Source organism: Xanthomonas sp. 3498, assembly GCF_014199795.1.
GTDB classification, from domain to species: Bacteria; Pseudomonadota; Gammaproteobacteria; order Xanthomonadales; family Xanthomonadaceae; genus Xanthomonas_A; species Xanthomonas_A rydalmerensis.
The window spans coordinates 281087-510181 of the sequence record NZ_JACHOH010000002.1 but is presented as its reverse complement, the minus strand read 5'-3'; the positions used below and the strand labels follow the sequence as shown (position 1 = coordinate 510181).

The window sequence follows — 229095 nt, the reverse complement described above, 5'->3', positions numbered from 1 at the left end:
CCCAGGATGATAGACCGTCGGCAGCACTGGCTGGCGGATTCGAAAAATTGATGCGGACAGTTGCGCGGCGCCATGTTGCGCCGCAGCGGTGCACAGACCGCACCACCCTGGGGCGCAGCACTGCCGTCACCTGCACTTCCAAGCCACTAGCGCGCCCCAGCGAGGTGCACTGCGGCGCAGGCGGCCGGGCTTCTACATCCCGCCCCCTACACGCGTGTGACATGACGTGAATTTCAACTGTACCAAACACTTCTGGCGTGGCATGCTCGGCCCGAAGCGCTTTCCGGCAAGCCATACATGGCAGGGAATCGCCCCAGGTAGATCGCATGAAAAGTGTATGGAACAGCTGAATTGCACCCATGGACCATGAATCGCGTCCGTCGATCGCGATTCCGCACGCCACGCCACGCCACGCCATCGCAGAGGATTCCGCCGTGTTTCCCATCAAGTCCCTGACGCTTCGCCCGGCACCGTCCCGTTCCACCGCGCTCTATGCGGCCCTTGTGCTCGCGCTGTCGGGCGTTGCCCACGCCCAGCCGCAAGACAGCGCCGGCGCGACCAGGCAGGCGGCGCCGGAAAGCCGGAATTTTTCCATTCCGGCCGGCCCGCTGTCCGCCACTCTGCAGGCGATCGAGCGGATCAGCGGAACGCCCATCCAGTTCCAGGCGTCGGACGTGAAGGACATCCTCGCCCCGGCCATCGCCGCCCAGACGACCGCGCAGGGAGCCGTGCAGGCGGCGGTCTCGGGCAGTGGCCTGACCATGGCATCGGCGCCTGACGGCTCGATCCGGGTCTTCGTGCAGCAACTGGATTCGGTCGTGGTCACCGCCAAGCGCGACGAAGCCGAGACCGGCTTCCGCGCCTCCAGTTCTCCCACGGCGACGCGCGGCAATGCCGATCTGCGCGATGTGCCGCAGTCGGTCACGGTGCTGACGGCCAAGGTGTTCGAGACGCAGCAGACGGCCACGGTGGAAGACGCGCTGCGGAACGTGGCGGGCGTGGTCGTGCGCCCCGGCGCGCAGGGTACCAGCGGGTTCAGCATCCGCGGCTTCGGCACGGCCAACAGCACACTGTCCAATGGCTTGAGCGATCCCAACTCCGTCAAGACCAACATCGCCGGCGTGGAACGCGTCGAGGTGCTGAAAGGACCGCAGGCATTGCTCGCCGGCGCCAACGCCCTGGGCGGCACACTGAACATCGTCACCAAGAAGCCGACGACCGACCCGATCCGCGACGTGACGCTCAGCTACGGCAGCCATGCCGAACGCACCGGCACCGTCGACCTGGCAGGCGCCCTGAACGACAGCAAGGAACTCAGCTATCGGCTGATCGTCTCGGGCACGCGCGCCGGCAGCAGCGCCGGAGGTTACGACGGACGCACGCAGAACTACGGATTGGGCGAAATCCGCTGGAAGAATGCGGACACCGATTTCATCGCCGGCATCTCGGCCGACCTGTCCCGCGTGCCGCCGGACCGGTACACCGTGGCGATCCGCGGCTTCATCGAACCTCCTGCCCCTACCCGGCCCGGCAACCGCGACGATGGCGCGGATACCTATACGCACTCGGCGTTCTACACCCTCGAGCATTCCTTCACCGACGCGCTGCAGTTCACCAGCCGCATGCAGCGCACGCGCAACGACCTGGATCTGGCGATATGGACGGCGCAGTACCCGGTCGACACGGCCACCCTGCTGCTGAACTACAGCGGTACCTTGGCCCGCACGACACAGACGACCACCAGCGGCGACCATTACCTGAGCTACACGTTCAATACGGGGCCGCTGGAGCAACATCTGGTGGCGGGCGCCAACCACATCGACTACGACTTCGATACGACGCAGTACTCGAGCGTGCGGATCAACAACCGATTCGATGCGCCCACGCAATACCCTTTCCCCAAGCTCGAACGCAGCGATGGCAACCGCTCCTTCGGCAGCGCCCAAGCGCAAACCCAACGCGGCCTGTACCTCCAGGACACGGTGAAATGGGACAAGTGGACCCTGGTGGCAGGCCTGCGTCATTCCAGCATCGACGTCGGCCAGGGAACGACCATCGTGTATCCGGCGCCGCCGGCGCCCGGTGCCGTGCTCACTTCGAGGGCGCATTCGCTCAGCAAGAACACCGTCAATGCCGGGCTGATCTACAACCTGAGCTCGAACACGTCCGTCTACGCCAGCTACGCCGAAGGCTTTTCGCCGCTGTTTTCGGATCTGGTGGTCTGCGGCACCGATTCGACGTCCGTCCCGCCCACCCAGTCGAGAAGCAAGGAGCTGGGCATCAAGAGCAACAACGCGGACAACACCTTCTCGTGGTCGGCCGCCGTCTTCCAGATCGATCAACTCAACCTGCTGCAGCGCAACCGCCCACGCAACTGCAACGACCTGATCGACGGCCAACGCTCCCGCGGTGCGGAACTGGAAGCCTCGGGCAGACTCATGCCCGGGCTCAACCTCATCTTCAACTACTCCTATGTGAAACTGGAGAGCCTGTTCGATCCGACCCTGCGGCCAGGCGGACAGCCGCGCACCCAGGTGAGCCTGTGGAGCACCTACGACTTTCAGTCCGAACGCCTGCGCGACCTGAGCCTGGCCTTCGGCATCAGCGGCTGGAGCGACTCCATCCTGGGAGTACGGGAAACCGACCCGCGTTCGCCGGGCGGCGCCCGCCTCGATGCCGGCATCGCCTATACCCGGCCGACGTGGTCGCTGCGGCTCGGTGCGAAGAACCTGGCGAACCGCACGCTGTACGGCTACTCCACCAGCAGCGGGTACGTGCCCATCTACGACAAGCGCACCTTCACACTGACGTACGAACGCAAGCTCTGACCCTCGCGTCGCCTAGCGCGCGGCAACGCCGCGCGCCACGCACTCCACGGCCTGTCCCTGCGCCCATCCCAGGTTCCCAACGCCCATGAACGCCCCCCACCACCACCGCCCCCGTCTGCGCGACCTGATCCTGCCCTATTGGACGTCGCGGGAAAGCTGGCGCGGCTGGATCCTGCTCGCGATCAGGCTGACGCTGATGTTCACCAGCATCTATCTGGCGGTCTGGAGCAACCAGCTCCAGGGCCAGGTGGTGGATGCGCTGGTGAAGCGGCAATGGGACGACATCTGGCACAGCCTGGGCCTGTCCTGGATCGCCGGCATGCTCACCATGCTGCTGGCGATGGTGCTCCTGTTCGCGATCACGCAACTGCAGCAATACGAATGGCGTACCGCCATGACCCGCTGGCTGCTGCGCGCGTGGACCCGCCGGCGCGCGTACTACGCCATCGAGCGCGACGGGCGCCTGGACAACGCGGACCAGCGTATCTCGCAGGACGTGGCGCGCTTCATCGAACTGACGCTGCAGCTGTTCCTGGATCCGATCCATGTGCTGGTGTCGGCCATCTCCTTCACCGTCGTCCTGTGGAACCTGTCCGGCACGCTGCACTTCACGCTGTGGGGCATCGATTTTGCGATTCCGGGGTACATGGTCTATCTGGTGTATGCATACTCGGCCGGCATGCTGCTGGTGTCGCACCTTACCGGGCGGCCGCTGATCCATCTGTTCAATCTCCGCCAGACCGTCGAGGCCAACTTCCGCTACCGCGGCATGCAGTTGCGCGAGAACGCCGAGCAGATCGCCTTCTACGATGGCGGCGCGCAGGAGCACAAGCGCCTGGACGACGCATTCGAACAGGTGCGCGCCAACTGGCGGGACATCATCGCGCGCAACGCCAAACTGATGCTGGCGCGCGAAACCTACAGCAACACCTTTTCCTCCCATCTCCTGCCGACGGCGGCGGCGATGCCGCGCTACCTCTCCGGCGCCATCACGATGGGCGACGTGACGCGCGTGGGCGGCGCTTTCAGCGCCGTCAGCAGCAGCCTGGCCTTCTTCAGCCAGGCCTACGTCACCTTCACCGAGTGGTGGGCACTCGGCAACCGACTGCGCGACCTGCTGGGCGCCTTGCAGGATGTCCACGCACAGCCTGCGGGCATCCACGTCTCGCAGACGCCCGAGCCTGCCATCGCCACGCACGGCCTGGCCCTGCACAGGCCCGATGGCGCGCCGCTAACCACCATTCCCGCGCTGCGGATGCGCCGTGGCGAGCGCTGGCTGCTGCGCGGCGCCTCCGGTGCCGGCAAGAGCACGCTGCTGCGCGCCGTGGCCGGCATCTGGCCCTACGGCGAGGGCGAGATCGACAAGCCCCGGGATGGCCGGCTGATGTTCCTGCCCCAGCGCAGCTACATCCCGCAGGGCACGCTCAAGGCGGCGCTGTGCTATCCCGGGCAACCCGAGGACTTCGACGACGGGCGCGTGCAGGACGTGTTGCATGAGGTCCGCTTGTCGACGCTGGCCGGACGGCTGCACGACAGCGACCGCTGGCAGCAGACGCTCTCCGGCGGCGAACAGCAACGGCTGGCGATCTGCCGTGCGCTGCTGCACCGGCCCGACTACCTGTTCCTGGACGAGGCGACCAGCGCGCTGGACCCCGACACCGAGCGCGCGCTCTACCAGGCGCTGGTGCACGCGCTGCCGGACAGCACCCTGATCAGCGTGGCGCACCGCGAATCGCTGGCCGCCTATCACGACCACGTGCTGGACATGACGCCGCAACGCAGCCAAGGCGGAGGCGAGGACGGCCACACGCACGATGGCGACGGCCACGGCTTCAGTCCCCCTCCGGTACCCGCCTGAATCCCCCTACTCCCCCCCCCCCTTTCCGACCACTGACAGAGGCCGAACCATGCCCTCCAAGCTCATCTCACTCACCGACGCGACCTTCGCAGAACAGGTCCTCCAATCCTCCGGCCCGGTCCTGGTGGACTTCTGGGCCGAATGGTGCGCTCCCTGCAAGCAGTTGCTGCCCATCGTGGACGACATCGCCGAGGAATACGCGGGCGAAGCCCGCATCTGCAAGATCAACGCGGACGAGAACAAGGACACTGCGCAGCAGTTCCAGGTGCGCGGCCTGCCCACCATGATCCTGTTCATGGACGGCAAGGAAAAGGCCCGCCTGGTGGGCCTGGTCTCCAAGACGCGGATCGCCCAGGTCATCGACGAATGCCTGGAGGCCTGACATGAGCATGCACGCATACCACGGCGACCCGCAGCTGCGTCAGCAAGTGATCGACCAGCTGTACGGCCTGGAACACGCGGGCCGCTGGGAGCACCGGCCTCTTTACTGGAACGGCGAGGTCGGCAGCGTCGTCGGCAGCCTGCTGCAGAGCGACGACCTCGACCGCTGGGAGGCGGACTTCGGCCTGCCGAAGTGGCTCGCCCTGGCAATCGACTCCATGGTCGCCGGCAATTCGACCCTCGGCGTGGCATGGGGCATCCACCTGCTGCAGGGCATTCCGCCCGGCATGCCGATGGATACGGTGGGCAGCCGTACCCTGCTGGAGCTGTTGAAGGGCAAGACCCACGGTCTGCACGGCCTGGAAGCGGCCGCAGGCCTGGCCGAGGCGCTGGAAGGCGTTGCCGCGCTGCATGCTGCACGCCTGGAGGGCCAGGACGTCGACGGCGCCCGCTGGCGCAAAGCCCGCCGCGCTGCGGTCGAGCAGACCAATGTCCAGGAGCCCGGGTCGGTCGCCGCGGCCGTGGGATCGTGCATCGAAGCCGCCGCCTGGGACCCGATGCAGTCCCGCAGTGCCGTGTCCGACACGCTGCGCGGCTGGATGAGCGCACGGATCGCGGCGGGCATGGCCGCCTACTCCTGGAGCAAGGCGGACGACGACGACATGACGCAGGTGCTGGGAGCCCTGCATGAGGAAGATAAGGCCAGCCGCGAGCCGGGGGACACCGAATACACCAATGTCTTCCTTCTACTGGAGCAAAAGCATCCCGAGAAAGCCAAGCGGCTGAGGGCCTTCTACAGGTACCAGAGGAACCAGTACGCCAAGCAATGGCGCCAGGCAGCGCTGGCGCTGCAGAACATCCTGCATGCCGCCGACGGCTCCGCGCCCGCCGCGCTCATCCCGCGCAAGCACCTGTTCGCCAACCCGGCGCGGGCGGCCATGAGCATCAGCCCGGACGGCCAGTGGCTGGCCTGGCTGGCCGACGGCGATGGCGTGATGAACATCTGGGCGGCGCCCAGCGCCAGCCCGCAAGAGGCGCGGCAGATCACCCACGACGCGCGGCGGGGCATCCAGGCCTTCGACTGGACCTACGTCCCCGGCATGCTGCTGTTCTCGCAGGACCGCGACGGCGACGAGAACTTCCAACTGTTCGGCGCCGATCTCGCCGACGGCACCCTGCGCGCCCTCACGCCCGCCGCGCCGGGCGTGCGCACCGGCGTGCAGAGCATCAGCCGACAGCGGCGCGACGAGATCGCGATCGTGTCGAACGCGCGCGACGCGCGTTTCTTCGACGTGCATTTACTGAATCTGCGCAGCGGTGAGCTGCAGTGCCTGGAAGAGAACCCGGGCTTCGCCGGCTTCGTGCTGGATGCGCGCTACGAGCGCAAGCTGGCCGTACGCAACACCCGCGATGGCGGCAGCGAATGGCTCCGGCGCGATGCCGCCGGACACTGGCAGCCCTGGCAGGTGTTCTCCGCCGAAGACGCGCGCAGCTCGGGGCCCTCGCACTTCGACGAGCAGGGCCACACCCTGTATGCCTACGACAGCCGCGGGCGCGACACCGCCGCGCTGGTCGCGATCGATTGGGACAGCGGCACCGTCAGCGTGCTGGCCGAGGACCCGCGCGCGGACATCGGCGGCATGCTCACCGATGCCGCCAGCCACCGCCCCCTGGCCTACGGGGTCACCTACGAGCGCTTCAAGCTGCACATGCTGGACGAAGCTCTATTGCGCGACATCGAAACCCTCGACGATGCCGCCGGCAACGGCGAATGGCGCATGACCGCACGCACCGAGGACGACCAGCGCTGGATCGTCGCCCTGTCGTCGGACACGCGCCCCTCGTCGACGTGGCTGTACGACCGCCAGGCGCGCACGTTGCAGCACCTGATGGACCTGCGGCCCCGGCTGACCTGGGCGCCGCTGGCACGGATGCAGCCGGTGGTCATCCCCGCGCGCGACGGGCTGCCGCTGGTGTCCTACCTCACCGTGCCCGTGGATGCCGACGCGGGCGATCTGCGCGCCGCCAATCCGCTGCCACTGGTGCTGTTGGTGCACGGCGGCCCGTGGTCGCGCGACGCCTTCGGCTTCAACCCCATGCACCAGTGGCTGGCCAACCGCGGCTACGCGGTGCTCAGCGTCAACTTCCGCGGCTCGACCGGATTCGGCAAGCGCTTCGTCAACGCGGCAGACGGCGAATGGGGCCGCAAGATGGACGAAGACCTGGACGACGCCGTGGCCTGGGCGCTGCAGCGTGGGATCGCCGATCCGCAGCGCTTGGCCATCTTCGGCGGCAGCTACGGCGGCTACGCCGTGCTGTCGGCGCTCACGCGGGATCCGACGCGCTACGCCTGCGGCATCGACGTGGTGGGGCCCTCCAACCTGGAGACGCTGCTGGCCTCCATTCCCGCCTACTGGGAAGCGGACCGCGTGCGCCAGCACCGTGCGCTGGGCGACCCGGGCACCGACGCAGGCCGTGCGCAGTTGCGTGAGCGCTCGCCGCTGCACCGCGCCGCGCAGATCCGCACGCCGCTGCTCATCGCCCAGGGCGCCAACGACCCGCGCGTGAAGCAGGCCGAATCCGAGCAGATGGTGGCCGCGCTGCGGCAGAGCGGCATCGCGGTGACCTACGCGCTCTACACGGACGAGGGCCATGGCTTCGTGCGGGAGGCCAACCGCATGTCGTTCAACGCGCTGTGCGAGGACTTCCTGAGCCGCCACCTGGGAGGACGCGCGGAAGCCTGGTCGGAAGCGGACTATCCGGGCCATTCGCTGCAACTGACGCGGCATTCCGCACGCAAGGTCGCATGATCGATGCCGGCGCCGCCACTCCACTGCGCGCTGCGTAGCGGGGTGGCGGCTGAGCGCACAAGCGAGCGCCTCAGCAACATCCCGCCCCCGGCGACGCTCGCCGAGGCTTGCCGCTCGCGCGAGGCGGCACCTTCGCCCGAGGCGCTGCGTATGACGCGATCGATGCACGCACCGCGGCCTGCGCTCGGCAGGCCGCAGTCATGCCTCAACCGGCAGCGCGCAATCCGAATCCGGCGCCGCGCGCCAGCGCGTCGAAGCCGGGGAACGACGTCGCCACGTTCGCCACGTCCTCGATCCGCACCTCGCCTTGCGCCAGTTGCCCGGCGATGGCAAAGGCCATGGCGATGCGATGGTCGCCGTGGCTCTCGATCTTGCCCGCGCCCAGCGTGCCGCCGTGGATGGTGGCGCCGTCCGGGGTCTCGTCGACGACGATGCCGAGGCTGCGCAACCCGGTGGCCATCGCTGCCAGGCGGTCCGATTCCTTGACCCGCAACTCCGCCGCACCGCTGACCACGGTCTGCCCTTCGGCCGCGGCCGCGGCCACGAACAGCGCCGGGAACTCGTCGATCATGTCCGGCACCACACTCTCCGGAATCGTCGCACCACGCAGCGGCGCGTAGCGCACGCGCAGGTCGGCGACCGGCTCGCCGCCATGCTCGCTGTGGTTGTGCTCGACGATGTCCGCACCCATCAGCCGCAGCGCCGCCAGCAGGCCCGTACGGCGCGGGTTGAGTCCGACTGCCTTGAGGGTGATGTCCGAGCCGGGAATGATGCTGGCGGCAACGATGAAGAACGCCGCCGAGGAGAAGTCGGCCGGCACCGCGATATCGGTAGCGCGCAGGCGCTGACCGCCGTGCAGGCGCGCTTGGCCCGGCGAGAACGTGATGTCCACGCCGAACGCGGACAGCATGCGCTCGGTGTAGTCGCGGGTGGGATGCGGTTCCTGCACCGAGGTGACGCCCTCGGCGTACAGCCCGGCCAGCAGCACCGCCGACTTGACCTGGGCACTGGCCACCGGCGAGACGAACTCGATGCCGCGCAGCGGCTGGCCGCCATGGATGCGCAGCGGCGGCACGCCGTTGGCCTCGGTGTCGATGCGCGCGCCCATCAGCGCCAGCGGCTCGGTGACCCGGCGCATCGGCCGCTTGGACAGCGATGCATCGCCGACCAGCACGCTATCGAACGGCTGCGCCGCGAGCAGCCCGGCGAGCAGGCGCATGCCGGTGCCGGCGTTGCCGCAATCCAGCTCGCCCTGCGGCGCCTGCAGCCCATCCACGCCCACCCCATGCACGACGCGCTGCGACGGCGACGGCGTCTCGATCCGCACCCCGAGCCGCGCGAAGATCGCCGCGGTCGAACGCGTGTCCTCGCCCTCGAGGAACCCCTCGATCCGCGACGTGCCATCGGCCAACGCCGCGAACATCACCGCCCGGTGCGACACCGACTTGTCCCCCGGCACCGTCAGCGTGCCCTGCAGCGCAGTGCCACGCGTTGCGATCCAGCCTTGCTCGTTGCTCATCATCGTTCCTGAAAGTCCAACACCCGAAGATCCACCCCTACCCGACAACACCGCGAGCCGCTACCGCGCACTTGCGCTACCGCTACGACGCTTACACCCAGTCCGCCACCGCTGTTGCTGTGTTGCTGTTGCTGTGTTGCTGTTGTTCTTGCTGTTTGCTCTTGTTCTTGCTGTTTGTTCTTGCTGTTTGTTCTTGCTCTTGCTCTCACTGTTGCTCTCAATCCCCCGTGAGGGCTGGCGGGCACGGCGGGTAAAACCCCGCCAGGGGCGACGCGCAGGATGCGCGTCGTTTTCGGCAGGCACATGGATGTGCCTTCCGGTGTCCCGTCGTGACCGCGGACCCCGCGCGCAGCGCGGGGCAGCCCGCCCGGGGTGTGCTTTCTTTTGGTTACTTTGATCAGCCTCCGGCTGCTGTAAAGCGCTTCTTTGCACAAGCAAAGAAAAGTGACTCGCGCAAAGCGCGAAAGCTGTTGCTGTTGCTGTTGAAGTTGTTGCTGTTGCCATTGAAGAAGCGATTTCACCCGAAGAACGCCTGGTCGCGGCTGAAGCCGCTCCTACACAGGCGCACCTCTTTTCGTCATCAAAGCGCCCTGCCGCGATCAGAGCCGAAGCAACAGCGCAACCACCTCAAGGCACCGCCACCGGATACGACCCCAACACCTTGATCTGCGCCGAATGCGCCTTCAACTCCGCCAATGCCAACTTCATCGCCTCATCCTCCACATGCCCCGCCAGATCGATGAAGAACCCGTACTCCCACTTCGCCTGATGCGACGGCCGCGACTCGATCCGATTCATGCTGATCCCATGCCGCGCGAACGGACTGAGCACATCGAACAGCGCACCCGGCTTGTCGTGGATGAACACCAGCACCGACGTGCGATCGTGACCCGACGGCGGGAAGATCTGCCGCCCGATCACCAGGAAGCGCGTGGTGTTGTCCGCGTCGTCCTCGATCGACTTCATGATCACCTTCTTCAGCGCATACACATGCGCCGCGCTCTCCCCGCCGATCGCCGCCGCATCGTCGGCGTTGCGCGCGCGGCGCGCGCCCTCGGCGTTGCTGGAGACCGGAATCTTCTCCACCTTCGGCAGGTTCGCGCGCAGCCAGCCGGCGGTCTGCGCGAACGACTGCGGATGCGCGTAGATCCGCTCGATCGCGTCCAGCCGCCCGCTGCGCGAGAGCAGGAACTGGTGCACGCGCAGCTCGGTCTCGCCGCAGATCTTCAGGTTGGAGGTCAGGAACATGTCCAGGGTGACCTGGATCGTGCCCTGCCCCGAGTTCTCCACCGGCACCACGCCGAAGTCGGCATTGCCGCTTTCCACTTCCTGGAACACTTCCTCGATGGTGGCCATCGGCAGGCCCACCGCCGAGCGGCCGAAGTGCTTGAGCACCGCCTGCTGGCTGAAGGTGCCTTCCGGCCCCAGGTAGCCGATCTTCAGCGGCTCCTGCTGCGCCAGGCATGCGGACATGATCTCGCGGAACACGTGCACCAGCACTTCGTCGCTGAGCGGGCCCTGGTTGCGGTCCACCACCATGCGCAGCACCTGCGCCTCGCGCTCGGGGCGGTAATAGTCCACTGCCGCAGCGAGCTTGCCCTTGGCCTTGCCGACCTGGTGCGCGAACTGCGCACGTTCGGCGATCAGCGCCTGGATGGTGCGGTCGATCTCGTCGATCTTGGCGCGGACGTCGGCCAGGGCCGGCGTGGCGGCGGGCTTGGCCGACTTGGACGATTTCGGGTCGGCGGCGGGGGATTGCTTCGGCTTTGCGGCCATGGCTCGGGGGTTCCTCGGTGATCCGGATCGCCGAGCGATCCGGTCGCGGCTGAAGCCGCTCCTACAAAAATCGGCGACTCAGCCGTGGCGCTGCTGGAAGTCGCGCATGAACGCCACCAGCGCCTGCGCGCCGGCCAGGGGCATGGCGTTGTACAGCGACGCACGGATGCCGCCGACCGCCTTGTGCCCCTTCAGCGCCAGCAGACCGGCCGCCTTGGATTCGGCGACGAAGCGCGCGGTGAGGGTCTCGTCCGGCAGGAAGAACGGGATGTTCATCCGCGAACGCACCGCCGCCGCGACCTCGTTGCGGTAGAAACCGCCGGAGGCGTCGATCGCCGAATACACCAGCGCCGACTTGGCCTGGTTGCGCTCGGCGAACGCCTGCACCCCGCCCTCGGCCAGCATCCACTTGAACACCAGCCCGGCCAGGTACCAGTTCCAGGTCGGCGGCGTGTTGAGCATGGAGTCGCGCGCCACGTGCGAGCGGTAGTCGAAGATGTCCGCGCGCGGCTGGCCGGCGCGTTCGAGCAGGTCGCGGCGGATGATGACCACGGTGACGCCGACCGGGCCGAGATTCTTCTGCGCGCCGGCGTAGATCAGCGCGTACTTGGACACGTCGATCGGCTCGGAGGCGATGCTGGAGCTGAAATCGGCGAACAGCGGCACCGCGCCGACGTCCGGCGTGTCGCGGAACTCCACGCCGTGGATGGTCTCGTTGGCGGTGATGTGCACGTAGGCGGCATCGTCGCGCAACTGCCACGCGGCACGCGGCGGGATGTCGCGGAAGCCGTCGGCCTCGCTGCTGGCGGCCACGTGCACGTCGACGTAGGGCCCGACCTGCTTGATCGCGGTCTTGCCCCAGTGCCCGGTCACCACGTAGTCCACGGTCTGCCCGGGCGCGGCGAAGTTCAGCGCCAGCAGTGCCTGCTGGGTGGTGGCGCCACCGGCCAGGAACAGCACGGCGTAGTCGTCGGGAATGCCGATCAGCCGGCGCAGGTCGGCGTCGGCCTGCGCCGCCACCTCCATGAACTCGGCGCCGCGGTGGCTCAGCTCCACGATCGAGGCACCCACGCCGTTCCACTCCAACATCTCCGCCTGCGCCTGGCGCAGGACCGATTCCGGCAAGGCAGCGGGGCCGGCACTGAAATTGAACGCGCGCGTCATGGGGCACCTATCGGACAGGACCCCTAGTATGCCGCAGCGCAACAGCTTGCGGCCCGGGCAATTTAGGTTGCATTTGCATCCATTCGCCCTGCGCATGCGTAGTCTGTGTTGAAGTCCCCGCCACTGCTCGCCCCCTTCGCTCCAGGAGTCCGCCATGTCGTTGCGCGATGCCCTCACCGTCCCCAGCCGCGAGATCACCGACGAGGCGGTCTACCGCGACCGGCGGCGCCTGCTGCAGGCCCTGGCGTTGACCCCGCTGTCCGGCCTGGTCGGCTGCGCCGACGCCGAGCCGCCGGCCCCGCCGAAGACCGTGGTGACCCCGGAGCAGGCGCGCAGCGGGTTCCGCACCAACGAGGAGCTGACCCGCTACGAGGACGTGACCAGCTACAACAACTTCTACGAGTTCGGCACCGACAAGACCGATCCGTCGAAGGCGGCCAAGACCCTGCGCACCTCGCCGTGGTCGGTGAAGGTGTCCGGCGAATGCGAGAAGCCCGGCACGCTGTCCCTGGACGACCTGCTCAAGGACCACACGCCCGAGGAGCGCATCTACCGCCTGCGCTGCGTGGAAGGCTGGTCGATGGTGATCCCGTGGCTGGGCGTGCCGCTGGGCGATGTACTGAAGCGCTTCGCGCCGACCTCCAAGGCCAAGTACGTCGCCTTCACCACCTTGGCCGATCCGCAGCAGATGCCCGGCATCCGCTACAGCTCGATCGACTGGCCGTACAAGGAAGGCCTGCGCATCGACGAGGCCATGCATCCGCTGACCCTGCTCGCCACCGGCCTGTACGGCAAGCCGCTGCCGCAGCAGAACGGCGCGCCGCTGCGGCTGGTGGTGCCGTGGAAGTACGGCTTCAAGAGCATCAAGTCGATCGTGGAGATCCGCTTCGTCGAGCGCATGCCGGAAACCGCCTGGCACGAACTGCAGCCGTCCGAGTACGGCTTCTTCTCCAACGTCAATCCGGCGGTGGACCACCCGCGCTGGAGCCAGAAGACCGAACGCCGCATCGCCGGCAAGGCCAGCAAGCTGTTCGCCGAGCGCATCCCCACCCGCCCGTTCAACGGCTATGCCGACCAGGTGGCGTCGCTGTATGCGGGGATGGATCTGAAGAAATGGTATTGAGCCGGGATTGGGGATTCGGGAGTGGGGATTCGTGGAGCGGTCGCTGCGCGCGGCGGGTTTGCTCGTCCTCCCTGGCATCGTTGATGCGCATTGGTATGAGACTGCATGGCTAAGACCTCCGCTTCGTTGATCGCCGCCAAGGCGGTGGTGCATGCGTTGGCGCTGGCGCCGATGGCGTACCTGGGCTGGCAGTTCTGGCAGGTATGGCAGGCCGGCAGCGACGCGCTCGGGGCCGATCCGGTGGCCGAGGTCGAGCACCGCACCGGCCTGTGGGCGCTGCGACTGGTGCTGCTGACCCTGGCGATCACGCCGCTGCGGCAGTTGACCGGGCAATCGGTGCTGCTGCGCTTCCGGCGCATGCTCGGGCTGTACGCGTTCTTCTACGCGACCGTGCATCTGGCGGCCTACCTGGGGCTGGACCTGCGCGGTTACTGGACACAGATCTTCGAGGAGATCGTCAAACGCCCATATATCACCGTCGGCTTCCTCGCCTGGTTGCTGCTGGTGCCGCTGGCCATCACCTCCACCCAGGGCTGGATGCGCCGGCTCAAGCGCAACTGGGGCAAGCTGCACAAGGCGATCTATGCGATCGGCGTGCTCGCCGTGCTGCACTTCTGGTGGCTGGTGAAGTCCGATATCCGCGAACCGCTGCTGTATGCGGCGATTCTGGCGGTGCTGCTGGGCTGGCGCGGCTGGCGGGCGCTCAGCGCGCGCCGAACCACAGCAGGCCGCTGAGCGCGGCGGCCAGCAGCAAGGCGCTGAGCAACAACCACGGCCAGCGCCGCGCGGTGGCCGGGCGCGGCGCCACCGCCGCCGGCGTCAGCGCCAATGCCGCCAATGCCGGGTCGTCGCGCAGCGGCTCGGCGCCGACCACCTGCGGGACTTCCAGCACGAACCGGTGCTGGGCATCGAACACCACCTGATCGCCAGGCTGCAGCCAGCAGCTGCGCACGGTGACGCCATTGACCTGGGTCTGCGCATCGCCGAAGCCGCGCAGCAGCACCCGCTCGCCGTGCCGCTCCAGGCGCGCGTGCTGCTCGGCGCAGGCCGGATCGTCGATGCGGATGTCGCACTCGCGCAGGCGGCCAATGCTGCGTACCCGGTCCACGGTGAAACTGCGGCCATGGTGCGGACCGCCGACGCCGCGCAGCACCAGGCGCGGATCGTCGTGCTCGGCCTCGCTGACCTCGGGCAGGCGCTGCAGCGGCTCGCACTTGCCCTGCACCACCATTTCCACGCCGTCGGCGTAGACCGCGTCGCCGGCGCGCAGCAGGGCCATGCGCCGCACCGGGCGACCGTTGACGTGGATGCCGCGGCTGCCGTTGGCGACCTGCAGCCACAGGCCACGCCGGTCCAGGCAGAACTGCGCCAGGAGCAACGCGCCCTGGGTGTCGTCGACCACGCTGACCTGGCCGGAGGCCAGGCGCACGATGCGATGCACGCCCGCGCGCAGGGGCCGGTCGGGATGTTGGCGGTTGCTGAAATGGACTTGCAGGTCGTGCACGGCGCGCAGCCTAGCAGGTTGCCTGCGCGCGCAGAAGCGTGCGTGCTGGACAATGCACCACGCATACGCACAATGCCTGATCGTTCACGCGGGCGCCCGCCCGCACAGGAGCCAGCATGTCCAGCATCGACATCCGCCACGACCACAGCAAGACCCCCGCGCAGGCCCGCAAGGCCATCGAGACCGCCGCCAAGAAACTGGCCGAGCGCTTCGACCTGGAATCGCACTGGGATGGCGATTCCTTGTTGTTCTCGCGCTCGGGCGTGGACGGACGCATCGAACTGCTGCCCAAGCAGGTGCACGTCACCGCCGAACTGGGCTTCCTGCTCTCGGCGATGAAGGGCACGGTGGAAAGCGAGATCCGTCGCGTGCTGGCGGAGAAGCTGGGCTGATAAGTGGATCGAGCCCCTCTCCCGCCGGGAGAGGGGTTGGGGTGAGGGTCCGGCGCGCGAAGCGCGTGCACCAAGCTGGCTACGCGAGGCTTCGCCCGTAGCCTCATCCGCCCCTTCGGGGCACCTTCTCCCGGTGGGAGAAGGAACGGCTAAAGCCCCTCTCCCGCCGGGAGAGGGGTTGGGGTGAGGGTCCGACCGCCCGCAGTTACTCCAACGCAAACGGATCCGGATCGCCCGCGAACAACCGCCGCGAGACAGCACGCTCGGTGCTCTCGATATCGCCGATGAACCCCTCGGCATCGCCCAGGGTGGAAAACGCGTCGAAGCCACGTTCCAGAAACCCCTGCAGTTCCGACAGCCCCGCCGCCTTGGCCGGGCCGCGGGCGAAGCGCAGCAGCATGCGCACGCCCGGCGTATGCACCGCCTTGGCCAGGCCCAGGCCGACGCGGGCGATCAGATCGATCTGGCGCTGGCGCAGCCGCGGCAGTCCGGTCTGCCGATAGGCCTCGGCATACAACGCTTCGTCCAGGCGCTTGCGCCGCGGTGCCTGGGCCTGCAACGCGGCGGCCATGCGCAGATCCAGGGCGTGGGTCAGCGCGCCCAGTTCGATGCCGTCGGCAACCGTGTCCAGCAGCGACGCCGGCATCAGCCGCTGCATCATCGGCAACACCTTGACGATGTCGGCGTCGCGGCGGCTGAAGTCGCGGTCGCCATAGACGTCGGTGAGGAAGAACATCGCCGCCGGACGCCGCTGCGGGTCCTCCAGGAAATGCTCGAAGCTGCGCTCCAGCCGCTGCGACTGCCAGCGCCGCAGCTCCTGCAGCCAGCGCAGCGCGTTGCGCGGTTCGCGCGCGGGGTCGTGCAGCGCCTGGTGCCACGCCAGGCGGCGGCCGAGTCGTTCCAGGACGGGAGTGCTGCGCGCCATGGCCGCCGATGATGGTCGCAGCCCGGCACGACCGCAAGCGTCACCGTGCTCGGCTACACTCGCGCCACTGCCTCCAGCGGACCGCGCATGCTTTCCCTCCACAGCGCCTCGCCCCGTCCCCACTCCAACGGCCGCATCGGCCTGGCCATCGCCGGCGGCGGCCCGATCGGCGGCATGTACGGCCTCGGCGCGCTGCGCGCCCTGGACGAAGCGCTGGACGGACTGGACCTGACCCGACTGGATTGCTACGTGGGCGTCAGCTCCGGTGCGTTCCTGACCGCCGGTCTGGCCAACCGGATCAGCAGCGCCGAGATCTGCCGGATCTTCGTCACCGGCAACAGCGACGATGCGCGGTTCCGCCCGGAAGATTTCCTGCGGCCCAACGTCTACGAATACCTGCGCCGGGCCGCGACCCTGCCGGGGCTGGCCTACGGCTGGTGGCACGACCTGCTCACCGAGCCGCGCAAGACCCGCTGGTCGGACCTGATCACCCGCTTCGGCGGGCTGGTGCCCAGCGGCCTGTTCGACAACGCCGGGGTCGAGCGTTTCCTGCAGGACGTGTTCAGCCGCCGCGGCCGCAGCAACGATTTCCGCGACCTGGACGCCAATCTGTTCGTGGTTGCGGTGGACCTGGACAGCGGCCGCACGGTGCGCTTCGGCGAACCGGGCATGGACCACGTGCCGATCTCGCTGGCGATCCAGGCCAGCGCGGCGCTGCCGGGGCTGTACCCGCCGGTGCAGATCGACGGCCGCCATTACGTGGATGGCGCGCTGCGCCGCACCATGCATGCCTCCACCCTGCTCGAGCGCGGCATCGACCTGATGATCGGGATCAACCCGCTGGTGCCCTACGACGCCACCCATGCGCCGCGCCGCAACGGCCACGTCGACCGCGCGCGGCTGCTCGCCGGCGGCCTGCCGGCGGTGCTGTCGCAGACCTTCCGCACCCTGCTGCAATCGCGCATGCAGGTGGGGCTGGAGAAGTACGCGCGGCAGTACCCGCAGGTGGACCAGTTGGTGTTCGAGCCCAACGCCGACAACGGCGAACTGTTCTTCACCAATCTCTTCAGCTATGCCGCGCGCCACCGCGTGTGCCAGCTCGCCTACCGCAACACCCTCTCCGACCTGCGCCGCAATGCGCAGACGCTGGAGCCGCTGCTGGCCGCGCACGGCATCGCGCTGCGCCATCCGATCCTCAACGACCGCAAGCGCACCTTCCTCGATGGCGTGGACGTGCAGCCGCGGCGCATGACCGAGACCACCGCGCGGCTGCGCCGGGCGCTGGACGACGTCGACCAGGTCATCGCCAACCGGCGTGCCACGCGCGGTACCCGCCGTTCGCCGGAGGCATAGCCAACGCCACGCCTGCCGACGTCGGCATCGCGTTCGCGCACCCCACGCGCACGCTGGTGTGATTACTCTAGTCAACCTCCCGAGTCTCGACCTCCGCCACTCATTCGCCGAAGGAACCGCACCGTCATGGCCACTCTGAAGAAATCCGCCCGCAAGAAGCGCAGCACCGCCCCTGCCGACGACACCCTGCAGGCGCAGGCGGAGAAGCTGTCCAAGCGCCTGGGCGAATCGGCGCAGCAGGTCTGGCTGGCCGGCGTCGGCGCGTTCGGCCGCGCCCAGGCCGAAGGCGGCAAGCTGTTCGAGACCCTGGTGAAGGAAGGGCTGAACCTGGAGCAGAGCACGCGCAAGCTGGCCGGTGGCGGCGTCGACGCGGTGCGCGATGCGGTGGAGAACCGGGTCGGCCAGGCCCGCGAGCGCGCCGCCGACACCTGGGACCGCCTGGAGAAGGTGTTCGAGGATCGCGTGCAGCGCGCCCTGCGCCGCCTGGAAGTGCCCAGCCGCGAGGACCTGGGCGCGCTGATCGACCGCGTGGATGCGCTCAACGGCGAGTTGCGTCATCTGCGCGGCGGCCGTGCGCCGCAGGCATCGGGCAAGGCGCCGGCAGCGAAGAAGGCCACCAAGAAGACCGCCGCGGCGCAGCCCGGCGCCGCCAAGCGCGCGGCACCGGCACGTCGACGCGCCGGCCCGGTGGTCGCCAAGGTCGCGCCCGCCAAGAGCGCCACCGCGCCCAAGCGCGCCAGCCGCAAGCGCAATGTGGCGCCGACCCCGGCCGAGTAACCGGATTGTTGCAAAGCAGCACGTTTTTCCAGACAATCGAAACGGACCCGCCAGTCCATCAGAAGACCGTTTGCTCCCCTCCCCTCTCGGCTTCGGACTGGCGGGTCTTTTCTGTCCGCCTCCACCGCTGTCGCCTTGCCGGCGCCGTGACACGCTGGCGATACACTGACTTCTTTACGGCGCGTGTGCGGGTGCAAGCATGTTTTCCTGGATAGCGGCAGCGATCTTGGCGGTCGCGGCATGGCTGGCGGCCAGCCTCTACCTGTGGCTGGTGCGGCGCCGCGAAAACGAGACCATGGCCGGGCTGCACGCGCTGGCCGGGCTGCACTGGCGCGATTTCTCCTACATGGTGCGGCGCGCGATGCGCGAGCAGCGCGACCTGCAGGACGCCGCCGTCGACGAGCACGCCAGCCAGGAACCGCAAAGCGACTTCGTGATGACCCGCGGCGACGCGCGCTGGCTGCTGTCGTGCAAGCACGGACGGGCTTACCGGATCGGCTCGGCCGCGGTCAACGAACTGGGTGCGGCCGCGCGGCTGATGGGCGCGCAGGGCGGCATCCTGATCACCGAGGGCAAGGTGCAGCGCGACGGCATCGCCGCGGCCGAGAAACAGGCGGTGGAAATCCTCGACGGCCGGCGCATCTGGCCGATGCTCAAGCCCTACCTGCCCAGCGAACTGGAAGACGGCGTGATCGGCGCCAGCCGCCGCCGCGCGCAGCGCCACATCGCCATCGCCGGCCTGGCTTCGCTCGCGCTGGGCGTGGTGACCGGCGTCGGTGCCCTGGCCCTGCAGCAACCCGCCGAGCCACCGGTCTCCTTGGCCGCACCTGTGCCACCGCCGGCGCCCGCCGCACCGGCAGCCCCCACGCAGGCCACCGCCGCGCCAACGAACAGCGCCGTGGCCGCGCCGCAACCAGCACTCGACGACACCGGCAACCTGGCCGAACCCGACCCCGCCACCGAACAGCGCCACCGCCAGGCGCTTTCTAAGACCCTGGCCGGCACCCCGGGCGTGATCCGCGGCATCTGGCAGACGCAGATGACCCTGGTGGTCGACCGCAGCGGCGACGACGCCCAGGTGTGGCCGCGCATCTGCCGCGAAGTGGAGCGCTACCCGAGCCTGCGCACCGTCCGCATCCAGCTCAACCCGCGCCCCGGCCACGCCGAGCCGGTGCGCTGGCGGCAATGTAGGACGTTTTGAGCGGGGATTGGGGAGTCGGGATTGGGGATTGGTAAAAGCGGGTCGCTGCGGCGGATGGGCTGTTGCGAAGTCCCGTATCCCAATCAGGGCTTAATCGACACAGACGCAGCGCGTCGGCGCGGTCATCGCCATTCCCCCTAGGTCGCCTAGTTCTGAGGCAGCGCCTGCGCTGGCCACTGCACGCCCCGCTGCGTCCTAGCGGAACGACAGCAAAACCTTAGCCCACGCGAACACAGATCCGATATCGGGAACCCGCTTTTGCGAATCCCCAATCCCAACTCCCCAATCCCCGCCCCACTACCAATGGACGCCCCGCATCAGCGCAGCAAACGCGATCTGCTCCTGGCTGGGCTTGGCCTCGCGTAGCGCCTTGCGGTCGCCCTTGGCCGCGGCCGAGTCGGGGAACAGTTCGAAGGCGGTGTTCATCACCACCTCGTAGGCCTTCGGCGCCACCGCATTGACCAGGGCGGCGAAGATGCCCAGGCGCGTGGCCACGCGGCTGGGGCGTTCGATGATCGCCTTGACCATCAGGTCGGCGGCCTCGTCCACGCTCAGGGTCGGCACGCTGTCGTACATCTTGGTCGGGGCGATCATCGGCGTCTTCACCAGCGGCATGTTGACCGTGGTGAAGCTGATGCCCTTGCCCGACAGCTCGCCCTGCGCGCAGCGGCTCCAGGCGTCCAGCGCGGCCTTGGAGGCCACGTAGGCGGAAAAGCGCGGCGAGTTGGCCAGCACGCCGATCGAGCTGACGTTGATGATGTGGCCCTTGCGCCGCGCGGTCATGCCCGGCAGCACGCCCATGATCAGGCGCAGGCTGCCGAAGTAGTTCAGTTGCATGGTCCGTTCGAAATCGTGGAAGCGGTCGTAGCTGAGTTCGATCGAACGGCGGATCGAGCGACCGGCGTTGTTGATCAGCACGTCGACATGGCCGTGCGCCTCCAGCACGGTCTTGAGCAGGCGGTCGCAGTCGGCCAGGTCGGACAGGTCGGCGGTGTAGGCGAAGACCTTGCCGCCCTTGGCGTTCATCGCATCGCGTGCGGCATGCAGTTCCTGCTCGCCGCGGGCCACGATGACGGTGATGGCACCGGCCTCGGCGACGCGCTGCGCGGTGGCCAGGCCGATGCCCGAGGAGCCGCCGGTGATCAGCACCACCTTGCCGCGGACCTTGCCCTTGAGCGAGCGGTCGACGAACAGATCCGGGTCCAGGTGCCGCTCCCAGTGGTCCCACAGGCGCCAGGCATAGTCTTCCAGGCGCGGCACGGCGATGCCGCTGCCCTTCAGCGCGCGCTCGGTCTCGCGGCTGTCGAAGCGCGTGGGATAGGTGATGAACTTCAGCACCTCGCGCGGGATGCGGAAATCGCGCAGCAGCATGCCGGTGAAGCGGCGGATCGGCGGCAGGCTGCCGACCGCGGCGCGGATGCTCGAGGGCACGAACGCGAACATGCGCGCGTCCACCCGCAGGGTCATCTCCGGGGCGTGGCCGGCGCGGCAGAACACGTTGAGCACCTCGCCCACGCGCAGCGGCTCGGGGTCGGTGAGGTGGAAGGTGTGGCCGTCGAGCTTGGGCTTGTGCGCGATGTGGTCCATCGCGTCGGCGACGAAGTCCACCGGCACCAAGTTGATCCGCCCGCCCTCGATGCCCAGCATCGGCGCCCACGGCGGCAGCAGTTGGCGCAGCTTCTTGATCAGCGGAAAGAAGTAGTACGGGCCGTCGATCTTGTCGATGGCGCCGGTGCGCGAGTCGCCGACCACCATCGCGGGGCGGTAGATGCGCCACTTGATCCGGGTCTCGGCGCGCACCAGCGCCTCGGCATCGTGCTTGGTGCGCAGGTAAGGGTCATCGAGCCCCTCGGCTTCCTCGAACATGTCCTCGCGGAAGATGCCCGGGTACAGCCCGGCCACCGCGATCGAACTGGTGTGGTGGAAGATGCCGGCGCCAATTTGCGCGGCCAGTTCCAGCGCGTTGCGGGTGCCGTCGAGGTTGGCGACGCGCTGTTCCTCGGCCTTGGCGGTGAGGTCGTACAGCGCAGCCAGGTGGAAGAAATGCTTGACCTTGCCGTGCAGCGCCTTGCGCTGCGCCGCGTCCAGCCCGCAGCAGTCGGCGCCGACGTCGCCGTGCAGTACCACCAGGCGCTTGGGATCCCACCCCTGCTCGCGGACCAGCGTATCGAACTTGCGCTGCGACTCCTTGCGCAGCAGCACATGCACGGTGCCCTTGCGCCGCATCAGGTTGGCCATCAGATAGCGGCCGATGAAACCGGTGGCGCCTGTCACGAAATACGTCATGCCGAACCATCCCTCGTTCCGCGGCCACGGCCCCTCGCCCAGCCTCGGCGCTAACTTGCCAGAGTGCGGCGGGCAGGACAAACGCACGCTGGAGTATGGTGAGTGCGTGCGCGCCGTGCTGCATCACAGCATCGCAGTGCGCCTATGTGGCGACGCTCGTGTGCAGTGCGCCGGCTTCAGCGCGCGCCGGGCGAAAACCGCGCGACCAGGTCGTAGGTGTCGCCGAGGAACACCTGGCGCACGAAGGTCACCGCCTGCTCGCCGCGCCAGGTGCGGCGGTCGATCAACAGGCAGGCCGTGCCGGCCGGCACCTGCAGGCGTGCCGCCTGCGCGGCACTGGCGCCGACCGCGCTGATGCGGTGTTCGGCGCGCGTCCACGGCACATGCTGCAGCAGCCAGCTGCCGGGCACGGTGACCGCGAAGTCCATCTGCAAGGCCTCGGGCACCGCCACCGGATTGATCACCCGTTCCTCCAGCGCGAACGGACGACCATCGGCGTAGTGCAGGCAGTGCAGCGCCAGCAGGCTGCCCCCGGCGGCGACCTCGGCCTCCTGCGGCAGCCCCGCGCGCGGTGCGCGCTGCTGCCGCTCCAGCAGTTCGAAGCGGTAGGCATGACCACGCGCGGCGACCTCGACCGGGATGTCCGGAATCTCCAGCGCGACCTGCTCCATGTGCGGATGCGGCCGCGCCACGAACGAACCGGCGCGGCGCCGGCGTTCGATCATGCCGGCGTCGGCGAGCAGCGCCAGCACCTTGTTGACGGTCATCCGCGAGCAGCCGTACTGCGCCATCAACTCGTGTTCGAACGGAATGCGATGGCCGGGCGGCCACTCACCGCTGCGGATATGCGCCTCGATGTCGCGGCGGATGCGCTGGCTGAGCGGCAGGATCGGTGCGGCCGGCGTCATCGGCGGTCCGTGCCGCGGCAGACAGCACACAGCGCGCGGGTGCCGCGGCTCATGCGTCCAGCAGCCGGGTCAGCGCGCGCGCATAGCGGGCGGCCACACCCTCGCGCTGCAAGTGGCGGCCTTCGCGTACCAGTTCGCGGCCGTGGCGCCAGACCGAACGCACCGCGCCGCCGCGCGCGGCGAACAGCCAGCTGTCCAGCCAGGCATCGCCATGGCGCGCCTGCAAGGCCGGATGCGCGGCGTCCAGTTCGACCAGATCGGCCGGCGCGCCCTCGCACAGGCCCTGGGCCACGCCGAGCGCCTGCGCCGCGCCCTGCGCCGCGGACTGGAACAACAGGCGGCCACTGGACAGCGCGGTGTCGCCGGTCAGCACGTTGCGCCCGCGCAGGCTCAGGCGCTGACCGTATTCGAGCAGGCGCAGTTCCTCGGCCGCATCGATCAGCACGTTGGAATCGGAGCCGACGCCGAAGCGGCCGCCGGCGCGCAGGAACGCCGGCATCGGGAACAGGCCGTCGCCGAGGTTGGCCTCGGTGATCGGGCACAGTCCGACCACGGCGCCGCTGGCGGCGATGCCCTGTACTTCGGCGGCGTCGACATGGGTGGCGTGGACCAGGCACCAGCGCGCATCCACCGGCGCGTGCGCCAGCAACCACTGCACCGGCCGCTGCCCGCTCCAGGCCAGGCAGGCGTCGACCTCGCGGGTCTGTTCGGCGATATGGATGTGCACCGGGCCGTCGCACAGCGGCAGCAGGGCCGCCAGTTCGTCCGGGGTGACCGCGCGCAGGCTGTGCGGGGCCAGGCCCAGCACCGCGTCGTCCAGCCCTTGCAGGGCGCGGCGGCTGCCGTCCAGCAACGCGGCGAAACCGTCGACGTCGTGCAGCAGGCGCTGCTGCGCCGGGTTCGGCGCGGCGCCGCCGAAGTCGGCATGTGCGTAGAACACCGGCAGCAGGGTCAGGCCGATGCCGCTGGTCTGCGCCGCGGCCGCCAGGCGCTGCGCCATCTCGGCACGGTCGGCGTAGGGCCGGCCGTCGGCCGCGTGATGCACGTAGTGGAACTCGCCGACCCGGGTGAAGCCGGCCTCGAGCATCTCCACGTAGGCCTGCTCGGCGATGGCTTGCAGATCGTCGGGGCTCAGCCGCTGCAGGAAGCGGTACATCAGTTCGCGCCAGCTCCAGAAGCTGTCGCCGCTGCGCCCGCCGATCTCGGTGAGCCCGGCCATGCCGCGCTGGAAGGCGTGGCTGTGCAGATTGCCCAGCCCGGGCACCACGATGTCCAGGCACCGATCGCCCATGGCCGCGGCCACGCCGCGCTCCACCGTGGCGATGCGACTACCGCGCATGCCGATGCGTACGTCGCGCGCCCAGCCCTGCGGCAGCAGCGCGTGCGCGCACCAGAATTCGCCCGATCCCGCCTTGCCACTGGCCTGCTGTTGCGCCTGGGTCTGCACTGGACACCCTCCATCGACCGCAATATTGTATATACAAAATAAACGACGAGCCCGCCCGTGACCATGCCCTGCGACACGCTCTGGCACAACGCGCACCTGATGACGCTGGACGCCGAGGACGGCGGAGTGGGGCTGGTCCACGACGGCGTGGTGGCCTGCCGCGACGGGCGCATCGTCTACGCCGGCGCCGCCGCGCAATTGCCCGGCCCGCTGTCGGCACAACGCAGCATCGATTGTGGCGGGCGCTGGATCGGCCCCGGCCTGATCGACTGCCACACCCATCTGGTCTATGCCGGCAACCGCGCCGGCGAGTTCGAGCAGCGATTGCTCGGCGCCAGCTACGCCGACATCGCCCGCGCCGGCGGCGGCATCGTCTCCACGGTGCGCGCCACCCGTGCCGCCGACGAGGACGCCCTGCTCGCCGCCAGCCTGCCGCGGCTCGACGCGCTGCTGGCCGAAGGCGTGACCACGGTGGAGATCAAGTCCGGCTACGGCCTGACCCTGGAGGACGAACTGCGCCTGCTGCGCGTGGTGCGGCGCCTGGGCGAACTGCGCGCGGTGGCGGTGTCGCCCACCTTCCTCGGCGCGCACGCCGTGCCGCCCGAGGCCGAGGCGCAGGCCTACATCGACGAGGTCTGCGAGCGCATGATCCCGGCCGTCGCCGCGCAGGGCCTGGCCGAGGCGGTGGACGTGTTCTGCGAGCATCTGGCGTTCACCCCGGCGCAGACCGAGCAGGTGTTCCAGGCCGCGCAGCGCCACGGCCTGGCGCTGAAGATCCATGCCGAGCAACTGTCCAACCAGGGCGGCGCAGCACTGGCCGCACGCTACGGCGCGCGCTCGGCCGACCATGTCGAATACCTGGACGACGCCGGTGTCGCCGCGATGGCTGCCGCCGGCACTGTCGCGGTGCTGCTGCCGGGCGCGTTCTATTTCACCCGCGACACCCAGCTGCCACCGATCGCGGCGCTGCGCGCCGCCGGCGTGCCGCGCGCGCTGGCCACCGACTGCAACCCCGGCACCTCGCCGCTGACCAGCCCGCTGCTGGCGATGAACCTGGCGGCGACGCTGTTCCGGCTGACCGTGGCCGAGTGCATCGCCGGCTTCACCCGCGAGGCGGCGCGTGCGCTCGGGCGCCAGGACCAGGTCGGCCGGCTGCGCGCCGGGCTGGCCTGCGACCTGGCGATCTGGGACATCGCCGAACCGGCCGAATTGGTCTATCGCATGGGCTTCAACCCGCTGCATGCGCGTATCTGGAGAGGACAATGAGCGACGACGAGATCCTGCTGCGCCCCGGCGCGGTGAGCCTGGCGCAGTGGCGCGCCGTGTACCGCGGCGCCAGCGTGCGCCTGGACCCGGCCTGCGCCGACGCGGTGCTGCGCAGCGCGCGCACCGTGGAGGCGATCGTGGCCACCGGCGCGCCGGTGTACGGCATCAACACCGGCTTCGGCAAGCTGGCCAGCGTGCGCATCGAGCGCGAAGACCTGCAGGCCCTGCAGTGCAACATCGTGCTGTCGCATGCGGCCGGGGTCGGCGCGCCGATGCCGGTGCCGGTGGTACGGCTGATGATGGCGCTGAAGCTGGCCAGCCTGGCCCAGGGCGCCTCCGGCGTGCAGCCGCAGACGCTGGCGCTGCTGGAGGCGCTGCTGCACCACGAGGTGATCCCGGTGGTGCCGTGCCAGGGCTCGGTCGGCGCCTCCGGCGACCTGGCGCCGCTGGCGCACCTGGCCACGGTGATGCTCGGCGTCGGCGAGGCCTTCGTCGGCGACGCGCGCCTGCCGGCGGCGCAGGCGCTGGCCCAGGCCGGGCTGCAGCCGCTGACGCTCGGCGCCAAGGAGGGCCTGGCACTGCTCAACGGCACCCAGTTCTCCACCGCCTATGCGCTGGCCGGGCTGTTCGAGATCGAGCGCGTGTTCCATGCCGCGCTGGTCGCCGGCGCGCTGTCCACCGAGGCCGCGAAAGGCTCGGACACCCCGTTCGATCCGCGCATCCATGCGCTGCGCGGCCAGCCCGGGCAGATCGCCACCGCCGCCGCGCTGCGTGAACTGATGCACGACTCGGCGATCCGCGATTCGCACCGCGACAACGACGTGCGCGTGCAGGACCCGTACTGCCTGCGCTGCCAACCGCAGGTGATGGGCGCGGCGCTGGACGTGATGCGCCAGGCCGCCACCACCCTGGCCACCGAGGCCAACGGCGTCTCCGACAACCCGCTGGTGTTCAGCGATACCGGCGAGGCGCTGTCCGGTGGCAACTTCCACGCCGAGCCGGTGGCCTTCGCCGCCGACATGCTGGCGCTGGCGGTGTGCGAGATCGGCTCGATCAGCGAGCGCCGCGTCGCCATGCTGGTGGACCCGGCGCTGTCCGGACTGCCGGCGTTCCTGACGCCCAAGCCCGGCCTCAACTCCGGCTTCATGATCCCGCAGGTGACCGCCGCGGCGCTGGTCTCGGAGAACAAGCAGCGCGCCTATCCGGCCAGCGTCGACTCGATCCCGACCTCGGCCAACCAGGAAGACCACGTGTCGATGGCCGCGCACGGCGCGCGGCGCCTGCTGGCGATGGCCGAGAACGCGGCCAACGTGGTCGGTATCGAATTGCTGGCGGCCGCGCAGGGTTGCGACTTCCACGCGCCGCTGCGCTCCAGCGCCGCCCTGGAAGCGGCACGCGCGCTGCTGCGCGCCCGCGTGTCGGCGCTGCAGGACGACCGCTATTTCCACCCGGACATGCTGGCCGCCACCGCGCTGGTGCGCGACGGCGCGCTGGCCGCGGCGGTGGGGATGCAACTGCCCGAGGCCAGCGCCTGATCCGATGAAACCCTTGTAGGAGCGGCTTCAGCCGCGACCGGGCTGCCCCGGTAATCCTTGGTCGCGGCTGAAGCCGCTCCTACAAAAACAGCACAAGCGCGAGGCCCTATGACATCCCTCCCAGACTGGCTCACCGTGCACCGCGGCGATGCGCCGCTGATCCTCAGCTTCCCGCATACCGGCACCGAGTTGCCGGAGGCGCTGGCCGAGCGCTTCGTCTCGCCGTGGCTGGCGCAGCGCGATGCCGACTGGTGGGTGCACCTGCTGTACGACTTCGCCAAGACACTCGGCGCGACCACCGTGCGTACCGCAATCTCGCGCTCGGTGATCGACGTCAACCGCGACCCGGCCGGGGTGTCGCTGTATCCCGGCCAGAACACCACCGGGCTGTGCCCGCTGACCACCTTCGACGCGCAACCGCTGTACCGGCCCGGCGCCGAGCCGGATGCGACCGAGATCGACGCGCGCCGCACGCGCTGGTTCGCGCCCTACCACGCCGCGCTGGATGCGGAGATCGCACGCCTGCACGCCCGGCACCCGGCGATCGTGGTGTACGACGCGCATTCGATCCGCTCGCGCATTCCGCACCTGTTCGACGGCGAGCTGCCGCAGTTCAATATCGGCAGTGCCGGCGCCTCCGGTGCGGTGGATAGCAGCTGCGCGGCGGCGCTGACCGATGCGGTCGAGCGCGTCTGCGCCGACAGCGGCTTCAGCCATGTGCGCAACGGCCGCTTCAAGGGTGGCTGGAGCACCCGCCACCACGGCGCGCCGGCCGACGGCGTGCACGCGATCCAGATGGAACTGGCCTGCCGCGGCTACATGCACGAGCCGGACACGGTCGACCCCAGCACCTGGCCGTCACCCTGGCAACCCGACCACGCCGCGCCGCTGCACGCGGTGCTGCAGCACGTGCTGCAGGCCTGCCTCGCCTTCGCCCGCAGCCCCGCCGCATCCGGCCGCGTCGCCAACTGACGCGCGCGCACCGCGTTCCGCCTTCCGCGCATCCACCTGAGGATTCCCGCATGACCCGCCTCGACGCCACCCGCCGCATCCACGCCCCCACCGGCAGCACGCTCACCGCCAAGAGCTGGCTGACCGAAGCGCCGCTGCGCATGCTGATGAACAACCTGCACCCGGACGTGGCCGAGCGCCCGCAGGAACTGGTGGTGTACGGCGGCATCGGCCGCGCGGCGCGCGACTGGGAATCCTTCGACGCGATCGTGGAAACGCTCAAGCGCCTGGACGACGACCAGACCCTGCTGGTGCAGTCGGGCAAGCCGGTCGGCGTGTTCCGCACCCATGCCGACGCGCCGCGGGTGCTGATCGCCAACTCCAACCTGGTGCCGCGCTGGGCCAACTGGGACCACTTCAACGAGCTGGATAAAAAGGGCCTGGCCATGTACGGCCAGATGACCGCCGGCAGCTGGATCTACATCGGCGCGCAGGGCATCGTCCAGGGCACCTACGAAACCTTCGTGGAAATGGGCCGGCAGCACTACGGCGGCGACCTGTCCGGCAAGTGGCTGTTCACTGGCGGTCTCGGCGGCATGGGCGGCGCGCAGCCGCTGGCCGCGGTGATGGCCGGCGCCTCGTGCCTGGCGGTGGAGTGCCGCAAGAGCAGCATCGAGATGCGCTTGCGCACCGGCTATCTGGACACCTGGACCGATAATCTGGACGAGGCGCTGCGCCTGATCGAAGAATCGTGCACGGCGAAGAAACCGCTGTCGGTCGGCCTGCTCGGCAATGTCGCCGACGTGCTGGACGAACTGCTGGTCCGTGGCGTCAAGCCGGACCTGCTGACCGACCAGACCTCCGCGCACGACCCGGTCAACGGCTACCTGCCGCAGGGCTGGAGCGTCGAGCAGTGGGACGAAAAGCGCGCGAGCGCGCCCAAGGAAGTGGAGGCCGCCGCGCGCGACTCGATGGCCAACCACATCCGCGCCATGCTCGCCTTCCACGCGCTGGGCGTGCCGACCGTGGACTACGGCAACAACCTGCGGCAGATGGCGCTGGAAGAAGGCGTCACCGATGCATTCGATTTCCCCGGCTTCGTCCCCGCCTACATCCGTCCGCTGTTCTGCCGCGGCATCGGCCCGTTCCGCTGGGCCGCGCTGAGCGGCGACCCGGAGGACATCGCCAGGACCGACGCCAAGGTCAAGGAACTGATCCCGGACAACCCGCACCTGCACCGCTGGCTGGACATGGCCGCCGAGAAGATCCAGTTCCAGGGCCTGCCGGCGCGCATCTGCTGGGTCGGCCTGGGCGATCGCGACCGCCTGGGACTGGCGTTCAACGAAATGGTCGCCAACGGCGAACTGAAGGCGCCGGTGGTGATCGGCCGCGACCACCTGGACAGCGGCAGCGTCGCCTCGCCGAACCGCGAGACCGAGGCCATGGCCGACGGCTCCGACGCGGTCTCCGACTGGCCGCTGCTCAACGCCCTGCTCAACACCGCCAGCGGCGCCACCTGGGTGTCGCTGCACCACGGCGGCGGCGTCGGCATGGGCTTCTCGCAGCACGCCGGCATGGTCATCGTCTGCGACGGCACCGAGGCCGCGGCCAAGCGCATCGCCCGGGTGTTGTGGAACGACCCGGCCACGGGGGTGATGCGGCATGCCGATGCGGGCTACCCGATCGCGATGGACTGCGCGAAGGAGAAGGAACTGGATCTGCCGGGCATTCTGGGCTGATCGGGTGCCGACGAGGGGTGCTGGCCACTGGCCGGCATCCGCCTGCATTCTGTCGCGCCAAGGTGCGCCCGGCCCGATAGGCAAAGGTGCATGCCTGCGATCCGCAGTCGAGCAAGGCGCGCCTCGCGACGCTTGACCCTGTTTTCCAGGGCACCCATGATGCGCCATCGCCACTGATGGATCACCGCGATGGTTCGCGCCCTTGCTGCCACGCTGCTCTGCACCTTGCTCGGCAGCATGCCTGCCTCGGCTCGGGATAGCCCGGACACCCTTGCCGCGCGACTGGACGCGCAACTGCAGGTCAACCGCGAACGCTATGGTATTGCCGGCCAGGCGGTGCTGGTCGCGCACAACGGTCGGGTGCTCTACCAGGGCGCCAGTGGCGAACGCGATCCGGCCAGCCACGCGCCGGCCACCGTCGATTCCATCTTCACCGCGCAGTCGATGGCCAAGCTGTTGACCAGTACGCTGGTGATGCAGTTGGTGGATCAGGGCAAGGTGGATCTGGATGCCCCAGCCAGCCGCTACGTTCCGCAGCTGCCGGCCGCGTGGCAGACGATCCACGTCCGCGATTTCCTCAATCACAGTTCCGGCATCGCCGAGTACTACGACCGCGTGGACAACCGCTGGGTGAGCAAGGGCTACCCCGGCGTGGCACCCGACCTTGCCGCCGCACTGAAGGTGGCCGGCGCGGCACCGATGCAGTTCGCCACCGGCAGCCGGGTGCAGTACACCCAGGCCAACTACCTGGTGCTGACCGCCCTGCTGGAAGCGCACTACCGCAAGCCCTACCCCGCCATCGCGCGCGAACGCATCCTGCGGCCGCTACAGATGCGCAGTACGTCGTGGGGCCGGGCCAGCGTCCCGCCGGATCGCGCGGCGGTGCCGTATCTCGGCAAGGACGGCGCGCTGCAGCCGGCCGATGAAGACCCCTGGCCGAACTACGGCTGGGGCCACGCCGATCTGCAGACCAGCGTCGGCGACATGAACCGCTTCCTGCAGGCCTTGGCCACAGGCAGGCTGGTGCCCACGGCGACGCTGGAACGACTGTGGCAGCCGCAGACGCTGGCCGGTGGCGGCAGCAACTTCTTCTCCACCGGTTGGGATACCACGCGCAGCGATGGCTACACCCAGGTCGGCCACGATGGCGGCACCCGCGTGCGGGCGCGGCTGGCCTACAAAGGCAGCCTGCGCAATGGCTACTGGATCTTCGTGTATTTCACCAACGGCAGCGCCCGCAATGTCTGGTCCAGCACGCTGGTGGACAGCACGATGGCGCAGGCCGCCCCGAAGGAATTCCCGCATGCGCTGCTCTCCGAGCGCTTGATCGCCTATGCGCTGGACGATGGCGCCGGCGCGACGGATGCCATGCGCGCGTGGCTGCACGACGGCAATGGCGTCCCTGCCAGCGAACAGGAGCGCGCGATCAACGCCAGCGGCTACGCCATCCGCGAGAGCCTCGGCGCTGCCAGGGCGCTGAGGGTATTCACCCTCAACACCGTGCTGTTTCCGGACTCGGCCAACGTCTGGGACAGCCTGGCCGAATGTCACGCAGCACTGGGCGATGCGGAGATCGCCAAGGCGCTTTACGCCAAGTCGAAGGCGCTGTCCAAGCCCGCTCCCTAGCGTCGCGACAGCCCACGCGCCACCTGCCCGGGGCGTCGGACGGTGGCTGTCACCTCAAACCGGAACTGCGTCACCCCTCGAACGATAGACCCTCAAGTTCGGCGGAAACACGCCGACAAGGGATGCATCGTTTCAAGGAGCCTGCATGGGCATCCTGATCTACCTCACTCCTGCCGTGGCGCTGTGGGCTGCCGTTGCCACAGCGTTCGCGCATGGCTTGTTCCAGCGTCTGGGGCATGCCTATCGACGCGACGCGACTGCGAAGGAGACCATCGCGCGGTATCAGGCGGCGCTGAGCCAGCTGAAAGCGCAGGCCGCCGCCAGCGCGCAGGAACTGGAAACGCTGCGCCAGGACCACGAGCGCCTGCGCGCGACCCTCGAATACGAGGCGGCGCCCGCGGCGGCCGCGTCCGCCACTGCCGCACCTGCCACGGCATCTCCGGCGGCAGCGTCGAAGGCGGCACCAGCGCCGATGCCGGCGCCGGCTACCCCGCCGTCGACCATCGCTCTGGCGCAAATCGACATCGCCGACGAGGTCGGCACCCTGCTCGCCCACGTCGCCCGCGTGGCGCGCAGCATCCGCCGCTACAGCGCCTACAGCCGCGGCCACAACGGGCCGGAGCCGGCCAGCGCGCGCTACGACCTGCACTGGCTGTCCGACTGCCTGCACAACCTCGACCAGGTCGGCCACGCCCTGGCCCGCAACAACATGGAAACCCTGACCGCGGCCTGCACCGAACTGCTGACCATGTACGAGCAGTACCTGCGCGACGGCTCCGGCTACAACAGCCGCGACACCTTTCAGCGGCTCGGCAGCCAGGTGCCGCTGGCCGAAGTGACCGATGCGATCCGCTCGATCGCGGCCAAGGCCTCGCTGGCGCGGCAGGCGCAGGCGGCGCACGAACAGGCCGCGCACGCGCACGAACGCATCGCCGACACCCGGCAGCTCGACGCATTGTCGATGCTGTGACCCCAGCGTCCGCGCCGGCCGCCGCAGGCGCGGACAGCCTCGGACCGCGTTGACCCGGCCGGTCGCCCGTGCTGTGATGCCTGCCGGTCAGGGCGGAGCGGGATCATGGCGGACAGCAAGGCAGCCTTCGAGAAAGCGGTCCAGGACATCAAGCAACGCGCGGAGCGTCCCGACAACGACACCCTGTTGCGGCTCTACGCGCTGTACAAGCAAGGCTCGGAGGGCGACGTGAGCGGCGCCAAGCCCGGCTTCTTCGACTTCGTCGGCACCGCCAAGTACGAGGCCTGGGCCAAGCTCAAGGGCATGCCGCAGGCCGACGCGCAGAAGAAGTACGTGGACCTGGTGAAGAAGCTGCTGGCCTGATGGCCCGCGACACCCGGCGGCGCATCCTCGAGACCGCCCTGGCGATGTTCAACGCGCAGGGCGAGCCGCACGTCACCACCAACCACATCGCCGACGAGCTGGAGATCAGCCCCGGCAACCTGTACTACCACTTCCGCAACAAGGACGACATCATCGAGCACCTGTTCGCGCGCTACGAGGAGCGCATGGACGTGGCGCTGGCGCTGCCGAGTGCGCGCCTGCCCGGGCTGGAGGACATCTGGCTGCAGTTGCACCTGGTGTTCGAGTGCATCTGGGACTACCGCTTCCTGTACCGCGATCTGGTCGAGATCCTCAGCCGCAGCCGGCGCCTGCGCCTGCGCTTCGCGCGCATCCTGCGCCGCGCCGACGCCAGCGTGCAGGCGGTGTTCCAGGGGTTGGCGCAGACCGGGGCGATGCGCGCCAGCGCCCAGGAACTGGCGGGCGTGGCCACCAACGCGCTGGTGGTGGCCACGTTCTGGCTCAACTACGCGGCCGCACGCGGCGAAAAGGACGAGCAAGTGGCGATCCGCCACGGCATCGTGCAGGTGATGCGGCTGATCGCGCCGTTCCTGCGCGAGGCCGAACGCGCGCACCTGGCCGCGCTGATGGACGCCTATCTGGATTGAGGCCCCCCCGCCCAGCGCCTCAGCGCGCGGGGGCGCGGGAGCGCGGGGGCGCGACGACGATCAGCCGTTAGCGATGTCGCCGTCGAGCTGGTAGACCTTGCACACCAAACCCGGCGGCGTGCGATAGGTGCGAAAGCCGATGGCCTCGTAGTACGCCTGGCCGAGCGCGTTGTCGGCAGCGATGCTGGCGTCGATGCGGGTCAGCCCGGCGCCACGCGCCGCCGCGCAGGTGGCGCGGAACAGCGCACTGCCGACGCCGCGGCGGGCGCCACGCGGATCGACGTGGGTGCCGATGATGCCCCAGCCCTCGGCGACGTCGTAGGCATTGCCGGGCCGCGCGATCCGCAGCGACTGGAAACCGAGGACGCGTCCCTCGGCGTCTTCGGCAAGCACGCACTGCAGGCGATCGGGATGCTGCAGGTAGGTCGCGCGCACCGTCGCCAGGTCGGTCGGCGCCTTGCGCAGGCCGACCGCGAAGATCGCGTTCTGCACGGCGACCATCGCCTCGGCATCGTCGAGTGTCGCGGGACGGATCTGCATGCTGTGGGCGTCTCGGATCGGGTCGTGGCCGGCGAGTATGCCCGAGCGCAGCCGGCCCTGCGCGCATCCGGACGCGCACACCGAGTCATGCTGATGGACGCCCAGCGCAACTGAGCGCAGGTCTCCTGCAGCGTTGCGGTTGCAGCGCCGGCTCGACGAAAACTACTTCAACAGCTCGACCACCTTATCGGCGATGAGCTGATGCCCCTTTGCATTCGGATGATTCGACTGCGCCATCAGGTCTTGCCGATTCCCCTGGTAGGCCGCAAAGGCCGCGTAGGAATCGACCAACGAGACACCTTCTGTCTTCGCGAGCTTGCGGATCATGTCGACCTGTTCGAGCAAGGTCGACTTGGCCGCCGGCGGATCGCCCTTCAGATCAATACTCGGCGTCATCAGCACCACGCATGCATTCGCCGCACGTGCCTCACGGATCATCGCGGCGAGGTTGGAGCGCGACTGCGCGACAGTCAAATTGCGATCGTTGAGCCCATAATCGATCGTGATCACTCTCGGCAGATGTCCCAGGCCCTCTGCGACGAACCGGCTTAGCCCCTGACTGGAATTCTCGCCCCCCACCGCCGAGGTGATCACGTTGATGACCGCCGTTGGGTAAAGCTGCTCCAACGCATCGGCGATACGTTGCGGATACGCATCCTTGCTGTGCACCGCCGGGACGACGAAGTATCCAGCTGGCACGCTGTGCCCGAAGGTCACGATATTGATCGTGTGATTCTGCGGCCAGGCCAGTCTGAGTTCGTGCTTGACGGCGCCAAGACACGTCCCGCTATCCGCCGAGGTGGCGGCATGGGCGACGAAAGGAGCGGCCACCAGGCAGCTCAGCAACAGAATCGTTTTCATTCCTTATTGTGATCAATGAGAACTGTTTTGGCGAGCGTGCAACCGATCCCCCGAATCGCATGCAACGGCCTAAGGCAAGATCCCCATGCAAAGCGCCGCGTATGCCGCTGCAACACGGCGGCAGTCACGCTGACACCATTCCGGCGACGCCCGTGCTCGGGCTATCGCGCCCCTGCGCTGCGCTTGCTGGCGCTTCGCGACCGCCGCGCGGCCACGCGCTTTTTGGCGGCAGGCTTGGCGGGTTTGGGCGCGGCCGCACGTTTGCGCGAGGTAGCGTGCGGCGCGGCCTGCAACCCCAGCTTGACCAGCACCGGCTGCAGGCGCGCCTCGACCTCGGCGCTCAACGGCTGCACCTGGCCGCGCAACGCGGCGGCGCCCTCGCGCACGCTGCTCTCGGCCTCGTCGGCCAGTTGCGTGGCCAGCGCCTTCAGGGTCGCCGCGCCCTGCGCGGCATCGGCCGCGGCGGCCAGCGCGCGCTTGCGGGTCAGCGCGACCACGCCCAGCCCAGCCAGCCACAGGTGCCGCGGGTTCAGCCGGTCCGGCCGCAACGCGGAGGTGGAACGCTTCTTGGTCGCCATCGCACGATCTCCAACTGGGCCGGCAGTGGCCCCGATGTGCGCCATGCTGGCGCCGGCGGCTTGAGCAAACACACTATCCGCCACCGCCCTTGCCACGCGCCCGCCGCAGCGCCATGCTCGGCGCGGACGCCGTTGCCGGCGCAGACAGGGAGATTCGCATGGCAGCAAGATCGGGCGCGTGGGCGCCGTTTCCGTACGACGCCAAGGCCTACGCCTACGCCGGCGATGCGTTGAAGAAGGCCTGGCCCAAGCTGCACGCCGGCGACTGCGAACCCTACCCGGACCCGGCGCGCGCGCAGGCGCTGCTGGACGCCGCCGGCAAGGCCGGCAAGGGCCGCGACGCGCAGACGCTGTCGGCGGCGCTGATCGAGGCCTGGCGGGCCTTCCACCACGGGCAGTTCCAGCAGGCCTACGAGGCGGGCAAGGCGTTGGGCGTGTTCGGCGCCTCGGTCGCGGTCAAGGCGATCGGCATCCACGCCGGCTATCTGGTCGACGACGAAAAAGAGCAATTGCAGCGGTTGCAACAGGCCGCGACGCTGGCCGAAGCGGCGATCGCCGCGCTGCCGGACGAGGCCAACAGCCACTACCGCCACGCCTTCGCGCTGGGCCGGTACAGCCAGGGCCTGAGCATCGTCAAGGCGCTCAAGCAGGGCATCGCCAGCAAGGTGCGCGCGTCGCTGGAAGCAGCGCTAGAACTGGAACCCAAGCATGCCGAGGCGCACATGGCGCTGGCCCTGTACCACGCCGAGATCATCGGCAAGGTCGGGGCGATGATCGGCGGCCTGACCTACGGAGCGAAGGCGGCCACCGCGGAACAGCACATCCAGCAGGCGCTGAAGCTGGTGCCGGACGCACCGATCGCCCACGTCGAACACGCCAACGTGCTGCTGTTGCTGTACGGCCACAAGCGCGAGGACGCCGCCGCCGCGGCGTTCGAGAAGGCGGCCAAACTCAAGCCGCGCGATGCGATGGAAGCGCTGGACGCGGCGTTCGCGCGCGACCAGTTGGAGTAAGCACCGCCTCGGCGCGTGGAAGGCGTGACATGGGCGCGGGCAGACGTCTGCTGCTGCGCTGCTTCTACGGTTGCGATGCGCCGCTCGCACAGTCGCGTCCGTAGGAGCGGCTTCAGCCGCGACGGGCGCTCCCGGGAACGCTTGTCGCGGCTGAAGCCGCTCCTACCTGCAGGTTGCGAATCGCAATATGCCTCGCGCGGACGAATCGCGACGCAACGCTGCTCGCTGCGCGGCATGCTGGGCGTCCGAATACGCCCGCCCCGCGTCCGCCACGTCCCGCCGCCGCGAAGCCGCATCGCGACCTCGCAGCGGCGGCGATCATCACGACGCTGCCGGCAGTGCGTAGGCGATCACGTAGTCGCCACGCTTGGTCTCCATGAAGTGGTGGCCGGCCGCGACGATGACCAGGTACTCGCGGCCGTCGACTGCGTACACCATCGGCGTGGCCTGGCCGCCGGCCGGCAGCTTGGCCTGCCACAGGGTCTTGCCGCTGGCCAGGTCGATCGCGCGGATCATGTCGTCGGTGGCCGCGGCGATGAAGATCAGGCCGCTGGCGCTGACCACGGCACCGCCGTTGTTGGGCGTGCCGATCTCGATCGGCAAGCCGGAGTGGATGCCGAACGGGCCGTTGCCCCGCGCACTGCCGAACGGACGGTCCCACAGGGTCTTGCCGCTGGCCAGGTCGATCGCGCGGATGCCACCGTAGGGCGGCTGCTTGCACAGCAGCCCGGTGAACGGCAGGCGCCAGCCGGCGTTGACGTTGATCGCATACGGCGTGCCCGCCTGCGGATCGCCTGCGCCCTCCGCACCGCCGCTGTCGCCGCGCACCTGGTCGCGCGGCGCCCAGCCCAGCTTGTCGGCCTTGGCCCGCGGTACCAGGCGGTTGTAGTTGGGCATGTCGTTGTAGTTGGCGACGATCACCCCGCGCTGCGGATCCACCGCCACGCTGCCCCAGTCCGAGCCGCCGTTGTAGCCTGGGTACTCGATCGAATGACGATCGGCTTCCGGCGGCGTGTAGATGCCCTTGTAGCTGGCGCTGCGGAACTGGATGCGGCAAACCAGCTGATCGATCGGGGTCATGCCCCACATGTCGCGCTCGGTCAGGTCGCGCTTGCGCAGCGAGTGGTACAGCGAGAACGGCTGGGTCTTGGCGCGGCGCTGCGGCTCTACGCCGCCGCCCGGGACCGGACGTTCCTCGACTCCGACCAGCGGTTTGCCGGTGCGCCGGTCGAGCACGTACAGCTCGCCCTGCTTGCTCGGCAGCAGCACCGCCGGCACGGTCGTGCCGTCGTGCGGGAAATCCAGCAGGGTCGGTTGCGAGCCCAGGTCGTAGTCCCACACGTCGATGTGGGTGGTCTGGAAATTCCACACCGGCTTGCCGGTGGTGACGTCCAGCGCGACCAGCGAGGTCGCGTAGCGATCCTCTTGCGGGGTCCGCGAACTGCTCCAGTAGTCGGCCGAGGAGTTGCCCATCGGCAGGTACACGTAGCCGAGCTGTTCGTCGCCAGCGGCGCTGGTCCACATGTTCGGGGTGCCGCGGGTCCAGGTCTGCCCCGGCGGTGGCGCGCCGGTCCAGTCCGGATGGGTCATGTCCCAGGCCCAGCGCAGCGCGCCGGTCACCGCGTCGAAACCCTGGATCACGCCGGAGGGTTCGTAGCGCTTCTGTCCGTCCAGCACCTGGTGGCCGGTGACGACCACGCCGCGCACGATGGTCGGCGGCGAATTGATCGAGACATAGCCGGGCGGCGTGGAGCCCATGCCGACGGTGATGTCGACCTGGCCATGCTGGCCGAAGTCCTCGCACGGCTTGCCGTCGGCGGCATCGACGGCGATCAGGCGCCCGTCCAGGGTGCCTTCGATGATGCGATGGCGGCACGCGGTCGATGTCGAGGCCTCGGCGTCGGGCACCGCGTAGTAGCTGACGCCACGGCAGGCGGCGGTGTACGGGATCGCCTTGTCGGCCACCTTGGGATCGTAGCGCCAGCGTTCGCGGCCGCTGCGCGCATCCAGCGCGATCAGCTGGTTGCGTGCGCTGCACAGGTACAGGCTGTCGCCGATCTTCAGCGGCGTGGTCTCCGCGCCCCAGCGCTTGTCCGGCAGGTCGCCGGTGCGGAAGGTCCAGGCGGTGCGCAGTTGCGCCACGTTGCCGGGCGTGATCTGGTGCAGCGGCGTATAGCGACTGCCGGCGTTGTCGCGGCCGTAGGCGGCCCAGTCGGCATCGGCGGGCGCATCGGCCGGCTGTACGCCGGCACGCGGGGTCCTGAGCGCCGCGGCCATGCCGGCCGCATGCGCCAATGCGCCATCGGCCTCGGTCACCCCGTACGGCAGGAACGCCAGCGCGAACGCGCCGACGAACACCAGCGCCAGCACGGCGGCGAGCGTGCGCGACAGCGTGCGCGAGAACGGCCGCTCCAGCCGCGGCAGCAGCAGCGCCAGCAGCAAGGCCAGGAATACCATCAGGCCCATGCGCGGCACCCAGCGCCAGTAATCGGCGCCCGATTCCCATGCCGCCCACAGCAGCGACAGCAGGAAGGTCGCGGCGAACCACAACGCGCCATTGCGCCGCGCGCGCCACAGCTGCACGCCGGAGATCGCCAGGCCGAGGCCAGCGACCAGGTAGTACCAGGAACCGCCCAGCGCCAGCAGCCAGGCGCCACCGGCCGCCAGCACCACGCCGATCAGCGCGCAGGCGCCGCCGAGCAGGCGCAGCGGCCAGCCGCCGCGACGCTGCGTTTGTTCGAATGCATTCATTGCCACTCCTTGCAGGACACGGCCACGCGGAACATCCGCCGTGGCAGCGGCGCATGTGCGCCGCGCATCCTTATCCCAAGCAGCCAGTGAACGTGATGCGTTTCTCGACGACACACACTGACACGCAACGTTGCGGTCTTCGTGACCCCGCGACGACCTGGGCGTCACGCGGCATGTGCCGTCGAAGGCGACCACTGCCTGCCGGCATGGGCGCATTCGGTGTCGTAGCGGACGCACAGGCGGCGGTCATGGCGTCGCTTGCATGGACTCGCAGCACGTCGCCCGCCTCTTGCTGACCGCCCCCCAAAACGACGACGCCGGCGCGAGGCCGGCGTCGTCGTTCGCTCAGGCGCAGATCACTCCTGCGGCGGTGCCGCCTCGCCAGCGCCTTCGGCGACGCCGTCCTCGCCCGGCAGCACGTCTTCCTCGACCAGCGAGCCATCCAGGCGTTCGACCGCCTGCAGCTTCTCGCCCTTGGACAGGCGGATCAGGGTCACGCCCTGGGTGTTGCGGCCGACGCGGGAGATTTCCGAAGCGCGGGTCCGCACCAGCGTGCCGCCGTCGGAGATCAGCAGCACTTCGTCGCGGGTGCTCAGCAGCACCGCGCCGACCAGCTTGCCGTTGCGCTCGCTGGTCTGGATGCCGATCACGCCCTGGGTGCCACGGCCCTTGCGCGGATACTCGACCAGCGGGGTGCGCTTGCCGTAGCCGTTCTCGGTCGCGGTGAGGATGTAGGCATCGGCCTCGTCGCCATTGCGCGCCTCGGCATCGACCTCGGTGTCCGCCGCGGCGTCGACATCCTCGGCATCCTCGTCCTGGCCCACGGCCGGCTCGGCCACGATCAGGCTGACCACGTACTCGCTCTTGGCCAGGCGGATGCCGCGCACGCCGCGGCTGCTGCGCCCGGTCGGCTTGACCCCGCCGCGGCTCTTGCGCCGCGCGCCCCGGGTCTCGTCGCCCTCCTCGCCCGCCGCCTCGTCGTCGGCCACGGCGACCTCGTCGGCACCGGCCTCGTCGATGACCGCATCATCGGCCTCGTCGTCCTTGGGCCGCTCGGAGAAACGCACGGTCTTGCCGTTGGAGGCGAACAGCAGCACGTCGCGCTCGCCGTCGGTGAGCGCCACGCCGACCAGCGCGTCGCCCTCGTCCAGGTTGATCGCGATCTTGCCGATCTTGCGCTGGAACGCGAACTCGCTCAACGGGGTCTTCTTGACCATGCCGTTGCGGGTGGCGAAGAACACGTAGCGGCCTTCGGCATACTCGCGCACCGGCAACACCGCCTGCACGCGCTCGCCGTTCTCCAGCGGAATCCAGTTGACGATCGGACGGCCGCGCGCGTTCGGCCCGGCTTCGGGCAACTGGTGCACCGGCAGCCAGAACACCTTGCCGCTGCTGGTGAAGGTCAGCAGCGTGTCATGGGTGTTGACCAGCCACAGCTGGTCGATGAAATCCTCTTCCTTGGTCGCCGCCGCGCTGCGGCCGCGGCCGCCGCGACGCTGCGCGCGGTAGGCGCTGACCGGCTGGCGCTTGGCGTAGCCGGCATGCGACAGGGTCACTACCACGTCTTCCGGCGCGATCAGGTCGAGGATGTCCAGATCCTCCTCGCTGTGGCGGATCTCGGTACGGCGCGCATCGCCGTATTCCTCGCGGATGTTGACCAGTTCCTCGCGGATCACCTGCAGCAGCACGTCCGGGTTTTCCAGGATGCGGATCAGCCCCGCGATCGCCTCCAGCAGTTGCTTGTATTCCTCGGTCAGGCGCTCCTGCTCCAGGCCGGTCAGGCGGTGCAGGCGCATTTCCAGGATCTGCGTGGCCTGCACCTCGGTCAACTGGTAGCCGCCGTTGACCAGGCCGACACCGCTGGGCAGGTCTTCCGGACGCGAGGCCTCGGCGCCGGCCGCGCCGAGCAGCGCGCCGACCAGGCCCGGTTGCCAGGTCTTGGCCAGCATGCGCTCGCGCGCTTCGTTCGGGTTCGCCGAGGTCTTGATCAGCTCGATCATCTCGTCGATGTTGGCGAGCGCGACGGTCAGGCCTTCCAGGATGTGCGCGCGGGCGCGCGCCTTGCGCAGTTCGAAGATGGTGCGGCGGGTGACCACTTCGCGGCGGTGGCGGACGAAGGCCTCCAGCATCTGCTTGAGGTTCATCAACTGCGGGCGGCCGTCGACCAGCGCCACCATGTTGATGCCGAACACCGACTCCATCTGGGTCTGCTGGTACAGGTTGTTCAGCACCACGTCGGCGGCTTCGCCGCGCTTGACCTCGATGTAGATGCGCATGCCGTCCTTGTCGGACTCGTCGCGCAGCTCGCTGATGCCTTCGAGCTTCTTTTCCTTGACCAGCTCGGCGATCTTCTCGATCAGCCGCGCCTTGTTGACCTGGTACGGGATCTCGGTGACCACGATCGCTTCGCGGCCGTTGTCCTGGATCTCGATCTCGGCCTTGGCACGCATGCGCACGCGGCCGCGGCCGGTGCGGTAGCCGGCGACGATGCCGGTGGTGCCGTTGATGATGCCGGCGGTCGGGAAATCCGGACCGGGGATGTGTTCCATCAACCCGTCGACGTCGATCTGCGGATTGTCGATCAGTGCCAGGCAGGCGTTGATCGACTCGGTCAGATTGTGCGGCGGGATGTTGGTGGCCATGCCCACCGCGATGCCGGCCGAGCCGTTGACCAGCAGGCTCGGAAAGCGCGTCGGCATCACCGACGGTTCCTGTTCCTTCTCGTCGTAGTTGGGCTGGAAATCGACGGTTTCCTTGTCGATGTCGGCCATCATCTCGTGCGCGAGCCGCGACATGCGCGCCTCGGTGTAACGCATCGCCGCAGCGGAGTCGCCGTCGACCGAACCGAAGTTACCCTGCCCGTCCACCATCAGGTAGCGCAGCGAGAACGGCTGCGCCATGCGCACCAGGGTGTCGTACACCGACTGATCGCCGTGCGGGTGGTACTTACCGATGACGTCGCCGACGATACGCGCCGACTTGTAGTAGGGCTTGTTGCTGTGCGCGCCCAACTCGTTCATCGCGAACAACACGCGGCGATGCACCGGCTTGAGGCCGTCGCGCGCATCCGGGAGGGCACGCCCCACGATCACGCTCATGGCGTAATCGAGGTAGCTCTTGCGCATCTCGTCTTCCAGGTTGACCTGGATGATTTCCTTGGCGGATTCTGCCATTCGGGTTCCGTAAGTCTGGTGGCGGATCGACCACGACGCCGGCCCGCGACAGGCAGGCCCGCCGCGGCCGCACGCCTAGGGCGCACGGCGGTCGATCGAACCGCCGGATTCTAGCATGACGGGCGCCCGATTGCCCGGTTTTTGCCGGCCCGAACAAGCACTTGCGCGCCATCGGCCGCGTTTGCCGGGCGCTGTGGCGCTGCTCCCGACGTCAGCCGCCGAAGGCCGCGCGCATGCGTGCCGGGTCCGGCTGCTCGATCACCCCGCGCTCGGTGACGATGGCATCGATCAGCGCGGCCGGTGTCACGTCGAACACCGGGTTCCAGGCGGCGATGCCGTCGGCCACGGTGCGGGTGCCGCCCACGCCGAACAGTTCGCCCGGATCGCGCTGCTCGATCTCGATCTGCGCGCCGTCGGCGGTGTCCATGTCCACGGTGGACGACGGCGCCACCACCATGAACTTGACGCCATGGTGGCGCGCGGCGATCGCCAGCTGGTAGGTGCCGATCTTGTTGGCGGTGTCGCCGTTGGCGCAGATGCGGTCGGCGCCGACGATCACCCACTGCACCGCCCCGGTCTTCATCAGGTGCGAGGCCGCCGAATCGGCGATCAGGGTCGCGTCGATGCCGTCTTGCTGCAGTTCCCACACGGTCAACCGCGCGCCTTGCAGCCAAGGCCGGGTCTCGCCGGCGAACACCTTGGCGATGCGCTGCTGGGCGACGCCGGCGCGGATCACGCCCAGTGCGGTGCCGAAGCCGGCAGTGGCCAGCGAACCGGTGTTGCAGTGGGTCAGCACGCCGCTGCCGGCGGCGATCAGGCCGGCGCCGAGCGCGCCCATGTGCCGGTTGGCGGCCAGATCCTCTTCGGCGATCGCCTGCGCTTCGCGCTCCAGCACCAAGCGCCAGTCGCTGCCGGCTGCGCCCAGCACGCTGCGCATGCGCGCCAGCGCCCAGGCCAGGTTGACCGCGGTCGGCCGCGCGGCATTGAGCCGCTGCAGGGCTGGCTCCAGTTTCAGCAGCGCCTCGGCACCGTTCTCGGCCTGCACCTCGCGCGCCGCCAGCACCGTGCCCCAGCCGGCGGCGATGCCGATCGCGGGCGCGCCGCGCACGGCCAGGGCGTGGATCGCCGCGGCGACCTGGTCGCTGTCACTGCAGCGCACGTGTTCCACCGCGAACGGCAGCTTGCGCTGGTCCAGCAGTTCCAGCGCATCGCCGGTCCACAGGATCGGGCGGATATGGTCGTAGCGGGCGTAATCGATATCGAGGGCGGCGTTCATCGCGCCATTGTAAACGCCGGCGATTGCGGATTGAGGACCGAGCGCGGCGCCGCAGCGCCAGGGCGCTCAGTTGACGCTGAACTCGGCGCGGCAGCCCTTGTCGACCCAGATGCCGTCGCGGTCCCAGCCCCAGCTGTCGTCCTGCACGCAGGCGGCGCCGGACAGTTGCCGACGCAGTTCGACACGGTCCTGCACGCTGACCCCGCAGCGGCGCCGCGCCTTGCCCTTGGATTCGCACAGCACCGGCCGCGGACCGGCGGGGAAGCCGGAGCCGTCGGCGGCGCCGATCTCGAACTCGCCGCGACAGCCGCGCGCGACCCAGATCTCGTTGCGGCGCACGCCCCAGCTGCGCTCCTCGCGACACGGCACCGACGACAGCTGCCGCATCAGGCGCACCGGCGCCCCACGCAGCATCACCGGGCAGCTCTCCAGGCGTCCGTCGGACTCGCAACGCAACACGCGGCGCATGGCGCTGCGCGGCGTCTCCCCAGGATTTGGACGGAATTCGGCGCGGCAACCCAGAGTCACCCACACGCCGGTGGCGTCGGAGCCCCACTCGCTGCCGCGGATGCAGTCGTTGTCGGACAGTTGTCGCACCAGTTGCACGCCCTGCTCGGTGGGCATCGGGCAATGCACCCAGGTCATGTCGCGCGATTCGCAGCGCACCACCGCAGCGTCGTACGCATCGGCGTTCTGCGCCGGCGACGGCATCGGCCACACGCTTGCCGCCAATCCCAGCCAACACCAGCCACCGAGCCCGTACGCCCACTTCATGCTTGGCTCTGCCCCTATGCCTAGAACCTGAACAACGAAGACCTGCTGGCGCGCCGTGAGCGCATGCCGTGCCCGATCAAACCATCATCGATGTGGACAGCGCAACAACGTATCGAAGCCGTTCATGAAGACCGGTTCAGGCATGCGCGAAATCGTAGGCGAGCACGTCGCCGATCTGCGCGGTGCCGCGCATCGCCATCAGCAGCCGGTCCACGCCGACCGCCACGCCGGCGCAATCGGGCAGCGCCGGCAGCGCCTGCAGCAGGCGTTCGTCCAGCGGCGGCAGCACCGCACCACGCGCCTGGCGCAGCGCATGGTCGCGCAGGAAGCGGCGGCGCTGCTCGGCGGCGTCGTTGAGTTCGTGGTAACCGTTGGCCAGCTCGTAGCCGCCCAGGTACAACTCGAAGCGCTCGGCCACCGGCGGATCGCCGTCGCGGATGCGCGCCAGCGCGCACTGGCTGGCCGGCCAGTCGTGAACCACGGTGAGGCGATCGGCCGGGAACGCAGGCTGCAGGCGGTGGGTCATCAGCAGGTCCAGCCAGTCGTCGCGGCCAAGGCCGTCGGCGTCGATGCGGATATCGCGCAATGGCTGCTGCAGCGCCTCCAGGGGCGCAGTGAACGGATCCAGCTCCAGCCCCTGCAGGAACAGGTCGCGGTAGCTGAGCACCTGCAGCGTGGCACTGCGCCCGACCAGGGCCAACGCGGTGCGCACCAGCTCCACGGTTTCGTCGATCAGCTGCCGGTGATCCCAGCCCACCCGGTACCACTCGAGCATGGTGAACTCGGGATTGTGGCGGCCGCCGGCCTCGCCGTTGCGGAACACCCGCCCCAGTTCGTAGCAGTCGCCGATGCCGGCGGCGAGCAGCCGCTTCAGCGGGTACTCGGGCGAGGTGCGCAGCCAGCGCAACGCCGGACCGGCATCGACGTGGCCGCTGAAGCGAGTCTGGAAGCTGTCGATGTTCGGCTCGGTGTTGCCGGCCGCCGACAGCATCGGCGTCTCCACTTCCAACACGCCGCGCGCGGCGAAGAAGGCGCGGATGGCGGCATTGAGCCGGGCGCGCAACTGCAGCGCGGACAGCAGGTCCATCAGTGCGCCGTGTCGAGCCGGCGGCTCAGTTGGTCGCGCGCGTCGTCGCGGTAGCCCAGGCCCAGGTACAGGCGCTTGGCGGCGGCGTTGTGGTGGTTGACCTCCATCCGCAGCACGTCCGCGCCCAGCGCGCGGGCGCGCGCCTCGACCAGCGCCACCGCGGCGCGCCGACCCCAGCCGCGGCCGCGCGCGTCCGGGCCCAGGTACAACTCGTCGAGCAGCAGATAGCGCCCGCCCAGTTCGACACTGAAACAAGCGGTGATCAGCGCATAGCCGACCACCGTGCCGTCCGGCGCCAGCCACAGCAGCGCCTCGCCCAGCGCCGGCTGCGTGAGCAGCGCCTGCAGGCCGCGCGTCACCCGCTCGGCATCGAAGGCGATGCCGTCCTCGGCGTAGAACGCCTGCAGCATCGCCAGCAAGGCCGGCTGGTCGGCCACGCCGGCGGTGCGCCAGCGCAGTTCCTCCTGCGCCGGGCCAAACGCACTCATGCGCCCTGCCCCGGCGATTGCAGGAACGCCAGCAGCTGCGCCTCGTCCCACACCGCCACGCCCAGTTCCTGCGCCTTGTCGAGCTTGGAGCCGGCGGCCTCGCCGGCGACCACGAACGCGGTCTTCTTCGACACGCTGCCGGCGACCTTGGCGCCCAGCGCCTCCAGTTGCGCCTTGGCCTCGTCGCGGGTCAGCGCGGTCAGCGTGCCGGTCAGCACCACGGTCTGCCCGTCCAGCGGGCCGGCGCGGCGTTGCGTCTGTGCCGGTGCGGCGTCGAGCAGGCGCTGCATCGCCGCCTCGGCCTCCAGCAAGGCCTGCTTCTGCGCCGGGTCGGCCAGGTACGCGGCCAGGTTGGCGGCGCCGGCCGTGGACAGGCCCGCCCCGGTCCAGCCGCTTTCGTTGGCGCGCAACAGGGCATCCAGGGTGCCGTAGGTGGCGGCCAGCCGCTGCGCGCTCTTGCCGCCGAGCTTGTCCACCGGCAGCGTGCCGAGCAGGTGCGCCAGATCCAGGCGCTCGCGCAGTTCCGCCGGCGGCTTGCCCTCGTCGGAGAAGCCGATGCCTGCCGCGATCAAGGCATCGACCACCGCGGCGTTGCCGGGCTGCTCGAAGAACGTCGCGATCGAGCGCGCCACCTCGCCGCCGATGTCCGGCAGCGCCTGCAGCAGTACCGCCGGGGTGCTGCGCACGAACGCCAGCGAGCCCAGCCAGTAGGCCAGCGCCTTGGCCGTGGTCTCGCCCAGGTGCGGAATGCCCAGTGCGAACAGGAAGCGCGGTAGCGTCGTGGCGCGGCTGGCGTCGATGCCGGCCACCAGGTTCTCGGCCCATTTCGTCGCCAGCTTGCCGCTCAGATCCACCGCCAGGTGCGTGCGCAGGAAGTCGGCGCGTCGCCACGGTGTGGCCTCGTCCTCCAGCGCCGCGCGGCCGGCCGCGTCCAGCGCCAGTGCGCCCTTGCTGTCCTCCAGCGCCTGCAGCAGATCGGCGGCGGTGGCCGCGTCCAGCGCGGCCTTCATCCGCACCAGGTCCTCCACGCTCAGCGCGTACAGATCGGCCAGCGACTGCACGAAGCCGAACTCGACCAGCGCGTCGGCCTGGCGCTCGCCCAGGCCTTCGATGTCCAGCGCGCGGCGCGAGGCGAAGTGCCGCAAGGCTTCCTTTCGCTGCGCGGCGCAGGCCAGGCCGCCGCTGCAGCGCCAGGCCACCGCGTCCTCTTCCTTGACCAGTTCCGAGCCGCACACCGGGCACGCTGCCGGCATCGTCCACGGCACGGTGCCGGGCGGACGCCGCTCCTCGATCACCCGCACCACTTCCGGGATCACGTCGCCGGCGCGGCGCACGATCACCGTATCGCCCTCGCGCACGTCCAGCCGCGCGATCTGGTCGGCGTTGTGCAAGGTGGCATTGGTGACGGTGACGCCGGCGACCTGCACCGGCTCCAGCCGCGCCACCGGGGTGACCGCGCCGGTGCGGCCGATCTGCACCTCGATCGCGCGCAGCACGGTGGATTGTTCCTGCGCCGGGAACTTGTGCGCCAACGCCCAGCGCGGTGCGCGCGAGACGAAGCCCATCGCCTGTTGCTGGTCGTAGTCGTCGAGCTTGTAGACCACGCCGTCGATGTCGTACGGCAGGCTGTCGCGGGCGGCGCCGATGCGGCGGAAATAGGCGATCAGGCCATCGAAGCCGGTGGCGGTGTCCGCCTCCGGCGCCACCGGGAAGCCGTAGTCGCGCAGCAGTTGCAGCGTCTGCGAATGGGTTTCGGGCAGCTCCAGGCCACGCACCTCGCCCACCGAGTAGGCGAAGAACGCCAGCGGCCGGCGTCGGGTGACCGCCGGATCGAGCTGACGCAGCGACCCCGCCGCGCCATTGCGCGGATTGGCCAACAGCTTCTCGTTGCGCTCCAGCGCCTGCGCATTCCACGCGGCGAACGCGGCGCGCGGCATGTAGATCTCGCCACGCACCTCCAGCACCGCCGGCGGCGGCGTGCCGAGGTCGCGCAACTTCAGCGGTACCGAGCGCACCTGGCGCAGGTTGGCGGTGACGTCCTCGCCGGTGCTGCCGTCGCCGCGGGTGGCACCCTGCACGAACACGCCATCCTCGTAGCGCAGGCTGATCGCCAGGCCGTCGAGCTTCGGCTCGACCGAGAACACCGGCGCGGCCAGTTCCAGTTCGCGCTCGATGCGGCGCTCGAAATCGGCGACTTCGGCGAAGCGCGTGCGGTCGTCGGCGTCCTCGGCCACGCCCGGGGTTTCGAAGGCATTGGCCAGCGACAGCATCGGGATCGCGTGGCGCACCTCCGGGAAGCCACCGTCCGGCCGCGCACCGACCTTGCGTGTCGGCGAGTCCGCGCTGGCCAGCTCAGGGTGCGCGGCTTCCAGCGCTTCCAGCTCGCGCATCAGCGCGTCGTACTCGGCATCGGGGATCGCGGCGTCGTCGAGCACGTAGTAGCGGTGGTTGGCGTCGTCGATGCGCTGGCGCAACTCGGCGGCACGCTGCTGGGGATCGGGAGTTGCGGTCATGCGCAGCGGAAATGCGGGTAACGGAGAGGGGGCGATAGTAGCTTGAAGGCTGGGATTGGGGATTGGGGATTGGGGATTCGCAAAAGCCGACGTAGATGAGCCCCTCTCTCCGGAAGGGGTTGGGCTGAGGGTACGGAGCAACGCAGTACCCGCGCCGATCTGGCAACGCGAGGCTTCGCCCGGACCCTCATCCGCCCCTGCGGGGCACCTTCTCCCGACGGGAGAAGGGAGAGGCCAAAGCCCCTCTCCCCCCGGGAGAAGGGTTGGGGTGAGGGTACGGAGCGCGCAGCGCCCGCACCGATCTGGCAACGCGAGGCTTCGCCCGCACCCTCATCCGCCCCTGCGGGGCACCTTCTCCCGAGGGGAGAAGGGAGAGCCCAAAGCCCCTCTCCCCCCGGGAGAGGGGTTGGGGTGAGGGTACGGAGCGCGCAGCGCCCGCACCGATCTGGCAACGCGAGGCTTCGCCCGGACCCTCATCCGCCCCTTCGGGGCACCTTCTCCCGACGGGAGAAGGGAGAGGCCAAAGCCCCTCTCCCATCGGGAGAGGGGTTGGGGTGAGGGTACGGGGCGCGGAGCGCCATCGACGTCAGCACCCGGCTCTTGCCCATCCCCAATCCCGATTCCTCAATTCCAGCCTCCAAGCCAATCCGAATCCCAAATCCCGAATCCCCGCCCCTCGCTCCCTTGCCCCGCCATTAACACCCCGTTAACGTGACCTCCCCCGCCCGCTCTGGAGAGCCACGTGTCGCTACCGGTCTCGCGCCGTTCCTTCCTGTCTCTGGCCACCTCCGGCCTGGCGCTCGGCGCCGTTGGTCTGGCGCCCGTCGCGGAGGCGGCACGGCGCAAGGCAGCCGCCGCCGCAGCCGCGACACCTGGTGTGGCACCGGCGGCCGGCACCGTGTACCTGAACTTCAACGAATGCCCGTTGGGCCCTGCGCCCACGGCACTGGCGGCGGCGCAGGCGATCCTGCCGCGTAGCGGTCGCTACCTGTTCGAGCTGTCGGACGCACTGATCGCCGCCTTCGTCGGCGAGCAACGCCTGCCGGCCGACCACGTGGCCGTCTATCCCGGCTCCAGCGAGCCGCTGGCCCGCGCCGCGCGCGCCTTCACCTCGTCGCGCGCCGGTGTGGTGGTGGCCGATCCAACGTTCGAAGCCGTGGCCGATGTCGCCGCCGCGCATGGCGCACCGGTGCGGCGGGTGCCGCTGCGCGCCGACGGTGCGCACGACGTCAAGGCCATGGCCAGCGCCGATCCGAACGCCGGCCTGATCTACCTGTGCAATCCCAACAACCCGACCGGGTCGATCACCAAGCGCGCCGACATCGAATGGCTGCTGGCCAACAAGCCCGCCTCCAGCGTGCTGCTGGTCGACGAGGCCTACCTGCATTACAGCGACGAGCCGTCGGTGATCGATCTGATCGGCCAGCGCCAGGACCTGCTGGTGCTGCGCACCTTCTCCAAGCTGTACGGCATGGCCGGGCTGCGACTGGGCCTGGCGGTGGCCGCGCCGGGGCTGCAGACCAAGCTGGCCGCGTTCGGCCAGAATCCGGTGTCGGTGCCCGCCCTCGCCGCCGGTATCGCCAGCCTGCAGGACCTGCAACTGGTGCCGACGCGCCGCGCCGAGAACGCGCGCGTCCGCGACGCCACCATCGCCTGGCTGCAGAGCAAGGGCTACAAGTGCCTGCCGTCGCAGGCCAACTGCTTCATGGTCGACGTCAAGCGCGACGGCGCCGCCTTTGCCGCGGCGATGGCCAAGCAAGGCGTGATCGTCGGCCGCAGCTGGCCGATCTGGCCGAAGCTGGTGCGCGTCACCGTCGGCAGCGAAGCGGAGATGCTGCGGTTTCGGGAGGCGTTTGTTAAGGCGCGCAAGTAGCGCGCCTGGGATTGGGGATTGGGGATTGGGGATTAGCGAGAGCCAAGGCCACGTGTTTCTGGCGTCGGCGGCGGTCGTACCCTCATCCGCCCCTTCGGGGCACCTTCTCCCGAAGGGAGAACGGAAGAGCGCGCCGGGCGATCAGCACTCGGGACCCGCTTTACGAATCCCCAATCCCGACTCCCCAATCCCAGCCCTTAAGCGAATCCCCAATCCCAACTCCCCAATCCCAGCCCTTAAGCGAATCCCCAATCCCAACTCCCCAATCCCAGCCCTTAAGCGAATCCCCAATCCCAACTCCCCAATCCCTGCGCCGCGCCAACGGCGCGGCGCTCACCAGCGCGGGGCTTTCGTCAACGGCGGCGCCTGGTGCTGGCGGTCGTAGGCGCGCAGGTCGTCGCGGATGTGGGCGATGCGCTGGCGGCCCAGGGCGTTGCGGCTGTCGTCCAGGACCACGCCATCGAGCAACTCGCCCATGCGCTGCACGGTCGGCAGCATCTTCTCCCAGGCGTCGAGCGCGGTCAGCGGCGCCGGCAGGGTCAGGAAGAAGGCGATCGCGGGGGTCTCCATCTCGCGGATGTGCGCCATGTCGAAGCTGCCCGGCTTCATGATGCTGGCCATGCTGAAGATCGGGCCGCGCTCGGGATGCCCTTCCACCAGGCGGTGGAACACGTTCATGTGACCGAAGGTCAGGCCGGTCTTCTCCGCGGCCACCACGATGTCCTCGCCGCGCAACACCTGCCCGGCGCGGGCGGCGACGTACAGCGAGACGATCTTGTCGAAATCCTGGCTCGGCCGCTTGCCGAGGTCGGCGCCGGGCGACTCCGCCGCGGGCAGGCCCAGGTCGGGCTGGCGCGCTTCGCCGTCCGCACCATCCGCGGTCAGCGCGTCATCGCCGACAGCCGGGGCGGCGTCGCCCAGCGAGGGTTCGCGGCGCGGCGCGGCCGGATCGGCCGACTCCACGCGCCGGCCCTGGCTCGGTTTCTTCGGGCGGCCGAACAGGAAGATCGCCGCAATCAACAGCAAGCCGGCGGCGAGGATGCCGATGCGTAGCATTGCCATGTCGGACATTCAGGGGTTACTCCGGCAAGGGTACACAGGGGGAAAACAACTGCTTGGTGCGCACGACGGCTGCCAGTACAGGGACAACGCCTCGACGCGCATCACGTCCTTTAGCATGTCACGTCAGGCCGCGCCCGCCAAACGCGCGGCCTCCTCGAGGTCCACGCTGACCAGGCGGCTGACGCCGGGCTCGCGCATGGTGACGCCGCTGAGCTGATGCGCCGCCTCCATCGTCGCCTTGTTGTGGCTGACGAACAGGAACTGCACCTTCTCGCTCATTTCCTTGACCATCGCCGCCAGGCGGCCGACGTTGGCTTCGTCCAGCGGCGCGTCCACCTCGTCGAGCAGGCAGAACGGCGCCGGGTTGAGCTGGAAGATCGCGAACACCAGCGCCACCGCGGTCATCGCCTTCTCGCCGCCGGACAGCAGCGAGATGCTGGACACGCGCTTGCCCGGGGGCCGCGCCATGATCGCCACGCCGGTATCCAGCAGGTCCTCGCCGGTCAGCTCGAGGTAGGCATGGCCGCCGCCGAACAAACGCGGATACAGCGCCTGCACGCCGGAGTTGACCCGGTCGAAGGTGTCCTTGAAGCGGCCGCGAGTCTCGCGGTCGATCTTGCGGATGGCGTCTTCCAGGGTTTCCAGCGCGGTGTTCAGGTCGACGTCCTGCGCTTCCAGGTACTCGGCGCGCTGCGCCGCCTCGCCGTACTCGCTGATCGCCGCCAGGTTGACCGGTTCCAGCCGGCGCATGCGTCCATCGATCTGCTGCACCGCCTGCTCCCATTCGGCCGGGTCGGCGTGTTCGGGCAGGCCATTGATGACGTCCTCCAGCGCGAAGCCGGCCTTGACCACCGCCGCCGACAACTGCTCGGCGCTGAGCACCAGCGCCTGCTGGTCGAGCCGGCGCTGGGCGATGCGCTCGCGCTGCGCCAGCGCCTGTTCGTCGCGCTGCTGGCGGGTCTGCTCCAGCGCGCGCAGTTCGTTGTCGATGCCGTCGAGCAGCGCGCGCGCCTCGCCGAGCGCGCGGTCGGTGCGCACGCGCTCGCTCAGCGCGGCCTGGTGCTCGGCCTCCAGGGCCAGCACCGGCGAATCGCCCTCGTTCAACTGCGCGCTGAGTTCGCCCAGGCGCGCGTCCAGCTGCCCGCGCTGGTTGCCCATGCGCTCCAGCGCCTGGCTCAGCGAAGCGATCTGGGTGCGCTGCGACTCCAGGGTCAGGGCCAGCGCGTGCGAGGCCTCGCGCACCCGCCGCGCGGCGTCGCGGGCCAGGTCGCGCGCCTCGGTGAGCTGACGGCGCTCGCTTTCCAGCGCGTGCCGCACCGACTCCAGGTCGCCCATGCTGGTGACCGCGTCCTCCAGCTTGGAGCGCGCCTCGCGCGCCTGCTCGCGGCTGCTGTCTAGGGTTTCCAGCAACTGCGCGACCTCCAGCTCGATACGCTCGATGCGGGTGCGCGCGGCGTCGACCTTGCCTTGCTGGCTCTGCAACTGCCCGGCCAGTTCGGAGGCGCTGCGGTGCGCCTGGTACAGTTGGCGCTGCGCGTCCTCGCGCTGCTGCTCGCCGGCCAGCAGTTGCGCGCGCAGCTCGCCCAGGCGGTGTTCGAGGTCGGCCTCGCGCTCCTGCAGCGTCTCGATCTGGCCACGCAGGCTCTGGATCTCGCGCTCGCGCAGCAGCGCGCCCTGCTTGGCCGCGCCGGAGCGCGACACCCGCAGCCAGCCCTGGCCCAGGCGCGCGCCGTCGCGGGTGACGATGGAATCGCCCTCGCCCAGCTGCGGCAGCAACGCCCGCGCCGCGCTCAAATCCTCGGCGGCATGCAGCCGCGCCAGCAGCCGGCGGATCGCGATCGGCCCCTGCACCTTGGCCGCGAGCGAGGTCGGCGCGAAGGTCTCGGCCGCCTCGGCGCCGCTGACCAGGGCGATGCGGCCTTCGCCGAGTTCGCCAAGGGCGTCGACCAGGGTTTCCGGCGCCTCCACCAGCACGCCTTCGATCAACTGCCCGAGCGCGCCTTCGACCGCATTCTCCCAGCCGCTCTCCACGCTGAGCCGCTCGCCGACGCGCGCCGCCGAATCCAGCCCGCGCGCCTGCAGCCAGGCCACCGCCGCGCCCTGCTCCTGGCCGAGCGCGGCCTGCTGCAGGGTTTCCAGCGACGACAGCCGGCCGCGCGCGGACTGCGCCTGCTTGCGCACGTCGGCCAGCTCGGCCTGGGCGGTGCGCTGCTGGTCCTGCAGCGCCGCCACGGCCTGCTTGCGCGCCTCGACCTGCTCGTTCAGGCCATCCAGCGCGGCGCGCTGGGTCTCGTGCTGCAGTTCCAGCTGCGCGAACGCCTCGGCCAGCGCGTCCAGGTCTAGCCCGGCGCGCTCGGCCAGCAGCGCCTCGCGGCGGCGCTCGGCCTCCAGCGACTGCCGGTCCAGGTAATCGACGCGGGTGCGCTCCACCTCGCCGGCGCGCGAGGCTTCGGCGGTGTTGCGCTGATGCGATTCCCAGCGCTGCTGCCAGTCGGCCAGGCGCGCCTCGGCCTCGCGCAGCGCTTCCTGCTTGTATTCGTTGTCTTCCTGCAGCTGCTCCAGCTGCGGGCCGGCCACGTCGACCGATTCGCGCAACAGCGCCAGCTTGGCCTCGTCGGTGCCGATGTGCTGGCCGAGCTCGGCCAGCGCCAGTTGCGCCTCGTCGCGCGCCTTGTGCAGACGCTGCGACAGGTCGCGCTGGTGCTGGATCTGCTGTTCGATCCGGGCCAGGGTGCTGCCGACCCTGTAGACCTCGGCCTGCGCGGTGCTCAGCGCCTCGGCGGCTTCCTCGCGGCGCACGCGGCCGGTCTCGATGCGCGCCTCGGCATCGCGCTGCTCGGCGATCAGTTGCTGTAGGCGGGTCTCTTCCTGGCCCAGCGCCTCGCGCAGGCCCTGCAGGCGCCCGTCCAGGCCGCGGTATTCCAGCGCCTTCCACTGCGCGTCCTTGATCCGCCGTTCTTCCTGCAGCGCCTGGTACTGCTCGGCCTGGCGCGCCTGGCGCTTGAGGTGCTCGAGCTGCTTGCCGATCTCCTCGCGCAGGTCGCCCAGGCGCTCCAGGTTCTCGCGGGTGTGGCGGATGCGGGTCTCGGTCTCCTTGCGCCGCTCCTTGTACTTGGAGATGCCGGCGGCCTCCTCCAGGTACACGCGCAAGTCCTCCGGGCGCGCCTCGATGATCTGGCTGATCATGCCCTGCTCGATGATCGAGTAGCTGCGCGGGCCCAGGCCCGTGCCCAGGAACAGGTCGGTGATGTCGCGGCGCCGGCACTTGGTGCCGTTGAGGTAGTAGCTGCTGCTGCCGTCGCGGCTGACCTGGCGCTTGACCGAGATCTCGTTGAACGAGGCGTACTCGCCGGAGATGGTGTGGTCGGAGTTGTCGAAGATCAGCTCCACCGTGGCCTGCGACACCGGCTTGCGCGCCGAGGAACCGGAGAAGATCACGTCGGTCAGCGAATCGCCGCGCAGGCGGCTGGCCGAACTTTCGCCCATCACCCAGCGCACCGCGTCGATGATGTTCGACTTGCCGCAGCCGTTCGGACCGACGATGCCGGTCATGTTGGTCGGCAGGTGCAGCGTGGTCGGATCGACGAAGGACTTGAAGCCGGACAGCTTGATGGTCGACAGGCGCATGGTGCGGGCAATCCATGGCAGGCGCCGCCGGCATTCCGAGCTGCGCTGCCGCTAATGAAGATCCAGGTGAGGTCCTGCTTCCAACCCATTGATGCGGCTACACCACCGGGTCGACATCGGACACGAGTCGCTGAGTATAGCGGCCCCTGCGCGGCACCGGGGCGGCCTGCGCCGGGTGGCGCCGATGCGACGGCGATCGAACCTGCAGGCGACCGGTCCCCGCCAGCCGTGCCAGCCAGGGCCACACGACCCGCCGACGGCGGCGCAGGTCGGCACAAACGACACGGGCACCTTGCGGTGCCCGTGTCGGTACAGCGATGACGACGCGATCAGGCGTCGGCTTCGACCACGACCTTGACCGTGGTTTCCACGTCGGCGTGCAGGCGAACCAGCACCTCGTACTCGCCGATGTTGCGGAACGCGCCTTCGCCCAGCACCACTTCGCCCTTCTCCAGCGGCATGCCGGCGGCGGTGAAGGCTTCGGCGATGTCGCGCGGGCCGACCGAGCCGTACAGCTTGCCTTCGGTGGACGCGTTGGCCTTGACGGTCACGCTGGCGCCTTCCAGCTTGGCGGCACGGGCTTCGGCGTCGTCGTGGATCGACTTGGCCTTGGCTTCGTACTCGGCGCGCTTGGCTTCGAACTCGGCGATGTTGGCAGCGGTGGCCGGCACGGCCTTGCCCTGCGGCACCAGGTAGTTGCGGCCGTAGCCCGGCTTGACGTCGACCTTGTCGCCGAGGCCGCCCAGGTTGGTCACTTTCTGCAGAAGAATCAGTTGCATGGTCTTGCTCCGTTATTCGTTAGCGTCGGCACGCGGCCGCCGCAACGGGTGCTGTCCGAATAGGAGAAGCCGGGATTGGGGATTCGGGAATCGGGATTTGCACCCGATCGGCACCGCACTCTTCGATCACCAGACTTCGGTTGAATGCCCGCACCGGAAGGTGCGGGCCGTGTTGCGTTCCGGGAGACCCGGAATCAAACGTCGTGGTTGTCCGTGTACGGGATCAGCGCCAGGAAACGCGCGCGCTTGACCGCCGTGGCCAGCTGACGCTGGTACTTGGACTTGGTGCCGGTCACGCGGCTCGGCACGATCTTGCCGTTCTCGGTGAGGTACTGGCGCAGGGTGTTGAGATCCTTGTAGTCGATCTCTTTGACGCCCTCGGCGGTGAACTTGCAGAACTTGCGACGACGGAAGAACTTGGACATGAGCGTGCTCCTTAGGCGGCTTCGGCGGCGTCGCCGTCGGTTTCGGTGGCGGCGGCGGGCGCATCGCCCTCTTCGTCGTCGCGACGACGGCGCTCACCGCGCTCGGGCTTGTCGGCCTTCTCGTCCTTGCTCTTCATGATCAGCGACTGCTCGGTGTCCGGACCGTCGCGCTTGATCACCAGGTGGCGCAGCACCGCGTCGTTGAAGCGGAAGCTCTCGACCAGCTCGCTCAGCACGGCCTGGTCCACTTCGATGTTCAGCATGACGTAGTGGGCCTTCACCAGGTTCTGGATCGGGTACGCCAGCTGGCGGCGGCCCCAGTCTTCCAGACGGTGGATGGTGCCCTTGCCGTTCTCGACCAGCGACTTGTAGCGCTCGATCATGGCCGGGACCTGCTCGCTCTGATCCGGGTGGACCAGGAACACGATTTCGTAATGACGACTCATGGTGTTTACCTTTCGGATGTGGCCTTGCGGCCGGACAGCCCCCCGCGGTGGTGACGGCGGTGGGGCAAGGACTCCCGCCGGGAAGGCAGGAAGCCGCACATTATGGCGTAGAACTGCCGCCACGGACAAGCTGTCGAAACGGAGGCGGAATGAATGTCCTGGCTTAACGAAGCCGGGACCCGGGGCCCGGGACCCGGGGCCCGGGACCCGGAAAGCAAGGCCGCCCGGCCTCTCGTGGCGAGATGTCTCAACCCACCTGCACGAAGAAGAGATCCAGACCGCTCTTCCGGGTCCCCGGTCCCGGGCCCCGGGTCCCGGCCTTCGAACTCACCCCGTATCGACATGCAGGCGATGCTGGCCGCACTGCAGGCAACGGAACAGGCAGCCGACCAGCGTGCCATCGCGGGACAGCCGCGCCAGCAGCCAGTCCGCATCGCGCGGGGTGACCTCGACGATGTCGGGCATGACCTCGTCCAGGATCGGCGCGAGGTCATCGCCCCCGGCGTAGCCAAGGAAGGCGCAGGGCTGGTCGCAATGGCTCAGCCACACCGGCTGCTGCCAGGCCGAATACCCCGGCGTGCGCGTGCAGATCGCCTGCAGCAGCGCGGCATCGATGGCCGGCGGCGCGTCGTCCGGGTCGGGCGAGACGCCCTCGATCTCCGCCCAGTCGTTGAACTCGCCCTCGAAGCGGGCCGCGGCGCGACCGTCGGCGATGCACCAGGGACACAGGAACTCCGGACCGTCGCCGATACAGTAGAACGGCCCCTGGTAGCGCCACGCGCGGGTTTCGCCGCAGCAATCGCAGACGCCGTCTTCCTGCGCGAAGCACAGCGCATAGGCGTTGGGATGATGGAGGAACTGAGGCAGTTGCATGCGAACCGATACCGCCCTGCCCTACGCCCTCCGCGGAGGAGGCCGCTTGACCGGTGCGTCGACGCTCAGGGCGCGTCGGCGTGCGCGGCGTCGGTGGTGAAGCTCTCGCCGCAGCCGCATTCGGCGGTGGCATTCGGGTTGCGGAACACGAAGGTCTCGCCAAGGCCCTGCTTGCCGAAGTCGATCTCGGTGCCGTCCACCAGCGGCAGGCTGGTGGCATCGACGTAGATGCGCACGCCGTCCTGCTCGAACACCGCGTCGTCCGGACGCGCCTCGCGCGCCAGGTCGGTGACATGGCCCCAGCCGGAACAGCCGGTGCGCTCGACGCCGAAGCGCAATCCCAGGGCGCCAGGCGTCTGTGCGACGAAGCGCTGCACGCGGGCATGGGCGACGGGGGTGAGATGGACGGCCATGGCGACGACTCCGGACAACTGCGAGCGGACATTATAGGGAGGACGGCGGCCGATCGCCGCCACGCCTCGCAAGCGCTGCGCTCCAGCCAGTACACTTGCCCCTTCCATATCGAGTCGCTGCGGCGAGGATTCAAGTCATGACGGTGGTGAGCGTTGCACATGCGCTGGCCGGGAAGATCCCGGAAGGCGGCGAAGTCACGGTGCGGGGATGGGTGCGCACGCTGCGCGGATCTGCCGGACTGGCTTTCATCAATGTGAGCGACGGCTCCTGCTTCGCCCCGATCCAGGTGGTGGCGACCGATGCACTGCCCAACTTCGACGAGGTCAAGCGGCTCACCGGCAGCTGCTCGCTGATCGCCAAGGGCGTGCTGGTCAAGTCGCAGGGCAAGGGCCAGTCGTTCGAGATCCAGGCCAGTTCCGTCGAAGTGGTCGGCTGGGTCGAGGACCCGCTGACCTACCCGATCCAGCCCAAGCCGATGTCGCCGGAGTTCCTGCGCGAGGTCGCGCACCTGCGCCCGCGCACCAACCTGTTCGGCGCGGTGACGCGCATCCGCAACTGCCTGGCGCAGGCGGTGCACCGCTACTTCCACCTCAACGGCTACAACTGGATCAGCACGCCGATCATCACCACCTCCGACGCCGAAGGCGCCGGGCAGATGTTCCGCGTTTCCACGCTGGACATGGCCAACCTGCCGCGCGACGCGCAGGGCCAGGTCGACTTCGGCCGCGACTTCTTCGGCAAGGAGACCTTCCTGACCGTATCCGGCCAGCTCAACGTCGAGGCCTACTGCCTGGCGCTGAGCAAGGTCTACACCTTCGGCCCGACCTTCCGCGCCGAGAACAGTCACACCACTCGCCACCTGGCCGAGTTCTGGATGATCGAGCCGGAGATCGCCTTCGCCGACCTGGCCGAGGACGCGCGGGTCGCCGAGGACTTCCTGAAGTACCTGTTCCGCGCGGTGCTGGAAGAGCGCGGCGACGACCTGGCGTTCATCGCCGAGCGCGTGGACAAGACCGCGATCAGCAAGCTGGAGACCTTCATCAACTCGCCGTTCGAGCGCATCGAGTACGGCGACGCGATCGGCCTGCTGCAGAAGTCCGGGCAGAAGTTCGAGTTCCCGGTGGAATGGGGCCTGGACCTGCAGACCGAGCACGAGCGCTGGCTGACCGAGCAACACGTCGGCCGCCCGGTGGTGGTGACCAATTACCCCGAGCACATCAAGGCCTTCTACATGCGCCTGAACGACGACGGCAAGACCGTGGCGGCGATGGACGTGCTGGCCCCCGGCATCGGCGAGATCATCGGCGGCAGCCAGCGCGAGGAACGCCTGGACGTGCTCGACGCGCGCATGCAGCAGTTCGGCCTGGATCCGCAGCACTACGGCTGGTACCGCGACTTCCGCCGCTACGGCACGGTGCCGCACGCTGGCTTCGGCCTGGGCTTCGAGCGCCTGGTGGTGTACGTGTGCGGGCTGAGCAACATCCGCGACGCCATCCCCTACCCGCGCGCGCCGGGCAGCGCCGAGTTCTGAGCCGGCCAGGGGAGCGCGCGCCATGATCCTGTTCTTCGCGCTGTGCTTCGTCGGCGTGGCGATCGCCGGGGCCAGCGCGTTCCTGATCTTCTGGCCGCTGACCCTGGTGCACATCCGCGACCGCCATCCGCCGCTGGTGGCGGCGTTCGGGCCGGGCGCCTTCCTCAAGCCGGTCGCGCTCGGCTGGCTGCTGGCGCGGCGCTACCGCCCGCTCGGCGACCGCGGGCTCTCCGGGCTGGCGACGCCGGCCTGGCTGTCGCTGATGACCATCTTCTTCGGCCTGGGCATGGCCGCCCTGCTCTGGCTGCTTTCCCTGGTGATCCCATGACTTCAGATTCCCCCTCCCACGATCAGTGGTACCTGGCCAGTCTCGGCCGCCTGCTGGTGTGGGCGCGCCTGCGCGTGCGCGACGCCGGCACCGCCGAGGTGCTGGACAGCGACGGCAATACGCTCAGCTACGACAGCGAGGACACCGCCCGCGCGGCGCTGTTCGACGCCGAGTTCGTCGCTTTCGATGGTCTCGACGAAGACGATGCGCGGGCGCGCGGCTTCTCGTTGAGCGAGGTGTCGCCGCCGCAGGCCGACGACGACGCCGGCCTGCGCGGACGCATGACCCAGAGCCTGGGCGCGCGCGCCTGACCTGGCGATGCACGTTCCGCCCGCCTTCGCCGAACACGACCTGGGCGCGCTGGACGCGCTGATCGCGCACCACCCGTTCGCCACCCTGGTCACCGTCGCCGACGGCCTGCCCTGCGCCACGCCGTTGCCGGTGCTGTACCGGCGCGACGGCGCGCGCATCCTGGTCGAAGGCCATTGGTCGCGGGCCAACCCGCAGGCCCGGCACGCCGGGCCGGCCTTGCTGATCGTGCACGGCCCGCATGCCTACGTCTCGCCGGGCTGGTATCCGGACAAGGACGCGATGGCGCGGGTGCCGACCTGGAACTACGCCACGGCGCACCTGCACGGTCACCTGCAACCCAGCGACGATGAGGCCATGCTGGCCGACGTGGTGGCGCGGCTGAGCGAACGCCACGAGCGCGCGTTGGGCAGCGACTGGCGCTACGAGCCGGACAACGACGCGCACCGGCGCCAGTTGCGCGGCATCGTCGGCTTCCGCCTGGAGGTCGAGCGGGTCGAACTGAAGTTCAAGCTCAGCCAGAACCATCCGCCGGCGAACCAGGCCGCAGTGCGCGAGGCGTTGCAGGCCCAGGCCGACGCCGGCGCGCAAGGCATTGCGGCACTGATGCGCGCGCGACGCCAGGACTGAACGCGCGGCCGCGATCCAGCGTGGCGAACACGACCGAACGCAGAGCGGTCAGGCCGGGCCGATGGCGCGCAGCAGCGACCGCAACGCATGCGTGATGCATGAAGATCGCGAGTGCCGGGCGCGCCGCCTGGCGGCCGCACCGTCCTGACGCGCGCGCCACTCAGCCGCAACGGCTGGCCGGCCCTTGCCGGTCGCGATCAGCGCGGTGCGCGCTGGCGCGGCCGCCGTCCAGCGGCGACAGGCCTTCGCGGATCGCGTACCGGGTCAATTGCGCGATGCTCTGCATGCCCAGCTTGAGCATGATGTGTTCGCGATGGGTGCCGATGGTCTTGACGCTGATGTGCAGGCGTGCGGCGATCTCCTTGGTCGACAATCCCTCGGACAGCAACTGCACGATCTCGCGTTCGCGCGAGGTCAGCAGCGTATAGGCGGAAACCGCGTCACCGGGCGGGCAGCGGTACTCGCTGACCAGCGACTGCGACAGCTGCGGGCTGATGTACAACTGATCGTTGCCGACCTGCTGGATCGCGCGCAGCAATTCGTGGAAGGTGCTGTTGCGCGCCAGGTAGCCCTTGGCGCCGGCGTCGATGGCCGCGCGTACGTTGACTGCGGCATCGGAGGCGGCAATGCAGATGGCCTTGCTGCGCGGGCTGCGCTGCAGTAGCCGACGGGTGGCCTCGATGCCGTTGAGTCCCGGCAGCATCACATCCATCAGCACGACGTCCGGCTGCTGCCGGGTCACCAGTTGCACGCACTCCAGTCCGTCGACCGCGTGGCCGACCACGTCGATGTCCGGCGTATTGTCCAACAGGGCCACCATGCCCTCCAGCACGATGCTGCGTTCGGCGGCAATCACGATACGTGTGTTCATTCTCTACCTGTGTTGGTAATGGAACTCCCAACGCGCGACCGCGCGGCAACCCGCGTCCGCTGCAGTGCGACGCGCCCCTTTTTTCAACCGATGCGACAGCGCGGAACCTGCGCTTGCGTTACGTCCTCAGCTTGTCACGCTGGGCCATGGCGGCCATCGGCTTCAGGCTGATATGGATGGCGGCGACGGCTGAACTTGTGCGGATTGCCGCATTCGTCTCGGTTTGTAGACAGAATCCCGTGCTAGGGCGCACACGCTGTGACGCAGAACGAAGTCCTGCGCCGACGAACGATGGTGGGACGCCGGCGATACGCCGGCATGCTCATTCCGCAGCAGCGGTTGGCGGCGGTGGTGGTGGCGGCAACCGGGCGGCCTCCACCTGCAGCATGGCGCGGGCGAACTCGGCGAGCCGCTGCTGGATCGCGGCCGGCGGCGTGCCGACCTCGATCGACTGCTGCAAGGCCATCAACTGCGCGGCCAGCTCGCCCTGCCAGCGCATGCGCTCGGTGTCGTTGCTGGCGCGCTGCACTTCCAGCGACGCCTGCGCCTGCGCGGAGGTGTCGCCGCGCACGAGCGTTTCCATGGCGTCGACCAGGCGCTGCAGCAGGCGATACACCGCGGTGGCGGAAAAGCCGCCGAGCATCGCCAGGGTCGGCTTGCCGAAGCTGCGCATGCCACCGCTTTCGAACAGGTCCGGCGGCAGCACCTCGACCAGGATCAGGCCGGCGATCAGGCCCAGGATCATGCGTGCGCCGTACGAGGCGTCGTACTTGGGGTCGTAGCTGGCGTCGGCGACGTAGCGGTGCACCTGGAACAGCGAGGAGAACGAGGCGCCCAGGCCGGCGCAGAACAGCAGGAACAGCGCGTTCCACAGCAGCACGCTGCCCGAGGAATCCAGGAACCCCAGGCGCACGTTGTCAGCGCTGACCTTGCTGGACAGCGCCGATGCCACCACCGCGAACAGGAACAACAGCGAGGTGGCGGTCAGCGCGCGCACCAGCGGCAGCGGACCGAGCAAGGTCGCCCAGTGCGGACGGCGCCGCTCGGCGTCGAGCAGGAATACCGCCTGCGGGGTCGCCGGGCGGATCAGTTGCGCCAACCGCCGATGGGTCACCGCCAGTTCGTGCGCGCGCTGCTCGATGTCGCCCGCCTCGCCGTCCGACGAAGCGGCGCATAACAGCATGGACAGCCGCGCAATCAGCTCCGGCGGCACCGCCATGCCATGCTCCAGCGCGTAGCGGGCCATCGCTTCGCACTCCGCACGCAACTGCGGCAGGATGCCCGGCGGCGGCAGGCGCGGCACGGCGTTGCGTGCCGCGCGCAGCCGACGCCACAGGGCGCCGGCCAGCGTCTTGATCCAGACGTTCATCGCAACACTCCTGGACGGAAGCGGTGGCCGGCGCCTGCGTGCGGCGGATTACGGGTTGGCGGGCGCACGCTCCAGCAATGCGTTTTCCCGGCGCGTCCCGGCGCGGTCCACGGTCTGCAGTTCGAGCTTGCCGTCCGGCCTCGCGCGCAGCGTCAGCTGGCCGTCGCCCAGGCGCGCGCAGGTGCCCTGATCGTTCATGTCCAGCGCGTACAGCGCTGCTCCCTCGCGCGTGTCGAGGTAGCGTCCCTGCACCCTGCACTCGCGCGGCGCGCCGTAGCGCAACTGTACCGTGGCGTTGCCCGGCGCCTGCGGCGTCGCGGCGACGCTCAGCTGCACGGTATATGCCCCATTACCGTAATCGGGACGAATCAACCCGCGCCATGCGCCCTGCAGCGGGCTGGGCTGGCCCGGATCGGTATGCAGCACGACCGGCAGGTCCGTGCCGCCGACATTGAGCCGCAGGTCGTCGCCGCTGCGTTGCACGCGCAGCGGCTTGCCCATCAGCTTGTCGCAGTAGGCACCGCCATTGATCGACTCCAGCGCGAAGCTGCCGTCCGCTTGCGGCTTGACCAGCAGCGCGCAGTTCAGCGGCGAGCCGAACATCAACCGGGCCTTGCCGTCCCGCTGGACCAGGCGCACCGAGGCCAGGCGCTGCGCGTCAGTCGCCAGGGTGCCGCTCCATTCGCCGGGCGGCAGCGCCTCGGCACTGGCCGCTGCGACCGGCGCGGCAGGCGCAGACGCCTGCGGCGCGGCAACGACGGCGGACGGCAGGGACAGGCACAGCCCCAGCCAGAGCGGGAAACGCGCAACACCACGCGAACGGATACGCATGCGACTCTCCTGTTGGATATGAAGGAAAAACGAAGGGCGCGGTCAGGACAGACCGAACCGGATCAGCGCCAGGACGGCCGCCACGAGAAACAGTACGGCAAGCAGCCACAGCGCCCGGCGTCGACGCCGGCGCAGCCGCTGCGCGCGGGCCAGCGAGCGCAGGTCGATGTGCAGTTCTCGGCACCACAGGTCGGTGTCGTGCCGGGACAGGATGAAGCCGTGTCTACGCATGTGCGCTCTCCTGGGCGGGATCGTGCGGGGCGGGCGCGTCGGACAGGTGCCACAGCTTCAGCCGTTGACCGTCGAACAGCACCTCGCCGACCGGGGTGTGGGTGCCGCGGAACAGGACCTGCAAGCGGTGGCCGGGCCGGCGCGGCCGGCGCGGCTGCACCTGCAGCAGCAGGCGCGGCGCCTCGTCCGGCACGTCCACCACGTCCAGTTCGACGTCGAAGGCCAGGGCCAACTCGCCGATCTGCGGCAACTGCCAGGCACGCAGTTCCCACAACGGGATCTGCAGCGACGGCGGCTCGGCCGCATCCGTTTCCACCTGCAGCGTCTCGCCTGCGCCGAAGCAGGCGCGCAATGCCTGTGCGTGACGCGCGCGGCAGCGCCGCTGCGCATCCAGTAAGGCCGCCGACAGCCCCTGCAGGAACAGGTCGAACTCGCAGCGCAGCCTGGCCATCAGTCGTCCTTCAACCAGCCGGGCTTGCGCGGAAAGCCCACGTGGTAGCACAGCCACTGCATCACCACCTGGTGCTCGCCGATCTGCAGCACGGCGAAATTCTTCTCGGTGCCGATGATCGCGCCCTTCGGCGAATCGCTCAGGCAGCGGTTGAGCAAAGCCCGCGCCGCCTCGATCTGCTCGGGCGACTGCATCTGCGTCGGGTTGTCGCTACCGACCACGACCCGCTTGACGAACTTGACTTCAGTAAGGTCGAACATCGTTGACGAGTCCCCCGACGAGATGGTTCAACGGACCGCTATGGGATTACGGGTTGACCGCGATCGGCTTGCCGATCTTGCGCGGCGCCACCGAGGTCTGCAGGATGTCCAGCACCCGCGCCAGGCCTTCCGGCGGACCCTTGTCCGCGGCATGCACCGAGACGTGGTACTTGGCCGAGTTGTCCGAGCTGCGCGTGTTCTCCTTGCTGGTGGAGACCGAGCCCTGGATGTGCACCTTGGCCTTGAACAGGCCGAAGCCGTATTCCACGTCCGCCGACAGCGACGCCGAGGCATCGGTCTTTTCCTTGGAGGAAAAGGACGACTTCACTTCCATGTCGAAGGTGATGTCCACGGTCTGGATGCTCAGGCTGGGCACGTTGACGATGGCCAGCAGCGGCACTTCCAGTTCGACGTCCTCCTCGGCGATGCCACCAGCCTTGTCCGGGTCGTCGACCGGCCGCTTGAAGCGGAAGCTGGCGGTACGGGTGGCACCGGTCGCCTGCGGATTCTTCGGGTCGGGGGTGTCCGGCGGCAGGAAGCCGATGACGCGGATGAAATCGGCGGTGGCGCGGGCCAGTTTGACCTGCGCGTCGCAGGCCGCATCCAGCGGGCCGCCGATCAGGTCGCCCATCGGCAGACCCTTGAATTGACTTGACATGTTGACGAGTTCGTCAGCCATTGCAGTGACTCCTTAGTTGGTGGGATTGGTTACATCGTCCGTGCCCGCGACGTCCGGCTTGTCGGCCATGACCGTCTTGAACACGCCCTGCGTCTGCGCCAGATGGTTCAGCAATCTGGCCGCTCCGTCAGTCGGTTCGGTCCCCTCCACGCGCAACACGACGTGGACGGCACTCTGGCGCTGGCTCCGCGCGCTGGCGCTGGTATCCACGCGCACGCTGGAACGGGTGGCGGTGCGCTTGGCCTGCCAGGCACCGCGCGGGCCGGGCGACTCCGGCGCGAAGAAGCCGTCGGCGGATTGCAGGCCGCCGAGGTCGCCGAGCTGCGCATCGAAGCTGATCTCCACGTCCTTGATCCGCAGCACGTTGGTCGAGACCAGCGGCAGCAGCGGCGCGCGGTAGTAGTCCTCGTCGCCTTCGGCGGCCTGCGGGTGCTGCGACGGCAGGCGGATGATCACGCTCTTGGGCCGGTGGAACTCGTCGAAGTAGTCGCCGAGGTTGGCCATCTGGTGCTGCTCGATGCGGTCCTGCGCCTCGATCACGGCGCCGGCCAGCGCTTCGATCAGGTCGTTCAATGCGGTCGGTCCAGCCATGGTCGCTCCTGGGGAAAGAAGGCTGCCGTCGGCGACGGCGGCGGATCGGCGTCGTGCGCCGTGTGCGCGCTCAGCTCAGGTCGGGGAAGGAATCGGTGCGCGCCAGCCAGCCCTTGAGAAACTTGGCCAGCGGCGGCCTGGCCGCGACCAGCCGTTGGTAGTAGTCGCGCCGGCCCTGCTTGTAGCGTGCGTACAGATCGCGCTGGTCGGCCGCCAGCAGCGCCGCCAGGGTGGCCGGGCCCAACTTGCCGTCCTCCGGCAGCTTCAGCGTCGGAGTCTGCGCATTGAGCACGCGCTGCAGCAGCTTGATGGCGTTGTTGCCGGCATTGACCTGGAAGTCGAACAGGATGTTGGCCAGCGGCTGCAGCGCGATCTCGTCACCGTGCACCGCATTCCAGTAGCAGGTCTTGTAGATCACCCCGGCCTGCGCGTCGGTGAGTGCGCGCAGGTTGTCTAGGGTCGGTTCCAGTTGCAGCAGGCTCTTGGCGTACACGCGGAAGGTCGCCAGGGTGATGCCCTTGTTGGTGGCGCCGCCCGGGTCCACCGGATCGTTGACGAAGCCGCCCTCGTGCTTGAGCAGGGTCGGAAAGAATGCGTTGAAGTCGGCCATGGGATCCTCCGCTGATGCCCGGTGTGGGCGTGGAGGAAGTCTGCGCAGCGGGCCGCGCCAACGGGATCGGCAAAAGCCCGATCCGGCGACGCCTGCGCACTGAGGCGCCGCGGCCCTCATGCGCGTCGGCGTATGCGTCAGCTGCGCGCCGGACCCAGGCTTCTGGAATAATGCGACGCTATGAGCAAAATCGCGCAACTCCTGGACAACAACCGCTCCTGGTCCGAACGCATCAACCGCGAGGATCCGGAGTTCTTCAGCCGTCTGTCCAAGCAGCAGACCCCGGAGTACCTGTGGATCGGCTGTTCCGACTCGCGGGTGCCGGCGAACCAGATCATCGACATGGCGCCGGGCGAGGTGTTCGTCCACCGCAACATCGCCAACGTGGTCGTGCATACCGACCTCAACTGCCTGTCGGTGATCCAGTTCGCGGTCGAGGTGCTGAAGGTGCGGCACATCCTGGTGGTCGGCCACTACGGTTGCGGCGGCGTGCATGCCGGCCTGACCCGCGCGCGGCTGGGCCTGGTCGACAACTGGATCCGCCACGTCACCGACGTGGCCGAGAAGCACGAGCACTGCCTGCAGCAGGCCGGCGCGCTCAACGTGCAGCACGCGCGGCTGTGCGAACTCAACGTGCTCGAGCAGGTGGTCAACGTCAGCCGCACCTCGATCGTGCTCGACGCCTGGGCGCGCGGCCAGGAACTGACCGTGCACGGCTGGGTCTACAGCCTGCGCGACGGCCGCGTGCACGACCTGGGCATGGAACTCGGTCGCATCGACGACCTGGTGCCGCGCTACGATGCCGCCCTGGCGCGCATCAGCCAGGACCGCGAGGACCGCTGAGCGGCGCGCGCCGTTCCGTCATCGCCCGCGAGGATCCCCATGCTCCCTGCCCCGTTGAACCTGCACGCCTGGATCGACGCCCACCGGCACCTGCTGAAGCCGCCGGTCGGCAACAAGTGCATGCATGCCGGCGACTTCATCGTGATGGTGGTCGGCGGGCCGAACGCGCGCAGCGACTACCACTACGACGAAGGCCCGGAGTGGTTCTACCAGCTCGAAGGCGAGATGGTGCTGAAGATCCAGGAGGACGGCGCGGTGCGCGAGATCCCGATCCGCGCCGGCGAGACCTTCCTGCTGCCGCCGAAGGTGCCGCACTCGCCGCAACGCGGACCGGAGTCGGTGGGCCTGGTGATCGAGCGGCGACGCCTGCCGCACGAACAGGATGGCCTGCTCTGGTACTGCGAGCGCTGCAACCACCTGCTGTACGAAGCCTACTTCCCGCTGCAGAACATCGAGACCGACTTCCCGCCGGTGTTCGCGCGCTTCTACGCGTCCGAATCGCTGCGCACCTGCGCCGCCTGCGGCCACGTGCATCCGCTGCCGGCCGCTGCCGCCGCGCCGTGACCGCCCTGCGCCCGCGCCGTTCCCCATCGCGATGCTGCGCGGCCTGATCGCGCTCAAGCCGCGCGACGTGCCGGTGCGCGTGGCCCTGCGCAACACCGCGGCGGTGGTCGCGCCGTTGGCGCTGGGCGTGGCCGCCGGCCATGCCGAACTGGGGCTGGCGGTGTCCACCGGCGCGCTCAACACCATGTTCTCCGACCAGCCCGGCCCGTACCGGGCGCGGATGCAGCGCATGCTGATGGCCGCGCTGGCGGCGGGCGTCGCCGCGTTGCTGGGCATGCTGATCGGCGCGCACACGGTCGCGCTGGCGCTGTGCGCGCTGCTGCTCGGCCTGGGCGGCGGCCTGCTGGTGGCGCTGGGTCCGGTGGCGGCGCGGGTCGGGCTGACCAGCATGATCCTGCTGGTGGTCAGCGCCGACGTCGGCCTGCCGCCTGCGCAGAGCGTGGGCGTGGCCGCGCTGATCTTCGCCGGCGGCGTGCTGCAGATGCTGATGGCGCTGGCGGCCTGGCCGCTGCAGCGCTACCGCCCGGAGCGCTTCGCCCTGGCCGACCTGATGCGGCAACTGGCCGGCCTCGCCCGCCAGCGGCCGAGCGCGACCGCGGCGCCGCCGGCCACCGAAGCGGTGCTCGAGGCGATGGTGATGCTGCACGGCGAACACCGTTCGCGCGGGCGTGCGGTGCAGGCGTTCCGGGTCATCGCCGAGCTGTGCGAACGCGCGCGGCTGGAGCTGCTGACCCTGGCCGATCTGCACGGGCGCCTGGACGCAGCGTCGCCCGCGCGGCTGCCGATCGAACGCGTGCTCGAACGCAGCGCGGTGGTGCTGGACCAGCTGGCGCATGCGCTGGACAGCGCCGAAGACCCCGACGCCGCCAACGACTCGATGACCGGCTTCGACGATCTGGTCGAGGCCCTGGCGCAGGTGCAGGCGCAGGCCGAGGACACCCGCGAACGACGCCTGCTGCGCATCGCCGTGGCCCGCGCGCAAGGCCTGGGCGGCCAGTTGCGCGCGCTGGTGCGCAATGGCCGCTGGGCCAGCAGCCGCGGCGAGATCCAGGCCGAACTGGCCGAAGCGCGGCTGCCGCCAGCGCTGCGCCCGCTGGCGCCGCTGCAGACCCTGCGGGCGAACCTGAACCTGTCGTCGGTGGCGTTCCGCCACGCGCTACGCTGTGGGGTATGCCTGGCCCTGGCGGTGCTGTTCGCCCGCTGGCAGGCGATCCCGCACGGCTACTGGATCCCGATGACCACCGCGATCGTGCTCAAGCCGGATTTCGGCGGCACCCTCAGCTTCGGCGCGCTGCGCGTGGCCGGCACCTTCGCCGGGCTGCTGCTGGCCACGGTGCTGGCGCATTTCGTGATGGACGGGGCGGTGGTGCGGCTGCTGTTGCTGACGGTGTTCTGCCTGGGCTTCCGCCTGCTCACCCAGGTCAACTACGGTCTCGGCGTGGCCTGCCTGACCGGCATGCTGGTGCTGTTGCTGTCGTTCGAAGGCATGGCGCCGGGCGAGGCGATCGGCGAGCGCATCCAGGCCACCGTGCTCGGCAGCGCGCTGGCGCTGGCGGCCTACGCGCTGTGGCCGACCTGGGAACGCAAGCACATCCGCTCCATCCTGGCGCAGTTGCTGCTCGCCTACCGCGACCATCTCGACGCGGTGCTGGAGGGGCGCCTGCAGGCGCTGCCGGACACCCGCGCGGCCTCGCGCACCGCCCGCACCAATGCCCAGGCCTCGATCGAACGCCTGCGCGGCGAGCCACGGCGCAAACGCAACCTGCGCGAACTGACCCTGGCCGAATCCGTGCTGGCCAACGGCAACCGGCTGATCCGCGCCTCGTTGGCGCTGGAGGCGGTGCTGCGCGATGCGCCGCCGTTGCCGCCGCTGCCGGAACTGCCGCAGTTCCGGCAGCAGGCGCACGCCGCACTGACCGAACTGGCCGAGAGCCTGCGCACCGGCACGGCGCCGCCGCAGGCCAGCCTGCGCACGGACGAGCGGCGCCTGGCCGAGGCGCTGGCTGCGCAGCAGGACGGCAGCGACGGCGGCGCCCTGGCCGCGCTGGCCGACACCAGCGACCGCGTCGCCGACAGCATCGGCACCCTCACCCACCTGGTTCGCGGTGCGCTGCTGCCGGCCGCGGCGGCATCGAAGGATCCGCCGCCGGTGGGCGCGCAGCGCAGCGGGTGAAGGCGCGTCGTACCGACGCCGCCAGCAACGCCCGCAGCACACAACGCGCCACGCCGCCGGACAGTCACCTCACCTCGTCCCACACCCTCTAGACTCTCGCCCTGCTTCCAGGAACCCACGCCGATGAACGAGATCCTGTCCCGCCAGCATGCCATCGCCCTCGACGCCGCCGATCCGCTGCGCGCCCTGCGCCAGGAGTTCCTGTTCCCGCAGCACCAGGGCGCCGACCAGGCCTATTTCGTCGGCAACTCGCTGGGCCTGCAGCCGCGCGGCGCGCGCGCCGCGGTGCAGGAGGTGCTGGACAAGTGGTCGTCGCTGGCGGTGGAAGGCCATTTCAACGGTGACACCCAGTGGATGACCTACCACGAACTGCTGGCTGCGCCACTGGCACGGCTGGTCGGCGCGCATGCGCACGAAGTGGTGGCGATGAACACGCTGACAGTGAACCTGCACCTGCTCATGGTCAGCTTCTACCGGCCCACCCGCGAGCGCCCGGCGATCCTGATCGAGGCCGGCGCGTTCCCCTCCGACCAGCACGCGGTCGCCTCGCAGATCCGCTTCCACGGCTTCGACCCGGCCACCGACCTGATCGAAGTGCAGCCCGACGGCGCCGACGGCACCGTGTCGCTGGCGGCGATCGAGCGCGCCATCGCCGAGCACGGCCCGCGCCTGGCGCTGGTGCTGTGGCCGGGCGTGCAGTACCGCACCGGCCAGACGTTCGACCTGGCCGCCGTGGCGCAGCTGGCGCGTGCGGCCGGCGCCGCGGTCGGTTTCGACCTGGCCCATGCCATCGGCAACGTGCCGCTGCACCTGCACGATGCCGCCCCGGACTTCGCGGTGTGGTGCCACTACAAATACCTCAACGCCGGCCCCGGCGCGGTCGCCGGCGCCTTCGTGCACGAGCGCCACGGCCACGGCGACACCCCGCGCTTCGCCGGCTGGTGGGGCCACGACAAGCGCACCCGCTTCCGCATGGCGCCCGAGTTCGTCGCCGCGCCCGGCGCCGACGGCTGGCAGCTGAGCAATCCGCCGATCCTGAGCATGGCGCCGCTGCGCGCCTCGCTGGACCTGTTCGAGCGCGCCGGACTGGATGCGCTGCGGCAGAAGTCGCAGCAGCTCACCGGCTACCTGGAGACGCTGATCCGCGCCCGCCTGGCCGACACCCTGCAGATCATCACCCCGTCCGACCCGGCACAGCGCGGCTGCCAGCTGTCGCTGCGCGTGGCCGGCGGCCGCGAGCGCGGCCGTGCCCTGTTCGAATACCTGCAATCGGTCGGCGTGCTCGGCGACTGGCGCGAACCGGACGTGATCCGGATCAGCCCGGTGCCGTTGTACAACCGCTACCGCGACGTCTACCGCTTCGTCGAGGAAGTGGAAACCTGGGCCGGCGTCTGAGCCGCCTTTTTCGCGCGGCGGCCTGCCGCGCCTTCCGGACACCGCATTGAACGCATCCCCCCGCAGCATCACCCTGATCGGCGCCGGCCTGGCCGGCTCCCTGCTCGCCATCCTGCTCTCGCGCCAGGGCTGGCAGGTCACCGTCTACGAACGCCGCGGCGATCCGCGCGTGCACGATTACGAGCGCGGCCGCTCGATCAACCTGGCCCTGGCCGAACGCGGCCTGCACGTGCTGCGCCAGGCCGGCGCCGATGCCGCGGTGATGGCCAAGGCGGTGATGATGCGCGGGCGCATGGTGCATTTCGCCAATGGCCAGCAGCAATTGCAGCGCTACGGCCGCGACGACAGCGAGGTGATCTGGTCGGTGCACCGCAACGATCTCAACATCACCCTGCTGCAACTGGCCGAACAGGCCGGGGCGCGCATCCACTTCTACCGGCGCCTGCACACGGTGGATTTCGACGCCGGCTACGCACGCTTCATCGACGACCGCGACGACCAGCCGCACGATATCCGCTTCGACAGCATGATCGGCGCCGATGGCGCCGGCTCGGCGCTGCGCGCGGCGATGCAGCGCAAGGCGCCGATGGCCGAGCACATCGAGTTCCTCGATCATTCCTACAAGGAACTGGAGATCCCGCCCAGCGCCAGCGGCGGCTTCCGCATCGAACCCAACGCGCTGCACATCTGGCCGCGCGGGCATTACATGTGCATCGCCCTGCCCAACGATGAAGGCACCTTCACCGTCACCCTGTTCCTGCCCAACAAGGGCGACCCCAGCTTCGCCACCGTGCGCAGCGGCGAAGAGGCGCTGGCGCTGTTCGCGCGCGATTTCGCCGACGCACTGCCGCTGATGCCGCAACTGGCCGAGCACTGGGAACAGCATCCGCCGGGCCTGCTCGGCACGCTGCGCCTGGAGCGCTGGCACCTGGACGGCCGCGCGGTGCTGCTGGGCGACGCCGCGCACGCGATGGTGCCGTTCCACGGGCAAGGCATGAACTGCGCGTTCGAGGATTGCGCGGCGCTGGCCGCGCACCTGCAGCGCGAGCCGGACCTGGCGCGCGCCTACGCCGCCTTCGAGGCCGAGCGCAAGCCCAACGCCGGCGCCATCCAGCAGATGGCGCTGGAGAACTACGTGGAAATGCGCGACCGCGTCGGCGACGCCGGTTTCCTGCTGCAGCGCGAACTCGGCCAGGCCCTGCAGGCGCGGCATCCCACCCGCTTCGTGCCGCACTACACGATGGTCACCTTCCTGCGCACGCCGTACGCGCAGGCGCTGGAACGCAGCGAGGTGCAGCGCGACATCCTGGTCCAGGCCACGCAGGGCCACAGCGATCTGTCGCGGATCGACTGGAACCGGCTGGAGCGCATCGTGCACGCGCGGCTGGCACCGCTGGAGGGGGCGCATTGAACCGGCGTACCCTATCCGGACACCCTGTCTTCCCTAGGAGCGCCGCGGCGGACAGTCCCGGTAACGCCCGTCGCGGCTGAAGCCGCTCCTACACAAGCACCGCCACGCTCCGCGCCTCGCCTGCCTTGCCCGAACCATTCGACTCTTCATGCCAGACAGCTTCCTCTTCTACGACCTGGAAACCTTCGGTGCCGATCCACGGCGCACGCGCATCGCGCAGTTCGCCGCGGTACGCACCGATGCCGAACTCAACGTGATCGAGGAGCCGATCAGTTTCTTCGTCAAGCCGGCCGACGACCTGCTGCCCTCGCCGGTCGCCACCCTGATCACCGGCATCACCCCGCAGCAGGCTTTGCGCGAGGGCGTCAGCGAAGCCGAGGCGTTCGCGCGCATCGCCGAGCAGATGGCGCGGCCGCAGACCTGCACGCTAGGCTACAACTCGCTACGCTTCGACGACGAGTTCGTGCGCCACGGCCTGTTCCGCAATTTCCACGATCCCTACGAACGCGAGTGGCGCAACGGCAACTCGCGCTGGGACCTGCTGGACATGCTGCGGCTGATGCACGCGCTGCGCCCGGAGGGCATCGTCTGGCCGCAGCGCGAGGACGGCGCCACCTCGTTCAAGCTGGAGCAACTGGCGCTGGCCAACGGCGTGCGCGATGGCGATGCGCACGAGGCGCTGTCCGACGTGTACGCCACCATCGGCATGGCCCGGCACTTCCGCCGCAGCCAGCCGCGGCTGTGGGAGTACGCGCTGAAGCTGCGCGACAAGCGCTTCTGCGGCGGCCTGCTCGATGCGGTGGCGATGCAGCCGGTGCTGCACGTGTCGATGCGCTATCCGGCCGCGCGCCTGTGCGCGGCGCCGGTATTGCCGCTAGCGCGGCATCCGCGCATCGACAGCCGCGTGCTGGTGTTCGACTTGGAAGGCGACATCGAGCCGCTGCTGCGCTATTCGCCGGAACAGATCGCCGATCGCCTGTACACGCCGCAGGCCGACCTGCCCGAAGGCGAACAGCGCATCCCGCTCAAGGAAGTGCATCTGAACAAGGCGCCGGCACTGGTCGCCTGGGCGCACCTGCGCGAGGCGGATTTCGCCCGGCTGCGACTGGACCCGGCGCACCTCCTGGCCAAGGCCGCGCGCCTGCGCGAGGCCGGCCCGGCGCTGGCGGAGAAGGTGCGGCGCGTGTTCGCCAACGAGCGCGCCGCGGTGCCGGCCGATGTCGATGCCTCGCTGTACGACGGCTTCCTCGCCGATGGCGACAAGCGCGCAATGGCACAGGTCCGCGCCACCCCGCCGGCGCAGCTGGCCGCACTGGAAGGCCAGTTCCGCGATCCGCGCCTGCCCGAACTGCTGTTCCGCTACCGCGCGCGCAACTGGCCGGAAAGCCTGTCCATCGCCGAGCAGGCGCGCTGGGACGACTACCGGCGGCAGCGCCTGCAGCAGGACAGCGGCCTGTCCGAACTGAGCTTCGACGGCTTCTACGCGGAGCTGGCCGGTTTACGCCTGGCTCACCCGCAGGATGCTACCAAGCAAGCCCTGCTCGACCAGTTGGCCGCCTGGGGCCACGACCTGCAACGCAGCCTATGACCAGCTATTTCAGCGACGCCAGCTTCAAGTTCCTGCGTGCCCTGGCGCGGCACAACGACAAGGCCTGGTTCAACGACAACCGGCACAAGTACGAAGAACACGTGCGCCAGCCGTTCCTGCGCCTGATCACCGACCTGCAGCCGGACCTGGCCCAGGTCAGCGAGCACTTCCGCGCCGATCCGCGCGGTGTCGGCGGTTCGCTGTTCCGCATCCATCGCGACGCGCGCTTCTCCCACGACAAGTCGCCGTACAAGACCTGGCAGGGCGCGCGCCTGTTCCATGAGCGGCGCAAGCAGGTGCCGGCGCCCTCGTTCTACATCCACCTGCAGCCGGGCGAGAGCTTCGTCGGCGCGGGACTGTGGCATCCGGAGCCGGATACGCAGCGCAAGGTGCGCCAGTTCATCTTCGACAATCCCGGCAGTTGGAAGGCCGCCGCGCATGCGCCAGCGCTGCGCCGCCGCTTCGATTTCGAGGAAAGCGAGATGCTGGTGCGGCCACCGCGCGGTTTCCCGGCCGACTTCGAATGCATCGACGACCTCAAGCACAAGAACTGGGTGTTCTGGCGCCAGCTCGACGACGCGACCATGACAGGCCCGCGGCTGCGTACGCAAATCGCCGCCGACCTGCAGACGCTGGGTCCATTCGTGGACTATCTGTGCGCGGCGCTGGATCTGGAATTCTAGGGAGGCAACGCTCGCTGCAGGAGCGGCTTCAGCCGCGACAGGCATTACTGGTCACGCGTCGCGGCGGAAGCCGCTCCTGCATAACGCCCACACGCGCAACGAGGCACACGATGAAGAAATGGCTGGCCTTGCTGTTCCTCGCCCTGCTCGCCCTCGGCGGCTATGTCGCCGCCGGGCCGTACCTGGCCATCCGCGGTATCGACCATGCGCTGCGCGAGCGCGATGCCGCGGCGTTGGAGCGCTACGTCGACTTCCCCACCCTGCGGGTCAACCTCAAGGCGCAGGTGGACGATGCGTTGGTGCGTCGCGCCGGGCCGGACCTGCAGTCCAGCCTGTTCGGCGGCGCACTGCTGTCGCTGGCCGGTGGCCTCGGCGGGATGAGCGTGGACGCGATGGTCACCCCGGCCGGCATCGGTGCGCTGATGCAGGGCGATGCATTGTGGAAACGCGCCAGCGGCGACACCGTCGGCGGCGACACCTACGCCGCGCCACGCCCGCCGCAGCCGCTGCGCCAGGCCGAGCACCGCTTCGAATCGACCACGCGCTTCGTTGCCACCGTGCACACCGCCGACGGCACCGCGGTACCCTTCGTGTTCACGCGCGACGGCCTGCAGTGGAAACTCAGCAATATCCTGCTGCCGTTGTAGGCGATGCGGCGGTTGGCGGCAAATGGGCGCGGCCGGAAACTTGAGGCCACGTCGAGCCGCCACGCATGCGCGTTGCTCTTGTAGGAGCGACTTCAGTCGCGACGGGCGAAGCGCCAATGTTTCATCGGGCAGCCTGCAGTCGGGACTGAAGTCCCTCCCACACTAGGCACTCTAGCGATCTCGATCCGCTCACTTAACGCGACGCGACGCAGCGTTGGACCATCAGCCGCAGCATCACTTCTCATGAATCAGCGGCGACGCAGGGCATCGGTAACGCCCGTCGCGGCTGAAGCCGCTCCTACAAGCGCGACGAGGTGGTCCGCTGAGCCACCGACAAGCGCGTTTGCAAGAGGCTCGCGAGGTCCCCGCCCACACCACACGACTCGGCGCGCGCGGAAGCTCTACAGCTGCAGGCAGATCAACTCGGACAGTTCCGGATCGCCGGCACTGCGCCACAAGTTGCGGGTGGCGAATGTGCATCCCGCGTCAGGGCACATCAATACGATCTCGAACTCCGGCGGCGCCTGCACCCACCGGTGCCGGCCGCCATCGTCGGTGCGAAAGGAGGCAACGCTGGTCTGCACATGGCGCGGCGACGCGTCGGTTGTCGCCGTCGTTGCGGCCACCGACAGCATGCTGCCATCCCGGGTGACCGCGATGTTCCAGAAGTCCATGCCGAGGTCGATCTCCGTCACCGACGTGTATGGCGGGTCCATGAAGCCGGCGGTCGCGGTCGGTGCTGCCCAGAACACCCGATTGCCCTCGACGATCCGGCCGGGTCCGAGCGAAAGCCAGAGACGGCCCTGTCCATCCATCGCCGATTGGCAGGTCGGCGGCGTCTGCGCGATGCGCTTGGGCGGCTGCGGCAGGCCCGGCTCCGCCAGCCAGAGGCTGCCCTCGGCCGCCACCGCCAGGAGCTTCCCGTCGGGCGTCGCGTGCAGCTGCAATTCGTCCGCCAGCGCCCTGCGCCGCACGCTGCCATCCGCCAGCGCGATGGCGCTGAGCTGTGCGGAGCGCGCATTGGCCGCATGCACGTGGCCGCCCAGCGGCAGCAGGCGATCGATGTAACGCGGAATGCGCGAGGTCCATTTTTCCACGACGCGCAGCGTGCCGGCATCGAGCCGGAACAGCTTGGTATCGGTGGCCACCAGCACGCTGCCCTCGGCGTCTCTGGCGAACGCACGCGCCTGGTTGCCGAGGGCGACCGACGCCAGTTCGGCCCCCGTCGCCATGGCCAGCGCGCGAACCCGCAGCGCACCGAAGCTGACGCCCCATCCATCCGCGACCAGCACATGCCCGGCCTGGTCATCCACCCAGGGTCGATGGGCAGCCACGCCGGGAACCGTGGTCCGCCACAGAATCGTGGCAGCCTGGGGATGGGCGCTCGTGTGCGCAGGCAGGGATGCAGCTGAACCTTGTCGCGGACGCATCGATGCGAGAACTCTTCCATCAAAGACGGCAGGAGTTTCGCAAATCGCAACTGAGCGAGACGTGTTTGCCCGCGATGGCGGGCAGCGTCCAGACAGGTGCCGCGGACCGGGCTCTGCAGGCGCCAGGCAAGGATGTCCTCGCGCGCGCCACATCGCAGATGCTCACCTTGCGCACCCGCAACCACCATTCACGCTGCAGCGACTGCGCACCGCCGTGCGCATCGTGCCAGTGGGCGCCCCGACCCGTACCGGCACGCGCCAGCCCGCGCTTCGGGTGAGCAGCCAGTGGCCGCCAGAAAGGCCACTGTTGAAGGCGCGCAGAGCATCGCGCCTGCACATCGCAACGCGAAGGACACAGTGCCCCTACGAAGCCAGATCCTGCCTAGCGCTGAGCGCCCTCCCCGGTCCTGCCCGCCATCGCTTGCTGCAAGCGATGAAACGGCGTGCGCAATTGCCAGCGCGCCGACCACGGCAGGCGCGCCAGCGCCGCGTGCGCCTCCAGCGCTGGCAGCGCGCCGGTCCAGGCGAACACCACGTGGTTGTCCATGCTCGGCTCGTCCAGGCGCAGCACGCGGCCGCCGAACAATGCGCGCAGATGCGCCAGGTGGCGGCGGGTGTCGGTGTCGTACAGGTTCACCGCCAGCACCCCGCCCGGCGCGAGCGCCGCATGGCAGTCCTCGTAGAAGCCGCGGCTGAGCAGCGCCGCCGGGATGCCGTCGGCATCGTAGGCGTCGAGCAGCAGCAGGTCGTAGCGGTCGCGCCGCTGCGGCAACAGCCGCGCGCCGTCGCCGTGCACGGCCTCGAAGCGCGCGTCGTCGTCCGGAATGCGGAAGGCGGCGCGCAAGGCCAGCACGTCGGCATCGGCCTCGATCGCCTCGATCCGCGCCTGCGGCAGGTGCCGGTAGCAGAACTTGGCCTGCGAGCCGCCGCCAAGGCCGACGATGCCGATCCGCCGCGGGTCCGGACGCAACAGCAGCGCGGCCAGCATGCTGCGGGTGTAGCCCACCTGCAGCACGTCCGGCCACCAGGTGTACATGCGGCTCTGCGTCACCTCGCCCTTGAACTGCAGGCTGGTATAGCGCCAGCCATGGCGCACGTAGGGTCGCCCGGGACGCAGGTCGGCGCGCGCGTCCACGGCAGGCCGCAGCAGGCGGCGCAGCGCAGCCCAGCGGCCGCCGCCGGGCGCCGCGCTCACGGCCTGGCGAGGTCGTTGGCGACACCGTGCGGCACATGCCCGGCGGCGACGCGTTCGCGGGCGGCGCTGTCGATGTTGTGCTGCGAATCGTCGAAGAAGATGTCCGCGCCGAAGGCCTGCAGGAACGGCCCCTTGTGACGGCCGCCGAGGAACAGCGCCTCGTCCAGGCGCACCCCCCATTCGCGCAGGGTGCGGATCACCCGCTCGTGCGCGGGCGCCGAGCGCGCGGTGACCAGCGCGGTGCGGATCGGCGAGGCCTCGCCGGCCGGGAACGCCGACTGCAACGCGTGCAGCGCCGACAGGAAATTGCGGAACGGGCCGCCGGTCAGCGGCTGGCGCGCGTTCTCGCGCTCGTAGCGGCCGAACGCCTCCACGCCCTGCTCGCGCGAGAAACGCTCGCCCTCGTCGCCGAAGATCACCGCATCGCCGTCAAAGGCGATGCGCAACTGCGTGGACAGACGATCGGCATCGATCGCGCCTGCCGCCGCGGCCGCCTCCTGCGCGTGCTCGCCGGGCGGCTTGGGCAGGATGGTCGCCGCGGCGATGCCGTGGCTGAGCGCGCGGCGCACCGACTCCGGGTTGGCCGAGAGGAACAGGTCGGTACCGAACGGCTTGACGTAGGGCCAGGTCGCCTCGCCGGAGGTGAAGGTGGCGCGGACGATGCCCAGGCCGTAGTGCTGGATCGAATTGAAGATGCGCAGCCCGGTGTCGGCGGAATTGCGCGACAGCAGGATCACCTCCACCGGCGGCGTCTCCGGCGGCGTGCCCTGGTTCAGCGCCAGCAGCTTGCGCACGACCGGGAACGCCACCCCGGGCGCCAGGACATCGTCCTCGCGGTCGCGCTGGTACGCGCTGTACGCCTCCACGCCATCCCGCTCGAACAGGGCATGGCCCTCTTCCAGATCGAACAGGGCACGCGAGGTGACCGCGACGGTGAGCAGACGGGGGGAGTTGTCGGACATGAGAGCAGGGATTCGGCAGTGGGGATTGGGGATTGGCAAAAGCGGGCAAAGGAGTCGGAACGTGGACTGGAGACCGGAAGCAAAGCGGATGCGCTGTTGCGAATCCCCAATCCCGACTCCCGAATCCCGAATCCCCGCCCCTACACCATGAATTGCTCGCTCAGGATCCGCTCCTCCAGATTGTGTTCCGGGTCGAACAGCAAAGTGACCAGGCGGTCGCGGGATTCGCGGATGGTGACTTCGACCACGTCGCGGGTCTCGTGCGAGTCGGCGGTGACGCTGACCGGGCGCTTGTACGGGTCCAATACGCGGAAGCGCACCTCGATGTCGGCCTTGAGGATCGCGCCGCGCCAGCGCCGCGGCCGGTACGGTGCGATCGGGGTCAGCGCCAGGGTGTGCGAGCCCAACGGCAGGATCGGTCCGTGCGCGGAAGAGTTGTAGGCGGTACTGCCGGCCGGGGTGGACACCAGCACGCCGTCGCAGATCAGTTCATCGACCCGGGTCTGGCCGTTGAGATCGATGCTCACGTGCGCGGCCTGGCGGGTCTGCCGCAGCAACGAGACTTCGTTGTAGGCCAGCGAGCCGGTGGTGGCGCCGGATTCGGTCTGCGCCAGCATTTCCAGCGGCCGTAGCTTGGCCGGCTCGGCCAGGGCCAAACGCGCGACCAGGTCGTCGTCGCGGAACTGGTTCATCAGGAAGCCGACCGTGCCCAGCTTCATGCCGAACACCGGCTTGCCCAGGCTGCCGTGACGATGCAGGGTCTGCAGCATGAAGCCATCGCCGCCGAGCGCGCACAGCACATCGGCGTCGGCGGGATCGCAATCGCCGTAGCGCGTGACCAGTTGTTCGCGCGCACGCTGGGATTCCGGCGTGACGCTGGCGAGGAAGCAGATGCGGGGCGAGGACGGCATGGGCGCATTCATGGCGCCGATCATACCTGCCCGGTCATGAAAGCCGGGATTCGGGAATCGGGATTGGGGATTCGCAGAAGCGGGCTGTCGCACCGAAGGCCGGGCTGCGAACGCGGCAAACACCGATAAGGCCGGGATTCGGGATTGGTAGAAGCGGGCGGTCGCGTCGGGCGATGGGGATCCGCTTGGCGAATCCCCAATCCCGACTTCCCAATCTCGGCAATGGAGGAGCCCCCCCCCCCTTCTGTTAAGGGGGGCGCGGCGAAGCCGCGGGGGATAGGCAAGGCCGCCGTACGGCGCCAACCGTTTGCGGCGCAAACGGTTGGGTCAGGCCCGCGCAGCGGGCCTGACCACGGGGCTACACCCCGTGCGCCGCCAGCTGGCCGAGCCGCTGTACCGCCACCGACACCGTCGGGTAGTCCAGCGTCTTCTGCGCGGCCAGTTCCTGCAGCATGCTCAGGGTGAAGCGCAGGCTGCTGTCGTCGCGCTGCAGCCAATGCTGCACCTTGGCCTCGGCGGTGCCACCCGGCAGGCTCAGCGCCTGGCCGGCCAGCACACCGTGGTGCTTGGCCAACTCGTCGCGCAGCACGCCGCGGGCCACCGCATGCCAGCGGCCGTTGACCTCCAGCGCGTCGATCTGCTCGAACAGCCACGGCAGCTGCAGCGCCTCGCCCAGGCGGAAGTGCACCTTCGACACCTCCACCGGCTTGAGCTTGCGGGTGCGCGCCATCTCGATGATGTCGAACGCCGGCTCCAGGAAGCGCAGTTCCGACAGTTGCTGGGCGAGCGCCGGCGGCAGGCCCTTGTCCTGCCACTCCTGCACCAGGGCTTCATAGCGCGGACGCTGCGAATCGGGCAGCACGCCGGAGGCGACGCGGATGTCGTTGAACGGCTCGTAGTAGCGCTCCACCGCCGCGGTGATGCCCGGCATCGGGCCCGGACGGAACAGCAGCCAGCGCACGAAGGCGCGCTGCAGCGTCCAGATCACCTCCAGCGCGTCGATCTGCACCGACTCGGGCACCTTGCCGTCCAAGGCATCGATCTGTGTCCACAGCGCGCGTGCATCCAGCGTCTCGCGGCTGATGGTGTAGGCCTTGGCGACCTCGGCGATGCTTCGGCCGGTGTCTTCCTGCATGCGCATCAGGAAGGTGGCGCCCATGCGATTGATGGTGGTGTTGGTGACCGCGGTGGCGATGATCTCGCGCTTGAGGCGGTGCCGCTCCATCGCGTCGGCGTACTTCTTCTGCAGCGGCTGCGGGAAGTAGCGCTGCAGTTCCTTGGACAGGTACGGGTCCTCGGGAATGTCCGATTCGAGCAGTTGCTGGAACGCCACCAGCTTGGAATAGGACAGCAGCACCGCCAGTTCCGGCCGGGTCAGGCCCTGGCCACGCGCCTTGCGCGCGGAGATCTCCGCGTCCGAGGGCAGGTATTCGATCTGCCGGTCGAGCAGGCCCTGCGCTTCCAGGGTGCGGATGAAGTGCTGCTTGGAACCCAGGCGGGTGACGCTCATCCGCTCCATCAGGCTCAGCGCCTGGTTCTGGCGGATGTTGTCCCACAGCACCAGTTCGGCGACTTCGTCGGTCATCGACGCCAGCAGCTTGTTGCGCGCGTCCAGGGTCAGCTTCTTGGCCTGCACCACGTCGTTGAGCAGGATCTTGATGTTGACCTCGTGGTCGGACGTATCCACGCCGGCCGAGTTGTCGATGAAGTCGGTGTTGAGCAGCACGCCGACCTGCGCGGCCTCGATGCGGCCGAGCTGGGTCAGGCCGAGGTTGCCGCCCTCGCCCACGACCTTGCAACGCAGTTCGCCACCGTTGACGCGCAGGCCGTTGTTGGCGCGGTCGCCGACGTCGCCATGGGTCTCGCTGGCCGCCTTGACGTAGGTGCCGATGCCGCCGTTCCAGAACAGGTCCACCGGCGCCTTGAGGATGGCGTTCATCAGGTCGTTCGGCGAGAGCTGCTTGACGCCCGGCTCCAGGCCCAACGCCTCGCGCACCGGCGCACTGACCTCGATCGACTTGAGCGTGCGCGGGTAGATGCCGCCGCCGGCGCTGATCAGCTTGGCGTCGTAGTCGGCCCAGCTGGAGCGCGGCAGCTTGAACAGGCGCTCGCGCTCGGCGAAGGACGTCGCCGCGTCAGGGTTCGGGTCGAGGAAGATGTGGCGGTGGTCGAACGCGGCCAGCAGGCGGATGTGGCGCGACAACAGCATGCCGTTGCCGAACACGTCGCCGGACATGTCGCCGATGCCCACGCAGGTGAAGTCCTCGCTCTGGCAGTCGCGGCCCAGCGCACGGAAGTGGCGCTTGACCGACTCCCAGGCGCCGCGCGCGGTGATGCCCATGCCCTTGTGGTCGTAGCCGACCGAGCCTCCGGAGGCGAACGCATCGCCCAGCCAGAAGCCGTGGTCCAGCGCCAGACCATTGGCGATGTCGGAGAAGGTGGCCGTGCCCTTGTCGGCGGCGACCACCAGGTACGGGTCGTCCTGGTCGTGGCGCACCACCTGCGGCGGCGGCACGATCTTGCCGCCGACGATGTTGTCGGTGATGTCCAGCAGGCCCTGGATGAACAGCTTGTAGCAGGCGATGCCTTCGGCCAGCACCGCATCGCGGTCACCACCGACCGGCGGGCGCTTGCAGAAGAAGCCACCCTTGGCGCCGACCGGCACGATCACCGTGTTCTTGACCATCTGCGCCTTGACCAGGCCAAGCACCTCGGTACGGAAGTCCTCGCGCCGGTCGGACCAGCGCAGGCCGCCGCGCGCCACCGCGCCGAAGCGCAGGTGCACGCCTTCCACGCGCGGGCCGTACACGAAGATCTCGCGGTACGGACGCGGCTTGGGCAGGTCCGGCACCTTGGCCGAATCCAGCTTGAAGCTGATGCAGTGGCCCAGCCCGCCGTCGGCGGCGCGCTGGTAGTGGCTGGTGCGCAGGGTCGCCTCGATCACGCCCTTGAAGCTGCGCAGGATGCGGTCCTCGTCCAGGCTCGCCACCTGGTCGAACAGCTTCAGCAGCGCGGCCGAGACCGCCTCCAGCTGCGCGGCGCGGCTGCCGCTGCGCGCGTCGATCACCGGCTGCAGCGCCTTCAGCGCGGCATCGTCGCCGTTGGCCAGCAGGCGCAGCTGCGCAGACAGCGCGGCCTGACCCTCGGCGATCTGCGCCTTGCTCTCGTTGCCGGTGGCCGGATCGAAGCGCGCCTCGAACAGTTCCACCAGCAGCCGGGCCAGCAGCGGATAGCGGTTGCAGGTCTCTTCCACGTAGGCCTGCGAGAACGGCACGCCGGTCTGCAGCAGATACTTGCAGTAGCCGCGCAGCACCGCGACCTGGCGCCAGCTCAGGCTGGCGCCGACGATCAGGCGGTTGAAGCCGTCGTTCTCGGCATCGCCGCGCCAGATCCGCACGAACGCCTCGCACAGCGGCGCGTCGGCGGCTTCCACGTCGATGCTGCCGGCCAGCGGCTCGACCTCGAAATCCTGGATCGACAGCGCGGTGCCGTCGACCACCAGCCGGTACGGGCGCTCGGAGATCACCCGCAGACCCAGGTTCTCCATCATCGGCAGCACGTCGGACAGCGGCAGGTCGTCGTGCTGGCGGTACAGCTTCAGGCGCAGGCTGTCGGCGCCGTCGCGGCGCAACGCCTGCAGGCTCAGGTGCAGGTCTTCCGGACCACGCAACGCGGCCAGGCGCTCGACATCGCGCGCGGCGATCTGCGCGGTCGACTCCTCGATGTAGCCGGCCGGCAGCGCGCGGCCGTAGCCGGCGGCCAGGCGCAGGCCATCGCGCTCGCCGCAGCTGGCCACCAGCGCTTCGCGCAGGTCGTCGTGCCAGTTGCGCAGCAGGTGCGCCAGACGCGACTCCAGCTCGCTGGTGTCGAACTCCAGCGCCTCGCCCGGCTTCGGCCGCACGATCAGGTGCAGCTGCGCCAGCGGCGATTCGCCCAGCACCACGCTGGAATCGATGTATTCGCCGTGCAGCGCGTCCTTCAGCAGCGCCTCGATGCGCAGGCGCACGTCGGTGTTGAAGCGCTCGCGCGGGATGTACACCAGCGCGGAAATGAAGCGGCCGTACTTGTCGCGGCGCAGGAACAGGCGGCTGCGCACGCGCTCCTGCAGGCCGAGGATGCCCATCGCCGTGCGGTACAGCTCTTCCTCGTTGGACTGGAACAGCTCCTCGCGCGGCAGCGTCTCCAGGATGTGGCGCAACGCCTTGCCGCTGTGGCTGCTCGGGGTCAGCTCGGACTTGCGCATGACCGAGTCGAAGCGCTCGCGCACCAGCGGGATCTCCCACGGGCGGCGGTTGTAGGCGCTGGAGGTGAACAGGCCGAGGAAGCGCTGCTCGGCGATGATGCGGCCCTTGGCGTCGAACTCCAGCACGCCGATGTAGTCCATGTAGCCGCTGCGGTGCACCCGCGAGCGCGCATTGGTCTTGGTCAGGATCAGCGCTTCCTTGGTGCCGGACTCGCTGAGGCCGTGTGCGGCCAGCGTGCGCACCGGTCGCGCCGGCGACTTGTCCTGCCCGCGCAGCAGGCCCAGGCCGCTGTCTTCCAGCGGCGCCAGCACGTCTTCGCCGCCCTGCTTCTCCACGCGGTACTCGCGGTAGCCGAAGAAGGTGAAGTGGTCGGCCGCGGCCCAGCGCAGGAACTCCTGCGCCTCGCGCCGGCCCTTGTCGTCCACCGGCAGGCGCCGCGTGGTCAGGTCGTCGGCCAACGCCAGCATCTTCTCGCGCATGCTGCCCCAGTCGCGCACGATGTTGCGCACCTCGCCGAGGATGCGCCGGATCGCCGCTTCCACCTTGGCCATGTCCTCCGGCGGCTGGCGGTCGATCTCCAGCGCCATCAGCGATTCCGCCTTGCCCTCGCCCACGCTCTCCAGCGTGCCGCCCTTGTCGCGCTGCATGCGCAGCACCGGGTGGCCCAGCACGTGCACGCCGATGCCCAGTTCCGCCAGCGCCATGCTCACCGAATCGACCAGGAACGGCATGTCGTCGTTGACGATCTGCAGCACGGTATGCGACGACTCCCAGCCGTCGTCCTTCAGGTTCGGGTTGAACACCCGCACGTTGACCGTGCCTGGCTTGCGCTTGCGCGCGAATTCCAGCATCGACGCGGCCAATGCCGCCCACTCCTGCGCGCTGTGGTGGGGGAACTCGTCCTCCTCCATGCGCTTGTAGAACTCCTCGGCGAAGGTCTGCGCCTGCTCCTGGCGTGCGGCCGGGTAGCGCTTGCGCAGCGCCGCGAACACCGGCGCCAGGCTGAAACCGCTGGCGACCGGCGCGGCGTCGATCACCTTGGCGGTGGCCGGAACGGTCACGGCCGGCTTGGCCGGCGGCGCGGCCTTGCGCGGGACAGCCGGCTTGGCCGGGGTCTTGGCCTTGGCAGGCGACTTCGCAGGTGCCTTGGCCGACTTGGCGGCGGACGCGGTCGCGGAGGTGCTGGCAGCGGCCGAAGAGGTGGAACGGGAAGCGGCGTGTTTGGGTTTCATGACGGAGAGCAGCAACGATGCTCGATGGGAAAGCCGGAATTGTACCGGTGCCTTGTTCAACTACCTTGCTGCATCGCAAACCGACGGTGCGCCAGAGACCACGCGCCAGATCGCGCAAAGTGTCTACAACATCTTCGTCACGCGGCGGTCACCATGCTTTGCCGGCCGTGCTGTTGTCAGCAAGAACGCCCCACTGTCAAGGCTGTTCTAATTCTAAACTGGACGGTATAGTCCACAATCAATGAGCACCCCCCTCGCCTCCGCCGCACAGCGCCAGGCGCGCGACCAGCGCGTGTACGTCGCCGTGCGCGAATTGCTGGCCGAGGAAGGCATGGGCCTGAGCATGGACGCGGTGGCGGCACGCGCCGGCTGCTCCAAGCAGACCCTGTACAGCCGCTACCGCAGCAAGCAGGCCTTGCTGCGGCGGGCGCTGCAGGACCACCTGGACCTGGCCACCGCGCACCTGGAGCCGGTACAGGACGACCTGCGCGGCGGCCTGCTGCGCTTCGCCTGCGAATACCTGGAACAGTTGTCGGAACCGCGCGTGCTGCAGAGTTGTCAGCTGATCGCCGCCGAGTCGCGGCATTTCCCCGAAGAAGCCCGCGCCATGTTCCGCGACAGCGCCGGCGCGCTGATGCAGCGCCTGAGCGAGCGCCTGCGCGGTGCCATCGCCCGCGACCAGCTCCGGCATGACGATCCGCACTTCATGGCCGAGCTGCTGTTGAGCATGATCGTCGGCATGGATTTCGAGCGTCAGCGCTTCCACAGCGCGCATCGCGGCGACGCCGCCGCGCAGCGCGCCTGGGCCGAGTTCGCCGTGGACGGCTTTTTGCGCGCGTTCGCCGCCGCCCCTTCCCTTCCTTCTACAAAACCAGACCGGAGTACCACCCGATGACCTCCCCGTTGCGTTCTCTCGCCCTGGCCTGCGCCGTCGTGGTGGTGTTGGCGTCCTGCAAGAAACAGGATCAGCAGCAGGCCATGCCGCCGCCGGAAGTGGGCGTGCTGCAGGCGCAGCCGCAGACCGTGCCGCTCGAGCGCGAGCTGGTCGGCCGCCTGTCCGCATTCCGCAGCGCCGATGTGCGCGCCCGCGTGCCCGGCGTGCTGGAAAAGCGTCTGTACACCGAAGGCACCGACGTCAAGGAAGGCCAGCCGCTGTTCCAGATCGACCCGGCGCCGCTGCGTGCGACCCTGGCCTCGGCGCAGGGCCAGCTGGCCGCCGCCGAAGCCACCTACGCCAACGCCAAGGCCGCTGCCGCCCGCGCGCGCAGCCTGGCGCCGCAGGCCTACGTGTCCAAGTCCGACCTGGACAACGCCGAGGCCACCGAGCGCAGTTCCGCCGCGTCGGTGCAGCAGGCCCGTGCGGCGGTCGAAACCGCGCGCATCAACCTCGGCTATGCCACCGTCACCGCGCCGATCGCCGGCCGCGCCGGCAAGCAGCAGGTCACCGAGGGCGCGCTGGTCGGCCAGGGCGACAGCACCCTGCTGACCACGATCGACCAGCTGGACCCGCTGTACGTCAACTTCTCGATGAGTTCCGACGAACTGGCGCAGCTGCGCCAGGCGCAGACCCAGGGCAACGTCGCCCTCAACGCCGAGGACAAGTCGACCGTGCAGATCAAGCTCGGCGACGGCAGCAGCTACGCGCATGCCGGCACCCTGGACTTCTCCGGCGCCGCGGTCGACCCGAGCACCGGCTCGGTGACGCTGCGCGCGCTGCTGCCGAATCCGGACCGGGTGCTGCTGCCCGGCGCCTTCGTCAGCTTCTCGGCCAACCTGGGCCAGCGCAAGGACGTGTACCTGATCCCGCAGGCCGCGGTGCTGCGCGACGCCAAGGGCGCCTATGCCATGGTCGTCGGCAAGGACAGCAAGGTGGTACGCAAGGATCTGACCACGGTCGGCCAGCAGGGCGACAAGTGGATCGTCAGCGGGGGCCTGCAGAGCGGCGACCAGGTCGTAGTCAGCGGCCTGCCCAAGGTCAAGGAAGGCGCACCGGCCGTGGCCAAGCCATGGGATCCGAACGCCGCCGCCCAGGGCCAGGGCCCGGGTGCCGGCGCGGCTCTCGGCCAGGGCGCGCAAGGCGCCGCGGCGCCGGCCAAGGGCGCCGCCCCGGCGCAGGGCGCAGCGCACGGCGACACGCCGGACGCCGCCTCGCATTCCGACCAGCCGAAGCAGTAACGGACTCCCCCCATGCCTAAGTTCTTCATCGAACACCCGGTCTTCGCCTGGGTGGTGGCGATCCTGATCTCGCTCAGCGGCGTGATCGCCATCCTCAATCTCGGCGTCGAGTCGTATCCCTCGATCGCCCCGCCCCAGGTCACCGTCACCGCCACCTATCCCGGCGCCAGCGCCAGCACCACCGAACGCTCGGTCACCCAGGTGATCGAGCAGCAGCTGACCGGCATCGACCACCTGCTGTACTTCAGCTCGTCGTCGTCCTCCAGCGGCACCGCCACCATCACCCTGACCTTCGAGACCGGCACCGACGCGGACATCGCCCAGGTGCAGGTGCAGAACAAGGTGTCGCTGGCCACGCCGCGCCTGCCCTCGGAAGTGACCGCACAGGGCGTGGTGGTGGCCAAGGCCAACGCCGGCTTCCTCAGCGTGATCGCGCTGCGTTCGGACAACCCGTCGATCGACCGCGACGCGCTCAACGACATCGTCGGTTCGCGCGTGCTGGAGCAGATCTCGCGCGTGCCCGGCGTCGGCAGCACCCAGCAGTTCGGTGCCGAGTACGCCATGGACATCTGGCTCAACCCTGAGAAGCTGCAGGGTTACCACATGTCCGCCAACGACGTGTACACCGCGATCCGCGCCCAGAACGTGCAGTTCGCTGCCGGTTCGCTGGGCTCGGATCCGGCGCCGCAGGGCCAGTCGTTCACCGCCACGGTCAGCGCCGAGGGCCGCTTCACCTCGCCCGAGCAGTTCGAGAACATCATCCTGCGCGCCGACGGCAACGGCACCGTGGTGCGGCTGAAGGACGTGGCCCGGGTCGCGTTCGGCCCGACCAACTTCGGCTTCGACACCCAGTACAACGGCAAGCCGACCGGCGCCTTCGCGATCCAGCTGCTGCCGGGCGCCAATGCGCTGAACGTGTCCGCGGCGGTCAAGGCCAAGATGGACGAGCTGCAGCCCAGCTTCCCGCAGGGCGTCACCTGGTTCACGCCGTACGAGAGCACCACCTTCGTCAAGATCTCGATCGAGGAAGTGGTCAAGACCCTGGCCGAGGCGATCGTGCTGGTGTTCCTGGTGATGCTGGTGTTCCTGCAGAACTTCCGCGCCACCATCATCCCCACCCTGGTCATCCCGGTGGCGTTGCTGGGCACCTTCCTGGGCATGTGGGCGATCGGCTTCACCATCAACCAGCTGACCCTGTTCGCGATGGTGCTGGCGATCGGCATCGTGGTCGACGACGCGATCGTGGTGATCGAGAACGTCGAACGCATCATGTCCGAGGAGCACCTGGCGCCGAAGGCGGCCACGCACAAGGCCATGACCCAGATCACCGGCGCGGTGGTGGCGATCACCGTGGTACTGGCGGCGGTGTTCATCCCCTCGTCGATGCAGCCCGGCGCCGCCGGCGCGATCTACAAGCAGTTCGCGATCACCATCGCCATGTCGATGGCGTTCTCGGCGTTCCTGGCGCTGAGCTTCACCCCGGCGCTGTGCGCGGCGTTCCTCAAGCCCACCCACAACGACAACCCGAACTGGGTCTACCGCACCTTCAACAAGTACTACGACAAGCTCTCGCACCGCTACGTCGGCGCGGTCGGCAACACCATCCGCCGCGCGCCGCGCTGGATGGCGGTGTTCGCCCTGCTGCTGGTGCTGTGCGGGTTCCTGTACACGCGCATGCCAGGCAGCTTCCTGCCGGAAGAGGACCAGGGCTTCGCGCTGGCGATCGTGCAGTTGCCGCCGGGCGCGACCAAGACCCGCACCAACGAGGTGTTCGCGCAGATGCGCGGCGTGCTGCAGCAGCAGAAGGCGGTCGAAGGCATGCTGCAGGTGGCCGGCTTCAGCTTCCTAGGCCGCGGCGAGAACGTGGGCATGGGCTTCATCCGGCTCAAGCCCTGGGACGAGCGCGACATCGCCGCCGGCGACCTGATCCAGCAGTTGAACGGGATGTTCTACGGGATCAAGGACGCGCAGATCTTCGTGGTCAACCTGCCCACGGTGAACGGCCTGGGCCAGTTCGGCGGCTTCGACATGTGGCTGCAGGACCGCAGCGGCCAGGGCGAGGAAGCCCTGCTGCAGGCGCGCAACATCGTGCTCGGCAAGGCCGCGCAGCGCCAGGACACCCTGGCCGGGGTCCGCCCGAACGGCCTGGAGAACGCGCCGCAGCTGCAGTTGAAGGTGGACCGCGTGCAGGCGCAGTCGATGGGCCTGTCGGTCAGCGACATCTACCAGTCGATCCAGCTGATGCTGGCGCCGGTGTACGTCAACGACTTCTTCTACGAGGGCCGCATCAAGCGCGTCAACATGCAGGCGGATGCGCCGTTCCGCACCGGTCCGGAGTCGCTGCGCAACTTCTACGTGCCCAGCAACACCGCCACCGACAGCAGCGGCCTGCCGCAGATGATCCCGTTGAGCACGGTGGTGAGCTCGGACTGGATCTACAGCTCGCCGTCGCTGAGCCGCTACAACGGCTACTCGGCGATCAACATCGTCGGCAACCCGGCGCCGGGCGGCAGTTCCGGCCAGGCGATGAGCGCGATGGAGGACATCGTCAACAACGACCTGCCGCCGGGCTTCGGCTTCGACTGGAGCGGCATGTCGTACCAGGAAATCATCGCCGGCAACACCGCCACGCTGCTGCTGGTGCTGTCGATCGTGGTGGTGTTCCTGTGCCTGGCGGCGCTGTACGAAAGCTGGTCGATCCCGGTGTCGGTGCTGCTGGTGGTGCCGATCGGCGTGCTCGGCGCGGTGGCGTTCTCGCTGCTGCGCGGCCTGCCCAACGACATCTACTTCAAGATCGGCCTGATCACGGTGATCGGCCTGGCCGCCAAGAACGCGATCCTGATCGTCGAGTTCGCGGTGGAGCAGCGGGCGATGGGCAAGACCCTGCGCGAGGCCGCGGCCGAGGCGGCGCACCTGCGCTTCCGCCCGATCCTGATGACCTCGTTCGCGTTCATCCTCGGCGTGCTGCCGATGGCGATCTCCACCGGCGCAGGCGCCAACGCCCGCCACGCCATCGGTACCGGCGTGATCGGCGGCATGCTGTTCGCCACCGTGCTGGGCGTGCTGTTCATCCCGCTGTTCTTCGTGATGGTGCGGCGCATGCTCGGCGACAAGCTGGACGAGCCGTCGAAGGAGTTCACGCAGATGCAGGAGCAGGGTCTGGCGCGGCATCAGCCGGATCGGTGAGGCGCTGGGATTTGGGATTCGGGAGTGGAGATTCGTGAATCGGATTCCCTCCCGATCCTGATCCTTCCCTTTGGAGTCAAACGAAAAGCGGCCGCAAGGCCGCTTTTTGGTTTGTGCGGGCGCTGACGGAAAGCTCTGGGCGGAACCGCCCTTCAGCGGACAGCACACGCCTGCAAAAATCTCTGTGGCACGGACTTCAGGGCATTTCGACTCACATGCCTTTGCCGCGGCTCAGCGGAGATGCCGTTGCTCTTGTAGGAGCGGCTTCAGCCGCGACGGGCTCCACCGGTAACGCGCGTCGCGGCTGAAGCCGCTCCTACAATGGGGCTTGCGTCGTTACTAGGCTTGCTTCAGCCCCGACGCTTCTGGCGGGAAATCTCCCCTCACTGCAATCTACACAAAGAAAAAAGCGGCCCTGCGGCCGCTTCTCCCTAGATCTTCAACCGATTCGGGAACCGGCCAATCCCCAATCCCGACTCCCAAATCCCGGCCTCACCGCAGCCCGGTCTCGTTGCGGGCGATCACCAAGCGCTGGATCTCACTGGTGCCCTCGTAGATCTCGGTGATCTTCGCATCGCGGAAGTAGCGCTCCAGCGGCATCTCCTTGGAGTAGCCCATGCCGCCGTGGATCTGCACCGCCTGGTGGGTGATCCACATCGCCGCCTCAGAGGCGGTGAGCTTGGCCACCGAGGCCTCGGTGGTGAAGCGCTGACCCTGCCCCTTCAGCCAGGCCGCGCGCAAGGTCAGCAGCAGCGCCGCGTCCAGCTTGCACTTCATGTCGGCGATCTTGGCCTGGGTCATCTGGAACGCGCCGATCGGCGAGCCGAACGCCTTGCGCTCCTTCACGTACTCCAGGGTGGCCTCGTAGGCGGCGCGGGCCAGGCCGATCGCCTGCGAGGCGATGCCGATGCGGCCGGCGTCGAGCACGCTCATCGCGATCTTGAAGCCTTCGCCCGGCGTGCCCAGCACCTCGTCGGCGCTGGCCACGTAGTCCTGGAACTCGATCTCGCAGGTGGCCGAGGCGCGGATGCCCAGCTTGGGCTCGGTCTTGCCGCGATGGAAGCCGGGCTTGTCGGTGTCGACCACGAAGGCGGTGATGCCGCGCGCGCCCTTGTCCGGCTCGCTCATCGCGAACAGCACGATGTACTTGGCGACCGGGCCGGAGGTGATCCAGCTCTTCTTGCCATTGATGACGAAGCTGCCGTCGTCCTGGCGCACCGCGCGGCACCGCATCGCGGTGGCGTCGGAGCCGGACTGCGGCTCGGTCAACGCAAAGGCGCCGATCTCGCGGCCCTCGGCGATGGCACGCACGTACTTCTGCTTCTGTTCCTCGTTGCCGTTCTTGAGGATGCCGGCGCAGAACAGCGAGTTGTTGACCGACATGATGGTCGAATGCGCCGCATCGCCAGCGGCGATCTCGACCATGGCCAGCACGTAGGCGATCGGGTCCATGCCGGCGCCGCCGTACTCGTCCGGCACCTCGATGCCCATCAGCCCGTTCTCGCCCAGCAGGCGGATGTTCTCCAACGGGAATTCGCCGGTACGGTCGTGGTGCTCGGCACTGGGAGCGATCCGCTCCTGGGCGATGCGCCGCGCCACGTCCTGGATCATCAATTGCTCTTCGGTAAAGCTGAAATCCACGTCGAACCCCTCCCGGGCATATTGGTCCGGCCATTGTAGCCGTGCAGACCATACGCCGGCGTGTGCAACTTGACCGCAACCGCCGTGCGGACCAAAATATCTCTATATCGCGATAGGAAGATATTTATGGATCTGGAGGACTGGTCGTCCCGGCTGAAGGTCTTCGCCGACGCCACCCGCGTGCGCCTGCTGGCGCTGCTGGAACAGGAGGAGCTGACCGTGGCCGAGTTGTCGGCCATCACCCGCCTGGCGCAGCCGCGGGTCTCGACCCACCTGGCCAAGCTCAAGGAGGCCGGGCTGGTGCGCGACCGCCGCGCCGGCGTGTCGGCCTATTATCGCTTCGACGAGACCCTGCTGGACCCGGCCCAGCGCGCGCTGTGGCTGGCGCTGAGCACCGGCAGCGACGATCCGCTGTTGCGCCAGGACGCCGAGCGCGTGGCGGCGGTGCTGGCCAACCGCGCCGCCGACCAGAACTGGGCCGACTCGGTGGCCGGCGACATGGAACGCCACTATTCCCCTGGCCGCACCTGGGAAGCCTTGGCGCGCACCGCCCTGCCGCTGCTGGAGACCGGCGACGTGCTCGACATCGCCTCCGGCGACGGCGTGCTGGCCGAACTGGTGGCGCCGCACGCGCGCCGCTACGTCTGCATCGACACCAGCGCGCGAGTGGTGGCCGCGGCCAGCGAGCGCCTGCGCCGGCTCGGCAATGTGGAAGTGCGCGAGGGCGACATGCACGCCCTGCCCTTCGCCGATGCCAGCTTCGACCTGGTGGTGATGATGCACGCGCTGACCTACGCCACCAAGCCGGCGCAGGCGGTGTGCGAATCGGCGCGGGTGCTGCGTCCGGGCGGCCGCCTGCTGCTGTGCAGCCTGGCGCGCCACGAACACAAGGCCGCGGTGCAGGCCTACGGCCACGTCAACCTCGGCTTCGCCGCCAAGGAACTGCGCAAGTTCGTCGGCAAGGCCGGGCTCGAGGTCTCCAGCCTGGAAACCGTGACCCGCGAGAAGCGCCCGCCGCACTTCGAAGTGATTTCGTTGATTGCTGGGAAGCCGGGATTCGGGAGTGGGGATTCGGGATTGGATAAAGCAAAAGCCAAAGCAGGAGCTGAAGCATGACCGGCGCTTTTCCACCAATCCCCAATCGCCAATCCCCAATCCCGGGCCTGCCCTGGCTAAACCCGGAGCGCACGCAGAAACTGCTGCAGGCCTTGTCCGAACGCATCCTGATCATCGATGGGGCGATGGGCACGATGATCCAGCGTCATGGGCTGCAGGAGGCCGACTACCGCGGCGAGCGCTTTGCCGAGGGCTACGACGCGCAGGCCGGGCACGTGCACGGCCCCGGTTGCGACCACGCGCCGCAGGGCCACGACCTGAAGGGCAACAATGATCTGTTGCTGCTGACCCGCCCGGAGGTGATCGCCGAGATCCACCGCGCCTATCTCGACGCCGGCGCCGATCTGCTGGAGACCAACACCTTCAACGCCACCGCGATCAGCCAGGCCGACTACCACCTGGAACACCTGGTCTACGAACTCAACAAGGCAGGCGCGCAGGTCGCGCGCGCCTGCTGCGACGCGGTCGAGCAACTGACGCCGGACAAGCCGCGGTTCGTGATCGGCGTGCTCGGCCCGACCAGCCGCACCGCCTCGATCAGCCCGGACGTCAACGATCCCGGCTTCCGCAACACCAGCTTCGACGAATTGCGCGCCACCTACCGCGACGCGATCGACGGCCTGATCGACGGCGGCGCCGACACGCTGATGGTCGAGACCATCTTCGACACGCTCAACGCCAAGGCTGCGCTGTATGCGATCGAAGAAGTGTTCGACGCGCGCGGCGGGCGCTTGCCGGTGATGATCTCCGGCACCATCACCGATGCCTCCGGCCGCACCCTGTCCGGGCAGACCGCCGAAGCGTTCTATGCCTCGGTCGCGCACGGGCGGCCGCTGTCGGTGGGGCTGAACTGCGCGCTCGGCGCAAAGGACCTGCGCCCGCACGTGGAGACCCTGGCGCGGATCGCCGACGGCTACGTCAGCGCGCATCCCAACGCCGGCCTGCCCAACGCCTTCGGCGAATACGACGAGACGCCCGAGGAAATGGCGGCGACGCTGCGCGAGTTCGCCGAGTCCGGGCTGCTGAACCTGGTCGGCGGCTGCTGCGGCACCACCCCGGCGCACATCCGCGCCATCGCCGAGGCGGTGCACGGGCTGCCGCCGCGCGTGCCGCTGGCGACCACGGCGCAGGCCGCCTGATGTCCGCCGCGCGCATGCCCGCCGTCCCCGCCCGCGCACTCCTGCGCGGGCACGGTGCCGCCTGCGCGCACGCCTGCACCTCCCTGTTTCCGGAACGCTGACCATGTCCTCCGCCCGCTACACCCGCCTGTCCGGCCTGGAGCCGTTGCTGCTGACCCCGGACCTGCTGTTCGTCAACGTCGGCGAACGCACCAACGTCACCGGCAGCGCGCAGTTCCGCAAGCTGATCAAGGAGGAGCGCTACGAGGAAGCGGTGGAAGTGGCGCGCCAGCAGGTCGCCAACGGCGCGCAGATCCTCGACGTCAACATGGACGAGGGCCTGATCGACTCGGAGAAGGCGATGGTGCGCTTTCTCAACCTGATCATGTCCGAGCCGGACATCGCGCGCATCCCGGTGATGGTCGACTCCTCCAAGTGGAGCGTGATCGAGGCCGGGCTGAAGTGCCTGCAGGGCAAGAGCGTGGTCAACTCGATCTCGCTCAAGGAAGGCGAGGCACCGTTCGTCGAACACGCGCGCAAGGTGCTGCGCTACGGCGCCGCGGCGGTGGTGATGGCCTTCGACGAGGTCGGACAGGCCGACACCTGCGCACGCAAGGTGGAGATCTGCACCCGCGCCTACCGCATCCTCACAGAGCAGGTCGGGTTCCCGCCGGAAGACATCATCTTCGATCCGAACATCTTCGCCGTGGCCACCGGCATCGAGGAACACGACAACTACGCGGTCGACTTCATCGAGGCGACCCGCGAGATCAAGCGCACCCTGCCGCACTGCCACGTCTCCGGCGGCGTGTCCAACGTGTCGTTCTCGTTCCGCGGCAACGAGACCGTGCGCCAGGCGATCCATTCGGTGTTCCTGTACCACGCCATCGCCGCTGGCATGGACATGGGCATCGTCAACGCCGGCGGCATGCCGATCTACGACGAACTGGACCCGGAACTACGCGAGCGCGTGGAGGACGTGATCCTCAACCGCCGCCGCGATGCCACCGAACGCCTGCTGGAGATCGCCGAGCGCTACAAGAAAGCCGGGAATCGGGATTCGGGAATCGGGAATCGCGAGAAGCTGGCGTGGCGCGAGAAGACGGTGCGCGAGCGATTGAGCCATGCGCTGGTGCATGGCATCGACGAGTTCGTCGAGGTCGATACGGAAGAGGCGCGGCAGCAGTCCACGCGACCGCTGGACGTGATCGAAGGCCCGCTGATGGACGGCATGAACGTGGTCGGCGACCTGTTCGGCGCCGGCAAGATGTTCCTGCCGCAGGTGGTGAAATCGGCGCGGGTGATGAAGAAGGCGGTGGCCTATCTGCTGCCGTACATCGAGGCGGAGAAGCTGCGCAGCGGCGACACCGGCAAGTCCAACGGCAAGATCATCATGGCCACGGTCAAGGGCGACGTGCACGACATCGGCAAGAACATCGTCGGCGTGGTCCTGGCCTGCAACAACTTCGACGTGATCGACCTGGGGGTGATGGTGCCGACCCAGACCATCCTCGACCGCGCCCGCGCCGAGAACGCCGACATCATCGGCCTGTCCGGGCTGATCACCCCGTCGCTGGAAGAGATGACCCACGTCGCGCGCGAGATGCAGCGCCAGGGCTTTTCGATGCCGCTGCTGATCGGCGGCGCCACCACCTCGCGCGCGCACACCGCGCTGAAGATCGACCCGCACTATGCGGCGCCGACGGTCTGGGTCAAGGACGCCTCGCGCGCGGTCGGCGTGGCACAGTCGCTGATCTCGCGCGAACTGCGCGCGGCCTTCGTCGCCGCCAACGACGCCGACTACGCCGAAATCCGCCAGCGCCACAAGAACCGCGGCGACGCCAAGCGCCTGGTCTCGCTCGCGCATGCGCGCGGGCAGCGCTTCGATGGCGGCTGGGACGCCTACACCCCGCCGGCCCCACGCCAGCCCGGCCTGCATGTGTTCGACGACTACCCGTTGGACGACCTGGTCCCACTCATCGACTGGACCCCGTTCTTCCAGGCCTGGGAACTGGCCGGCAAGTTCCCGGCGATCCTCACCGACGAGATCGTCGGCCAGCAGGCCAGCGAGCTGTACCAGGACGCGCGGGCGATGCTGCAGCGGATCGTCGAAGAGAAATGGCTGACCGCCAAGGCCGTGTTCGGGCTATGGCCGGCGCAGTCGGTGGGCGACGATGTCGAGGTGGTCCTGGCGGACCACCGGGAGTCGGGAATCGGGATTGGGGATTCGCAGGAACAAAGCCAATCCCCAATCTCCACTCCCCAATCCCGGCACCTCCTGCATTTCCTCCGCCAACAGGTCGACAAACCCGCCGAGCGCCCGGACTTCTGCCTGGCCGACTTCATCGCCCCGCGCGACAGCGGCAAGCAGGACTGGATCGGTGCGTTCGCGGTCACCGCCGGCATCGGCATCGAGCCGCACGTGGCGCGCTTCGAGGCGGCGCACGACGACTACAACGCGATCCTGCTCAAGGCCCTGGCCGATCGCCTGGCCGAGGCGCTGGCCGAGCGCCTGCATCAGCGCGTGCGCACCGAATTCTGGGGCTACGTCGGCGACGAGGGGCTGGACAACGAGGCGCTGATCGCCGAGCGCTACCGCGGCATCCGCCCCGCGCCCGGCTATCCGGCTTGCCCCGACCACAGCGAGAAGCAGACTCTGTTCGCGCTGCTCGACGCCGGGCGCAACGCCAGCATGTCGCTGACCGAGAGCTTCGCGATGCTGCCGACCGCCGCGGTGTCCGGCTACTACTTCAGCCACCCGCAGAGCCAATACTTCGTGGTCGGCCGGCTCGGCAAGGACCAGCTCGCCGACTACGCGAAGCGCAAGGGCGTCTCGCTGCAGCAGGCCGAGCGTTGGCTGGCCTCGAACCTGGACTACGATCCGGAGTGAGCCCGGGCCGTCGCAGGTGCACCCCGCATCGCCGGCTTCGCCATCACGCACGCCCTTCCCGCCCACCGCCCATGCCGATGCCCACCTCATCCCCGCTGAAGATCCTGGTCACCGGCAGCGCCGGCCGGGTCGGCCGCGCGATCCACATCCGGCTCGCGCGCGAGCACCGCGTCAGTGGCTTCGACCGCACGCCCTGCTCCACCGCCGACTGGGTCGGCGACCTCGACGACGCCGCGCTGCTGGCGCGCGCAATGCAGGGCGCCGACGCGGTGATCCACACCGCCGCGCTGCATGCCCCGCACGTCGCGCATGTGCCGGCGGCGCGCTTTCGCCAGGTCAATGTCGACGGTACGCGCCGCGTCCTGGATGCCGCGGCGGCGGCCGGCGTGCGCCGCATCGTGTTCACCAGCACCACCGCGTTGTACGGCAGCGCCGCCACGCCCGATGGCAGCGCCGGCTGGGTCGACGAAACGCTGACACCGCAGCCGCAGACCATCTACCACCACACCAAGCTGGAGGCCGAGGCGGTGCTGCGCGAAGCGGCCGACCAAGGCGGGCCGAGCGTGCGCATCCTGCGCATGTCGCGCTGCTTCCCGGAGCCGGTCAACGTGATGGCCGCGTTCCGCCTGCATCGTGGCATCGACGCGCGCGACGTCGCCGAGGCCCATGCCGCGGCATTGCGGCATGCCGGGCCGGCGGCCGCGATGTTCGTGATTTCCGGGGACACGCCGTTCCTGCGCGAGGATTGCGCCGACCTGCATAGCGCGGCAGCGACCGTCCTGCGACGACGCACCCCTGCCCTGGTGGCGGCGTTCGCGCAACGTGGCTGGGCACTGCCGGAACGGATCGACCGCGTCTACTCGGCACAGCACGCGATGCAGGCGCTGGGTTGGCGACCGCGCTACGGTTTCGAGGAGGTGCTGGCGCAGTACGACCAGCACGTCCCGGAGGTCCTGCCGCCCGGCGATGGCGAGGCCGCGCGCGAGTAAGCATGCGGCGGTAGCGGCAAGAATCTCGCGCACTCCAGCTCCACGAGCCGCTTCGCGCCGACCCTCACCCCAATCCCTCTCCCAAGGGGAGAGGGGCACACGTACTACCGCTGTTCCCTTCTCCCATCGGGAGAAGGTGCCCCGAAGGGGCGGATGAGGGTACGGGCACAGCCACGTCAACCCAAACACCACGAGACGCTTCGCGCCGACCCTCACCCCAACCCCTCTCCCGACGGGAGAGGGGCACATGTACTGCCGCTGTTCCCTTCTCCCCTCGGGAGAAGGTGCCCCGAAGGGGCGGATGAGGGTACGGGCATAGCCGCGTCACCCCAAACACCACGAGACGCGTCGCGCCGATCCTCACCCCACCCCCTCTCCCGACGGGAGAGGGGCACGCGTACTGCCGCTGTTCCCTTCTCCCCTCGGGAGAAGGTGCCCCGAAGGGGCGGATGAGGGTACGGGCACAGCCACGTCAACCCAAACACCACGAGCCGCTTCGCGCCGACCCTCACCCCAATCCCTCTCCCGACGGGAGAGGGGCTTCGGGCTCAGCGCAGCAACACGGAAATGCCGAGGCCGCCCTGCCAGTCCGGGGTCTGCGACGACAGACCGCGCAGGACCGACACATCCAGTTGCACGCGCTTGGCGAACAGCCAGGTGACGCCGCTGCCGAGCGCGCGCATCTCGTCCTCGCCGCCGCCGATGCCGGCCTCGACGTAGGCGCTCAGCGTGTCGCCGGCATAGAAGGTATAGCTCGGCGAGACGCTCCAGCCGGAGCCGTCCTCGCTGTCGCTGACGTTGCCGTACAGCGCCAGGCTGCGCCCCTCCGGCAGGTCCCAGCCAGCGCTCACGCCCAGGTCGTAGCGATGGCCGGCATCGCCGTACGGTGCGCGCCCGACCGGCAGGCTGGCGCTGCCGAGCAGCGACCAGCTGAAGCCGTCGCGGGCGCTGGGCAGCGCCTGCTTCAGGCCGATGCTGGCGTCGCCGCCGCTGTGCCCGCGCCGGTCCTGGCCGCCGCCGCGCACGCGTTGCCAGACCTGGCTATCGATCGCCAACTGCAGCTCGGTGCGCGCGCTCAGGCCGATCCGCAGCCGGCTGTTGGCGACGTATTCGGTGCTGCGCACATCGCCGTCACGGTCGTAGCTGCCGTCGAAGAACGCCTGCTCCCAGGCCGCCTGGCCACGCTGCAGCGTGGTCGGTGCGAAACCGATGCCGGGCCGATCGAACGCCGGCGCATCCTCGGCGCAGGCCACGCCGGCGCTGCCGGCAGTGGCGGCCAGCAGCAGCGCCCCGCGCAGCATTGCATCGCCACCACGGCGCAATGGCGGCCGGCGGCAATGGCGAGTGGCGATGGACGACGGCACCGGCGGCGATAGCTGCGGCGCGACCAAACGTAGAACAGGCATGCGCGAACTCCTTGCGATGCGGGAGGCGGAGGGCTGCGCCTCAAGGCGCCGGCGGCGAGTGTGCCTGGATCGCAGTGAAGTGCGCGGTGAAGCCCGGCAGCAGCACCCGGTTGCCATAGCCGCTGAGGTGATCGGCATCGAAGAACAACGGGCGGCCTTCGCGGAATCCGGTGCATTGCTGCGCATCGCACAGCAATGGCAGCGGATCCCACACCGAGGCATGCGGCAGCTGCGCGGCGATGCGCTGCAGGCTCTGCAGCACCGGCGCACGGTAGCGCTGCATGGTCGCGCGTGGGATCGGGATGCCGCGCGCGCAGATCGGATTGCCGCGGTTGAACCAGTCCGAACAGCGATACGGCGGCGCACGCAGCACCGGCTTGGGTGCTTCGAAGACGATGCGCACGCCGCGCTGCGCCAGCGGCTGCAACAGCGCCACCGCGGCCGCTTCGCCAGCGCTGCGTGCCGCCTGCGCCGCGGCGTCCTCCTGCTCGGCCATCACCGCCGTCTCGTCGAACAGGCGATCCTGGTCGGCCAGGCGCAGCACGCGCAGGGCGGGCAGGAACAGCACATCGCCGCCGCGCGCGTGCGCGGCGACGTCGGCCAGGGTGCTGCGCTCGTAGGCCTGGCAGCCGGGATTGCCGGCCTGCCAGGCCTGCAATCCGACGATCGGGCAACCGCCGACGCCGTACAGGCGCACCGGCACCCCGCTCTGCAGCGCGAAACGCCGCAGCAGTTCGTTGTAGGCCAGCGCATGCGAATCGCCGGCGACGAACAACTGGCCGCCATCGCGGTTGTGCAGCGTGCACGCGCCGCGCTCGAACAGCTTGGCGCTGCCCACCTGCACCGGCACCTGGCGGGTCTGCAGCGTGCATTGCGGGAATTCCCGGCGCAGGCCCTTGGCATAGGCGTACCAGTCCAGCGGATGCCGGCTGACCGTGCTCAGCCCGTAATAGCGCTGGGCGTTCTGCAGCAGCGCATGGGTGCCGGCGGCGAGCAACACCAGCGCCAACCCGGCGACGATGGTCCGCGCCGGCGTACGCGCGTGGCCGATGCGGCCATGCCGCCAGGGCAGCTCCACCCAGCGGTACGAGGCCAGCGCCAGCACCGCCACCAGCAGCAACGCCACCGCCTTGGTCGACACCGAGTCCAGGCCGACGGTCCAGCGGAACAGCACGAACACCGGCCAATGCCACAGATACAGCGAGTACGACACGCGGCCGATCGCCACCGGCACGCGGTGTGCCAGCGCGCGGCGGGTCCAGCCGGCCGGGCCGCCATGCAGCAGCGCCAGCAGGCCAAGCGTGCCCAGCACCGGCCACAGCCCGTCCGGCCACGGCGAATGGCCGGGACGCGCGCGCCACAGGCCGACCGCGATCGCCGCCAGCGCCACCGCCAACAGCGGCGAACGCCAGCTCCACGCGCCCGGTGGCGGCGCCTGCGTGCCGGCCTCGAAGCGTCCGCGCAGCGTCAATACCTGGTACAGCAGCACGCCACTGCCGAGTTGCCAGAACCGCGCGGTGGTCAGGTAGAACGCGGCCGCCGCATCGCCTGCGTCGCGGCTATGCCGCCAGGCGAACGCCAGCGACGCGGCCGAGGCCAACGCCACCAGTAGCGTCGACCCTATCCGGCCGCGGCCGCCGCGGTTCCAGGCCAGGAACAGCAGCGGGAACAGCAGATAGAACTGCTCCTCCACGCCCAGCGACCAGGTATGCGTGTACGGATTGAATTCGGCCTTGGGCGAGAAGTAATCGTTGCCGGTCGCGGCCAGCACCCAGTTGCTGAGGCCGACGAAGGCCATGCGTCCGGTCTTGGCGCTGGTCTCGCTGAGCCAGGACTCGGGAATGAACAGGCCGCTGGCCAGGCCGGTGAGCAGCAGGCACGCCACCAGCGCCGGCGCGATGCGGCGCATGCGCCGCGCATAGAACTGCGCGAACACGCCCAACTGTCCGGCCGCCGGCAGGCGCTGCAGCGACGCGCTGACCACGAAGCCGGAGATCACGAAGAACATGTCCACGCCGGTGAACCCGCCCGGCAGCCACGCCGGATCGAGGTGGTAGGCGATCACCGCCAGCACCGCGATCGCGCGCAGCCCGTCCACGTACGGCAGGTAGCCGCCACCGGTCTGCGCGTGCGGCGGCGTGTGGCCGCGCCCGGCGGCCAGCGTGCCCATCCCTGGCAGCGCCACGCTTACCAGACCAGATCGTCTGGGATCTGGTACTTGGGATCGGCGTAGGGGTCTTCTTCTGCGGTCGCGTTGGGATCGACCCGCAGCGCCACCGCCGCCGGGAAGATCGCTTCGGCCTGGTCCAGCAGCGCCGCGGTCACCAGCAGATAGCGGCCGTTCTGCTGCAGCACGCCCAGCTCGCCGGCGTTGAGCGCCTTGAGCTGGTCGGGGGTGACGTAGATGCGCTTGATCTTGCCGCCATAGGGGAAATGGCGGGCGATGTCGGCCTCGGCGTGGTTCAGCGCCTGGCCCTTGAGCAGTTCGTCGAGCTTGGCCCGCGCCTCGCGGCGCAGCCGCGCTTCTTCCTGCTTCTGCCGCTCGGCCTCGATGCGCTCGTCCTTCTCGCGCTGGGCGCGGATCGCGTAGGCCTTGGCCAGGTCGATGTCCTCGCGGCTGCGCGGCGGCCGCCCCGGCTGGCCACCCGCGCCCTGCGGCTTGCTCTGGCCGTGACCAGGGCCGTTCCCGTGCGGACGGCCACGCCCGCCGCCGGGCTTGCCGGCGTTGGGCGCGCCGCCGGGCGCGCGCTCGCCGCGCGCCCCGGCCGGTGCCGGGCGCTGGCCCGACCGTCCCTGCGGCCGCGGCGCGGCAGGCGGGGCTTTACGTTCGGGTTTCGGCGCGGGCTTGAAGCCCAGGCCCAGCAACTGGTCGCGGAGGGTATCGCTCATCGGGTCGGAATCGATCGGTTCGGGGGATCAGTAATGCGGCGGCGGCGGTTCGTCGGCCGGATCGGCGTAGAGCGTGCTGCGCACCTTGCCCAGATCTTCGAGCAGGTGACGCAGCAACTCGGCGTTGCGCTGGCTTTCGATACGCGCTTCGGCCAGGGCATCGCTCATTTCCGACAGCGCCTGCTCCTGGAAGGAGAGGCGCGTTTCCAGCTCGATCAGGCGGTTCTCCAGCAACCGATCCTGGGTGGAAAAATCATGCTGCATGGATCGAACGTCCCCGGCCGATGCCGTAATACGCCAGGCCGAAGCTCTCGATTTCCTGCGGATCGTAGAGATTGCGGCCGTCGAACACCACCGCATCGCCGATCAGTTCCTTCATGCGGGTGAAGTCCGGGCTGCGGAACTGCTTCCACTCGGTGACCACCGCCAGCGCATCGGCGCCTTCCAGCGCTTCGAACGCATCGCTGCAGAAGTGCAGGTCGGCGCGCTCGCCGAAGATGCGCTTGGCTTCGTCGGTCGCCTCCGGATCGTAGGCGCGGACCGTCGCGCCCGCTTCCCACAGTTGCGCCAGCAGGCGGCGGCTGGAGGCCGCACGCATGTCGTCGGTGTTGGGCTTGAACGCCAGGCCCCACACCGCGAAGGTCTTGCCCTTGAGCGGTTGCGCCGCGCCGTAGTGGCGCTGGATCAGTTCGTACAGGTGGCCCTTCTGCGCCTCGTTGACCGCTTCCACCGCATCCAGCAGCCTTGGCGCGTGGCCATACTGCTGCGCGGTGCGCGCCAGTGCCTGCACGTCCTTGGGGAAGCACGAGCCGCCGTAGCCGGCGCCCGGGTAGATGAAGTGCCAGCCGATGCGCGGATCCGAGCCGATGCCCTGGCGCACCTTCTCCACATCGGCGCCGACGCGCTCGGCGATGTTGGCGATCTCGTTCATGAAACTGATCTTGGTCGCCAGCATCGCGTTGGCCGCGTACTTGGTCAGTTCGGCCGAACGCACGTCCATTTCCACGATGCGGTCGTGGTTGCGGTTGAACGGCGCATACAGGCGACGCAGGCGCGCGGCCGAGCCGGGCTTGCTGCTGCCGATGACGATGCGGTCAGGCCGCATGCAGTCGGCGACCGCATCGCCTTCCTTCAGGAACTCCGGGTTGGACACCACGTCGAACTCGATCGCCTCGCCGCGCGCTTCCAGCTCGGCGGCGATCGCCGCGCGCACCTTGTCGGCGGTACCGACCGGCACCGTCGACTTGTTGACCACGATGGTCGGCCCCTGGATGTGCTGGCCGATGGTGCGGGCCACCGCCAGGACGTACTGCAGATCTGCGCTACCGTCCTCGTCCGGCGGCGTGCCGACGGCGATGAACACGATATCCCCATGCGCGATGGCGCTGGCCGCGTCGGTGGTGAAGAACAGCCTCCGTGCGGCGTGATTGGCCTTGACCATCGGCGAGAGGCCAGGCTCGTAAATCGGGACCACGCCCTTGTTGAGCCCATCCACTTTGGCCTGGTCGATGTCTACGCACACCACATGGTGGCCGACTTCGGCCAGACAGGTTCCGGTGACGAGCCCGACATAGCCGGTGCCGAATATCGCTACGCGCATGTAATCTCCTTTCGGTTATTGAAGGATGTTCAAAAGTTCCACGTCGAAGGTCAGCATCGCATCCGGGCCGATCGGGCCGCCCGGCGTTCCCTGCGGGCCATAGCCCAGGTTGGACGGAATCCAGAAGCGGTACTTGGAGCCCACCGGCATCAGTGCCACGCCCTCGCTCCAGCCCGGCACGACCTGGTTCAGCGCGAACTCGGCCGGTTGGCCATTCTTGTAGGAACTGTCGAAGACGGTGCCGTCGAGCAGCTTGCCTTCGTAGTTCACCCGCACCTTGCTGGTGGGCGTGGGCCGCGCGCCGCTGCCTTCGCGCAGCACCATGTACTGCAGGCCCGACGGCGTGGTGATCACGCCCTTCTGGTTCTTGTTCTGCGCCAGGAAGGCGTTGCCCTCCTGCTTGTTCTTGGTCGCCACGGCGGCCTGCTTGGATGCGCCGAACGCCTGCAGCGTGGCCATCGCCTGCTCCTGCGTCATCGCGGTCTGGCCCTTGGCGAACACGGTGCGCACCGCGCCCATCAGCGTCGGCAGGTCGATGTCGTTCTGGATCCGCGCCAGCGACGGGCCGACCGCACGGTCGCCCAGCATCAGGCCGACGTTTTCCTTGGACACCGGCGGCGGCTGCGCGCCCGGCGCCATGCCCGGCACCGGCTGACCGTTACGCGCGGCCAACTGCGTGCGCAGCGCGGTATCGGTGGCCTGGGTCTGCTCGTCGGACAGCAGCGGCTTGCCACCCTTGAAGGCGTTCTCGATCGCGCGCTGCAGTGCGTTCACGTCGATGTCCTGGGCGATGGGCTCGAACGAACGCGCCACATCCATGCCGATCGCGTAACTGACCTTCTGCTTCTCGCTGCCCAGCGTCGTCGCCGCGTTGCCGGCAGCCGGCGCCTGCGCGGACGCTTGGCCGGCGGCCAGCATCATCCCCACCACCAGCGACGCCACGGCGCCGCGCATTCCCATCTTCATTCGCTACTTTCCCTGGAAGTGAACTGTGAACTGGACGCGCCGCGATGGCGCAGACAGAGGCCGGCATTGTCGCATGTGCGGCCGAGATGTTGACCCGCTTTCAGTGCGACGCCGGCTGCGCTTTCAGTTCGCGTTCGATGGCGCTGCGCAAGGCCGGATCGTCCGGCGTGACCTTGCTCGGAAATTGCGCGACCACGCGCCCGTCCCGCGCGATCAGATACTTGTGGAAATTCCAGCCCGGCGCCACGCCGGTGGCCTGGGTCAATTGCTTGTACAGCGGCGTCGCATCGTCGCCGATCACATGCACCTTCTCGAACATCGGGAACTTGACCCCGTAGGTGAGCGTGCAGAATTCCTGGATCTGCTTCTCCGATCCGGGCTCCTGGCCCTTGAAGTCGTTGGACGGGAAGCCGAGCACGCTGAAGCCCTGCGCCGCGTACTGCTGCTGCAGCTTCTCCAGGCCGTCGTACTGCGGGGTATAGCCGCACTTGCTGGCAGTGTTGACCACCAGCAGTACCTTGCCGCCGTAGGTCTTGTTCAGGTTCACCTTGTCCTTGCCGGCCAGCGGACGGTAGTCCCGGTCCAGCAGGGAGCCCGCCCAGGCACTGCCGACGGTGCCGGCAGCGGCCAGGATCGCAAGGAAAAACAGACGCTTGGAAAGTTTCATGGGGCACCGTTGGGGATAAAAGGAAGTCGCGCACGACCAGGTCGGAAGTTGGGTCTGCAGCGTGTTGACATGCCGTGTAACGGTGTTATAGTTAAATACAACACCACTCACCCAGAGCAGGTCCCACGATGAATCTCAAACACCTCCAGCGCAGTCTTCCGGCCCTGGTCATCGTCGGCACCCTGCTCTGCGCGAGCTGGATCGGCGCCCAACGCCACCAGGGACGGCCGCTGGATTATGGCGCCAGCACGCCGCACGACGACAGCGCCGCCGGCGCCGCACCCTCTACCGTCCCGACGGTGCGGAGACTGCGGGCTTCGCTGTCCGTGCCTTATTTCTCCTTCGCGCGCACCCTGCGCCCACGGAGCTGACCATGAGCGACATCCAATGGAGCGACGGCGCTCCGATCTATCGTCAACTGAAGGAGCGGGTCATCGCGATGATGCTCGACGGCATCCTCAAGCCCGGCGACGCCCTGCCCTCGGTGCGCCAGGTGGCCGCCGAGTACCAGCTCAACCCGATCACCGTCTCGCGCGCTTACCAGGAACTGGCCGACGAGGCCCTGGTCGAGAAGCGCCGCGGGCTGGGCATGTTCATGACCGAGGAAGCAGCGCAGAAGCTGCGCGGCAGCGAGCGCGATCGCTTCCTCAACGAAGAGTGGCCTCTGGTGCTGGAACGCATCCAGCGCCTGGGCCTGACACTGCAAGACTTGTTGCCACCGGGGAAAACACCATGACTGCCGCTGTCGCCGCATCCGAATCCGTCGTCTATGCGCAGGGGTTGCGCAAGACCTACAACCACAAGCCGGCGCTGGCCGACGCGTCCTTCACCATCGCGCCCGGCCGCATCGTCGGCCTGATCGGCCCCAACGGCGCCGGCAAGACCACCGCACTGAAGGCGGTGCTGGGCCTGACCGCGGTGGACGGCGAGCTGCGCGTGCTGGGCATGGACCCGCGCAAGCAGCGCGATGCGCTGATGAACGAGGTGTGCTTCATCGCCGACGTGGCGGTGCTGCCGCGCTGGATGCGGGTGAGCGAGGCGATCGACTTCGTCGCCGGCGTGCATCCGCGCTTCGACCGCGCCAAGTGCGAGCGCTTCCTGGCCAACACCAAGCTCTCGCCCAAGCTGCGGGTGCGCGAGATGTCCAAGGGCATGATCGTGCAACTGCACCTGGCCCTGGTGATGGCGATCGACGCGCGCCTGCTGGTGCTGGACGAGCCGACCCTGGGCCTGGACATCCTGTACCGCAAGGAGTTCTACCAGCGCCTGCTGGAAGACTACTTCGACGAGCAGAAGACCATCATCATCACCACCCACCAGGTGGAGGAGATCGAGCACATCCTCACCGACGTGCTGTTCATCCGCGACGGCCGCATCGTGCTCAGCGCCGACATGGAGCACATGGCCACCCGCTACACCGAACTGCTGGTGCCGGCCGAGCGCATCGAGGCGGCGCGCGCGCTGCAGCCGATCGACGAACGCGGCCTGCCGTTCGGCAAGTCGGTGTTCCTGTACGACGGCGTGCCGCAGGCGCAGCTGGCCGCGCTCGGCGAAACCCGCACCCCCGGCCTGGCCGACCTGTTCGTCGCCATCATGAAGGGCACCTACGCATGAACGCTCCCGCCAAATCGATTTCTCCCGTGTCCACCTTCACGTGGCTGCTCAAGCGCGAGTTCTGGGAACACCGCGGCGGTTTCCTGTGGGCCCCGGTCATCACCGGCGGCATCGTCGCCGCGCTGTACACGGTGCTGTCGATCATCGGCAGCATCGCCGGCCGCAACCACGGCGGCGGCTCGCGGCTGAACGACGTGCAGTGGGACGGCCAGGCGCAGAACGCGCACCAGATCATCGGCGCGGTCGGCGACGGCACCATGCTCGCCGGCGTGATCCTGGCCTGCATCGTGGTCGGCTTCGTGGTGTTCTTCTACGCACTGGGCGCGCTGTACGACGACCGCCGCGACCGCAGCGTGCTGTTCTGGAAGTCGCTGCCGCTGTCGGACACCGGCACCGTGCTGTCCAAGGCCGCCTGGGCGCTGCTGCTGGCGCCGCTGCTGGCGATCGGCATCGGCCTGCTGATCGGCCTGGCGCTGTGGGTGGTCACCGCCCTGACCCTGTCGGTCAACGGCATTCCCCAGAGCACCGCGGTCTTCACCGAATCGCACCCGCTGCGCATCATCGGCATGGTCCTGGCCGCGCTGCCGGTGCAGGTGATGTGGTCGCTGCCGGCGATCGGCTGGCTGATGCTGTGCTCGGCCTGGGCACGCAGCAAGCCGTTCCTGTGGGCGGTGCTGATCCCGATCCTGGGCTGCGTGACCGCCAGCATGATGGGCATCCTGCCGATGCTGAACGTCAACCACAACCTGATCTGGTACACCGTGGTCTACCGCGGCCTGCTCAGCGTGCTGCCGGGCAGCTGGGGTCCGGTGCTGAACGAGCAGGTGACCGAGACCCACATCAGCGGTCCGCAGGATCTGGTCAATGCGATCCATCTCGGCGACAGCTGGGTGCTGTTCCGCGACCCCGACATGTGGATCGGCGCCGCCGTCGGCGTGGCCTTCATCGTCGCCGCGATCTACGTGCGCCGCTGGCGCGACGAAGCCTGATCGCACTGCCGTCTCCCTACCCTTTTCCGCAAGGAGTGTTCCGATGCGCAAGACCCTGATCCTGTGTGCGCTGCTGTCGCTGCCGGCCGTCGCCATGGCCGACGACTGCAAGTATTCCGAACCGCGCGAACTGAAGCTGGACCTGGCCGGCGTCAAGACGGTCCTGCTGGACGTGCAGCAGAACGACCTCAAGCTCAGCGGCGCCAGCGCCGGCGACTCCACCTTGCGCGGCCGCGCCTGCGCTTCCGACGCGGACATGCTCAAGGAGCTGACCCTGCGCCAACGCCACGACGGCGACACCCTGGTGGTGACGCTGAAGCACGAGGGCAAGATCCACGGCATCAGCGTCGGCAACCGTTACGCCTACCTCAACGTGGCCGGCAGCATTCCGGCCAACCTGCCGGTGCAACTGCAACTGGGTTCGGGCGATGCCGAGATCAGCGGCGTGGCCTCGCTCGACGCCAAGATCGGGTCCGGCGACCTGCATGCGCAGGGCATCCGCGGCGCGGTCAGCGCCACGGTCGGCTCCGGCGACATCGAACTGCGCAATGTCGGCAGCGTGGCGCTGCCGACGCTGGGCTCGGGCGACGTCAAGGCCGACCAGGTCGGCGGCGACGTCAAGGTCGGCACGGTCGGCTCCGGCGACCTGACCTTGCACGGCGTGCGCGGCAGCGTGCAGGTCGACAGCCTCGGTTCCGGCGACGTGCAACTGCGCGATGTCGGCGGCAGCGTCGCGGTGCAGACCGTGGGCTCCGGCGACCTGGACGTGGGCAACGTCGGCGGCAGCCTGAGCGTGCAGAAGGTCGGCAGCGGCGACGTCACCCACCGTGGCGTGCGCGGCAGTGTCAACCTGCCCAAGCCGCGCTGATCCTCCACTCCGCTTTCTCTCTTCCGCACGAGGACACGCCCATGCAGTACCGTTCCCTGCCCCTGGCCGGCGTCGCCCTGGCCGTCATGCTCTCGCTCAGCGCCTGCGAGCGCTCGTCGAACGACCGCGTCGTGGTCGATCACGGCGGCGCGCAAAGCCTGACCTTCCTCAACGGCGACCTCACCCTGAAGGCCGATGGCCAGCCGCCGGCCACCATCACCCGCGACGGCAAGCTGTTGATCGACGGCAAGCCGGTCGCGCTGGACGCCGAGCAGCAGCGCCTGCTGCTGGCCTATCGCAGCCAGATCGAAGCGGTGGGCAAGCAGGGCGTGGAGGTCGGCAAGGCCGGCGCCGCGCTCGGCGTGAAAGCGGCCGGCGATGCCATCAGTGGCGTGCTCAGCGGCAACACCGAGCACATCGGCGAGCATGTCGAGGCGCAGGCCGACAAGATCAAGCAGGCGGCGCTGAAGATCTGCGATCAGGTGGCTGCGCTGCGCGCCGCGCAGGATGCGCTGATGCAGAAGGTGCCGGCATTCCGTCCCTACTCCACCCTCGACGACAGCGACGTCAGCGACTGCAGGCACTCGGCCGCGTAACCGGCGGCAGCCGCGCTGCCGCGACGATCGTCCACGACCGCCCGCTGTGTCCGCGCTCCGCCCGGCAGTCGCCCAACGCCTGCCGGGCGCGTCGCGGTCTCAGCGGGCGTAGTGTTTCGCGCCGGCCACGCAGACCATGGCGACCAGGGTTACCGCCAGCATCGTCCAGCTCACCGTTTCGTGGAGCAGCAGCGCGGCCAGGCCCAAGCCGATGAAAGGCTGGAACAACTGCAGTTGCCCGACCGCCGCGATGCCGCCTTGCGCCAGGCCGCGGTACCAGAACACGAAGCCGATCAACATGCTGAACAACGAGACATAACCCAGGCCGAGCCATGCCGGCATGTGCACAGCGCCGAACGACGCGGGCTGCGTCAGCAGGGCCAGGGACACCATCAGCGGCAGCGACAGCACCAGCGCCCAACAGATGACCTGCCATCCGCCCAGCGTGCGCGACAGGCGCGCGCCCTCCGCGTAGCCCAGCCCGCACAGCACCATCGCGGCCAGCATCAGCAGGTCGCCCTGTAGTGAGGCGTCGATCCCGCCGATCGCCGCATAGCCGACGACGCTGCAGGCACCGGCCAGCGAGAACACCCAGAACGGCGGACGCGGGCGTTCGCCGGCCCGCAACACGGCGAAGACGGCCGTGCACAACGGCAGCAGGCCCACGAACACGATGGAATGCGCCGAAGTGACATGCTGCAGCGCCAGCGCGGTCAGCAGCGGAAACCCGGCCACGACCCCCAGCGCCGTCATCGCCAAGGCGGGCAGCGCGGCGCGGCGCGGACACGGTTGCCGAAACGCGAGCAGGAGCACCAGTCCGAGCACGGCGGCAATGCTGGCGCGGGCGCAGGTCAGGAACACGGGGGAGAAATCGGCGACCGCGACGCGGGTCGCGGGCAACGACCCAGCAAAAATCATCACGCCGATACATCCATTGATCCAGCCACCGGTGGTTTTTTCCATGCGCGTCTCCTTCGGCATCGCCGTTGCAGTAGACGCCGTGCGCCACCGCTCCGGCCAGATACGATCCAATACGGTTTGGCAGTACTGTTATGCCTGCAGATCCAGTACAGCTGACGACAGTGGACACCCCAGCAGCCCCCGGCACGCGCATCGACGCGGTGATGACCGATATCCGCGCCCGCATCGCCAACCGCACGTTCCTGCCAGGAGCGCGCCTGCCCTCGGTACGCGCACAGGCGCGCGCGCTGCGGGTCTCGGTCTCGACGGTGGTGGAAGCCTACGAGCGGCTGGCGGCCGAGGGCGCGATCCTGTCGCGCCCCGGGTCGGGCTTCTACGTGGCCGGCCCGGTGGCCCCGCTGGCGCTGGCGCAGCTTGGCGCGAAGCGCGACAGGCAGATCGATCCGCTGTGGGTGTCGCGGCAATCGCTGGAAGCGGATCCGACCGTCCTCAAGCCCGGCTGCGGCTGGCTGCCCCCGGCGTGGCTGTACGGCGCGGGCATGCGCCGCGCGCTGCGCACGCTGGCCCGCGCCGACACGCTGGAACTGACCGAGTACGCCACGCCCCTGGGCCACCCCGGCTTGCGCCAGTTCCTGTCGCGACGGTTGGCGGGCAACGGCGTGCAGGCCTCGCCCGAACAACTCCTGCTCGCCGAATCGGGCACGCATGCGATCGACCTGATCGGTCGCTTCCTGCTCTCGCCCGGCGACACGGTGCTGGTCGACGACCCCTGCTATTTCAATTTCCATGCCTTGCTCAAGGCGCATCGCGTGCAGGTCGTGGGCGTGCCCTATACGCCGCACGGACCGGACGTGGCGCACTTCGAAGCGGCGCTGAAAGCGCACGCGCCGCGTCTGTACATCACCAATTCGGGGATCCACAACCCCACCGGCGCGACCCTGTCCGCGGCGACGGCGCACCGGCTGCTGCTCCTGGCCGAGGGCTCGGACCTGGTGATCGTCGAGGACGACATCTTCGCCGACTTCGAGACCAGTCCCGCCCCGCGGCTGGCGGCCTTCGACGGCCTGGCGCGGGTGATCCAGGTCGGCAGCTTTTCCAAGACGGTCTCGGCATCGCTGCGCTGCGGCTACATCGCCGCGCGTGGCGACTGGATCGAAAGCCTCGCCGACCTGAAGATCGCTACGAGCTTCGGGGGCGGCCGGCTGGCGGCCGACGCCGTGCTGATCGCCCTGACCGACAGCGGCTACCGCCGGCATCTGGAGAGCTTGCGGCGGCGCCTGGCGGAGCAGATGGCCAGGACCGTGGCGCGGCTGCAGGGCCTTGGCATCCGGCCCTGGCTGATCCCGCAGGCCGGCCTGTTCCTTTGGTGCAGGCTGCCCGCGGGCATGGAGGCCTCGGCGATCGCGCGCGCCTGCCTGCAGGAGGGCGTGGTACTGGCGCCGGGCAATGCCTTCAGCCAGTCGCTGAGCGCGGGCGATTTTCTCCGCTTCAACGTCGCGCAATCCACCGACGAACGGATGTTCGGCGTGCTCGCGCGCGCCATGCAGTCCGCTCCGAACCCGCGCCGCTAGCGCGCGTCCGGCACGCCTCGCCACGACCGAAGCCGCCGCACGTTCTAGAATGCCCGCACTCCCCCACTGCACCGCCCCCATGAAGAAGACGCTGTTCGCCTGGTTCTCGCTGCTGTCGTTGTGCCTGCTGCTCGCCGCCTGCGGCGGACGTGGCGGCGAGACCACCTCCTCGCGCGCCGAGCGCAGCAAGCCGCGGGTGGCGGTGGACAGCATGAACGTGATGCTGCGCCGCGCGCCGGCCGCCAACGCCACCATCGGGCCCGACGGCAGCCTGCGCATCGACGACATCGAGCTACCGCTGCCCCCCGCGCAGCGCACCGAGCTGCAGCAGTTGTTCATGCACCTGCAGATGCAGCGCCAGCGCACCCTGGAGACCGCGGCGCCGGATCCGAACATGCGCTCGGTCGGCTTCGCCCCGACCCCGGAGATCACCGCCGCGCAGGCGGCGGTGCTGCGCGACATTCCGTCGCTGCAACCGTACCGCGACAGCTTCGGCAACCTGCAGGCCGAACGCCGCTGAGGCCTGCCGGCGTCGGCAAGCCCGGCATGAGGGAGCCTCCAGAAGAATTGGAGGTGCCCCTGTAGGAGCGGCTTCAGCTGCGATTGGCCTTCACGGTAAAGCCCATCGCGGCTGAAGCCGCTCCTACGAGGGTTGGCGGAGCGGTGTCCGGGCGCGATGTGGGAGGGACTTCAGTCCCGACGGCTTTCACCGTGCGATCGTCCGCTGCGCCTGGCACGACCATAACGCCGTGCCAGGCCTTGCTGCTTGTAGCGCCAGCGCGCCTCAGCCGCCGCCGCCCGCGCCGGCGTGGATGCCGCCTTCGGTCAATGCGGCGGGGTCCAGCAGCCGGCGCAGTTCGTCCTCGCCGAGGCCGCTGTCCTCCTTGGCCACCTCCAACACCGGCCGGTTCTCCTTGTAGGCGCGCTTGGCGATCGCCGCGGCCTTCTCGTAGCCGATGATCGGATTCAGCGCGGTGACCAGGATCGGGTTGCGGTCCAGCGCCTCGCGCACGCGCTCTTCGCGCACCTTGAGCCCGGCGATCGCCGAATCGGCCAGCAGCACCGATACGTTGCCCAGCAACTGGATCGACTCCAGCAGGTTGGCCGCGATCAGCGGCAGGGTCACGTTCAACTGGAAATTACCGGTCTGCCCGGCCACGGTGATCGCGGTGTGGTGCCCGATGACCTGCGCGCAGGCCATCACCGTGGCCTCGGGAATCACCGGATTGACCTTGCCCGGCATGATCGAGCTGCCCGGTTGCAACGCCGGTAGTTCGATTTCGCCGAGGCCGGCCAGCGGCCCGGCGTTCATCCAGCGCAGGTCGTTGGCGATCTTGATCAGCGCCACCGCCAGCGCATTGAGTTGCCCGGACAGTTCCACCGCGTCGTCCTGCGCGGCCAGGCCCTCGAATTTGTTCTCGGCGCTCTCGAAGGTGAAGTCGGTCAGCGCCGACAACGCCTTGGCGACCTTGCCGCCGAAGCGCGGATCGGCGTTGATGCCGGTGCCGATCGCGGTGCCGCCCAGCGGCAGCCGGCGCAGGCGCTTAAGGCTGTCGTCGATGCGCGCCTGCGCCGACACCAGTTGCGCCGACCAGGCGCCGAACTCCTGGCCGAAGGTCAGCGGCATCGCGTCCATCAGGTGGGTGCGCCCGGTCTTGACCACGCCCTGCAGCTGCTTGGCGCGCTTGTCGATCGTCTTGCGCAGGTGCTTGAGCGAGGGCAGCAGATGCTCGCGCGCGGCCAGCAGCGCGGCGACGCGGATCGCGGTGGGGACCACGTCGTTGGAACTCTGGCCGAGGTTGACGTGGTCGTTGGGATGCACCGTCGGCAGTGCCTTGCTGCCGTGCTTGCCCTCGCCCTTGGCGGCGCGATTGGCCAGCGTGGCAATGACCTCGTTGGCGTTCATGTTCGACGAAGTGCCGGATCCGGTCTGGTAGATGTCGATCGGGAACTGCGCGTCATGGCGGCCGTCAGCCACCTCCAGCGCCGCGGCCTGGATCGCCTTGGCGACGGCCTTGGGCAACAGCTCCAGGTCGGCGTTGACGCCGGCCGCGGCGGCCTTGATCAGGCCCAGCGCGCGGATGAAGCCGCGCGGCATCGGCTGCCCGGACACCGGAAAGTTCTGTACCGCACGCTGGGTCTGCGCCCCCCACAAGGCATCGGCGGGCACCTGCAGTTCGCCCATGCTGTCGTGTTCGACCCTGAATTTGTCACTCATTGCGCAATCTCCGCATCTGCAAAAAGGAATCCATCGGCGCCGTCATCGGACGTCCGGGGAGGCAGGCTGGCGGGATTGCGGCTGGCGCGCGCATTATCCGTGGCGCAGCGCCCGGCGTCAGCCAGTGTGCGCCGGCGGATGTTAGGAATGTCTGGAGGCGCGAGAAGCGCGGCAGCCCGCCATGACCGGCAGGCGTATGTGGTCCAGGATCGACTTTGCGAAGCCTGGCAACGGTGCGACGCATGATGGCACGTTCCGCGAGCGCGCTATCGTGATGCGGACGGCGCGAACCGTGCGCACCGTCGGCGAAGGACGGGACTCCGGCATGCCGGGGCCGCCCTGGCGACGGCACCGGCGGGACCGGCGGCCTTGCGCCGCCGGCCCGCGCGCTCAGCGCTGGCGGTTGCTCTGGAACACCAGGTCGTTGTAGCTCTTCATCAAGCGTGCCGGCGAGCCTTCCGGCGCGACGATCGGGTTGTCCAGCGAGCGCTGCTCGAATGCGCTGTACGGGATCTTTTCCGCCACCCGCTTGATGCGCGCCTTAGATTCCTTGCGGAAGTTCTCCGCGGCGGTCTCGAAACCGCTCCAGTCGGACTTGCCCGGCTCCTGGTTGGCGACCTTGGCATGCGCCTCGTCGGACAGGCTGTTGAAGCCCGCCACCAACGCCGTGGCCTTGGCGGTGTCGAAATCGTCGTCCTGCATCAGGCCGACGATGTCCTTGGCCTCGAGCATCATCGACAGCCGATAGAAGTCGCGGGTGCGGCCCTCGGCCTTTTCCATCGCCTTCAACTGCTCGCGCTGGGCGGCGTCGTTCTGCGCCTCCAGTTCGTGGCTGAAGGCCTCGCTGGCCTCGTGGAATTCGGACAGCGCGGCCATCAGCGGCGCATGCATCTGCTTGCCCTTGGCGAACTGGTCGTCCTGGTAGTCCTCGCGGTCGTAGTAGTCGCGGGCCTGGTTGGCCAGCGGCTGCAACGTCTTCAAGGCGGCCAGATAACGCTTCGCCGCCGCATCCAGGGCCGGCAAGGACGGCTTGGCCGCGATCGCCTGGGTCATCGGCGCGTCGCACAGCTTCATCGCGTACTCGTCGATCGGGGCGGGCCCGTACACGCTGGTTTCCTTGCCGGTGGGGCCGGCCTTGGGGTCGGCCATCCAGCGTATGTACTGTTGTGCCCCTTCGTGGATGCGGCCATCGACCTTGTTGAAGCATTCGATGTAGGCGTTGAGCTTGCTGGTCAGCGCCTGGTCCGCGTCGCTGGCGGCAGCGTCGGCGGATGCATGGCTGGCATCGGCACCGGCATCGGACGTAGTCGGCGTGGCCGAGGGCTTGCCGCCGCAGGCGGTCAGGAAAACGGACACAGCGGCGGCCAGCGCCGCCAGACGCAAAGAAGATTTCATGGGGGAATATTGATGTTGAAAACGGTTACAGAAAGTTTAGCAAACGAAAAGATTGTGGTGGCGTGATGGCTCTGGAGGCCGGGATTGGGCGGGCGGGATTGGGGATTCGCAACAGCGGTTGCGCGCTCGTGCGGTATTCGTTGGCAACGCTCGCATGTGACGGAATACGCGAGACGGCGCGCGCCGGCGGCAACGACGCAACGCATCGGCTAGACTGCGGCGACGTATCACCGATGGAACTCGCACGCCGCCATGGGCGACGATTCAGACTGTAGATGCCGGCGCACGCTGCGCCGGGCCACGCACCCCGCCGTTTCCACCCCTTCCGCCCGGCGCCATGACGCGCCAGCGGCGCGCGCCGGGGAACGCACATGATCGGCAATCTCCTGCTGCTGGCGCTGGCGATGCTGCTGGTGCTGCTCAACGGTTTCTTTGTCGCCGCCGAGTTCGCCCTGGTCAAGCTGCGCCACACCCAGGCCGTGGGGCTGGCCGAGCACCACGGCTGGCGCGGCCGCCTGCTGCTCAATGTGCACGGCCACCTCGACGCCTACCTGTCGGCCTGCCAGCTCGGCATCACCCTGTCCTCGCTGGGCCTGGGCTGGGTCGGCGAACCGGCCTTCGCGCACCTGCTGCAGCCGCTGTTCGACCTGCTGGGGCTCAGCGAGGAGGCGGCACGCCTGAGCGCCTTCATCATCGCCTTCAGCGTCATCTCGTTCCTGCACATCGTGCTCGGCGAACTGGCCCCCAAGTCGATGGCGATCCGCCGCCCGGAGCGCATGTCGCTGTGGACTGCCGCGCCGCTGTACCTGTTCTACTGGGCGATGTATCCGGCGATCTGGCTGCTCAACACCAGTGCCAACACGCTGTTGAAGGCGATGGGCTGGGGCGAGGTCGAGCATGCCTCGCACCGCTACTCGCGCGAGGAACTGAAGCTGATCGTCGGCCGCCAGCAACCCGCCGGCGGCGCGCCCGATCACGAACTGACCCTGATGAGCCACGCGCTGGAACTGCCGGAACTGGTGGCCGGCGATCTGATGCGCGCGCGCGACCATCTGCGCGGGTTCCGCGAGGGCATGGCGCTGGACGCGGTGATGGCCGAGTTCGCCGAGAGCCGCTACAGCCGCTACCCGTGGTTCGACCGCGACGGCGAGCAGGTGCTCGGCATCCTGCACATGAAGGACCTGCTGGTGGAGATCGCCGGCGGCCGCCGCAGCGACGACCTGCGCCCGCTGCTGCGCCCGGCCAACCTGATCGCGCTGGAGACGCCGGTGCCGCTGGTACTGGAGCGCTTCCGTACCGGCGCCACGCACATGGCGCTGTGCGTGGACGAGCACGGCCGCATCCTCGGCTACTTCACCCTGGAAGACCTGCTGGAAGTGGTGGTCGGCGACATCGAGGACGAACACCCGCACGTGGTCAAGGACGCACCGACCCGCGGCGCCGACGGCAGCGTGCTGGTCGCCGGCTCGACCTCGATCTTCCGCCTCGAGCGCCTGCTCGGCCGCGACCTGCGCGCGCCGGAGCACCTCAACTCGGTCGGCGGACTGATCGTGCACCAATTGCAGCGCCTGCCCGAGGAAGGCGAGCAACTGCAGATCGACGGACACCTGTTCACGGTCAAGCGCATGGCCGGGCATCGCATCCAGGCGGTGACCGTGCGCCTGGCGCCGGCCGAGGCCGCGCCGACGTAGAATGGCGCCCCCGCCGACACCACCCCACGCCCTCGCCATGTCCGATTCCGCCCTGCTCGCCCTGTCCCCGCTCGATGGCCGCTATGCCGGCAAGGTCGACGCCCTGCGGCCGATCTTCTCCGAATACGGCCTGATCAAGGCGCGGGTGAAGGTGGAGATCGAATGGCTGCTGGCGCTGGGTGCCGAGTCGGGCATCGGCGAGCTGGCCGCGTTCTCGCCGGCGGCGGCGCAGCGCCTGCGCGCGCTGGCCGACGGCTTCGGCGTGGAACACGCGGCGCGGGTCAAGCAGATCGAGCGCACCACCAACCACGACGTCAAGGCGGTGGAGTACTTCATCAAGGAGCAGCTCAAGGACGACGCCGAACTCGGCCCGGCCCTGGAGTTCGTGCATTTCGCCTGCACCAGCGAGGACATCAACAACCTCAGCTACGGACTGATGCTGGAGCAGGCCCGGCGCGAGGTGCTGCTGCCGACCCTGGACGCGGTGATCGCCACGCTGCGCGGCCTCGCGCATGCGCAGGCCGCGCAGCCGATGCTGTCGCGCACCCACGGCCAGACCGCCTCGCCCACCACCCTGGGCAAGGAGATCGCCAACGTCGTCGCGCGCCTCGAGCGCCAACGTCGGCAGATCGCCGCGGTCGAACTCACCAGCAAGATCAACGGCGCAGTGGGCAACTACAACGCCCACGTCGCCAGTTACCCCGACGTCGACTGGCCGGGCTTCGCCCAGCGCTTCGTGGAAAGTCTGGGCCTGGTGTTCAACCCCTACACCACCCAGATCGAGCCGCACGACAACGTCGCCGAACTGGGCGACGCCGCCCGCCGCGCCAACACCGTGCTGATCGACCTGGCGCGCGACATCTGGGGCTACATCTCGCTGGGCTACTTCAAGCAGAAGCTCAAGGAAGGCGAAGTCGGCTCCTCGACCATGCCGCACAAGGTCAACCCGATCGACTTCGAGAACGCCGAAGGCAACTTCGGCATCGCCAACGCCCTGTTCGAGCACTTCTCGGCCAAGCTGCCGATCAGCCGCTGGCAGCGCGACCTCACCGACTCCACCGTGCTACGCGCGCTCGGCACCGCCTTCGGCCACACCCAGGTGGCACTGGACTCGCTGGCCAAGGGCCTGGGCAAGCTGACCGTGAACCCGGAGCGCCTGGATGCCGACCTGGATGCCGCCTGGGAAGTGCTGGCCGAAGCCGTGCAGACGGTGATGCGCCGCCACGGCCTGCCCAACCCCTACGAGCAGCTCAAGGCGCTGACCCGCGGCCAGGGCATCACCGCCGCCTCGATGCGCGCCTTCGTCGAGACCCTGGAGCTGCCCGAGGACGCCAAGCAGCGCCTGCGCGACCTGACCCCGGGCGGCTACGTCGGCCTGGCCGAGCGGCTGGCGCGCGGCATCTAGGGCGTGTCACCAATCCCCGCGCAATCTCGACCCTTCGGGTTGGTGACACGCCCTAGCCGCGGCCCGTCCATCCTGGGTTAATCGGCCAGCGGCATGCTGGTGGCTCACAGCAGAGCCCCGCGATGAAACGCAACCCGTTGTTTGTGCTGCCGCTGCTGGCCCTGGTCGGCTGCGCCCAGGCGCCGCGCCCGCCGGCCGGCGATGGCGCGCACACCGCCGCCACGCGCACCATGGTCATGCAGGCCGCGCCGCCGCCGATCGCGGCGGCACCGTCGGCCGGCGACATTGCCGACGGCGACGAGCGCGACGCCGAGGCGCCGATCCGCATGGCCGCTTCGGCCAGCGGCGACATCGATTGCGACGGACGCGACCTGAACATCGTCGGCCGCGACGCCACCCTGGTGCTGCACGGCCACTGCGCCACGGTCAGCCTGTTCGGCCGTAACGGCAATCTGCAGATCGAGCGGGCCGACACCCTGCGCGTGCTCGGCGACAACGCCCAGGTGGCGATGCGCGGCGACGCCGGGCAGGTCGCGCTGTTCGGCCGCCATGGCCGGCTGCAGATGGCGCGCATCGCCACCCTCGAAGTGTCCGGCGACCAGAACCAGCTGCAGGCCAGCGAGATCGACACCATCGCCCTGCAGGGCAACGACAACGCCATCGTCCAGCGCAGCGGCACTGCTCAGGTCGACGACGGCGGCCGCGACAACCGCGTCCTCAGCCAGTAGCGCGCCCGGTGCTGAGTCACCCGCTGTTTGCACCACAACGGGGCGCCGCCGCGACTCCCAAGCCCCGTTGCACCTAGCGCCGCCCACGGGCCGCGCGCACGTGGTCACCTGCGACGCGCGGTCGCGGCACACGGCCAGGGCGGCCAACGGTCCCATCCGTGCGCAGCGGCGTACACGAAGGCCGGCGCGATGGCCCCACGCGCCAAACCGGCGGACAATGGCAGGGTCGGCCGGCGCCGCTGCGCGCCGCCCTTTACCTTTCGCGTTGCAAGGACCCATCGCCCATGGCTGCCCGCAAGACCGCCGCTCCCGCCTTCGAACTCCACGCCCGCCCCGGGCAACCGCTGGGCATGCCCGCCGCGACCTTCCTGCGCGACTACTGGCACAAGCGCCCGCTGCTGATCCGCAATGCCTTCCCCGGCTTCGTCTCGCCGATCGAGCCGGGCGACCTGGCCGGCCTGGCCTGCGAGGAGGCGGCGCTGTCGCGGCTGATCGAGCACGACCGCGCCAACGACCGCTGGCGCGTGCGCAGCGGCCCGTTCCAGGAGCACGAGTTTCCCGGCATGCCCGACCACGACTGGACCCTGCTGGTGCAGGACGTGGACAAGTGGGACCCGGACATCCGCGCCCTGCTCGAGCAGTTCCGCTTCCTGCCGCGCTGGCGGGTGGACGACGTGATGGTCAGCTTCGCCGCGCGCGGCGGCTCGGTCGGCGCGCACGTGGACCACTACGACGTGTTCCTGCTGCAGGCCCACGGCCATCGCCGCTGGCAGATCGACGCCAGCGTCGCGCTGGGCCGGCCGGCGCCGCCGACCGACTTCCGCGACGACGTGGAGCTGAAGCTGCTGCGCCAGTTCGCCCCGACCCACGACTGGGTGCTGGGGCCGGGCGACATGCTGTACCTGCCGCCGCTGGTGCCGCACCACGGCGTCGCCGAGGACGCCTGCCTGACCTTCTCGGTGGGCATGCGCGCGCCGTCCTCGGCCGAGCTGATCGCCGATTACCTAGACACCCTGATCGACGGCGCCGACGAGGCGCTGCGCTACCACGACGAAGACCTGCAGGCGCCGGCCGACCCCTACGAGATCGACGCGGCGGCGATGGGCCGCGTGGTCGAGGCGCTGAACGCGCTGCGCATGAACGACCCGGACAAGCTCGGCGCCTGGTTCGGCCGCTTCATCACCACCTACCGCGCCGCCGGCGAGATCCTGCCGCCGGCCGGCCTGCCCCCGGCGGAAGAGATCGCCGCCGCGCTGGAACAGGGCCTGGTCCTGCAGCGGCATCCCTGGGCGCGGCCGGCCTGGCGGCGGACCAGCCGCGGCGCCATGCTGTTCTGCAGCGGCCAGGAGTTCGCGCTGCCGGTCAAGGACGCCAAGCGCCTGGCCGCGGCCGAGCACATCGACGGCACGGACTACGCGGCGCTGTCGGCGGCCGGCAAGCAGGCCCTGCTGGAGCTGATCGAAGGCGGCTTCTACCAGCCGCTGGAGGACGAGGACGCGACCGACGCGGACGCCGACCCGGCCTGATCCGACCATGCCCGGCCCCGGTTTCCGCATCGCTGCGCTGGATCCCGTCCACGACGGCGCCGAACTGCGCGCGCTGCGTGCCGCGGCCGGCACCGCCGCGGACCCGGCCGACGCCGCCGCGGCGGCGCTGGACACGCTGGGCGACCACCTGGTCGCGCGCAGCGACGACGGCCAGGCGGTGGGCGCGGCCCGGCTCGGCGCGGATCGGCGGATCGCCGCCCTGACCGTGCGGCCGGACTGGCGCGGGCGCGGCGTCGGCAGCGCGCTGCTGCGCGGCCTGATCGAGGAAGCGCAACGCCGGCGCTGGCCGCAACTGGAGCTGCATGCGCCCGCTGCCGCCCTGGCGTTCTGCGCCCGCCACGGCTTCCTGCCGCCGCCGGGCGGCATGGCCGCCACCGCGGAGGCCGTGCCGCTGCGCCGGCGCTTCGACGGCGCCGTGGCGGTGGAGGATGCGGCGATGGCGATCGCCGCCAGCATCGCGGTGCTGGCGCAGGCCCGCCGCCAGGTGCTGATCCATAGCCGCGCGCTGGATCCGGGTCTGTTCGACGATGCGCGCGTACTGGAGCAGGTGCGGCGCTTCGCGGTCGCCGCGCATGCCAAGCAGGTGTGGGTACTGCTGCACGACGCGGCCGCGCCACAGCGCGCCGGCGCGCCCCTGCTGGCCCTGGCACAGCGCTTGCCCAGCGTGTTCCAGTTCCGCGAAGTCAGCGATCCGGTGGACCGCAGCGACGCCAGCGCCTCTCTGGTGAACGAGGGCGGCGGCTACTACTTCCGTGGTCTCGGTCACCGTTACGACGGCGAGACCGACCTGCTCGGCGGTGGCCGCGCGCGGCAGTTGCGCACCGCCTTCGAACGGGTCTGGGAGCGTGCGCGCCCCTGCAGCGAACTGCGCGCCCTGGGTTGGTGAGACCGGACCGGCGCCGCCACGCGCGCCGCGGATGAACCGGGATCGGCCTTTGACCACGCCGAATGCACACCCCGGCTGGTTCATGGGGGTATAATTTTTGCGCTTGATTACGCCCGCGCGGCCCACGCGTCCGCCGGTTCCTACCGCAAGCCACTCCAACAAAGCGACCCGACCCCACCATCGTGGACAATCTACTCAAGCAGTTTGCGCAGTCATCGCAACTCGCCGGCGGCAATGCCGCCTATATCGAAGACCTGTACGAACAGTATCTGGTCTCTCCCGACAGCATCGATCCCAAGTGGAAAACCTACTTCGACGGCTTCCAGGGCCGCGATGCTGGTGACGTCCCCCACTCTGCGGTCATCGCCCACATCGCCAGCGCCGCGCGCCAGGCCGCCAACAGCGGCACCGGCCCGAGCGGCGACGAGCGCGAGCGCCATGTCGGCCGCCTGATCACTGCCTACCGTTCGCGCGGCCACCTCGGCGCGCGCCTGGATCCGCTGGGCCTGACCCCGCCGGTGAACCCGCCGGACCTGGGCCTGCCGTTCCACAGCCTGTCGGAAAGCGATCTGGGCAGCGAGTTCAGCACCGGCGGCCTCGGCGGCCAGCCGCGGATGAAACTGCGCGATCTGCTGTCGCGGCTGAAGGCGACCTACACCGGGTCGATCGGCAGCGAGTTCATGCACATCTCCGAGTTCGAACAGCGCCAGTGGATCTACCAGCGCCTGGAGAACGCGGGCGGCAACATCGCCGGCGACGCCGCCAGCCGCCGCCGCACCCTGGAGCGGATCACCGCCGCCGAGGGCCTGGAGCGCTACCTGCACACCAAGTACGTCGGCCAGAAGCGCTTCTCGCTGGAAGGCGGCGACTCGCTGATCCCGATGATGGACGTGCTGGTGCAGCGCGCCGGCAACGACGCGGTCAAGGACATCGTGGTCGGCATGGCCCACCGCGGCCGCCTCAACGTGCTGGTCAACACCCTGGGCAAGAACCCGCGCAAGCTGTTCGACGAGTTCGAAGGCAAGTTCGAACACGCCCACGACGACCGCGCCCACACCGGCGACGTGAAGTACCACATGGGCTTCTCCGCCGACGTGGCGGTGGCCGACGGCAAGTCGGTGCACCTGGCGCTGGCGTTCAACCCCTCGCACCTTGAAATCGTCGATCCGGTGGTGGTCGGCAGCGTGCGTTCGCGCCAGGAGCGCTACGGCGACGCCGCGCGCAAGTCGGTGCTGCCGGTGATCATCCACGGCGATGCCGCGTTCGCCGGCCAGGGCGTGGTCATGGAGCTGTTCCAGATGTCGCAGGCGCGCGGCTTCGCGGTCGGCGGCACCGTGCACATCGTGGTCAACAACCAGATCGGCTTCACCACCAGCGCCCGCGACGACGCCCGCTCCACGCTGTACTGCACGGACGTGGCGAAGATGATCGGCGCGCCGGTGTTCCATGTGAACGGCGACGATCCGGACGCGGTGGCGTTCGTGGCCAACCTGGCCTACGACTTCCGCCAGCAGTTCAACAAGGACGTGGTCATCGACCTGGTCTGCTACCGCCGCTGGGGCCACAACGAGGCCGACGAGCCGGCGGCCACCCAGCCGGTGATGTACCAGACCATCCGCAAGCACAAGACCACCCGCGAGCTGTACGCCGCCCAGCTGGAAAGCGAGGGCGTGCTGCAGGCCGGCGAGGCCCAGGCGCTGGTCGACAGCTACCGCAACAAGCTCGACTCGGGCGAATACACCACCGAGCTGGCGACCCGCAAGCCGGACGAATTCGCTATCGATTGGTCCAAGTACCTGTCGGGCAAGCTGACGGACAAGGTCGACACCACGGTCAAGCGCAAGACCCTGGACCAGCTGGCCAAGCTCATCACCACCATCCCGGGCGGCGTCGAGCTGCACCCGCGCGTGGCCAAGATCTACGAGGACCGGGTGAAGATGGCCGCCGGCGAACTGCCGGGCGACTGGGGCTTCGCCGAGAACCTGGCCTACGCCACCCTGCTCGGCGAAGGCCACAAGCTGCGCCTGGTCGGCCAGGACGCGGGCCGCGGCACGTTCTTCCACCGCCACGCGATCCTGCACGACCAGAAGACCGACAGCTACTACCTGCCGCTGCGCCAGCTGGTGGAGAACCCGGAAGACGCCACCGTGATCGACTCGCTGCTCAGCGAGGAAGCGGTGATGGGCTTCGAGTACGGCTACTCCACCACCGATCCCAATGCGCTGTGCATCTGGGAAGCGCAGTTCGGCGACTTCGCCAACGGCGCGCAGGTGGTGATCGACCAGTTCATCGCCGCGGGCGAAGCCAAGTGGGGCCGCATCACCGGTCTGGCCCTGTTCCTGCCGCACGGCTACGAAGGCCAGGGCCCGGAGCACAGCTCCGCGCGTCTGGAGCGCTTCCTGCAGCTGTGCGCGCTGGAGAACATGCTGGTCTGCGTGCCGACCACCCCGGCGCAGGCGTTCCACATGATCCGCCGGCAGATGCGCATGTCCACGCGCAAGCCGCTGGTGGTGATGACGCCCAAGTCGCTGCTGCGCCACAAGCTGGCGGTGTCGACCCTGGAAGAACTGGCCGACGGCGAGTTCCAGCACCTGATCCCGGATGCCAAGGCCGACCCGAAGAAGGTCAAGCGCGTGGTCGCCTGCTCGGGCAAGGTCTACTACGACCTGCTCGAGGACCAGACCAAGCGCGGCCAGGACGACGTCGCCATCCTGCGCGTGGAGCAGCTGTACCCGTTCCCGCGCGAGCTGCTGTCGGCCGAACTGAAGCGCTACGGCAATGCCACCGACCTGGTCTGGTGCCAGGAAGAGCCGCAGAACCAGGGCGCCTGGTACCAGATCAAGCACCACCTGCAGGCCTGCCTGGCCGACGGCCAGAGCCTGCACTACGCCGGCCGCGCCCGTTCGCCGTCTCCCGCCGCCGGCCATTTCGCCGAGCACGTGGAAGAGCAGTTGAAGCTGGTCGCCGATGCGCTATTGAATCCGTTCAACGACCAAGTCGCTGAATAATCTCCTTTCACATTCCAAAAAAGACACCACTAGGACGCCCCCTGCAATGGCCACCGAAGTCAAAGTTCCGGTACTGCCCGAATCCGTATCCGACGCCACCATCGCCAGCTGGCACAAGAAGGCCGGCGACGCGGTCAAGCGCGACGAGAACCTGGTGGATCTGGAGACCGACAAGGTCGTGCTGGAAGTGCCCTCGCCCGTCGATGGCGTGCTGAAGGAGATCAAGTTCGAAGCCGGCGCCACCGTGACCAGTTCGCAGTTGCTGGCGATCATCGAGGAAGGCGCCACCGCCGCTGCGGCTCCGGCCGACGCCAAGGTCGCCGAGGCGCCGAAGGCCGAGGCGCCCAAGGCGGCGGCCGCGGAAGCGCCGAAGGCCGCCAAGGCCGACGCGCCGAAGGCCGCTGGCGACGTCTCCAGCCTGCCGCCGGGCGCGCGTTTCAGCGCCATCACCGAGGGCGTGGATCCGTCGCAGGTCGAAGGCACCGGCCGCCGCGGCGCGGTGACCAAGGAAGACATCCTCAACTACGCCAAGAACGGCGGTGCCGGCAAGGCCAGCGGCGCACGTCCGGAAGAGCGCGTGCCGATGACCCGCGTGCGCAAGCGCATCGCCGAACGCCTGATGCAGTCGAAGAACTCGACCGCGATGCTGACCACCTTCAACGAGGTCAACCTGGCCAAGGTCTCGGCCGCGCGCAAGGAACTGCAGGACGAGTTCCAGAAGGCGCACGGCATCAAGCTCGGCTTCATGAGCTTCTTCGTCAAGGCCGCGGCCAACGCGCTGCAGCGCTTCCCGCTGGTCAACGCCTCGATCGACGGCGACGACATCATCTATCACGGCTACAGCGACATCTCCATCGCCGTGTCCACCGACAAGGGCCTGGTCACGCCGGTGCTGCGCAACGTCGAGCGGCAGTCCTTCGCCGACATCGAACAGGGCATCGCCGACTACGCCAAGAAGGCGCGCGACGGCAAGCTGAGCCTGGAAGAACTGCAGGGCGGCACCTTCACCGTGACCAACGGCGGCACCTTCGGCTCGCTGCTGTCGACCCCGATCATCAACCCGCCGCAGAGCGCGATCCTGGGCATGCACGCGATCAAGGAGCGTCCGATCGCCGAGAACGGCCAGGTCGTGATCGCGCCGATGATGTACCTGGCGCTGTCCTACGACCACCGCATCATCGACGGCAAGGACTCGGTGCAGTTCCTGGTCGACATCAAGAACCAGCTGGAAAACCCGGGCCGGATGCTGTTCGGTCTGTGATGAAAGCCGGGATTGGGGATTGGGGATTCGGGATTGGCGCAAGCGCTCCCGTTCCCCGGTGCCCGCTCTTGCGAATCCCCAATCCCCAATTCCTAATCTCGTGAGCGAAGAATGAGCGAACAAGAACAATTCGACGTCGTCGTCATCGGTGCCGGTCCTGCCGGCTATCACGCGGCCATCCGCGCCGCGCAGCTGGGCCTGAAGACCGCGTGCATCGACGCGGCGCTGGGCAAGGACGGCAAGCCGGCGCTGGGCGGTACCTGCCTGCGCGTGGGCTGCATCCCGTCCAAGGCGCTGCTGGACTCCTCGCGCCAGTTCTGGAACATGGGCCACCTGTTCGGCGAGCACGGCATCAGCTTCAAGGATGCCAAGATCGACGTCGCGGCGATGGTCGGCCGCAAGGACAAGATCGTCAAGCAGTTCACCGGCGGCATCGCGATGCTGTTCAAGGCGAACAAGATCACCCCGTACTACGGCTTCGGCGAGCTCCAAGCAAACGCGGGGCAGCCGGGCAACGTGGTCAAGGTCAAGCAGCACGACGGCAGCGAAGTCGAGCTGAAGGGCACCAACGTGATCCTGGCCGCCGGTTCGGATTCGATCGAACTGCCGTTCGCCAAGTTCGACGGCGAGACCATCGTCGACAACGTCGGCGCGCTGGACTTCACCGAGGTGCCCAAGCGCCTGGCCGTGATCGGCGCCGGCGTGATCGGCCTGGAACTGGGCAGCGTGTGGAAGCGCCTGGGCGCCGAGGTCACCATCCTCGAGGCGCTGCCGGACTTCCTGTCCCTGGCCGATGCCGAAGTGGCCAAGACCGCGCTGAAGGAATTCAAGAAGCAGGGCCTGGACATCAAGCTCGGCGCCAAGGTCTCCAAGACCGAGATCACCGGAAAGGGCAAGAAGCAGGAAGTGGTCGTCACCTACGCCGATGGCGAAGGCGAGAAGAGCCTGACCGTGGACAAGCTGCTGGTGGCCGTCGGCCGCCGTGCCGCCACCAAGGGGCTGCTGGCCGACGGCACCGGCGTCAAGGTCAACGAGCGCGGCCAGATCGAGGTCGATGCGCACTGCCACACCGGCGTCGACGGCGTGTGGGCGATCGGCGACTGCGTGCGCGGGCCGATGCTGGCGCATAAGGGCTTCGAGGAAGGCATCGCGGTCGCCGAACTGATCGCCGGCCTGCCCGGCCACGTCAACTTCGACACCATTCCGTGGGTCATCTACACCGAGCCGGAAATCGCCTGGGTCGGCAAGACCGAGCAGCAGCTCAAGGCCGAGGGCGTGCCGTACAAGGCCGGCAGCTTCCCGTTCGCGGCGATCGGCCGTGCGGTGGCGATGGGCGAGCCGGCGGGCTTCGTCAAGGTCATCGCCCACGCCGAGACCGACCGCGTCCTGGGCATGCACCTGGTCGGCGTCGGCGTCTCCGAACTGGTCCACGAAGGCGTGCTGACCATGGAGTTCAACGGCTCGGCCGACGACCTGGCGCGCATCTGCCACGCCCACCCCACCCTGTCCGAAGCGATCCACGACGCGGCCATGGCGGTGAGCAAGCGGGCGATCCATAAGGCCAATTGAGGCTGGGATTGGGGATTTGGGAGTGGGGATTCGCAACAGCGCCCCTCTCCTGCCCCGCCCGGCAGCCGCGCAACGCCGGGCACATGCCCGGCGTTGTGCTTTGCGGATCGCCGCACGCGTGAAGCGATCAAGCGATGACCGGCGCCCGTTCCGGCAGCATCAGCGCCCCGACAAACCCACCGCTTTTACGAATCCCCAATCCCGACTCCCCAATCCCATGAAAAGCATCTGCGTCTACTGCGGCTCCAATGCCGGCAACAAGCCCGCCTACGTCGAACGCGCCACCGCGCTGGGCACGCGCATCGCCGAGCAGGGGCTGCGCCTGGTCTATGGCGGCGGCAATGTCGGCCTGATGGGCACCGTGGCCAATGCGGTGCTCGCCGCCGGCGGCGAGGTCACCGGCGTGATTCCCAAGCAACTGGCCGACTGGGAAGTGGCGCACCGCGGCCTCACCGAGCTGGAGATCGTCGGCTCGATGCACGAACGCAAGTCGCGCATGTTCGACCTGTCCGATGCCTTCGTCGCGCTGCCCGGCGGCTTCGGCACCATGGAAGAAATCTTCGAGATGCTGACCTGGCGCCAGCTCGGCATCGGCAACAAGCCCTGTGCCTTCCTCGACGTGGAAGGCTTCTACGCCCCGCTGATCGGCATGATCGATCGCATGGTGGAGGAACGCTTCCTGCACCCGGACCAGCGCGCCGACCTGTGGTACGGCAGCGACATCGAGACGATGCTGGGCTGGATGCGGGAGTACACGCCGGCGCAGGCGTCGAAATGGATTGACGAAAAGCGCCGCAACGCGCTGCGCTAAGAGCGGCCGATCGGCGGTAAGCACTTGGCGCGTGGCGACGCGTTACGAATTTCGGCGTCTCACTACTCCCGTTGTGCGGCGCGGATCGACGAAAAGCGCCGGAACGCGCTGCGTTGAGAGCATCGGATCAGCGGTTAGCGACTGGCGCGTGGCGACGCGTTATAGATTCCGGCGCCTCACTACTCCCGTGGCGCGGCGCGGCTCGACGAAAAGCACCGCAACGCGTTGCATTGAAACCCAAGGCAGCGTGTCGGCGGCGAGCGCAGGGCCCTCGGTGTCGCGCTTAGGGCACCTCACATGACGACAGGAAGCGCCCTGTAGGAGCGGCTTCAGCCGCGACCGGGCTTTACCGGGAACGCCCGTCGCGGCTGAAGCCGCTCCTACGCGACAAGCGGCGATGGCGAAACCGTCGTTCACTCCAGCGTCCGGGATGACGGAGGCGCGAATCGAACAAACGCGCCGCAATACAGCGAGCTGCGGCCAATGCGCGCGTGCCGACAGCGAGCACCACGCGCATGGCGACGCGCTCCGCATGCGATCGCCTCAAAGCTGTTGCGGCGCGGCGGCCGGGCGCCCGAGCAGATAGCCCTGCCCATAATCGCAGCCCAGTTCGCGCAGGGTCGCCAGTTGTTGTTCGGTCTCGATGCCCTCGCCCACCGTCTCGATGCCCAGCGTGCTGGCCAGGGCGAGGATGCCGCGCACCAGTGCGTGGCTGCCGGTGCTCCCCTCGTCCTGCAGGCCGGCGACGAAGCTCTGGTCGATCTTCAGCACCGAGATCGGGAAGCGGTGCAGGTACGACAGCGCCGAGAAGCCGGTGCCGAAGTCGTCCAGCTGCGCCAGCACGCCGCGCTCGCGCAAGGCCTGCAGGATGGTCAGGGTGCGTGGCGCGTCGTCGAGCAGCGCCACCTCGGTGATTTCCACGCGCAGGCGGCGCGGATCGGCGCCGGCGGTGTCGATCAGCCCGAACAGCCGCTCGGTGAAATCCGGCGAGCGGAAGTGCCGCGGCGAGACGTTGACTGAGACGTAGCCGCCCTCGCTCTGCGCCAGGCGCCGGATCACCTGCGCGTACAGCAGCCAGTCCACCTGCTCGATCAGGCCGCTCTCCTCGCCCAGGTCGATGAACTGGCTCGGCACCAGCAGCCCGCGGCTCTCGTGACGCCAGCGCAACAGGGCTTCGTGGCCGATCACCTCGCCATCGTGCAGGCGCACGATCGGCTGGTAGAACGGCTCGAAGTCGCGGTTGTTGATCGCACGACGCAGGTCCGCCTCCAAATCGAGGCTGCGCAGCGCCGCCTCGCGCATGGCCTCGTCGAACACGACGCAGCGGTCCTGGCTCTGCGCCTTGGCCCGGTACATGGCCGCGTCCGCATCGCGCAGCATCTCCTCGCCGTTGTGGTAGCGCGGATGCCAGGCGGCGATGCCCAGGCTGCCGGACGGAAACAGTTCGCGGCCGGCCACCCACATCGGTTGGCCGAGCACGTGCAGCAGGCGTCGCGCCAGCTCGCGCGCACCATCCAGGCCGTGCTCGCAGGGCGTCAGCACCGCGAACTCGTCGCCGCCCAGGCGCGCCACCACGTCCTGGCCGCGGATCGTGGACACGATGCGCTTGGCCACCTGCACCAGCATCTCGTCGCCGGCAGCGTGGCCGATGCTGTCGTTGACCAGCTTGAACCGGTCCAGGTCCAGGAACAGCACGGCGAAGGTCCTGCCGCCGCCGCGGGCACGCGAGATCGCCTCGCTGAGCCGGTCCAGCAGATGCGAGCGGTTCGGCAAGCCGGTCAGCGCATCGTGCAGCGCCTGATGGGTCAGGCGCTGCTCGGCGCGCCAGCGTTCGGCGATCTGCGCCAGCAACTGCTCGTTGACCTCGGCCAGTTCGCGGGTGCGCTCGTCCACGCGCTGCTCCAGCTCCGCATGCGCCAGCCGCAACCGCTCCTGCGCGCGCTGCCGCGCCAGGCCGCTGCCGACGTTGTGCGCGACGAAGGTCAGCAGGCGCTGGTCGTGCTCGGTGAAGCGCACCTTGGCGACGTAGCTCTGCACCACGATCGCGCCGATTACCTCGCCCTCGTCGAACAGCGGCGCGCCCAGCCAGCTGTAGGGACGCTGGCCGTATTCCTGCACCTCGCCCTGCGCCAGCAAGGCATCGATGTCGGACAGTTCGAGCAGTTGCGGGCGCCGCACCCGCATAACGTATTCGGTCAGGCCGCGGCCGCGGCGCCGTTGCGGCCGGTACGGGGTGAACTCGTCCACCGAATACACGAACTCCAGCATGGTGTCGTCGTCGGACAGCAGGGCGATGTACAGATTGCGTGCGTCGATCAGCCCACCGATGATGGCATGCACCTCGGTGTAGAACTGCTGCAGGCTCTCCGACCGGATCGCCAGCTCGGCGATGCGGAACAGCGCCAACTGCAACATCTCGGCACGCTTGCGCTCCTGGATCTCGTCCTGCAGGTCGCAGTTGGCCCGCTGCAGTTCCTGTGTGCGCAGGTCCACCCGCCGCTCCAGCTGCACCTGCGCGTGGCGCCGGTCCATTGCGGTCTGCACGTGCTGCGCCACGTAGGCCAGCAGCGCGCGGTCGGCATCGGTGTAGCGCAACGCGTAGTCGTAGTTCTGCACCACGATGGCGCCGCACACCCTGCCTTCGCGCAGCATCGGCACGCCGAGCCAGTCGCGACTCTCCGGACCGTGGCCGATGTTGTCGCCCAACTGCAGGCGTTCGCGCACCTGTTCCGACGGCCCGCGCACCGCGCGGCCGTGGCGCAGCAGGGCGAAGGTGAGGCTGTACGGCATGTCGCGCAGGAAGTAGGTCTGCTCCGGATCGGCGACGAAGTCGTCGTGGCGGTCGGAGAAATACAGGAAGCGCATGCTCTGCTGGTCTTCGTCGTACTCGACGATGTAGCAGTTCTCCGCATACATCAGCGATTCCAGCACGGCGTGCACGCGCTGCAGCATCTGGCTCATTTCCAGATCGGCGCCGGCCAGGTCGGCGATCTCGTACAGCGCCTGCTGCAGCTGCTTGGATTTTTCCAGGCCCTCGATGCGCGCGCGCATGCGCTCGGTGTCGAGCAGATTCAGGCCGAAGGCGACCGCGGCATCGCACCAGGCCGCGCGTTGCGCCTCATCCAGGGGGTGCGCCAGTTCCGCGCCGATGGCCACGCAGGCGCCCTCGGCGGTGCGGTGCAGGTGCAGCACGGCCGGCACCGTCGACGGCAGCGGCGCGGTATCGGCCAGCGCCTCCGCGACCAGCGCCTGCAACCACCCCGGCGCATCCGCGCTGGCCCCGTGCAGGCGGCCGACCACGCCGTCGCCGCAGCCGATCGCCACGGCGCTGCCCGGCGGCAGCAGGCCGCACAAGGCCTGCGCCGTGCGGGCGGGAGCATGGCCGCCAGAGGGGTCTTCACGGACGGTGGTGGACGAATTGAACAGCATCGACGACAACTCCTGCAGGGCCCCCCGGAACTGCTCCACGCTCGCCCTTCACATCAGCATACCCGTTGCATGCGCCGATCGACGCCCGCTCGACTCCGAAGTGGCGAGATGGGCGTTTGTCTACAGATGTTGCCCGAACTTCCGCCATCGCCGCCCGCGTCGCGGCTCCCGCCTCCCGACTATGCGCCGGCCCGGGGAACGCTTAGGCTTGCCGCCGTGGACGCCCCGGTCGAAGCGAGCGACGAAGCCCTGATGCTGGCCTACGCGGCCGGCGACGCGCGTGCGTTCGAGACCTTGTACCTGCGTCACCGCGGCCGCCTGTACCAGTACCTGCTGCGGCAGCTGCGCGACCGTGCGCTGGCCGAAGAACTGTTCCAGGACGTGTGGCAGCGGGTGATCGCCGCACGCCTGGAATGGCAGCCGCAGGCCGCGTTCACCACCTGGCTGCTGCGCATCGCCCACAATCGGCTCGGCGACCATTGGCGCGCGGCCAGGCATCGTCCGCCGGCACCGGCCAACGCCGACCTGCGCACGGCCCGCGTGCAGGACCCCGACACCCCGGAGCGGCAATTGTCGGCCTTCGAACAACGGCGCCAACTGCAACTGGCCCTGGATGCGCTTCCCGAGGAGCAACGCGACGTGCTGCTGCTGCGCCTGGAGCAGGAATTGAGCCTGGACGAGATCGGGCAGATCACCGGTGTCGGCCGCGAGACGGTCAAGTCGCGGCTGCGTTATGCGATGGACAAACTGCGCGCGAGGTTGGGCGGATGAGCGCCGACGAACCGCTGACCCCGGAAGAGCGCGCGCTCGCCGAACACTTGCGCCTGGGCCGGCAGGCGCTGCCGCCGCCGGCGCTGGATGCGGCGATCCTGGCCGCCGCGCGCGCGGCGGTCGCGCCGGGTGCCAACGAGATCGCGGAATATCCCAGCAGCGCTGCGGAAAGGGCTCGGGCGCAGACCGCCGCGGCGACGCCCACGCCGATACCGGCACCAGCGTCGGCAACGACCTCTCTCCCCACAGCGCCGCCCCCCGCGCCGCGCGCCGCAGCGCGCTCGCGCTGGCCGACCTGGCTCGGCCTGGCCGCCTCGCTGGTGCTGGTGGCGGGCATCGCCTGGCGCGCGCGCCCGCCGGCGCCCTCCGTGCCGGCCCCCGCACCGGCAGCGGTGCCTGCGCCTGCGCCGGCAGCCGCTCCCACCACCGACGCCAGGCCTGCGCCCGTCGCATCGCCGGCACCTTCCTCAGAGCAGCAGGCGCAGGCCACCGACGCGGCGGCGGCCTCCGAGACAGCAGTTCCCGCCCCTGCGGCCTCGGCGCGTATGGCCACGGAGGCACCTGCCGCACCACTACCGGAGCGTGCACCGCAGGCGCACAAGCCGACGCCCGCGCAGAGCATGACGCCTCCCGCACCAGCGGCCGTGGTGACGCCCGCGGCACCGCCGACCCCGGCCCCACCGCCGCCGGCCATCGCGGCCGACAGCAGCGAGTCGTCTCCGGAACCGGCTACCGAACAGCAAGCCGTCCCTGCCGCGAAGACCTTGCGCGCACCGGCGCGCGCGACAACGGCGCAGGACAGCTTGGCCCGCAGCGCACCCAGCGACAACGCCCGCCAGGCCAAGCTGGCGAACTCCGCGCGCACGCAGGCCAGTGCGGCCGAATCGTCAGATGCCCTCTCGCTGCGCCCATCGACGTCGCCTGCTGCGCCCGCTGCCGCGTTGCCGCAGCCCCTGCCCGCCGCAGCCGCAGTGGAGGTGGCAGTGGAGGCAGACGCGCAGCTGTCGCCACGCCGCTGGCTGCAGCGGATCCGCGAGCGCCGCGACAGCGGCGAACTGGACGCCGCCCGTGCCAGCCTGCTGCGCTTCCAGCGCACACACCCGCACCGCGCGGTGCCCGCCGACCTGCGCAGGCTGTTGCAGGACTGAGCGGCGTGGTGCCGGCGCCTGCGCAGCAGGCCGGCGTCGCGTCTCGTCTACAATGCCGCCGATGCCCGATACGCTCCCGCACCCCGTCAGCCACAGCGTGGAGATCAAGCACAGTCGCTTCCTGGCCCACGCCGCACCGATCGCCGACGCCGGTGCGGCCCTGGCGTTCCTGCAACAGGTGACGGTGGCCGACGCCACCCACAATTGCTGGGCCTACCGCCATGGCGACGAGTACCGCTCCAGCGACGACGGCGAGCCGGCCGGTACCGCCGGCCGCCCGATCCTGGCGGCGATCGACGGCCAGGGCTTCGACCGCGTGGTGGTGGTGGTCACACGCTGGTACGGCGGCATCAAGCTCGGCGCCGGCGGCCTGGTCCGCGCCTACGGCGGCAGCGCCGCAGAATGCCTGCGGCTGGCGCCGCGGCAACCGCTGCTGGCCTTGAGCCTGCTCACCCTGCACTGCGGCTTCGACGACCTGGGCGCGGTGCATGCCGCGCTGAGCGCCTGCGCCGCGGAGAAACTCGATGAACGCTTCGATGCCGGCGGCGCCGAACTGCGCCTGCGCCTGCCCAGCGATCGCGTGGACGCCTTGAAAACCCGCCTGCGCGACGCCACTCGCAATCGTGTCCGCTGTTCGGAACCCGCCCCCGCATGAACACCCCGTCGGCCGACCAGGCCAAGTCGCTGCGCAGACTCGGCAGCCTGCGCACCCTGTGGCCGTTCGTGCGTCGTCGGCGCGGCCTGCTCGTCGCCTGGCTGGTGGCGCTGGCGATCTCCTCCAGCGCCACGCTGAGCCTGCCGGTGGCGGTGCGGCAGATGATCGACCACGGCTTCAGCGACAGCAGCCGCATCAATCAGTCCTTCGCCCTGCTGTTCGCGGTCGCGCTGGTGCTGGCGGTGGCCACCGCCACGCGCTTCTACTTCGTGTCGCTGCTCGGCGAGAAGGTGGTCGCCGATCTGCGCGAACGCCTGTACACGCATCTGATCGGCCTGCATGCCGGCTTCCACGACCGCAACCGCAGCGGCGAACTGGTCTCGCGCCTGTCCGCCGACAGCGAACTGCTGCGCGGGGTGATCGGCAGCACCATGTCGGTGGCGTTGCGCAGCACGGTCACGGCGATCGGCAGCGTGGTGATGCTGTGCGTCACCAGCCCGCATCTGGCCGCCTATACCCTGCTCGGCATCCCGCTGGCGGTCTTGCCGATCGTGCTCGGCGCGCGGCGGCTGCAGAAGATCTCGCGCGCCAGCCAGGATCGCGTCGCCGACGCCAACACCCTGGCCGCCGAGACCCTGGGCGCGGTGCGCACGGTGCAGGCGTATGCGCGCGAAAGGTACGAACGCGGCCGCTTCGGCGAGGCGCTTGCGCAGACCGTGGCGGTGGCGCGACGCCGGGTCGGCGCGCAGGCAGTGATCACCGCCGCCGCGATCGTGCTGATCTTCGGCGCCATCGTGCTGGTGCTGTGGTCGGGCGCGCACGAAGTGGCCGCCGGCGAACTCAGCGCCGGCGCGCTCGGCCAGTTCGTGCTGTACGCCATGTTCGGCGGCGGCTCGGTCGCCTCGCTGGCCGAAGTCTGGAACGACCTGCAGCGCGCGGCCGGTGGCATGGGCCGCATCGCCGAACTGTTTCAGGAACGCCCCGAAATCGTCGCGCCGGCGCAGCCGCTTGCGCTGCCGCAGCCGCTGCGCGGCGAGGTGCGCTTCGACAACGTCAGCTTCCGCTATCCGCAGCGCCCAGACCACCCGGCGCTGGACGGCTTCGATCTGCACGTGCGGCCCGGCGAGAGCGTGGCGCTGGTCGGCCCCTCCGGCGCCGGCAAGAGCACGGTGCTGGCGCTGCTGATGCGCTTCCACGATCCGCAATCGGGCAGCGTGCAGGTGGACGGCCGCGACCTGCGCACATTGGATCCATCGCAGCTGCGCGAGGCGATCGGGCTGGTGCCGCAGCACCCGACCCTGTTCGCCGCCAGCGCCGCCGACAACATCCGCTACGGCCGGCTCGAGGCCAGCGAGGCCGAGGTCGAGGCCGCGGCGCGCGCGGCCGAAGCCGATGCGTTCCTGCGACAGTTGCCCGACGGCTACGCCAGCGAACTGGGCGAGCGCGGCGCACGCCTGTCCGGCGGCCAGCAGCAGCGCATCGCCATCGCCCGCGCCCTGCTCAAGGACGCGCCGATCCTGCTGCTGGACGAAGCCACCAGCGCCCTGGACGCGCAGAGCGAAAATGCCGTGCAGCATGCGCTGGAGCGGCTGATGGCCGGACGCACCACCCTGGTGATCGCGCACCGCCTGGCCACCGTGCTCAAGGCCGACCGCATCGTGGTGATGGACCACGGCCGCATCGTCGCGCAGGGCACCCACGCCGAGCTGCTGGCGCAGGACGGGCTGTACGCGGAACTCGCTCGCCTGCAGTTCATCGACTGAGCACGCCGCGCTAACGGGGGCGGGACTACGGTCGAGCCGCGTCTGCTGCGGTCCGCGCGTGTCGCGGCCATCGCGGCGCGTCCCGCATTGATGCAGCGTTCGACAGGAGGCTCCCGATGTCCTTTCGCCAATTGCCTGCCCTCGGTCCCGACGGCGAGGCCTATCTGATCACCGAGTTCCAGGACGATGCGCCGCGCCAGCAGCAGGCGCAGCACGACCCGCACGTCGACAGCGGACTGCGCTACGAACTGGCTGACGGCCGCAAACTGATCCGCCGCGGCCAGCAGTTCGTCACCACCGGCGGCGAACTGACCCTGACCGCCGTCTAGCGCTACGGCCTCGCGCTGTGGTCGCGCCCCGTCATCGCCTCTGGCGTTCGGGGCGCTGGCGACGCGCTGATCATTTTTTCGCCAGGTGACTTGACAGGCCCACCACGCAAGGCGCGCCGATGGTTATCCACATGTTTGCGCCGTGACCATCCACATGCGCTGTGGATGGATTGCGGGGTGGGTCGTCCGTCGGGTGATCCCACGTGGTTCAGGCTGCACGGTCGCGGCTGAAGCCGCTCCTACGGCAGCGTAGAGGTCGTCGGGTCCTTGTAGGAGCGGCTTCAGCCGCGACCGTGAACCCGAGAAATCGCGCAATCGACAATCACCGCGCAACTCAACCCACCAGCACCCGCCCAATCCCGCTGGCATCGATTTCCGCCGCAGCGGCACGCACCGCCGCTGCGTCGCTGCCCGGATCGAAGCCGAGCCGGAAATGCAGTTCGCCCGCCTGCGTGCGCGAAGAATGGATCGAGGCCAGGTTGACGCCATGGCGTTCGAACACGTGCAACAGCGCGCGCAGCGAGCCGGCGCGGTCCTCGGGCAGATACACGCTGAGCGTCATCTGCTCGGTCAGATCGGCCAGCAGGTATCCCACCCGCTCGTAGCTGTAGTTGCCCTGGGCGATCGCCGCCTCACCCAGCGCCTGGCGGTTGGCGTCGAGGAACTCCGCGCGGAACTGCGCACGTGCCGCATCGTCGCCGCGGCCGACCTGGTCGCGCAGCCGCGACAGCTGCGCGATCAGTCCATCGAGCACGCTACCGACATGCGGATTGCCGAACTGAATGTCTTCGTAGATGGCAGGATTCAGGGCCAGGATGCGCGCGATGATCGCGGTGTCCAGTTCGAACGAGGCCGAGCGGTATGGCAGCAAGGCCTGCAACGGCCCCAACGCTGGCGCATGCTCGCGCAGCACGCCGGCCTGGGCCAGGTGCGTGGCATGGACCATCGCCTGCACCAGCGCCATCACCCGGTCGTGGTGCTCGGGCGTGGTGCGCACGCACTCGCCTTCCAGCGCCGTGCACATGCGCTGCAGCCAGGGCTGCCACTGCGCCACCCGCGCCTCGCAGACCACCAGCACGCGGCCCTTGAGCGTGGGCGACTTCGGCGGCGCCGTCATCGGATGCAGCCCGGCCACTTCCGCCTGCGAGGCCAGCATCGCCGCCACCGGCGCGGCCTTGACCGAGGTGACGTCCAGCCACAGCTGGCCGCGTTCGCGGCCGCCGGCGCGCTGCACGTACTCGCCGATCAGCGCCGGCGTGTGCCGGATCGGGGCGGAGAAGATCAGCACCTGCGCCTGTTGCAGCAGCGCCTCCGGCGCCAGCGACTGCGGGTCTGCCGGGTCGTGGCCGATCACCTCCAACTGCATGCGCTCGCGGAAGAAGCGGCTTAGCCAGCGGCCATAGGCGCCGGCACTGCCGACGATGCCGACGACCGGGCGCAGACTCACGCCAGGCGCTCGGCGACGAAGCGCAGCGGCGTCGCCAGCGCGGCCGGCGCCGCTGCCAGCACGTCCAGTTCTTCCACATCCGCGGCCAGGGTCGCCTCCAGCGCCGCATGCACGCCGGCGATGGCGCGGCCGATCGCCGCTTCGAAACTGTCGCCGCGCAGCAGGAACGCCACCAGCAGCGCCATCAGCACATCGCCGGTGCCGGCCACGTCCACCGGCAGCAGCGGCGAGCACCAGCGATAGACCGCCTCGCGGCTCACCGCCAGCGTCACCAGTTGCCCGGCATCGCCGCCGACGCTGTGGGCGAGCACCCACTGCGGGCCGCGCGCCAGCAACACGCGCGCCGCGGCGATCGCCTCGTCCTGGGCCAGCGCCGGCATGCCGGTCAGGCGGCCGAGTTCGAATGCATTCGGCGTCACCAGCCACGCACGCGGCAACAGGCGCTCGGCGAAGATCGCTTCCAGTCCCGGTTCCACGTAGGGACCGGTATGCGTATCGCCGATCACCGGGTCCAGGCAGTAGCGCAGCGTCGGGCACTGCGGCAGCGTGGCGTCGAGCCAGTCGGCGAAGGCGGCGCCATTGCCGACGCTGCCGAAGTAGCCGGACACCAGCATGCGCGCGCGTTGCGGCAGGCCGCGTTCGCTGGCGCCGAGCAGCAGGTCGGCGAACCAGTCCGACGGCAGCACCTTGCCGCGCAAGGTCGCGTAGAACGGCGCATTGCTCAGCAGCGTGGTCGGAATCTCCGCCACGCGCAGGCCCAGCGCGCGCAACGGCGGCACTGCCGCGCTGTTGCCGGCGTGGCCGTAGACGAGTTGCGACTGCACGGAAATGACGTCGACCGGCACCGGCCCGTCGGGTCGCTGGCGGCGACCATGGATGAGATGACTGGCGGCGGAACTGTCGGCGGGAGTGTTCATCGCCGTAGTGTAGCGCCGGCGCAATGACGCCCAGCGGCGCGCGCATCCGTGGCGTTGCGAGGCTTTCAGCAACAACGGCCTCAGCTGCGACGCTCCGACGAGAAAGCGTCGCGGCTGAAGCCGCTTCTACAACGGGGGCCAGGATGCGGGAAAAAGCCCACGCATCCGGAATCTAAAGTTTCCATTTCCGCTCTGCTCAGCGAGCAGAACATTCCAGCGTAGGAGCGGCTTCAGCCGCGACGCTTTGGCGATAACGCATCGGGGCTGAAGCCCCTTCCACAAAAAAACACTGCGACGCGGAACAACACCGGGAACATCCAAGACCCCGGCTTTCAATAGCCGCAGGCTGGCCATCCCGAATCCCGAATCACCAATCCCGAATCCCAGCCTTACGACGTCATCCGATCCCAGAACCCCTTCACCCCATCGATGAAGGTCGCCGACTTGGGCGAATGCTTGCGCGCGTCCTCGCCGGTGAAGGTGGCCTCGAACTGCTCCAGCAGCTTGCGCTGGTCGGCAGTGAGGTTGACCGGCGTCTCCACCACCACCCGGCAGTACAGGTCGCCTTCGCTGCGGCTGCGCACCGAACGCACGCCCTTGCCGCGCAGGCGGAACAGCTTGCCGGTCTGGGTCTCGGCCGGAATGCGGATCTCCGCCTCGCCGCCGAGGGTGGCCACGCGCACGGTGTCGCCCAGGGCCGCCTGCGAGATGCGGATCGGCACCTCGCAGTGCAGATCGTCGCCGTCGCGCTGGAAGATCGGATGCTCACGCACCCGCACTTCCACGTACAGATCGCCTGGCGGGGTGCCGGCCGGACCCGCTTCGCCCTCACCCGACAGGCGGATGCGGTCGCCATTGTCGACGCCGGCGGGGATCTTCACCGACAGCACCTTGGTCTCTTCCACGCGCCCGGCGCCATGGCACACGCCGCACGGGTTCTGCACGGTCTGGCCGCGGCCGGCACAATGCGGGCAGGTCTGCTGCATGGCGAAGATGCCGCGCTGGATACGAACCTGGCCGCGCCCGTGGCAGGTCACGCAGGTCTCGACCTTGCCGTCCTCCGAGCCGCTGCCGTGGCAGTGCTCGCATTCGCTCAGGGTCGGAATCTCGATGCGGCGCTCGATGCCGGCCACCGCTTCTTCCAGGTCCAACTCCAGCACGTAGCCGATGTCGGCGCCACGCCGCGGCGCGCGCCCGCCACCACCACCGGCGCCACCGAAGATGTTGCCGAAGATGTCGCCGAAGATGTCGCCCATGTCCGGGCCGCCAGGGCCGCCGCCCATCCCGCCCATGCCGTGCTCGAACGCGGCGTGGCCGTGCGCGTCGTACATGCGCCGGCGGTTGCCATCGGACAGCACCTCATAGGCTTCCTTGCATTCCTTGAACGCGGCCTCGGCGGCGTGGTCGCCGGGATTGCGGTCCGGGTGGAACTTCATCGCGCAACGGCGATAGGCCTTCTTCAGCTCGTCGTCGCTGGCGGTGCGGGCCACACCCAGCACTTCGTAATAGTCGCGTTTGCTCATGGGGCGGGGATTCGAGATTCGGGAGTCGAGATTCGTTCAACGCAAAAGCGGAGAGCCTCGGCTCTTCCGCTTCTGCAAGCACTGCATGGACAGGGAACGGGAGCAGAGACCGCAAGGCGACGCCTTGCGCATCCCCAATCCCCAATCCCCGATCCCGGCCTTACTTCTTGTCGTCCTTGACCTCGGTGAACTCGGCGTCGACCACGTCGTCGGACTGGGCCGAGGACGCATGCGCGCCGCCGGCGTTGCCGCCCGGCTGCTGCTCGCCCGCCGCCGCGGCCGCGTACAGCGACTGACCGGCCTCTTCCAGCGCCTTGGTCTTGGCCTCGATCTGGCCCTTGTCGTCGCCCTTCATCGCGGTTTCCAGGTCCGCCAGCGCCGACTCGACCTTGCCGATCACGTCGCCGCCGACCTTGCTGCCGTGCTCGGTGATCGCGCTGCGGGTGGCGTGGATCAGGCCGTCGGCCTGGTTGCGCGCCTGCACCAGCTCGTGGAACTTCTTGTCTTCCTCGCGGTTGGCTTCCGCGTCGGCGACCATCCGCTGGATCTCGTCGTCCGACAGACCGGAACCGGCCTTGATCTCGACCTTCTGTTCCTTGTTGGTCTTCTTGTCCTTGGCCGACACGTGCAGGATGCCGTTGGCGTCGATGTCGAAGGACACCTCCACCTGCGGCAGGCCGCGCGGCGCCGGCTCGATGCCGGACAGGTCGAACTTGGCCAGCGACTTGTTGTAGCGGGCCTGTTCGCGCTCGCCCTGCAGCACGTGCACGGTCACCGCCGACTGGTTGTCCTCGGCGGTGGAGAACACCTGCGAGGCCTTGGTCGGGATGGTGGTGTTCTTCTCGATGATCTTGGTGAACACGCCGCCCAGGGTCTCGATGCCCAGGCTCAGCGGGGTCACGTCGAGCAGCAGCACGTCCTTGACGTCGCCGGCCAGCACGCCGCCCTGGATCGCGGCGCCCAGCGCCACGGCCTCGTCGGGGTTGACGTCCTTGCGCGGCTCCTTGCCGAAGAACTCGGCCACCGCCTGCTGCACCTTCGGCATGCGGGTCTGCCCACCGACCAGGATCACCTCGGTGATGTCGCTGGCGCGCAGGCCGGCGTCGTTCAGCGCGGTGCGGCACGGGTCGATGGTGCGCTTGACCAGGTCCTCCACCAGCGCCTCGAGCTTGGCCCGGGTCAGCTTGATGTTGAGGTGCTTCGGGCCCGACGCGTCGGCGGTGACGTACGGCAGGTTGACTTCGGTCTGCTGCGAGGACGACAGCTCGATCTTGGCGCGCTCGGCGGCGTCCTTCAGGCGCTGCAGCGCCAGCGGATCCTTGCGCAGGTCGATGCCCTGATCCTTGTTGAACTCTTCCACCAGGTAGTCGATGACGCGTTTGTCGAAGTCTTCGCCGCCCAGGAAGGTGTCGCCGTTGGTGGCCAGCACTTCGAACTGCTTCTCGCCGTCGACGTTGGCGATCTCGATGATCGACACGTCGAAGGTGCCGCCGCCCAGGTCGTACACCGCGATCTTGCGGTCGCCGCCCTGGCCCTTGTCCAGGCCGTAGGCCAGCGCCGCGGCGGTCGGCTCGTTGATGATGCGCTTGACGTCCAGGCCGGCGATGCGGCCGGCGTCCTTGGTCGCCTGGCGCTGGCTGTCGTTGAAGTACGCCGGCACGGTGATGACCGCCTCGGTGACGGTCTCGCCCAGGAACGCCTCGGCGGTCTTCTTCATCTTCTCCAGCACCTGCGCGGAGATTTCCTGCGAGGCCAGCTTGCGGCCGTCGGCGGTGGCCACCCAGGCGTCGCCGTTGTCGTGCTGGACGATGCCGTACGGGACCAGGCCGATGTCCTTCTGCACCTCGGCGTCGGTGAACTTGCGGCCGATCAGGCGCTTGACTGCATAGAAGGTGTTCTTGGGGTTGGTGACGGCCTGGCGCTTGGCCGAGGCGCCCACCAACACTTCGCCGTCCTTGGTGTAGGCGACGATCGAAGGCGTGGTGCGGTCACCCTCGGAATTCTCGATGACGCGGGCCTTGCCGCCGTCCATGATCGCCACGCACGAGTTGGTCGTGCCCAGGTCGATGCCGATGATCTTGCCCATTGCAATGACTCCTGAAAGGTCGTGTAGCCGGCCAGTGCCGGGATCTGGTTCGGATATAGGGATGGCCGCCAGTCATTCAAGCCATCGCCGCAAATTAGCGTTCCACTGCCGCCGCACCGGGTTCAGGCGCGGGCGGCCGCGAACTCAGTCGTGCTTGGCCACCACCACCAGGGCGGGCCGCAGCAGGCGGTCGTTGAGCAGGTAGCCCTTCTGGAACACCTGGATCACGTGGCCCGGGGCGACGCCCTCGGCCTCGGCCTGGCTGATCGCCTGGTGATGCTCCGGGTTGAACGGCTCGCCGGTCGGGTCGAGCAGGGTCAGGCCGTTGTCGGCGGCGACCTTGAGCAGCTGCTTGTAGGTCAGCTCCAGGCCGTCGCGCAGCGGGCTGGGCTCGCTGCCGGCGGCGGTCAGGCCCGCATCCAGACTGTCGAACACCGGCAACAGGTCGCCGAGCAGGCGCTCGTTGGCGAACTTGCGCGCCTGCTCCACGTCGCGGGCGATGCGCTTGCGCTGGTTCTCCAGGTCGGCCCGCTCGCGCAGGACGTCGGCCTTGACCAGGGCCAGCTCACTGCGCAGCGTCTCCACTTCCGCCTGCAGCGGATCGGTCGAGGGCTGCTGCGCCTCGGTCAGGTGTTCGGAATCGAATTCGGGGTGTTCTTGCGTCATGTCCGGGTCCCTGGCGGGGTGCGTCCCGCCTTACCGGACCACCTATGTGGGCGGTGCCGGCGGATTCAAGGGAATCCGGGATTGGGGAGTCGGGATTGGGATTGCGCGAGCCCGGCGGAAACGCCGGCTGGCGGACGGCGCCGCGGTGCCCTGCGCGCTGGCTCAGCGGTCGCCTTGCGGGGACGGGTCCAGGCGGGCGCCGAGGACGTCGGCGGCGGTCTGGACCAGGGGGATGACCCGGTCGTAGTCCATGCGCTTGGGGCCGATCACGCCGAGCACGCCCAGCACCTGGCCGCCGGCCATGTACGGGGCGGTCACCAGCGACACGCTCTCCAGCGGCACCATGCCGGTCTCCTCGCCGATGAAGATGCGCACGCCGGGTGCGCGGATGGTGCGTTCGAGCAGCTGCAGGATCTCGCGCTTGCTGGCGAAGACCTCGAACAGTTCGCGCAGCCGCTCCAGGTCCGACAGGTCCTGCACGCCCATCAGCTTGGTCTGCCCAGCCAGCACCATGTCGTCGCCGGCCGGCGCCAGCGCCTGCTCGGCCAGCTCGACGCTGTGCGCCAGCAACTGCTCCATCTCGTCGCGCGCGTGGCGCAGGTCGCGCAGCAGGCTGGCGCGGATGTCGGCCAGCGCGCGCCCGGCGAAATGGCGGTTCAGATAATTGGCCACCTGCTCCAGCTCGGCCGGCTCGTAGGCCTTGCGCGGCTCGATGACCCGGTTCTGCACCTCGTTGTCGGCGAACACCAGGATCGCCAGCACCCGCCGCGCGTCCAGCGGCACGAAGTCGATGTGCCGGAAGGCGAACTGCTCGCGCTTGGGCGCGCTGACCACGCCGACGAAGTGGGTCATCGCCGACAGCAATTCCGAGGCACTGCCCAGCAGCGCCTGGGTGCCGGCGGCATTGGCCATCTCCGCGCGCAGCCGTGCCACCTCGCCTTCGGCTGGCGGGCGCATCTGCACCAGGCTGTCGACGAACACCCGGTAGCCGGTGGCGGTGGGCACGCGCCCGGCCGAGGTGTGCGGCGAGCTGAGCAGGCCGGCGTCCTCCAGGTCGGCGAGGATGTTGCGGATCGTCGCCGGACTCACGTCCAGGCCGGCGTGTCGGGCCAGGGTCTGCGAGCCGACCGGCTCGCCGTCGCGGATATAGCGCGAGATCAGCGTCCGCAGCAGCTGCCGGGCACGCGGATCGAGGCTGGAATGGACCGGGGAAGCGCGCATGGAATCAACCCGTGAGACTGGCCCTTAGATAATGGCTGCACGCCGGCTTGGCAAGTCATTGGCCCACCTACCCGCGCATGCTAGCGTTGCGCGGCCCCGGAAGCAGACCCCATGCTCAGACATCTCTCGATCAAGGATTTCGCCGTCGTACGCGGCACCGAACTGGAATTCGGCCCAGGCATGACCGTGGTGTCCGGCGAAACCGGCGCCGGCAAGTCGCTGATGGTGGACGCGCTCGGCTTCCTGTCCGGGCTGCGCGCCGACAGCGGCGTGGTCCGCCACGGCGCCGACCGCGCCGAGTTGTCGGCCGAGTTCGTCGCCCCCGCCCCCGCTCGCGCCTGGCTGCACGAGAACGAACTCGACGACGAGGAACACTGCCAACTGCGCCGGGTGATCCGCGCCGATGGCGGCTCCCGCGCCTGGATCAACGGGCGCCCGGTGACCCTGTCGCAACTGGCGGAGCTGGCTGGCCACCTGGTCGAGATCCATGGCCAGCACGAACACCAGGCCCTGCTCTCGCGCGGCAGCCAGCTCGGCCTGCTCGACGCCTACGCCCGCAACGACGCCGAGCGCGCCGCGGTGCGCGCCGCCGCCGCCCGCTGGCAGGGCCTGCTCAGCGAGCGCGAGACCCTGCTGGCGCAGGGCGATGTTAGCGACCGCATCGGTTTCCTGCAGCACCAGCTGGCCGAACTGCAGCGCGAGGACCTGGATCCGGCGGCGATCGCCGCCCTGGATGCCAACCACCGTCGCCAGGCCCACGCCGCCGCGCTGATCGGCGCCTGCGAGAGCGCGGCGCAGCGGCTCAACGGCGACGAAGCGCCGGCCGTGCTGGACCTGTTGCAGCAGACCCGCCACGAACTCGGCAAGGTCGGCGAGTACGACCCGCGCCTGGCCGAAGTGCAGGCGCTGATCGACAGCGCCGGCATCCAGTTGGAGGAGGCGCTGGCGCTGATCGACCGGGTCCGCGACGACCTGGACGCCGACCCGGCGCAGTTCGATGAAATGGAACGCAAGCTCGGCCGCCTGCACGACCTGGCGCGCAAGCACCGGATCGGCGTGGACGCGCTGGCCGACCACCGCGACGCCCTGCTCGCCGAAGTGGAGAGCCTGCGTGGCGCCGGCGAGCGGCTGGACGTGCTCGATGCCGAGATCGCCCAGGCCACCCAGGCCTGGCGCGACGCCGCGGCCGCCCTGACCGCCACCCGCGACCGCAGCGCACAGGCGCTGTCGCACGACACCACCGCCCTGATCGGTGAACTGGGCATGGGCGGCGGCCGCTTCCTGATCCAGCTCGAGCCGCACGACACCGAACGGCCGGACCCGGCCGGCGCCGAGCGGGTCGAGTTCCTGGTCGCCGCCAACGCCGGGCAGCCGCCGCGCGCCCTGCGCAAGGTCGCCTCCGGCGGCGAACTGTCGCGCATCTCGCTGGCGATCGAGGTCGCCGCGCTGGGCCTGGACGCCGTCCCAACCATGGTCTTCGACGAAGTGGACTCGGGCATCGGCGGCGCCGTCGCCGACATCGTCGGCAAGAAGCTGCGCGCGCTCGGCGAGCAGCGCCAGGTGCTGTGCGTGACCCACCTGCCGCAGGTCGCCGCGCAAGGCCACGCCCACTACCGGGTCAGCAAGGCACCGGTCGAAGGCATGACCCAGAGCTCGGTGGAACTGCTGGCGCCGCGCCAGCGCGAGGAAGAACTGGCGCGGATGCTGGGCGGTGTCGAGGTCAGCAAGGAAGCCCGCGCGGCCGCCAAGCGGCTGCTGCTCAGCGCGGGCTGACTGGCCGGTCGCGGGGTCCAGGGTGCGCCGACCCTGCGCATACCGCCCTGCTCGATATAGGCGGCCGACGCCCGATCACAGGTTGGCTAAGCTCTGGCGCTAGGCACCTGTGCGAATGCGCAAGGGCCGGCGCCCTGGCCCGCACCAGCCGCGACGGAAGTTAAGCACAGGAAACTGAAGCCCCTCTCCCGCCGGGAGAGGGGTTGGGGTGAGGGTACGTCGGCGAAGCCCCGCACATCGCCAGCACAGGAAAAAACAACACCGGCCGACTTCACCGGCGCCAACACTTACCCCTTCCTGCCGCTCGGCCGCTTGCTGCGCACGTACAGCACCAGGGAATGCTCTTCCAGCTCGTAGCCGTGATCGGCGGCGATCTTGCGCTGCAATTCCTCGATTTCCGCGCTTTCGAACTCGATGATCTTGCCGGTATCCACGTCCACCATGTGGTCGTGGTGGCCGCCGCGGTCCAGCTCGTACACTGCCTGGCCGCCCTCGAAATTGTGCTTGAGCACCAAGCCGGCCGCCTCGAACTGGGTCAGCACCCGGTACACCGTGGCCAGGCCGATCTCGTCGCCGTGGTCCAGCAACTGCCGATAGATCTCCTCGGCGGTCATGTGGTGCCGCGCCGATTTCTGCTCCAGCAGCTCGAGGATGCGCATCCGCGGATGCGTGACCTTCAGGCCGACTTTGCGCAGATCGTGGGATTCCATGGCGTCTCCGTTCATAGCTGGTTTATCGCCAGCTGCCTGGGAATGGGTCGCGGCGGTCCCTGGGAGTGTATCATCGACGCGATTTCATTCAGCCCTGTCCCCGATGCGCAATCTCCTGCTGGTCGCCGCTGTTGCCCTGTCCACCGCTGGCTGCGGCATCATTTACAAGCAGCCCATCTACCAGGGCAACCTGATCAAGCTGTCGGCCGTGGACCAGCTCAAGGTCGGACAAAGCAAGCAGCAGGTCAGCGCGCTGCTGGGCAGCCCCTCGATTCCGGATCCGTTCCACGCGCAGCGCTGGGACTACACCTCCACCGAGCGTGTCGATCGCGTGGGCCATACCGAGATCAAGAACTTCGTCGTGTTCTTCGACAACGACATGGTCACCCGCTGGGAAGGCGACTACTTCCCGGATCAGGACGAAGAGCTGGCCAAGAACAGCGTGCGCCAGTTCGGCCGCAACCTGGCCAAGGACAAGAAGAAGCAGCGCCGCGGCGAATGACCCGGCGGCCGCGTCGCGCCCCGCCGCTCAGCGCGGCTTGGCGCGGCGCCGCCTGGCGTCCTTGGGGTCGATCAGCAACGGCCTGAGCAGTTCCACCCGGTCGCCGTCCTGCAGCAGCCGCGTCGGTGCAGCGACTTCGCCATAGACCGCGCATGGCATGCCCGGCGTCGCCTCGGGCATCGCGGCAGCGGCCAGCGCATCGGCCACCGTCGCGCCCTCCGGCAGCTCCAGCCGCTGCGACACGAAGCGCTCCGGCCAGGCCAGCACCACCTCGACCTGCATGGCGGCTAGGCCTGTTCCCGGTCGGCCACGCGCACGAAGTCGTTGACCATGCGGTCGGCCAGGCTCTGGAAACCCAGCGCCAGCGCGGGCCCCAGCAGGCGCGAGGCGGGCTCGAAGTCGAGCATCAGGCTGACCTTGCTGGCGTGCTCGTTGAAGCCCTGGAAGGTCCACTGCCCCTGCAGGCGCTTGAACGGACCGTCGCGCAGCTGCATATCGATGCGATCCGGGCGCTCAAGGCTGTTTTCGGTGGTGAACCAGGTGCGGAACGAGCCCAGCCCCAGGTCCAGCCGCGCCACCAGGAAGCGGTCGCTCTGCTCGAGAATATGGGCCGCGTCGCACCAGGCGAACCGGCGCGGATAGGCGGCGACGTCGTTGACCAGATCGAACATGCGCGTTGCGGCGTGTTCGACCAGAGCGCTGCGGCGGATGATAGGCATTCGGGACGGGAAGTGGGACCAAGACGTTCGGGAGGCCCCGAATCGGAGACAATAGCAAGATGAGCAAGAAACCCGTCAAGGATAAAGCAAACGGCGCGGCGGCCAACAAGACCATCGCCCTGAACAAGCGCGCGCGCCACGAGTACCACCTGGAGGACCGCTACGAGGCGGGCCTGGCCCTGCAAGGCTGGGAGGTGAAGTCGATCCGCGCAGGCCGCGCCAACATCGGCGAGAGCTATGCGTTCGTGCGCCAGGGCGAGCTGTTCCTGTTCGGCGCGCAGATCACCCCGTTGATCCAGGCCTCCACCCACGTGGTCGCCGACGACCGGCGCACGCGCAAGCTGCTGCTGCACCGGAACGAGATCGACAAGCTGATCGGCCGTGTCGAACGCGACGGCTACACCCTCGTACCCACCGCGATGTACTGGAGCAAGAACAAGATCAAGCTCGAGATCGCGCTGGCCAAGGGCAAGCAGGACCACGACAAGCGCAACGCGGCCAAGGACCGCGACTGGGCCCGCGACAAGCAGCGGATCATGCGTCGGCACAACAAGAATGCCTGAGGGGCCGGGATTGGGGATTGGGGATTGGGGATTCGCGACGGCGGGCGCCCTGCCCGCCAATCCCGAATCACCAACCCCAGCCGCATCGCGCCGCGGCTGAAGCCGCTCCCACACGGCAGGCCGCGCTGCACAGGGAATCGTCGTTGCGAATTCCAAATCCCGAACCTTCTAACTCCAATCTCAGCGTCTGGCGGCTAAAGCCGACACCCACAAACGGGCAAGCAACCGGGGAGCCGTCGTTGCGAATCCCCATTCCCGAATCCCCAATCCCCGCCCCACACTCACGTCCCGCCAAGCATCCGCATCAAGCTCGGCAGGCCGCTGCCCTGCATGTAGCGATCGCGCTGCAGGTCCAGGCACTGCGCCAGCGTCAGTTGCTTGACCCGGTCCGGGGTGCCGATGAACTCGCGGCGCACCGACAGGAACGCGGCGATCAGCCCCGAGACATGCGCCGCGGCCATGCTGGTGCCGCTCATTTCCACCATCCAGGTGCCTGGATCCTCGACCACATAACCATGGTGCGCCGACAGGATCTTTTCGCCCGGCGCGACAAGGTCGGGCTTGTAGCGGCCATCGGCCGTGGGGCCGCGCGACGAAAAATACGAAATGCCGTAGCTGTGCGGGCTGCTCTTGTGCACCGAGCCCACCGCCAGCGATTCCTCCAGGTTGGCCGGGTCGCCGATGCTCAGGTCCAGGTTCAGCGGATAGGCCTCGCCATCGCCCTGCATCAGCCAGGCTAGGCCATCGTTGCCGGCCGCGATCACCACCACCACGCCCTGCCGCCAGAGACGGCGCAGTTCATTGCACAGCGGGGTGAAGCCGCAGCCGTAGCTCTCGGCGTCGAAGTAGCCGCCCAGGCTCAGGTTGACCCCGTGCACCACCAGTTCCCCGGCACGCTCGTTGAGTTCGGCCACTTGCTGCACGCCCTTGATGATCCAGGAATCGCGGCCGTTGCCGTCGTCGTCCAGCACCTTCAGCCCGTACAGCCGCGCCAGCGGCGCCATGCCGGCGAACTGCAGCGGCGCTGAGGTCGGCGCGCCCGGCAGCGGCGCGGCGCACTGCCCGGCGATGATGCCGGCCACATGCGTGCCGTGGCCGTTGCCGTCGAGCGTGTCGAAGCCGGCTTCGCCCGGACGCAACGCGCGCGGGCGTCCGCGCTGGGTGCAGTCCCACTGGGCAAGCACGGTCGACGGCTGACCGGCGCTGTGGAAGTGCGGATGCGCCGCGGCGATGCCGCTGTCCAGCACCGCCCAGCCGATGCCGGCGCCGAGTGCGCGATAGGCCACCTGCGCCGCGTCCACCTGGATCGTGCTGCGCGACTGGTAGATCAGCGCGCGCTTGCCGGCATCGCGCCACAGGCGCTTGAGGTTGAGGTCGTGATAGCGCTCGCGCAGGCTTTCGATCTCGAACCGGGTCAGCCGCGCCGACACGTAGCGCTGCATCGTATCTTCCAGCTCGATCTGCGCATCCAGCGCCTCGCCGTGCAGGCCGGTGGACGCCTGGGCGAGCGTACGCAACGCGGCGATCAGGTCATGCTTGCGCTGCGCCGAATCGCCGGCATCGGACAGCTTCTCGAGTTCGATCAGCACCTCGTGACGATAATCCGGCGCGCGCGCCTCCAACTGGTCGGACAGGTCCTTGATCAGTACCGGATGCGCGATCGGCTGATCGAAGCCCACCCCCACCGCGCGCCGCACCTCGGCCCGCACGTCGGGGATGGACAGGTAGCCGGCGGCCGAATGCGGGTTGTGCTGCCAATCCGGGTTGATCTTCGACCCGGCGATGTTCTGGAAGCGCCCGCCGGCGTCGGCGATGTCGTCGCTCAGATCGTCGTCCAGCGCCACCGGGTCGCGCCGCTCGGCGACGTTGACCCAGCGCGCCACGCAGGGCGGAAACGGCAGCTTCGGCGTACCGGTCCACTCCTTGAACATGCTGCGCACCACCGGCAGCCCCAGTGGCGAGCCGAGCGTGAGCAGCAGGGAGACCTCGCAGTCCTGCGGCTGCAACTCGCGCAGCACGTCGTAGGCGATCAGCGAGCCCTGGCTGTGCGCGATCACCACGAACGGGCCGCCGCCGGCGCGGATGCGCTGCAGCAGGCTCTCGCGCATCTGCGTGTGCCGCGCCGGCACGAAGAAGAAGTCGTGCACGTCCTGCAGCAGCGCCGCGGAGATCAGCTTGAGCAGCGCGCGGTTGACCACGTCGATCACGCCCTGCGCATGCACCTCGGCGGCCGCCGCAGCCGGTGCCGGCGCGGCCGTCTCCACCTCGTCCAGCAGTTGCTGCAGCCTTGCGCGCTCGGCGTCGCTGGCGGCCAGCGTGTCGGCGAGCTGGCGCAGATCGGCCAATTGCGGCACCACGCCGAGCGCGCTGAGCACGCGCTGCTCGGCCTGGTTCAACACCGGGCCCCGGTCCTGATCCTGACAATCGCCCGGTTCCGGCGACGGATAGCGCTCGCGATTGACCCAGTAGGCCATGCGCGTGCGCTCGCCCATCGCGCGGCCGAACAGGGCGCGGTCCCACTGGCAGCGCAACACCTCGGCCGGCGGCTTGTTGCCGATGCCATGGATGTAGACGACCGTACGTGCGCGCCCTTGCGCCAGCGAGCCTTCGCCCGTGGCCTTGGGCCGCGGTGCGGTGCCGGCCGGTGCCGTGGCGGCGGATGTCGCGGTAGCGCGTCCGCTCGCGCCGGGAGTCGTGACGTGGGACCTGCGCAGTGCATCGGCACGTGCCGATGCAGTTGCCTTCGTCGATGTGGCTGCCGGTGCCGGCGTCTTCGCCGCCTTGGCAGCACGGGCGCTGCCCGCTGTCGTCTTGCGCGGCGTTGCTGTCGGCTTGGCTGAGGATTTTGCCGATGCCTTGACCGGCGCCTTGCCGGGCGTGGACGCGGAGGACGTGACCGGTGCTTTCCGCGCGCGCCCGCTGCTGCGGCCACGCGGCTGTCTGCTTGCCATAGCGCTGCTCCATGCTGGGGGGACCGCGGCGCCGCAGGGCCAGCACCGCAATGAAGCCAGCTTAAGCGTGGCCTGTCTCAAGACTTGTGACTGGCCTCCCCGATCCCTACACTGTGCAGGTCAGCGTTTGACGTTGTCCCCGGGGGTGCACTGGTTTCGACGGGGGTTGCAAAATCGCTTGGCGCATGCCGAGGGGGCAGCTTTCCTCGTAAATCCAGCCGCAAACTTATAGTTGCCAACGACGACAACTACGCACTGGCCGCTTAAGGCCTAGCCCCGAAATCGCTTGTGTCCGTGCTCGCGACGTAGGGTCATTATCACGGAATCGCCGGTGGTGGCTGCCTGTCAGCCATTGGCTAAATCAAGCAGGCTGGTCCCGGGATGCGCTTCGCACATCGTGCTGTTCCGGGGCGAGATCCAACGATGAGCTAAGCATGTAGTGCCGGGGATGGAGTGCCTTCGGACGGCGGTTCGATTCCGCCCACCTCCACCATCCAAACGTCCATGGACGTGCAAACAAAGCTGGAATCCCGATCGCATCGAGGTTTCCGGCTTTTTTTGTGCCTGATGCTGGCCGGCGACACGCGGGATGGACCCTGCGCAAAGCGCCGCGTTCGCCAACCTTCGCTCGGTCGGTCACGCGGTCGCATGCCATGATGAGCGGGGACGCCAACGGCCCAGCAGCGTTACCAGGTGCCGCGGCCACTCGCTGAGGAAGAACCATGAAACGCATTCTTTTCGTGTCCATGCTATGGATGGCACTGGCCGGCACCGCGCAGGCCGGTGAACCAGAGTTTGCGCAGGTGTCACCCGGCGTGTGGATGGTGACGGTCAAGAACCACGCCGGCATCTTCGCGAGCGCTGCGACGACCAAGCGCAAAGCGCTTCTCGCCGCTAACGCGTTCGCCTCCGCCAAGAACATGCAGGCGGTACCGGTGGCAATGGAAGCGGTGGACGCGAGCGGACCTGGCCAGTGGCCGTACGTCGAGTATCAGTTCCGTCTAGTTCCGCAAGGTTCCGATGAGACCGTCGGGTTGCAGCCGCGAGCCGACATGCAAATCGAGATAAATGCGAGCGCGAAATCGCCGGCCGCAACCGGCGACGCTCCGCACGCATTCGGCGCGCAGCTTGATCTATACACCGAACTGCTGAAGCTCGCCGACCTACGGAAGAAAGGTCTGCTCACCGATGCCGAGTTCCAGGCGCAGAAAGCCAAGCTGTTGTCGCGCTAGCCGCGTCGAAAGCAGCACTCACGCAGTTGTTCTTCGTAAACGGCCCTGACGACCGTCACGTTGCCAGAGAACCAAACGCGCCGTACCCCATCACGCTTGCTGGCGTGGGAACCGACAGCATTTGGAGCAGCAGCCGAAAACACCTTTAGCGTCGACCATCGGCTCCTGCGCAACGCACAGGAGCATCGCCGCCGTCCCGATGTCAGTTCCGACTCAGCCCGCGATGGTCTGCACAGACCCCGAATCGACCCGGATGCCGGCACCATTGATGAAGCTGGCACGCTCGGAGCAGAGGAACGCGACCGCCGCCGCCACCTCTTCCGGCCGACCGCGCCGCTTGAGGACCATGCCGGGGCGTTCCTCGTCCAGGAACGAGGACACCGCTTCATCGAAGGTCACCCCCTTCTCCTTCGCGCGCTTGTGCATCATCGCGTCGGTCATCGGGGTATGAATGAACGCGGGCGACACCGTATTGACCAGCACGTTGTCGCCGCCGTAGGCCTTGGACAGGCCCTTGGCGAGGCTCAGGATCCCGGCTTTCGAAGCGCAATAGGCCAGCTCGTCCACGTAAGGCTGCACGGCGTCCTCGGATGCGAACAGCACGATCCGCCCCCAGCCGTTTCGGCGCATCGCGGGAATCGCTTCGCGACACATCCGCACCGCGCCCATCAGGTTGATGTCCAGCGTTTCGAGCCACCCCGCATCGCTCACGTCCAGGAAGTCGCCGGTCGCGCCGGTGACGCCGGCCGCGTTGACGTAGATATCCGGGTCGCCCAACTGCGCCCGGACCTGCGCCCAGATGTTCGCCACGTCCTGCGCACGCGTCACATCGCCTGCCACGGCGATCACCTCGCCCAGGCTCGACAGTTCGGACAGGGCCTCATCGAGCGTGCCGTCGGCACGGTCGGTGATGGCCACACGGACGCCGGCCTGCAATAGCTGCCACGCGGTTTCCTTGCCCATGCCCGAGTCGGCGCCGCTGATCAGGGCGATGCGCTGGTTGATTCCAAGGTCCATGTCGATTTCCTCGTTGGATAAAGGGGAAGCAAGCGCCTAGTGCGCGAGAAAGCGCTCCGCCGTGCGCAGGCCGAGCGCCATCTGCGTCAAGCCCGGATTGGCCGCCAACGCACTGGGGAACACCGAGTTGTCGCAGACGTAGAGATTGCCGATGTCGAACGAACGCCCATCCGGATCGACCACGGCCTGCGCTGGATCGCGGCCCATCCGGCAGGTGCCGAGCGTGTGCGCCGACCGCGCGGCGGCGAAGATGTCCTGCGCGCCGGCCGCCTCCCAGATCGCCTGCAGCGTGCGCCGGGCGTGGGCATCGATCGCCTGCTCGTTGGGACCGTAGCTGAAGTCGATGCGCGCCTTGCGCAGGCCGAAGGCATCGCGCTCGTAGGCGAGCGTCAGGCGATTGGCGTCCTGCGGCAGGCATTCGCCATTGATGCCGATGCCGGCCAGGCGGTTGTAGCGCATCATGGTCCGCACCAGCGCGGCGCCCCAGCGTCCGGCGCCGCGCGCCAGCGTGTTGGCGAGCGTCACCGGCTGCACGCCCAGGCTCTGGATCAGATAACCCCCGGCAAACCCGGCGTGCGCGGGGCGCAGCATGTCCTCGCTCATCAGCGACGACGGGTAGCCGCGGTTCATGCGCATGTCCATGTCGAACGTGCCCCAGACCTGGGTGGCGACATGCGCCATGAAATTGCGCCCGACCTGGCCGCTGGAGTTGGCCAGCCCCAGGTTCAGCAGCAAGCGCGGGGTTTCCACGCCGCCTGCGCACAGGAACAAGGCCGCGCAACGTTGGCGCAGCTCGCGCTCGCCCTGCCGGTAGACCACGCCGGTGACCGCGCCACGGCCATCGCGCTCGACGCCGATGACGCGGCAATCGGTGCGCAGATCGGCACCGTGCGCCCGCGCCAGCGGCAACCAGGTCGTGTCCACGCTGACCTTGGCGCCGTTGCTGCAGCCCTGATGACACGCACCGCAATTGTTGCAGGCGACCCGCGTGCCCCAGTGCGGCTGTTCGTGCGTGCGGGTGACCAGCGCCGCCGGTGCATCGGCGGCAGTGATGCCGAGGGCACGGCAGCCACGCTCCATCGCTTCGGCAGGCGCGTTGCGCTGGGCGGGCGGAAAGGCATAGCAACGCGCGCCATCCCATGGATAGACGGCCGGCCCGGACACGCCGATGACGCGTTCGACGCGCTCGATGTAGGACTGCAGTTCTTGGTGCGGGATCGGCCAGTCTTCGCCCTGGCCGGTCTGCGTCCGCAGTTGCAGATCGCGCGGGTCCGGGCGCGGACAGAACGCGCCCCAGTGCAACGTGGATCCACCGAGCCCCGTACCGGAATTGTTCGGGCCGAACGCTGTCGGCGTCCGCCCGCCGCTGAGGCGCTCTTCCATCCAGTAGATATCCGTCGCCAGCTCGTCCGCGCTGTGCGCGTCGGGACCAAATGCGGCGCCGGCCTCCAGCACCGCCACCGAGACGCCGGCCTGGGCCAATCGCGCGGCAAGCGGACCGCCGCCGGCGCCGCTGCCGACCACCACGGCATCCACCGCGGCAGGCGATGCGCCGCTCATGGTTGCGCCTTGGGCCGCAGCTGCCAGGCCTCGCGCCGGTCGGCGGCCGTCTCCTGATAGCCGGGGCTGCCCGCGCCCAATCCGCCCACGGCGAAGCCGTCGTAGCCCAACGCCGCCATGGTGACCGGAAGGCTGGTCCAGATCCGCACCGTCTCGGCGCGCACGTCTTCGAACCAGGAGGCAAGTTGCGCCGCGCTCCATCCGCAATCGGCACAATCGCCTGCGTCGCGCAGGGCGATGGCGTGCAGCCAGCGATCCTGCTCCTGTGCGTGCAGGGCGGCGAACCCGCCCGCCAGCGCGTCCAGCGCATCGAGCCCCAGCGGCCAGGCGAGACGATCGGGCGGAAGGTCGGCGAACCGCCACCCGTCTCCCACGGCCTTCGCGAGATCGACGTCGATGCGGCGCGCAATGTCCCTGGCGTCGCCCGCACCATCGAGGACGCGCTCGACCACCGCGGCCAGCGTGGTCGACTGCCGCTCGCTCAACACCCCTGCTTCCGCGCTGGATGGCCCGGCGTGGCGATGCAGCAGCGTTTTCCTGATCTGGGGCGCGACACGCTCCGCGTTGAGCAACGCCACGAAGTCGTCGGGCAGACGGCGTGCCGCGGTGCCGTCGACATGCGCGGCGATCAAGGCCGCAAGCGCCTGCGGTCGCTCGTAGGGAATCAGGTGCGCCGCCTGCTCCACCACCGTGAGGCGGGCGTCGCGATAATGGGGCAGGTTCCAGCGCCGCTGCGCCGCCTCGTCGAGATCGCCATCCTCGCTGCCCGCCACCACCAGGGCGGGTACCGCGATGCAGCCGGCTTGCGCGGCGCAATCCTCGCGACTGCCATGCGTGAGCCAGGCGTTCCATGCGCGAGCGGTGCTACGCAGGACGTCGTCGACGGCACCGTCGCGCGGCGGTGTCGGCAATGGCGCCGCGCAATTGTCGTCGATGAACTGCTCGGCCTGTTGCCGTGTGGGACCAGCGGCGTCGAACCAGGACAACATGGTCTGTCGCCGGGATTCGTCCATCGGCTCGGGCGCGGGCGGCGATGCGGCCACCAGGACGACCCCGGCCAGGCCCGAGAGGCCTGCCATGCCGTCGCGTGCGCGTGCGGCGGCCAGGGTGGCGATCTTCCCGCCCATGCTGTGGCCCACGACATACCAGCAGTGGGGCGCATCCCGCGCAACCTCGCCTGCGAACCAATCGACCAACGCCTCCACATCGGAGCGTTGCAACGCCGGCGCATTGCCGAAGCCGGGAATGTCCAATGCGATGCAGTCGAAGCGCGTTTGCAGAATCTCGATCACCGAAGACCACTCACGACCGCTCGAGCCGAGGGCGTGCAGGAAGTACAGGACCGGCTTACCCATGGCGCACCTCGATGACGGTCACGCACGATGGACCAGCACTCGTCCACGCCACGTGCAGGCTGGTGCAGGCGCATTGGTGTCTTCACCATGCGTCGGCAATCGGGCCACTACCGTCGGACGGCCTTCCCTCACGCGCCTTCCTCATGATTTCTCGACACGCCATGTTGGAACCGGCGACGCGCCAGCGACGCGATGGCGTATGTTGTTGCGGAGCCTGAGCCGGTGTCCACGACAATACGTCGCAGCCGCTTGACCTCCACCGCCGACCGCACCGATGGCGTGTTGCCCATCGAGCAGTACGGCGCGCTTGGAGAAGGACGTTCGGTCGCGCTGACCGGCGCGGACGGCTCCATCGATTGGTGGTGTGCCCCCAACATGGACAGTGCGCCACTGTTCGACCGGCTGGTGGACGCCGAGGAAGGCGGCTACTTCGTCCTCGCCCCGGACCAGCCGTTCAGCACCGAGCGACACTATCGGCAAGACAGCAATGTCCTGGTCACCACGTTCACCACCGCATCCGGACAGGCCACGCTGACCGAGTCGCTCAACAGCGGGCATGCGGGGCGCCTGCCGTGGTGCGAACTTGCACGGCGGATCGAGTGCCAGCGCGGGAAAATGCGCTTCCGCCTGGAGTTGAAGTTCAGCTTGCGGGCGCAGAACGCCAGCCCCTACTGCGCGGCGATCGGCCCGCACACGGTGTTCCATGTCGACCGCCTGCTCGGCGTCATGATCCATGACGACAGGCTGAGGTGCGCGTGGTCGGACCACGGCGCGCGCGGCGACATCACCGTGGCGAAGGGGCAACGCGCGACGATCGCCCTGGTCGTCGGCGAAGACGAGCCGCTGGTCGCTCCCACCATCGAGGAAATCGACAGCCGCATCGACCTGACCGACAAGGAATGGCGGGCGTGGGCGAAGAACGTGACCTTCCCCCGCGACGGCCGCGACTTTTTCGTGCGCAGCGTGCTTGCGCTCAAGTTGCTGCTGTACTCGCCCTCCGGCGCCATCGCCGCGGCCGCGACGACGTCGCTGCCGGAACGGATCGGCGGCGACAAGAACTTCGACTATCGCTATGCCTGGGTCCGCGATGCCGGCTACACCATCCAGGCGTTTCTGGCCGCGGGCCTGGAAGCGGAATCGAAGGCGGCGTTCACCTGGCTGATCCGGCAACTGCGACAGCACGGCCCGAAAGTCGTGTTCACCCTGGACGGCGGCTTGGTTCCCGACGTCACCGAACTGGAGGCCGCCGGCTACCGCAACACGGTGCCAGTGGTGAAGGGCAATCTTGCCGGCGGGCAACACCAGCACGGCATCTACGGCGACATCTTCGAGACCGCCTATTGCTTCGTGAGCCGCGGCAACATCCTGGACGCGTCCAGCGCCGAACTGCTGTCACGCCTTGCCGACCAATGCGCCGATCACTGGCGCAAGGCCGACTCGGGGATCTGGGAATTGCCCGAGCTGCAGCACTACACCATGTCCAAGGTGAGTTGCTGGCAGGCGCTGGCCAGAGCCGTGGAATTGGCCGACCAGGGCCAACTGCCGACCACGTGTCGCGATCGCTGGGAACGGGAGCGCGACAGGATCAAGACCTGGATCGAAGTCCACTGCTGGTCGGACGCGCAACAGGCGTTCGTGATGTATCCGGGCAGCGACAAACTGGATGCGTCGGTGGCGCTGGCCGCGCGCTTCCGCTTCGACGGCAAGGATCGCTTGTTGGCCACGCTCGACAAGATCGACCGCGCGCTGGGGGCCGGCGCGTTCCATTACCGCTACTCCGGCATGCCGCAGGAAGAAGGTTGCTTCGTCGCCTGCTCCTACTGGATCGCCGAAGCCTATGCCCGCCTGGGACAGAAAGCCAAGGCCAGGAAACGGCTGGCCCAACTCAATGCCGCGCTCGATCGCTGCAACGGCCTGTTGAGCGAGATGGTCGATCCGCACAGCGGCGCTTTCCTGGGGAATTTCCCGCAAGGACTGAGCCATCTCGCCCAGATCATGGCGATGTCGACCATCGAGAACACGACAACCAACCCGGTAAAACTCCGTCCACACGCCAAGAAGAGGAAGACACGATGAACGATCGACTGAAGATGCAGGACCCGCGCGAACAATATCCCAAGCCGCCGTTTCCGCGGCAGCCGCAGCCGGTTCCGGGGAAGGCCTCGGACATGGACCCGGTTCCCGACCACGGCGAGACGAGCTATCGCGGCGCGGGCAAGCTGACCGGCCGCCGCGCCCTGGTCACCGGCGGCGACAGCGGCATCGGCCGCGCCGCGGCCATCGCGTTCGCGCGCGAAGGCGCCGATGTGGCGATCTCCTTCCTGGACGAGGAAGCGTCGGACGCACAGGAGGTGATCGCCCTCATCGAGGCCGAAGGACGCAAGGCGATCAGTCTGCCCGGCGACATCACCGATCGGCAATGGTGCGCGGAGCTCGTCGAGAAAGCCTTAGCCGGCCTCGGCGGCCTGGACATCCTGGTGATCAACGCGGGCCGGCAGCAGTATCGGGAAGAGATTGGGGACGTCAGCGACGAGGATTTCGACAAGACGCTGAAGACCAATCTCTACGCGATGCACTGGATCTGCCGCGCCGCGGTCCCCCACCTCCCGCCGGGCGCCGCGGTGATCACCACCGCCTCCATCCAGGCCTACGATCCCTCGGCGATCCTGCTCGACTACGCGACCACCAAGGCCGGCATCGTCGCCTACACCAAGGCGCTGGCGGCGCAGTTGAGCGACAAGGGCGTGAGGGCGAACGTGGTGGCCCCGGGCCCGTTCTGGACCGCGCTGCAGTCCTCCGGCGGTCAACCGATGGACGCGGTCACCCAGTTCGGTTCGAAGACGCACTTCAAGCGTCCGGGCCAGCCGGTGGAAATCGCGCCGCTGTATGTGCTGCTTGCCAGCCAGGAAGGCAGCTACCTGACCGGCGAAGTGTTCGGCGCGACGGGTGGCGCAGGCGTTGCCTGACGCGTAGCGGGATCGATAAACGATCCAGGCAGGTGCATGCTTAGGCGCGCACCATGCCTGCATGGCCATCGCTTCATGTCTCATTTGTGTCGCCGCGGGCGGGCGACATCAACAGTGCGTGTGCCTCTGCAATGCTCCACGCAATGACGCTGCATGTCGACGTATTGACGTGTTGACGTGTTGACGGACTCCATGCTGCTGCACTCCCTGCACTCCGCAGCGAGCGCTCCCTGGGGCATGCGACACAATCGGCAATACTGGGCGAAGCTCATAATCGGTGTCCAGACGCTTGGGAAAAATCGTCCATGCATCTGGACAGCTGCCGTCCATTCCAACCGCCGCCTGCCGAACGGCGCCGGGCGGACCGGCCAGCAGCGAACCCGTTGCTCTCCGGTGCGCTGCGTGCCATCGCACCCCGCCGGCGTGCCGACAGTCGCCATTCTTCTTGCAGGTAGCCGGATGCTCCATCATGTTTCGTTTGGCGTTCGCGATCTTGCCGTGGCAGGCGCGTTCTACGATGCCGTGCTGCGGCCGTTGGGCTACCTCCGCGTGTTCGAAGACGAGACCGCGATCGGGTATGGCATCACCGAGTGCGCCGACGATCTGTTCTGCCTGAAACTGCACGAAGCCGCCACGGCGCCAGGGCCCGGCTTCCATCTGGCGTTCGCGGCGGCAACGCAGTTGCAGGTGGACGCATTCCACCGCGCCGCACTGCAGGCCGGCGGTCGCGACAATGGCGCGCCCGGCCTGCGCCCCGACTATGGGGACGCCTACTACGCCGCGTTCGTCGTCGACCCGGATGGGCACCGCATCGAGGCCGTCCTCAATCCACTGGCGACCTAGATCCACAGCGTAGTGAATTCGGGCCGATCACCCCGCGCAGATCGGCTCGCAGACGGTTGGCTCCGAGGTACTGTTGCAAAAGTCAGCGACAACGGGTCAGCGGCAACGGGCTTGGCCGGCGCCGCGGCGGGCAGCCGATCTGCGATGACAACGTACCGGCGTGCAGGTCGGCAACGTGTCGTGCATTACCACAGCACTACAGAGACACGCAAACGCACCGGCAGGCGGATACCTGCCGGTGCGCGAAGAAGGTGGTCCAGCCGCGGATGCCTGCATCCTTGAAGCAGCCCCAGGCATCGCCCCGGCCGCACAGCTGGTATGCGCATCATGCGTGGACGCCCGTTACGCCGGCGTCCTCGACGCGTTGCGAAATGATGTCGGCGGCGTCGTGGCCGTGCGATGAGGCGGTGCTTGTCCATCTCGCCGTTGCCATGATCGCGTGACACGGACGTTGGCGATCTGGACATCGCGACGAGGCGCCGACATACCCGTCACCGCTGGTCTGTACGGTGGGGATACCCTCCACGACTCGGACCTCCGCCATGCCATTGACCCAGGAACAACTGCGCATCCTGCAGGACATCCACGCCACCAAGCCGGTCAGCGAAGCAGACGCCACTTGGGCGGTGCGCGAGAACTATGCGGCTCAGGGCGAGGACGGCGATCTGGCGCTGAGCCAGAAGGGGCTGAAGGTCATCGACGGCAGCGAAGCGTAGCCGCACCTCTGGCCGGCGCATCTGCTCCTCCCATCACGCCGGTGACGTTAGCGGCGCAGACATAGCCCGTCAGGTCGGCGCTGCGCGCAGCGCCGTCCCACGCGGCCACCGTACAGCTTGGGCTTGTTTGGCTGGCGCCCTGCTTCACCCGTCCCCTCATCCGGCGCTGCGCCCCACTTTCTCCCCCCGGAGAAGGATCAGGCGCGAGCGTCCTCGCATCGGCTCTGCCCGACTCGCCGCCGGACAACCTCCGGCGCGTGGCGCAGGGAGAAAGGTGCGACTCCGATCCCTGCGCCAATGCGACGTCGTCGTGGCGCCCTACGTGCCGGCAATCCCGGTGCGCTCGGTCAGCTTCGGGATATCGACCACAAAAGAGTTCCAGGCATGGAAATTGCAGATGACACCGGAACGCCTCTTCGCCATCCTGCCGTCGCCATGTTCGTCGCCCGCCCTCGCCAGCTCGCCCGCAATGACCGTGTGCCGTTCCGGAGTTCTTGTCCGTGAGCGCGGGCTTGACCCTGCGCCGGCATTTCCGGCTCGGCATCATCAAGGCGCTCGGCCCGTCCACGGCAGGCGTGCTGCTGCTGTTCGCCATTTACCAGATGGCGATCGGTGCGCCGTGGACCGCACTGGCCGGCGCGGCGCTGGCCGGCCTGGCCACGCTGGCGACCTGGCTGGCGCTGCACCGCGGCGACGGCCGCATGGATCCCTTGCTGTCGCTGAGCTGGCTGCTCGGCAGCGCCCTGGCCTGCCATGCACTGCGCCATGCCGCGGTGCCGTGGCTGTACCTGGTGATGATGAGCAACTTCTTCGTGGTGACGCGCCATGTCGCCTTGGCCTGCAACGCCACCCTGATCGCGGTGCTGCTTGTGGTCACGCCGAGCACGCTGGGCGCCGAGCATTTCTTCTCGCTGCTGGCGGTGTCGTTGCTGATCACCGGGCTGGGCTACATGCTGGCGTTGCGCGTGGAAGGCGATCGCGTGCAACTGGAGCAACTGGCGTCGCACGACTCGCTCACCGGCCTGCCGAACCGGCGCATGCTCGAGCGCAGCCTGTCGCAACGGGTAGCCGATCCGCGCCGGGCGACCCGCCGGCATGGGCTGATCGTGCTCGACATCGATCACTTCAAGGAGGTCAACGACCTCTATGGCCATGCCGAGGGCGATCGGGTGCTGACGGAGCTGGCCGCGCTGCTGCGCGCGCAGGTGCGCGCGCCGGACGAGGTGTTCCGGTTCGGCGGCGAGGAGTTCGTGGTGGTGGCGCGACTGCAGTCCGCAACCGAACTGTCCGCTTTCGCAAGGCGTCTGCACGATGCCGCGCGCACGGCGCTGCGCGGTCCCAACGGCACGATCACCGTGTCGCTGGGCGCGGCGATGCTCTGCGACGAGGTGCAGTGGCACGACTGGTTTTCGCGCGCCGACACCGCGCTGTACCAGGCCAAGAACAGCGGACGCGACCGCTACGTGATCGCCGAGGACGTGGCGCAGGACTGAGCGGCCGGCAGCCGCCGGCAGACGCGACGCGATCCGCCGCGTCGCCCGACTGGCCTTCGGTTCGGCAGCCGTCACCAGGGCGGCTCTGAATAAGGCAAGAAGCATCCTGTGGGAGCCGCTCAGCCGCGACGAGTTTCCTCGGCAACGCCCGTCGCGGCTGACGCCGCAGCCCTGCATGCGGCTTGATGGTGGCGAACGCGGGTAACCAAGGCTGCCCCGCCAGGCGACGGGCGCGGCGGTACGGGCGGTCGGCCCGCACCGCGGCTTGCGGCGCCCTGCTCAGCGCGCCCGCACCGCAGATGCCGCCACGGCCGTGGTTGCGACATCCTTGCTGCCCGCGTCCGTGCCCGCATCCTGGCCCCAGCCGCCGAGCGCCTTGTACACCCGCACCACGCCGATGTTCACCGCCGCTTCGGCGTCGGCCAGGGTGGCCTCGGCGGTCAATTGCGTGCGCTGCGCATCGAGCAGGGTCAGGAAATCCTCCGAGCCTTCGCGGTAACGGATCTGCGCCAGCGCCGCTGCACGCTGCGCCGCCTGCGTCTGTTCGGCCACGATCGCCAGCCGCGCCTGCTCATGCGCATAGGCGGTCAAGGCGTTCTCGGTGTCTTCCAGCGCACCGAGCACGGCCTTCTCGTAGTCGGCGGCGGCGCCGTCGGCCTGCGCCTCGCTCGCGCGCAGGCGTGCCCGCACGCTGCCTAAGTCGAACGCCGCCCACTGGATCGACGGGGTCAACGACCAGGCCTTGCTGCGGCCGTGCAACAAGGCGCCGGCGTCGCCGGACAGGAAGCCGACGAAGCCGGACAGGCTGATCCGCGGGAACAGGTCGGCGGTGGCCACGCCGACCCGCGCGGTCGCCGCCGCCAGGTTGCGTTCGGCGATACGCACATCGGGACGTCGGCGCAGCAACTGCGTGGTGTCGCCCAACGGCAAGGCCCGCGCATAGGCCGGGGTCGACTGCGGCGCCAGCAGTGCGTCGAGCGTGCCCGGCGGCTTGCCCAGCAGCACCGCCAGCCGGTGCCGGGCCTGCGCGGCGTCGACTTCCAGCAGCGGGATATCGGCCTCGATCGCCTTCAGCCGCGCGCGGCTGCTCTGCACGTCCAGTTCGCTGCCCGCGCCCAGCCGCCAACGGGTCTCGGTCAGGCGCTGGGTGTCACGCAGGTTGTCCAGCGTGGTGCGCGCCAGTGCGATGCGCTTCTGCGCACCACGCAGGGCGAAGTAGTTGCGTGCCACCTCCGCGGCCACGGTGACCTGGGCATCGGCCAGGCCGGCCTGTTCGGCCTCCAGATTCGCGCGTGCGGCCTCGCTGGCACGGCGCTGGCGCCCGAACAGGTCCAGCTCCCAGCCGGCATCGAAGCCGAGCCGGTAGCTCTCGGTCAGCACGCGCGCGCCGCCGGCGTCCGCGTCCGGCGCCTTGCCGCGGGTGTAGTCGCCGCCGGCGGTGACGTGCGGCGCCTGGTCCAGGCGCTGCTCGGCGAAGACCGCGCGCGCCTCGTGCACGCGCGCCAGGGCGATGCGCAGGTCCAGGTTGGCGACCAGGCCGTCGTGCACCAGTTGTTCCAGCACCGGATCGTCGAACTGCGCCCACCAGGACGCAACCGGCGAGTCGGTCGCGAACACCGGCGACGCCGCGCCCTGCAGCGTCACCGGCGGCTGCGCCGGTGCGCGGTAATTGGGGCCGACGCTGGCGCAGGCGCTGAGCAGCGCCAGCGCCAGTGCGCCCAATACGGGACGGATCACCATGGCAGCACCTGGCCGACATGGGTGTAGCTGCCGGTCGGGCCGTCGGCGTCGAGCAGCGCCATCATCACGCTGCTGCGCGCGCCGTCGGCCACTTCCAGCTCGCCCTCGCCCGAGTTCATGTCGGTCTTCACGTAGCCGGGATGGATGGTGTTGACCTTGATCGGGGTCTCGCGCAGTTCGTAGGCCAACTGGATGGTCCAGGCATTCACGGCGCTCTTGGAGACGTTGTAGGCCGGCACCTTGAAGTCGTAGATCGGCGAGCCCGACTGGCTGTGCAGCGCGAGCGAGCCGAGCACGCTGGAAACGTTGACGATGCGCGCGGCCGGCGCTTCGCGCAGCAGCGGCAGGAACGCCTGGGTGACTGCGATCAGGCCGAACAGGTTGGTGTCGAAGGTCTCGCGCCAGGTCTCCAGGCTCTGCTGCGACACGCTCAGGCGCAGGTCGTCGCGCAGGATGCCGGCGTTGTTGACCAGGATGTCCAGCCGCCCATGGCGGGCGCGCACCGTCTCCACCGCGGCGGCGATGCTGGCGGCGTCGGTGACGTCCAGGGTCAGCGGCTCGACCGGCAGACCCTCGCCCTGCAGTTCCAGCGCCGCGGCGCTGGCGCGGGTGGCGTCGCGCCCGGCCAGCAAGGTGTGCACGCCGGCCTCGGCCAGTTGCCGCACGGTGTGCAGGCCGATGCCGCGGGTGGCGCCGGTGACCAGGGCGATCTTGTGTGCTGCGTTCATTGCGAAACTCCTGAGTAGGGTGAGGAAAGGTAGGAATCAGCCGTGCGCCGGCGCGTCGGCGTGGGCCGGCGCATGCGAGACCAGCGGCCGCCCGGCCAGCTTGCGCAGGGCGACATAGAACACGGGGGTGAGGAACAGACCGAACAGGGTCACGCCCAGCATGCCGGCGAACACGGTGATGCCGGTGGCAGAGCGCACTTCCGCGCCCGCACCATGGGAGAACACCAGCGGCACCGTGCCGGCGATGAAGGCGATGGAGGTCATCACGATCGGACGCAGGCGCAGGCGGCAGGCCTGCAGCGCCGACTCGACGATGCCCTTGCCCTGCAGTTCCAGTTCGCGGGCGAACTCGACGATCAGGATCGCGTTCTTGCACGCCAGGCCCATCAGCACCACCAGACCGACCTGCACGAACACGTTGTTGTCGCCGCCGCTCAGCCACACCCCGAACAGCGCCGACAGCAGCGTCATCGGTACGATCAGGATCACCGCCAGCGGCAGCGTCCAGCTCTCGTACAGCGCGGCCAGCACCAGGAACGCCAGCAGCACCGCCAGTGGGAACACCACCAGCGCCGCATTGCCCTGGGTGGCCTGCTGGTAGCTCAGGTCGGTCCACTCGATCTCCATGCCGTTGGGCAGCACCTGCTTGGCGATCTGGGTGATCTTGGCCATCGCCTCGGCCGAGGACAGCGACCGCGCATCCGCTTCGCCGGCCAGGTCGGCGGCCGGATAGCCGTTGTAGCGCAGCACCGGGTCCGGGCCGTAGGTCTGCTTGATCGTCACCATCGAGCCGATCGGCACCATCTCGCCCTGGGCGTTGCGGGTGCGCAGCCGGGCGATGTCCTCCACGCTCTCGCGGAACGGCGCATCGGCCTGGGCGATCACCTGCCAGGTACGGCCGAACTGGTTGAAGTCGTTGACGTAGGTCGAGCCCAGGTAGGTCTGCAAGGTGTCGAACAGATCGGTCAGGGCCACGCCCTGGGCCTTGGCCTTGACCCGGTCGACCTCGGCATCGAGCTGCGGCACGTTGGCCTGGTAGGTGCCGATCGGGAAGCTCATGCCCGGGGTCTGCGCCACCGCGCCCTGCATGGCGCTGACCGCGTTCTGCAGCGCGCCGTAGCCGAGGTTGGCGCGGTCCTCGATGAACAGCTGGTAGCCGTTGCCGTTGCCCAGGCCGAGGATCGGCGGCGGCATGAAGGCGAACGACATGCCCTCGCCCAGCTGCGAGATGCGCTGGTTGATCTCGGCATTGATCTCCAGCGCGCTGCGGTGGCGCTCGGCGAACGGCTTCAGCGGCAGGAACACCACGCCGGTGTTGGGCGTGTTGGTGAACTGCAGCGCGTTCAGGCCGGGGAACGAGATCGCATGGGCCACGCCGTCGGTCTGCATGGCGATGGTGGCGACCTTGCGCAGCATCGCGTCGGTGCGCTCGATCGAGGCGCCTTCCGGCAGTTTCACGCCGGCGATCAGGTACATCTTGTCCTGGGTCGGGATGAAGCCGCCCGGCACCGCCTTGAACATCAGCCCGGTGACCAGCAGCAGCGCCACGTACACCGCGAACACCGCGCCGCGGCGGCCGAGGATGCGCGACACCGCGCCCTGGTAGCGGTCGGAGCTGCGGTTGAAGAAACGGTTGAAGGGGCGGAACAGCCAGCCGCCGAACAGCCGCTCCATGCCGCGCGACAGGCGGTCCTTGGGTGCGTCATGGGCTTGCAGCAGGCGCGCGGCCAGCGCTGGCGACAGGGTCAGCGAGTTGATCGCCGAGATCACCGTCGAAATGGCGATGGTCACCGCGAACTGCTTGTAGAACTGCCCGGTCACCCCGGACAGGAACGCCATCGGCACGAACACCGCGCACAGCACCAGCGCGATCGCGATGATCGGCCCGGACACCTCGCGCATGGCCTGGTGCGCGGCCGCCAGCGGAGTCAGCCCCTCCTCGATGTTGCGCTCCACGTTCTCCACCACCACGATCGCATCGTCGACCACGATGCCGATCGCCAGCACCAGCCCGAACAGGGTCAGCGTGTTGATCGAGAAGCCCAGCAGGTACAGCGCGGCGAAGGTGCCGACCACCGACACCGGCACCGCGATCAGCGGAATGATCGAGGCGCGCCAGGTCTGCAGGAACAGGATCACCACCAGCACCACCAGCAGCACCGCCTCCAGCAAAGTGTGCACCACCGCGCTGATCGAGTCGCGCACGAAGATGGTGGTGTCGTACACCGCTTCGTACTTCACGTCGTCGGGGAACTGCTTGGTCAGCTCGTCCATCTTGGCGATGACCTGGTCGCGGATCTGCAGCGCATTGGCGCCCGGCGCCTGGAAGATGCCGATGCCGACCGCGTTCTTGCCGTCCAGCTGCGCGCGCAAGGTGTAGTCGCCGGCGCCCAGCTGCAGGCGCGCGACGTCGGACAGGCGCACGGTCTGGCCGTCCGCGCCGACCTTGAGCACGATGTCGCCGAACTCCTGTTCGGTGCGCAGGCGGCCCTGGGCATTGATCAGGGTCAGGAACTTGCTCTCCGGCATCGGCTCGGCGCCGAGCTGGCCGGCGGAAACCTGCACGTTCTGCTCGCGCATCGCCGCGACCACGTCGCTGGCGGTGAGCCCGCGCGCGGCCACCCGCTCCGGGTCCAGCCAGGCGCGCATCGCGTAATCGCCGCCGCCGAACACCTGCGCATCGCCCACGCCCTGGATCCGCGCCAGCGCATCCTTGACGTGCAGGCGTGCGTAGTTGCGCAGGTACAGCGTGTCGTACTTGCCCTTGGGCGAGGTCAGGTGCACCACCATCAGGAAGGTGGGCGACTGCTTCTGCGTGGTCACCCCCTGCCGGCGCACGTCCTCGGGCAGGCGCGCCTGCGCCTGCGCCACGCGGTTCTGCACCTTGACCGCGGCATCGTCCGGATCGGTGCCCGGGCGGAAGGTCACGGTCATCTGCAGCACGCCGTCGGAGCCGGCGACCGACTTGATGTACATCATGTTCTCCACGCCGTTGATCGCTTCCTCCAGCGGCGTGGCGACGGTCTCGGCGATGACCTTGGGGTTGGCGCCCGGATACACCGTGCGTACCACCACCGAGGGCGGCACCACGTCCGGGTATTCGCCGATGGGCAGCAGCGGGATGGCGATCAGGCCCGCGGCGAAGATGACGATCGACAGCACGGCGGCGAAGATCGGCCGGTCGATGAAGAATCTGGAAAAGTCCATGGGTGGTGGTCCTGGAAACGGGTGAAACGGGGGACTGGGCGCGGACGCAGGCATGCCGGTGGCGGTGCCGGGCCATCACTGGCCCGGCGGGCGGGGCCGATACGTAACGACCCGGCCGGTGCTGCGTCGGCGCCCGCGACTCAGTCGAGGGCGACGGCCTGGCGCGGTGCGGTCGGCGACGTGGTCTGCGCGATCGGCTTGGCCTGCACCGGCATGCCGGGCATGAACACCTTCTGCACGCCGTCGACGATGACCTTGTCGCCGGCGGCCAGCCCCTTGGTCACGATGCGCAGGCCCTCGGCGCTGCGGCCGAGCTGCACGTCGCGCCGCTGCGCCTTGCCGTCCTTGTCGACCACGTACACGTACTTGCGGTCCTGGTCGGTGAGCACCGCGCGGTCGTCGATCAGCACCGCATCGAAGCGGCCGCTGCCGAGCAGCCGCACCCGCGCGAACAGGCCGGGAGTGAAGCGCCGGTCGGCGTTGTCCAGCAACGCGCGCACGTGGATGGTGCCGGTGCTGCGTACCAGCTGGTTGTCGAGGAAATCGACCTTGCCGGCATGCGGATAGCCGTCCTCGCCGACCAGGCCGACCTGCACCGGCAGGCTGCCGTCGCGCTCGCTCGGGCGCTGGCCGTCGCGCGCCATCTGCGCATAGCGCAGGAAGGTGCCTTCGTCGGCGTCGAAGTACACGTGCACCTTGTCCAGCGACACCAGCGTGGTCAGCACGCTGGCGCTGTCGCCGGCGCTGACCAGGTTGCCGGCGGTGACCATGGCGCGGCCGGCGCGGCCGGCGATCGGCGCACGCACCTGGGTCCATTCCAGGTTCAAACGTGCCGTGTCCACCGCCGCCTGCGCGGCCAGCACGTCGGCCTGCGCCTGCTCGGCGGCGGCGCGCTTCTGTTCCCAGCTCTCGGTGGAGATGGCCTGCTGTTCGGACAGGGTCTTGGCACGCGCGGCCTCGCTGGCGCTGAGCTTGGCCTGGGTGCGCGCGCGCGCCAGGTCGGCCTCGGCGCGGGCCAGTTCGGCACGGTAGCTGCGCGCATCGATGGTGAACAGCACATCGCCCTTCTTCACCTCCTGCCCTTCGACATAGTTGACCTTGTCGATGTAGCCGGACACGCGCGGGCGCAGGTCGACGTGCTCGACCGCTTCGACGCGGCCGCTGAACTCGTCCCACTGACTGATCTGCTTCTGCAGTGCGGGCGCCACGCCCACGCTCGGCGGCGGCGGCGCGCCCTGTTCGTTGGCCTTGCCGCCACAGGCGGCGAGCGTGGCGACCAGCAGCGCCACCGCCAGCGGGCGCAGGGCGCCCGGCAGCAGGCGCGACGGCATCGGAATCGGATTCATGGAGAGACCTCGTGGGTGGAGAAGGAAAACGGCAAGGCGTTGAGCAGGGCGCTGCGTGGACGGGCGACGTGGCGGCGGTCGATCTCGACCAAAGCGCGGTCCGGTCGCTGCGGATCGGCGAGCAGGTGCACCACGGCGCGGCCAACGCCGAGGGTGGTGAACCAGTCCGGGCACTCGCCGATGGCGTCGTCGCTGCGGCACACCGGCTCGGACAACGACAGTAGGTGCACGTGCACGCCCAGCGGCTTGGCTTCTTCGTGCAGCACCTGGGCGAGCATGCGGATCGCCGCCGCCGCCACCGAACTGTCGCCATGCCCGGACCAGGCGCGCAGCGCGCAGGGGCTGCCCAGCAGTACATAGCGGGCGCCGCGCTCGTGCTGCGCCAGCAACGGCAGCAGATGCCGGGCCGCAGCCAGATGCGGCAGCAGGTCGGCATCCAGGCGCCGGCGCAGCGCGCCCAGCGGCCGCTCCAGCAGACGCCCCGGCCGCAACGGACTGCCCAGGGCGGCGACTACCGCCGCCAGCGGCCGCGGCCGCTGCGCGATCTCGGCCACCAAGGCCGCGGCGGCGGCGTCGGTGCCGACCGAGCCGCATAGCACGTCCAGGCCGGGTTCGTCGCGGTGGCGATCGCGCAGTTCGGCCAGGCGGGCGCGGTCGCGCGCCACTGCCAGCACCGGGCTGCCCGCCTCCAGCAGCGCCTGGACGACACCCTGGCCGACCGTGCCGCTGCCGCCGAGGACCAGGACCTCGGGGGCCAACATCCCGCTCACGGGACTTTTCCTCCCGCGGACGGGACAATCGCGATTCGACCCAGACGGTCGGTGCCGGACGCACCCAGGCGCAGACTGCTGCCGCCCTGCCGCCGCGGTGGCGGGGTGAACTCGCGAAACGCTTTCGGGTAAAGGGATTGCGCCGGCGCCACCGGTGCAGAACGGCGCCGCGGCTGGCGATCGGGGCAGGCGAAAAACTGGAACAGGGTGCGCATCGACATGGGCAAAGACCGTCGGTGATGGCGAATGCGGACAAATTAGGCGCCAAAGCCGCACTTGATTAGTCCGAATTAAGGGGAATAATCGTCCCGCTACCGGTCCAATCGTCTCCACCTCAAGGAACCGTCATGAGCCACGATCTGAACGACACCCTGATCTTCGTCAAGGTGGTCGAGCAAGGCAGCTTCATCGCCGCGGCCAATGCCCTCGGCCTGCCCAAGACCACTGTCAGCCGCAAGGTGCAGGACCTGGAGGCGCGGCTGGGCGCGCGCCTGCTGCACCGGACCACGCGCCGGCTCGGGCTGACCGAGGCCGGCGCGGTCTACCACGAGCATTGCCAGCGCATCGCCCGCGAACTGGAGGAAGCCGAGAGCGCGGTGGGCCAACTGCAGGCCGGCCCGCGCGGCTGGCTGCGTTTCAGCGTGCCCTACTCGGCCGGCATCTCCTGGGTGGCGCCGATCCTGGGCGAGTTCCACCGCCAGCACCCGGAAGTGCGGCTGGAAATGATCATGACCAGCGACAAGGTCGACCCGATCGCCGAAGGCGTGGACGTGGCCCTGCACATGGGCACGCTGCCGGATTCGACCATGGTCGCGCGCAAGCTCGCCACCTTCCGCACCCAGGTCTTCGCCAGCCCCTACTACATCGAACGCCATGGCGAACCGCTGCATCCGGACGACCTGCAGCACCACCGCACGCTGGCGCTGAGCACCGGCCGCGGCGGTGGCAACCGACTGTGCTGGCCGCTGCGCAACGGCAAGCAGAGCGGCGAGTTCCTGGTCCAGCCGATCCTGCTGGCCAACGATTCGGCGGCGCTGATCGGCGGGCTGGTCTGCGGCGAAGGCCTGGTGCTGGCCAGCGATGCGACGATCAAGCCGTTGATCGAGGCCGGCAAGGCGCGGCGCGTGCTCGGCGGCTGGGTCGGGCCGGACCTGGACTTCAACGCGGTGTTCCCGGGCGGGCGCATGCTCTCGCCGAAGGTGCGCGCCTTCGTCGACTTCCTGGTCGACAAGCTCAACTTCGACGTCAGCTACATGATGGCGCAGTGCCCGGCCAAGCTGGCCACGCAGCAGGCCGAGGACGGCGCCGAGTTCACCCTGTGCAGCGGCGTGGCGATGAACACGCAGTCGCTGCCCAGCCTGCCGCGCGTGGCCGCCGCACCGGTGCCGACGGACGCGGCGCTGGAGACGGAAGCCGAGGACGAAGAGGACGCGGCGCTGGTCTGAGCCGCGCCGCGCGCGACGCGTCGCAGCAGCAGCGCAGAAACGCGAACGGGCCGCAATGCGGCCCGTTCGTTGTTGCCGTCGCCGGATCGGTCAGCCGGCGGAGGAGCGCAGCGGCACCACGCGGATCTCCACGCGGCGGTTCTGCGCGCGGCCGGCCTCGGTGCTGTTGTCGGCGATCGGGTACTTCTTGCCCGCGCCCAGGGTCTGGATGCGCTCGGGCTGCACGCCCTGCGCGGTCAGATAGGCGGCGACCGAGGACGCGCGCTGTTCGGACAGGCGCTGGTTGACCGCATCGCTGCCGATGCTGTCGGTGTGCCCGACCACTTCGATCATGGTCTGGTTGTATTCGCCCAGGGTCTGGGCCACGCCGTTGAGCGCCGAATAGAACTGCGGCTTGAGCGTGGACTGGTTGAAGTCGAAGGTGATGCCGTCGGGCAGGTTGAGGGTGATGTTGTCGCCGTCGCGGCGCACGTCGATGCCGGTGTTGGCGGTGCGCTCGCGCAGCGCGCGCTCCTGCCGATCCTGGTAGTTGCCGATCGCCGCGCCGCTGAGCGCGCCGATGCCGGCGCCGATCATCGCGTGCTGGCGGCGCTCGGTGGCGCTGCTGCCGCTGAGCAGGCCGGCGGCGACGCCGACCGCGGTGCCGATCAGCGCGCCGCGGCCGGTGCGGTTCTGCTGCTCGGTGGGATTGCCGTACTGGTCGCGCTGCACGTAGGAGCCGCCGGTGGCGCAGGCGGACAGCACCAGCGCACTGGCCAGGGCCACGGACATGCCGCGAAGGGCGGTCGTTTTCATCGTGTTCTCTCCCGAACCTGGTTTGACGTGGCCGCAGCATAAACAGCGGTACGCGAGGCGCGGATGAACGCAGCCCGGCGCGCGATGCGCCCGGTTCAGGAAGACGGCAGCAAGTCTTCGGCGTCGGCCGCGCGCAGCGGTTGCTCCCAATCGCCCATCAGCGCCAGATACAGCAGCTTCTCGAATTCGGCACCGACCCGGCGCATCACCGCATCCGGATCGGGAATCAGCCGCGCATCGCCGATCAGGCCGAAGTGCACGCGGTGGTTGTAGCTCATGATCGACACGCCGACGCCGATCGAACCGGTCTGCGGCACCCAGAACATCATCTCGCGCACGCGGCTGCCGGCCAGGTACAGCGGCTGCTGCGGCCCCGGCACGTTGGTCGCCACGGTGGTGGCCTTGCGGCTGAACAGGTCCAGCGCCGCCGACTGCAGCGCCGCCGGCGCCATGCCCACCGCCGCCAGCAGGCCGAACACCACCATCGCCTGGCGCGACTGCTTGAGCTGCTGCATCGACGCGGCCACGCACTGCAGGCGCCGCACCGGATTGGCCTCGCCCACCGGCAGGTCCAGGAACACCAGGCCGAAGTGGTTGCCGAGCTTGCGCGCGTGCTCCAGCGGCCGCAGGTTGACCGGCACGGTGGCGCGCAGGGTCACCCCGTCCAGGCGTTCGCCGCGTTCGAGCATGTAGTCGCGCAGGGCGCCGGCCATGGTCGCCATCAGCACGTCGTTGACCGTGCAGTCGCAGGCGCGACCGACCGCCTTGACCTCGTCCAGGTCCAGCGGCTCGGCCCAGGCCACGCGCTTGCTGACGCCCAGGCGCCCGCGCAGCAGCGTCGGCGGATCGTCGGCCAGCAGCAAGGCATTGACCAGCTCGCGGCCGATCAGTCCGCCCTCGCGCGCCAGCATCTGCGGCAGGTTCGGGTCCTGCGCCATGGCCCGGCCCTTGTCGAGCATGCGCCCGCCGAGCTTGAGATAGCGGTCGACCGCGCCGACGCGACGCACCACTTCCTTGCCGTCGTCCTTGAGCCAGGCGCGCTCGAGCTGCGCCGACGGCTCCGGGGTGCGCTGGGTATCGGTCAGCGACAGCAGCACCTGCACCAGGGCGATGCCATCGGCATAGCTGTGGTGGATGCGCGCCACCAGCGCCGAGCCGCCTTCGTAGCGTTCGATCAGGTGGAACTGCCACAGCGGCTTGGTCTTGTCCAAGGGCGTGGACGCCATCTGCCCGGCGAAGCGCTCCAGTGCCTTCTTCTGGCCGCGCCCGGGCAAGGCCGACAGGCGCACGTGCCAGTCCAGATCGAAATCGTCGTCGCGCTGCCAGTAGGCGCCGGTGGCGGTTTCCACCGGCCTCTGCAGGAACCGCGGGAAAGCCAGGAAGCGCTTGCGCACCAGTTGCTTGAGCGCAGGCAAGGTCAGCGGCTCGTCGAACATCAGCACGCCGGTGATCATCATCGGATTGGTCGGCCGGTCCATCCGCAACCAGGCGGTGTCCACGCGCGACATCGGTTCGCGCTGCGGCTTGCGGCGAGCTGAGCTGGTGGCCATGCGGGCTCCTGTCCGAGCCCGGAGTGAATCATGCGCCGGCGAAGGGCGTCAATCGCGCGCCTCGCGCTGCACGTGCGCGCCGCCAGCGCAACGCAGCACTCAGCCGGCGGCGGTCTCGCGGTAGGCGGCCAATGCCGCATCGCGGCCGGCCGCCAGGTCCACGATCGGCTGCCGCGGATACTGCGGTGCAGCGTGCGCCAGCCGCTGCGGCGCCTGCCAGGGGGCGAAGCGGTCGGCCACCGGTAGGGCCGCCAGTTCCGGCACCCAGCGCGCGATGTACTCGCCCTTCGGATCGAACTTCTGCGCCTGCGTCACCGGATTGAACACCCGGAAATACGGCGCGGCATCGGCGCCGGTGCCGGCCACCCACTGCCAGCCCAGGGTGTTGTTGGCCAGGTCGGCATCGACCAGGGTGTCCCAGAACCAGCGCGCGCCCTCGGACCAATGCACGCGCAGGTGCTTGCACAGGTAGCTGGCGACGATCATGCGCACGCGGTTGTGCATCCAGCCGGTGTGCCACAACTCGCGCAGGCCGGCATCGACGATCGGCACGCCGGTGCGTCCGCGCTGCCAGGCCTGCAATGTCTCCGCATCGGGTTTGGCCCAGCGAAAACGGTCGAAGCGCGGATTGAGATTGCGCTCGGGTGTCTCCGGAAAATGGTGCAGCAGGTGGTGGGCGAAGTCGCGCCAGCCGAGCTGGCGGATGTAGCCGTCGATCGCCGCGGCGGTGGCGGCGCGGCGCTGCTGTTCCAGCGTCTCAACGATGCGCCACGGCGCGATCTCGCCGAAATGCAGATGCGGCGACAGCCGCGAGGTGCCGATCTGGTCGGGGCGGTCGCGGCCGGCGAGGTAGTCGCGCAGCGCGCCATCGACGAACACGTCCAGCGCCTCGTGCGCGCCCGCCTCGCCCGGCTGCCAGACTTCCCAGAAGCCGCGATCCCAGTCCAGTGCCGGCGCCAGGCCGAGCCGCTCAAGCGGCAGACTCTCCAGCTCCGCGGGCAGCGGCGGCAACGTCTTCGGTGCCGGCTGCAGGGCCGGCACCTGCCAATGGCTCAAGGCGCTGCGCCAGAACGGGGTGAACACCTTGTACGGGCCGCCCTGCTGCGTCGCCAGTTGCCAGGGTTCGAACAGCAGCGCGCTGTTGTGGCTGTGCACCTCCAGGCCCTGCTCGCGCAGTTCGCGCTTGAGCCGCGCATCGCGCGGCTGCGTGGCCGGCTCGTAGCGGCGGTTCCAGTACACCGCTACGGCGCCGCAATCGGCGATCACATGGCGCAACGCGATTTCGGCCGGGCCCTGGCGCAGGATCAGGCGCGAACCGCGTTCGCGCAGTTGCGCGTCCAGTGCCGCCAGCGAGCGCTGCAGCCAGCGACGCGAGGCCGCGCCTGCGGCCCAGGCACCCTCGTCCTCCGGGCTGTGCAGATACACCGGCACCGGCGTGTGCCCGGCATCCAGCGCAGCCTGCAAGGCGGGTTGATCGTGCAGGCGCAGGTCGCGCCGGAACCAGACGATGGCGTAGCTCATGCGAGGGGACGCAGCGAAGGACGCGCCATGATACGGATCGCGTGCAGCGGCCAGGTGAGCATGCCGCGATGCGAACCGCACGCGCTTGGACGCTGCCGGTGGCGGTGCCGGTGCTGGCCCGGCCAGTGCGCACTGACAGGATTTCGTAGACATCCCCACACGCCGCGCTCGCGCGCCTCGCCTGCCCTGCTATAACGCCGAGGCGGGCGCCGTCATGTCGAAGCGGCGCCGCGACCGCTACTGTCGGATGACGTTCGGGGAAGGACGTCATCCGTGCTTTCGCTGCACCGCGCACGACATGGCCACGGCCGTTTCGCGCGCACGGGGAACGTCCGCCATCGCCTCTGCGACCTCACGGCCACCACGACCGGCGAGCGCGGTTGCGTGCGCCCCGAACCGCCCGCGCGCCCGGACCTGCATCGCCAGGGCCGCGGACGCGCTGCGGGCAGCGAACGGCGCAGCACGGCCATGCCCATCCCCGACATCCGCAATGACCTCAGGAGAGCAACACCCATGGACAAGCGCATCGCAAAAGCCGCCCTCACCCTGGCACTGAGCCTCGCCGCCCCGCTGGCGATGGCCTGCAGTACCGAGATCGAGGAAGGCCCGGGCTCCTGCGGCTACCAACCGCCGGGCAGCGGCGGCGGCGGCACGCCGGTCTACACGCTGCAGGGCGTGATCCAGAACCAGGGCTACGAGTCCGACAACCGCCCCGCTGGCGGCAAGCGCCTGAAGATCCGGGCGTACTCGCGCTTCGCCAACGCCAACAACGATCGCGTCGACGCCCGCTACATCAACGTGCGCTGCAACGCCTACGACCCGTTCGGCAACGGCTACACCACCGATTACGACGAGGAAGGCAACGGTGCACTGGTGGACGTGCACTTCACGTCGAACTTCGTCTACGGGATCTACCGCAAGATCACCGTGGTCTGCACCCACCACGCCGAGTACGGCGCCAACACCTACGACGCCACCAGCAACGCCGAGATCGAGATTCCCTACTGATCGTCGCGTCGCGCCACCCAGCCGGCGCCCGGAACGTTGCGGGCGCCGCGCTGTCAGGTGGACTGCGTGCGGCGCGCGGGCTTACTCGAACGCACCCACCGAATCGTGGGCGAGATTGTCGAAGCGGGTGTATTCGCCGAAGAACTTGAGCTTGCACGACCCGGTCGGGCCGCCGCGATGCTTGCCGATGATGATTTCGGCCAGGCCCTTGTCCGGCGAATTTTCCTTGTTGTAGTAGTCGTCGCGGTAGATGAACACGATCATGTCCGCGTCCTGCTCGATCGCGCCCGATTCGCGCAGATCGGCCATCACCGGGCGCTTGTCGGTGCGCGTTTCCAGCGAGCGGTTGAGCTGCGACAGCGCGATCACCGGCACCCCCAGCTCCTTGGCCAGGCCCTTGAGCGAGCGCGAGATCTCCGAAATCTCGGTGGCGCGGTTCTCGCTGTTGCCGGGCACCGACATCAGCTGCAGGTAGTCGATCACGATCAGGCCCAGGTCGTGTTCGCGCTTGAGCCGGCGCGCCTTGGAACGCAGCACTTCCGGCGACACGCCCGGCGTGTCGTCGATGAAGATCTTGGTCTCCTTGAGCATCTTGATCGCGCCGGTGACCCGTGCCCAGTCCTCGTCCTCGAGCTGGCCGGTACGCAGGCGCTGCGCATTGATGCGGCCGTTGGAGGAAATCAGGCGCATCGCCAGCTGCGAGGCGGACATTTCCATCGAGAACACCGCCACCGCCTTCTTCGACTTGATCGCCGCGTACTCGGCGATGTTCAGCGCGAAGGTGGTCTTGCCCATCGCCGGGCGCGCGGCGAGGATGATCAGGTCGGTCGGCTGCAGGCCGGCGGTCATCGCGTCGAAGTCGTTGTAGCCGGTCGGCAGGCCGGTGATGTTGCCGCCGTTCTCGAAGCGGTTGCGCAGCTCCTCGAACGCGTCCTTCAACGCGCCGGGCATCGCCACGAAGTCGCTGCGTCCGCGCGCGCCGGCCTCGGCGATCTGGAACACGGCCTTTTCCGCCGACGCCAGCAGTTCCGAACTCTCGCGCCCTTCCGGCTGGAAGCCGTCGTTGACGATGGTGGTGCCGACCTCGATCAACTGCCGCAGCACCGCCTTGTCGCGGACGATTTCCGCATAGGCGACGATGTTGGCCGCCGAGGGCGTGGTGCTGGCCAGTTCGATCAGGTAGGCGCCGTCGCCGACCATCTCCAGCTTGCCTTGCGATTCGAACCACTCGCCCAGGGTCACCGCGTCGAACGGGCGCCCCTTCTCGGCCAGCTCGCGGATCGCGCGATAGATCAGTTGGTGATCGCGCCGATAGAAATCGTTGTCGGTGAGCTGATCGTTGACCCGGTCATAGGCATCCGGCGCCAGCATCAGGCCGCCGAGCACGGCCTGTTCGGCCTCGGTCGAGTGCGGCGGCACGCGCAACTGGTCGAGACGCGGCTCGCTGCGTTCGCTGCGTTCGCTCTTGCGATCGCCGCGGTAGCCGGGACGGGCGGACATAGGCTGGGTCTTCTCTGTGGGGCGCGGTCGCCGGGCGCGGCCTCACCGCGGCCCGGGCGCCGATTTTAGTCGCCGCGCCGGGCTGCGGCTAGGGCGTTTCCCGAGACGCCTGCCCGAGCGACGCCGCGCACGTCGCCGCTCGCTCGCCAGGGCTGGGGACAAGTCTGGGGACAAGCGGTTGAGAACCTCGCCGATGCCCCGCCGCACAAGGCTCGCCCTGCCCCACCCGTGCGCCACCGACGGCACATGCCGCGGCAGCGCTCAGGCCTGCAGTTCGTCGATCCAGGCGACGAACTTGTCGACGAAGCCGGCGAGGAATTTGCGCGTGCGCTCGTCGTCGATGGTGCCGTCCTCGGCGATCAGGCCTTCCTTGAACTGCAGAAAGATCTCCGGCTGGCCCAACACCGGCATGTCCAGATAGGCCAGCACGTTGCGCAGGTGCTGCTGCGCCATGGCCGTGCCGATCGCCCCCGGCGAGGTCCCGCACACCGCCGCCGGCTTGCCGGCGAAGGCGCTCTCGCCATACGGCCGCGAGCCCAGGTCGATGGCGTTCTTGAGCACGCCGGGGATGGAGCGGTTGTATTCGGGGGTCACGAACAGCACCGCGTCGGCGTTGCTGACCTGCGTCTTCAGGCGCCGGCCCTGCGCCGGGTAGTCGTGGTCGTGGTCCTGGTTGTACAACGGCAGGTCGCCGATCTCGACGTACTCGAAACTGGCACGGTCGCCGGCGAGTCGCTCCAGCGCGTGCGCCAGGCGCCGGTTGAACGACTCCTTGCGCAGGCTGCCGACGAAGACGGCGATGCGGTACTGGCTCATGGCATTGCTCCTGACCGAATGGACCTGCAGGCTAGCCGCCTGCGCGCGGCAGTCAGGTGAACGCCGCCTGCGTTCCGCTCAGCGCCAGACGCGCGCGCACGTCGTCCGGCAACTCCGGCAGCGCCACGAAACCCGGCGTCGCGCGCACCCGCTGCAGCCAGTCGCACAGCGCCGGATAGTGCGCCAGCGCGATCCCGGCATCGCCGGCGCAGTGCGTGTAGGCGAACAGCGCGATGTCGGCGATGCCGTAGGCCGGGCCGGTGAACCAGGCCTGCGTCTGCAGGTGCTGCTCCATCACCGCCAGCGCCCGCATCGCGCCCTCGCGCAGGCGCGGCAACTCCGCGCGGCGCGGCGAGTCGGGCGGCGTCCAGCCGCAGACGAAGCGCGCCACCGCCACGTAGGGTTCGTGGCTGTACTGCTCGAAGAACAGCCAGCTCAGCGCCTGCGCGCGCTGCCAGGAATCGGCGGGCAGATACGCGGTGCCCTCGGCCAGCCAGCACAGGATGGCATTGGATTCGGCGAGCACGCGCCCGTCCTCGCGCTCCAGCAGCGGCACCTTGCCGTTGGGATTCTTGGCCAGGAACGCCGGGGTGCGGGTCTGGCCGTTGGCGCTGTCGATCTCCACCCAACGGTAGGCGCAGCCGAGCTGCTCCAGCAACAGCCGCACCTTGTAGCAATTGCCGGACAGCGCCATGCCGTACACGGTCAGGGGGATACGTTCGGATGCCATGTGCCGCTCCTTGTTTGCGGGATCGGGATTGGGGAGTCGGGAATGGGGATTCGCAAGAGCGGGGCCCCGGACCCCGACGACGTACAAGGATCTCCACCGTAGCCGCGCTTCAGCGTCGCGCCTGCCACTGCGCGCGCGACTGACCCCACACTTCCACCTCCAGCGCCTGCAGCGGCTCCGGCAGGCGATCCTGGCGCAGGTAGCGCGCCCCCAGCTTGCCCGCCACCGCCTTGGAGTTGGCGTTGTCGGGGACGATAGTGTGGATCACCTCGCTCCAGCCCAACTGCGCGAACGCCCAGTCGATCGACGCCGCGGCCGCCTCCGGCGCATAGCCATGGCCCCAGTACGCACGCGCGATGCCCCAACCGACCTCCGGACCCGGCCAGCCGTGCGGCTGCCAGGGACCGACCCGGCCGATCCATTGCCCGCTGCGCTTCTCGATCACCGAGAACATCGCAAAGCCCTGCAACTGCCAGCTGCCGACCATCGTCGCCAGGCCGCGCCAGACGACCGCCGGCGCCTGCACGCCGCCGAGGTGATGCATGGTCTGCGCATCGGCGGAAAATGCGCAGAACGCCGTGAAATCCTCGGCGGTCGGCGGACGCAGCAACAGGCGCTCGGTTTCCACGCGCACATCGAAGACACTCATCCTCGGTTCTCCTGCAAAACGGGCCCGCGCCGCGCGCGGGCCATGGGTTCAAAACGCATTGATGCCGGTCAGCTCGCGGCCGACCACCAGTTGGTGCACGGTCTCGGTACCCTCGTAGGTGATCACCGATTCCAGGTTCAGGGCATGCCGGATCGCGCCGTAGTCGGTGGTGATGCCGGCACCGCCGAGCAGGTCGCGGCACTCGCGGGCGATGTCCAGGGCCATGCGCACGTTGTTCCACTTGGCCAGCGACACCTGCGCCGGCTGCAGCGTGCCGGCATCCTTGAGCCGGCCCAGTTGCAGCGCCAGCAACTGCGCGGTGGCGATGCGCCGCGCCATGTCGGCGAGCTTGATCTGCGCGCTCTGGGTCGCCGCCAGCGGCCGCCCGAACAGCATGCGCTCGCCAGCGTAGGCCAGCGCCTCGCGCAGGCAGGCGATGGCCGCGCCGATCGCGCCCCAACTGATGCCGTAGCGGGCCTGGGTCAGGCAGCCCAGCGGTCCTTTCAGCCCGCGCACACCGGGCAGGCGCTGGCTGTCGGGCAGGCGCACCTCATCGAAGAACAGCGCCGAGGTCACCGAGGCGCGCAGGCTCATCTTGTGCGCGATGTCCTGGGTGCCGAAGCCCGGCGTGCCGGCCTCGACCAGGAAGCCCTGGATGCCGTCCTCGGTCTGCGCCCACACGATCGCCACGTCGGCGATGCTGCCGTTGGTGATCCACATCTTGCTGCCGCTCAGGCGCCAGCCGTCGCCGTCGCGCACCGCGCGGGTCTGCATCGCCGCCGGGTCGGAGCCGCCCTGGGATTCGGTCAGGCCGAAGCAGCCGATCGCGGTGCCGGCGGCCATCGCCGGCAGCCAGCGCTGGCGTTGCGCCTCGCTGCCGTAGGCGTGGATCGGATACATGCACAGCGAGGATTGCACGCTGACGAAGCTGCGCAGGCCGCTGTCGCCGCGCTCCAGTTCCTGGCAGATCAGGCCGTAGCAGACCGCGTTGAGGCCGCCGCCGCCCTGCCCGGCCGGCAGGCTGGCGCCGAGCAGTCCCAGTTGCGCCAGTTCCGGCACCAGTTCGCGCGGGAACCGCGCCTGGTCGAAGGCATCGCCGATCACCGGCAGCACCTTGGCATCGACGAAGCGCGCCACCGCCTGCTGGATCGCACGCTCCTCCTCGCTGAGCAGCGCGGCTACGTCGAACAGATCGTCGCAAGGCAGGGGCATGGCGGTGTCCACGGCGAAAACCGCATTGTATCGGCCCCGCCCGCGCCGCCGCCTCCAGATAGACGAAGGCCGACGCAAGCGCCGGCCTTCGGGGGTGCATCCAAACTGCGACTCAGCGCTGGCTGACGGCGGTGTCGCCGGCCGAGGCGGTCTGGGTGACCAGGCGGCCGTCCAGCACCGGCAAGCGGTCGCTGTTCGGGCGGTCGTCCATGCGCACGGTCTTTTCCTGGCCGTCGTAGCGGTAGGTCACGTCGTAGCCCTTGACCACGTCCTGCGAACCCATGGCGATGCGGTTGCCCGGCTTGCTGTCCATGCGCATGGTGCCGGTGGTGCCGTCGTCGTTGCGATAGGTCACGTTGTAGCCGGTGATGGTCGAGGACTGCGCGGTGCTGTTCTCGGTGTGGCACTGGCGCTCGGTGCGGTCGACCACGCGGCCGCCGACGTGATTCTGGTCGATGCGGTTGCCGATGAAGCCGCCGGCCACCGCGCCGGCCGCGGTGGCGGCCTTGCGGCCATTGCCGTGGCCGACCTGGTTGCCGAGCAGGCCGCCGACCAGCGCGCCGACCACGGTGCCGCCGACGTTGCCGTCGCGCTCGGGCAGGCGCTCCTGCACCACCACGTCGTTGCACACCTGGCGCGGCGTCGTGGTGGTGGAGGTCTCGCGCAGCGGCTCGGTGCCGATCACTTCGGCGTAGCGCTGCTGCTTCTGGGTGATCGGGTCGACCCGCACCACGTCGGCGTACTCCAGCTTGCCGCCGACGCTGTTATCCAGCGCGCTGTCGCCGCGCGTATTGTCCAGGGCCGGGCGCACGTCGCTGTTGGCGACGTCCACCGGTTTGTCGCGATTGTTCATGAAGGCCGCGGTGGCGACGCCGCCGACCAGCAAGGCGCCAGCCGCGACCAGAACGGTTGTCGTAGTGCTTTTCATGTGTGCTCTCCTGCGGGCTGACCGCGTTGTCTACGGTGCTGTGATTACCATGCGGAAGCTGAACCAATCCGCTCCCTATTCAGCAATGCGCCGGCGCCGCGGCTGGTAACGCCGCCGGAACGTCGCCATATCGAGGCTGTTAGCGTTTCCACCGCTGCCCCGGAGAACGTGCCATGCCCAATCCGATCGTCTATCCGCTGCTGCGCTGGGCGGGCAAATTGCGCTACCCGACGCTGTTCAAGATCACCGCCGGCCTGTTCGTACTGAGCGTGCTGCTGCCCGATCCGGTGCCCTTCATCGACGAGATCGTGTTCGGCCTGGGCACCCTGCTGCTGGCCAACTGGAAGACCCGCACGCCGGCGCCGGCCACCGAACCGCTGACCTCCACCGCGCAGCGCGTGCGCCGCTGAGCGCCATGCAACTGATCGACAGCCACTGCCACCTGGATGCGGAGGAGTTCGACCCGGACCGCGCCGCGGTGATCGCACGCGCACACGCGGCGGGCGTGCGGGCGCAGGTGGTGCCGGCGGTGACCGCGGCGTCCTGGCCCAAGCTGCGCGCGGTCTGCGCGGCCGCCCCCGGCCTGTATCCCGCGTATGGCATGCATCCGCTGTTTCTGGACCAGCATCGTCCCGAGCACCTGCCGTTGCTCGGCGAGTGGATCGAACGCGAGCGCCCTTGCGCCATCGGCGAGTGCGGCCTGGACTTCTTCGTCGAAGGATTGGACGAAGCCGAGCAGCAGCGTTACTTCGTCGGCCAACTGCAGCTGGCGCGCGCGTTCGACCTGCCGGTGATCGTGCACGCCAGGCGCGCGGTGGACGCGGTGATCCTGGCGATCCGCAAGGTCGGGCGCGTGCGTGGCGTGGTGCACAGTTTCGCCGGCAGCGCCGAACAGGCCGCGCAGTTGCAATCGCTGGATTTCCTGATCGGCCTCGGCGGGCCGGTCACCTACGAACGCGCGCAGCGCCTGCGCCGGCTGGCGGCCGCGGTGCCGTTGCAACAGGTGCTACTGGAAACCGATGCGCCGGACCAGCCCGATGCGTCGATCCGCGGCCAGCGCAACGAACCGGCGCGGCTGCGCACGGTGCTGGACACCATCGCCGAGTTGCGCGACGCACCTGCCGCCTCCATCGCCGCACAGACCACGGCCAATGCACGACGCCTGTTCGGCTTGCCCGACACGCTCGCTGGCGCGACCGATCCGGCCTGACGCAGGACTGTCTCGCAGACAGTCGACGGCCCTTGCCACGGTGTCGCCGCCGTCCGCAACCACCACCATCGCGGACCGCGCGGAGCGGCCAACGCCCTCGCATGACGCACCAGCGCACTGAAAATCCGCTTGCCGCGCACCTTTCGCACGAAACTGTGAACTGAGCAGCCGGAACGTCGCCTTTCGATAGCGTTTCGGCACGCTTGCTTCTGCTACTGTGCACCGCGCTGAAACGGCGAGCGGATCTTTTGTCCGCCAGGCACCGGAGTGTGAACCCGTTCGCTCTCAGCAAAGGCTCGGCGGCCGGCTCGATGGCACGCGTTCTGGCAGATCGGATCCTCCTGGCGTGAAACAACCGGCAAGCCGCATCCCCTACCCGCTTCTCCACAGCGCGCCGCGCACGTGTGCGATCGCGTGCTTCGCCGACGTTCCGGTGCGAGCAACGACGGCGCATAGGCGGGCGCTGCGACGATGAAAAGCGTCGCGAATTCGGAAAAACACGCCTCCAACGGCGAAAGCTGGGTCTCCCTGAAGTTCCGCGACAGCAATCGCAGCCGCAAGATGCGCAGCACCCTGACCCTGGCCGGGGTCTCGTGCACCACACTCGGCACCTTCTGGACCGTGTGCTACCTGTACTACGGGCGGCCAGAACTGGCATTCGCCTTCGTCGGACTGACTGCGGTCGGGCTGCTCGCGCTCGGCCGTCGCCGCCATTGCGACGAGGCCTCGCTGTCGCTGGTGGCGCACGGCATCTTCGTCGTGGTACTGGTGATCTCGATCATCGACGCGCCGATCGGCACGGTGCCGCGCTCGGTGCACACCTTCTTCCTGCCGTTGGCGGCCGGCGCGCTGTTCGTGTTCGACCGCAGCCGCCGCTACCGCGCACTGGTGTTCCCGATGGCCTGCCTGGGCGCCTTCGTCGCGTTCGGCTCGGGCGAACTGGACTGGCTGGCGCCGGCGTCCTCGCCGCCGCTGGGGATGCGCCGGCTCGGCGCGATCTCCAACCTTGCCTGCGCCGCCGGCCTGCTGGCGGCGATCCTGCACATCTACCGCAACGACGTGAACGCGCGCATTTCGCTGGAGCGGGAACTGTCGCGTGCGGTCGGCAACGGCGAGATCGAGGTGCTGTACCAGCCGCAGGTCAACGCGAACGGCCGCATGCTCGGCGCCGAGGCGCTGGTGCGCTGGCGCCATCCCAGCGGCAGGTTGCTGACCCCGGACAAGTTCATCCCGCTGGCCGAAGAGAGCCAGTTGATCCGCGAAGTGGGGCTGGAAGTGCTGCGTCAGGTCTGCCGCACGCTGCGGCGCTGGTCGCAGGAGCCGGACCTGCATGCGCTGGTGGTGGCGGTGAACGTCAGCCCGGTGCAGTTGCTCGATCCCAACTTCGTGGCCTCGGTGAAGCAGGTGATCAGCAGCGAGGGCGTGGCGCCGGCATCGCTGGAATTCGAACTGACCGAGTCGGCGCTGTACGTGGACACCGCCGGAGTGCGCACCAAGATGCACGAACTCAAGGCATTCGGCATCGGCTGGGCGCTGGACGACTTCGGCACCGGCTTCTCGTCGCTGGCGATGCTCCGGACCTTGCCGGTCACCAAACTCAAGATCGACCGGCAGTTCGTCAACGACGCCAAGGCCGACGAGTCCTCGCGGCGCCTGCTGGCCAAGATCGTGGAGATCTCCGAGGTGATGGGCATGGTCGCGCTCGCCGAAGGCATCGAGGAGGCGCAGCAGTGCGAGATGCTCTCGGCGATGGGCTGCCGGCACTTCCAGGGCTTCCTGTTCGGCCGGCCGCAGCCGGCGCAGGACCTGGAACGGCTGGCCGTCCTGCAGGCGGCCACCGAGCGCAACCTGGCGACCGGCGCGACGGCGCCGACCTAGCAGGCGTCAGGCGGCCGCCGCCTCGCGCGCCGCGGCGCGCTTCAACAGCATCTCCAGCGCCTTGCCGACCGCGGCGAAGGCGAAGGCCCCGGTGATGTGCGTGGCGGCGCCCAGCCCGGCGCCGCAGTCCAGGTTCAAGGCGGCATCCGGACCCAACACTGGGCGCAGTCCGCAGACGCTGCCGTCGGCCTGCGGATAGCGCACGTTCTCCAGCGAGTACACCGCCGGCACGCCGAAGTAGCGCTGCGGGTTCTTGGGGAAGTTGAATTCGCTGCGCAGCTTCTTGCGGATCAGCGCCAGCATCGCGTCGTGCTCGGTGCGCGACACGTCGCGGATCCGCACCAGGGTCGGATCGGTGCGTCCGCCGGCCGAGCCCACCGTCAGCAGCGGCAGCTTGCGCCGCCGGCACCAGGCGATGGTCTCGACCTTGACCCGGAAGCTGTCGCAGGCGTCGATCACCAGGTCGAAGCCGGCATCGAGCAGTTCGGCGATGTTGGTCGGCGTCAGGAACGCTTCGACCGCGAGCGCCTCGATCTGCGGATTGATCGCTACGCAGCGCTCGGCCATCGCCACCGCCTTGTTGCGTCCGTACTGCCCGGCCAGCGCCGGCAGCTGCCGGTTGGTGTTGGACACACAGATGTCGTCGGCGTCGATCAGGGTCAGATGCCCGACCGCCGAGCGCGCCAAGGCCTCGACGACCCACGAGCCGACCCCGCCCATGCCCACCACCGCCACCCGGCAGTGCGCCAGCCGCTCGATCGTGCCTTGCCCGTAGAGCCGGTCGATGCCGGCGAAGCGCTCGCGCCATTGTTCGTTCATCCGCCCATTTTAGGGGATTGCCGGTGGAGCCGGGATTGGGGATTGGGGATTGGGGATTTGCGCAGTGGCCTGAGCGCCCGCGCGCGACGCGTCGCCGCAGGCGTACCATCGGCGCTCCATCCCGCTGCGCATGCCTGCCATGGCCAAGCCGCCCGCCTCCGCGTCCCGCTATCTGTTCGTGTTGCTGGCCGGGCTGCTGCTCGGCCTGGTGCTGACGGTGATGGCACTGCGTGCGGTGCAGGCGCGGCAGGATCCGTTCCCACGCAGCCTGATGCAGGTCATGGGCAAGCAACTGGCGCTGCTCGAACGCGACACCGCGCATCGGCAATGCAGCGGCGCGGGGCCGCAGGCGCGGCTGCGCACGTTGCGCCTGCTCGGCGACGAGCTGGGCACGGCATTCCCCGACCTGGCCGACGACAGCCGCTTTCGCGAGCACGCCGATGCGCTACGCACCGGCGTGGACGCGGCGCTGGCACAACCGCCGGCCGACTGCGCCGCGCTGGCGCAGGCACGCCAGCAGATCGACGAACGCTGCGACGCCTGCCATCGCGATTTCCGCTGAGGCTCCGGCGGGATCGGCACCGACCGGTCATGCGGGTTTCGCCGAAGTGGCGTGGCCCGTGTCGATAAAACCCGGTGTGCCTTGCTGGCGACGTGGCATCGTGCTGTTCCCATCATCCGCCGGCAGATGCTCAGGCTGTCCCGCCGTTACCCCTCTCGGTGCCTGCGGGCCGGTTTTTGTGCTGATCCACACCCGTGCGTGTGGATGAATTGGCGCTGACGCCAGCCGCCGCGAGGCTGAACGGCACCCGCCAGGGTTGGCGTTGCATTCACGCAGGGGTGGACAGGATGCGTGCGAACGCGGCGCTGCCGCCGCGCTCCATCACTGTTTGAGGAGAGCACCCATGAAGATCCAATTGATGGTCACCGCTGCCGTGGCGACCCTGGCGCTGGCAGGCTGCGCCACGTCCCCCGGCTATGGCGGCGGGTACGGCGGCGGCTACAGCCAGCCGGCGCGCGGTGGTTACACCCAGACGCGCTGCGCCGACTGCGGCATCGTCACCCGCATCGACACCGTGGCGTCCGGGCGCACTGCGCCATCGGCGACCGGCGCGATCCTGGGCGGCATCGTCGGCGCGGTCGCCGGCCACGAGATTTCCGACCACACCGGCGGCAGCAAGGGCAACCAGAACGTGTCCGCCGTGGCCGGCGCGGCAGCCGGCGCGCTCGCCGGCAACGAGATCCAGAAGAACGTCACCAGCGACACCTACGACGTGCACGTGCAGATGGACGATGGCCGGGTGATCGTGGTCAACCAGCGCGACCTGGCCGGGGTGCGCGAGAACACCTACGTGCGCGTGGTCAACGGGCGCGTCGTGCCGCGCTGATCCGGTATCCCCTGAAAACGCAAAAAGGCCCGCAATGCGGGCCTTTTTGCTGCGCGCCACATCGCGCGGCAATCCTCAGATGGGCTGCACCGCGTCGGCCTGCAGGCCCTTCTGGCCCTGCACCACGGTGAAGCTGACCTTCTGGCCTTCCTTCAGGCTCTTGAAGCCCTGGGTCTGGATGGCCCGGAAGTGCACGAACACGTCCTCGCCGTTTTCGCGGCTGATGAAACCGAAACCCTTGGCATCGTTGAACCACTTCACGGTGCCGTTTTCGCGATTGCCAGTGCCGTTCATGATGGACTTACTCCTTGGAACTCGTCTCAGGGGTGGGTACGCCGTGGGGGCGGCGGCTGGTTGCAAGGAGGAAGCGAGGTATAACGATGTAGCGGATCGATGGATCTACCGCATCAGGCCACGATTCACGGTGACCTTTGCAAACGCAGCGGCTGCAACTTACCCCGGTCAAAATGAAAATGCAATCAGCAAAAAGACCCCATCTGTCAACCCCCAAATCTCCCCCGCGGTGAGCCACGTGGACCCTGCGTTCATCTATTACCTGTGCGCCGGGCTGCTGGTGCTGGTCGGGCTGGCGGGGGTGCTGCTGCCGGCCCTGCCCGGCACGCCGCTGATGTTCGCCGGGATGCTGCTGGCGGCCTGGGCCGATGGCTTCCAACGCCTCGGCTGGCCGACGCTGACCGTGCTGGGCGTGCTCACCGCGCTGTCGCTGCTGGTCGACCTGCTGGCCACCGCGTTCGGCGCGCAGCGCGTCGGCGCCAGCCGCAAGGCGCTGTGGGGATCGGTGCTGGGCGGGATCGCCGGCATGTTCTTCATGCCGATCGGGCTGTTCGTCGGCCCCTTCGTCGGCGCCCTCGCCGGGGAGTACTGGCACGGCCGCGAACTGCGCCAGGCGACCCGGGTCGGCGTCGGCACCTGGCTGGGGATCGTGCTGGGCACCGCCGCCAAACTCGGGCTGGCGCTGGCGATGCTCGCGGTGTTCGCGGTGGCCTGGCTGCTCTGAAGGCGCCTGCCTGAAGACGGCGTCGCGGCGACAGCATGAACGCGTGATGACCCTATTGTCGTCACTTCCTGTATTTTCGCTGCCGGCCATTCACCCCGGCAGCGCACCACCCGCCCGCGCCGCCCGTTGCAGCGAGAACCGCATGTCCCACCGCCAGGTCCGCCCCCTGTTACTGCTGTCGATCGCGGCCGTGCCGCTTGCACATGCGCAGGAAGTCCTGCCCACCCCCGCCTCGCCGGAAGCCTGCGTGGCCATCTCCAGCGACGCCGCCCGCCTGGCCTGCTACGACCAGGCGCTGTCGCGCCGGACCGCCGACCCGCAGGCGGCCGATGCCGCCGCGCAGGCCGCCAGCGAACGCCAGAAGCAACAGCTGGACGCCAGCGTGCCGGAGGATGCCGGCGTCGCCGAGCGCACCCGCCAGCGCGCCGCCGCGATCTTCAAGCAGGACCGCTACGACAGCACCATCGCCAATGCCGGCAAGGGTTCGCTGCTGGATAGCCGCTGGGAACTGGCCAAGGACTCCAAGCTGGGCACCTTCCAGCTGCGCGCCTACAAGCCGGTGTACCTGCTGCCGGCGTTCTGGACCAGCAAGAAGAACGAGCTGCCGTCCTCGCCGAACCCGGTCAACACGGTGACCACCGCCGAACCGCTGGACAGCGTGGAGGCGAAGTTCCAGCTGAGCTTCAAGACCAAGATCGTGGAGAACATCTTCGGCGACAACGGCGACCTGTGGGGTGCCTACACCCAGAGCTCGCGCTGGCAGGTCTACAACTCGGAGCAGTCGCGCCCGTTCCGCGAGACCAACTACGAGCCGGAACTGATGCTGGTGTTCCGCAACAACTACAGCCTGTTCGGCTGGAAGGGACGGATGACCGGCATCCAGCTGACCCACCAGTCCAACGGCCGCAGCGATCCGCTGTCGCGCAGTTGGAACCGGGCGATGCTCAACATCGGCCTGGACCGCGACAACTGGGCGCTGGTGCTGCGCCCCTGGTACCGCATCCCGGAGAGCCGCAAGCAGGATAACAACCCGGACATCGAGGACTACATGGGCCGTGGCGACGCGACCCTGATCTACAACCGCAACGGCCACGAAGTGGCGCTGATGGCGCGGCACTCGCTGCGCGGCGGCGACCGTTCGCACGGCGCGGTGCAGCTGGACTGGGGCTTCCCGATCAGCAACCTGCTGCGCGGCCATGTACAGGTGTTCGACGGCTACGGCGAGAGCATGATCGACTACAACCACCGCGCCACCTACGTCGGCGTCGGCATCTCGCTGCTGGAATGGTTCTGAGCCGACGTCACGCCTGAGCGGCACGCGCGGCGCCCGACTGGCGGGCGTCGCGTGTGCTGGTCGCGCATTCCGCGCGCGACCCGCGGACGTCTGGATTGCTGCAGTCACGACGGACGCAGGCAGCGTTGAAGTTTTTCGTATGCGGCGCCGCCTCGATGAGAGCTGCATGCGTTGTGCCTGGGCGCACATAAGCGCCCTACCCCGATGGCGGCGCAGTCGCCATGCGACCGCGCCCACCGATCGCCGATCGCTCAGAACCGGTAGTTGCCCTTCAACCACAGGTTGCGGCCCGGTTCGGCAATGCGCACCGGATCGGCCGGAAAGCCGAAGTCGGCGCTGCCGGCGAGGTTGAGATGTTCGCTGTAGCGCCGGTCGAACACGTTGTCGATGCCGGCGCTCAGCCGCAACGCCGCGCTCACCCGGTAGCCACCGCTCAGCCCCAGCGTGGCGAAGCCGGCACTGCGGCCGAGGTCGCGGCCGACCACATTGCCCTGGTCCAACGCCACCCGTCCCTGTCGCGCGACCGCGCGCAGCAGCGCCCCAGCCGACCAGCGCTGCCCTTCCCACTCCAGCCGTAGCCGCGATTCCAGCGGCGGCATCTGCGGCAACGGCGTGCCGTCGCTGCGGTTCTCGCCCCAGGCATAGGCCAGCGTGCCGCCGAGGGTCAGACCCTGCCGCGGCTGCCAGTCCACTCCCGCCTCGGCGCCGGCAATGCGCGCGTCGACGTTGTCGACACGGGTGGTAGTGCCCATCATGCCGCCGTCGGCGTAGGTGAACAGGATGAAGTCCTGCACCCGCCCGGCATAGGCGGAGATCCAGCTCTGCACGGTCGCGCCACGGTACTGCAGGCCGAGGTCGAGCTGGGTGGTGCGCTCGGGACGCAGCCCGGCGAACGCATTGGCCGCGCCCATCGGGCCCATGTCGGCCGAGAACAGTTCCCAGTAGTCCGGCATGCGTGCGCTGCGGCCGAGGCCGGCATACCAGACGGTGTCGGCCGAGAGGTTGCGTTCCACGCGCAGGAAGCCGCTGCCCAGGTCTTCGCTGCGCGTCTGCCCGGCGGTGGGATTGGGCATGCCCATCGTGCCGACGCTGCGGCGGGTGTCCTCGACCTGCGCGCGGTCCAGGCGCAGGCCGGCGATCCAGCGCTGCGCCGTGCCGGCACCGAAGGTGGCTTCGGTAAAGGCACCGAGGTTGTCGAACCGCGCGTCGGTGCGCCACGGCAGGCTCCGGTACACGCCCTCGCCGCTGGCGCTGCGGTCGCGGTGGCGGCTGTGCTGGGTATCGACGCCGGCCTGGACCACGATCTGCTCCCAGCGCCACTCCGATTCCACGCGCCCGCCGCTGGTGCGCCGGTCCACGTTGGAGGCCATCGGCATCGGCATCGCCGACTGCGGGTTGGGCCGGCGCAGCGTGTAGTTGTCCATGACGTGGTCGGCGTCGTTGACATAGGCATTGCCGCGCAGCGCTTCCCAGGCGCCGGGCAGATCGGTGCGCTCGAAGCGCGCGGCATAGCTTCGGCGGCGGAACTGGACGCCGTCCATGCTGCGCCCCGCGTAGCGGGCCAGACCGTCACCGGTGCCGGCGGAGAGTTCCAGCACGGTGTCCGGATCCGGGGTCCAGCCGACCGCTGCGTCGGCATTCCACTTGCGCCAGCGCGACGGCACCACCGCGTCATCGCCGTCGCGGTAGTCGCCGGACTCGGAGCGGTTGGCGTCCACGCGGGCGTAGCCGCTGCGGTTGCCGCCGCGCAGGTCGAGGGTCTGGTCGTTGCGGTTCCAGGAGCCGACCAGCGCGCTGGCTTCGCCTTCCAGCGTGGGCGCGGCGTAATGCGGGGTGTCGCGCTCGAAGCGCACGGTGCCGGCGGAGGCGCCGGGTCCCCAGCGCACGGTCTGCGGGCCCTTGACGATGGTGAGCCGGTCGAAGGTTTCCGGGGCGATGTAGGACAAGGCGTTGTCCATGCGCGCCGGGCAGGCCCCGACCAGGGTGCCGTCGTTGCTGAGCACGTTGAGCCGCGAGCCGAACATGCCGCGCAGCACCGGATCGCCGTTGGTGCCACCGTTGCGGATCGCGGCGAAGCCCGGCACGGTCTTCAGATAGTCGGCGCCATCGCTGGCCGGCACCGGCTGCCGCGGCAGCTTCGGATCGACCGTCCAGGTCAGCGGCGCGACCGGCGCGGTGGCGGTCACCTGCATCCGGTCGAGGGTGGTGGCATCGGGCGTCTCGGCATGGCCGGCGACGGGAAACAGGCTCGCGAGGATGCAGCACGACAACGCCGCCCGCGCGGGCGACGGCAGGAACTGAGGCATGAGGTGAACTCCAGAAAAGAACGGCGCCGGCGCGCCTAGCGCACCGGAAACAGGAGAGCGTTCTGGAGAACAACTGGCGGCCCGCGTGCGGCGTGCGCGCGCCAGCGCACGGCGGCATGGACACGATGGCGCAGCAGCGTGGTGGCCCTCGGCGCCGGCAGCGACGCGGCCAGCAGCAGGACGATCGCCAGCCACGGCAGCAGCCGTGCGGCGAGCAGGCAGTAGTCGCAGGCGGCATGGTCCGGGCCATGGTCGCGCTGTGCGCCCGACGCGTCGTCATGACCAGCGTGGACGGCAGCGTGCTGCGGCAGCACGTCCGCAGCGGCCTGCAACCCGGCCGCCGTGCACATCGGCACCGGCAGGCTTGCGGCCTCCAGCAACCGGCTGGCCACCGGCGCGACCACCAGCAACAGCGCGGCCAGCAAGGCGGGCCAACGCATCAGGCGGCGCAGTCGGGCAGGAGCACGGAGGGCGGACACCGCGTCATTCTAGGCGGCAGCACCGACAGCGAGCCGACCGCGGTGCCGGGTGCGACAACGTGACGCAGGATGGGGACGGCCGCGCGCTGCTCAGCGACGCGCGATGCCTCCGTAAGCACGGCAAACCACGAGAGCGGTCGGCGCACGTGCCGGTTGATCCACGCGTCGTTGGTTCGACTCCAACGTAGAGCGCAAGACGAAACCGCTTGCGCAGCTCCCGCGAGCGCTGTTTCGTTGCCGCAGAAAACTGCCGGAAAAACCCGACAGCCGACGCCAGGCAATGCAGCCGCCGTCGCTTCCGATCAGCGCACCCGCACCCTGCTCACACCCAGTCGGTAATGCCTTCCCGCCGATAGGCCTCGTGGAACGCTGGGCGCGCCTTCATCCGCTCGGCGAGGGCCTTCAGCGCCGGCCAGCTGTCGGTGGGCCGTGGCATGTTGCGCGACCAGCGCATCAGCATGACCAGCACGAAGTCGGCGGCGCTGCAGTGCTCGCCCAGCAGGTAGGGGCCGCCCTGCTCCAGGTGCGTGGCCACCTCGTCCCAGGCCTTTTCCAGGAATGTGCGGGCACTGGCGCGCACGCGCTCGGCGTTGTCGGCGCCGGCCGGTTCGTCGGGATAGAACCAGTCGCGGTAGGCCGGCATCAGGGTGTAGGCGCCGAACAGCATCCAGCGGTAGTAGGCCGCGCGCTCGGGGGTGCCGGGCGGCGGCGCCAGGCCGGCGTGCGGATAGAGGTCGGCCAGGTGCATGGCGATGGCGACCGATTCGGTCAGCACCTGCCCGTCCAAGACCAGGGTCGGCACCCTCCCCTGCGGGTTGATCGCCAGGTACTCGGGGCGTTTCTGCTCCTGGCGCTCGAAATCGAGCATGCGCAGTTCGAAATCGACCTGCAGTTCGATCAACAACCAATGCACGACGAATGAGGCGGTACTGGGCGAGCCGTAAAGCACGATGGACACGACGCTTTCCCCGGAGGCGGAACCAGCGCCGATTATTGCCGCGACGCCGGCGCGCCGCCAGCGTCGCGCAGAACGCCGGCGTCCTCGCCGGCGTTCGCGGTACGGCCGATCAGGCCTCGACCACCACCGGGATCTTGCCGATGCGCGCCTGCCACTCGCGCGGGCCGGTCTTGTGCACCGACTCGCCGCTCGAGTCGACCGCCACGGTCACCGGCATGTCCTTGACCTCGAACTCGTAGATCGCCTCCATGCCCAGGTCTTCGAAGGCCAGCACCCTGCTGGCCTTGATCGCCTTGGACACCAGGTAGGCCGAGCCGCCGACCGCCATCAGGTACACCGCCTTGTTGTCGCGGATCGCGGCGATCGCCGCGTCGCCGCGCTCGGACTTGCCGACCATGCCCAGCAGGCCGGTCTGCTCCAGCATCTGCCGGGTGAACTTGTCCATGCGCGTGGCGGTGGTGGGGCCGGCCGGGCCGACCACTTCGTCGCGCACCGGATCGACCGGGCCGACGTAGTAGATGAAGCGGTTGGTGAAGTCCACCGGCAGCGTCTCGCCGCGGTTGAGCATGTCGATCATGCGCTTGTGCGCGGCGTCGCGGCCGGTCAGCAGCTTGCCGTTGAGCAGGATCGTCTCGCCCGGCTTGAAGCTGGCCACTTCCTCGCGGGTGATGGTGTCCAGGTTCACCCGGCGCGCATTGGTCGGGTTGTAGGTCAGCTTGGGCCAGTCTTCCAGCGAGGGCGGATCCAGCATCACCGCGCCGCTGCCGTCCAGGGTGAAGTGCGCATGGCGGGTGGCCGCGCAGTTGGGGATCAGCGCCACCGGCAGGTTGGCGGCGTGGGTCGGGTAGTCCTTGACCTTGATGTCCAGCACCGTGGTCAGGCCGCCCAGGCCCTGCGCGCCGATGCCCAGCGCGTTGACCTTCTCGTACAGCTCCAGGCGCAATTCCTCGGCACGATTGGACGCGCCGCGGGCCTGCAGGTCGACGATGTCGATCGGCTCCATCAGCGCTTCCTTGGCCAACAGCATCGCCTTCTCGGCGGTGCCGCCGATGCCGATGCCGAGCATGCCCGGCGGGCACCAGCCGGCGCCCATGGTCGGCACGGTCTTGAGTACCCAGTCGACGATGGAATCGGACGGGTTGAGCATGGCGAACTTGCTCTTGGCCTCCGAGCCGCCGCCCTTGGCCGCGACGATGACGTCCACCGTGTCGCCGGGGACGACCTTCACGTTGACCACCGCCGGGGTGTTGTCCTTGGTGTTCTGGCGCTTGCCGGCCGGGTCGGCCAGCACCGAGGCGCGCAGCTTGTTGTCCGGATGGTTGTAGGCGCGGCGCACGCCCTCGTTGACCATGTCCTCCACGCCCATGGTGGCGTCGTCCCAGCGCACGTTCATGCCGATCTCGAGGAACACGGTGACGATGCCGGTGTCCTGGCAGATCGGCCGGTGGCCCTCGGCGCACATCCGCGAGTTGATCAGGATCTGCGCGATGGCGTCCTTGGCCGCCGGCGACTGCTCGCGCTCGTAGGCCGCGGACAGGTTCTTGATGTAGTCGACCGGGTGGTAGTAGCTGATGTACTGCAGCGCGTCGGCGACGGACTGGATGAGGTCTTCCTGCTTGATCGAGGTCACGGCTGGCTCTGCGGCTGGCGGGGGGAAACCCGCCCATTTTAGGGCAAAGTGGCGGCCCCGCCCGGTGTCACGCCGGCACGCCCTGTTCCGTCCTGGTCGTCATGACCCACGATCCGACCTTCGAATCCCACCGCGCCAGGCTGTTCGGCCTGGCCTACCGCCTGCTCGGCAGCCGCGCCGACGCCGAGGACACCGTGCAGGACGCCTGGCTGCGCTGGCAGGCCAGCGACCGCGGCGCGATCCGCGACCCCGAAGCCTGGCTGGTGACCGCCACCACCCGGCTCGGCCTGGACCGCCTGCGCGCGGCGCGCAGCGCCCGCGTCCACTACGTCGGCCCGTGGCTGCCCGAGCCGCTGGAGATCGCCGACGACGCCGACCCGGCCGAGCGCCACGACCGCGCCGAACAGGTGTCGGTGGCGTTCCTGGCGTTGCTGGAGCGGCTGAACCCGCACGAGCGCGCGGCGTTCCTGCTGAAGGAGGCGTTCGACTACGACTACGCGCAGATCGGCCGCGCCCTGGAACGCAGCGAGGCCGGCTGCCGGCAACTGGTGCACCGGGCGCGCGAGCGGCTCGGCCAGGGCCAGGCGCGCTTCGTGGTCACCCCCGAGCGCCACCGCCAGTTGCTGGAGCGCTTCCTGCACGCCTCGCAGCGCGGCGACCGCGCCGCCATCGCCGCCTTGCTGCATGCCGACGCGCAGTTGCGCTCCGACGGCGGCGGCAAGGTCACCGCCAGCCTGCGCCCTTTGCACGGCGCCGAGCGCATCGGCCGGCTGTACTGGGCGCTGGCGCGGCGCGATCTGGGCCTGCAGACGCGGATCGGCACGGTCAACGGCGAACCGGCGATCCTGCGCTTCCTGGGGCCGCGGCTGCATTCGGCGACGCTGCTGGTCATCGACGGCGAGCGCATCGCCGAGGTGCTGACCCTGATGAACCCGGACAAGCTGCCGGCCCCGACGGGGCCTGCAACCGTCCGCGACTGACCTGCGGCGGCGCTGTCACATCGGCGCGCGCAGCCGCGTCCTGGAGGGGAAGGCGGCCACGGTGGCCGCCATGAGCGACCCACCATGCACTTCCATCGCATCGACTACACCCGCCACGAACCCGAAGCGTTCCGTGCCCTACTGACCGCCAGCCAGCACGTGCACGATGGCGTGCTTGGCAGCGCCCTCACCGAACTGGTGTTCCTGCGCGTCTCCCAGCTCAACGGCTGCGCCTACTGCATCGACATGCATGCCACCGCCCTGCGCAGCGCCGGCACCGAACCACGCAAGCTCGACACCCTCGCCGCCTGGCGCGACAGCCGCTTCTTCGACGCACGCGAGCGCGCCGCGCTGGACTGGGCCGAAGCGCTGACCACGCTGCCCGCCGGCGCGCCGCCGCAGGCCGTCTACGACGCGCTGGTGGCGCAGTTCGATCCGGCCGGGATCAGCGCCCTGACCATGGCCGTGGCGGTGATCAACGCCTGGAACCGGCTGGGCGTGGGTCTGCAGCCGGCGCTGCCGTAAAGGCGCTGCGCGCCGGGATTGGGGATTGGGGATTGGGGATTGGGGAATCGGGAATCGGGAATCGGGAATCGGGAATCGGGGGCAGGATGGCGTAGTCGGCAAGGATGCGTGGCGTTTCAAAACTCCCGGTTGCTCGCCGCTGGACCACGACCACGCACGCCAACGCCAGCAGGCCCGCAGCGTGCGCGGTTCTGCTTGCACGAATCCCGAATTCCGAATCCCCAATCCCGCCACCAGTCCACCGACATGTCCTCGCAACACGGCGCCGCTAGCGTGGCGCGCATCCCCGACGCGGAGTGCGCGCATGATCGAGAACGTCCTTTCTGGCGGCCTGGCCGACGAGACCGACCTGGCCCTCGCCTCCCCCGAGCCGCAGTTCCGCAGCGCCGCCAGCCATGGCCACCGCCTGCTGATGTGCGCGCCGCAGCACTTCGCGGTGGACTACGTGATCAACCCCTGGATGGAAGGCAACGTCCACGCCGCCAGCCGCGAGCGGGCGCAGGCGCAGTGGAACGCGCTGGTTGCAGCCGCCGAGGCGGCAGGAGCGCGCGTCGACTGCATCGCCGCCGCCCCGGGGCTGCCGGACATGGTGTTCAGCGCCAACGCCGGCCTGGTGCTTGGCGACCGCTTCGTACCCAGCCGCTTCCGCCACGCCGAACGCCGTGGCGAGGAAGCCTTGTTCACCGCCTGGTGTCGCCAGGCCGGGCTGCGCATCCGCGAACTGCCGGAGCAGGTGTATTTCGAAGGCGCCGGCGACGCACTGCTGGACCGCGGCGCACGCCGGCTGTGGATGGGCCACGGCCACCGCAGCGACCTGGCCGCCGCGCACGAACTGACCGACCTGCTGGACATCGAAGTCGTGCCGCTGCGCCTGGTCGACGCGCGCTTCTATCACCTGGATACCTGCTTCTGCCCGCTGCGCGACGGCTACCTGCTGTACTACCCGGCCGCGTTCGACGCCGACGCGCAGCAGGCGATCGCCCAGCACATCCCGGCCTCGCGGCGCATCGCCGTGGGCGAAGCCGACGCCCTCGCCTTCGCCTGCAACGCGGTGGACCTGGACGACACCCTGCTGCTCAACCGCGCCTCGCCCACGCTATGCGCCGCGCTGGCCGCGATCGGCTACCGCGTGGTGCAGACCCCGCTGGACGAATTCCTCAAGGCCGGCGGCGCCGCCAAATGCCTGACGCTACGGCTGGACGAATAAGCCAAAGATGCTCCCGTGAGACGCAGAATCAGCCCCTCTCCCACCGGGAGAGGGATTGGGGTGAGGGTACGACCGCCATGGAACTCCTGGCGGCAGCAAGTATTCGAAGCTTCGCCCGTACCCTCATCCGCCCCTGCGGGGCACCTTCTCCCGCAGGGAGAAGGGAAGCGCTAGCCCCTCTCCCACCGGGAGAGGGGTTGGGGTGAGGGTACGGCCGCCACGGAGCGCCTGGCGGCAGCAAGCATTTCGAGGCTTCGCCCGTACCCTCATCCGCCCCTTCGGGGCACCTTCTCCCGCAGGGAGAAGGGAAGCGCTAGCCCCTCTCCCACCCGGAGAGGGGTTGGGGTGAGGGTACGACCGCCATGGAACGTCTGGCGGCAGCAAGCATTTCGAGGCTTCACCCGTACCCTCATCCGCCCCTTCGGGGCACCTTCTCCCGCAGGGAGAAGGGAAGCGCTAGCCCCTCTCCCACCGGGAGAGGGGTTGGGGTGAGGGTACGGGCCGACGCATGACCCGGCCGTCGCGCCGGACAGACCTGCTTCCACCAACACCGCATCAGCACAGACCGAGCACCGCATCGAGCACATCGCGCCACAACTGTTCGAGGTCGACGCCGCCGCGCCCACCGAACAAGCGAAACAGGCTGTAGCCGATCGCGAAAGCGACATACGACAGCGTCAACACCAACACGGCGGCGTTGCCCACAGCAGCAGCGCGGTGGCCACCAAGGCGAAAATCGTGCAGCCCAGCAGTTCGCGCCACGACGGCATGTGCGCACGCAGGCGGGCGAATGCAGGCGCGGCAGGATCGGACATGGCAACAGCCTTGGCTGGACATCCACGATGCCAAGCCACTCCTCGTCTCCAGACATCGCGCGCCAGCCACCGGCGTCAGCGCCGGTGCAGCCTCCACCCCGGCGCAGTCCACACTCCCCGCGCACGCCCGCCCCCGGCACAATGCGCCGATGGCATCTTCCTCCCCTACTCATGGCGGCGCCCGCACCGCGCCCGGCACCGGCCCAAGCCTGCGCGAGCGCTTCGACGCAATGCGCAACCTGCCGCCGTTCCTGCGCCAGATCTGGCAGACCAGCCGCTGGCTGACCCTCAGCAGCATCGGCCTGCGCGTGATCCGGGCGCTATTGCCGGTGGCCTCGCTGTACGTGGGCAAGCTGATCATCGACGAGGCCATCCACCTGGTCGGGCAATCGCCCGGGTTCGACTCGCTGGGCCAGGCCCTGGCCAGCGGCCGCCTGAACCGGCTGCTGGAACTGCTGGGCCTGGAACTGGCGCTGGCGATCGCCTCGGACCTGCTCGGGCGGTTGGTCAGCTATGCCGACACGCTGTTGTCGGAGCTGTTCAACAACACCACCAGCGTGCAGTTGATGGAGCATGCCGCCCAGCTGGACCTGGAGGATTTCGAGGACCCGGAACAACAGGACCGGCTGGACCGCGCGCGGCGCCAGACCATGGGCCGCATGAACCTGATGAGCCAGTTGTTCGGCCAGGTGCAGGATGCGATCACCGTGGCCAGCTTCGCGGTCGGCCTGCTGGTGTACGCGCCGTGGCTCATCGCCCTGCTGGCGGTGGCGCTGGTGCCGGCCTTCATCGGCGAGGCGCACTTCAACGCGCTGGGCTACTCGCTCAACTTCCAGTGGACGGCCGAACGCCGCCAGCTCGACTACCTGCGCCAGCTCGGCGCCAGCGTCGAGACCGCCAAGGAAGTGAAGATCTTCAACCTGCACAACTTCCTGATCACCCGCTACCGGGCCCTGGCCGACCGCTATTTCCAGGCCAACCGCGCGCTGGCGCGCAAGCGCATGCTGTGGGGCACCGTGCTGGCGGCGCTGGGCACGCTGGGCTACTACGGCGCCTATGGCTACATCGCCTGGCGCACCGTGCGCGGCGATTTCAGCATCGGCGACCTGACCTTCCTGGCCGGCAGCTTTCTGCGCCTGCGGCAGTTGCTGGAAGGGCTGCTGATCGGCTTTTCGCAGGTGGCCGGGCAGGCGCTGTACCTGGACGACCTGTATTCGTTCTTCCGCATCGTCCCGGAGATCCGCAGCCGTCCGGGCGCGGTGCCGGTACCGCGGCCGATCGTGCAGGGCTTCGTGTTCGAGAACGTCGGCTTTCGCTACCCGGACGCCGAGCAGTGGGCGGTGCGGCACCTGGATTTCGCGCTGCGCGCCGGCGAGGTGCTGGCCCTGGTCGGCGAGAACGGCGCCGGCAAGACCACCCTGGTCAAGCTGCTGGCGCGGCTGTACGACCCGGACGAGGGCCGCATTCTGCTCGACGGGCGCGACCTGCGCGACTACGACCTGGACGACCTGCGCGCCAACCTGGGGGTGATTTTCCAGGATTTCGTGCGCTACCACTTCAGCGCCGGCGAGAACATCGGCGTCGGCCAGGTCGAGGCACTGGACGACGCGGCGCGGATCCGCGCCGCCGCGCAACGGGCGATGGCCGCCGAGCTGATCGACGGCCTGCCGCAGGGCTACGCGCAGGTGATCGGGCGCCGCTTCAAGACCGGCGTGGACCTGTCGGGCGGGCAGTGGCAGAAGATCGCCATCGCCCGCGCCTACATGCGCGACGCGCAGGTGATGATCCTCGACGAGCCGACCGCCGCACTGGATGCGCGCAGCGAGTTCGAGGTGTTCCAGCGCTTCAAGGAACTGTCCGACAACCGCACCGCGGTGCTGATCTCGCACCGCTTCTCCAGCGTGCGCATGGCCGACCGCATCCTGGTCCTGGCCGATGGCCGGATCGAGGCCAGCGGCACCCACGACGAACTGATGGCGCAGGGCGGCCGCTACGCGGAACTGTTCGAACTGCAGGCCGCTGGGTATCGTTAGCCTGTCCGCCCCTTCCGACACCGCCATGCTCCGCACCCTGTCCTGCCTGTTCGCCGTCGCCCTCGCCGTCCCGGCACTCGCCGCTCCCGCCGCGGACACGCCGGCGCCTTCCGACTACGCCGCGGCCAAGGCCCTGGCCGACCGCGACGAGGCCCGCCTGCCGGCGGCCATGCAGGAACGCCTGCAGACCCTGCAGCGCGCGGCGCTGGACGAGGGCGTGGCAAGTTGCGCCACGCCACGTCCGGACACCTCGCCGTTCACCGTGGTGGTGCAGGTGCAGGCCGACGGCAGCGTCGGCGCCAGCTGGCGCAACGGCACCACCCCGCTGGCGCTGTGCCTGGAACGTTTCCTGCGCCAGCGCCCGCTGCTGGCACCGCCGCAGGCGCCGCTATACCTTTCCTACGAGGTCTCGTTCGAGAAGTGAGCCGGATCGCGTGATCGGTACCGGGCCTCAAATGAGATTTGATCTCATTTGAGCCGGCATGGGGTAGAATGGCCGCCGTTCCTTCCCCATCACGATCAACGGCATGTCTTCCGCTTTTGGCCCCGAAACGGTGCTCGATGTCCGCCACTGGACCGAGGACTACTTCAGCTTCACCACCACCCGCAACGACGGCTTCCGCTTCGACAACGGCCAGTTCGTGATGATCGGCCTGGAGACGGAGACGCGGCCGCTGCTGCGCGCCTACTCCATCGCCAGCGCCAACTGGGAAGAGCAGCTGGAGTTCTTCAGCATCAAGGTGCCGGACGGCCCGCTGACCTCGCGCCTGCAGCACATCAAGCCGGGCGATTCGGTGCTGGTCGGCAAGAAGCCCACCGGCACCCTGCTGATCAGCGACCTGCACCCCGGCCGCCATTTGTACCTGCTGGGCACCGGCACCGGCCTGGCGCCGTGGCTGTCGGTGATCAAGGACCCGGAAACCTACGAGCGCTTCGACAAGGTGATCCTCACCCACGGCGTGCGCTTCGAGAAGGACCTGGCCTACCGCGACTACTTCGAGAAGGAACTGCCGCAGCACGAGTTCCTCGGCGAGACCATCCGCGAGAAGCTGCTGTACTACCCGGCAGTGACCCGCGAGGACTTCCGCAACCGCGGCCGCCTCACCGAGTTGCTCGAGAGCGGCGAGATGCAGCGCACCCTCGGCCTGCCGCCGCTGAACCCGGAACACGACCGCGCGATGATCTGCGGCAGCCCGCAGATGCTGGCCGACCTGCGCCACACCCTGGACGCCCGCGGCTTCGTCGCCTCGCCGCGCATCGGCTCGCCGGGCCACTACGTGTTCGAGCGCGCGTTCGTCGAGAAGTAACGGCGCTGCGCGTCTCCCGTCGTAGGAGCGGCTTCAGCCGCGACAGGCTTACCGGTAAAGCGCATCGCGGCTGAAGCCGCTCCTACCGGCATAAGCGACATGGCGGCAGGTCAAAGCGCAATAGTGGCGAAATCGTGTGTGGGCAAGGCAACCACCCCGGCATTCGGGACCACGCCGGGCGTTTGCGGTCGAATCGTCAGCCCAGCGCCCGCTCGATAGCGTCGGCCAGCGCTTCGGGCTTGTCGGTCGGCGCATAGCGCGCCAGCACCTGGCCGTCGCGGCCGACCAGGAACTTGCTGAAATTCCACTTGATCGCGGCGATGCCGAGCAGCCCGGATTTCTGCTGCTTGAGCCAGCGCCACAGCGGATGCGCGCCGTCGCCGTTGACCTGCACCTTGGCGAACATCGGGAAATCGACGTCGTAGCTGAGCGAACAGAACTGGCGGATCTCCGCGGCATCGCCCGGTTCCTGGTGGCCGAACTGGTCGCAGGGAAAGCCCAGCACCACCAGCCCGCGCTCGCGATAGCGCTGCCACAGCGCCTGCAGCCCGGCGTACTGCGGCGTGAAGCCGCACTTGGAGGCGACATTGACGATCAGCAGCACCTTGCCGGTGTACTCGGCGAGCGGCTGCGTCTGCCCGTCCAGCGTGGTCGCGGTGAAGGCGTAGGCGGTGGTCGGCGTGTCCATGACTCCTCGTGCTGCGGCGCTGGGTCGACGCGATGCTACGCGGTGCCCGCACGCGTCGCCAGCAGGCCGGACCACACGCGCAAGCCAGCATCGCAGGCGCTCGCGCAGACAAGGCAACACACTGCCGGCGCACCACCCATGCAACCGCCTTCACCGGCGCAGCCGCGCATGAGAGCGCACTGCATCAAGGTTCACGCCAAATGCCGCAAAGCCCTGAGAAACAAGCGTCGATGCTGCAGCGCTCCCATGGCTTTCGTCACGGGCCACGCCTGCTTGCCTGGGGTAGCCTGCCCGATCACCATGATTGCGGATACCGCTTGATGACCTCTCGCCTCGCCCTTGCCCTCGCCGCCACGCTCGGACTCGCCATGCCCGCCTACGCCGCTCCGGCCACCACGCCCACCGCCGCCACGGCGGCCACGCAGGCCAACCCGTTCTTCGCCGAAAGCCCGCTGCCGCTGCACTACCCGCAGTTCGACAAGATCAAGGACAGCGACTTCGCCCCCGCGTTCGACGCCGGCATGGCGCAGCAGTTGAAGGAAATCCAGGCCATCGCCGACCAACAGGCCAAGCCGACCTTCGACAACACCATCGTGGCGATGGAGAAGAGCGGGCAAGTCCTGGACCGCGCCACCACCGTGTTCTTCAACCTGGTCGGTGCCGACACCAACGACACCCGCAAGCAGTTGCAGGCCGAGTACGCCGGCAAGCTGGCCGCGCACCGCGACGCGATCGCGCTCAACCCCAAGCTGTTCGCGCGCATCCAGACCCTGTACGACACCCGCAACCAGCTCGGCCTGGACGCGGAGGGCGTGCGCCTGATCGAGAAGTACCAAAGCGACTTCGTCCGCGACGGCGCCAAGCTCAACGACGCCGACAAGGCCAAGCTCAAGGCGATGAACGCAGAACTGGCCGAACTGGGCACCAAGTTCAGCCAGAACGTGCTGGCCGAAGTGAACGCCGCCGCGGTCGTGGTGGACGACGTCAAGCAGCTCGACGGCCTGTCCGATGCGCAGATCGCCGCGGCCGCCGAAGCGGCCAAGGCTCGCAAGCTCGACGGCAAGTACGTGATCGCCCTGCTCAACACCACCGGCCAGCCGCCGCTGGCCCAGCTCAAGGACCGCGCGCTGCGACAGAAGATCTACGAAGCCTCGGTGTCGCGCGGCAGCCACGGCGGCCCGTACGACAACACCGCGCTGGTGTCGCGGATCATGACCCTGCGCGCCGACCGCGCCAAGCTGCTCGGGTACCCGAACCACGCCGCCTACTCGCTGGAAACCCAGACCGCCAAGACCCCCGAAGCGGTCAACGCCATGCTCGGCAAGCTGGCCCCGGCCGCGGTGGCCAACGCCAAGCGCGAGGCCGCCGACCTGCAGGCGATGATCGACCAGGAGCAGAAGGCCGCTGGCAAGCCCAGCTTCAAGCTCGAAGCCTGGGACTGGGCCTACTACACCGAGAAGGTGCGCCAGGCCAAGTACGACTTCGACGAGGCCCAACTCAAGCCCTACTTCGAACTGAAGAACGTGCTGGAAAATGGCGTGTTCTACGCCGCCAACCAGGAGTACGGGCTGACCTTCAAGCAGCGCACCGACCTGCCCACCTACCGCGACGACGTGCTGGTCTACGACGTGTTCGACGCCGACGGCAGCCAGTTGGCGATCTTCATCGCGGACATGTACGCACGCGAGTCCAAGCGAGGCGGCGCGTGGATGAGCTCCTACGTGTCGCAGTCGGCGCTGACCGGCGACAAGCCGGTGGTCGCCAACCACCTCAACATCCCCAAGCCGCCGGCCGGCCAGCCGACCCTGCTGACCTGGGACGAAGTCACCACCGCGTTCCACGAGTTCGGCCATGCGCTGCACGGCATGTTTTCGAACGTGAAGTATCCGTACTTCTCCGGCACCAGCGTGCCGCGCGACTTCGTCGAGTTCCCCTCGCAGGTCAACGAGATGTGGGCCGACGATCCGGCCATCCTCAAGCACTACGCCAAGCACTACCAGAGCGGCGCGCCGATGCCGCAGGTGCTGCTGGACAAGGTGGTGGCCACCGCCAAGTTCAACCAGGGCTTTGCCACCACCGAGTACCTGGGCGCGGCGATGCTGGACCAGCGCTGGCACCAGCTCAGCGCCGGCCAGGTGCCGCCGGCATCGGGCGTGATGGATTTCGAGGCCAAGGCGCTGGCCGCCGACGGCATCGCCTATGCGCCGGTGCCGCCGCGGTACCGCACGCCGTATTTCAGCCACATCATGGGCGGCTACGCGGCCGGCTACTACGCCTACATTTGGTCCGAAGTGCTGGATGCCAACACCCAGCAGTGGTTCAAGCAGCACGGCGGGCTGAGCCGCGCCAACGGCGACCGCTTCCGCAAGACACTGCTCTCGCGCGGAGGCAGCGTCGATGCGATGCAGTTGTTCCAGGACTTCGCCGGGCACGCACCGCAGATCGAACCCTTGCTGGAGAAGCGCGGCCTCAACGCCACGCCGGCGGCGACGCCGAGCGCGCGCTGAGGCGCATCGCGGCATGGCCCACGCGGCCGTGCCGCCACCTCGCGACGACATCGCGGCGGAAGACACCCGCGACCAACCGCAAGACGCAACACGCACGACGCCCGGCTCAGCCGGGCGTCGTGTTTTTCAGCCTGCTATTTCAGCGGCGACACGCAGTGCGCCGCGTGCAGTCCGCAAGCGGCTACTGGCCGTTGCCGGAGGCATCGACGCTGACGCCCAACGAGGCCGCGCCGCCGGCCTGTCCCTGCGCCTGACCGTTGCCGGCCTGCGCACCGCCCTGGCCGCCCGCACCCGCCTGGCCCGACACCGACCCGCCACGCGTGCCTGCGCTATGAGACGCGCTGCCGCTGGCCGCGCCAGTGGCATGGCCGCTCCCGGACAGCGCCGGCACCGTGGGCAGACCAGCACCGCTGGCGGCACCGTTGCTACCGCCATTGCCGGCGGCATTCGCCGCGCCCGCACCGTGACCGGCCATGCCATCGACTGCACCAGCGGCATTGCCAGCCGTGGACAACGCCGCAGCGGGATTGACCCCGCTGCTCGCCGCGCCGAGCGCAGCATTGGCCTGGCCCATCGCGCTACCGGCCGTATTCCGTGCCGCCGCATTGCCGCTGGCGGCAGCGTTGCCGGCCAGCGTCCGGCCCTCGTTCACCGCGGTGCCCGCGCGCTGCGCGGCACCGTCCGCCGTGGCCGCGCCACGCGCCGCCGCCCGCTGTGCCGCCATCCGCGTACGCTGCGACTGTTGCTCGATGCCGCTGCGCGCCCGATCCAGCGGAACCCCGGCGTCCAGGCGGCCTGCCCCCATTCCGTTGCCGCCGAGGCTGCCGCCCCCCAGGCCGCCCAGCGTGCCGTTGACGGCGCCGCCCACGCTGCCCGCACCGCCCAGCACCTGCGCGCCGGCAACGCCCGGGGTCAGCGCCACCGTCGCCACCAGCACCGCGCTCGCCAACAGAGTCTTGCCGTTCATCGCGTTCTCCTCATGACGCCGCAGGCCATCTGCGGCTCTCATCTGGTCCTACGTGTCGAACGGCGCAGAACATCCCGGCCGGGATGGGCGCAGACAGAATGCGTTCAGCCGCCCGGCGCGCGCTGCAGCGGCAGGTCCGCGCCGAGCAGCCCGGCGCCGTACACTGGATCGGCGCCAGGCGCACCGAGATCGCGCGCCTGCGCCTGCAACTGGGCACGCACCTGCGCGGCTGCCTGCGGATCCGGCTGCGGCAACGCCTGCGCCGCCAGCCGCGCTACCAGCGGCGCGGCGAACGACGTGCCGCGCTGCGTCTGCCAACGGCCCTGCGGCGCCGCGGCGATCAATTCGCCGACCGCGGCGAAGGCCACCTGCGGTCCTCGCCCGGCCTCCGGCAACACCCGCGCACGCGCATCCACCGCGGTGACGCCAATCACTCCGGGATAAGCGGCCGGATACAGCGGCGGTGCCGCCGGGCCGTCGTTGCCCACCGCTGCGACCAGCACATGGCCGCGCGCGAGCATGCGCTGCACGGCGAGCTGCAAGGCGCGGTTGGGACCGCCGATCAGGCTGATATTGATCACCGGCACCTGCTGCTGCGCCATCCACGCCAACGCGCCGACCAACTCCACCACGGTGCCGCCGTCGGCCTGCCCGCAGTAGATATCGGCCGCATACAGCGTGCGCGCGAACGGCCCGTGCGCCACCGCGCGGCCGGCCAGCAGCGAGGCGACCGCCGTGCCGTGCGGCTGCGCGCGCACCTGCCCGCCGCAGCCCCAGGCCTGCACCTGCACGCCGGCCAGCGCCGGATGCGACGCGTCCACGCCGCTGTCGATCAGGCCGACCACGAATCCGCCAGCCGCAGCGTTTGCGGCTGCCGGTACCGCGGACGCGCTGGCAGGTGCTGGTACCGGTGGCGTCGCTGCCGATCCGCTGTAGACGTGGTTGTAGTCGTACTCACCCTGCGGATCGCGCTCGCGTAATTGCTGCAACGCGCGGCGCGTGGACAGGCCCGACGGCACCTGCAGCACCACCAGGCGCAGGCCGAATTCGCCGAAGCTGCGCTGCTCCAACACGGCGAAGCCGGCCGCCTGCGCCGCCTGCAACGCGGCCGGGTCCGGCTCCAGCGCCACCACCTGCCCGCGCATCACCACGGCGCCGCCCTCGTCGCGCTCCAGCCCACGCGGATCGCTGCGCAGCAGCGCCTGCAGGCGCTTCAGGCGCAGCCGCTCGAGATCGCCACGCGCGTCCTGCATCGACTGTCCCAACCGATCCATGCCGCTGTGCACGCCCTGGGTGACGTCCTGCACCAGTCCGCCCGCCGATGGCAGCGCCAGCTGCGCCAATGCCGGTGTCGCCACCGCCAGCAAGGCCGCCGCCATCCAGCGCATTCGCCTGCCCGTCGCCATGCCCCCGCTCCGTCGCCCGCCCCTGTTGGCGTGCCACACTAATCCAGCCATTCCGACATGCCGTGAACGCCGCGCCGCGCCCATGGAAGAAAACGCCTCCGCCGAACGTATCCCCCACATGCACGCCGATCCCACGGCCGCCGTCGGCGACGGCATCTGTACCCTGCTGCCGCAACTGCGGCGCTTCGCGCGTGCCGTCGCCGGCCATCGCGACGATGCCGACGACCTGCTGCAGATCGCGATCGAACGCGCGCTGCGCCGCGCCGAACAATGGCGGCCGGAGACGCCGTTGCAGTACTGGCTGTACGGCATCATTCGCCACGCCTGGATCGACGAGGTACGGGCGCAGCGGCGACGGCGGCAGGTGTTCGTCGATGCCGCCGAGGGCGAACACGTCGGCGACACGCCGCTGGAGCGGCAGCAGGACTGGATGGCGGTGCAGGCGGCGATGGCCGGCCTGCCCGAGGAACAACGCCTGGCGATCGCGCTGGTGCTGATCGAAGGCCTGTCCTACAAGGACGCCGCGGCGGTGCTGGAGATTCCGCTCGGCACACTCACCAGCCGGCTCGCGCGCGGTCGCGAAGCCCTGCAAGCGTCACTGGAGGCGACCGCATGAACAGCACGATCGATGCACTCACCCTGCAGGCCTACGCCGACGGCGAACTGGATGCGGCGCAGGCCGCCCAGGTGGAAGCGGCGCTACGCACCGACCCGCAACTGGCGCAGGCCCTGCAGCGGCTGCGCAGCCTGCAGGCGCGGTTGCTTGCCGGCTTCGCGCCGGTGCTGGACGAGGAGGTGCCAGAGCGCCTGCTCGCCGCCGCGCGCGCGCGACCGGCCGAAGCGCCCAACCAGGACGCTGCTGTCGCTGCGTCATCTCCCCCGCCCGTCCAGGCGACGGCGCATGCGAGCCGGCCGACGCCACTGCGGCCGCGTGCACGCCGCCGCTGGGCGCTGCCGGCGGCGTTGGCGGCGGCGCTGCTGCTGGGGCTGTGGATCGCGCAGCGGCAATTGCCGCAAGGCGCTGCGCCGCGCCCGACGGTCGCCGCAACCCAGGGGGGCGTCGCCGAGGGCGTGTTGGCGCAGGCACTGGCGCAGCAGCTGTCCGGCCAACCCCAGGGCGGCGTCCGTATCGGCCTGAGCTTCCGCGATCGCGACGGCCATTACTGCCGCACCTTCGCCCTGCCGAGCGCCAGCGCCGGCCTGGCCTGCCAGCGCGATGGCGCATGGCGGGTGGAGCTGCTGGTGCCCGCCAGCGAAAGTCACGATGGCAGCGGCATGCGCATGGCGGCCAGCCCGATGCCGGCCGCGGTGCTGCAAGCGGTGGATGCGCGCATCGTCGGCGAGACGCTGGACGCCGACGCCGAACAGCGCGCGCGGGCGCGCGGCTGGCGCTAGGCGGCCCTGCCCCGCAGGCAGCGCGGCCTAGGTCATCGGCTCGGCGGCGGCATCGAGGCCATCGATGCCGGCCAGCATCTTCTTCAGCAGCATCTCCAACTGCTGCTGCTCGCCGGCATCCAGCGCCGCCGTTTCCGTGTCCAGGAACGCGCAGACGTCCGGCAGCAGCCGCTCGATCAGGGCGATGCCGTCCGGCTGCAGGGTCAGTGCGACCTTGCGCCGGTCGTCGGGACTGGCAGTGCGCGACAGCAGTCCCTTGCTGCACAGGCTGTCGGTGAGACGGGTGATGTTGGCCGGCTTCTCGCTGGCGGCCTCGGCCACCTCGGTGGGCGTGATGCGCTGCTCGGGCGTGCCGTACAGCATCATCAGGATCTCGTATTCCGGCGGACTGATGCCGTATTCCTTGAGCATGCCGCTGGCATTGGCATGCACGCGCTTGTACAGATGCTTGACCAGCCGGACCAGGACGGCAGGCTCGCGCGGAAAGGCCGGATAGCGCGCGCAGGTGTGCGCCACGCGCCGCTCGGTCTGATCAAAACTGCCCATGAGAAATCGATTGCAAGTGGGGGAAGCGGTCAATGCTACCCATTGCGCCCCGCCACGACGAGGGCATGCGTTGCGTTCTGGCGCGCTGTGCACGCCATGCGCCATGCGCCGTCGTGCGCCGGCGCGGTGGCGACCTCTCAGGCGGCGAACAGCGGCGCGTACTCCGGCGCCACCAGCTCGCGCAGCACGCTGGCCGGCACGTCCACGGTCTGCGTGCCATCGGCATACGGCCCCACCTGGTACGGCGGGAACACGAAGCGCAAGGCGGTGATCTTGCCCGCTGCGTCGACCAGCGGCTGGAACTGGCTGAAATTGCCGGGCTGCGGCTCGGTGCCCTCGGCGATCATCTTGCTGGCGCTACGCACCTGCTCGTCCTGATCCTCCGGCGGCACCTGCTCGGCATTGACCCGTGTCTGCACCGCCTGGCGCAGCTGCGCGGCGACATAGTCGGCCACCTGCTTCCAGTGCGTCGCATCCGGGATCAGCGTCTCGGCGGTGAGCATGCGCTGCTGCTGCGGCAGCCACACCCAGCGCGCCACCAGCGGCTCGCCGTGGGCGCCGCCGGTATAGCGGCTGCCGTCGGCACTCAGCGCGACCAGGTCCGGGCGCTCCAGCAGCATCTCGAACTGCAGCGACAGTTCGTAGGGCGCGCGCGGGCGATCGTTGCCAAGGCCGTCGACCGCTTCCATCAGCTCGCTGCGCGCGCTCTGCGCATAGCGGTTGGCCGCGTCGGCCAATCCCGGATAACGGTTGATCGACGGCGGGAAGGTGATCCCGACCACATAGCTTGGGCTGTGTTCGACGATGTCCTTCAGTTCCGGCGGTGCGGTCTGCGCCGGCTCCGCAGGCGCGGCGGCTTCGCTTTGTGCCGGTGCCGCGGCGGGCGCCGGTGCGGCGGCCGGTTCCTCGCGTTTGCAGCCGGCCAGTGCCAGCGCCGCCGCGACCGCCAGTGCCGTCCATGCCATCCGCCCGTTGCCCATCGTCTCTGCCCTGCTCACGTCGACTGCCCCTGTTCCTGCGATATCTGTGGATTGGCGCGCATTATCGCGCCGTTGCGATGCTGCGCGCTCAGGCGAGCAGCGCGGCGTACTGCGGATGCCGCTGGATGAACACCGCCGCGTACGAACACGCCGGCACCACCTTCCAGCCTTGCGCCTGCGCGTGGTCCAGCGCGGCGGTGACCAGCTGCGCCGCCACGCCCCGCCCGCCGATGGGCGTCGGCACCCCGGTGTGGGTGATGACCATGCGCCCCTGCTCCAGCACGTAGTCGAGTTCGGCGCGGTGGCCGTCGACCTCCAGGGTGAAGCGCCGCTGCTGCGGATCGTGCGCGATCGGGACGGTGGGTTCGGACATGAGGGCTGGCTGTGTCGCGGAGCGCGCAGTGTCCGCTGCGGCTCGCCGTGGCCATGTGAAACACGTGCCTCACCGCGTCACGCCGCCGACGCGGCGCGTCACCCGGACGCCGCTCAAGTCGTGCCGCGCGCGGCCGATACCGCCAGGACAGGACGAAAACCTGGCATGGGAGTTGCACCTCCCATCACGCAGCGATCCAACAGGGAGCCACGCGCATGAGCGAGAACGAGAACAAATACAACCAGGGCGACCACAACGCCTCCCTGCTGGAAGGGCTGTTCCAACTGTCGGTCAGCGGCGACCATCATGGCGGCGAGTTCCAGCAGCTCGACGACGAGGTCTATCAGCGCCTCAAGGTCACCTACGAGAACGCGGCCATCGGCAGCGCCAAGGTGCAGCTGCGCGGCCAGCAGACCCGCTGAGCGGCGACGGCGGCCGCACGCGCCGCCGCCGCAGCCAGCCTGTCCGCGACACGGTCGTCCACGACCGCGCTGACGCCGCTGCGTCCACTCCACCTGATGCAACGCATCCGAAAGGTGCCGCTCGCGCACCGCCGTGCAGGCACCGCCGCGCCGCGTATCACCCCCGCCCGAAGCGCGGGTTCGCCAGCTCACCCAGGAAGTGCTGCAGCACCGACGGCTCCATGATCAGCAGGAACATGACGCCGAACGCCGCGCCGGCCAGGTGCGCACTGTGGTTGACGTTGTCGCCGCCGCGGCGGTCCATCCAGATGCTGTAGCCGACGTAGAACACGGCATACAGGATGGCGGGGATCGGAATCGGGATGAAGAAGAAGAAGATCCCGGTCCACGGCGCCATCAGGATGAAGGCGAACAGTACCGCCGACACCGCGCCGGACGCGCCCAGGCTCATGTAGTTGGGATTCTTCTGGTTCTTCAGGTAGCTGGGCAGGATCGAGACCACCAGCGCCGCCAGGTAGAACAGCGGATACACCAGCATGTTGCCGGTCAGCCGCTCCATCAGCACCTCGATCGGGCCGCCGAAGAAGTACAGCGTGACCATGTTGAACAGCAGGTGCGGGAAATCGGCGTGGATGAAGCCGTAGGTCACCAGCCGGTCGTACTGCTTGTGGCGATCGACCGCCGGCGGCCACAGGATCAGCCGGTCGAGCAGCCGGCGGTTGTTGAACGCCGCCCACGACACCAGCACGGTAAGGACGATCAGGATCAGGTTGACGGGGGTGACGGAGGGCATGCGGGGTCTCAGGCGGGGCGGTAGTGGTCGACCATGCGGTAGCGGCGCGCGTACAGCCCGAACAGCAGTGCGGCGACGAACGCGAAGGCGGCGAAGAAGAACATCAGGAACGCGGTCTCGCTGAGCCCGGTGCTGCCGATGTGCGCGGTGACGCGGTCATTGCGCACCGCCGCGTTGGACAGCAGCACCCACAGGTTGCCGACGGTGGTGGTGAGGTTCCAGAAACTCATCACCACGCCCTTCATCGACTGCGGCGCCTGGCTGTAGGCGAACTCCAGGCCGGTCGCCGAGACCAGCACTTCGCCGAAGGTCAGCAGCGCATACGGCAGGATCTGCCAGGCGATGGACAAGGCGTCGCCGCCATCCATCATCACCTGCAGGCTGCCGACCACGATCCAGGCCAGGCCGCTGAAGGCGATGCCGGCGGTCATCCGCCGCAGCGCGGTCGGCTCGTAACCGCGCCGGCGCAGCAGCGGGTACAGCACCAGGTTGTTGAACGGGATCAGCAGCATCACCAGCGCCGGATTCAGCGCCTGCATCTGCGAGGCGCTGAACCACGCCGGCATCTGCATCTGCTGGCCCTGCAGCACCCAGGTCGAGGCCTTCTGATCGAACAACGAAAAGAACGGGGTGACCAGCGCGAACACCACCAGCACCCGCAGCACTGCGCGCACACCGTCCACCGCGGCGTCCGGATGCACTGCGCGGGCACGCTCCAGTTGCCACCAGGTGCCGCCGCCGATGCCGGCCAGCAGCAGCACCAGCGCCAGGCACAGGCAGATCACCAGGCCCAGCGTCGGCACCAGCGCGAAGGTGCCCAGCGCCAGCAGCACCGCCACGCCGGCCAGGGCCAGTCCGGGACGCCCCTGCCCCGGCGCCTGCCGCAGCAGCGCGGTGCGCACCACCTGGGCGAAACCGTGCGGATCCTTGGGCGGCAGCGGCACGCGCACGTAGCGGTGGCGCCCGGCCCAGAACACCAGGGTCGCCACCAGCATCAGGATGCCGGGGATGCCGAACGCCCACGCCGGGCCCAGGTTCTTCAGCGCCAGCGGGATCAGCAGCGAGGCGAACAGCGAGCCGAAGTTGATGATCCAGTAGAAGGCGTCGAACACCACCTTGGCCAGGTGCTTGTTGCCCTGGTCGAACTGGTCGCCCATGAACGAGGCCACCAGCGGCTTGATCCCGCCCGCGCCCAGCGCGATCAGGCCCAGGCCGAGGAAGAAGCCGTTGCGATGGCCTTCGAACAGCGCCAGGCACAGGTGTCCCACGCAGTAGATCAGGCTGAACCAGAGGATGGTGCTGTACTTGCCGAAGAAGCGATCGGCCAGCCATCCGCCGAGCAGCGGGAAGAAATACACGCCGATCATGAAGCTGTGCATGATGTGCTTGGCCTCGGCCTCGCGGCCGGGCGCGGTCACTTCCTGCAGCAGCAGCGAGGTGATCAGGAACTGCACCAGGATGTTGCGCATCCCGTAGAAGCTGAAGCGCTCGCAGGCCTCGTTGCCGATGATGTACGGAATCTGCCGCGGCATGCGCGCGGTGGCGCGCTCTTGCGCCGCGCTCATGCGGCGTGTCTCGTGGTGGCTTGGCTGCTCACGGGCCCTCGTCCAGGCAAAATTTTCAGAAGGTTACCCCAACGTTCCGGCGAATCGAACCGCTAGGGCGTGTCACCCATTCCCGAGTATGCCGCGTTGGGTCTGGCAGGCGCGCTGCCGGCGTTGCGTGGCGCAGCGCCTGACTGGCCGTCAGGTCAAGCCGCGCGGCGCCGGTAGCGCGCCTGCCAGACCCAACCCGAAGGGCCGCGGTTGCGCGCGCCCGTGGCCGCGTCATCGCTCAGGCGTGGACGCACGTCGACTTCCTCGCTCTTCCTTGCCACAGGCACGCGCAAGCGCGGCGCGGCATGCTCGGGAATGGGTGACACGCCCCAGGGTGCTTTCGCAATCGGCGCGCTGCCCGCATCATGGGGGTCTGTTCCGAGACGGTGCCGAGATGATCCGAGCCTGGCTGGCCACCCTGCTGTTGCCGATGCTGCTGTGCAGCATGCCATCGCTGGCCAGCGAGGCGGGCCTGTCCACCGAGGCCGAGCGCAGCGGGTTCGCGCGCACCGGCCGCTACGCCGAAACCATCGCGCTGTGCGATGCGTTCGCGCAGCGCTATCCGCACGCGGTGCGCTGCTTCGACTTCGGCACCACGCCGGAAGGCCGGCCGATGAAGGCGTTGGCGGTGTCCACCTCCGGCGCATTGGATCCCGCCGCCGCACAGGCGCGCAAGCTGCCGGTGGTGCTGATCCAGGGCGGCATCCATGCCGGCGAGATCGACGGCAAGGACGCCGGCTTCCTGGCGCTGCGCCAGCTGCTCGACGGCCAGGCCGCGCGCGGCGCGCTGGACAAGCAGGTGTGGCTGTTCGTGCCGGTGTTCAACGTCGACGGACACGAGCGCTTCGGCGCCTGGAACCGGCCCAACCAGCGCGGCCCGGAGCAGATGGGTTGGCGTACCACCGCGCAGAACCTCAACCTCAACCGCGACTACGTCAAGGCCGATGCGCCGGAGATGCAGGCGATGCTGCGCCTGGTCGAGCAATGGGATCCGCTGCTGTACGTGGACCTGCACGTCACCGACGGCGCGCAGTTCGAGCACGACGTGTCGATCCAGGTGGAACCGCTGCACGCCGGCGACACCGCGCTGCGCGGCGACGGCCTGCGCCTGCGCGACGGCGTGCTCGCCGACCTGAAGCGGCAGGGCTCGCTGCCGCTGCCCTACTACCCCTCGTTCGTGGTCAACGACGACCCGACCTCCGGCTTCGAGGACGGCGTGCCGACACCGCGCTTCTCGCACGGCTATTTCCAGTTGCGCAACCGCTTCGGCATGCTGGTGGAGACGCATTCTTGGAAGCGCTACCCCGAGCGCGTGCGCATCACCCGCAACACCATCGTCTCGGTACTGCAGCAGGTGGCGAGGCACGGTGCGCAGTGGCGCGCCGACGCACTGGCCGCCGACGTGCGCGCGCAAGCCCTGGGAGGGAAGACCGTGGCGCTGGACTACCGCACCACCGACGCCTCGCACCTGGTGGACTTCCGCGGCTACGCCTATACGCGCACGCTCTCGCCGGTCTCCGGCGCGCTGATGACCCGCTACGACGAGCGCACCCCGCAGATATGGCGCGTGCCGCTGCGCGACCAGATCGTGCCCAGCGTCGAAGTCGCCGCGCCGCGCGCCGGCTACCTGGTGCCGGCGGCGCAGGCCGCCCTGGTCGGCGCCAAGCTGCGCCAGCACGGCATTGCCTTCCGCACGCTGGACCACGACGCCACCCTGCCGGTGCAGACCTTCCGCGCCGACGACGCCAGCTTCGCCGCGCGCTCGTCCGAAGGCCACCAGCGGCTCAGCGTCACCGGCGCCTGGAAACCCGAGACCCGCGCCGTCGGCGCCGGCGCGCTGTTCGTGCCGATCGCCCAGCCCAAGGCGCGGCTGCTGATGGCGCTGCTGGAGCCGCAGGCGCCGGACTCGCTGCTGCAATGGGGCGAGTTCAACAGCGCGTTCGAGCGCGCCGAATACATGGAGGATTACGTCGCCGAGGACGTGGCGCGGCAGATGCTGGCCAGCGACCCGGCGCTCAAGGCCGAGTTCGAGGACAAGCTCGAACACGACGCGGCCTTCGCCAAGGACCCGCAAGCGCGGCTGGAGTTCTTATACCGCCGCCACAGCTCCTGGGACGAGCGCTACCGCCTGTACCCGGTCATGCGCAGCGACGAAGCACCGTCCTGACGCGCGGTTCCGCCCTCCCCCCGACTCCCCCCGATGCGCCTTCCCTTTATCTGCTAGTGAGGCTGTTCGCCCCGATATGAAAACGTTTACAGGATCCCTTTGCATGACCCTCGCGCTGGCCGCGCCCGCCTCCGCCGCGCCGCCCGCAACGGCCGCGGGCACGACGTCCACGCCGAACGCTGCCGCCGCGCAGCGCCCGTGGAACGACCGCAGCCTGTCGCCGGACCGGCGCGCCGCGCTGCTGGTGCAGGCGATGACGCCGGACGAGAAGTTCCAGATGCTGCACAGCTACTTCGGGCTGGGCAAGGACGGCGGCCCGCGTCCACCCGGCGCGATCGGCTCGGCCGGTTACGTGCCGGCGGTCGAACGCCTGGGCATCCCCGCACAGCAGCTGGCCGATGCCGGCGTCGGCGTGACCAACCCCGGCAACATCCGCCCCGGCGACCACGCCACCGCGATGCCCTCCGGCCCCGCCACCGCCGCCACCTGGAACCGCGAGCTGGCCTTCGCCGGCGGCGCCACCATGGGCCGCGAAGCCTGGCAGCAGGGCTTCAACGTGCTGCTGGCCGGCAGCGTCAACCTGCAGCGCGACCCGCGCAACGGCCGCAACTTCGAGTACGCCGGCGAAGATCCGCTGCTGGCCGGCGTGCTGGTCGGCGAATCGATCCGCGGCGTGCAGAGCCAGCACGTGGTCTCGACCATGAAGCACTTCGCGATGAACGACCTGGAGACCGGGCGCAACACCCACAGCGCCGACATCGGCGAACAGGCCATGCACGAATCGGACCTGCTGGCCTTCGAGCTGGCGCTGAAGATCGGCCAGCCCGGCTCGGTGATGTGTTCGTACAACCGCATCAACGGCGTGTACGGCTGCGAGCACGACTACCTGCTCAACCAGGTGCTGAAGCAGGAGTGGAAGTTCCCCGGCTACGTGATGTCCGACTGGGGCGGCGTGCACAGCGGCTCCACGGCGGCGTTGGCCGGCCTGGACCAGCAGTCGGCCGGCGAAGTGTTCGACAAGGCGGTGTACTTCGACCAACCGCTGCGCATGGCGGTGGCCGCCGGCACCGTGCCGCAGGCGCGCCTGGACGACATGGTCAAGCGCATCCTGCGCGCCTTCATCGCCACCGGCAGTTTCGACAACCCGCCTCAGCACCAGCCGATCGACGATGCCGCCGGCGGCCTGGCCGCGCAGCGCGTGGTCGAGGAAGGCACGGTGCTGTTGCGCAACGAGGGCAAGCTGCTGCCGCTGTCGCGCAACCTGCGCCGCATCGCGGTGATCGGCGGGCATGCCGACAAGGGTGTGATCGGCGGCGGCGGTTCCTCGATGGTCGGGGTCACCGTCAACGGCGGCAACGCGGTGCCGGGAATCGCACCGACCACCTGGCCGGGCCCGGTGATGTTCCATCCGTCCTCGCCGCTGCAGGCGCTGCGCAAGGCGCTGCCAGACGCGCAGATCGACTACGCCAGCGGCGACGATCCCGCGGCCGCGGCCAAGCTGGCACGCAAGGCCGAGGTGGCGATCGTGTTCGCCACGCAATGGTCGGCCGAATCGGTGGACCTGCCGGACATCGCCCTGCCCGACAAGCAGGACGCACTGATCGCGGCGGTGGTCAAGGCCAACCCGAAGACGGCGGTGGTGCTGGAGACCAACGGCCCGGTGGCGATGCCGTGGCTGCAGCAGGTGCCGGCGGTGCTGGAGGCATGGTATCCGGGCATCCGCGGCGGCGAAGGGCTGGCGCGGCTGCTGCTGGGCGAGGTCAATCCGTCCGGCCGCCTGCCGGTGACCTGGCTGCGCGACGTGTCGCAACTGCCGCGGCCGTCGATTCCCGGCCTGGGCTTCAAGCCGGCGCAACCGCCGGGGAGCAACGTCGACTACAACATCGAAGGCGCCAACGTCGGCTACCGCTGGTTCGCCGCGCGCGGCCTGGAGCCGGTGTATCCGTTCGGCTATGGCCTGTCCTACACCACGTTCGCTTACTCGAACTTCAAGGTGCAGGCCAACGGTAGCCACGTCGTCGCCAGTTTCGATGTGCGCAACACCGGCGATCGCGAAGGCGCCGACGTGCCGCAGCTGTACCTGCGCCTGCCGCAGGGCCACCACGCCCCGATCCGCCTGGTCGGCTGGGACAAGGTGATGCTCAAGCCGGGCGAGAGCCGCCACGTCAGCATCGTCGCCGAGCCCAAGACCCTGGCCGACTTCGATCCGAAGAAGCGCCACTGGCACATCGCCGCCGGCGACTACGAGCTGCTGCTGGGCCGTTCGGCGACGCAGGTGGAAGCGCGCGCGCCGCTGCACCTGAAGGACGGCGTGCTGCAGCACTGAGCGAGGGGCTGCGGCGCCCGCGCGCCTCGGCTCGGTTCCCGCCCCGCCTCCGCGCCTGTGCGCGCCGGCGGCGGGGCGATGTTCGCGATCGCGACGTGCGCAGCAACGATTGTGTGGCGGCTGCCGCAGCGCCGCCGGCTGTATACGCAACCCTGAGACCCTGCGCCGTAGCATCGCAACATGAATCCCCGCGTCTTCCGATGGCATCGCACCGGCTGGCTGTTGCTGGCCGTGGCGGCATTGGCACAGGCGCAGGCGATGACCGACGCGGTGCCGACGGTCCAGGCAGCGCCGGACAGCCCCCTTACCGTGGTCACCCTCACGCTCGCCGTCGATCCACGCCAGGCGCAGGAGGGCGACGACTGGCCCGCGCGCCGCGAGCGCATCGTGGTGGCCCTGCAGCGGCTGCACCCCGACGCCATCGCCCTGCAGGAAGTGCTGCAGACACCGGAGATGCCGAACCAGGCGCAATGGCTGGCGGCTCGCCTGGGCTACCACTGCCACTTCATCAGCCCCGATCCGCCGAGCCGACCGCAACGCCGCGGCAACGCGCTGCTGACCCGCCTGCCGGTGCTGGAGGAAGCCGAGACCTTGCTGCATCCGCTGGAGGACTACAGCGTGGCCGGCCTGGTGCGGGTGGACCTGCACGGGCAGCCGGTGAACCTGTACTTCACTCGACTGCACGCCGCGCGCGACGGCAGCGCCAGCCGCCGCGAACAGGCCGAGGATCTGATGGCATGGATCGATGCCACCGCCGAGGGCGTGCCTTCGCTGCTGGCGGGCGGCTTCTTCGCCGCAGCGCGCGCGCCCGAACTGGCGCCGCTGGCGGTGCGCTTCGAGGACGGCAGCGTGCGCGGCGAGTCGCCACGCAACCGGATCGACGTGCGGGCACCCGCCACGACGGCGGCGGCCGACCACGTGTTCTTCGAACGCGGCCACTTCCGCCCGCTGCGCGGCGCACGCCTGTTCGCGCCGGCGCCGGGCCTGCCTGCAGCCGGCACGCGTGGCCTGCTGATGACACTGCAGCCGCTGGACCCGATGCCGACATCGCTGCAACCGGCGCCGTAGCGGACGGCAGGCTGGACGTGGTCGCACGCCGTGCGATACGGCGCGTGGGGATGGACCGGCGGTGTGCCATTGCACGCAACGATCGTGCACCGCTAATGCCCTGCCTTCGTCACGCATCACCGCATCTGTTGGAGGAGCGGCTTCAGCCGCGACGGGCATTCCCGGTAACGCCCATCGCGGCTGAAGCCGCTCCTACAGGTGCGTCCCTAGGTTGTTCGAGGTGCCCTGGCGACGCAGCGGCGCAAGCGGTGGCCGATGCGGCGCAGACCGCCATCGCTGCCGAAGCACGCTGCTCACGCGCGCGAAGGCACGTGCCAACCTGCCTCTCCGCACCTCGCTGCCACGCCCCGCTCGCACTACAGCGCTTCTGTCTGACACACACAAAAAAGGCCGGGCGAACCCGGCCTTCTTCATGTCGCGATGCTGGCGCGCGATCAGCCGATCGCGGCGTGGTAGCGGCGCTCCACTTCCTTCCAGTCGACCACGTTGAAGAACGCGCCGATGTAGTCCGGACGGCGGTTCTGGTACTTCAGGTAGTAGGCGTGTTCCCACACGTCCAGGCCCAGGATCGGGGTGTTGCCCTCGAACAGCGGGCTGTCCTGGTTGGCGGTGCTCTCGACCACCAGCTTCTTGTCGGGGGTGACGCTCAGCCAGGCCCAGCCGCTGCCGAAGCGGGTCAGCGCGGCCTTGGTGAAGGCTTCCTTGAACTTGTCGAAGCCGCCCAGTTCGCTGTCGATCGCCTTGCCCACGTCGCCGCTCGGGGTGCCGCCGGCATTGGGCGCCATCACCGTCCAGAACAGCGAGTGGTTGGCATGGCCGCCGCCGTTGTTGCGCACCGGACCCTGCAGGTTCTCCGGCAGCGACTTCAGCTTGGACACCAGCGCCTCGATCGGCAGATCGGCGTACTCGGTGCCTTCCAGCGCGGCGTTGACGTTATTGATGTAGGTCTGGTGATGCTTGGTGTGATGGATCTCCATCGTCTGCGCATCGATGTGCGGTTCCAGCGCGTCGTAGGCGTAGGGCAACTTGGGGAGGGTGTAGGCCATGCGGTTCTCCTGGACTTTCGCCGTCGAAAGGACGAGCGTTGCGTGAGCAATGGTAGGGACGGTCGGCGACCTTACCAAGGGCGCGGCTGGGGAAACATCGTCCCATCCCGCGGCGGCGGTGCCGGCCGGCCTTACGAATCGGCGTCTACCATGCCCCACGCCCCGGTTAGTCGGATGTGAATCGCACGCGTCACAGGCGTGACCGGCGGCGTTTAGAGCGGGAACAGGCAGGGCGGCCCATACTGTGCGCGATGGCGCCATGCCGCGCGCCGCTGCCGTTCCTGCAGGAGAGTCCATGCGCAAGCCCGTGCTGTTGATCGCCGCCATCGTGTTGCTGGTCGGCGGGCTGTGGGGCATCCGCGGGCTGCAGCATCCGCCGCACCCGCAATTCGCGCCCTCGCTCGACGCCGCCGCAAAGACCCCATACACCGCACCCGGCAACTCCACGCCCGCCGACGCGGCATCGCCGGAACTGCCGGCGTTTCTGCCGCCCGAAGCGCACGCCACGGTGGCGCTGATCCTGCGTGGCGGCCCGTTCCCGCATCGCCAGGATGGCAGCGTGTTCGGCAACCGCGAGAACCGGTTGCCGGCGCAACCGCGCGGCTATTACCGCGAGTACACCGTCGATACCCCCGGCCTGTCGCATCGCGGCGCGCGCCGCATCGTCACCGGCGGCACGCCGCCGCAGGTCTGGTATTACAGCGACGACCACTACGACAGTTTCCGCAGCTTCCAGGTCGGCGGTGCGGGGCCGACGCCATGAGCGGCTTCCCGTTCGCGCTGAACCTGGCCGAGCCGGCTGCCTCCGGCGTGTATCGCGTCGCCAACCGCGACCTGGACAGCGTCGCCGCCCTGGCCCGCGACGCCGGCCTGCGGCTGTGCCGGATCGACCTGGACGGTTGCACCGGCAAGGCCATGCTGCTGATGCGGCTGGCCGCGCAATTGGACTTCCCACCCGGCTTCGGCCGCAACTGGGACGCGCTCACCGATGGCCTGCGCGACCTGTCTTGGCTGCCCTCCCCCCGCGGTTATGCGCTGCTGCTGGAGGATGCCGGGCAGTTGCAGGCGGTGGCGCAGCCGGCCTTCGACGTGCTGCTGGAGATCCTCGACGACGTCGCCCGCGAGTGGGCCCAGGACGGCGTCAGCTTCGTCGCGTTCGTGGGCGGAAGCCGGGACCCGGGACCCGGGACCGGGGACCCGGAAGAGCGCGATCCGGCGTAGCAATGTTCCCTGCGTGTGCGACGGGAATAATTGCGCTCCTTGATCTGCCCTGTTTTTCCGGGCCCCGGGTCCCCGGTCCCGGGACCCGGCTTTTCAGGCGTCCAACTCGCTCCAGCGCGCATACGCCGCATCCAGGTCCGCCTGCGCCTGGCTCAAGGCCTGCGTGTGCGCATTCACCGCCGCCGCGTCGCGCTGATAGAACGCCGCGTCCGTCATCGCCTCGGTCAGTGCCGCGACCTGCTGTTCCAGCGCTTCGATCCGCGCCGGCAACTGCTCCAGTTCCCGCGCGTCCTTGTAGCTGAGCTTGCGCTTGGCCGGCGCGGGCGCCGCGGCGGCCGCCACCGGCGTGGTCGCCGCCGCGGTGGCCGAGGCCTTGGCGACTGCCATGGCACTTGCCGGGGCCGCCGGGCGCTGGCGCACCCAGTCGCTGTAGCCGCCGACGTATTCGCCGATACGGCCATCGCCTTCCATGACCATGGTCGAGGTGACCACGTTGTCGATGAAATCGCGGTCGTGGCTGACCAGCAACAAGGTGCCGCTGTAGTCGCCGAGCAGTTCTTCCAGCAGCTCCAGGGTTTCCACGTCCAGGTCGTTGGTCGGTTCGTCCATCACCAGCAGGTTGGACGGCTGCGCGAACAGCCGCGCCAGCAGCAGGCGGTTGCGCTCGCCGCCGGACAGGCGGGTGATCGGCGCACGCGCGCGCTCCGGGGTGAACAGGAAATCCTGCAGGTAGGCATGCACGTGCTTGCGCTTGCCGTTGACCTCGATGAAGTCGCGGCCCTCGGCCACGTTCTCGATCGCGCTCCAGTCCTCGCGCAGCGTGGCCCGGTACTGGTCGAAATACGCCACCTGCAGATTGGTGCCGGCGCGCACTTCGCCCTGGTCCGGGGTCAGTTCGCCCAGCAACAGCTTCAGCAGCGTGGTCTTGCCGCTGCCGTTGGGGCCGATCAGGCCGATGCGGTCGCCGCGCAGGATGGTGGTGGAAAAATCGCGCACCATGCTGCGCGCGCCGAAGGCGAAGCTCAGGTCCTTGGCCTCGATCACCTTCTTGCCGGAGGACTCGCCCTGCGCCGCTTCCATGCGCACGTTGCCGCCGAGTTCGCGGCGCTGGGTGCGCTCGCGACGCATGGCCTCCAGCCGCCGTACCCGGCCCTCGTCGCGGGTACGCCGCGCCTTGATGCCCTGGCGGATCCACACTTCTTCCTGCGCCAGCAGCTTGTCGAAGCGCGCGTTTTCCTGCGCCTGCGCGTTGAGCCGCTCTTCGCGGCGGCGCTCGTAGTTGGCCCAGTCGCCCGGCCAACTGCTGACCTGGCCGCGGTCGATCTCGACGATCCGGGTGGCCAGGGCACGCAGGAAACGCCGGTCGTGGGTCACGAACACGACGCTGCCGTTCCAGCCCTTGAGGAAGCCTTCCAGCCAGTCGATGGCCTCGATGTCGAGGTGGTTGGTCGGTTCGTCCAGCAACAGCAGGTCCGGCGCCGACACCAGCGCCCGCGCCAGCAGCACCCGGCGCTTCATGCCACCGGACAGCCGCGCGAACTCGGCATCGCCGTCCAGCTCCAGGCGGGTCAGGGTCTCGTTGACCCGTTGGTCCAGCGCCCAGCCATTGGCGCCATCGATCTTGGACTGCACCGCGCCCAGCGCATCGCCGTCGAACTCGGCGGCATGGCTGAGCCGATGGAACTCGGCCAGCCAATGGCCGAGCTCGCCCAGGCCGTCGGCGACCACGTCGAACACGCTGCCGGCGGCGCCATGCGGCACCTCCTGCTCGAGCCGGGCGATGCGCACGCCCTGCTGCACGCGAACTTCGCCGTCGTCGGGCTTGAGTTCGCCGGCGATCAGTTTCATCAAGGTGGATTTGCCGGCGCCGTTGCGGCCGATCAGGGCGATCCGCTCGCCCGGCTCGATCGACAGGTCGGTCTTTTCCAGCAACAAGGGGCCGCCGACGCTGTAGTCGAGGTTCTGCAGAGTGATAAGAGGCATTGCGCCATTGTACGTGGATGCGCCCCTCGCCGAACCCGAACGCCGCGCCGGACCTGTGCTGCGGCCAACGCTGCCGCACCATGCGCATCGCCATGGAACGACTCGAGGCGCAGTTCGGTGACGGCACCCCCGACGACGCCTGCCACTCGCCCTCCACCCTCCGAACCCCACTTGCGTCGGCTCTTGCTGCACCTGGACGACGCGCCGGCAGATCCGCGGCCGAGGGCCGGCGCAGAGGCCAGGATCGCCGAGACCGACGATCGCGTCTTCCTGCACAACGGGGCCGCCCTCGGTCTGGCGCCGGAAACGGCTTATAAGGACGCGTCGCCCCGCTAGACTGCGTCCACCTTGCGCCTGGACACCGCCGTTTGTCCGCCGTGCCCTCCTATCATCGCCTCCACGCCGTGGCCACCCACCGAATCCCGCCCCGATCATGACCGCGCTCGTCATCCTGCCTGGTCTGGACGGCACCAGCGCACTGCTGCCCGCCTTCGTCGCCGAAGCCCGGCGTTACTTTGCGCAGGTCACAGTGGTGGCATACCCAAGCGACCGACCAGCGTCGTACGCGGAACTGGAGCAACTGGCACGGCAGTCGCTGCCACAGCAGCGCTTCGTTCTGCTCGGCGAGTCGTTTTCCGGCCCTATCGCCCTGTCGCTCGCGGCGCAACGCCCGGCCGGGTTGGCCGGCCTGGTCCTGTCCACCACCTTCGCGCGCAATCCGGTCCCAGCACTGGCGCCGTTCGCGTCGCTGACACGCTTCGCACCGGCGCATCGCCTGCCCACGGCCGCATTGCGCTGGTGGCTGCTCGGGCGCTGGGCGACGCCGGCGCTGGAGACGCAACTGACACGCACCTTGCGCGGGATCGCCCCGGCGGTGCTGCGCGACCGCGCGGCCAGCGCCCTGCGCGTGGACGTCAGCGCCCGCCTCGCCGACGTCGCCGTGCCGACCCTGTACCTGCGTGCCCGCCACGATCGGCTGATGCATCGCGCAGCCGGCAACACGATCCTCGTCGGCATTCCCGGCGCCCGCTGCATCGAGCTGCCTGGCCCGCACTTGTTGCTGCAGACCGCCCCGGCCGCCAGCGCACGCGCCATCGCCGACTGGTTCGCGGCACTGACCTGAGCAGGCATGCACGTCCCGAATCCGCTGCAGCGGCCGTTCTCATCTGTTCCGAACGAAACCTACCAGTGCTCCAGAGGCAAGCCCGCCGCAGCTGAAGCCGCCACGACGACGCACGACGCGCACCACGCGACGTTCAGGGCACGCCGGCCCACCCACTCCCGAATCCCCCCTCCCCAATCCCCACTCCCGAATCCCCGCCGTCAACCGGCTAAAATGCCGCATGAACGATTTCGCCTCCCTCTCCCTTTCCCCGGCGCTCGCGCCCGGCATCGATGCGCTCGGCTACACGAGCATGACCCCGGTGCAGGCGCAGAGCCTGCCGCCGATCCTGGCCGGCCAGGACGTCATCGTGCAGGCGCCCACCGGCAGCGGCAAGACCGCGGCGTTCGGCCTGGGCCTGCTGCACAAGCTGGATCCGGCGCTGAGCCGCGCGCAGGCGCTGGTGCTGTGCCCGACCCGCGAACTGGCCGACCAGGTCGGCAAGCAGCTGCGCAAGCTGGCCACCGGCATCCCCAACATGAAGCTGGTGGTGCTGACCGGCGGCATGCCGCTGGGCCCGCAGTTGGCCTCGCTGGAGGCGCACGACCCGCAGGTGGTGGTCGGCACGCCCGGCCGCATCCAGGAGCTGGCGCGCAAGCGGGCGCTGCACCTGGGCGGGGTGCGCACGCTGGTGCTGGACGAGGCCGACCGCATGCTCGACATGGGTTTCGAGGAGCCGATCCGCGAAATCGCCAGCCGGTGCGACAAGCACCGGCAGAGCCTGCTGTTCTCGGCCACCTTCCCGGAGGAAATCCGCGCATTGGCGCGCGACCTGCTGAAGGAACCGGCGGAAATCACCATCGAAGGCGCCGACAGCGCGCCGGAAATCGACCAGCAGTTCTTCGAGGTCGACCCCACCTACCGGCAGAAGGCGGTGGCCGGCCTGCTGCTGCGCTTCACCCCCGAGTCCAGCGTGGTGTTCTGCAACACCCGCAAGGAGGTCGATGAAGTCGCCGGGTCGCTGCAGCAGTTCGGCTTCTCCGCACTCGCGCTGCATGGCGACATGGAGCAGCGCGACCGCGACGAGGTGCTGGTGCGCTTCGTCAACCGCAGCTGCAACGTGCTGGTGGCCAGCGACGTGGCCGCGCGCGGGCTGGACGTGGAAGACCTGGCGGCGGTGATCAACTACGAACTGCCGACCGACAGCGAGACCTACCGCCACCGCATCGGCCGCACCGCGCGCGCCGGCAAGCATGGCCTGGCCCTGAGCCTGGTGGCGCCGCGCGAGACCGCGCGCGCACAAGCGCTGGAAACCGAACAGGGCCAGCCGCTGCGCTGGTCGCGCGCACCGCTGGCCACCGCGCGGCCGGCGCAGTTGCCGCAGGCGGCGATGGTCACCCTGCGCATCGACGGCGGCAAGACCGACAAGCTGCGTCCCGGCGACATCCTCGGCGCGCTGACCGGCGATGCCGGGCTGTCCGGCGCGGCGATCGGCAAGATCGCGATCTACGCCACCCGTTCCTACGTCGCCATCGCCCGTGCCCATGCCGGCAAGGCGCTGGCGCAGCTGCAGGCCGGCAAGATCAAGGGCCGCCGGTTCCGGGTCGTCAAGCTGTGAACGCATCGACGGAATTGCAGACCGTCCTCGCGTCGCTGGAGCAGGACGAAGACGGCGCCGCCTGGAGCGCAGCGGTATCGGTGCCGTGGATGCAGGACGCGTGCAGCTTCGTGTTCGAGGACTACGCGGAGGATCCGGCGCCGGCCGACTTCGCCGCCGCCGTCGCCGCATTCCTGCGCATCGACCAGGCCGTGCTCGACGCGGCGACGCCGCATGTGTTCGCCTATTACCGGCGCATGCATGCCCTGCACCAGCAATACGGCACACCCTGCCCGCCCATCGACGACCCGTCGCAAGTGTGGCGACACGTGCAGTTCGGCGGCGAGGCCTACGTCAGCCGCTATCGCGACGGCCGCCTGCGCATCAGCCTGGAGTGCAACTGCGACTGGGAAGCCGAACACGGGCTGCAACTGGTATTCACCGACGCCGGCCGGATCTGCAAGATCGGTCCGTTCGATGGCCACCTGAGCCACGCCGACGCGTATGCCGACCCGGCGCTGGAGGACGTGATCTACCCCCATTGAGCCGGTTGCCGCCGCAGACGCGCCCGATCCAGGCCGCGCCCCTGCGCGGCATCTGCCTCAGTAGCGCAACGGCGCGGTGAGCGGAATGTCCGCGGGCCAGCGCGCCCGCGCACCGAGTTCGCCGAGTTCCACCAGCACCGTCGCCGCAACCACCTCGGCACCCATCCGCTGCGCCAGGGCCAGGGCCGCCAGCAGCGTGCCGCCGGTGGCCAGCACGTCGTCGACCAGCAGCACGCGCATGCCCGGCCGTAACGCATCGGCATGGATCTCGATGCGGTCGCGGCCGTACTCCAGGCCGTAGTCCTGGGCCAGGGTCTGTGCCGGCAGCTTGCCCGGCTTGCGCACCGGCACGAAACCGGTGCGCAGTTCGTGCGCCAGCGGCGCGCCGAGGATGAAGCCGCGGGCCTCGATGCCCAGCACCGCGTCCAGCGGAGTGCCGCGCCAGGGCTGGGCCAACGCGTCCAGGGCGGAAGCGAAATCAGGCCCATCTGCCAGCAGCGGGGTGATGTCCTTGAACAGGATGCCGGGCTTGGGAAAGTCCGGCACATCGCGAATCAAAGTGGCCCAGGTCGGGGAATCGGCAACGGCGTCGGTCATGGTCACGCGTCCCGGCAGGCCGGGACGATCGATGGGGGGCGCGACATCCTACC

Annotated in this window: 197 protein-coding genes and 1 other RNA gene (1 of these 198 running past the window's edge); 99 read left to right on the top strand and 99 right to left on the bottom strand. The window is 69.2% G+C overall.

From position 1 onward, the window contains the following. The first annotated feature begins 359 nt into the window (after positions 1-359). From GGR66_RS07285 to GGR66_RS07270, 4 genes are all read left to right on the top strand, one after another. The gene (locus GGR66_RS07285) at positions 360-2828 is read left to right on the top strand and encodes a TonB-dependent receptor (RefSeq protein ID WP_184447800.1); all 2469 of its coding nucleotides are present in this window, start codon (positions 360-362) and stop codon (positions 2826-2828) included. Positions 2829-2913: 85 nt separating this feature from the next. Continuing rightward, positions 2914-4686 (top strand): ABC transporter ATP-binding protein/permease, encoded by a 1773-nt coding sequence (locus tag GGR66_RS07280; RefSeq protein ID WP_184447799.1) that lies wholly within the window; start codon positions 2914-2916, stop codon positions 4684-4686. A gap of 49 nt (positions 4687-4735) precedes the next feature. Next, entirely contained in the window at positions 4736-5068 is a 333-nt protein-coding gene (gene trxA / locus GGR66_RS07275; protein ID WP_160970992.1) for a thioredoxin, read from the top strand. A 1-nt stretch (position 5069) separates the two neighbouring features. After that, positions 5070-7877: a S9 family peptidase gene (locus tag GGR66_RS07270; protein WP_221236364.1), complete on the top strand. Its 2808-nt coding sequence runs from the start codon at positions 5070-5072 to the stop codon at positions 7875-7877. A gap of 205 nt (positions 7878-8082) precedes the next feature. On the opposite strand, the gene aroA is transcribed toward GGR66_RS07270, so the two are convergent. Further along, a complete protein-coding gene (gene aroA / locus GGR66_RS07265) occupies positions 8083-9399 on the bottom strand; it encodes a 3-phosphoshikimate 1-carboxyvinyltransferase (protein WP_184447798.1) in 1317 nt (438 codons plus the stop codon). Positions 9400-9725: 326 nt separating this feature from the next. On the opposite strand from aroA, the gene GGR66_RS07260 reads away from it, so the two are divergent. Next, the gene (locus GGR66_RS07260) at positions 9726-10061 is read left to right on the top strand and encodes a hypothetical protein (RefSeq protein ID WP_184447797.1); all 336 of its coding nucleotides are present in this window, start codon (positions 9726-9728) and stop codon (positions 10059-10061) included. Here GGR66_RS07260 and pheA read toward each other — a convergent pair. Both pheA and serC read right to left on the bottom strand, forming a co-directional pair. After that, positions 10024-11172 carry a prephenate dehydratase gene (gene pheA / locus GGR66_RS07255; protein WP_184447796.1) on the bottom strand — a complete coding sequence of 383 codons (1149 nt, stop codon included), beginning with the start codon at positions 11170-11172 and terminating at the stop codon, positions 10024-10026. The two genes, GGR66_RS07260 and pheA, sit on opposite strands and share 38 nt — an antisense overlap. A 78-nt stretch (positions 11173-11250) precedes the next feature. Further along, the gene (gene serC, locus GGR66_RS07250; protein ID WP_184447795.1) at positions 11251-12336 is read right to left on the bottom strand and encodes a 3-phosphoserine/phosphohydroxythreonine transaminase; all 1086 of its coding nucleotides are present in this window, start codon (positions 12334-12336) and stop codon (positions 11251-11253) included. Positions 12337-12490: 154 nt separating this feature from the next. Between serC and msrP the strand changes: the two genes are divergently transcribed. Both msrP and msrQ read left to right on the top strand, forming a co-directional pair. Beyond that, complete coding sequence (gene msrP / locus GGR66_RS07245; RefSeq protein ID WP_184447794.1) at positions 12491-13459, top strand: protein-methionine-sulfoxide reductase catalytic subunit MsrP; 969 nt, start codon at positions 12491-12493, stop codon at positions 13457-13459. Between the two features lie 105 nt (positions 13460-13564). After that, positions 13565-14194 (top strand): protein-methionine-sulfoxide reductase heme-binding subunit MsrQ, encoded by a 630-nt coding sequence (msrQ, locus tag GGR66_RS07240; protein ID WP_160970986.1) that lies wholly within the window; start codon positions 13565-13567, stop codon positions 14192-14194. On the opposite strand, the gene GGR66_RS07235 is transcribed toward msrQ, so the two are convergent. Next, positions 14163-14963 (bottom strand): FHA domain-containing protein, encoded by an 801-nt coding sequence (locus GGR66_RS07235; RefSeq protein WP_160970985.1) that lies wholly within the window; start codon positions 14961-14963, stop codon positions 14163-14165. The genes msrQ and GGR66_RS07235 overlap by 32 nt on opposite strands. A gap of 116 nt (positions 14964-15079) precedes the next feature. Between GGR66_RS07235 and GGR66_RS07230 the strand changes: the two genes are divergently transcribed. Continuing rightward, a complete protein-coding gene (locus tag GGR66_RS07230) occupies positions 15080-15355 on the top strand; it encodes a polyhydroxyalkanoic acid system family protein (RefSeq protein ID WP_184447793.1) in 276 nt (91 codons plus the stop codon). Positions 15356-15560: 205 nt separating this feature from the next. On the opposite strand, the gene GGR66_RS07225 is transcribed toward GGR66_RS07230, so the two are convergent. After that, positions 15561-16280: a hypothetical protein gene (locus GGR66_RS07225; RefSeq protein WP_184447792.1), complete on the bottom strand. Its 720-nt coding sequence runs from the start codon at positions 16278-16280 to the stop codon at positions 15561-15563. Between the two features lie 87 nt (positions 16281-16367). On the opposite strand from GGR66_RS07225, the gene GGR66_RS07220 reads away from it, so the two are divergent. From GGR66_RS07220 to GGR66_RS07210, 3 genes are all read left to right on the top strand, one after another. Next, complete coding sequence (locus GGR66_RS07220) at positions 16368-17633, top strand: patatin-like phospholipase family protein (RefSeq protein WP_184447791.1); 1266 nt, start codon at positions 16368-16370, stop codon at positions 17631-17633. A gap of 126 nt (positions 17634-17759) precedes the next feature. Then, the gene (locus tag GGR66_RS07215) at positions 17760-18410 is read left to right on the top strand and encodes a phasin family protein (protein ID WP_160970980.1); all 651 of its coding nucleotides are present in this window, start codon (positions 17760-17762) and stop codon (positions 18408-18410) included. Positions 18411-18609: 199 nt separating this feature from the next. Continuing rightward, positions 18610-19611, top strand: a complete 1002-nt coding sequence (locus GGR66_RS07210) for a restriction endonuclease (RefSeq protein WP_184447790.1) — start codon at positions 18610-18612, stop codon at positions 19609-19611. 297 nt (positions 19612-19908) lie between these two features. Here the strand turns inward: GGR66_RS07210 and GGR66_RS07205 are convergent, their stop codons facing one another. The 3 genes from GGR66_RS07205 to GGR66_RS07195 all read right to left on the bottom strand — a co-directional run bounded on the left by GGR66_RS07205 (position 19909) and on the right by GGR66_RS07195 (position 24252). Continuing rightward, on the bottom strand, positions 19909-21897 hold the full coding sequence (locus tag GGR66_RS07205; RefSeq protein WP_184447789.1) for an SDR family oxidoreductase: 1989 nt from the start codon (positions 21895-21897) through the stop codon (positions 19909-19911). A 176-nt stretch (positions 21898-22073) separates the two neighbouring features. Further along, positions 22074-22805, bottom strand: a complete 732-nt coding sequence (hutC, locus tag GGR66_RS07200) for a histidine utilization repressor (RefSeq protein WP_184447788.1) — start codon at positions 22803-22805, stop codon at positions 22074-22076. Positions 22806-22854: 49 nt separating this feature from the next. Then, on the bottom strand, positions 22855-24252 hold the full coding sequence (locus GGR66_RS07195) for a formimidoylglutamate deiminase (protein ID WP_184447787.1): 1398 nt from the start codon (positions 24250-24252) through the stop codon (positions 22855-22857). A gap of 63 nt (positions 24253-24315) precedes the next feature. Between GGR66_RS07195 and hutI the strand changes: the two genes are divergently transcribed. From hutI to GGR66_RS07155, 8 genes are all read left to right on the top strand, one after another. Then, positions 24316-25518, top strand: coding sequence for an imidazolonepropionase (gene hutI, locus GGR66_RS07190; RefSeq protein WP_184448089.1), 1203 nt, complete (start codon positions 24316-24318; stop codon positions 25516-25518). Beyond that, positions 25515-27053 (top strand): histidine ammonia-lyase, encoded by a 1539-nt coding sequence (gene hutH, locus GGR66_RS07185; protein WP_184447786.1) that lies wholly within the window; start codon positions 25515-25517, stop codon positions 27051-27053. Before hutI ends, hutH begins: the two co-directional genes overlap by 4 nt. A 108-nt stretch (positions 27054-27161) precedes the next feature. After that, positions 27162-28025, top strand: a complete 864-nt coding sequence (hutG, locus tag GGR66_RS07180; RefSeq protein WP_184447785.1) for an N-formylglutamate deformylase — start codon at positions 27162-27164, stop codon at positions 28023-28025. A 50-nt stretch (positions 28026-28075) separates the two neighbouring features. Further along, positions 28076-29743 (top strand): urocanate hydratase, encoded by a 1668-nt coding sequence (hutU, locus tag GGR66_RS07175; protein WP_184447784.1) that lies wholly within the window; start codon positions 28076-28078, stop codon positions 29741-29743. 189 nt (positions 29744-29932) lie between these two features. Next, positions 29933-31369: a serine hydrolase domain-containing protein gene (locus GGR66_RS07170; protein ID WP_184447783.1), complete on the top strand. Its 1437-nt coding sequence runs from the start codon at positions 29933-29935 to the stop codon at positions 31367-31369. 145 nt (positions 31370-31514) lie between these two features. Further along, on the top strand, positions 31515-32339 hold the full coding sequence (locus GGR66_RS07165; RefSeq protein WP_184447782.1) for a hypothetical protein: 825 nt from the start codon (positions 31515-31517) through the stop codon (positions 32337-32339). A gap of 105 nt (positions 32340-32444) precedes the next feature. Further along, the gene (locus GGR66_RS07160; protein ID WP_010342548.1) at positions 32445-32702 is read left to right on the top strand and encodes an acyl-CoA-binding protein; all 258 of its coding nucleotides are present in this window, start codon (positions 32445-32447) and stop codon (positions 32700-32702) included. After that, positions 32702-33328 (top strand): TetR/AcrR family transcriptional regulator, encoded by a 627-nt coding sequence (locus GGR66_RS07155; protein WP_184447781.1) that lies wholly within the window; start codon positions 32702-32704, stop codon positions 33326-33328. The genes GGR66_RS07160 and GGR66_RS07155 overlap by 1 nt, the downstream gene beginning before the upstream one ends. 60 nt (positions 33329-33388) lie before the next feature. Here the strand turns inward: GGR66_RS07155 and GGR66_RS07150 are convergent, their stop codons facing one another. The 3 genes from GGR66_RS07150 to GGR66_RS07140 form a co-directional block, all read right to left on the bottom strand. Then, entirely contained in the window at positions 33389-33868 is a 480-nt protein-coding gene (locus GGR66_RS07150) for a GNAT family N-acetyltransferase (RefSeq protein WP_255421606.1), read from the bottom strand. Between the two features lie 162 nt (positions 33869-34030). Continuing rightward, positions 34031-34729, bottom strand: a complete 699-nt coding sequence (locus GGR66_RS07145) for an SGNH/GDSL hydrolase family protein (protein ID WP_184447780.1) — start codon at positions 34727-34729, stop codon at positions 34031-34033. A gap of 161 nt (positions 34730-34890) precedes the next feature. Beyond that, positions 34891-35307, bottom strand: a complete 417-nt coding sequence (locus tag GGR66_RS07140; protein WP_184447779.1) for a hypothetical protein — start codon at positions 35305-35307, stop codon at positions 34891-34893. A 158-nt stretch (positions 35308-35465) separates the two neighbouring features. Between GGR66_RS07140 and GGR66_RS07135 the strand changes: the two genes are divergently transcribed. Then, positions 35466-36320 (top strand): hypothetical protein, encoded by an 855-nt coding sequence (locus tag GGR66_RS07135; RefSeq protein ID WP_184447778.1) that lies wholly within the window; start codon positions 35466-35468, stop codon positions 36318-36320. 321 nt (positions 36321-36641) lie between these two features. On the opposite strand, the gene GGR66_RS07130 is transcribed toward GGR66_RS07135, so the two are convergent. From GGR66_RS07130 to ligA, 7 genes are all read right to left on the bottom strand, one after another. Then, positions 36642-39071 (bottom strand): membrane-bound PQQ-dependent dehydrogenase, glucose/quinate/shikimate family, encoded by a 2430-nt coding sequence (locus GGR66_RS07130; protein ID WP_184447777.1) that lies wholly within the window; start codon positions 39069-39071, stop codon positions 36642-36644. A gap of 356 nt (positions 39072-39427) precedes the next feature. After that, on the bottom strand, positions 39428-42244 hold the full coding sequence (gene gyrA, locus GGR66_RS07125) for a DNA gyrase subunit A (RefSeq protein WP_184447776.1): 2817 nt from the start codon (positions 42242-42244) through the stop codon (positions 39428-39430). 211 nt (positions 42245-42455) lie between these two features. Then, positions 42456-43520, bottom strand: a complete 1065-nt coding sequence (mtnA, locus tag GGR66_RS07120) for an S-methyl-5-thioribose-1-phosphate isomerase (protein ID WP_184447775.1) — start codon at positions 43518-43520, stop codon at positions 42456-42458. Between the two features lie 66 nt (positions 43521-43586). Beyond that, positions 43587-44231, bottom strand: a complete 645-nt coding sequence (locus GGR66_RS07115; protein WP_160967957.1) for a DUF3011 domain-containing protein — start codon at positions 44229-44231, stop codon at positions 43587-43589. Between the two features lie 199 nt (positions 44232-44430). After that, complete coding sequence (gene epmA, locus GGR66_RS07110; protein WP_184447774.1) at positions 44431-45381, bottom strand: EF-P lysine aminoacylase EpmA; 951 nt, start codon at positions 45379-45381, stop codon at positions 44431-44433. Further along, the gene (locus GGR66_RS07105) at positions 45381-45869 is read right to left on the bottom strand and encodes a GNAT family N-acetyltransferase (protein WP_184447773.1); all 489 of its coding nucleotides are present in this window, start codon (positions 45867-45869) and stop codon (positions 45381-45383) included. The genes epmA and GGR66_RS07105 overlap by 1 nt, the downstream gene beginning before the upstream one ends. Beyond that, positions 45866-48382 carry an NAD-dependent DNA ligase LigA gene (gene ligA / locus GGR66_RS07100; protein WP_184447772.1) on the bottom strand — a complete coding sequence of 839 codons (2517 nt, stop codon included), beginning with the start codon at positions 48380-48382 and terminating at the stop codon, positions 45866-45868. Before ligA ends, GGR66_RS07105 begins: the two co-directional genes overlap by 4 nt. Before the next feature lie 742 nt (positions 48383-49124). Here ligA and GGR66_RS07095 point away from each other — a divergent pair. Beyond that, positions 49125-50255 carry a pyridoxal phosphate-dependent aminotransferase gene (locus GGR66_RS07095; protein ID WP_184447771.1) on the top strand — a complete coding sequence of 377 codons (1131 nt, stop codon included), beginning with the start codon at positions 49125-49127 and terminating at the stop codon, positions 50253-50255. 333 nt (positions 50256-50588) lie between these two features. Here GGR66_RS07095 and zipA read toward each other — a convergent pair whose 3' ends face one another. From zipA to GGR66_RS07060, 7 genes are all read right to left on the bottom strand, one after another. Next, positions 50589-51326, bottom strand: a complete 738-nt coding sequence (gene zipA, locus GGR66_RS07090) for a cell division protein ZipA (protein ID WP_160967862.1) — start codon at positions 51324-51326, stop codon at positions 50589-50591. 114 nt (positions 51327-51440) lie between these two features. After that, on the bottom strand, positions 51441-54944 hold the full coding sequence (gene smc, locus GGR66_RS07085; protein ID WP_184447770.1) for a chromosome segregation protein SMC: 3504 nt from the start codon (positions 54942-54944) through the stop codon (positions 51441-51443). 329 nt (positions 54945-55273) lie between these two features. After that, positions 55274-55723: a 50S ribosomal protein L9 gene (rplI, locus tag GGR66_RS07080; RefSeq protein WP_010342531.1), complete on the bottom strand. Its 450-nt coding sequence runs from the start codon at positions 55721-55723 to the stop codon at positions 55274-55276. Positions 55724-55917: 194 nt separating this feature from the next. Continuing rightward, positions 55918-56148 carry a 30S ribosomal protein S18 gene (rpsR, locus tag GGR66_RS07075; protein WP_002804494.1) on the bottom strand — a complete coding sequence of 77 codons (231 nt, stop codon included), beginning with the start codon at positions 56146-56148 and terminating at the stop codon, positions 55918-55920. 11 nt (positions 56149-56159) lie between these two features. Beyond that, complete coding sequence (gene rpsF / locus GGR66_RS07070; RefSeq protein WP_160960247.1) at positions 56160-56594, bottom strand: 30S ribosomal protein S6; 435 nt, start codon at positions 56592-56594, stop codon at positions 56160-56162. A gap of 327 nt (positions 56595-56921) precedes the next feature. Then, positions 56922-57467: a CbrC family protein gene (locus GGR66_RS07065; protein ID WP_184447769.1), complete on the bottom strand. Its 546-nt coding sequence runs from the start codon at positions 57465-57467 to the stop codon at positions 56922-56924. Between the two features lie 65 nt (positions 57468-57532). Then, positions 57533-57880, bottom strand: a complete 348-nt coding sequence (locus GGR66_RS07060; RefSeq protein WP_160967868.1) for an iron-sulfur cluster assembly accessory protein — start codon at positions 57878-57880, stop codon at positions 57533-57535. 137 nt (positions 57881-58017) lie between these two features. On the opposite strand from GGR66_RS07060, the gene asnS reads away from it, so the two are divergent. Genes asnS through GGR66_RS07040 form a run of 4 tightly spaced genes read left to right on the top strand, consistent with a single transcriptional unit; the run spans position 58018 to position 60679 of the window. Next, the gene (asnS, locus tag GGR66_RS07055; RefSeq protein ID WP_184447768.1) at positions 58018-59412 is read left to right on the top strand and encodes an asparagine--tRNA ligase; all 1395 of its coding nucleotides are present in this window, start codon (positions 58018-58020) and stop codon (positions 59410-59412) included. 22 nt (positions 59413-59434) lie between these two features. Then, positions 59435-59740 carry a hypothetical protein gene (locus GGR66_RS07050; RefSeq protein ID WP_017907180.1) on the top strand — a complete coding sequence of 102 codons (306 nt, stop codon included), beginning with the start codon at positions 59435-59437 and terminating at the stop codon, positions 59738-59740. Next, positions 59737-60051, top strand: coding sequence for a hypothetical protein (locus GGR66_RS07045; protein ID WP_160967872.1), 315 nt, complete (start codon positions 59737-59739; stop codon positions 60049-60051). The genes GGR66_RS07050 and GGR66_RS07045 overlap by 4 nt, the downstream gene beginning before the upstream one ends. A 7-nt stretch (positions 60052-60058) precedes the next feature. Further along, complete coding sequence (locus GGR66_RS07040) at positions 60059-60679, top strand: FMN-binding negative transcriptional regulator (protein ID WP_184447767.1); 621 nt, start codon at positions 60059-60061, stop codon at positions 60677-60679. 160 nt (positions 60680-60839) lie between these two features. Here GGR66_RS07040 and GGR66_RS07035 read toward each other — a convergent pair whose 3' ends face one another. From GGR66_RS07035 to GGR66_RS06995, 9 genes are all read right to left on the bottom strand, one after another. Continuing rightward, on the bottom strand, positions 60840-61550 hold the full coding sequence (locus tag GGR66_RS07035; RefSeq protein ID WP_160967876.1) for a response regulator transcription factor: 711 nt from the start codon (positions 61548-61550) through the stop codon (positions 60840-60842). A 322-nt stretch (positions 61551-61872) separates the two neighbouring features. After that, on the bottom strand, positions 61873-62919 hold the full coding sequence (locus tag GGR66_RS07030; protein WP_184447766.1) for a hypothetical protein: 1047 nt from the start codon (positions 62917-62919) through the stop codon (positions 61873-61875). A gap of 48 nt (positions 62920-62967) precedes the next feature. Continuing rightward, a complete protein-coding gene (locus tag GGR66_RS07025; RefSeq protein ID WP_184447765.1) occupies positions 62968-63750 on the bottom strand; it encodes a hypothetical protein in 783 nt (260 codons plus the stop codon). Between the two features lie 42 nt (positions 63751-63792). Next, positions 63793-63981: a hypothetical protein gene (locus GGR66_RS07020; RefSeq protein WP_160967882.1), complete on the bottom strand. Its 189-nt coding sequence runs from the start codon at positions 63979-63981 to the stop codon at positions 63793-63795. Next, a complete protein-coding gene (locus tag GGR66_RS07015) occupies positions 63974-64432 on the bottom strand; it encodes a hypothetical protein (protein WP_184447764.1) in 459 nt (152 codons plus the stop codon). The genes GGR66_RS07020 and GGR66_RS07015 overlap by 8 nt, the downstream gene beginning before the upstream one ends. Further along, the gene (locus GGR66_RS07010; RefSeq protein ID WP_048492013.1) at positions 64432-64692 is read right to left on the bottom strand and encodes a hypothetical protein; all 261 of its coding nucleotides are present in this window, start codon (positions 64690-64692) and stop codon (positions 64432-64434) included. The genes GGR66_RS07015 and GGR66_RS07010 overlap by 1 nt, the downstream gene beginning before the upstream one ends. Positions 64693-64738: 46 nt before the next feature. After that, positions 64739-65371 (bottom strand): DUF2589 domain-containing protein, encoded by a 633-nt coding sequence (locus tag GGR66_RS07005; protein ID WP_184447763.1) that lies wholly within the window; start codon positions 65369-65371, stop codon positions 64739-64741. 12 nt (positions 65372-65383) lie between these two features. Continuing rightward, on the bottom strand, positions 65384-65962 hold the full coding sequence (locus GGR66_RS07000; protein ID WP_173003349.1) for a DUF2589 domain-containing protein: 579 nt from the start codon (positions 65960-65962) through the stop codon (positions 65384-65386). A gap of 70 nt (positions 65963-66032) precedes the next feature. Continuing rightward, positions 66033-66572, bottom strand: a complete 540-nt coding sequence (locus tag GGR66_RS06995; protein WP_184447762.1) for a glycosyl hydrolase 108 family protein — start codon at positions 66570-66572, stop codon at positions 66033-66035. 180 nt (positions 66573-66752) lie between these two features. Between GGR66_RS06995 and can the strand changes: the two genes are divergently transcribed. The 8 genes from can (at position 66753) to GGR66_RS06955 (ending at position 75876) form a co-directional block, all read left to right on the top strand. Then, positions 66753-67415, top strand: coding sequence for a carbonate dehydratase (gene can / locus GGR66_RS06990; protein ID WP_160967890.1), 663 nt, complete (start codon positions 66753-66755; stop codon positions 67413-67415). Between the two features lie 39 nt (positions 67416-67454). Then, positions 67455-67979 carry a 3-hydroxyanthranilate 3,4-dioxygenase gene (locus tag GGR66_RS06985; protein WP_184447761.1) on the top strand — a complete coding sequence of 175 codons (525 nt, stop codon included), beginning with the start codon at positions 67455-67457 and terminating at the stop codon, positions 67977-67979. A 31-nt stretch (positions 67980-68010) separates the two neighbouring features. Then, on the top strand, positions 68011-70152 hold the full coding sequence (locus tag GGR66_RS06980) for an FUSC family protein (RefSeq protein ID WP_184447760.1): 2142 nt from the start codon (positions 68011-68013) through the stop codon (positions 70150-70152). A gap of 123 nt (positions 70153-70275) precedes the next feature. Then, positions 70276-71547 (top strand): kynureninase, encoded by a 1272-nt coding sequence (gene kynU / locus GGR66_RS06975; RefSeq protein WP_184447759.1) that lies wholly within the window; start codon positions 70276-70278, stop codon positions 71545-71547. A gap of 46 nt (positions 71548-71593) precedes the next feature. Beyond that, positions 71594-72958 (top strand): NAD(P)/FAD-dependent oxidoreductase, encoded by a 1365-nt coding sequence (locus GGR66_RS06970; RefSeq protein WP_184447758.1) that lies wholly within the window; start codon positions 71594-71596, stop codon positions 72956-72958. 148 nt (positions 72959-73106) lie between these two features. After that, the gene (gene sbcB / locus GGR66_RS06965) at positions 73107-74546 is read left to right on the top strand and encodes an exodeoxyribonuclease I (RefSeq protein WP_184447757.1); all 1440 of its coding nucleotides are present in this window, start codon (positions 73107-73109) and stop codon (positions 74544-74546) included. Continuing rightward, the gene (locus GGR66_RS06960) at positions 74543-75229 is read left to right on the top strand and encodes a DUF2461 domain-containing protein (protein WP_017914978.1); all 687 of its coding nucleotides are present in this window, start codon (positions 74543-74545) and stop codon (positions 75227-75229) included. The genes sbcB and GGR66_RS06960 overlap by 4 nt, the downstream gene beginning before the upstream one ends. Before the next feature lie 110 nt (positions 75230-75339). Further along, positions 75340-75876, top strand: a complete 537-nt coding sequence (locus GGR66_RS06955; RefSeq protein WP_184447756.1) for a DUF2939 domain-containing protein — start codon at positions 75340-75342, stop codon at positions 75874-75876. 401 nt (positions 75877-76277) lie between these two features. Here the strand turns inward: GGR66_RS06955 and GGR66_RS06950 are convergent, their stop codons facing one another. From GGR66_RS06950 to GGR66_RS06930, 5 genes are all read right to left on the bottom strand, one after another. After that, positions 76278-77189 (bottom strand): hypothetical protein, encoded by a 912-nt coding sequence (locus GGR66_RS06950; RefSeq protein ID WP_184447755.1) that lies wholly within the window; start codon positions 77187-77189, stop codon positions 76278-76280. 499 nt (positions 77190-77688) lie between these two features. Further along, positions 77689-78501, bottom strand: coding sequence for a fused MFS/spermidine synthase (locus GGR66_RS06945; RefSeq protein ID WP_184447754.1), 813 nt, complete (start codon positions 78499-78501; stop codon positions 77689-77691). Further along, positions 78498-79463, bottom strand: coding sequence for a 5'-nucleotidase (locus GGR66_RS06940; protein WP_184447753.1), 966 nt, complete (start codon positions 79461-79463; stop codon positions 78498-78500). The genes GGR66_RS06945 and GGR66_RS06940 overlap by 4 nt, the downstream gene beginning before the upstream one ends. 140 nt (positions 79464-79603) lie before the next feature. Beyond that, a complete protein-coding gene (locus GGR66_RS06935) occupies positions 79604-80374 on the bottom strand; it encodes an NAD kinase (protein ID WP_184447752.1) in 771 nt (256 codons plus the stop codon). 358 nt (positions 80375-80732) lie between these two features. Then, complete coding sequence (locus GGR66_RS06930) at positions 80733-85850, bottom strand: NAD-glutamate dehydrogenase domain-containing protein (RefSeq protein WP_184447751.1); 5118 nt, start codon at positions 85848-85850, stop codon at positions 80733-80735. Positions 85851-86091: 241 nt separating this feature from the next. Here GGR66_RS06930 and GGR66_RS06925 point away from each other — a divergent pair, with 241 nt between their 5' ends. The 3 genes from GGR66_RS06925 to GGR66_RS06915 are packed head-to-tail and all read left to right on the top strand — an operon-like array spanning position 86092 to position 91211. Then, complete coding sequence (locus tag GGR66_RS06925; RefSeq protein WP_184447750.1) at positions 86092-86745, top strand: TetR/AcrR family transcriptional regulator; 654 nt, start codon at positions 86092-86094, stop codon at positions 86743-86745. Next, positions 86742-88025 (top strand): efflux RND transporter periplasmic adaptor subunit, encoded by a 1284-nt coding sequence (locus GGR66_RS06920; RefSeq protein WP_184447749.1) that lies wholly within the window; start codon positions 86742-86744, stop codon positions 88023-88025. Before GGR66_RS06925 ends, GGR66_RS06920 begins: the two co-directional genes overlap by 4 nt. A gap of 12 nt (positions 88026-88037) precedes the next feature. Next, positions 88038-91211 (top strand): multidrug efflux RND transporter permease subunit, encoded by a 3174-nt coding sequence (locus GGR66_RS06915; RefSeq protein ID WP_184447748.1) that lies wholly within the window; start codon positions 88038-88040, stop codon positions 91209-91211. A gap of 492 nt (positions 91212-91703) precedes the next feature. Here the strand turns inward: GGR66_RS06915 and GGR66_RS06910 are convergent, their stop codons facing one another. After that, positions 91704-92852, bottom strand: a complete 1149-nt coding sequence (locus GGR66_RS06910; RefSeq protein ID WP_184447747.1) for an acyl-CoA dehydrogenase family protein — start codon at positions 92850-92852, stop codon at positions 91704-91706. A 126-nt stretch (positions 92853-92978) separates the two neighbouring features. Here GGR66_RS06910 and GGR66_RS06905 point away from each other — a divergent pair, with 126 nt between their 5' ends. From GGR66_RS06905 to GGR66_RS06890, 4 genes are all read left to right on the top strand, one after another. Then, complete coding sequence (locus tag GGR66_RS06905) at positions 92979-93968, top strand: metalloregulator ArsR/SmtB family transcription factor (protein WP_184447746.1); 990 nt, start codon at positions 92979-92981, stop codon at positions 93966-93968. Then, complete coding sequence (locus GGR66_RS06900) at positions 93965-95107, top strand: homocysteine S-methyltransferase family protein (protein ID WP_184447745.1); 1143 nt, start codon at positions 93965-93967, stop codon at positions 95105-95107. The genes GGR66_RS06905 and GGR66_RS06900 overlap by 4 nt, the downstream gene beginning before the upstream one ends. Positions 95108-95210: 103 nt before the next feature. After that, positions 95211-97976, top strand: a complete 2766-nt coding sequence (metH, locus tag GGR66_RS06895) for a methionine synthase (RefSeq protein ID WP_184447744.1) — start codon at positions 95211-95213, stop codon at positions 97974-97976. Between the two features lie 77 nt (positions 97977-98053). Then, a complete protein-coding gene (locus tag GGR66_RS06890) occupies positions 98054-98965 on the top strand; it encodes an NAD(P)-dependent oxidoreductase (RefSeq protein WP_255421605.1) in 912 nt (303 codons plus the stop codon). Positions 98966-99513: 548 nt separating this feature from the next. Here the strand turns inward: GGR66_RS06890 and GGR66_RS06885 are convergent. The 7 genes from GGR66_RS06885 to GGR66_RS06855 form a co-directional block, all read right to left on the bottom strand. Continuing rightward, positions 99514-100266 (bottom strand): transporter, encoded by a 753-nt coding sequence (locus GGR66_RS06885; protein ID WP_184448086.1) that lies wholly within the window; start codon positions 100264-100266, stop codon positions 99514-99516. A gap of 145 nt (positions 100267-100411) precedes the next feature. Further along, on the bottom strand, positions 100412-102556 hold the full coding sequence (locus tag GGR66_RS06880) for an SGNH hydrolase domain-containing protein (protein ID WP_184447743.1): 2145 nt from the start codon (positions 102554-102556) through the stop codon (positions 100412-100414). A gap of 2 nt (positions 102557-102558) precedes the next feature. Beyond that, the gene (locus GGR66_RS06875; protein WP_184447742.1) at positions 102559-103260 is read right to left on the bottom strand and encodes a DUF2058 family protein; all 702 of its coding nucleotides are present in this window, start codon (positions 103258-103260) and stop codon (positions 102559-102561) included. 27 nt (positions 103261-103287) lie between these two features. Further along, positions 103288-103524 (bottom strand): SlyX family protein, encoded by a 237-nt coding sequence (locus tag GGR66_RS06870; protein ID WP_017908102.1) that lies wholly within the window; start codon positions 103522-103524, stop codon positions 103288-103290. Next, positions 103514-104860 carry a UDP-glucose/GDP-mannose dehydrogenase family protein gene (locus GGR66_RS06865; RefSeq protein ID WP_184447741.1) on the bottom strand — a complete coding sequence of 449 codons (1347 nt, stop codon included), beginning with the start codon at positions 104858-104860 and terminating at the stop codon, positions 103514-103516. Before GGR66_RS06865 ends, GGR66_RS06870 begins: the two co-directional genes overlap by 11 nt. Positions 104861-104875: 15 nt before the next feature. Then, complete coding sequence (locus GGR66_RS06860; RefSeq protein ID WP_184447740.1) at positions 104876-105826, bottom strand: FKBP-type peptidyl-prolyl cis-trans isomerase; 951 nt, start codon at positions 105824-105826, stop codon at positions 104876-104878. A 100-nt stretch (positions 105827-105926) separates the two neighbouring features. After that, on the bottom strand, positions 105927-106493 hold the full coding sequence (locus tag GGR66_RS06855; RefSeq protein WP_048492503.1) for a glutathione peroxidase: 567 nt from the start codon (positions 106491-106493) through the stop codon (positions 105927-105929). A gap of 128 nt (positions 106494-106621) precedes the next feature. On the opposite strand from GGR66_RS06855, the gene GGR66_RS06850 reads away from it, so the two are divergent. From GGR66_RS06850 to GGR66_RS06825, 6 genes are read left to right on the top strand one after another with little or no spacing between them, the layout of a single operon-like run. Further along, a complete protein-coding gene (locus GGR66_RS06850) occupies positions 106622-106864 on the top strand; it encodes a hypothetical protein (protein WP_184447739.1) in 243 nt (80 codons plus the stop codon). Between the two features lie 2 nt (positions 106865-106866). Then, positions 106867-107229, top strand: coding sequence for a GntR family transcriptional regulator (locus tag GGR66_RS06845; RefSeq protein ID WP_160963726.1), 363 nt, complete (start codon positions 106867-106869; stop codon positions 107227-107229). Then, positions 107226-108107 carry an ABC transporter ATP-binding protein gene (locus GGR66_RS06840; protein ID WP_184447738.1) on the top strand — a complete coding sequence of 294 codons (882 nt, stop codon included), beginning with the start codon at positions 107226-107228 and terminating at the stop codon, positions 108105-108107. Before GGR66_RS06845 ends, GGR66_RS06840 begins: the two co-directional genes overlap by 4 nt. Continuing rightward, a complete protein-coding gene (locus GGR66_RS06835) occupies positions 108104-109096 on the top strand; it encodes an ABC transporter permease (protein WP_184447737.1) in 993 nt (330 codons plus the stop codon). Before GGR66_RS06840 ends, GGR66_RS06835 begins: the two co-directional genes overlap by 4 nt. A gap of 43 nt (positions 109097-109139) precedes the next feature. Next, positions 109140-109964, top strand: coding sequence for a DUF2807 domain-containing protein (locus GGR66_RS06830; RefSeq protein WP_184447736.1), 825 nt, complete (start codon positions 109140-109142; stop codon positions 109962-109964). 41 nt (positions 109965-110005) lie between these two features. Then, positions 110006-110560, top strand: a complete 555-nt coding sequence (locus tag GGR66_RS06825; RefSeq protein ID WP_184447735.1) for a DUF2884 family protein — start codon at positions 110006-110008, stop codon at positions 110558-110560. A 99-nt stretch (positions 110561-110659) separates the two neighbouring features. On the opposite strand, the gene GGR66_RS06820 is transcribed toward GGR66_RS06825, so the two are convergent. Further along, positions 110660-111523, bottom strand: a complete 864-nt coding sequence (locus GGR66_RS06820; protein ID WP_184448085.1) for a DMT family transporter — start codon at positions 111521-111523, stop codon at positions 110660-110662. 161 nt (positions 111524-111684) lie between these two features. Between GGR66_RS06820 and GGR66_RS06815 the strand changes: the two genes are divergently transcribed. Continuing rightward, a complete protein-coding gene (locus GGR66_RS06815; RefSeq protein ID WP_184448084.1) occupies positions 111685-113052 on the top strand; it encodes a PLP-dependent aminotransferase family protein in 1368 nt (455 codons plus the stop codon). A 79-nt stretch (positions 113053-113131) separates the two neighbouring features. Continuing rightward, positions 113132-113572, top strand: a complete 441-nt coding sequence (locus GGR66_RS06810; protein ID WP_160967945.1) for a hypothetical protein — start codon at positions 113132-113134, stop codon at positions 113570-113572. A 264-nt stretch (positions 113573-113836) separates the two neighbouring features. On the opposite strand, the gene GGR66_RS06805 is transcribed toward GGR66_RS06810, so the two are convergent. Continuing rightward, positions 113837-115270: a class II fumarate hydratase gene (locus tag GGR66_RS06805; protein WP_184447734.1), complete on the bottom strand. Its 1434-nt coding sequence runs from the start codon at positions 115268-115270 to the stop codon at positions 113837-113839. A gap of 390 nt (positions 115271-115660) precedes the next feature. Further along, on the bottom strand, positions 115661-116665 hold the full coding sequence (locus GGR66_RS06800; protein ID WP_184447733.1) for a YiiG family protein: 1005 nt from the start codon (positions 116663-116665) through the stop codon (positions 115661-115663). 371 nt (positions 116666-117036) lie between these two features. On the opposite strand from GGR66_RS06800, the gene GGR66_RS06795 reads away from it, so the two are divergent. The 9 genes from GGR66_RS06795 (at position 117037) to GGR66_RS06755 (ending at position 129571) form a co-directional block, all read left to right on the top strand. Further along, the gene (locus GGR66_RS06795; protein ID WP_184447732.1) at positions 117037-118356 is read left to right on the top strand and encodes a hemolysin family protein; all 1320 of its coding nucleotides are present in this window, start codon (positions 117037-117039) and stop codon (positions 118354-118356) included. A 37-nt stretch (positions 118357-118393) separates the two neighbouring features. Next, the gene (purB, locus tag GGR66_RS06790; RefSeq protein ID WP_184447731.1) at positions 118394-119761 is read left to right on the top strand and encodes an adenylosuccinate lyase; all 1368 of its coding nucleotides are present in this window, start codon (positions 118394-118396) and stop codon (positions 119759-119761) included. Between the two features lie 122 nt (positions 119762-119883). Beyond that, positions 119884-120489: a DUF3060 domain-containing protein gene (locus tag GGR66_RS06785; protein WP_184447730.1), complete on the top strand. Its 606-nt coding sequence runs from the start codon at positions 119884-119886 to the stop codon at positions 120487-120489. A gap of 284 nt (positions 120490-120773) precedes the next feature. Next, positions 120774-122015: a cupin domain-containing protein gene (locus tag GGR66_RS06780; RefSeq protein WP_184447729.1), complete on the top strand. Its 1242-nt coding sequence runs from the start codon at positions 120774-120776 to the stop codon at positions 122013-122015. 7 nt (positions 122016-122022) lie between these two features. After that, positions 122023-122922: a GNAT family N-acetyltransferase gene (locus GGR66_RS06775; RefSeq protein WP_184447728.1), complete on the top strand. Its 900-nt coding sequence runs from the start codon at positions 122023-122025 to the stop codon at positions 122920-122922. 182 nt (positions 122923-123104) lie between these two features. Then, positions 123105-125930: a 2-oxoglutarate dehydrogenase E1 component gene (locus GGR66_RS06770; protein ID WP_160970481.1), complete on the top strand. Its 2826-nt coding sequence runs from the start codon at positions 123105-123107 to the stop codon at positions 125928-125930. Between the two features lie 46 nt (positions 125931-125976). Further along, a complete protein-coding gene (sucB, locus tag GGR66_RS06765; protein ID WP_184447727.1) occupies positions 125977-127191 on the top strand; it encodes a dihydrolipoyllysine-residue succinyltransferase in 1215 nt (404 codons plus the stop codon). A 111-nt stretch (positions 127192-127302) separates the two neighbouring features. Then, a complete protein-coding gene (lpdA, locus tag GGR66_RS06760; RefSeq protein ID WP_184447726.1) occupies positions 127303-128760 on the top strand; it encodes a dihydrolipoyl dehydrogenase in 1458 nt (485 codons plus the stop codon). Between the two features lie 217 nt (positions 128761-128977). Beyond that, entirely contained in the window at positions 128978-129571 is a 594-nt protein-coding gene (locus tag GGR66_RS06755; protein WP_184447725.1) for a TIGR00730 family Rossman fold protein, read from the top strand. A 543-nt stretch (positions 129572-130114) separates the two neighbouring features. Here the strand turns inward: GGR66_RS06755 and GGR66_RS06750 are convergent. Beyond that, complete coding sequence (locus tag GGR66_RS06750) at positions 130115-133000, bottom strand: EAL domain-containing protein (RefSeq protein ID WP_184447724.1); 2886 nt, start codon at positions 132998-133000, stop codon at positions 130115-130117. Between the two features lie 216 nt (positions 133001-133216). Between GGR66_RS06750 and GGR66_RS06745 the strand changes: the two genes are divergently transcribed. The 5 genes from GGR66_RS06745 (at position 133217) to GGR66_RS06725 (ending at position 137666) form a co-directional block, all read left to right on the top strand. Then, entirely contained in the window at positions 133217-133771 is a 555-nt protein-coding gene (locus tag GGR66_RS06745) for an RNA polymerase sigma factor (RefSeq protein ID WP_184447723.1), read from the top strand. Continuing rightward, positions 133768-134919: a hypothetical protein gene (locus GGR66_RS06740; RefSeq protein ID WP_184447722.1), complete on the top strand. Its 1152-nt coding sequence runs from the start codon at positions 133768-133770 to the stop codon at positions 134917-134919. Before GGR66_RS06745 ends, GGR66_RS06740 begins: the two co-directional genes overlap by 4 nt. A 61-nt stretch (positions 134920-134980) precedes the next feature. Further along, positions 134981-135574: a YigZ family protein gene (locus GGR66_RS06735; protein WP_053069767.1), complete on the top strand. Its 594-nt coding sequence runs from the start codon at positions 134981-134983 to the stop codon at positions 135572-135574. Continuing rightward, entirely contained in the window at positions 135571-137337 is a 1767-nt protein-coding gene (locus tag GGR66_RS06730; protein ID WP_160970467.1) for an ABC transporter transmembrane domain-containing protein, read from the top strand. The genes GGR66_RS06735 and GGR66_RS06730 overlap by 4 nt, the downstream gene beginning before the upstream one ends. Before the next feature lie 116 nt (positions 137338-137453). Continuing rightward, complete coding sequence (locus GGR66_RS06725; protein ID WP_184447721.1) at positions 137454-137666, top strand: hypothetical protein; 213 nt, start codon at positions 137454-137456, stop codon at positions 137664-137666. A gap of 334 nt (positions 137667-138000) precedes the next feature. Here GGR66_RS06725 and GGR66_RS06720 read toward each other — a convergent pair whose 3' ends face one another. The 6 genes from GGR66_RS06720 to hrcA form a co-directional block, all read right to left on the bottom strand. Then, the gene (locus GGR66_RS06720) at positions 138001-139113 is read right to left on the bottom strand and encodes a prephenate dehydrogenase (protein WP_160970465.1); all 1113 of its coding nucleotides are present in this window, start codon (positions 139111-139113) and stop codon (positions 138001-138003) included. After that, positions 139110-140030, bottom strand: coding sequence for a pyridoxal kinase (pdxY, locus tag GGR66_RS06715; RefSeq protein WP_184447720.1), 921 nt, complete (start codon positions 140028-140030; stop codon positions 139110-139112). Before pdxY ends, GGR66_RS06720 begins: the two co-directional genes overlap by 4 nt. 389 nt (positions 140031-140419) lie before the next feature. Continuing rightward, positions 140420-141553: a molecular chaperone DnaJ gene (dnaJ, locus tag GGR66_RS06710; protein WP_184447719.1), complete on the bottom strand. Its 1134-nt coding sequence runs from the start codon at positions 141551-141553 to the stop codon at positions 140420-140422. A 160-nt stretch (positions 141554-141713) separates the two neighbouring features. Then, the gene (dnaK, locus tag GGR66_RS06705; protein ID WP_160956964.1) at positions 141714-143639 is read right to left on the bottom strand and encodes a molecular chaperone DnaK; all 1926 of its coding nucleotides are present in this window, start codon (positions 143637-143639) and stop codon (positions 141714-141716) included. A 144-nt stretch (positions 143640-143783) separates the two neighbouring features. Then, on the bottom strand, positions 143784-144305 hold the full coding sequence (grpE, locus tag GGR66_RS06700) for a nucleotide exchange factor GrpE (protein ID WP_160970459.1): 522 nt from the start codon (positions 144303-144305) through the stop codon (positions 143784-143786). A 162-nt stretch (positions 144306-144467) separates the two neighbouring features. Beyond that, positions 144468-145526 (bottom strand): heat-inducible transcriptional repressor HrcA, encoded by a 1059-nt coding sequence (gene hrcA / locus GGR66_RS06695; RefSeq protein ID WP_160970457.1) that lies wholly within the window; start codon positions 145524-145526, stop codon positions 144468-144470. A gap of 111 nt (positions 145527-145637) precedes the next feature. Between hrcA and recN the strand changes: the two genes are divergently transcribed. Then, the gene (recN, locus tag GGR66_RS06690; protein ID WP_184447718.1) at positions 145638-147299 is read left to right on the top strand and encodes a DNA repair protein RecN; all 1662 of its coding nucleotides are present in this window, start codon (positions 145638-145640) and stop codon (positions 147297-147299) included. Positions 147300-147586: 287 nt separating this feature from the next. Here recN and fur read toward each other — a convergent pair whose 3' ends face one another. After that, a complete protein-coding gene (gene fur / locus GGR66_RS06685; protein WP_160970453.1) occupies positions 147587-148009 on the bottom strand; it encodes a ferric iron uptake transcriptional regulator in 423 nt (140 codons plus the stop codon). A 103-nt stretch (positions 148010-148112) separates the two neighbouring features. Between fur and bamE the strand changes: the two genes are divergently transcribed. Next, on the top strand, positions 148113-148511 hold the full coding sequence (bamE, locus tag GGR66_RS06680) for an outer membrane protein assembly factor BamE (RefSeq protein WP_184447717.1): 399 nt from the start codon (positions 148113-148115) through the stop codon (positions 148509-148511). Between the two features lie 27 nt (positions 148512-148538). On the opposite strand, the gene GGR66_RS06675 is transcribed toward bamE, so the two are convergent. Together GGR66_RS06675 and GGR66_RS06670 are read right to left on the bottom strand one after the other, a co-directional pair. After that, on the bottom strand, positions 148539-148793 hold the full coding sequence (locus GGR66_RS06675) for an RnfH family protein (RefSeq protein ID WP_184447716.1): 255 nt from the start codon (positions 148791-148793) through the stop codon (positions 148539-148541). 5 nt (positions 148794-148798) lie between these two features. Further along, positions 148799-149230, bottom strand: coding sequence for an SRPBCC family protein (locus GGR66_RS06670; RefSeq protein ID WP_160970447.1), 432 nt, complete (start codon positions 149228-149230; stop codon positions 148799-148801). Positions 149231-149289: 59 nt separating this feature from the next. On the opposite strand from GGR66_RS06670, the gene smpB reads away from it, so the two are divergent. Further along, positions 149290-149793, top strand: coding sequence for an SsrA-binding protein SmpB (smpB, locus tag GGR66_RS06665; protein ID WP_160970445.1), 504 nt, complete (start codon positions 149290-149292; stop codon positions 149791-149793). 281 nt (positions 149794-150074) lie between these two features. Here smpB and GGR66_RS06660 read toward each other — a convergent pair whose 3' ends face one another. Next, on the bottom strand, positions 150075-152324 hold the full coding sequence (locus GGR66_RS06660) for a S8 family peptidase (protein ID WP_184448083.1): 2250 nt from the start codon (positions 152322-152324) through the stop codon (positions 150075-150077). A 561-nt stretch (positions 152325-152885) separates the two neighbouring features. Here GGR66_RS06660 and ssrA point away from each other — a divergent pair. Beyond that, positions 152886-153237, top strand: a transfer-messenger RNA (tmRNA) gene (gene ssrA, locus GGR66_RS06655). Positions 153238-153466: 229 nt separating this feature from the next. Continuing rightward, on the top strand, positions 153467-153976 hold the full coding sequence (locus GGR66_RS06650) for an SHOCT domain-containing protein (RefSeq protein ID WP_184447715.1): 510 nt from the start codon (positions 153467-153469) through the stop codon (positions 153974-153976). 213 nt (positions 153977-154189) lie between these two features. On the opposite strand, the gene GGR66_RS06645 is transcribed toward GGR66_RS06650, so the two are convergent. Genes GGR66_RS06645 through GGR66_RS06635 form a run of 3 tightly spaced genes read right to left on the bottom strand, consistent with a single transcriptional unit; the run spans position 154190 to position 157908 of the window. Next, the gene (locus GGR66_RS06645; protein ID WP_184447714.1) at positions 154190-154993 is read right to left on the bottom strand and encodes an SDR family oxidoreductase; all 804 of its coding nucleotides are present in this window, start codon (positions 154991-154993) and stop codon (positions 154190-154192) included. A 36-nt stretch (positions 154994-155029) separates the two neighbouring features. Next, entirely contained in the window at positions 155030-156553 is a 1524-nt protein-coding gene (locus tag GGR66_RS06640) for a GMC family oxidoreductase (protein ID WP_184447713.1), read from the bottom strand. Beyond that, complete coding sequence (locus GGR66_RS06635; RefSeq protein WP_184447712.1) at positions 156550-157908, bottom strand: alpha/beta fold hydrolase; 1359 nt, start codon at positions 157906-157908, stop codon at positions 156550-156552. Before GGR66_RS06635 ends, GGR66_RS06640 begins: the two co-directional genes overlap by 4 nt. Positions 157909-158157: 249 nt before the next feature. Here GGR66_RS06635 and GGR66_RS06630 point away from each other — a divergent pair, with 249 nt between their 5' ends. From GGR66_RS06630 to GGR66_RS06610, 5 genes are all read left to right on the top strand, one after another. Continuing rightward, positions 158158-159984, top strand: coding sequence for a glycoside hydrolase family 15 protein (locus tag GGR66_RS06630; RefSeq protein ID WP_221236362.1), 1827 nt, complete (start codon positions 158158-158160; stop codon positions 159982-159984). Further along, positions 159981-160874, top strand: coding sequence for an SDR family oxidoreductase (locus GGR66_RS06625; RefSeq protein WP_184447711.1), 894 nt, complete (start codon positions 159981-159983; stop codon positions 160872-160874). Before GGR66_RS06630 ends, GGR66_RS06625 begins: the two co-directional genes overlap by 4 nt. 192 nt (positions 160875-161066) lie before the next feature. Beyond that, positions 161067-161717: a VOC family protein gene (locus tag GGR66_RS21365; RefSeq protein ID WP_326520950.1), complete on the top strand. Its 651-nt coding sequence runs from the start codon at positions 161067-161069 to the stop codon at positions 161715-161717. A gap of 542 nt (positions 161718-162259) precedes the next feature. Next, positions 162260-162433 (top strand): hypothetical protein, encoded by a 174-nt coding sequence (locus GGR66_RS06615; protein WP_167087764.1) that lies wholly within the window; start codon positions 162260-162262, stop codon positions 162431-162433. Between the two features lie 500 nt (positions 162434-162933). Then, positions 162934-163926, top strand: a complete 993-nt coding sequence (locus GGR66_RS06610) for a GGDEF domain-containing protein (RefSeq protein ID WP_160969405.1) — start codon at positions 162934-162936, stop codon at positions 163924-163926. Between the two features lie 279 nt (positions 163927-164205). Here GGR66_RS06610 and GGR66_RS06605 read toward each other — a convergent pair whose 3' ends face one another. From GGR66_RS06605 to GGR66_RS06580, 6 genes are all read right to left on the bottom strand, one after another. After that, a complete protein-coding gene (locus tag GGR66_RS06605; protein ID WP_184447710.1) occupies positions 164206-165666 on the bottom strand; it encodes an efflux transporter outer membrane subunit in 1461 nt (486 codons plus the stop codon). After that, complete coding sequence (locus GGR66_RS06600; protein WP_184447709.1) at positions 165660-166394, bottom strand: SDR family oxidoreductase; 735 nt, start codon at positions 166392-166394, stop codon at positions 165660-165662. The genes GGR66_RS06605 and GGR66_RS06600 overlap by 7 nt, the downstream gene beginning before the upstream one ends. Positions 166395-166430: 36 nt before the next feature. Then, on the bottom strand, positions 166431-169601 hold the full coding sequence (locus GGR66_RS06595) for a multidrug efflux RND transporter permease subunit (RefSeq protein ID WP_160969411.1): 3171 nt from the start codon (positions 169599-169601) through the stop codon (positions 166431-166433). A gap of 140 nt (positions 169602-169741) precedes the next feature. Beyond that, entirely contained in the window at positions 169742-170947 is a 1206-nt protein-coding gene (locus tag GGR66_RS06590) for an efflux RND transporter periplasmic adaptor subunit (RefSeq protein ID WP_184447708.1), read from the bottom strand. Beyond that, a complete protein-coding gene (locus tag GGR66_RS06585) occupies positions 170944-171717 on the bottom strand; it encodes an SDR family oxidoreductase (RefSeq protein ID WP_184447707.1) in 774 nt (257 codons plus the stop codon). Before GGR66_RS06585 ends, GGR66_RS06590 begins: the two co-directional genes overlap by 4 nt. Further along, entirely contained in the window at positions 171714-171938 is a 225-nt protein-coding gene (locus GGR66_RS06580) for a hypothetical protein (RefSeq protein WP_160969415.1), read from the bottom strand. The genes GGR66_RS06585 and GGR66_RS06580 overlap by 4 nt, the downstream gene beginning before the upstream one ends. A 126-nt stretch (positions 171939-172064) precedes the next feature. Here GGR66_RS06580 and GGR66_RS06575 point away from each other — a divergent pair, with 126 nt between their 5' ends. Continuing rightward, positions 172065-173162 (top strand): LysR family transcriptional regulator, encoded by a 1098-nt coding sequence (locus GGR66_RS06575; protein ID WP_160969417.1) that lies wholly within the window; start codon positions 172065-172067, stop codon positions 173160-173162. Positions 173163-173252: 90 nt separating this feature from the next. Here the strand turns inward: GGR66_RS06575 and GGR66_RS06570 are convergent, their stop codons facing one another. From GGR66_RS06570 to GGR66_RS06560, 3 genes are all read right to left on the bottom strand, one after another. Next, a complete protein-coding gene (locus GGR66_RS06570; protein WP_160969419.1) occupies positions 173253-173957 on the bottom strand; it encodes an OmpA family protein in 705 nt (234 codons plus the stop codon). A 95-nt stretch (positions 173958-174052) separates the two neighbouring features. Next, a complete protein-coding gene (locus tag GGR66_RS06565) occupies positions 174053-175507 on the bottom strand; it encodes a wax ester/triacylglycerol synthase family O-acyltransferase (protein ID WP_184447706.1) in 1455 nt (484 codons plus the stop codon). Positions 175508-175606: 99 nt separating this feature from the next. Then, positions 175607-177028: a deoxyribodipyrimidine photo-lyase gene (locus tag GGR66_RS06560; protein WP_184447705.1), complete on the bottom strand. Its 1422-nt coding sequence runs from the start codon at positions 177026-177028 to the stop codon at positions 175607-175609. Positions 177029-177541: 513 nt separating this feature from the next. Between GGR66_RS06560 and GGR66_RS06555 the strand changes: the two genes are divergently transcribed. Next, positions 177542-178036, top strand: coding sequence for a hypothetical protein (locus GGR66_RS06555; RefSeq protein ID WP_184447704.1), 495 nt, complete (start codon positions 177542-177544; stop codon positions 178034-178036). 81 nt (positions 178037-178117) lie between these two features. On the opposite strand, the gene GGR66_RS06550 is transcribed toward GGR66_RS06555, so the two are convergent. The 6 genes from GGR66_RS06550 to GGR66_RS06525 all read right to left on the bottom strand — a co-directional run bounded on the left by GGR66_RS06550 (position 178118) and on the right by GGR66_RS06525 (position 183871). Further along, entirely contained in the window at positions 178118-179536 is a 1419-nt protein-coding gene (locus GGR66_RS06550; RefSeq protein ID WP_048491354.1) for a replicative DNA helicase, read from the bottom strand. A gap of 261 nt (positions 179537-179797) precedes the next feature. Beyond that, positions 179798-180352, bottom strand: a complete 555-nt coding sequence (locus GGR66_RS06545; protein WP_184447703.1) for an NADPH-dependent FMN reductase — start codon at positions 180350-180352, stop codon at positions 179798-179800. Between the two features lie 52 nt (positions 180353-180404). Next, positions 180405-181082 carry a glutathione S-transferase family protein gene (locus GGR66_RS06540; protein ID WP_184447702.1) on the bottom strand — a complete coding sequence of 226 codons (678 nt, stop codon included), beginning with the start codon at positions 181080-181082 and terminating at the stop codon, positions 180405-180407. A gap of 109 nt (positions 181083-181191) precedes the next feature. After that, positions 181192-181731, bottom strand: coding sequence for a GNAT family N-acetyltransferase (locus GGR66_RS06535; RefSeq protein WP_184447701.1), 540 nt, complete (start codon positions 181729-181731; stop codon positions 181192-181194). A 48-nt stretch (positions 181732-181779) separates the two neighbouring features. Next, positions 181780-182955, bottom strand: a complete 1176-nt coding sequence (locus GGR66_RS06530) for an acyl-CoA dehydrogenase family protein (RefSeq protein WP_184447700.1) — start codon at positions 182953-182955, stop codon at positions 181780-181782. A 100-nt stretch (positions 182956-183055) separates the two neighbouring features. Beyond that, positions 183056-183871 carry a glycine zipper 2TM domain-containing protein gene (locus GGR66_RS06525; protein WP_160969435.1) on the bottom strand — a complete coding sequence of 272 codons (816 nt, stop codon included), beginning with the start codon at positions 183869-183871 and terminating at the stop codon, positions 183056-183058. Positions 183872-184044: 173 nt separating this feature from the next. Here GGR66_RS06525 and GGR66_RS06520 point away from each other — a divergent pair, with 173 nt between their 5' ends. The 3 genes from GGR66_RS06520 (at position 184045) to GGR66_RS06510 (ending at position 186959) form a co-directional block, all read left to right on the top strand. Beyond that, the gene (locus GGR66_RS06520; RefSeq protein WP_048491350.1) at positions 184045-184281 is read left to right on the top strand and encodes a DUF6116 family protein; all 237 of its coding nucleotides are present in this window, start codon (positions 184045-184047) and stop codon (positions 184279-184281) included. 5 nt (positions 184282-184286) lie between these two features. Next, positions 184287-185081, top strand: coding sequence for a TatD family hydrolase (locus GGR66_RS06515; RefSeq protein WP_184447699.1), 795 nt, complete (start codon positions 184287-184289; stop codon positions 185079-185081). A gap of 471 nt (positions 185082-185552) precedes the next feature. Next, positions 185553-186959: an EAL domain-containing protein gene (locus GGR66_RS06510; protein WP_184447698.1), complete on the top strand. Its 1407-nt coding sequence runs from the start codon at positions 185553-185555 to the stop codon at positions 186957-186959. Between the two features lie 6 nt (positions 186960-186965). On the opposite strand, the gene GGR66_RS06505 is transcribed toward GGR66_RS06510, so the two are convergent. Further along, positions 186966-187778, bottom strand: a complete 813-nt coding sequence (locus GGR66_RS06505) for a tRNA threonylcarbamoyladenosine dehydratase (protein WP_160969441.1) — start codon at positions 187776-187778, stop codon at positions 186966-186968. Positions 187779-187917: 139 nt separating this feature from the next. Between GGR66_RS06505 and GGR66_RS06500 the strand changes: the two genes are divergently transcribed. Then, on the top strand, positions 187918-188340 hold the full coding sequence (locus GGR66_RS06500) for a hypothetical protein (RefSeq protein ID WP_184447697.1): 423 nt from the start codon (positions 187918-187920) through the stop codon (positions 188338-188340). Between the two features lie 343 nt (positions 188341-188683). Further along, positions 188684-189166, top strand: coding sequence for a glycine zipper 2TM domain-containing protein (locus GGR66_RS06495; RefSeq protein WP_184447696.1), 483 nt, complete (start codon positions 188684-188686; stop codon positions 189164-189166). Between the two features lie 75 nt (positions 189167-189241). On the opposite strand, the gene GGR66_RS06490 is transcribed toward GGR66_RS06495, so the two are convergent. Further along, on the bottom strand, positions 189242-189460 hold the full coding sequence (locus tag GGR66_RS06490; RefSeq protein ID WP_184447695.1) for a cold-shock protein: 219 nt from the start codon (positions 189458-189460) through the stop codon (positions 189242-189244). Positions 189461-189698: 238 nt separating this feature from the next. Here GGR66_RS06490 and GGR66_RS06485 point away from each other — a divergent pair, with 238 nt between their 5' ends. Further along, positions 189699-190184 carry a DUF456 domain-containing protein gene (locus tag GGR66_RS06485; protein WP_160969447.1) on the top strand — a complete coding sequence of 162 codons (486 nt, stop codon included), beginning with the start codon at positions 189699-189701 and terminating at the stop codon, positions 190182-190184. A gap of 142 nt (positions 190185-190326) precedes the next feature. After that, positions 190327-191478 (top strand): phospholipase A, encoded by a 1152-nt coding sequence (locus GGR66_RS06480; protein WP_153750421.1) that lies wholly within the window; start codon positions 190327-190329, stop codon positions 191476-191478. Between the two features lie 251 nt (positions 191479-191729). Here the strand turns inward: GGR66_RS06480 and GGR66_RS06475 are convergent, their stop codons facing one another. The 4 genes from GGR66_RS06475 to GGR66_RS06460 all read right to left on the bottom strand — a co-directional run bounded on the left by GGR66_RS06475 (position 191730) and on the right by GGR66_RS06460 (position 196851). Next, positions 191730-193784, bottom strand: coding sequence for a TonB-dependent copper receptor (locus GGR66_RS06475; RefSeq protein ID WP_184447694.1), 2055 nt, complete (start codon positions 193782-193784; stop codon positions 191730-191732). A 35-nt stretch (positions 193785-193819) separates the two neighbouring features. Beyond that, positions 193820-194224 (bottom strand): DUF2946 family protein, encoded by a 405-nt coding sequence (locus GGR66_RS06470; protein WP_184447693.1) that lies wholly within the window; start codon positions 194222-194224, stop codon positions 193820-193822. 361 nt (positions 194225-194585) lie between these two features. Next, positions 194586-195221: a glutathione S-transferase family protein gene (locus GGR66_RS06465; RefSeq protein ID WP_184447692.1), complete on the bottom strand. Its 636-nt coding sequence runs from the start codon at positions 195219-195221 to the stop codon at positions 194586-194588. 109 nt (positions 195222-195330) lie between these two features. Further along, positions 195331-196851 (bottom strand): fumarate hydratase, encoded by a 1521-nt coding sequence (locus GGR66_RS06460; protein ID WP_184447691.1) that lies wholly within the window; start codon positions 196849-196851, stop codon positions 195331-195333. A gap of 101 nt (positions 196852-196952) precedes the next feature. Here GGR66_RS06460 and GGR66_RS06455 point away from each other — a divergent pair, with 101 nt between their 5' ends. The 3 genes from GGR66_RS06455 (at position 196953) to GGR66_RS06445 (ending at position 199563) form a co-directional block, all read left to right on the top strand. Continuing rightward, entirely contained in the window at positions 196953-197831 is an 879-nt protein-coding gene (locus GGR66_RS06455; RefSeq protein WP_184447690.1) for an RNA polymerase sigma-70 factor, read from the top strand. Positions 197832-197915: 84 nt separating this feature from the next. Then, entirely contained in the window at positions 197916-198356 is a 441-nt protein-coding gene (locus tag GGR66_RS06450) for a carboxymuconolactone decarboxylase family protein (protein WP_184447689.1), read from the top strand. 304 nt (positions 198357-198660) lie between these two features. Then, on the top strand, positions 198661-199563 hold the full coding sequence (locus tag GGR66_RS06445) for an arginine deiminase-related protein (RefSeq protein ID WP_184447688.1): 903 nt from the start codon (positions 198661-198663) through the stop codon (positions 199561-199563). A gap of 555 nt (positions 199564-200118) precedes the next feature. Here the strand turns inward: GGR66_RS06445 and GGR66_RS21145 are convergent. Together GGR66_RS21145 and GGR66_RS21140 are read right to left on the bottom strand one after the other, a co-directional pair. Next, positions 200119-200268, bottom strand: coding sequence for a hypothetical protein (locus GGR66_RS21145; protein ID WP_255421604.1), 150 nt, complete (start codon positions 200266-200268; stop codon positions 200119-200121). After that, entirely contained in the window at positions 200241-200378 is a 138-nt protein-coding gene (locus tag GGR66_RS21140) for a hypothetical protein (RefSeq protein ID WP_255421603.1), read from the bottom strand. The genes GGR66_RS21145 and GGR66_RS21140 overlap by 28 nt, the downstream gene beginning before the upstream one ends. A 149-nt stretch (positions 200379-200527) precedes the next feature. Here GGR66_RS21140 and GGR66_RS06435 point away from each other — a divergent pair, with 149 nt between their 5' ends. From GGR66_RS06435 to GGR66_RS06425, 3 genes are all read left to right on the top strand, one after another. After that, positions 200528-202411 carry an ABC transporter ATP-binding protein gene (locus GGR66_RS06435; protein ID WP_184447687.1) on the top strand — a complete coding sequence of 628 codons (1884 nt, stop codon included), beginning with the start codon at positions 200528-200530 and terminating at the stop codon, positions 202409-202411. 25 nt (positions 202412-202436) lie between these two features. Continuing rightward, positions 202437-202835 (top strand): hypothetical protein, encoded by a 399-nt coding sequence (locus GGR66_RS06430; protein ID WP_184447686.1) that lies wholly within the window; start codon positions 202437-202439, stop codon positions 202833-202835. A 103-nt stretch (positions 202836-202938) separates the two neighbouring features. Continuing rightward, positions 202939-203718, top strand: a complete 780-nt coding sequence (locus GGR66_RS06425) for a ferredoxin--NADP reductase (RefSeq protein ID WP_026143480.1) — start codon at positions 202939-202941, stop codon at positions 203716-203718. 196 nt (positions 203719-203914) lie between these two features. On the opposite strand, the gene GGR66_RS06420 is transcribed toward GGR66_RS06425, so the two are convergent. Next, on the bottom strand, positions 203915-204406 hold the full coding sequence (locus tag GGR66_RS06420; protein ID WP_184447685.1) for a glutathione peroxidase: 492 nt from the start codon (positions 204404-204406) through the stop codon (positions 203915-203917). Between the two features lie 320 nt (positions 204407-204726). Between GGR66_RS06420 and GGR66_RS06415 the strand changes: the two genes are divergently transcribed. After that, positions 204727-206913 carry a M3 family metallopeptidase gene (locus GGR66_RS06415; protein ID WP_184447684.1) on the top strand — a complete coding sequence of 729 codons (2187 nt, stop codon included), beginning with the start codon at positions 204727-204729 and terminating at the stop codon, positions 206911-206913. 181 nt (positions 206914-207094) lie between these two features. On the opposite strand, the gene GGR66_RS06410 is transcribed toward GGR66_RS06415, so the two are convergent. Both GGR66_RS06410 and GGR66_RS06405 read right to left on the bottom strand, forming a co-directional pair. Further along, positions 207095-207880, bottom strand: coding sequence for a hypothetical protein (locus tag GGR66_RS06410; protein ID WP_184447683.1), 786 nt, complete (start codon positions 207878-207880; stop codon positions 207095-207097). Positions 207881-207984: 104 nt separating this feature from the next. Then, a complete protein-coding gene (locus tag GGR66_RS06405) occupies positions 207985-209286 on the bottom strand; it encodes a S8 family serine peptidase (RefSeq protein ID WP_255421602.1) in 1302 nt (433 codons plus the stop codon). An 82-nt stretch (positions 209287-209368) separates the two neighbouring features. Between GGR66_RS06405 and GGR66_RS06400 the strand changes: the two genes are divergently transcribed. Both GGR66_RS06400 and GGR66_RS06395 read left to right on the top strand, forming a co-directional pair. After that, on the top strand, positions 209369-209902 hold the full coding sequence (locus GGR66_RS06400) for an RNA polymerase sigma factor (RefSeq protein WP_184447682.1): 534 nt from the start codon (positions 209369-209371) through the stop codon (positions 209900-209902). Next, positions 209899-210681: a hypothetical protein gene (locus tag GGR66_RS06395; protein WP_184447681.1), complete on the top strand. Its 783-nt coding sequence runs from the start codon at positions 209899-209901 to the stop codon at positions 210679-210681. Before GGR66_RS06400 ends, GGR66_RS06395 begins: the two co-directional genes overlap by 4 nt. Positions 210682-210708: 27 nt before the next feature. On the opposite strand, the gene GGR66_RS06390 is transcribed toward GGR66_RS06395, so the two are convergent. The 3 genes from GGR66_RS06390 to GGR66_RS06380 all read right to left on the bottom strand — a co-directional run bounded on the left by GGR66_RS06390 (position 210709) and on the right by GGR66_RS06380 (position 212580). Beyond that, the gene (locus GGR66_RS06390) at positions 210709-211227 is read right to left on the bottom strand and encodes a MarR family transcriptional regulator (protein WP_160970714.1); all 519 of its coding nucleotides are present in this window, start codon (positions 211225-211227) and stop codon (positions 210709-210711) included. 137 nt (positions 211228-211364) lie between these two features. Then, positions 211365-212192, bottom strand: a complete 828-nt coding sequence (locus GGR66_RS06385; protein WP_184447680.1) for a DUF3298 and DUF4163 domain-containing protein — start codon at positions 212190-212192, stop codon at positions 211365-211367. A gap of 103 nt (positions 212193-212295) precedes the next feature. After that, positions 212296-212580: a GNAT family N-acetyltransferase gene (locus tag GGR66_RS06380; RefSeq protein WP_160970716.1), complete on the bottom strand. Its 285-nt coding sequence runs from the start codon at positions 212578-212580 to the stop codon at positions 212296-212298. Positions 212581-212795: 215 nt separating this feature from the next. On the opposite strand from GGR66_RS06380, the gene GGR66_RS06375 reads away from it, so the two are divergent. Further along, entirely contained in the window at positions 212796-213002 is a 207-nt protein-coding gene (locus GGR66_RS06375; RefSeq protein ID WP_160970717.1) for a hypothetical protein, read from the top strand. Positions 213003-213159: 157 nt separating this feature from the next. Here GGR66_RS06375 and GGR66_RS06370 read toward each other — a convergent pair whose 3' ends face one another. Then, positions 213160-213795: a rhomboid family intramembrane serine protease gene (locus GGR66_RS06370; protein ID WP_184447679.1), complete on the bottom strand. Its 636-nt coding sequence runs from the start codon at positions 213793-213795 to the stop codon at positions 213160-213162. 8 nt (positions 213796-213803) lie between these two features. After that, positions 213804-215360 carry an oligopeptide:H+ symporter gene (locus tag GGR66_RS06365; RefSeq protein WP_167087777.1) on the bottom strand — a complete coding sequence of 519 codons (1557 nt, stop codon included), beginning with the start codon at positions 215358-215360 and terminating at the stop codon, positions 213804-213806. Between the two features lie 424 nt (positions 215361-215784). On the opposite strand from GGR66_RS06365, the gene GGR66_RS06360 reads away from it, so the two are divergent. From GGR66_RS06360 to GGR66_RS06350, 3 genes are all read left to right on the top strand, one after another. Beyond that, the gene (locus GGR66_RS06360) at positions 215785-217557 is read left to right on the top strand and encodes a M14 family metallopeptidase (RefSeq protein WP_184447678.1); all 1773 of its coding nucleotides are present in this window, start codon (positions 215785-215787) and stop codon (positions 217555-217557) included. A gap of 76 nt (positions 217558-217633) precedes the next feature. Further along, positions 217634-219883, top strand: a complete 2250-nt coding sequence (locus tag GGR66_RS06355) for a glycoside hydrolase family 3 C-terminal domain-containing protein (RefSeq protein WP_184447677.1) — start codon at positions 217634-217636, stop codon at positions 219881-219883. A 180-nt stretch (positions 219884-220063) separates the two neighbouring features. Further along, complete coding sequence (locus GGR66_RS06350) at positions 220064-220951, top strand: endonuclease/exonuclease/phosphatase family protein (protein ID WP_184447676.1); 888 nt, start codon at positions 220064-220066, stop codon at positions 220949-220951. A 434-nt stretch (positions 220952-221385) separates the two neighbouring features. Here GGR66_RS06350 and GGR66_RS06345 read toward each other — a convergent pair whose 3' ends face one another. Next, positions 221386-221997, bottom strand: a complete 612-nt coding sequence (locus GGR66_RS06345) for a superoxide dismutase (protein ID WP_048492197.1) — start codon at positions 221995-221997, stop codon at positions 221386-221388. Between the two features lie 295 nt (positions 221998-222292). On the opposite strand from GGR66_RS06345, the gene GGR66_RS06340 reads away from it, so the two are divergent. Further along, positions 222293-222760, top strand: a complete 468-nt coding sequence (locus GGR66_RS06340; RefSeq protein ID WP_184447675.1) for a ribonuclease domain-containing protein — start codon at positions 222293-222295, stop codon at positions 222758-222760. After that, the gene (locus GGR66_RS06335; RefSeq protein ID WP_160970724.1) at positions 222757-223218 is read left to right on the top strand and encodes a barstar family protein; all 462 of its coding nucleotides are present in this window, start codon (positions 222757-222759) and stop codon (positions 223216-223218) included. Before GGR66_RS06340 ends, GGR66_RS06335 begins: the two co-directional genes overlap by 4 nt. 93 nt (positions 223219-223311) lie before the next feature. Here GGR66_RS06335 and GGR66_RS06330 read toward each other — a convergent pair whose 3' ends face one another. After that, on the bottom strand, positions 223312-225201 hold the full coding sequence (locus GGR66_RS06330) for an ATP-binding cassette domain-containing protein (protein WP_160970725.1): 1890 nt from the start codon (positions 225199-225201) through the stop codon (positions 223312-223314). Positions 225202-225634: 433 nt separating this feature from the next. Here GGR66_RS06330 and GGR66_RS06325 point away from each other — a divergent pair, with 433 nt between their 5' ends. The 3 genes from GGR66_RS06325 (at position 225635) to GGR66_RS06315 (ending at position 228445) form a co-directional block, all read left to right on the top strand. Further along, positions 225635-226324, top strand: coding sequence for an alpha/beta hydrolase (locus tag GGR66_RS06325; RefSeq protein ID WP_184447674.1), 690 nt, complete (start codon positions 225635-225637; stop codon positions 226322-226324). 220 nt (positions 226325-226544) lie between these two features. Next, a complete protein-coding gene (gene dbpA, locus GGR66_RS06320; protein WP_160970727.1) occupies positions 226545-227921 on the top strand; it encodes an ATP-dependent RNA helicase DbpA in 1377 nt (458 codons plus the stop codon). Positions 227922-227935: 14 nt separating this feature from the next. Continuing rightward, on the top strand, positions 227936-228445 hold the full coding sequence (locus GGR66_RS06315) for a hypothetical protein (RefSeq protein WP_184447673.1): 510 nt from the start codon (positions 227936-227938) through the stop codon (positions 228443-228445). Positions 228446-228502: 57 nt separating this feature from the next. On the opposite strand, the gene GGR66_RS06310 is transcribed toward GGR66_RS06315, so the two are convergent. Then, positions 228503-229042 (bottom strand): adenine phosphoribosyltransferase, encoded by a 540-nt coding sequence (locus tag GGR66_RS06310; protein ID WP_160970731.1) that lies wholly within the window; start codon positions 229040-229042, stop codon positions 228503-228505. 48 nt (positions 229043-229090) lie between these two features. Beyond that, positions 229091-229095, bottom strand: the end of a protein-coding gene (locus GGR66_RS06305; protein ID WP_184447672.1) for an efflux RND transporter permease subunit. Its footprint extends 3121 nt past the window's final position; 5 of the gene's 3126 nt are visible here — the last part of the coding sequence; its start codon lies off the right edge, out of view; the stop codon is at positions 229091-229093.

Coding starts and splice junctions, on each gene's coding strand:
- GGR66_RS06325 (WP_184447674.1), top strand. CDS start 225,635: ATGACCGCGCTCGTCATCCTGCCTGGTCTGGACGGCACCAGCGCACTG.
- GGR66_RS06340 (WP_184447675.1), top strand. CDS start 222,293: ATGCGCAAGCCCGTGCTGTTGATCGCCGCCATCGTGTTGCTGGTCGGC.
- GGR66_RS06455 (WP_184447690.1), top strand. CDS start 196,953: ATGACCCACGATCCGACCTTCGAATCCCACCGCGCCAGGCTGTTCGGC.
- GGR66_RS06575 (WP_160969417.1), top strand. CDS start 172,065: ATGAGCCACGATCTGAACGACACCCTGATCTTCGTCAAGGTGGTCGAG.
- GGR66_RS06475 (WP_184447694.1), bottom strand. CDS start 193,784: ATGCCTCAGTTCCTGCCGTCGCCCGCGCGGGCGGCGTTGTCGTGCTGC.
- GGR66_RS06985 (WP_184447761.1), top strand. CDS start 67,455: ATGCTCCCTGCCCCGTTGAACCTGCACGCCTGGATCGACGCCCACCGG.
- GGR66_RS06810 (WP_160967945.1), top strand. CDS start 113,132: ATGAAGAAGACGCTGTTCGCCTGGTTCTCGCTGCTGTCGTTGTGCCTG.
- GGR66_RS06420 (WP_184447685.1), bottom strand. CDS start 204,406: ATGGACACGCCGACCACCGCCTACGCCTTCACCGCGACCACGCTGGAC.
- GGR66_RS06425 (WP_026143480.1), top strand. CDS start 202,939: ATGTCTTCCGCTTTTGGCCCCGAAACGGTGCTCGATGTCCGCCACTGG.
- ligA (WP_184447772.1), bottom strand. CDS start 48,382: ATGACCGCAACTCCCGATCCCCAGCAGCGTGCCGCCGAGTTGCGCCAG.
- GGR66_RS06355 (WP_184447677.1), top strand. CDS start 217,634: ATGAAAACGTTTACAGGATCCCTTTGCATGACCCTCGCGCTGGCCGCG.
- GGR66_RS07140 (WP_184447779.1), bottom strand. CDS start 35,307: ATGGCGACCAAGAAGCGTTCCACCTCCGCGTTGCGGCCGGACCGGCTG.
- serC (WP_184447795.1), bottom strand. CDS start 12,336: ATGACGCGCGCGTTCAATTTCAGTGCCGGCCCCGCTGCCTTGCCGGAA.
- GGR66_RS21365 (WP_326520950.1), top strand. CDS start 161,067: ATGCTGCTGCACTCCCTGCACTCCGCAGCGAGCGCTCCCTGGGGCATG.
- GGR66_RS07065 (WP_184447769.1), bottom strand. CDS start 57,467: ATGCAACTGCCTCAGTTCCTCCATCATCCCAACGCCTATGCGCTGTGC.
- GGR66_RS07205 (WP_184447789.1), bottom strand. CDS start 21,897: ATGACGTATTTCGTGACAGGCGCCACCGGTTTCATCGGCCGCTATCTG.
- GGR66_RS06875 (WP_184447742.1), bottom strand. CDS start 103,260: ATGAGCGATACCCTCCGCGACCAGTTGCTGGGCCTGGGCTTCAAGCCC.
- sbcB (WP_184447757.1), top strand. CDS start 73,107: ATGCCAGACAGCTTCCTCTTCTACGACCTGGAAACCTTCGGTGCCGAT.
- GGR66_RS06360 (WP_184447678.1), top strand. CDS start 215,785: ATGATCCGAGCCTGGCTGGCCACCCTGCTGTTGCCGATGCTGCTGTGC.
- GGR66_RS06785 (WP_184447730.1), top strand. CDS start 119,884: ATGAAACGCAACCCGTTGTTTGTGCTGCCGCTGCTGGCCCTGGTCGGC.
- rpsR (WP_002804494.1), bottom strand. CDS start 56,148: ATGTCCAAGTTCTTCCGTCGTCGCAAGTTCTGCAAGTTCACCGCCGAG.
- GGR66_RS07015 (WP_184447764.1), bottom strand. CDS start 64,432: ATGGCCAGGCTGCGCTGCGAGTTCGACCTGTTCCTGCAGGGGCTGTCG.
- GGR66_RS06835 (WP_184447737.1), top strand. CDS start 108,104: ATGAACGCTCCCGCCAAATCGATTTCTCCCGTGTCCACCTTCACGTGG.
- GGR66_RS06345 (WP_048492197.1), bottom strand. CDS start 221,997: ATGGCCTACACCCTCCCCAAGTTGCCCTACGCCTACGACGCGCTGGAA.
- GGR66_RS06890 (WP_255421605.1), top strand. CDS start 98,054: ATGCCCACCTCATCCCCGCTGAAGATCCTGGTCACCGGCAGCGCCGGC.
- smpB (WP_160970445.1), top strand. CDS start 149,290: ATGAGCAAGAAACCCGTCAAGGATAAAGCAAACGGCGCGGCGGCCAAC.
- smc (WP_184447770.1), bottom strand. CDS start 54,944: ATGCGCCTGTCGACCATCAAGCTGTCCGGCTTCAAGTCCTTCGTCGAT.
- GGR66_RS06605 (WP_184447710.1), bottom strand. CDS start 165,666: ATGGTGATCCGTCCCGTATTGGGCGCACTGGCGCTGGCGCTGCTCAGC.
- GGR66_RS06885 (WP_184448086.1), bottom strand. CDS start 100,266: ATGCTGCGCGGGGCGCTGCTGCTGGCCGCCACTGCCGGCAGCGCCGGC.
- GGR66_RS07270 (WP_221236364.1), top strand. CDS start 5,070: ATGAGCATGCACGCATACCACGGCGACCCGCAGCTGCGTCAGCAAGTG.
- GGR66_RS07135 (WP_184447778.1), top strand. CDS start 35,466: ATGGCAGCAAGATCGGGCGCGTGGGCGCCGTTTCCGTACGACGCCAAG.
- GGR66_RS06555 (WP_184447704.1), top strand. CDS start 177,542: ATGGACAAGCGCATCGCAAAAGCCGCCCTCACCCTGGCACTGAGCCTC.
- GGR66_RS06615 (WP_167087764.1), top strand. CDS start 162,260: ATGCCATTGACCCAGGAACAACTGCGCATCCTGCAGGACATCCACGCC.
- GGR66_RS06400 (WP_184447682.1), top strand. CDS start 209,369: ATGGAAGAAAACGCCTCCGCCGAACGTATCCCCCACATGCACGCCGAT.
- GGR66_RS06580 (WP_160969415.1), bottom strand. CDS start 171,938: ATGTCGATGCGCACCCTGTTCCAGTTTTTCGCCTGCCCCGATCGCCAG.
- gyrA (WP_184447776.1), bottom strand. CDS start 42,244: ATGGCAGAATCCGCCAAGGAAATCATCCAGGTCAACCTGGAAGACGAG.
- GGR66_RS06740 (WP_184447722.1), top strand. CDS start 133,768: ATGAGCGCCGACGAACCGCTGACCCCGGAAGAGCGCGCGCTCGCCGAA.
- GGR66_RS21140 (WP_255421603.1), bottom strand. CDS start 200,378: ATGTCCGATCCTGCCGCGCCTGCATTCGCCCGCCTGCGTGCGCACATG.
- GGR66_RS06925 (WP_184447750.1), top strand. CDS start 86,092: ATGAGCACCCCCCTCGCCTCCGCCGCACAGCGCCAGGCGCGCGACCAG.
- aroA (WP_184447798.1), bottom strand. CDS start 9,399: ATGATGAGCAACGAGCAAGGCTGGATCGCAACGCGTGGCACTGCGCTG.
- GGR66_RS06600 (WP_184447709.1), bottom strand. CDS start 166,394: ATGAACGCAGCACACAAGATCGCCCTGGTCACCGGCGCCACCCGCGGC.
- GGR66_RS06730 (WP_160970467.1), top strand. CDS start 135,571: ATGAACACCCCGTCGGCCGACCAGGCCAAGTCGCTGCGCAGACTCGGC.
- recN (WP_184447718.1), top strand. CDS start 145,638: ATGCTCAGACATCTCTCGATCAAGGATTTCGCCGTCGTACGCGGCACC.
- GGR66_RS06955 (WP_184447756.1), top strand. CDS start 75,340: ATGAAGAAATGGCTGGCCTTGCTGTTCCTCGCCCTGCTCGCCCTCGGC.
- lpdA (WP_184447726.1), top strand. CDS start 127,303: ATGAGCGAACAAGAACAATTCGACGTCGTCGTCATCGGTGCCGGTCCT.
- GGR66_RS06405 (WP_255421602.1), bottom strand. CDS start 209,286: ATGGCGACGGGCAGGCGAATGCGCTGGATGGCGGCGGCCTTGCTGGCG.
- metH (WP_184447744.1), top strand. CDS start 95,211: ATGTCCTCCGCCCGCTACACCCGCCTGTCCGGCCTGGAGCCGTTGCTG.
- GGR66_RS06750 (WP_184447724.1), bottom strand. CDS start 133,000: ATGCTGTTCAATTCGTCCACCACCGTCCGTGAAGACCCCTCTGGCGGC.
- GGR66_RS07160 (WP_010342548.1), top strand. CDS start 32,445: ATGGCGGACAGCAAGGCAGCCTTCGAGAAAGCGGTCCAGGACATCAAG.
- dnaK (WP_160956964.1), bottom strand. CDS start 143,639: ATGGGCAAGATCATCGGCATCGACCTGGGCACGACCAACTCGTGCGTG.
- GGR66_RS06505 (WP_160969441.1), bottom strand. CDS start 187,778: ATGAACGAACAATGGCGCGAGCGCTTCGCCGGCATCGACCGGCTCTAC.
- GGR66_RS06915 (WP_184447748.1), top strand. CDS start 88,038: ATGCCTAAGTTCTTCATCGAACACCCGGTCTTCGCCTGGGTGGTGGCG.
- GGR66_RS06550 (WP_048491354.1), bottom strand. CDS start 179,536: ATGTCCGCCCGTCCCGGCTACCGCGGCGATCGCAAGAGCGAACGCAGC.
- GGR66_RS07045 (WP_160967872.1), top strand. CDS start 59,737: ATGACTTCAGATTCCCCCTCCCACGATCAGTGGTACCTGGCCAGTCTC.
- GGR66_RS06330 (WP_160970725.1), bottom strand. CDS start 225,201: ATGCCTCTTATCACTCTGCAGAACCTCGACTACAGCGTCGGCGGCCCC.
- GGR66_RS07060 (WP_160967868.1), bottom strand. CDS start 57,880: ATGGCCGTCCATCTCACCCCCGTCGCCCATGCCCGCGTGCAGCGCTTC.
- GGR66_RS07040 (WP_184447767.1), top strand. CDS start 60,059: ATGCACGTTCCGCCCGCCTTCGCCGAACACGACCTGGGCGCGCTGGAC.
- msrP (WP_184447794.1), top strand. CDS start 12,491: ATGTCGTTGCGCGATGCCCTCACCGTCCCCAGCCGCGAGATCACCGAC.
- GGR66_RS06650 (WP_184447715.1), top strand. CDS start 153,467: ATGAAACGCATTCTTTTCGTGTCCATGCTATGGATGGCACTGGCCGGC.
- rplI (WP_010342531.1), bottom strand. CDS start 55,723: ATGCAACTGATTCTTCTGCAGAAAGTGACCAACCTGGGCGGCCTCGGC.
- hutU (WP_184447784.1), top strand. CDS start 28,076: ATGACCCGCCTCGACGCCACCCGCCGCATCCACGCCCCCACCGGCAGC.
- GGR66_RS06775 (WP_184447728.1), top strand. CDS start 122,023: ATGCCCGGCCCCGGTTTCCGCATCGCTGCGCTGGATCCCGTCCACGAC.
- GGR66_RS06390 (WP_160970714.1), bottom strand. CDS start 211,227: ATGGGCAGTTTTGATCAGACCGAGCGGCGCGTGGCGCACACCTGCGCG.
- GGR66_RS07165 (WP_184447782.1), top strand. CDS start 31,515: ATGGGCATCCTGATCTACCTCACTCCTGCCGTGGCGCTGTGGGCTGCC.
- GGR66_RS07030 (WP_184447766.1), bottom strand. CDS start 62,919: ATGAACGTCTGGATCAAGACGCTGGCCGGCGCCCTGTGGCGTCGGCTG.
- GGR66_RS06645 (WP_184447714.1), bottom strand. CDS start 154,993: ATGGACCTTGGAATCAACCAGCGCATCGCCCTGATCAGCGGCGCCGAC.
- GGR66_RS06410 (WP_184447683.1), bottom strand. CDS start 207,880: ATGAACGGCAAGACTCTGTTGGCGAGCGCGGTGCTGGTGGCGACGGTG.
- GGR66_RS06940 (WP_184447753.1), bottom strand. CDS start 79,463: ATGTCCGACAACTCCCCCCGTCTGCTCACCGTCGCGGTCACCTCGCGT.
- GGR66_RS06565 (WP_184447706.1), bottom strand. CDS start 175,507: ATGGCCACCAGCTCAGCTCGCCGCAAGCCGCAGCGCGAACCGATGTCG.
- GGR66_RS07210 (WP_184447790.1), top strand. CDS start 18,610: ATGTTTTCCTGGATAGCGGCAGCGATCTTGGCGGTCGCGGCATGGCTG.
- asnS (WP_184447768.1), top strand. CDS start 58,018: ATGACGGTGGTGAGCGTTGCACATGCGCTGGCCGGGAAGATCCCGGAA.
- GGR66_RS06670 (WP_160970447.1), bottom strand. CDS start 149,230: ATGCCTATCATCCGCCGCAGCGCTCTGGTCGAACACGCCGCAACGCGC.
- GGR66_RS06480 (WP_153750421.1), top strand. CDS start 190,327: ATGTCCCACCGCCAGGTCCGCCCCCTGTTACTGCTGTCGATCGCGGCC.
- GGR66_RS06805 (WP_184447734.1), bottom strand. CDS start 115,270: ATGAGTGACAAATTCAGGGTCGAACACGACAGCATGGGCGAACTGCAG.
- GGR66_RS06845 (WP_160963726.1), top strand. CDS start 106,867: ATGAGCGACATCCAATGGAGCGACGGCGCTCCGATCTATCGTCAACTG.
- dbpA (WP_160970727.1), top strand. CDS start 226,545: ATGAACGATTTCGCCTCCCTCTCCCTTTCCCCGGCGCTCGCGCCCGGC.
- epmA (WP_184447774.1), bottom strand. CDS start 45,381: ATGGACCTGCTGTCCGCGCTGCAGTTGCGCGCCCGGCTCAATGCCGCC.
- sucB (WP_184447727.1), top strand. CDS start 125,977: ATGGCCACCGAAGTCAAAGTTCCGGTACTGCCCGAATCCGTATCCGAC.
- GGR66_RS07155 (WP_184447781.1), top strand. CDS start 32,702: ATGGCCCGCGACACCCGGCGGCGCATCCTCGAGACCGCCCTGGCGATG.
- GGR66_RS07170 (WP_184447783.1), top strand. CDS start 29,933: ATGGTTCGCGCCCTTGCTGCCACGCTGCTCTGCACCTTGCTCGGCAGC.
- zipA (WP_160967862.1), bottom strand. CDS start 51,326: ATGTCCGACATGGCAATGCTACGCATCGGCATCCTCGCCGCCGGCTTG.
- trxA (WP_160970992.1), top strand. CDS start 4,736: ATGCCCTCCAAGCTCATCTCACTCACCGACGCGACCTTCGCAGAACAG.
- GGR66_RS06850 (WP_184447739.1), top strand. CDS start 106,622: ATGAATCTCAAACACCTCCAGCGCAGTCTTCCGGCCCTGGTCATCGTC.
- GGR66_RS06960 (WP_017914978.1), top strand. CDS start 74,543: ATGACCAGCTATTTCAGCGACGCCAGCTTCAAGTTCCTGCGTGCCCTG.
- bamE (WP_184447717.1), top strand. CDS start 148,113: ATGCGCAATCTCCTGCTGGTCGCCGCTGTTGCCCTGTCCACCGCTGGC.
- mtnA (WP_184447775.1), bottom strand. CDS start 43,520: ATGAACGCCGCCCTCGATATCGATTACGCCCGCTACGACCATATCCGC.
- GGR66_RS06415 (WP_184447684.1), top strand. CDS start 204,727: ATGACCTCTCGCCTCGCCCTTGCCCTCGCCGCCACGCTCGGACTCGCC.
- GGR66_RS07115 (WP_160967957.1), bottom strand. CDS start 44,231: ATGCCGTCGCCGGCGCAGAACGCCGATGCGTACGACGCTGCGGTGGTG.
- GGR66_RS06825 (WP_184447735.1), top strand. CDS start 110,006: ATGCAGTACCGTTCCCTGCCCCTGGCCGGCGTCGCCCTGGCCGTCATG.
- GGR66_RS06510 (WP_184447698.1), top strand. CDS start 185,553: ATGAAAAGCGTCGCGAATTCGGAAAAACACGCCTCCAACGGCGAAAGC.
- GGR66_RS06450 (WP_184447689.1), top strand. CDS start 197,916: ATGCACTTCCATCGCATCGACTACACCCGCCACGAACCCGAAGCGTTC.
- hutI (WP_184448089.1), top strand. CDS start 24,316: ATGCCCTGCGACACGCTCTGGCACAACGCGCACCTGATGACGCTGGAC.
- GGR66_RS07130 (WP_184447777.1), bottom strand. CDS start 39,071: ATGAATGCATTCGAACAAACGCAGCGTCGCGGCGGCTGGCCGCTGCGC.
- GGR66_RS07225 (WP_184447792.1), bottom strand. CDS start 16,280: ATGGCGCGCAGCACTCCCGTCCTGGAACGACTCGGCCGCCGCCTGGCG.
- GGR66_RS07035 (WP_160967876.1), bottom strand. CDS start 61,550: ATGAACACACGTATCGTGATTGCCGCCGAACGCAGCATCGTGCTGGAG.
- GGR66_RS07105 (WP_184447773.1), bottom strand. CDS start 45,869: ATGAGTGCGTTTGGCCCGGCGCAGGAGGAACTGCGCTGGCGCACCGCC.
- GGR66_RS06935 (WP_184447752.1), bottom strand. CDS start 80,374: ATGCCGTCCTCGCCCCGCATCTGCTTCCTCGCCAGCGTCACGCCGGAA.
- GGR66_RS06350 (WP_184447676.1), top strand. CDS start 220,064: ATGAATCCCCGCGTCTTCCGATGGCATCGCACCGGCTGGCTGTTGCTG.
- GGR66_RS07220 (WP_184447791.1), top strand. CDS start 16,368: ATGCTTTCCCTCCACAGCGCCTCGCCCCGTCCCCACTCCAACGGCCGC.
- GGR66_RS06870 (WP_017908102.1), bottom strand. CDS start 103,524: ATGCAGCATGATTTTTCCACCCAGGATCGGTTGCTGGAGAACCGCCTG.
- GGR66_RS06515 (WP_184447699.1), top strand. CDS start 184,287: ATGCAACTGATCGACAGCCACTGCCACCTGGATGCGGAGGAGTTCGAC.
- GGR66_RS06570 (WP_160969419.1), bottom strand. CDS start 173,957: ATGAAAACGACCGCCCTTCGCGGCATGTCCGTGGCCCTGGCCAGTGCG.
- hutC (WP_184447788.1), bottom strand. CDS start 22,805: ATGACGCCGGCCGCACCGATCCTGCCGCTCAGCCAGCGCATCCGCCGC.
- GGR66_RS06500 (WP_184447697.1), top strand. CDS start 187,918: ATGGCCAAGCCGCCCGCCTCCGCGTCCCGCTATCTGTTCGTGTTGCTG.
- GGR66_RS06560 (WP_184447705.1), bottom strand. CDS start 177,028: ATGAGCTACGCCATCGTCTGGTTCCGGCGCGACCTGCGCCTGCACGAT.
- rpsF (WP_160960247.1), bottom strand. CDS start 56,594: ATGAGTCGTCATTACGAAATCGTGTTCCTGGTCCACCCGGATCAGAGC.
- GGR66_RS06535 (WP_184447701.1), bottom strand. CDS start 181,731: ATGAGTGTCTTCGATGTGCGCGTGGAAACCGAGCGCCTGTTGCTGCGT.
- grpE (WP_160970459.1), bottom strand. CDS start 144,305: ATGACGCAAGAACACCCCGAATTCGATTCCGAACACCTGACCGAGGCG.
- GGR66_RS07010 (WP_048492013.1), bottom strand. CDS start 64,692: ATGTTCGACCTTACTGAAGTCAAGTTCGTCAAGCGGGTCGTGGTCGGT.
- GGR66_RS06635 (WP_184447712.1), bottom strand. CDS start 157,908: ATGGGTAAGCCGGTCCTGTACTTCCTGCACGCCCTCGGCTCGAGCGGT.
- GGR66_RS07050 (WP_017907180.1), top strand. CDS start 59,435: ATGATCCTGTTCTTCGCGCTGTGCTTCGTCGGCGTGGCGATCGCCGGG.
- GGR66_RS06840 (WP_184447738.1), top strand. CDS start 107,226: ATGACTGCCGCTGTCGCCGCATCCGAATCCGTCGTCTATGCGCAGGGG.
- GGR66_RS06525 (WP_160969435.1), bottom strand. CDS start 183,871: ATGAAAAGCACTACGACAACCGTTCTGGTCGCGGCTGGCGCCTTGCTG.
- GGR66_RS06470 (WP_184447693.1), bottom strand. CDS start 194,224: ATGCGTTGGCCCGCCTTGCTGGCCGCGCTGTTGCTGGTGGTCGCGCCG.
- GGR66_RS06900 (WP_184447745.1), top strand. CDS start 93,965: ATGACCGGCGCTTTTCCACCAATCCCCAATCGCCAATCCCCAATCCCG.
- GGR66_RS06820 (WP_184448085.1), bottom strand. CDS start 111,523: ATGGAAAAAACCACCGGTGGCTGGATCAATGGATGTATCGGCGTGATG.
- GGR66_RS06920 (WP_184447749.1), top strand. CDS start 86,742: ATGACCTCCCCGTTGCGTTCTCTCGCCCTGGCCTGCGCCGTCGTGGTG.
- msrQ (WP_160970986.1), top strand. CDS start 13,565: ATGGCTAAGACCTCCGCTTCGTTGATCGCCGCCAAGGCGGTGGTGCAT.
- GGR66_RS06490 (WP_184447695.1), bottom strand. CDS start 189,460: ATGAACGGCACTGGCAATCGCGAAAACGGCACCGTGAAGTGGTTCAAC.
- GGR66_RS06545 (WP_184447703.1), bottom strand. CDS start 180,352: ATGAGCCAGTACCGCATCGCCGTCTTCGTCGGCAGCCTGCGCAAGGAG.
- GGR66_RS06780 (WP_184447729.1), top strand. CDS start 120,774: ATGGCTGCCCGCAAGACCGCCGCTCCCGCCTTCGAACTCCACGCCCGC.
- dnaJ (WP_184447719.1), bottom strand. CDS start 141,553: ATGAGCAAACGCGACTATTACGAAGTGCTGGGTGTGGCCCGCACCGCC.
- GGR66_RS06865 (WP_184447741.1), bottom strand. CDS start 104,860: ATGCGCGTAGCGATATTCGGCACCGGCTATGTCGGGCTCGTCACCGGA.
- GGR66_RS06640 (WP_184447713.1), bottom strand. CDS start 156,553: ATGAGCGGCGCATCGCCTGCCGCGGTGGATGCCGTGGTGGTCGGCAGC.
- GGR66_RS06370 (WP_184447679.1), bottom strand. CDS start 213,795: ATGCCCTCCGTCACCCCCGTCAACCTGATCCTGATCGTCCTTACCGTG.
- GGR66_RS07005 (WP_184447763.1), bottom strand. CDS start 65,371: ATGGCTGACGAACTCGTCAACATGTCAAGTCAATTCAAGGGTCTGCCG.
- GGR66_RS06380 (WP_160970716.1), bottom strand. CDS start 212,580: ATGTCCGAACCCACCGTCCCGATCGCGCACGATCCGCAGCAGCGGCGC.
- GGR66_RS07000 (WP_173003349.1), bottom strand. CDS start 65,962: ATGGCTGGACCGACCGCATTGAACGACCTGATCGAAGCGCTGGCCGGC.
- pheA (WP_184447796.1), bottom strand. CDS start 11,172: ATGGCCGCAAAGCCGAAGCAATCCCCCGCCGCCGACCCGAAATCGTCC.
- GGR66_RS06520 (WP_048491350.1), top strand. CDS start 184,045: ATGCCCAATCCGATCGTCTATCCGCTGCTGCGCTGGGCGGGCAAATTG.
- GGR66_RS06855 (WP_048492503.1), bottom strand. CDS start 106,493: ATGAAACTTTCCAAGCGTCTGTTTTTCCTTGCGATCCTGGCCGCTGCC.
- GGR66_RS06860 (WP_184447740.1), bottom strand. CDS start 105,826: ATGAAGATGGGAATGCGCGGCGCCGTGGCGTCGCTGGTGGTGGGGATG.
- GGR66_RS06430 (WP_184447686.1), top strand. CDS start 202,437: ATGCTCCGCACCCTGTCCTGCCTGTTCGCCGTCGCCCTCGCCGTCCCG.
- GGR66_RS06395 (WP_184447681.1), top strand. CDS start 209,899: ATGAACAGCACGATCGATGCACTCACCCTGCAGGCCTACGCCGACGGC.
- GGR66_RS06815 (WP_184448084.1), top strand. CDS start 111,685: ATGACCGATATCCGCGCCCGCATCGCCAACCGCACGTTCCTGCCAGGA.
- GGR66_RS06930 (WP_184447751.1), bottom strand. CDS start 85,850: ATGAAACCCAAACACGCCGCTTCCCGTTCCACCTCTTCGGCCGCTGCC.
- GGR66_RS06590 (WP_184447708.1), bottom strand. CDS start 170,947: ATGAATCCGATTCCGATGCCGTCGCGCCTGCTGCCGGGCGCCCTGCGC.
- GGR66_RS07285 (WP_184447800.1), top strand. CDS start 360: ATGGACCATGAATCGCGTCCGTCGATCGCGATTCCGCACGCCACGCCA.
- GGR66_RS06675 (WP_184447716.1), bottom strand. CDS start 148,793: ATGCAGGTCGAGGTGGTGCTGGCCTGGCCGGAGCGCTTCGTGTCGCAG.
- pdxY (WP_184447720.1), bottom strand. CDS start 140,030: ATGAACACTCCCGCCGACAGTTCCGCCGCCAGTCATCTCATCCATGGT.
- GGR66_RS06995 (WP_184447762.1), bottom strand. CDS start 66,572: ATGGCCGACTTCAACGCATTCTTTCCGACCCTGCTCAAGCACGAGGGC.
- GGR66_RS06905 (WP_184447746.1), top strand. CDS start 92,979: ATGGATCTGGAGGACTGGTCGTCCCGGCTGAAGGTCTTCGCCGACGCC.
- GGR66_RS07145 (WP_184447780.1), bottom strand. CDS start 34,729: ATGAAAACGATTCTGTTGCTGAGCTGCCTGGTGGCCGCTCCTTTCGTC.
- GGR66_RS06335 (WP_160970724.1), top strand. CDS start 222,757: ATGAGCGGCTTCCCGTTCGCGCTGAACCTGGCCGAGCCGGCTGCCTCC.
- GGR66_RS06310 (WP_160970731.1), bottom strand. CDS start 229,042: ATGACCGACGCCGTTGCCGATTCCCCGACCTGGGCCACTTTGATTCGC.
- hutG (WP_184447785.1), top strand. CDS start 27,162: ATGACATCCCTCCCAGACTGGCTCACCGTGCACCGCGGCGATGCGCCG.
- GGR66_RS06980 (WP_184447760.1), top strand. CDS start 68,011: ATGCTGCGCGGCCTGATCGCGCTCAAGCCGCGCGACGTGCCGGTGCGC.
- GGR66_RS07215 (WP_160970980.1), top strand. CDS start 17,760: ATGGCCACTCTGAAGAAATCCGCCCGCAAGAAGCGCAGCACCGCCCCT.
- can (WP_160967890.1), top strand. CDS start 66,753: ATGAGCAAAATCGCGCAACTCCTGGACAACAACCGCTCCTGGTCCGAA.
- GGR66_RS07230 (WP_184447793.1), top strand. CDS start 15,080: ATGTCCAGCATCGACATCCGCCACGACCACAGCAAGACCCCCGCGCAG.
- GGR66_RS07280 (WP_184447799.1), top strand. CDS start 2,914: ATGAACGCCCCCCACCACCACCGCCCCCGTCTGCGCGACCTGATCCTG.
- hrcA (WP_160970457.1), bottom strand. CDS start 145,526: ATGCGCGCTTCCCCGGTCCATTCCAGCCTCGATCCGCGTGCCCGGCAG.
- GGR66_RS07150 (WP_255421606.1), bottom strand. CDS start 33,868: ATGCAGATCCGTCCCGCGACACTCGACGATGCCGAGGCGATGGTCGCC.
- hutH (WP_184447786.1), top strand. CDS start 25,515: ATGAGCGACGACGAGATCCTGCTGCGCCCCGGCGCGGTGAGCCTGGCG.
- GGR66_RS06375 (WP_160970717.1), top strand. CDS start 212,796: ATGAGCGAGAACGAGAACAAATACAACCAGGGCGACCACAACGCCTCC.
- GGR66_RS06435 (WP_184447687.1), top strand. CDS start 200,528: ATGGCATCTTCCTCCCCTACTCATGGCGGCGCCCGCACCGCGCCCGGC.
- GGR66_RS06445 (WP_184447688.1), top strand. CDS start 198,661: ATGATCGAGAACGTCCTTTCTGGCGGCCTGGCCGACGAGACCGACCTG.
- GGR66_RS06800 (WP_184447733.1), bottom strand. CDS start 116,665: ATGAAATCTTCTTTGCGTCTGGCGGCGCTGGCCGCCGCTGTGTCCGTT.
- GGR66_RS06495 (WP_184447696.1), top strand. CDS start 188,684: ATGAAGATCCAATTGATGGTCACCGCTGCCGTGGCGACCCTGGCGCTG.
- GGR66_RS07025 (WP_184447765.1), bottom strand. CDS start 63,750: ATGCGTATCCGTTCGCGTGGTGTTGCGCGTTTCCCGCTCTGGCTGGGG.
- GGR66_RS06755 (WP_184447725.1), top strand. CDS start 128,978: ATGAAAAGCATCTGCGTCTACTGCGGCTCCAATGCCGGCAACAAGCCC.
- GGR66_RS06795 (WP_184447732.1), top strand. CDS start 117,037: ATGATCGGCAATCTCCTGCTGCTGGCGCTGGCGATGCTGCTGGTGCTG.
- GGR66_RS06830 (WP_184447736.1), top strand. CDS start 109,140: ATGCGCAAGACCCTGATCCTGTGTGCGCTGCTGTCGCTGCCGGCCGTC.
- kynU (WP_184447759.1), top strand. CDS start 70,276: ATGAACGAGATCCTGTCCCGCCAGCATGCCATCGCCCTCGACGCCGCC.
- GGR66_RS07020 (WP_160967882.1), bottom strand. CDS start 63,981: ATGCGTAGACACGGCTTCATCCTGTCCCGGCACGACACCGACCTGTGG.
- purB (WP_184447731.1), top strand. CDS start 118,394: ATGTCCGATTCCGCCCTGCTCGCCCTGTCCCCGCTCGATGGCCGCTAT.
- GGR66_RS06725 (WP_184447721.1), top strand. CDS start 137,454: ATGTCCTTTCGCCAATTGCCTGCCCTCGGTCCCGACGGCGAGGCCTAT.
- GGR66_RS06365 (WP_167087777.1), bottom strand. CDS start 215,360: ATGAGCGCGGCGCAAGAGCGCGCCACCGCGCGCATGCCGCGGCAGATT.
- fur (WP_160970453.1), bottom strand. CDS start 148,009: ATGGAATCCCACGATCTGCGCAAAGTCGGCCTGAAGGTCACGCATCCG.
- GGR66_RS06385 (WP_184447680.1), bottom strand. CDS start 212,192: ATGGCATGGACGGCACTGGCGGTCGCGGCGGCGCTGGCACTGGCCGGC.
- GGR66_RS06540 (WP_184447702.1), bottom strand. CDS start 181,082: ATGGCATCCGAACGTATCCCCCTGACCGTGTACGGCATGGCGCTGTCC.
- GGR66_RS06735 (WP_053069767.1), top strand. CDS start 134,981: ATGCCCGATACGCTCCCGCACCCCGTCAGCCACAGCGTGGAGATCAAG.
- GGR66_RS06625 (WP_184447711.1), top strand. CDS start 159,981: ATGAACGATCGACTGAAGATGCAGGACCCGCGCGAACAATATCCCAAG.
- GGR66_RS06595 (WP_160969411.1), bottom strand. CDS start 169,601: ATGGACTTTTCCAGATTCTTCATCGACCGGCCGATCTTCGCCGCCGTG.